Raw genomic sequence first — 227,124 nt, forward strand, 5'->3', positions numbered from 1 at the left:
CAGTACAGACCGTGGGAGATTTCACCCCTCCTCCTTTCACCCAAGCGCCGATAAAGAATGCATCTGGCCTAGACCGACGATAGGAACAAGCCTGCGCCTCTGGGTGAACCCTTCAAGTGTTCAAACCTTAGCCCGGAGGATTTTCAATGGCAATGCCGGTTTCTGTCGTAAAGCCGATCGTGGGTGTTGATGTCGCCAAGGATGAGTTGGTGATTTATCACGCAGAAACAGATCGACTCGAAGCGATCCCCAACACCAAAGCTGCGATCAAGAAGTGGCTCAAGGCGTTGCCCGCGCCAGTGGATGTCGCCATCGAAGCCACCAATATCTATCACCAGGAATTCGCCGACCTGGCTTATGCGCAAGGTTGTGTGATCTACATGATCGGCGGCTACGAGCTCAGCCATTACCGCAAAGGTGTGAAAGTTCGCGCTAAAACCGATGCGCTGGATGCTCGGTTGTTGGCTCGTTACTTGAACAACGAAGGCCACCAGTTGCACCCATGGACCCCGCCATCGCCCCTGTATTGCCGGCTTATAAGCCTTTTCCGGCGCCGAGCAGCCTTGGTTCAGGCGCGTGTCAGCCTCAAGCAAAGTTGGTCCAACGAACCGTTGCTCAAAACGGCGTTTGAGCACCAGATAAAGGCCATGCAACGACTGGAAATCTTGCTCGAGAAAACAATCCAGACGCAGTTGGAAGCAGCTGGCTTGAGCGCTCAGCTCAAGCGTTGCATGAAAGTCGAAGGTATCGGCCTATTGAGCGGTGCCCGTTTGCTCACGTCGTTTCAGCGTGGGGATTTCAGAAATGCCGATGCCTTCATCGCTTTTCTGGGCCTAGACCTGCGTATATCGGATTCAGGGAAAAAGAAGGGACGCCGCTGCTTGTCTAAGCGAGGTGACCCAGAGGCACGTCGATTGATGCATAACGCCGCGATGTCGGCGAGGCGCACAGCGGCATGGAAGGGTTTTTATGAGGCACTGAGGGCCCGGGGACTCAGCACAACCGAAGCATTAGTTGCACTGGCCCGCAAGCTTGCTCGAGTGGTATTCGCCCTGCTGAAGAACCAGAGCGAATACTTACCGAAAGGCATTTAAGGGGTAGCCCCGCACCATAGAATCTCCCACAGTAGATCGCGGGTGTACGCGGCATTTGCATACGGCACTGAACCCTGTGGGAGCGGGCTTGCCCGCGAAGACGGCGGCACATCCACCATTACTTCAAGCTGACCCACCGCTTTCGCGAGCAAGCTCGCTCCCACAGGGGGTTGCGGGCAACCTCAAAATCTTGGCACGACCGCAACGGGCTGCGGTCAATCGATCACAGGCCACCGGATTCGCCGCCAAGGATTTTTTCATGCCCGACATTCTGCCGCCGGATGCGCTGCCGGCCGACCTGCATTACGTCGAAGACACCGCTCCCGGTATCACTCGCCGCAAACTGCGAGGCAAGTTCTGCTATTTCGATCCCCAGGGACAGCGCATCACCGACCCCGCCGAGATCCAGCGCATCAATGCCCTGGCGGTGCCGCCGGCCTATACCGAGGTGTGGATCTGTACCGACCCGCGCGGTCATCTCCAGGCCACCGGTCGCGATGCCCGGGGGCGCAAGCAGTACCGCTACCACGAGCGCTGGCGGGAGGTGCGCGATGCCGACAAGTATTCTCGAATGCTGGAATTCGGACGCACCCTGCCCCGCTTGCGCAAACGCCTCGAGGAAATCCTGGCCAAGCCTGGGTTCAGCCGCGACAAAGTCATGGCCACCGTGATCACTTTGTTGGACGTGACCCTGATCCGTGTCGGCAACAGCCAATATGCCCGGGACAACCGCTCCTATGGACTCACCACCCTGCGCAGCAAACACGTCGAGGTCAACGGCAGCGCCATCGCCTTCCAGTTTCGCGGCAAGAGCGGTGTCGAACATCAAATCACGGTGAAGGACCGACGCCTGGCGCGAATCATCAAGCGCTGCCAGGAGATCCCCGGCCAGAACCTGTTCCAGTACCTGGACGAAAACGGCGAGCGCCATTCCATCAGTTCTTCCGATATCAATGCCTACCTCAAGACCCTCACTGGCGCCGATTTCACGGCCAAGGACTACCGCACCTGGGCGGGTAGCGCAGCGGCTCTGGCCGGGCTGCGGGCGCTGCGCTGGGAAACCGAGGCGCAGGCGAAAAAACACGTCGCCGAAATGGTCAGGCAAGTCGCCCGCCAGTTGGGCAACACGCCAACCGTCTGTCGTAAATGCTACATTCACCCTGCGGTGGTGGAGAGTTTCATGCTCGGCGCCTTGAACGAGCTGCCCAAACCCCGGCAACGCAAAGGCCTCAGTGAGGAAGAAGCCGGGCTGACGATGTTTCTGACGCGCATGACACAAGCGGCCGAGGCCTGCTGAACGCCCCGTCGAACCCTACGCGGACACGTGCGGCGACACCACGGCAGAGGAACATCCGCCCAGCCGCGAACTCCCAACTGTACGGCACTGCCGATCCGCAGACACTTCAACCCGTGAAGTCGACAGGAGTTTCAGATGTCCGAACACATTGTCCATTTTCATTGCCAGATCGATCAGGGAACCACGGAACGCTTTCGAGACAGCTGCCTGGAGGCCATCGAAAAAGGCGCCGACTCGCTCATGCTCAACCTTTCCACCGTCGGTGGCAGCACCAACTTCGGCTTCACCCTCTATACGTTCATCAAGTCCCTTCCCGTGCCGGTGCGCGCCGTGAATGCCGGCAACATCGAGTCGATGGGCATCGTCATGTTCCTGGCCGCCAGCGACCGCACCACCACGCCCCATTCGCGGTTCCTGATCCATCCAATGAACTGGTATTTCGGCCAGAAATCGGTGGACCATTCGCGCTTGCGCGAGTACCTGTCCAGCCTGGACAACGACGTGGCCCGATACGTGGAGATCTACGTCAAGGAAACCGCCGGCGCCGCCACGCAACTGGATATCTTCAAATGCCTGTGTGCCGAGGAGCGCGTCATCCCGGCGGAAAACTCCCTGGCCTTCGGCATCGCCCATCGGGTCGAACAGGTGATTTTCCCGGCGGAGGCCAAGCATTGGAAAATCAGCGGTGGCGAGGACTGAGCAGATACGTGAGCGTATATATGCAAGCCGGGGTTTATTTGCTTTGAATAAATTTAAGCCTGTATAACTTCAAGCGAAGCGGCTGTATAACTTATTCAATGCCCACATTGCCGTTCGTCGCCAGCGAAACGTTTTTTTTAAACTTCCCCGCCGAATTTTCTTTCACAGTTATGCGAGGCAGTTACTCGCTTAACCAAAATGAGGAATCTCGAAATGGCTAATAGCGGAAACAAAAACCCCGGTAACTTCGCAAACGACCGTGAGAAAGCGTCTGAAGCCGGCAAGAAAGGCGGACACGCTTCGGGCGGCAACTTTGCAAACGACCGGGAAAAAGCCTCTGAAGCCGGCCGCAAAGGTGGCGAACGCAGCCATGGCGGCGGCAGAAAATCGTAACCCTGCAACCGTTGGGGCGCAGCCTTGCTGCGCCCTGGCGCTTAATCGTCGAGGCCATTCATGAGCAGCCATGATCGATTCATCGTCAGTTTCATCGCCAACGGCCAACCCGACAATCGGGTGTTGGAGGCGGACACCGAGACGCTGAGCGCCCAGGAAGCCGAGGCGCTCCTGAGAGTGACATTCAATGAATTGAAGAGCGTCGAGATCAGTGATGTACAAGTTCAGAAAAGAACTAAGCCAAACGAAACGGAACATGATGTTCCGGGGCACTTCAAACAGCCGTAACTGATGTAGAACTGCCCCGTCGAACTTAAACACCCACACTGTATATCCAACGTTTGCCACAAGGCACTTTTGTCACATCTTAATGGCTATGTCCCGTCGGGTCCTTGACTTGCCACACCTGGCCTTTCTGCCATGCATCGGCACCAGGATCGACCGCCGGCGCGGCGATGCCTGCCCGGGCACGCTTTTTCGCTTCGCTGTCCACACCCATCCGACTGTCACGTTCACGCACGAGTTGCGGGTCGACCTGGCCATCGGCGGTGAACCCCATCATCAACTGCGGTACGCCGTAGGGTAGTTCCTGGCCCTGCTCGGTGTGCCAGGTGTGCCAAGTCTTGCCATAGGTGGTCACCAGGTTATCCATGAGCCGGGTTTCCGCCACCTGGGGTATCCCCGGAGCGATCAACTGTCCGGATTTCACCTCATGCACATGGCTGTGCCACAACTGCTTCTCGCTGGTCGGCAGGCCTTCGAACAACCGTTTGCTGATGATGTACTCGACGCCCATCAATCTGGCGCTCGACGTGTTGCCGTCGAAGATCGCGCATTGGAAGACTTCCTGGTTCAGTGCGGTGCAGTAGTGATGCGCCTCCATTTGCCCCGACATCCGACCGTTATAGAAATGGAAACCGTCGAGGTACAGGTTCAACGCCTGCACCGGGGGCTTGTTCTGCAGCATGTCGGCCCCGGCTTCGAGCGTCGCGGTGGTCGGCGTCTTCGCTGCGCCCGGCACGCTCACCGGCGAGTCTGTATTGCTACCGGCGCAGCCGGTCACCCCTAGCGCCGTGGCCCAAAGCACTGCCCAGGTTCCATAAAGGCTTTTACGCGGCATGTCGTTTCTCCTTTCGATGACTGTCCATCAGAAAGGCGTCGGGGGCCCGGGGTTTGATTTATCTTGCGTGCTGGCCGACAGGCGGCCCGGGCAGCCATTGAAACACTCAGCGCCCGGTATAAGCCTGCTTTACCCCCTCGATCCAGGACGGGTCGAGGCGCGGTTGTTCCGTGTCCAGGTTCAGCGCCTGCATGTTCGCCAGATGCTCATCGGCTTCGCGCACCAGTGAACCCTGGTCGCTGGAGTTGGCATCCAGCTGATGCATCTGCGCCAGCCCCAGGTGATAGAACCGCAACAGCTTCATGGCGGTAGGATCCTGGGCCTGCACGCCGGCCTTTACCTGATGCATCACGTTGGTGATCCTCATCAGGCTGCGCTTGAGCTGCCAGCCATACACCGCCGCGGCCATCCACGGCTGCGACCAGAAATACAGGCGCATCGAGCCAACCAACACCAGCACCGCGACAATCACGCCACCCAGATTGAAGCGAAAATTGTCGCCCCCTGGCGTGCCAAAGACCATCACGGCCAGGCTGGACAGCAACATTGCCAGCGCCAGGAACACCACCGCCACGATGAGCGTGCTGCGACGGGTCTGCTGGCGATAGGTGCCGGCATCCCAGGGTTTGATCTCGAACATCGCGGTGCAATTTCCTTGTACGGGGTAAAAAGAGTCACGCATTATCGCCTGCCCGTTCGATTTAGCTATGCTGGGGCGCATTTCGTGTTGCAACCGAGCCGAAGGATCCGGATCAAAGTCCATGGCGATACCGCAAGGATCGTGCGATCTTCCTACGTGGACGTATTTTCAAAGATGCCGTCGTTGTGTGCATGGCATCGTTTTCAAGGAAAGCTGAATGACTCAAAGACATGTAATCAACGCCTCGGTAAGCCCCAAGGGCAGCCTGGAGACCTTGTCCCAGCGCGAAGTCCAGCAACTGAGCGAAGCCGGTTCCGGCAGTATCTACACCCTCTTTCGCCAGTGCGCCCTGGCCATCCTCAACACCGGCGCCCATGTCGACAACGCCAAGACCATCCTGGAAGCCTACAAGGATTTCGAGATCCGCATTCACCAGCAGGACCGCGGCGTACGCCTGGAACTGCTGAACGCGCCGGCCGACGCCTTCGTCGACGGTGAAATGATCGCCAGCACCCGGGAAATGCTATTCAGCGCCCTGCGCGACATCGTCTACACCGAGAACGAACTGGACAGCCAACGCATCGACCTGAGCTCGTCCCAGGGCATCAGCGACTACGTGTTCCACCTGCTGCGCAACGCCCGCACCTTGCGCCCGGGTGTGGAACCGAAAATTGTCGTGTGTTGGGGCGGTCACTCGATCAATACCGAAGAATACAAATACACCAAGAAAGTCGGCCACGAACTGGGCCTGCGCAGCCTGGACATCTGCACCGGCTGCGGCCCAGGCGTGATGAAAGGCCCGATGAAAGGCGCCACCATCGCCCACGCCAAGCAACGCATCCACGGTGGTCGGTACCTGGGCCTGACGGAGCCGGGCATCATCGCCGCCGAGGCGCCGAACCCGATCGTCAACGAGCTGGTGATCCTGCCGGACATCGAGAAACGCCTGGAGGCCTTTGTACGTGTCGGCCACGGCATCATCATCTTCCCGGGCGGTGCCGGCACGGCGGAGGAGTTCCTGTACCTGCTGGGCATCCTGATGCACCCGGCCAACCAGGACCTGCCCTTCCCGGTGGTCCTCACCGGACCGAAAAGCGCCGCGCCGTACCTTGACCAGTTGCACGCGTTTGTCGGCGCGACCCTTGGCGAGGCTGCCCAGAAGCACTACCAGATCATCATCGATGACCCGGCCGAAGTGGCCCGGCAGATGACCCAGGGGCTCAAGGAGGTCAAGCAGTTCCGCCGTGAGCGCAACGACGCTTTCCACTTCAACTGGCTGCTGAAGATCGACGAAGGCTTCCAACGCCCGTTCGACCCGACCCATGCCAACATGGCCAGCTTGGGGCTGAGCCGCGAACTGCCCGCCCACGAATTGGCCGCGAACCTGCGTCGGGCGTTTTCAGGGATCGTGGCCGGCAACGTCAAGGACAAGGGCATCCGCCTGATCGAGGAACACGGCCCTTACGAGATCCACGGCGATGCCGCCATTATGGAACCCCTTGACCGCCTGCTCCAGGCCTTCGTCGCCCAGCATCGAATGAAGTTGCCAGGCGGCGCGGCCTACGTGCCGTGCTACCGCGTGGTGACCTGATCCTCGGGCCCACAATTCTCGCGCGAACCGGCCCACCGGCCTTGACGGTGGGCCTGGCGATGATCAGTCGTCAGGCAGCGGCACCAAACCGGTCGCGGCTGTTGGTGAGATGCAGCCACATGGCGGCGCGGGCGGCGTCCGGGTCCTGGCGCTTGATCGCGTTGAAAATCGCCTCATGCTCCAGGCTCGCCAACTGCGCCAGCTTGCCCAGGTCTGCCTGGCCACGTTCGGCGACATTCACCCGGGTCCGGGGAATCATCGCACTGCCCAGGTGCTGCATGATTTCGACAAAACAGGTGTTGTCCGTGGCTTCGGCGATCAGCAGGTGGAAACGCCGGTCGGCCTCCACGCAGCTGTCGTTGTTGCTGGACAGCCGCTGATAGTCATCCAGCGCTTGGCGCATCTGCTGCAAATGATGCTCGCTGCGGCGCTGGGCGGCCAAGGCGGCTGCCTGGGTCTCCAGGCCCAGGCGCAGCTCCAGGATGCCCCGCACACCCGCCGCGGTATCGACATTGAGGCGCAACCCCGGCTCACCGGTCTGCTCCAGGACAAAGGTGCCGATGCCATGGCGGGTTTCCACCAAGCCTGAAGCTTGCAACTTGGAAATCGCCTCGCGCACCACCGTGCGGCTGACGCCGTGTTCTTGCACGATGGCCCCTTCCGAGGGCAGTTTTTCCCCTGGCTTGAGTTGCCCCAGCAAAATGCTCTGGCTCAGCTTCGCCACCAAGTCGTGGGCCAGGTTGTGGGTACGCTTGCGCAGTGGCACGTCGATTTCTTGCATCGCCAGGGTTCCTCGAAAGCAGGCTCAAAGATCCTACCATCAGCAGGCTTATAAGTGCTGGCCATCGGCAGCTAACTTGTATGACAACACACAGGCTAGAGCACATATTGATCGGTAGAAACGCAAGCTCAAGCGTTCATTCAGCTCTGTGGCCTCGCCTGCCCATCGCCAAAATTTTACTTAAAGCTTACTGTTTTAGGCATAAACAGCACTTTTATCCAATCCAATCGTGATCAAAAATCGCTTGTCAGCCAAAAAAATCAAGTTGTATGATGTCTATCAACATCGGCACCTGCACGATGCCCGCATAAAAATAACGAGTGGGAGAAAAACCAGTGAACACATCCAGCCTCAAGGCGAATGCCGGCGCGGATCCGGTGCTGCTGTCGGCCATATCCAAGGTCAAGCGCCACATCCTGCCGCTGTTCGTCATCATGTTTATCGTCAACTACATCGACCGCGTGAACATCGGCTTCGTGCGTGCCCACATGGAGCACGACCTGGGTATCGGTGCAGCGGCCTATGGCTTTGGCGCCGGCCTGTTCTTCATCGGCTACGCGCTGTTCGAAGTCCCGTCCAACATCCTTCTGCAAAAAATCGGCGCGCGCATCTGGCTGACCCGCATCATGCTCACCTGGGGCCTGGTAGCCGCCGGCATGGCCTTCATCCAGAACGAAACCCACTTCTACATCCTGCGTTTCCTGCTGGGCGTTGCCGAAGCCGGTTTCTTCCCCGGGGTCATCTATTACTTCACCCGCTGGTTACCAGGCGTGGAGCGCGGCAAGGCCATCGCCATCTTCCTCAGCGGCTCGGCCATCGCGTCGCTGATCTCCGGCCCGCTGTCGGGATTGCTGCTGCAGATCAACGGCCTGGGCATGCACGGCTGGCAATGGATGTACTTCATTGAAGGGATGTTCTCCGTCGGCCTGTGCGTCTTCGTCTGGTTCTGGCTGGACTCCAAGCCCCACGATGCCAAATGGCTGAGCCGTGAAGAACAAGATGTGCTGGTCAAGACCATCGACGATGAGCAGCGAGCACGGGAAGCCGCCTCGCCGATCAAACTGTCCATCGGCCAGTTGCTCAAGGATCGCCAGATCATTCTGTTTTGCCTGATCTACTTCTTCATTCAATTGACGATCTATGCCGCCACCTTCTGGCTGCCGAGCATCATCAAGAAGATGGGTGACCTCAGCGACATCCAGGTCGGACTGTTCAACTCCATCCCATGGCTGCTGTCGATTGTCGGCATGTACGCCTTCGCCTCGCTGTCGGCCAAGTGGAAATTCCAGCAGGCCTGGGTGGCGGCGGCCCTGCTCATCGCTGCGGCAGGGATGTTCATGTCCACCACTGGCGGGCCGATCTTCGCTTTCGTCGCCATCTGCTTCGCGGCCCTGGGCTTCAAATCCGCTTCATCGCTGTTCTGGCCGATTCCCCAGGCCTACCTGGACGCGCGCATCGCCGCGGGAGTCATTGCACTGATCAACTCCGTGGGCAACCTGGGCGGGTTCGTCGCTCCCACCACGTTCGGCTTGCTCGAGGAGCACACTGGCTCGATCCAGGGCGGCCTCTACGGCTTGGCGGCCACCTCGATCATCGCCGCGATCATCGTCTTTGCCGCACGCAATACGCCCAAGCCAAAAGCGCTGGTGACGCCGGCCAACCCAACCGCCAGCCACGTCTGACCATTCGATTCGCACAAGGATAAGTTCACATGACTAGCGTAGAAACCAGCAAAGCCCCGATCATCACCAGCATGCAGATTGTGCCCGTGGCCGGCCATGACGGCATGCTGCTGAACCTCAGCGGCGCCCATGGCCCGTTCTTTACCCGCAACATTGTCATTCTCAAGGACAACGCAGGCCACACTGGCGTGGGTGAGGTGCCCGGTGGCGAACGCATTCGCCAGACCCTCGAAGATGCACGCTCGCTGGTGGTCGGCAGCCCCATTGGCACGTACCAGAAGATCCTCAACACGGTGCGCCACGCATTCGCCGACCGCGATGCCGGTGGCCGTGGCCTGCAGACGTTCGACCTGCGCATCACCATCCATGCCGTGACCGGCCTGGAAGCGGCGTTGCTCGACCTGCTCGGCCAGCATCTGGACGTCCCGGTGGCGGCCCTGCTCGGGGAAGGCCAGCAGCGTGACGAAGTGAAAATGCTCGGATATCTGTTTTACGTCGGGGACCGCCAACAAACCGACCTGCCCTACCGCAGCGAGCCGGGCGCCGACAACGACTGGTTCCGTGTACGCCACGAAAAGGCCCTGGACGCCGACGCCGTCGTACGCCTGGCCGAAGCCGCCCATGCTCGCTACGGGTTCCAGGACTTCAAGCTCAAGGGCGGCGTGCTCAGGGGCGACGAAGAAATCGAAGCGGTCACCGCACTGGCCGAGCGCTTTCCCCAGGCGCGCATCACCCTGGACCCGAACGGCGCCTGGTCACTGAAGGAGGCCATTGGCCTGTGCCGCGACCAGCACAAAGTGCTGGCCTATGCGGAGGATCCTTGCGGTGCCGAGAACGGCTACTCGGGCCGTGAGGTCATGGCTGAATTCCGTCGGGCCACAGGCCTCAAGACCGCCACCAATATGATTGCCACCGATTGGCGCGAGATGGGCCACGCCATCACTTTGCAGTCGGTGGACATTCCCTTGGCCGACCCGCACTTCTGGACCATGCAGGGTTCGGTGCGAGTGGCGCAGATGTGCAATGAATGGGGCCTGACCTGGGGCTCCCACTCCAACAATCACTTCGATATTTCCCTGGCGATGTTCACCCACGTCGCCGCCGCCGCACCGGGCGATATCACCGCCATCGACACTCATTGGATCTGGCAGGACGGCCAGCGGCTGACCAAGGCACCGTTGCAAATCCAGGGCGGCTGCGTGCAAGTGCCGAAAAAGCCGGGGTTGGGGATCGAGCTGGACACCGATCAACTGGCCAAGGCCCATGAACTCTATAAAGGCATGGGCCTCGGTGCGCGAGACGATGCCGTGGCGATGCAGTTCCTGATTCCGGGCTGGACGTTCAACAACAAGCAGCCGTGCCTCGTGCGTTGAGTCGATTGCTCCCGTTTGGCGGATGGCGCATATGAACTTGAACTCACCATGACTCCTTGTGGGAGCGAGCCTGCTCGCGATGACGGCGGCACATCCAACATCGCTTTCAGGCAGACCGCATCGCGAGCTGGCTCGCTCCCACAGGAAGTTGTGATCAGGCCGTTCTAACCCTCCGGCCGCAGGATCAGCACCGCCAACGGCGGCAGGTTGAGTTCCATCGACAGGGCCTGGCCATGGCTGGGCACCTCTTCGGTCGATGCACCGCCGCTGTTGCCATAGTTGGAACCGGCATAGGTGTCGGCATCGCTGTTGAGCAACTCCACCCAGCGCCCGCCAAACGGCACGCCGACCCGGTAAGCCTCGCGCGGCACCGGAGTGAAGTTGGCGACCACCAGCACCGGACGCCCGTCCTTGCTCCAGCGCAGCCACGCATACACGCTGTTGAGCGCATCGTCGCCGATCAACCACTGGAACCCTTGGGGCGCATCGTCCTGGTCATGGAGCGCCGGTTCTTCGCGATAGAGTCGGTTCAGATCGCTGACCAGTCTCTGCACGCCACGGTGTTCGGGGTATTGCAGCAGGTACCAGTCCAGTTGCTGATCATGATTCCACTCGCGCCACTGGCCGAACTCGCAGCCCATGAACAACAGTTTCTTGCCGGGATGTCCCCACATGAAGCTCAAGTACGCCCGCAGGTTGGCGAATTTCTGCCAGCGGTCACCGGGCATCTTGTCGATCAGCGAACGCTTGCCATGGACCACTTCGTCGTGGGAAATCGGCAGGACGAAGCGCTCGGACCAGGCGTATACCAGGCCGAAACTCAGCTCATTGTGATGATGCGCGCGGTACACCGGATCCTGCTGGATGTAGTGCAGCGAATCGTGCATCCAGCCCATGTTCCACTTATAGGCAAAGCCGAGGCCGCCCTGCTGGGTGCTCTGGCTCACGCCCGGCCAAGCCGTGGATTCTTCCGCGATGACCAGCGCGCCAGGCGTTTCCAGCGCCACGACGTCGTTGAGATGTCGCAGGAAATCGATGGCTTCCAGGTTCTCGCGCCCGCCATGACGATTGGGCACCCACTCCCCTGCTTTGCGCGAATAGTCGCGATACAGCATCGAGGCCACCGCATCGACCCGCAGCCCGTCGACGTGAAAATGCTTCAACCAGTGCAGCGCCGAAGCGAGCATGAAGCCATGGACTTCGGTGCGCCCCAGGTTATAGATCAGGGTGTCCCAATCCTGATGGAAGCCTTCCAGTGGGTTGCCGTATTCGTACAGCGCGGTGCCGTCGAACTGAGCCAGCCCGTGGGTGTCGGTTGGAAAGTGCGCAGGCACCCAGTCGAGGATCACGCCAATGCCGGCCTGGTGGCATGCGTTGATGAACGCCGCGAAGTCATCCGGCGACCCGAAGCGCGCCGTCGGTGCGAACTGCGACAGCGGCTGATAACCCCAAGAACCACCGAACGGGTGCTCCATGATCGGCATCAGCTCGATATGGGTAAAACCCAGGTCCTTGACGTAGGGAATCAGCCGTTCGGCCAGTTCATGCCAGTTGTATTGGCGGGCCACTTCGCCTGTTTCATCGGTTTCGCACTGCCAGGAACCGGCGTGCAATTCATAGATCGACAACGGCGCGCCCGGCAGTTGGCGTTCGCGTCGGCTCTGCATCCACTCGTCGTCTTGCCATTCGATTTTCAACCGCGGGGCAACCTTGGACGCAGTGTCTGGCGGCATCTGCGTCGCCAGCGCCACCGGATCGGCCTTGAGCGGCAGGATGCCGTGGGCGCCGAGGATTTCATATTTGTAGCCTTCACCCGCGCCCAGCCGTGGAATGAATAATTCCCAGACACCGGACGGGTACCGAATGCGCATCGGATGCCGCCGGCCGTCCCAGACGTTGAAGTCCCCCACCACCGAAACGCGTCGGGCATTCGGCGCCCACACGGCGAAGCGCACGCCGTCGACCCCATCGACGGTGGTCAGTTGTGCGCCGAGGCAGGAGCTGAGGTCGCGGTGGTTGCCTTCGGCAAACAGATAAAGGTCCATCTCGCCTAGCAACGGCCCGAAGCTGTAGGGGTCCTCCGCCACTTGTTCGCCACCCGCCCATCGGGTGCGCAGCAGGTACGCCTGGCTACGGTCGAAATGACCGACGAATAGGCCGGGGGTTTCGGTGGGTTGCAGTTCACCCAGCTCTTCGCCGCCGTCACGGGCCAGCACATGCACACTCAGCGCGCCGGGCAGGTAGGCCCGGATGAATTGTCCGCCCGCCCCATCACCGTGTGGGCCCAATATGGAAAACGGATCCTGATGTTCGGCACGCACCAGCGCGTCGATGTCGCGGCTGGATGGCAGCAGCGACTCCCTGGCCTGCCCCTGTGGTTCTTTGTTCGAGACGCTCATGATTCTCTCCACTAAATCGGTCCGGCTAAATCGGAAAAGGGTTGCAGCCCACTCAACAACCCGTACAGCCCATGCAAGGGCACGGGCAGCCAGGCGGGGCGATTCTCGGCTTCATAGGCCACTTCATAGGCCGCCTTCTCCAGGCCGAACAACGCCAGCGCGGCGTTTTCGCCTTCAGCATCCTTCCACTCATGGGCAAGACTAGCTGCCGCCAGCCGATATGCCTCAATGAATGCCTGGCGAGCCTCTATCAAATAACGATCGGCGACCCGTTGTCGCGCCGCATCGGCATCAGCCGTGCTGTCGACGGTGTGCAAGTGGATCGCCATCGCCGCCGCGTAATCGAAAGAGCGCAGCACACCACTGACATCCTTGTACGGGCTGTGCTTGCCCCGCCGTTCATGCAGCGGTCGCGCCGGCTCGCCCTCGAAGTCGATCAGGTAGGCGTCGCCCTTGATGACCAGCACCTGCCCCAGGTGCAAGTCGCCATGGACACGGATGCGCAATCCACCGGCAGCCTTGCCGGCCAGCTCCTGGACATGGGCCAGGACGGTTTTGCGGTGCTCCAGCAAGCGTGCGACCATGGCCTGGTCCGCCGGGTTCAATTGGCTTTGGTTCTGCTTGAGCAGGCGCAAGGCGTTTTCCACTTGGGCCGCCACATCCTTGCCGATGGCCTGGGCCTCCTTGGCACTGGTAGCCTGCGGCGCGAAGTCGGGATTGTCGGTGGACTGGGCCAGCATCTGGTGCATTTCTCCCAGGCGTTGGCCGAGCATGCCGGCAAAATCCTTCAGCTCACCCAAGGCGTTGTAGTGCTGTTCCTGCTCGGACACCGCGTCCGCCAGCTCATCGCGCAGGGCCCGTTCGAGGTTGTTCTGCGTCCACTCCCAGGCGTCGCCCTGGTTGCTCAGATAACCCTGGGCAATCATCAGCAGCGCATCCTCGCCCTGGGTATCGCGGCGGATGACCGAACCCAGCAGCGGCGAAATATTGCTGAAACCGGCTTGCGTCAGGTAGGCACTCATCTCCAACTCCGGATGCACCCCTGAGGCGACCTTGCGGATCAGCTTGAGCACCAGGCTGCCGCCCACCACCACCGAACTGTTGGACTGCTCGGCCGACAAGTAGCGGACTTCCGGCTCGGCTCCTAGATTCAACGCAGCCAGGCCCTCAGTGGGCTCGAAACGCAACTCGCCCTCGTCGCACGGCAGCACCGTGCCCGCCTGCATGCTTTGCAGCACTGCCCTGACGAAGCTTTCCAGGCTGAACGCATCGGTGATCAGACCGACCTGGCGAACCCGACGCACACGCGACAGCGCCAGTTGCTGCGGTAATGCCGCGCCCATCTGGTCCTCGGGCAGCAGGCCGAACGGCAATTGGTAACGCAGCGTCTGGCCGCCACTGGTGACGTCGATTTCACTGAGCAGCACCGGCTGCTGCGGGTCACCAAAGCGCACGCCATAGACGATGTTGACCTTCTCGATCGCGCTGTCCTTGCCGGCGAACCAGCGACGATTCTGCAGCCAGCTCGGCAGGATGGTTTGCTCCAACGTGGTGCGCGACGGGGCCTCAAGCAACTCTTCCAGGCGTTTTTTCAGCACCAGCGTGGTGAAGTCGGGCAGGCTCTGGGCCGGTTCGACGTGCCAGCTCGGCATCTGGTTTTCCGCCGCCAAGGCGAACCAATAAAAGCCGTACGGCGCCAGGGTCAGCAGGAAATTCAACTGGCCAATGGGTGGAAAGGCGTTGCCGCCCAGCATTTCCACCGGGACCATGCCGGCGTAGGCCGACAGGTCCAGCTCGGCAGCCTGGGCGCTGCGGGACACGTTGGCCACGCACAGGATGATCTCGTGCTTGCCGTCCGGACTCGTGTATTCGCGGGTATAGGCCAGGATCCGGCGGTTGCTGGGCGAGAGCATTTTCAATGTGCCACGGCCGAAGGCCTTGGACTGCTTGCGCACCGCCAGCATTCGCCGGGTCCAGTTGAGCAGTGAATGGGGATCGCCGGCCTGGGTCTCGACATTGACCGACAGGTAACCATAGAGCGGGTCCATGATGGGCGGCAGCACCAGGCTGGCCGGGTCGGCGCGGGAAAAACCACCGTTGCGATCGATCGACCATTGCATCGGTGTCCGCACGCCATCGCGGTCCCCCAGGTAAATGTTATCGCCCATGCCGATTTCGTCGCCGTAATACAACGTCGGCGTGCCGGGCATCGACAGCAGCAGGCTGTTGAGCAATTCCACTCGACGACGGTCACGCTCCATCAACGGCGCCAGGCGCCGGCGAATCCCCAGGTTGATGCGCGCCCGACGGTCGGCCGCGTAGTAATTCCACAGGTAGTCGCGCTCCTTGTCGGTGACCATTTCCAACGTCAGCTCATCGTGATTGCGCAGGAAAATCGCCCACTGGCAATTGGCAGGAATCTCCGGGGTCTGGCGCAGGATGTCGGTGATGGGAAAACGATCTTCCTGGGCCAACGCCATGTACATGCGCGGCATCAAGGGGAAGTGGAACGCCATGTGGCATTCGTCGCCGTTCAAGCCTTGGGCGTCGACATCGCCGAAATACAGCTGGGTGTCTTCCGGCCATTGGTTGGCTTCGGCCAGCAACATGCGGTCGGGGTAATTGGCGTCGATCTCGGCCCGGATCAGCTTGAGGACATCATGGGTTTCGGGCAGGTTCTCGTTATTGGTGCCATCGCGCTCGATCAGGTACGGGATGGCGTCCAGGCGCAGGCCGTCGATGCCCATGTCCAGCCAATAGCGCATCACCGACAGCACGGCCTTGATGACCTGCGGATTATCGAAGTTGAGGTCCGGCTGATGGGAATAGAAACGGTGCCAGAAATATTGGCCGGCTACCGGGTCCCAGGTCCAGTTGGACTTTTCGGTGTCGAGGAAAATGATCCGCGTGCCATCGTACTTATGGTCATCGTCGGACCAGACGTAGAAATCCCGTGCACTCGAACCTTTCTTGGCCTTGCGCGCGCGCTGGAACCAGGGATGTTGATCCGAGGTGTGGTTGATGACCAGCTCGGTAATCACCCGTAGGTTGCGCTTGTGGGCTTCGGCTATGAAACGACGTGCATCGGCCATGGTGCCGTAGTCCGCGCTAATGCCGCGGTATTCGGCAATGTCGTAACCATCATCGCGCCGAGGCGAAGGATAGAACGGCAACAGCCAGATCGTGTTCACGCCCAGGTCGGCAATGTAGTCGAGCTTTTCTATCAGGCCAGGAAAATCACCGATGCCATCATTGTTGGAGTCGAAATAGGATTTGACGTGAACCTGATAAATCACCGCGTCCTTGTACCAGAGCGGGTCTTTGATGAAGGTGGCAGACCGGGGTTTCTTCGCCATTTGCAACTCCTGATGAATTCAATAACGCCGCTGGAGCAGGCTCGTGGGATTCCATGTGGCCAGGGAGCTGGCTCCCGCTTGAGTGCGAGGCGCTCATCGTTTTTAGGGGCGCTACGCGACCCAGCGGGAGCCAGCTCCCTCGCTACGAATAGCCCCCTATTTCAAGATTGCTCTCCCAGAATCGCTTCCGTTCTCACGCCACACTGATCCGCCAGATCCCAAACGGTTGGTAAGCCGGGTCGATCCGCATGAACTGATACTTGCCGTACCAGGTCCAGCGGTGTCCGTTCATCAAATCCTCGCCCTGGGTCTGGGCATCGTCCGGCAAGCCCATCTCCCACAGCGGCAACTCGAAGCTGGCTTCCTGCGGGTTGTGGGGGTCAAGGCTCACCGCCACCAGGATGAAATTGCTGCCGTCAGGCGTGCGCTTGCCGAAATAGAGAATGTTGTCGTTCCAGGCGTTGTAGATCTTCAAGCCCAGGTGCGTGTGCAGCGCCGGGTTCTGCCGGCGGATCCGGTTGAGCTGGGCGATCTCGGCAATGATGTTGCCCGGCGCGGTGAAATCTCGCGGGCGGATTTCGTATTTCTCCGAGTCCAGGTATTCCTCCTTGCCTGGCACCGGCGCCGATTCGCACAATTCGAATCCCGAATACATGCCCCATAAGCCTGATCCCATGGTCGCCAGCGCGGCGCGGATCAGGAAACCCGCGCGCCCCGATCCATGCAGGAAGGCGGGGTTGATATCGGGCGTGTTGACGAAAAAATTCGGCCGGTAGCACTCGCGCAAGGGCGATTCATTGAGTTCGCTGAAATAGGTCGCCAGCTCGGCCTTGGTGTTGCGCCAGGTGAAATAGGTGTAGCTCTGGGAATAGCCGACCTTGCCCAACCGCGCCATCATCGCCGGGGTGGTGAACGCTTCGGCCAGGAACATCACTTCAGGGTATTGGGACCGCACATCGGCGATCAGCCACTGCCAGAACGGCAGCGGCTTGGTGTGGGGATTGTCGACACGGAATATCTTCACGCCTTCGTTGACCCAGCCCACCACAATGTCCCGCAGCTCCAGCCACAGGCTGGGAATCGCATCGGCCGCATAGAAGTCGACGTTGACGATGTCTTGGTATTTCTTCGGCGGGTTCTCGGCATATTTGATCGTGCCGTCCGGCCGCCAGCTGAACCAGCCCGGATGCTGCTTCAGCCAGGGGTGGTCCTGGGAACACTGGATAGCGAAGTCCAAGGCGATTTCCAGGCCGTGGGCGGCGGCGGCTTTTACCAAGCGCCGAAAATCCTCGCGGGAACCCAACTGCGGATGAATCGCTTCGTGCCCGCCCTCCTCGCTGCCGATGGCGTAAGGGCTGCCCGGGTCATCGGGACCGGCCGTGAGGGAATTGTTCGGGCCTTTGCGGAAGCTGCGGCCGATCGGGTGGATCGGCGGAAAGTACAGCACGTCGAAGCCCATGTCCTGGATCACCGGCAGGCGCGAATGCACGTCATTGAAGGTGCCATGGCGCTGTGGGCTGTCGGTGATCGAGCGAGGGAACAGCTCATACCAGCTGGCGAACTCCGCCAGCTTGCGCTCCACATCCAGGGGGTATTCGGGACTGATGCTCAGGTAGGGCCGATGGTCCGCCTGGGACATGAGGTCCGCACTGCGGGGATCCAGGAACAACGCCACCTGCTCGGTCGGCAACAGGCCGGAGAGTTCGTGGTGCAACGCGGCCAGGTGCTCGCTCAGCTCACCATTGCTGCGCTCGGCGGCCAGCTGCACCTGGTTGCGCCCTTCCTGCAACTCCAGGCTGATGGGTACCCCGGCGCCGAACTTCTTTTCAAGCTCGTAGCGAAAACTGGCGAACTGGTCGATCCAGGCTTCGATGCAGAATACATAGCGACCTTGTTCCGGCACATTGAACTGGCCTCGCCAGCCATTGTTGCCCAGGTCAGTCATGACCTCGCTGTTCCACGCCTCATCCTCCAGCGCCCGCCAGCGGATGCGCACCGCCAGCTTGTCGTGACCGTCGGCGAATACTTTGCTGGTCACCGTCACGTCCTGCCCGGCCACGGCCTTGGCGGCAAATTGTCCGCCGTCGATCACCGGCATCGTGTTTTCAATAGCAATACGCGGCAACAACAAGGCCTGGGACAACGGCAAATGCGGGTTGTACGCCAGGTCTGTCGGGTGTTCAGCAGTCATCGAGCATCGCTCCTTTTACGCCCCATGGACGCGCTTTTGGCGGTAAAGGCCCAACGGGTCCCTAAATAAACTCACTTAAGCTCCGAACCGGGCCGGCGGCTAAAAGTTCAGAGGGATTTGCCCGTGCCGCCGGGATCAAACCTGGCGCAGGACGGTCAACAACCATAAGCACGACTCAAGCCATGTGCGTTACGGAGGCCCGCCCTGATGACAATTCCCATCCCGGCCGAAACACCCGATCCAAACATCGACGACCCCAACCTGCCACCGCCAGGACCGGATCCGGAGCCGATTCCGGAGAAAGATCCTCCACCCAGTCCCCAGCCGCCCTTTGGAGATCCGCCGAGCGAGGCACCGCCGGAGCGGGCTGGACGGCTCACTTAGTTGTAGATCAGAAACCTGTGGGAGCGGGCTTGCTCGCGAAAACAGAGTGTCAGGCAATATTTCCATCGACTGATGCGCCGCTTTCGCGAGCAAGCTCGCTCCCATAGATCCGTGTCAGGGCCACGGCGGTGTCAAGGTTTGTCCTCCCCCTCCAACGCTCGCACAATCACCGGCATCGCACTGAAAATCGCCAGCGCCAATATCGTACTCAGCACAGCCGTCGCCTCCCGGCCCAGCCCGGCGGCGACGCCGATGGCGGCGGTCATCCATAGCCCGGCTGCGGTGGTCAGGCCTTTGACGTGGCTTACGTCGCCGTCCGTGTTCTTCAGGATGGTGCCTGCGCCGAGAAAACCGATGCCCGCCACCACGCCTTGGATTACCCGGCTCATGGCGTCGGCCTGGGAGCCGGACATCTGCGGTACCAGAACGAACAGCGCGGCACCCAGGGCGACGAGCATGTGGGTGCGCACCCCGGCGGCCTTGCCTTTGTGTTCGCGTTCGAAACCGAGAATGCCGCCCAGCAGCGCGGCCATCACCAGGCGTACCGTGACCCGGGTCATCTGCTGGGCATCGGTGATGTCAGCGAATTCAGCTTGCAGGGTTATCCAGACTTCATGCCACCAGGCTTCCATGAAGCGTCCTCTTGTCAGTCGATACACGATGGACCGCAAGCGAAGCCAGAGGTGCGCCTGACCGCTGATCAGCCACGACGAACCCTGGCCGGGGGGCGGCGCCTAACGTTCAGGACATCCAGAAGGAAGCGCAGCCATGCCTGTACATATCGATGACAACCAAATCTGCCATTTCGAAACCCTCAATGGCCCGGAACAACGCCCTGCCAGTGAATTGACCATCGTCACCGACCCGGACAAAGCCATGTCGGCCGTGGAGCTCAATGGCGGGCGGGTCTATGTGACCGAGGCTGAAGTCGATGCATTGACTGTGGCCGGCGCGGCCGACAGACGCCAGAATCTCAAGGCCACCGACAGCGACTCGGTCATCTGACGGCTAGATCAAGGGTGAAGCCCGTGGCGAGGTAGGTGCTCCCTCGCCACAGGGGGAATTGTTCGCTTGTGCCTGGGTGCATCAAAGTGTCGCAGGGCCTGGGCTCGACGCCATCTGATCCGGTTTTAATCGAATTATCTGAGCCTGTTATGCAAACAGTTCAATGGTCATAGTGCGCCAGCCAGATACAGGCTGATGAGCGACCCGACCATGAGCGAAAGAATCCCCGTCCAGTTGATACAGACCTTCGAGCCCGCGCCAGTGAAAAGCAGGGCCGGGTCCACCGATAAGCTGATCCACACCCGCAGTTTTACCGGCTTGTTCCGCACCTTGCGCATCAGCGGTGCGGGGGTTCTGTTCCTGCTGTTCTTCGGCACGGTGTGGCTGAATTGGGGCGGTCGCCAGGCAGTGCTCTGGGATCTTTCCGAAAGCAAGTTCCACATTTTCGGCGCGACCTTCTGGCCCCAGGATTTCATCCTGCTCTCGGCGCTGTTGATCATTGCCGCCTTCGGCCTGTTTGCAATCACCGTGTTCGCCGGCCGCGTGTGGTGCGGCTACACCTGTCCGCAAAGCTCCTGGACTTGGATTTTCATGTGGTGCGAAAAAATTACCGAAGGTGAACGCAACCAACGGATCAAGCTGCAGGCCGCACCCTGGGGCGTGAACAAACTGTTACGCCGCACGGCCAAGCACACATTGTGGCTGGCCATCAGCCTGCTGACAGGCCTGACCTTCGTTGGCTACTTCACCCCGATCCGGCCGTTGGCCGAAGAGCTGCTGACCTTGCAAATGGCCGGCGTCAGTCTGTTCTGGGTGCTGTTTTTTACCGGGGCCACCTACCTCAACGCCGGCTGGCTGCGAGAAGCGGTGTGCATGCACATGTGCCCCTACGCACGGTTTCAGAGCGTGATGTTCGATAAAGACACACTGACCATCTCCTACGACACGGCCCGTGGCGAGATTCGCGGCCCGCGCAAGCGCGATGTGAACCCGGCGAATATCGGCCTGGGCGATTGCATCGACTGCCAGATGTGCGTGCAGGTCTGCCCCACCGGCATCGACATCCGCGACGGCCTGCAAATGGAATGCATCGGCTGTGCAGCGTGCATCGATGCCTGCGACTCGATCATGGACAAGATGGGCTACGCTCGCGGGCTGATCAAATACACCTCCGAACATCAATTGCAAGGCGGCAAGACGCACCTGCTACGGCCCCGGCTGATCGGCTACACGGCCGTGCTGCTGGTGATGATCGGGGCCCTGGCCCTGGCCTTGGTGCAGCGGCCCATGGTGTCTCTGGACGTCAGTAAGGACCGCGGTCTGTTCCGAGAAAACAGCGCCGGGCAGATCGAGAACATCTACAGCCTGAAGATCATCAACAAGACCCAGCAGCGCCAGGAATACCTGCTGTCCCTGGTGGACGGTGACGGCTTTATTCTCCAAGGCAAGACACAACTGACCCTGGCACCGGGGGAAATCGTCGACGTGCCGGTATCGGTGGCAATGCTCAGCGAGCGGCCCCGAAGTGGCTCCCAGGAAATGACCTTCAAGGTGGCCGACAGTGACGAACCTGAAATCTACAGCGTGGCCAAGAGCCGTTTTGTCGCGCCGATGAATCGGTGAAGCTTTAAGATGCCGGCACCTGTGATAGCGAGTTTGGCCGCGATAGCGGCCTGCCTGGACCGAAGATGGCGAATATGCAGCTACCATCACGAGCAAGCCAATTCCCACAGTTGAAGTGCAAACCACATGCCTCTCCAAACCGGGCCCGCCATGAAACGCTACGAAAAATTCGCCGATGACATCGCTGAACTGATCCGCTCCGGCATGCTGGGGCCGGGCCAGCGCGTGCCGTCGGTGCGTTACGCCAGCCAGACCTATGGCGTCAGCCCATCCACCGTGTTCCAGGCCTACTACCTGCTGGAGCGACGGGGCTTGATCCGAGCCCGGCCGCGTTCCGGCTATTTCGTCAATACGCACGCGCCGAGTCCTTTTTCCGAGCCGGCAATCAGCAGCCAGGTGCACGAGTCCACCGAAGTCGATGTCAGCGAACTGGTGTTTTCAGTACTGGATTCGATCAAGGACCCAACCACCATCCCCTTCGGCTCGGCGTTCCCCAGCCCTTCGCTGTTCCCCCTGCAGCGCCTGTCCCGTTCCCTGTCCAGCGCCACGCGGGACATGGACCCGCGCATGGTCGTTACCGACATGTCTCCGGGCAACCCACAGTTGCGTCGACAAATCGCCCTGCGTTACATGGTCGGCGGCTTGATGCTGCCCATGGAGGAATTGCTGGTCACCAACGGCGCTTTGGAAGCCTTGAATCTGTGCCTGCAAGCCGTGACAGAGCCTGGCGACCTGGTAGCAATCGAGGCACCGGCGTTCTACGCCAGCCTGCAAGTGCTGGAACGGCTCAAGCTCAAGGCCGTGGAAATTCCCGTCCATCCGCGCGACGGCATTGACCTGGACGTGTTGGCGCAGACCCTGGAACGTCATCCGATCAAGGCCTGCTGGTGCATGACCAGTTTCCAGAACCCCATGGGCGCGACCATGCCCGAGGAAAGGAAACAAGCGCTGGTGGAACTCCTGCGCCGTCATCAGGTGCCGCTGATTGAAGACGACGTCTACGCTGAGCTTTATTACGGCCAGCAGGCGCCCAAGCCGGCCAAGGCGTTCGACACTGAAGGATTGGTGATGCACTGCGGCTCATTCGCCAAGAGCCTGGCACCGGGTTATCGCATCGGCTGGGTCGCCGCCGGGCGCTACGCGCAGAAAATCGAACGGCTCAAGCTCATGACCTCGTTATGCGCCTCGATGCCGGCCCAGGCCGCCATCGCCGACTACCTGCAACATGGCGGCTACGACCGTCACTTGCGCAAACTGCGCTACGCCCTGGAGGAACAGCAAAGTGCAATGCTTGCCGCGATCGCCCGCTACTTTCCGGCCCAGACCCGCGTCAGCCAACCGGCGGGCGGTTACTTCCTGTGGCTGGAACTGCCGGAACAGATGGACTCGTTGAAATTATTCCAGATGGCCTTGGCCCAGGGCATCAGCATCGCCCCGGGGCCGATTTTTTCACCGACCCGGCGATTTCGGAACTGCATCCGCTTGAATTACGGCAGCCCGTGGACCGAGGCGTCGGAACAGGCGATGGAGACGTTGGGGCGGATTATTCGATCCTTTTGAATGCGATGTTGACCTGGTTATCGCGTTCGCGAGCAAGCCCGCTCCCACTTGTGTTCTCCTGCGAACACATATCTTGTGTGCACATCAGATCCAGGGTGGGAGCGGGCTTGCTCGCGAAGAGGCCGGTCCTGAAAACCAAAATCCAGAACCTCAGCGTCCACCGCCCAGGTCCACAAACGTCCCGGTCGTATACGAGGCCTTGTCCGACAGCAGCCAGATAATCGCTTCGGCCACTTCATCCGGACGACCGCCACGGGCCATGGGGATCGCCGATTCCAGCTTGCTGACCCGGTCCGGGTCGCCACTGAGGGCGTGGAAATCGGTATAGATGTAGCCCGGACGAACCGCATTGACGCGGATGCCTTCGCCGGCGACTTCCTTGGACAGGCCGATGGTGAAGGTGTCCAACGCGCCCTTCGAGGCTGCGTAGTCAACGTACTCGCTTGGCGAGCCCAGGCGGGCCGCCACCGAGGACACGTTGACGATGCTGCCACCCTGCCCGCCATGGCGGGGCGACATGCGCAGCACTGCGTGCTTGGCACAGAGAATCGGCCCCAGCACGTTGGTTTTCAAGATCTTGAGAATGCGGAACTCGGACATTTCATCGAGCCGGGACTTGTGCGCCACCGTGCCGGCGTTGTTCACCAGCGCCGTGACGCGACCCAGTTCGGCGTCCACACGATGGAACAGGCCAACCACTTCATCTTCGATGCTGACATCAGCCCGCACGGCAATCGCCTGCGCGCCCTTCGCCCGGACCTGTTCAAGCACGTCCTGCGCGGCATTTTCATCGGACTGGTAGTTGATGCAGATCCGATAACCCAGCTCTGCAGCCAGCAGCGCCGTGGCCGCCCCGATCCCGCGGCCGCCACCGGTGATGACGATGACTTTTTCCACCTTAGCTTCTCCCCTTCCCACGGATGACGTGCGCCCCAAGGATAGCGTTCACGTCACGCGTTGCACAAACCGCTGCGCTTAGCGGGCCAGGGCCCGCAGATCCAGGCGCCCATCCAGCAGCGGAGGACACCAATAGTAGCCGCCAGTGATCGGCCGGCTCATGCGATACAGGCCGTCGGTAATGCCATCTTCCAGGCCGCTCATCCGCCGCAATTGCGCTTCGAAGGCATCGAGGGAGAAACCGAACGCGAGGAACATCAGGCCCGCGCGATCACCTTCGATCCAAGGCATGGAGCGACGCACGACAAAAGCCTCCGGTGCGAAGCTCTCCTGGGCCGTGCGTTTGACGTGGGCCGATTCGGGCGCCTCGTCGATTTCCTCGTTGTCACTCAGGCGCCGGCCCATGATGTTGTCGCGTTCGTGGGGCTGCATCGCCGCGAAACCGTCCAGGTCGTGTTGCCACTGCTGGATCGCCGCGAAACTGCCACCGCGCAGTCCATCGGTGCCTTGGGCCAAGGCTGCGGCGATGGCGGCTTCGTCGTGAGGGTTTTCGGTGCCGTCTTCGTAACCCGTAAGGTCATGGCCGGTCATGTGGCGGAAGGTTTCGTTCATCTGCACCAGGCGTAATGCCGGGGCCAGCGCTGCCTCGATGGCGCGGCTGCGGTGCATGAGCTCACCCCGATCCTCGCCGTGCAACCAGCACCACAACGCGTGCTGGGTCGAGGGATTGTCCACCCCAACCCCGGCCAGTGCGGGAAATGCGCGAAGGCCGTCGATTTGCGCGCCCAGAGCCTGGACCAGCGATTCACCCAAGCCGACCACGGCCCGACCGTCCACCCACAACAAGAGCTTGTCTATCGCAGCCGGCAGCGCCTCGACCGATTCCAAGGCAAAAAACAGATGACGGGCCTGAGGCGGAACAGGGGTGGCGAGAATGCCGGGCTGGTAGTAGCTCATGTCGACTCCTTTAGAAAGAGCGCAAGTTTACCCGGCGGCCACGGGTTTGTGTGGTTTGCCGTGCGCGGCCAAAGGCCCGAGGCATCAAAGATTTTTGTAGGAACGCTCCTGCGACCCGGTCGGATAACTCGGAAGCTGGCCGGGAGCAGACGGCACGCGATTGCCGAGCCACAGAAAACCTCCTAGATTGGCCTCCCTCCAGGCGCACCAAGGCATTGGAAATTGCCGTATACAGGGGCGGCTTGAACATCACTATCAAAGGAGACGGTCCGACATGCATGTTGCCAAATCGCTACTGACAGGCACTTTTCTATTGGCCTGCGGGACGACCCCGGGCTTTGCCCAGGACCGCCTCGAAGAGACGGTCAATGCCGTTATCCAACCCTTGATGAAGCAGCAGAATATCGCCGGCATGGCCGTGGCGATCACACATAACGGTCAGCACCGTTTCTTCAATTATGGCATGGCGTCCAAGGATACGAAGAAGCCCGTCAACGACCAGACCCTCTTCGAAATCGGTTCGATCAGCAAGACCTTTACCGCCACCTTGGGTGCCTATGCCCAGGCCCAGGGCAAACTGTCCCTGTCGGACCCGGCGAGCCGCTTCGCCCCGGAGCTGCGTGGCAGTGCCTTCGACGGCATCAGCCTGCTCAACCTCGCCACGTACACCCCAGGCGGCCTGCCGCTGCAATTCCCCGACGAGGCGGACCATCCGGATCGGATGCTCGATTATTACAAGGGTTGGGAACCGCTCTACCCGGCCGGCACCCAGCGGCTCTATTCAAACCCCAGCATCGGTTTGTTCGGCTTCCTGGCGGCCCGCAGCCTGGGGCAACCATTCGACGAGGCGATGGAACACACATTGATGCCCGGGTTGGGCCTCAAGCACAGCTATCTGCGGGTACCGCAGGATCAGTTGAGCCGATATGCCCAAGGCTATGCCAAGGACGGCAAGCCCGTGCGGGTCGGGCCTGGCGCGTTGGATTCCGAGGCTTATGGGGTGAAGACCAGTTCATCGGACCTGGTCCGCTTCATCGAGGCCAACCTGCGACCCGGCAAACTGGACGCTGACCTGCGCAAAGCCATCGCCACCACGCACACCGGCTTCTATACGGTCGGTGGGATGACCCAGGGGCTGGGCTGGGAGCGTTACCCTTACCCGGTGAGTCTGGAGGTGCTGCTGGCCGGAAATTCGACGCCAATGGCCATGCAGGCAAACAAGGTCGAACCGCTCGACCCGCCGCGCCCAGCCCCCGACGACGCCTGGATCAACAAGACCGGCTCTACAGGCGGCTTCGGCGCCTACGCGGCGTTCGTTCCCGGCAAGGACATGGGCATCGTGCTGCTGGCAAACAAGAACTATCCGAACGAGGAACGGGTGAAAGCCGCATATCAGATCTTGACCGCGCTGCAAGGGCTGTAAGCCGACAGGCTTTGGTGAGGGGCGCTTGTTCCCTCACCAAAAGAGTCTGTCAATCATCCAACGGCGTGGGTGCTGCAGCAGGTGCTTTCCCCGCCTTGCCTGGCTTGCCGGGCTTGGCGCCCTTGGCATCCTTGGTTGGTGCCGGCTCTGGCGCGGGCGGTGGGGTTGGGGCCGCGGCCTCTTTCTCTGCGGGAGGCAGCTTGTCGACGGCCTCGAAGATATCCTTGAGCTCGATTGCTCCGGAATGCTCAAGCTTCTTTTCCCCATCCTTGCCTACCAGGATGAACTTGGTTTGTGCGCCGGCCCCCAGCTTGAGTGAACGGATCAATGCCATGGTGCTTTGCGGGTCGAGGTCTTTGCCATCGCGCTGACCGATGGTATTGAGCACCGTGTAGAGCACCATGTTGCGCTCGGAAAAGCCTTGTTTGCCGGCCGGCTCCTCCAGGGCTTTTTTCAGGCTGACCCAGGCCGGGTCGACGGTGCTGGGCGCGATGACAATCAGGGGGCGTGCCTTGCCCACCTCCGCCACCAAGGGAGTATCGCCATCCGCGGCGAACAGGGGGCCAGCGATAGCCAGCAAGGTAGCGAAGGTCAAAGACCGAATGAGCATGCGCCTCTCCTTTTGATATTTACGCTGTACTGATTGCACATGGCGGCGATTGTTCCGCGAGAGTCGCCCGATACAGCACCTGCTTGCCTTCAAGCTTAGGTCAGGGGGGTCATTGCGCAACCGTGGGGAGAGGCGAAACCATTTCCTGTGCAGGTCCACTTGGGATAGACACAAAACCTGTGGTGAGGAAATTTATCCCCGGCCCATCAACGTTATCAGAACGCCAATTTGAAGCCGATCATCGCCAGCATCACCGCCAGGCACGGGCGCAGCAGTTCGTCTGAAACACGTCCCGACAAATGACTGCCCAGGTAAATACCGGGCAACGAACCAACCAGCAGGAAACCGAGGATGTGCCAATCCATGTTGCCCATGCTCGCATGCCCAAGGCCCGCGACCAGGGTCAACGGCACGGCATGGGCAATCTCGGTGCCCACCAGGCGCTTGGTGACCAGGAACGGATAGAGGATGAACAGCGCGACGGTGCCCAGGGCGCCGGCACCGATGGAGGTCAGCGCGACCATCGTGCCCAATACCAGGCCAGTAATGACCGTGAGTACGTTGAGTCGCGAACCGGATGGATTGTAGTGGCCGCCAGCGCGGTCGTGGGCGAACTGCAGCAGGCGCTTCTTGAACAGGATTGCCAGGGCGGTGGCAAACAGCACGACACCCAAGGCTTGCTTGATCACAGCGTTCATGGCGTCGGGAGAGCTGTGCAGACTATTGAGAAACCACAGCGTCAGCCCCACCGCCGGCACGCTGCCCAGGGTCAGCCAGCCCGTGACGGCCCAATCGATATTGCGGTTCTTGGCGTGAACCAACACACCACCGGATTTGGTAATGGCCGCGTACAGCAGGTCCGTACCCACCGCAGTCGCCGGGTTGATACCGAACCACAACAGGATCGGGGTCATCAGCGAGCCGCCACCGACGCCGGTCATTCCCACGATGAAGCCGACCACCAGGCCCGCCACGACTAAACCGACATTACCGAAATCCATTGAACCCGTCTCAACGCGACCGCATGAAAAAACTGGCCGCGAGCATAGCGATTTTTCTTATAACTCCCTATATCGATATGATCTATGTTTATTCCTTTTGCGCAATTTCACTGCACCGGCAGGAAATTGAGGAACAGCAGGCTCTGTGCATAGTTCAGCCCGATACGCCGGTAACGCTCGTCCAGCATCTGGGTGAGCAAGTCCAATCGCGCGACGATTTTCCCGAACTCAACGGCGAAACTGAGGTTGCTGCCCTCCTCCGAAATTTCATTGGAGAACAGCAATGGCTTGCCTTCCTTGTCCTGTCGCTGGCTGAGCAGCCAAGTGGCTTTTTCAATGTTGCGCGCCGCATTGCTGACAAAACGCGGGTCGATGGCGTCGGTCATGTAGAACTCAAGGCGATTGCCATGGGCCGTGACCAGCATGCTACCGATGGCATAGATGAAAGCCCCTACCCGATCCCCCAGGAAATCCGGACTCATGGCATAGCTCAGGGCGGCCAAGTCCTTTCTGCCACCCAGGGTCGGCAAGGGTTGCTGCTGCTCGATGGCCATGCGCACCTGCTTCTCAGCGGTGCGGGCATCGAGAAAGCCGGATTTGCGCAGCTCTTCGGGGTTGCGCAGGTACAGCTTGCTCATCAGCAGATAAAGGCTCTGCAGGTTGTCATGCATCGACAACGTGGCCATGCGGTCGACGCTGGTCTGCAAGAACTCCTGGGGCCTGGCGTTGCTGAACTGCGTGACCATGTCCTGCCCCTGCTGGTGGCTGCAACCGCTGAGCAGCATCAACACACCCGCCACCCAGGCTGAAAAGCGCTGTCGCAACATTGTCACAGGATAAAAAGCACCGGCCATCGAGTCTCGGTCTGGCATGGGGAAGCGATGGGGGTCGCCGCTTCCAGGCCATGGATAGAGCGGCAAAAACCATAAAAGTGCAGTACCTGGAGAAAATGTCTGAGTTCGATTTAGCGTCGCCCCCTTCAATTAGTCTTACTTTTTAATTGAAATATCTATTTTTCCGGCTATAAATCCCTTCTCTACTCTCAAATAGAAAGACTACTGAACAAAAAAACCTCCACCACTGTCCGACCAAGTAACGGACTCGACCCGCGTTCAAAACAACAACAAAACAACAGGAAGGTCACACCATGCTTGAATCCAGACATCTGCTCACGGCCCTCGGAGTGTCTCTGATGATCGCCACCTCTGCTTCCCAGGCTGCCGGCCTGACCAACCAACGTAGCGCGTTCGGCAAGACCGACGACGGTACGGCGGTGGAGAAATTCGTGTTGCGCAACAGTCACGGCATGCAGGCCACCGTGATCACCTACGGCGGTATCCTCCAGTCGTTGAGCGTGCCGGACAAACAGGGCAAGACGGCCGACGTCGTGCTGGGTTTCGATGACGTACAGGGCTACCAGAAGAACGGCAGCGTGTATTTCGGCGCGACGATCGGGCGCTTTGGCAATCGCCTGGCCGACGGTGCATTCGAGCTGGACGGCAAGCGCTACCAGGTGCCGCAGAACGACCATGGCAACTCCTTGCACGGCGGGCCGCAAGGGTTCGACAAACGCGTGTGGAAAGCCCAACCTCATGACGGTAAGGATTCGGTAGGCGTTACCCTGACCTACGTGTCGCCCGATGGCGAGATGGGTTTTCCCGGTACGCTGAAGACTGACGTGACCTACAGCCTCAACGAGCAGAACGAGTTGCGGATCGAGTACGCAGCCAGCACCGACAAACCCACCGTGCTGAACCTGACCAACCACAGCTATTTCAACCTGGCCGGCGCGGGTAACGGCGACATCCTCAAGCAGGTCGCCACCCTGCACGCCGCGCATTACACGCCTGTCACCGGCAAACTCATTCCTACCGGCGAACTGGCCCCGGTGGCCGGCACACCGATGGACTTCACCAAACCCACCGCCATCGGCACCCATATCAAGGCCGATCACCCTCAGCTCAAGTTCGCCGAACCGAAACAGGGTGGCTTCGATTTCAACTGGGCGCTGGACGCCAAGGGCGACGTGAGCAAAGTCGCCGCCGAGGTATACGATCCGCAATCCGGTCGGCACCTGCAGCTGTTCACTACCGAGCCTGGCGTGCAGTTCTACACCAGCAACTTCCTCGATGGCACGGTCAAGGGCAAGCAGGGCAAGGTCTATCCACATTGGGGTGCGTTTACCCTGGAAACCCAGCACTACCCCGACTCGCCCAACCAGCCGAATTTCCCGTCCACAAGGCTTGATCCGGGCCAGACCTACACCCAGACCATGGTCCTGAAGTTCTCGGCGAAGTAAGACAAAAGTCCATGCAGGAACTGTCACAGGCGGCGATCTTTTCTCGGTCGATGAGGTCGAGAGTGAAATATCAAGATCAAAAGATCGCCGTCTCTGGCAGCGCCTACCGGCTATCCTGCTGTCCATTGGATGATTGATCGAACGACAGGAGATAGGCATGAGGACTCTCGAATTGGCCGGCGTGTCCGTACCCGTGGTCGGCCAAGGCACTTGGCGCATGGGTGAAGAACCGTCGCATCACAAGAAGGAGGTAGCAGCCCTGCGATTGGGGATCGAATTGGGCATGACCCTGATCGACACTGCAGAGATGTACGCTGAGGGCGGCGCCGAGACAGTCGTTGGCGAAGCGATCACCGGCCTTCGCGACCAAGTGTTCCTGGTGAGCAAGGTCTACCCCCACAACGCCAGCCGCAAAGGCATTCCATTGGCCTGCGAGCGCAGCCTGCGCAGGCTCGACACCGATTACATCGATCTTTATCTATTGCATTGGCGTGGACAGTACCCACTGGACGAAACCGTCGAGGCTTTCGAACGCCTGCGCGAAGAAGGCAAGATCGGCCGTTGGGGGGTGTCGAACCTGGATGTCGCCGACCTTGAAGAACTGGCCTCGCCCGCCTGCGCCACCAACCAGGTGTTGTATAACCTGCAAGAGCGCGGCATCGAATTCGACTTGCTGCCCTGGTGCCGCCAACGAAACATGCCAGTCATGGCCTATTGTCCAGTCGGCCAGGGCAAGCATCTGCTCAAGGACCACACACTGGGGCAGATCGCCGAACGTCACGGCGCCACGCCGGCGCAAATCGCGCTGGCCTGGTTGCTGCGCCAGGACAATGTCATTGCCATCCCCAAGGCCGTGCAACCTGACCATGTGCGCTTGAATGCCGAAGCGGCCAACCTGAAGCTCGACCCTCAGGACCTGGCGGCATTGGACCTCATGTTTCCACAGCCCCAGGGCAAGCAGCGGTTGGCGATGGTCTAAAGCAAAAGAGTTTTATGTGGCGAGGGAGCTTGCTCCCGCTGGGTCGCGCAGCGGCCCCATTATTCTTACGATCGCTGCGCAATCGAGCGGGAGCAAGCTCCCTCGCCACAACAGCAAAAAGCAACAGCAACAAGACGCAGCCTTCAGAACAACCCCATCTGCCCGCCCACCAACGTCGAAAAATCATCGTCCACAAAGGGCAGGATCGCGTCCGCCACCGGCTGGAGCTGCTTGGTTACATAGTGATCGTAATCGATCGGTGCGCTGCGAATCTCCAGCGGCTCGGGGCCGGCCACGGTGATGACGTAGCTGATCCAGCCGCCATTCTGGTATTGCCGCGGACGGCCTTGGCGCTGGTTGAACTCGTCGGCCAACCGCGCGGCCCGGACATGGGGCGGCACGTTGCGTTCGTAATCCTCCAGCGGGCGGCGCAGGCGCTTGCGGTAGACCAGCCGATCGTCGAACGCGCCGGCCAGGGTCTGCTGCACGTAATCGCGCACGTATTCCTGATAAGGCTGGCGGTGGAAAATCCTGCCGTAGAGTTCCTGCTGAAACTGCCGGGCCAGCGGCGACCAGTCGGTGCGCACGGTTTCCAGGCCCTTGTAGATGATGTCATCGCTGCCGTCGGCGCGAGTTACCAGCCCCGCGTAGCGTTTCTTGCTGCCTTCTTCGGCGCCGCGGATGGTCGGCATCAGGAAGCGCTTGAAGTGGGTTTCGAATTGCAGCTCCAGCGCACTCTCCAGGCCAAATTCCTCACGCACCTGTTCGCGCCACCATTGGTTGACGTGAGCCACCAGTTCGCGGCCAATCGTCGCCGCCTCCTCCTGGCCGTGGGCACGGCGCAGCCAGACGAATGTGGAGTCGGTATCCCCATAGATCACCACATGTCCCTGGGCTTCGATCAGTTGCCGGGTGCGTTGCATGATCTGATGACCACGCAATGTGATGGATGAGGCCAGCCGTGGATCGAAGAAGCGACAGCCGCTGGAACCGAGCACGCCGTAAAAGGCGTTCATGATGATTTTCAACGCTTGGGACAACGGTGCGTTGTGTTCGCGCTTGGCGGTTTCCCGGCCTTCGGCGACTCGCGCCACGATGGCCGGCAGACAATGGCGAGTCCTGGAGAAGCGTGCCCCGCGAAAGCCTGGCACCGACTCGCGGTCGTCCGGGTGACGCAAGCCTTCGATCAAACCCACCGGGTCGATCAGGAACGTGCGGATGATCGACGGATACAAGCTTTTGTAATCGAGCACCAGCACCGACTCGTAGAGCCCCGGCTGGGAATCCATGACAAACCCTCCCGGGCTGGCCTCCGGCGGGCGCTGCCCGAGGTTCGGCGCTACGAAACCCTGGCGGTGCATCAGCGGCATGTACAGGTGCGTGAAGGCTGCCACGGAACCGCCGCTGCGGTCCGCCGGCAGGCCAGTGACACTGGCCCGCTCCAACAGGAACTTGAGCAGCTCGGTCTTGGCGAAGATCCGCGTCACCAGCTCACAATCCTTGAGGTTGTAGCGGGCCAGAGCCGGTTTGTCCTCGGCAAACATGCGATTGATCTCGTCCATGCGCTGGTAGGGATTGTCGATGGACTTGCCCTCTCCCAGCAGCGTCTGTGCGACGTTTTCCAGGCTGAACGAGGGGAAGCTCCACGTGGCCGAACGCAGGGATTCAATGCCGTCGATAATCAACCGACCGGCCGCCGAGGCGAAAAAGTGGTTGTTGCGCGCACCGTGTTCGCGCCATTGCATCTCTTCCCCGCCACGCCCCAGGCGCAACGGCACGGCCAGCCGTCGGGCGTGTTCATGCAACACGCGCAGATCGAACTGCACCAGGTTCCAGCCGATGATCGCATCGGGGTCGAAACGGGCGAACCAGTCGTTGAGTTTTTTCAGCAGCTCAGTACGCGATTCGCAGTATTGGAGCTGGAAATCCACGCCGGTATCGTCGCCATTGGGCGGCCCGAGCATGTAGACCTGACGCTCGCCGCAGCCCTCAAGGGCGATGGAATACAAATCGCCCTGGGCGGTGGTCTCGATGTCCAGGGACACCAGGCGCAACGGCGGGCGATACTCCGGCGCCGGTTTCATCTGCGCATCGACCAGCAGCCCGCCGGCAGCCGGGGTCCCACCGAACCAGACCGGCGCGGTGATGAAGCGCTCCATCAGGTAGCGCTCCGGTGGCCGGACATCCGCCTCGAACACCTCGACGCCGGCACGGCGCAAGGTGGTGTCCAGGCGCATCAATTGGGCGTGTTGCTGGCAATACAGGCCGAGCACCGGGCGATGCTCGAAATCCAGCAGGTCCAAGGGGCGCAGTTCGATGTCCTTTTCGCCTTGCAGCAGGGCTTCAAGCTGGCCGCGCTGGACCTGCGGCACAAATGCCACCGACGGCTGCGCCGCAAGACGCACCCGCCGGGGGCCGGCGTCGGTCGCCAGCCAGAATTCGACTTCGGTGCCGGCCGGAGTATCGCGCCAATGCCGGGTCAGGACGAAGCCCTGCTGTAAATCCACCGCTACAACCTCGAAATGTGTGTATGGCGCGATTCTACCTGTGGCGAGGAGACTTCACCCGCTCAACCGTGGCGAGGGAGCTTGCTCCCGCTCGATCGCGCAGCGGTCGTCAAGAACTTGGGGCCGCTTCGCAGCCCAGCGGGAGCAAGCTCCCTCGCCACAACAGCGCAGGGCATCGGATCGAGGGGGAATTCACCGGCCATGACGCTTTTGGACGACTGGCCGCCGCTTTACCGCTTGCTCTGCGCCGTTGGGTCTACGATGCTTGAATCACCCGCAAAAACATCACCCGAGGCTTCCCCATGAAAACCGTCGCGCAGTTGCTCCGGATAAAAGATGAAAAAAACCAGCAAGTGCACACCATCTCACCGGACGACATGGTATTGCAGGCCCTGATGCGCATGGCCGAGAAAAACGTCGGCGCCTTGCTCGTGGTGAAGAACGATGAAGTGCTGGGGATCATCAGTGAGCGCGACTATGCGCGCAAAATGGTCTTGCATGGACGCTCATCGGTGGGCACGAAGGTGAGTGACATCATGGTATCCCCGGTGATCACCATAGACCCGCACCAGAATGTCGAGACCTGCCTGAGCATCATGACCGAGAAACATCTGCGGCATTTGCCGGTGGTCGAGGACGGCAAGCTCGTCGGCCTGTTGTCCATTGGTGACCTGGTCAAGGAAGCCATTGCCGAGCAGGCGGACCTGATCCGACAACTGGAGCAATACATTCGCGGCGAATGATCCGCGGGGTCGGGGTTGCTCATTCCCTGGGTACTTCTATATTGAAGGGGTTGTTCCTGCCCGAGCATCCTGATGGCCAATGCCGACCGACTGATCATTTGTGAACATTGCGATGCGGTATACGAGCCGGTTGTACTCGCCCGCCATCAGAAAGCCTCGTGCGTGCGATGCCACGCAGTCATCCAGCGTTACGACGGCCTGAGCATCGAGCAGCGCCTGGCCTTGAGTCTCACGGCCGCAGTGCTGTGGGCTTTTGCCAATGTCTACCCGGTGATGAGCATCCGGCTCCAGGGCTTGAACAACAGCGCCACGCTGTGGGATTCCATCGTGGCGCTCAGCCATGGGCCGATTACCTTCATTGCCCTCGTGGCTGCGGTAGCGATCATCGTCGCGCCGGCCCTTCAACTGGCGCTCCTGCTTTGGGTGCTGGCCTACGCCTACAGCCAACGGCGGGCGCCGGGGTTCAGCCTGTGCATGCGCAGCCTGGAAACCCTGCGGCCCTGGAGCATGCTGGAAGTGTGCCTGCTGGGCGCGCTGGTGGCGGTGATCAAGCTCGCCGGGCTGCTGGACGTGTTGCCGGGCATCGGCCTGTTCGCCCTCGCGGCCTTGAGCCTGCTGATGATCCGCATTGCCGGGCGTGATGTCCGTAACCTGTGGGATCGTCCATGAACGGCCAGCCGCAGGTCACGCCGCCAGAAGCCAGCGACCTGAACCTGTGCCTGTGTCACAGCTGTGGCCTGGCCTGCGACATGACCGACGAGCCCGACACCTGCCCTCGCTGCGACGCCGCCCTGCATCGACGCAAGCCAGACTCCATCACTCGCACCTGGGCCTACATGCTCGCGGCGCTGGTGTTCTACATTCCGGCCAACCTGCTTCCGGTCATGAATACCCAGATGTTGGGCGAAGGTGCCGACAGCACCATCATCAGCGGCGTGATCGAATTCTGGCAAGGCGGTGCCTGGGACATCGCCCTGATCATCTTCATCGCCAGCATCGCCGTGCCCGGCATCAAGTTCGTGGTGTTGACGCTACTGCTGGTGACCGTGCAACGGCGCAGCACTTGGGCCCAACTGCAGCGGGCGAAGCTGTACCGGCTGGTGGAAGTCATCGGCTATTGGTCGATGCTCGACGTGCTGGTGGTGGCCCTGGTGGCAGCGCTGGTCAAGTTCCAGGCCCTGAGCGATATCGAACCGCGACCGGGCATTCTGTTCTTCGGCCTCGTGGTGCTGTTCACCATGCTGTCGGCCATGAGTTTCGACCCCCGGCTCATCTGGGACACCCAACCATCCGAGGAGATCATGGATGAAGTCGCAAGCCACTGACGGGCAACGACCCGCACCGGGTCGCGCCCATGTCACCACGCGCCGCTGGACGGTGTCGCTGGTGTGGATCGTGCCGATCATCGCCGTGCTGGTAGGGGTTTCCCTGGTGGTCCACAACTGGCTGCAGGAAGGCCCGACCATCTCCATCACCTTCAAGACCGGGCAGGGCCTGACCGCCAACAAGACCCAGGTGAAATATCGCAACGTAGTCATCGGCCAGGTCACCGATGTGCAATTGAGCAATGACCAGAAGAACGTCACCGCCACCGTCAAGCTCGCCAAGACGGCCGATACCTTCACCCACGAAGACTCGGTGTTCTGGGTAGTACGGCCGCGCATCGGCGCCGGCGGTATCTCAGGCATCGACACCCTGCTCTCTGGCGACTTCATCGGCGCCGACGCCGGCCAGTCGAAAGTACGGGCCAAGTCCTTCACGGGCCTGGAAGCCCCGCCACCGATCACTTACGGCGAACCGGGCAAGCGCTTCACCCTGCATTCCCAGGACCTCGGCTCGCTGGACATCGGCTCGCCGGTCTACCTGCGCAAGATTCCGGTGGGCCAGGTCGTGTCCTACGCCCTCGACGCCGATGGCAAGGGCGTCAATATCGACGTGTTCGTCAACGCACCCAACGATGTGTATGTCACCGAAAATACCCGGTTCTGGAACGTCAGTGGCGTGGACGTGAACGTCGGTGCCAATGGTTTCGCGGTCAAGACCGAATCATTGTCGGCGCTGCTGCTGGGCGGGATCGCGTTCCGGGCACCGGAATACAGCCCTGGCGACGTCCCCGCCACCGATGACAAGACCTTCGAGTTGTTCGCCGACCAGCAGAGCGCCCTCGCCCCGCCCAATGGCAAGGCGCAGTACCTGGCCTTGCGTTTCGACCAGGCATTGCGCGGTTTGCGGGTCGATGCGCCGGTGGAATTCCTGGGCGTGGAGATCGGCAGGGTCGTTGCCATCAATCTGGATTTCGACGAGAAGCAGCGCAGCTTCCCGGTCAATGTCGGGGTAGTGATCTATCCGCAGCGGCTGGGCAAGGCCCACGAAAAACTGCTCAGTGCGCTCAATCACAATCCGGACGACGAAGCCGCCGGCGCCCGCCTGATCGGCAGCTTCGTCGAACGGGGCCTGCGCGCCCAGGCCCGCAGCGGCAACCTGCTGACCGGGCAGTTGTATATCTCGCTGGACTTCTACCCCAAGGCTGAAAAAGTCGCCTTCGACCCCGCCGCCCGACCTGTGCGCATACCGACCATTCCAGGCAGCCTCCAGCAATTGCAAGAGCAATTGCAGTCGATGGTCGAACGCATCAACAAACTGCCGCTGGAAAGCATCGCCAGCAACCTGGATGGCAACCTAGTGGAGTTGCGCAAAGGTCTTTCCCAGTTCAACAGCAAGACCTTGCCAGGCGTGCAGAGCACGTTGCAGGACGTGAGCAAGACCCTGCAATCAGCCAACTCGACCCTGGCCGAAGATTCGCCGCAACGCGAACAACTGACCCAGACCCTGGACGATCTGGGGCGCATGTCGCGTTCGTTGCGCGAGCTCTCCGACTACCTGAGCCGCCACCCCGAGTCGCTGCTGCGCGGTCGCCCCAAGGACGCACCGGCACAGAACCTCACATTCCCGGTAAAAGAATGACCACAGGAGCGCGCCTTATGCCGCGAATGCTGAAATGCTCGTTGATTGCCTTGGCATTGCTGCTCGGCGCCTGCCGTAGCGATCCCATTCACTATCACACCCTGAGCCCGGCCCAACCGGCGGATCAAAGGCGCAGCAATGTGGACATCCAGGTCGAGCAAGTCAGTGTTCCACCTCAAGTGGATCGCACCCAGATGGTCATCCGCCAAGGCAACAGCGGGCTGGCGATCCTGGAAACCGAATGGTGGGGCGCCAGCCTGGCCGATGAACTGCACAGCAGCCTGGATGAACAATTGAACAACCCCGGCGCACCGAAACTGTTGCTGCGGGTAGACGTGCAACGCTTCGACTCGATCCCCGGCCGCTACGCCCGCATGGACGTGCAGTGGCGCTTGCGCAACCTCGGTAACGAAGCCCGTCCCCTGACCTGCCGCAGCAGCTTGCAAACGCCGGCCGCAGGCAGCATCGACGAGCTGGTGACAGCGCACCAGAACAACGTCCGGCAATTCGTCGGCCTGGTAGAGCAAGCTGCTTCACGCAAGGCGTGTCCCTGATTCACTCGGGCCAATGCTGCGACAGGATCGGCGCAACGCGTGGATGGCGGTCGATACGCTCCAGCAACCCATGAAACTCTGGGCGGGCGTTTAACATGGCTTCGCGCGTACCCTGCCACTGGGTGATCACGGCGGCCAGGATATCCAGCGCACCTGGCTCGGCGCCGCTGAGAAACGGCCGGGCCGGGAATTGGTCGGCAAACAGCGCCCAGTTGCGATACAGCCGCTGCTGTGTGCCGCGGACCAATTGCTGCCGAGTCGCCTCGTCCGCATCCTCCAGCCAGCGTTCCGGAAAATCGATGATGCCGATGGGCGTATAACAATGGGCGACGATGTAGACCAGGCCCCGTATGGCTTGCGCACGCTGCCCAGGATCGTCAGGCAGCAATTTCGACTGTGGAAAGGACAAACCGAGGTGAATCAGAATCGCCGCGGCTTCAGTCAGCACCGAGCCGTCCGGCAATTTCAGCGTCGGGACCAACTTCTGCGGGTTCAGCGCCTCGAGTTCCTTCGCCGCGGTGCTGTCCTCAGTGGAATACGCATCGACCCTGCGGTACGCCACGTCGCACAGGCCCAAGGCGATTTCCACCGCTGAGGAGCCGGATTGCCTGTGACCGAATAACAGATACATGAGTTTGCCTCCTGCTGAGTACTCAGCCCGGTAGAACCCGCGAACCCGCCGGTGTTCCACTTGGCGGACGACGCGCACCTTCCTCTATCACGCCAACCAAAGGTAGCTGAACGAGCTATCACTGCCATCGATGTTCACCATCATGTCAATGAAGTTCTCTTGATGATTGCCCGGCGCAACAATGGCATCACACCAACCCACTACACCCCGGAGCACACCATCATGAAACGCCAACTCATCCTCAGCTTCGCTTTCTCGGTACTGGCCGCCAACGTATTCGCCGCCTCCTCCCAACCGGTCGTTGCCGAAGGTGGCTCTGATCGCTTGATCGAAAATCGCGTTGCCGAAGGCGGTGCTGATCGTCTGCTGGAACGTCGCGTTGCCGAAGGTGGTTCTGATCGCCTGATCGAGAACCGCGTTGCCGAAGGCGGTGCTGATCGTCTGCTGGAACGTCGCGTTGCCGAAGGTGGTTCTGATCGCCTGATCGAGAACCGTGTTGCCGAAGGCGGTGCTGATCGTCTGCTGGAACGTCGCGTTGCCGAAGGTGGCTCTGATCGCTTGATCGAGAACCGCGTTGCCGAAGGCGGTGCTGATCGTCTGCTGGAACGTCGCGTTGCCGAAGGTGGCTCTGATCGCCTGATCGAGAACCGTGTTGCCGAAGGCGGTGCTGATCGTTTGCTGGAACGTCGTGTGGCTGAAGGTGGTTCCGACCGTCTGGCCCAGAACCGCGCATGAGGGGTTCGTTCGCTGCTGCAACATTCCAGACAGTTCTCGGACCGAACCCGTCGTCATAAAAGCCCGGCCTTATCCGCCGGGCTTTTTTGTGGGCCAGCCGCGCCTAACGACCCGATGCCCGCGCCATGCAGCGTTGATAGCGCTCATCCACCCGCTTGGCAAACCACGCCGTGGTCAGCTTGCGCGTGATCTTCGGACTCTTGAGCACGATCCCCGGCAGCACCGCCCGTGGCAACGGCTTGCCCTCGGCCCGTTCAGCCAGTTCGAAGACCTTTTTATAGAGCTTGCTGTCCTCGAATGCCAGGCTCTCACCCTGTTCCAACTGATCACGAATGGTCGGGTTGCGCATCCCCAATGATTTGCCCAACGTGCGCACCGCCAGCTCCGTACTGCCCGGCATGATGGAATCATGCACGATCAAATCGCCGTCCAGCGCCAGGGTAATGCCAGTTGCCCGACTCACCGCATGCTGGAAAGCCGCGTTGCGACTGGCGTACCACCCGGCATTGAAATCAGCGAAACGATACAGCGGCTCGGTGTAGCTCACCGGGTAGCCAAGCAAATGTGCGATGCCGAAATACATCCCGCCCCGACGGCTGAACACTTCGCGACGAATCGAGCCGTCCACCGCGTAGGGATAGTTTCGCGCATTGGCTTGGGCAAACGCGATGCTGACCTGCATCGGCCCACCCGTGTGCACCGGGTTGAAACCGCCGAACAGCGTCTTGCCCAGCGGCACCATGCCGATGAAGTCGTCGAAAATATCGCTCAGCTCTTTCTCGCTACGCGCCGCGTTGAGTCGGTCGCTGTAGCTTTTACCGTTGGAGGAACGCACCTGGAGCGCGCCGCTGACCAGCAGGCTCGGGATATGGACTTTGGCCGCACGGCGGTCGATCTCCTCCCGGGCAATCTTGCCCAGCCCGGGCACCGTCGGGTCCGCCTGGAATGTCGACTCCTGTTCGGTCACTGCCAGGACTGCGCAGATATTCTGCGTCGTGGGTGGGATCTGCTGCGCCGCGAAGGCCACGTATATATCAGTGGCCCAGCCTTCACGATCCGCCGTCTTGGCCGGTAACAACCGCACGATCTGCTGCTTGACCTCGGCAGGCTGACGCTCAGGCTCCTGCACCTGGCGACTGCCGCAACCGGCCAGGACCAGCAATGCGGCAAGGCTGATCATCAATCGATTGAAATGCATGGTGCTCCATCAGGTCGAGTACTCCGAAGCCACCATACGATCAAAAACGGACACGGGCTATGTTCCGTCGCGCAGAGCAACAAATATTCTGGAAGTAAAACCGATTCGATAACCCCCGCAGTCCCCTGTGTGCGAGCTTGCTCGCGATGGCGCCAGCACATCCGACATAGATGCAAACTGACCCACCGCTTTCGCGAGCAAGCTCGCTCCCACAGGGGATTTGTGGTGATTGCGATTGCAGCGTGTACCCCAGGAACCCGTGTGGTGAGTGCGGTGGGTCAGATTCCGCTCAGCGCCAGATCCATTGCGAAGTAGGTGAAGATCAGGTCTGCACCAGCCCGTTTGATCGCCCCCAAGCTCTCGCGTACCACGCGGGCTTCGTCGATGGCGCCTGCCTGGGCGGCGAATTTGATCATCGCGTATTCGCCGCTGACCTGGTAGGCCGACAGCGGCAGGTTCGAGGCCTGGCGGATGTCGCGGATGATATCGAGGTAGGCACCGGCCGGCTTGACCATCAGCGCATCGGCGCCTTCCTGCTCGTCGAGCAAGGATTCGCGCAGTGCTTCGCGGCGGTTCATCGGGTTCATCTGGTAGCTCTTGCGGTCGCCCTTCAAGGCGCTGCCGCCAGCCTCGCGGAACGGGCCGTAGAGCGCCGAGGCGAACTTGGTGGAATAGGCCATGATTGCAGTCTGGCTGAAACCGGCCTCGTCCAGGGCCTTGCGAATGGCCTGGACCTGTCCGTCCATGGCCGCAGACGGCGCGATCACGTCGGCACCGGCACGGGCTGCCGCCACGGCTTGCTTGCCCAGGTTGATCAAGGTCCGATCGTTGTCCACTTCGTGCCCGTGCAACACGCCGCAATGGCCATGATCGGTGTATTCACAGAAGCAGGTGTCGGACATCACGACCATTTCCGGCACCGCATCCTTGCAGATCCCGGCCATGCGCGACACCAGGCCGCGCTCGCTCCAGGTGTCGCTGCCGTCGCTGTCCAAATGATGCGACACACCGAAGGTCATCACCGACTTGATGCCGGCACGGGCATAGCGCTCGATTTCACTGGCCAGTTTCGCTTCGGGAATGCGTACCACGCCCGGCATGCTCTTGATCGGCACGAAATCATCAATTTCTTCTTCGACGAAAATCGGCAGCACCAGGTCGTTCAAGGTGAACTCGGTTTCTTGGAACAGGCTGCGCAGGCTGGCATTGCGGCGTAGACGGCGTGGACGTGCATCGGGGAACTGGCTGGACATGGGACTCCTGGGCAAATAGGTGTTCGATCACAGGGGCAAAGCTTATGCCCTGGCTGGCCAGGGCACAAACACCGGCGGGAAAACAGAGTGTTACCCGGCGAGCAATAATCGCCTCACAAGCTCAGCGAGCCATTGATGCACGTCACCACCGCGCCGCCAATCCAAACGTCATCGCCCAATTGCTCGACATGAATGCGCCCGGCCCGGCCCATCGTCAGCCCCTGGCTGACCACGTAGGACGTCGGCGCCAAGCCCTTGGCCAGCATCCATTGCGCAAGCCCGGCATTCAGGCTGCCGGTCGCGGGATCCTCCGGCATGCCATCTCCGGCAATGAAACCGCGCACTTCAAAATGCGCCTCATCGCCATCCACCACCGGGTCCCAAGGCGCAATCACGCCCACGGCCAGATCCAGCAACTGGTGATAATCAGGCTTGAGCGTCAACACCTGCTGGCGATCCTTGAGCATCAAGGCCAACCAACCGGCGCCGTTATCGACCCATTGCGCGTCGACAATCGCCTCGGGCGCAAGCCCTAGCCCCTGGCGCACCCGCTCCAGCAGATCGGCCGCAAGCGGACCGGATTTGAGCAAGGGCGGCGCAAGAAACGCCAATCCGTGTTCGCTGCGGCGGATTCTGACCAGGCCGACGCCACATTCCTGCACGATCTCCTGCCCTTTCGGCACGCCCCCGGCTTCAAGCCACGCGTGGCAACTGCCCAACGTCGGATGGCCGGCGAAGGGCAATTCGGTCGACGTGGTGAAGATGCGCACCCGGTAATCGGCTTGCGGATGTCGCGGCGCCAGCAGAAAAGTCGTTTCGCTGAGATTGGTCCAGTTGGCGAAGGCGACCATACCTTCGTCGCTGATCCCATCGGCGCCGAGCACCACCGCCAGAGGGTTGCCCTTGAGGGGCACTTCGCTGAACACATCCAGTTGCTTGAAATCGAATCGGCCGGCCATGGATTTGTTCATTCCGGGATCTTCAAACCACGCGCCACGGCCGGTCGGGCCAGGAAGCGCTCCAGCACCCGCGTCACATTGGGGAAGTTCTGGATGCCGACCAAATCACCGGCCTCATAAAAGCCGATCAGGTTGCGCACCCACGGAAACGTGGCGATATCGGCGATGGTGTAGCGCTCGCCCATGATCCAGTCCCGCCCTTGCAGGCGCCCTTCCAGCACTTTGAGCAGGCGCTTGCTTTCCTCGACGTAACGATCGCGAGGGCGCTTGTCTTCGTAGTCCTTGCCGGCGAACTTGTTGAAGAATCCCAACTGCCCGAACATCGGCCCGATCCCACCCATCTGGAACATCAGCCATTGGATCGTCTCGTAGCGCGCCGCCGACTCCTGGGCCAGCAATTGGCCGCTCTTGTCCGCCAGGTAGATCAGGATCGCCCCCGACTCGAACAACGCCAACGGCTGATCGCCCGGACCATGGGGGTCGAGAATCGCCGGAATCTTGTTGTTGGGGTTCAGGGAAAGGAACTCGGGGGACAACTGGTCGTTACTGCCGAAGTCCACTTTGTGGGGTTCGTAGGGCAGGCCGGTCTCTTCCAGCATGATCGAGACTTTCACCCCGTTGGGCGTTGGCAGGGAGTAGAGCTGGATCCACTCAGGGTATTGGGCGGGCCATTTCTGGGTGATGGGGAACGGGGTCAGGTCGGGCATGGGTGTCAGCTCGAAAAATAAAGGAAAGGCCCGAGGATAATCCAAGATTCGCACGGCGGCATCAGCGACGCGTCATGGGATTCACATCGGCCATTCTTAATTTCGCAACATCTTGTCGCTAAGGTTCGTCCCATCCCCCGAGAGAGGCCGCTACAGTGCGGCGCATTCGGCCGGGATCGAACCAAAGGGCCTCAGGAGACTCTGAGCAATGCCCCGAGGAATCGAAGCGGCGTCATGACAGGGAAAACACCCGAGGTCAAAAGCCTTGCGGTGCCAAGGTTTGTCAGCCTGACTCACGAGTGCTGAAGAATATTTATTCGATGATGAACCCACTGAATTTCGCCAGACGTTTCAAACACCGTTCGTGGCTGATGCTGCCGACGCTGCTGGTTGTCTGTGGTTTGGTGCTGTCCCTGGAGTCGAGCGTCAGTCGCGCCCAACCCGCCGACGGCGTGCAGACCCTGGTGTTCCTGCGCCATGCCGAGAAACCCGCCGGTGGCCTAGGCCAACTCAACTGCCAGGGCCTGAACCGCGCCATTGACCTGGCGACCCTGCTGCCGGAAAGATTCGGCAAGGCCGACTACGTGTTCGCCGCCAACCCTACCCGCAACGTCGAGGAAGGCGAGAAGGACAACTCCTACAGCTACATTCGCCCGCTGATGACCATCAGCCCCAGCGCCATCAAGCTCGGGTTGCCGGTGAATATCAATTATTCGGCCAACGACACCAGCGAACTGGCCGATGAGCTGCTGCATGACAAGTACCACAACGCCACGATCTATACCGCCTGGTCCCATGGCTACCTGCCGGAGCTGATCAACAAGGTCGCCGGCGAGGCCGTGGGTAAGAAGCAGACCATCACCGATGATTGGGCATCAGGGGATTTCGATTCGCTGTACGTGCTGACCCTGACCTGGCACAACGGCAAGGCCAGCCTCAGGAGCCAGAGCTACAAGCAAGGCCTGGACAACGGCAAGGAAGCCTGTCCGACCTGACCGTTCGCTGGCTCCCTGCCTTTGTGGGGCTTGCCCGCGAAAGCGGCGGATCAGCCGCCGACGATGCTGACTGATGTTCCGCTTTCGCGAGCAAGCTCGCTCCCACATTGATTCAGCCTAATCACACGCCGCGAAGCGCTCGCTCACGCAGATAGTCGAGCACCGCCGCCCGCTCCCCCGCGAACTCGATCCGCAAGCCCTTCTTTTCCCGCTGGAACACGTACATCGGGTCGTAGTATTCACACAGCAGGCCTTCGATCCAGCCGCGATGCAAGTCGACGGCGCCGGTGTTGGCCTGTTCGATCAGGGCTGCTTCCAAAATAGCCAGCAAACGCCGGTGACGGTCACCGCCCAAGCGCTTGTGGATGTTGTTCAGACTCGCCAGCAGACGCTCGGAAAACAGCGCGAAACCTTCCTCGCCATGCACAGCGACAAACTCGGCACAGAGGTCGATCACGTAATCACGCAGGATTCGCTCGACTCGCTGCGCCAGGCTGTCTTCCAGCCAGACCATCGGAACCTGCTGCATACGCTGGAACAGCGGCAGCGGCAAGGCGCAACTGCCGACCATGCGGCTTTCGTCTTCGAGGACGAATTGTTCGATACCGGCGGCGCGCTTTTTCAGCATGTCTACCGCCAGTCGGTTTTCAAAGTCGATGTTCGAAGGCTGGCCGGTGGCGCGTTTGCCGAAGCTTGAACCGCGATGATTGGCATAGCCTTCCAGGTCCAGGCCATTGTCCAGTTGGCTCAGCACCTCGGTCTTGCCGGTGCCAGTCATTCCGCCCAGCAACACCAGGTCGCATTCGGTGGTCGCTCGCTCGACAGTGTCGAGCAGGAAGGTGCGCATGGCCTTGTAGCCGCCACCAACCCTGGGGTAGTCGATGCCCGCTTCGTCCTTGAGCCACTGCTGGACGATCTGCGAACGCAAGCCACCGCGAAAGCAGTACAACACGCCGTCAGGATGGGTTTGCGCGAATTCGGCCCAGGCCTGGATGCGATGCGCCTTGATCTCGCCGGACACCAGTTGATGGCCGAGAACGATGGCCGCTTGCTGGCCCTGCTGTTTGTAGCAGGTGCCGACGCGTTGCCGTTCGAGGTCGGTCATCAAGGGCAAGTTGACCACGCCGGGGAATGCGCCCTTGAGAAATTCGACCGGCGCGCGGGTATCCATCATCGGCCGGTCGTTGAGGAAGATGTCGCGGTAATCGGTGATGTCACGGGGCATCATGACACCTCGACCGCGTGGGTCTGTCGCTCAACCAGTTCGCCAATGGGCTCCAATGCAAGGCCAAGCTCAACGGCCACCCGCAGGAACTCTTCCTCGCCTTGGGCAGTGACGGCAACCAGCAATCCGCCGCTGGTCTGTGGATCGCACAGGACGCGCTTGTGCAGCTCCTGGACACGACCGACCTTGCTCGCGTAGCTGTCGAAATTGCGCAGCGTGCCGCCCGGCACACAGCCCTGGTCAAGGTAATACTCGACGCCCGGCAGACGCGGCACCGCGTCGTAACGAATGCGTGCGGTCAATTGGCTGCCGTCGGCCATTTCGACCAGATGCCCGAGCAGGCCAAAACCGGTGACGTCGGTCATCGCCGTCACACCGTCGAGCTTGCCAAAGCGGCTGCCGGGCTTGTTCAGCGTGCACATCCAGTCACGGGCCAGGCCGACATCGGCGGCGCGCAACTTGCCCTTCTTTTCGGCGGTGGTCAGGATGCCGATGCCCAGCGGCTTGGTCAGGTACAGACGGCAGCCGGCGGTGGCGGTGTCGTTGCGTTTCATGTGGCGCTTATGCACCAGGCCAGTGACCGCCAGGCCGAAAATCGGCTCAGGCGCATCGATCGAATGCCCGCCAGCCAAGGGAATGCCGGCCTCGTCACACACCGAACGACCGCCGCGAATCACTTCCCGAGCGATCTCCGGAGCGAGTACGTTGACGGGCCAGCCGAGAATCGCAATGGCCATCAGCGGATCGCCGCCCATGGCGTAGATGTCGCTGATGGCATTGGTGGCGGCGATGCGGCCGAAATCGAACGGATCGTCGACAATCGGCATGAAAAAATCCGTGGTCGAGACCACGCCGCGCTCGTCATCGATGGCGTAGACCGCGGCGTCGTCCCGGGAAGCGTTGCCGACCCACAGTTTCGGATCAAGGTTCTGCGCACCGCTGCCGGCCAGGATCACCTCCAGCACCTGGGGCGAAATCTTGCAGCCGCAACCGGCGCCGTGGCTGTACTGGGTCAGGCGAATCGGCTCGCTCATGGGCATACCTCTCGTAAGTCAAGGGGAGCGATTCTACCAGCAACACCCACGCTTCAGTGCCCCACCGGGCGCCACATCCCTCTCCCTGCCGCCCTTTGGTGCTTCTGCAAGGCACCGCGAGACACCGAGGTGCGCGCTGTCTGACCAAAAGGACAGGAAAATAACCAATAACCTTGGCTTTTCAAGGCTCTCAAATGAATTGGTACGAGATATACAAACGTTTGCGCAACCGATTGGGACCGCCTGATCGACGTTATTTTCTTCGCCCAAGGAACACGGGGTTCGCCCCGTATGAATAAGGACTTTCCATGCACTTCACTTCCAGGTGTTGCGCCTCATTCGGCGTTTTCGCAACCTCCCTGCTACTGGCCGCCGTTACTGGACTACACAGCATTGGAGCCCAAGCCCAAACGACCGAAGAGTCCGCCCAGGGCGAAGCCCTCAGCCCCAGAGCCACCCCATCGAAACAAGGCGCTTATCTGTCGGACTGGTACAACCAGGACCTGACGATCATCGGCAGCAAGGACATCAGTTTCGGCCCGCGGCCGGTCGATGATGTTTACCTGGAATACGAATACTTCGGGCGCAAAGGGCCTTTCGAGCTGTATGGCTACGTCGATATCCCGAAGATTTTCGATATCGGCAACAGCCACGACAAAGGGGTATGGGACCATGGCTCGCCCGTGTTCATGGAGCATGAGCCGCGAATTTCCATCGACTATCTGGCCGGCCGCAGCCTGGCCATCGGGCCGTTCAAGGAATGGTATGTAGCGTTCGATTGGATCTACGATCACGGCAGCAACAGCGCCAACCGCGGCAACACCTTGTATAGCGGCCTGGGGACCGACATCGACACTCATTCGAGGGTCAATCTGTCGGCCAACTTCTACGGCCGTTATCAATGGGAAAACTATGGCGCCAGCAATGAGTACGCTTGGGACGGCTACCGCGCGCAGCTCAAATACATCGTGCCGATCAGCCAGTTCAGCAACGGTGCTTCGCTGACGTACATTGGCTTCACCAACTTCGACTTCGGTTCGGACCTGCACAAGGACAACCCGGCCCGCACTGCCAACGCTACGGTCGCGACCAACGTATTGCTCTATTCCTTCACGCACCTGCGCTTTACGCTGGTGGGCCGCTACTTTCACAACGGCGGCAATTGGCAGGACGGCAGCGAACTCAACTTTGGCGATGGCAACTTCCGTGCCCGCTCCGATGGTTGGGGATACTACGCCGGCGTCGGCTACCAATTCTGACCCATCGCTCACACACCGTTCCCTATCCATGGAGGTCACGAACACATGATCAATCGCCTGTCCATTTCCGTCGGCCTGGCCAGCGCCGCCCTCTTCTGCTCGGCTGCCGGAGCGGCACCGCCGCCGCAACCCAAAGTCATGTTGATCACGATGTTTGCGCCCGAGGCGCAGAACTGGATCGAACGCCTGGGGCTCAAGGAGCAAATCCGCGTGCCGGGCCTGTCCGCCGAGTATCCGAATATCCACTGCAATGCCGAGCGGGTCTGCCTGCTGATCACCGGCATGGGCCAGACCAACGCTGCGGCCTCGACATTGGCGCTGGCGCTTTCGCCAACCGTCGACCTGCGTAAAAGCTATTTCCTGGTGGCCGGGATCGCCGGCATCAACCCGCACCACGGCACCCTCGGCACTGCCGCCTGGGCCCACTACCTGGTGGAGTTCGGCACACAATGGGAACTGGATTCGCGGGATGCGCCCAAGGATTGGCCTACCGGCTACCTGGGCATCAACACCAAGGGGCCGAACGAAAAACCGCCACTGGACTACAAGACCGAAGTCTTCGAGCTCAACCCGGCGTTGCAAGCCAAGGCCTTTGCCCTCAGCCACAAAGTGACCTTGGCCGAAAGCAAGGAATCGGCGGCCTGGCGCTTGAAGTATCCGTATGCGCCGGCGAACCAGCCGCCGGTGGTCACGCGCTGCGACACCGTGGCCGGCAACACCTGGTTCTCCGGTACGCGCCTGAGCGAGCGCGCCGAAGTCTGGACCCGCCTGCTCACCGACAACAAAGGCGTTTATTGCACGACCCAACAGGAGGACAACTCCACCTACGAAGCCTTGCTGCGGGCCAGTCGCGAAGGCCGGGTAGACATCAATCGGTTGGCGGTGCTGCGGGCCGGATCCGACTTCGATCGTCCCGAGCCTGGCGGCAATGAAGTGGACAACTTGCTCAAATACGCTGACCAGGGCGCGTTCGTTCCGGCTTTGGAGAATCTGTTTCGCACCGGTAATCCGCTGGTGCAGGACATCGTGAAGCATTGGTCGGCATGGCAAAACGGCGTGCCCGGGCACTGATTTCTCGTCGTGGCGCGCGAGCTTGCTCCCGCTCGGGTGCGCAGCAGTCGCAAAAAAGCCAGGGGCCGCTTCGCAGCCCAGCGGGAGCAAGCTCCCTCGCCACACAGTCTGCCGAGCTGAACGGCGGGGCCGTTCTCAACGGATCAGCCAATGGAATTTTCAGCCCCAGGCGGGATCACTTGAACATCAACCTTGCGCACCCACCCAGGAGACTGCCGATGCCCGTCGCCCCTGCCGACAGCACCCACCTTGACTACGGTCTCGACACGCTGTTCGGTCGCGAGACCAAAAGTGTCGATTGCCAGTTCGATGTCAAGCGCCTCGATGACGGCGAGCCGCCATGGTTCGCCTTGCATGTGCGCCCGCCGATGCCCGTGGATCTGGATAAAGCCCAGATCGTCGTGTTCAGCGCCGAAGGCCGACGTGTCAGCGGCATTGTCCGGCGAACCGAGCGCCTGGCTGATGACAGCCTGCAACTGGAAGTGGAACCCGACTGAGGCGTTCAGTCCTGACGCACACTGCTGCGGTACATGAACACCAGCGCCAGTGCCAGGCAGGCCATGGCCAGGATCCGGCTGGCGGACAGCTCGATGGCCGGATTGCCCAGCCAGCCGAAGTTGTCGATCAGCATGCCCATGCCCAGTTGCCCGATAATCACCGCCACTGTCGCCACGGCTGTGCCAACCCTGGGTACCGCTCCCACCATGACAATCATGTAAACGACCCCGAACAACGCGCCGCTGAGCTGCCATTTCGGCACGTCCAACAGGCTGACTGCGTGGGCCGGTTCAAAAAACACGATCAGCAACCCGGTGATGACCGTGCCCACCGTAAACGTCAGCAAACTGCTGCGCAGCACACCCACGGTCTGGCCTAAGCGCCCATTGATGGCCGCCTGCACGCTCAACACCGCGCCGGCAACGACGACCACCAGCAACAAAAGAAACAGACTCATATTCAACCTCGGGCAATCAGGACAAGGGCGACGACAATCAGCGCTAATGCCAGCCAGCGCTCGCCATTGACGCGCTTGCGGGTGGCACCGAACCAGCCGAAATGATCGATCAGCACGCTTTTGCCGACCTGGCCGGAAAGAATCGCGATCATCGTCATGGCGATGCCAATGTGCGGCGTGGCGAGCGTGAGCACGACCACATAGATCGGTCCGAGGAAGCCGCCGATCAGTTGCCAGCGCGGCAGTTCATTCAAGGCCGGGCCTTGCTGGCGGCCGCTGAACAGCAACAGCAGGAACAGAATCGCCGAACCGACCCCGAAGATACTCAGGGTGGCCCACAAATGACCGACCTGGCCCCCGAGCGGCCCCAGCAGGCCGGCCTCCACCGACAAGCCCATGCCGGCCAGGATGACCAGGGGCAGCAACAGCCAGCGCAAGAATGCCCGGGGTTTGGACGCTGTCGTCACCGACGCGGCCTCGTTGAGTGAAGACGCCTGCATAAATCCGAACCTGTTCAGAAAAGAATGGCCGGCATTATCGGCTGGCGGCCCTGTGCGATAAATGGGAGGATTGCGATAACACTTTTGCGCAATACGCACAGGACCGCCGCCATGCACGGCCTCAATGAACTTGGCTTCAAGGCGCTGCGATTATTCGTCGCGGTGCTCGACCACGGCAGTTTTTCCGAAGTAGCCCGGCGCGAAGGCCTTGCCCCGTCGTCGATCTCCCGGCAGATCCAATTGATGGAGCAGGCGCTGAACCAACAGTTGCTCTATCGCCACACCCGCGCCGTGTCCCCCACCGAGGCCGGCCGTCTGTTGGGGCATCACGCACGTCTGTTGCTGGTGCAGTTGGAAGAAGCCGAACAAGCCTTGCAGGAACAGCACAGCGAACCGTCCGGCCTGGTGCGGATCAATGCCCCGGTGGTATTCGGCCAACGCCATCTGGCGCCATGGCTGGGCCAGCTGTGCGAGCGTTACCCGAAATTGCAATTGGAGATCCAGCAAACCGACAGCTACGTCGATCCGCTGCTCGAAGGCACTGACCTGCTGTTTCGCATCGGCCCATTGCACGACTCAAGCATGCAGGCGCGGGTCGTGGCGCCTCATCGCTTCCAGATCGCGGCCAGCCCGACCTACCTGGCCCGCTACGGCGCGCCACTCAAGCCTCAGGACCTGGCACATCATCAGTGCCTGGCCTACAAAGGTGTGACCGGCCAACAGCGTTGGTTCTTCCGCCGCCCGGGCCACGCCTGGACGCCTTACAGCGTCAGGGGCCCGATCACCGGCAACCACGCCGACACCCTGACCCAGGCCGCGGAGCAAGGCCTGGGGCTGGTGATGTTTCCGTCGTGGCTGATCGGCGAAGCGGTTCGCAACGGCACGCTGGTTCCGGTGCTGCAGGATTACCAGGCGTCCAACAGCCTCGAACCCCAGCAGATCGCCATTCTCTGGCCGGGCAGCCGGCGCCTGTCGGTGAAGGTCCGCACGGTGATCGATTTCTTTCTCGAGTGTTTTGGCGAAGTGCCGTACTGGGATCGCTGATGGTGTGAATGGCTTTGAGGCTGCGGCGCAACCCAGCGGGCGCAAGCTCCCTCGCCACAGGAGTAATTGCCACTTGCCATTCGTCCTGTACCGCTGCGCATAGAAACTGAAAGGCGCTGGAGTCCATAACAATGCCCGTGGGATGATCGGCGTCCAAGCGCGACCATCCGTGGAGAGTTTCATGTCATTGTTGAGTAAACACGCCGCCGCTCTGGTGCTGACGGCCATCGCCAGCCTGGCCGTGGTGCCTGTCCAGGCGGCCCAGCCCAAACCTGCCGCCGAAGCACCGGCGCAGAAGGTTTCGATGCTGGGGGGCAAGTTCGTTTTCAACCTGCCCAAGGGTTTCACGGCGACACCGTTGCCCGCCGGTGACGCGGCCCAGGGCACAGCGGGAGCGACGGGGACGATGTACAGCAATGCCACCAGCCGGACCGTGGTAATCGCCGCCGAAAACCTCATTATCAACGGCGCCACAGTGAAGGATGACGACGGCGCGTTTCTCGACATGACCATGGCGGACTTCGCCGCCCAGCGAAGCAAAGCCTTGCCGGACGCCAAGATCCTCAGCGAAAAAAGCCTGACCCAGAAAGGCACCGGCCTGGGCCTGCGCCAGCTCGACACCAGCGCCACCCAGGGCGGCGGCCCGACCTTGGATACCACGCTGCTGGCCGCCTCCGGCACCCGCATGGCGGTGGTGCAGATCATTTCCCGGGCCAGCGACAAGACCGGTCATGAAGCCTTGGTCAAACAGATCGCCAGCGGCAAGTGAGTAGGCCTGTGGGCTGATGGACCGCGTGGTCCCCAAATCGCGGACAAGCCCGCTCCCACAGGGGCTTGCGCAGGTCCCTCTTGCGGTGAACTTCTCGGATAAAACGGTGGGAGCGAGCTTGCTCGCGATAGCGCTGGTTCAGTTTGCGTCGATGCCGGATGAGCTAGGGATTGAGTCGCTCCAGCCAGGCTCGCAGGTCCTGGACTTCCAGGGCGCTGATCGTGTGGCCGACGCCTGGATAGGCATGGAATTCCGGTTCCAGGGCCAGGGTTTTCAAGAACGTGTTGGCTTCGGCGCCGTCGTGGTAAGGAATGATCGGGTCGGCCGTACCGTGGCCAATGAACACCGCCAATGCCCGCCGCGACTCGTCGGGGGTCAGTTCTGCCTGGAGCACGGAAAGCACACGCCCGCCCATGGCAGCGATGCCGCCGACGGCTTCGGGGTGTCGCAGGGCCACTTCGTAGCTCATCATCGCGCCCTGGCTGAAGCCCACCAGGTAGACATTGCTCGCATCTGTTGGGTACTTGGCGCGAGCCTTCTCGATGAAATCCAGCAGCATTTGACCACTGGCCTTCAGGTCCGATGTGTCGCCGTCATAGGCACCATCACCCTGCTTGGCAAACCATTGATAGCGGCCCGGCTCCATGGTCTTGGGCGCGCGTACCGAGAGGTAGTTGTAATGCCCGGGCAGTTCGTCCTTGAGGTCGAACAGGTCCTGTTCGTTGCTGCCGGAACCGTGCAGGAAGATTATCAGCGGTCGATTCCTGGCTTGCTCATCGGCCTGGGCCAGATAGCTGAGCGGCAAATCGGTGTGCAGCGAGGGTTGGGCCTGCAACCCGGACGAGACCAGCAGCAGGAACAGGGCGAGCGCTTTGAACATCAATCTTCCTCCGTCGTTCGATAGCCGCACGGCAAGGACCGTGCGCTGAGGTAGACAGCACTTATCAGTCGTTGATCAGTTTGCCCGCGCGAATAGGTTCACGTCCGGCGACTTTCGCCTGCCAGATGCCCGGCTGGGTGTAGCGCCCACGATCCAGGGCGAACAACACCCCGCTGGTGCCGGCACGAACGGTGGTGACCCGATCGTTCAAGGGATCGACCACTTCGAACAGCGCATCGCCCTGCTCCACCCATTCACCGGCCTCACGCAGAAAGCTCACTACGCCATGGTGCGGCGCGAACAGGTATTGAGTGCCTTCGAATGGAAAACCCTCGCAGCATTGCGCGGGTGCAGACGGCCAGTCGCCGCCAATGAAACCCTGTTCGGCCAGGAAACCGAGAATGGCTTCGCAGTTGGCCTGGGCCTGTTCGACCCGGGTATCGCCCATGCTGCCCAGCTCCAGGGTCGTCGCGAGGTTGGCCGGGGGAATCGAAGCCTCGGGAAAGGCCTTCGCCAGACGTAGCCAGGGCGAGGAGCAAGACTCATCGAAGGAACTGCCCCCGGAGTCTTCGCACAACAACGCCACGCCGGCCTTCAACCGTGCGGCCAGGGAACGCCACTGCGGCCAATGCTGCGGCAAGGCATACAAATGAATCGCCGCCTCGAAATCGCAATGCAGGTCCAGGGTCACATCGGCGTCACACGCATGGCGCAGCAACAGACGATGCAGCGCCTCGAGTTGTGACGGTGGCGCCGGCAGTTCATCGAGCACTTCGGCCATGGTCTGGCGAATCAAGGTGGTATTGGCGGCCGGGTCGTCACCCAGACGAGCACCGATGCGCTGCGCCACCGGGCCGCTGAGTTCGACGAAGGAACGGTTGAAATTCTTGCCGCTGCCCAGCTCGAAACGCCCCATGTGGGCGCTCTGCACATGCTGGTCCAGGCCGATGGGGTTGGCCACCGGCACCAATTCGATCACGCCTTTGAGCAAACCTTGGGCCTCAAGGTCGTTGAGCCGCTGCTTCAGCTCCCAGGCGGTGCGCATGCCCGGCAGCTCATCGGCGTGCAGGCTGGCCTGGATGTAGGCTTTGCGCGGGCCGTGGCCGTAGCGAAACACGCTGAGCCGGCGCTCGGTGCCCAAGTGACTCCATGGCAGGGTATGGTCGATGCGTTGCATGAAAACTCCCGATGACGGTATTTCGATAGGCGCAGGGTAAAACACTCGCCCATGAAAAAGGTGGCCGACCGGTTCAACGGCGGGCCACCTTGGGCTCAACGATTAATGCCCGTAGACATCAAAGGCGAAGTATTTGTCCTGCACTTTCTTGTAGGTGCCGTTGGCGCGGATCTCGGTGATGGCGGCGTTGAATTTCTCCGCCAGGGCCTGATCGCCCTTGCGCACCGCAATGCCGGCGCCGCCACCGAAGTATTTCGCATCTTCATAGGTCGGGCCCACGAAGGCGAAACCCTTGCCGGTGTCGGTTTTCAAGAAGCCTTCATCCAGGGTGACCGAATCGGCCAGCATGGCGTCGAGACGCCCGGCGACCATGTCCAGGTTCGCCTCTGGCTGGGAACCGTAGCGCACCAGGTTGATGCCCGCAGGCACCAGCACTTCGGTGGCGAAACGGTCATGGGTACTGGCACGCAGCACACCGACTTTCTTGCCCTTGAGTTCGGTCAGCGGGTCCTTGACGTCGGAGCCCTCCTTCATCACGAAACGTGCTGGGGTGTGGTAGTACTTGATGCTGAAATCGACGTTTTTCTTACGGTCGTCGGTGATGGTCATGGACGACAGGATCGCGTCGATTTTCTTCACTTTCAGCGCCGGGATCAGACCGTCGAATTCCTGCTCGACCCAGGTGCACTTGACCTTCATCTGCTCACAGAGCGCGTCACCGATATCGACATCGAAACCGGTCAGCTTGCCGTCGGGGGTTTTCATCGAAAAAGGTGGATAACCGGCTTCGATCCCGAGGCGGATCGGCTTGGCTTCTTCGGCCATGACCGACAAGGACAGTACGGACAGTGCCAAGGCACCGAACATGACTAGCTTCTTCATTTTTGCTCCTGAGTGCGCAGGTTTTTATTGATAATGATTGGCAGATTCGTAGGCAGCGTTCGGTCAGCAAGAACCGAAGTGGCCGGGAGTCTAGAGGGGCACTCAGGCGGGGAATTGTGTGGAGGCGACAATTAGTTATAAAAATAGCTTGGTTTGTGTGTATATCCGTTGCTGCGGTAACGGATATACACACGAACTAAAAAACCAAGTCAGCAGTCGCAACGGATGGCCTGATCCGCCACACGCTCCACCAGACCGTTCAGACGAAAGCCCTCATCAAGCCACCCCATGACCCCACCAATCATCTCCTTCACCGGATACCCCAAGGTTGCCAGACGCACCGCCGCCTTGTTCGCCCCATTGCAATGCGGACCGGCGCAATACACCACGAACAAGGTGGTCTTGGGGTAGGCAGCCAGTGCCTCTAAGGTGAGCGTGCGGGTGGGCAGATTGATCGCCCCGGGCACATGCCCGCGCTCGTAAGCCAGCGGCCCGCGCACATCCACCAGCACAAAATCGACGTCACCAGCCTGTTGGCTGGCGTGAACGTCGGAACAATCGGTTTCGAACGTCAGGCGACGACTGAAATGCTCCAAGGCAATTTCGGGCGGTGCGGCAGGCACTTCGCGAACCAGACTAGTCATCGGTGTGTACTCCAGGATAAAGGGGCGTAAGAAGACTTTATCTGCCCGGGGCGTACCGCTACAGTGGCGTACAAGACACTCTGTGGGAATTTTCCGACAAATGCAGCCTGCCCCCGGTCTGGTCGCGATCCTCGCCTACGACGGCCTGTGCACCTTCGAATTTGGCGTCGCCGTCGAGATTTTCGGATTGGAACGCCCCGAATTCGATTTCCCCTGGTACGAGCACCGGATCGTCGCCGTCGATGCCGGCCCGATGCGCGCCATGGGCGGTTTCCGGGTATTGGCCGATGGCGGCATGGAACTGCTCGAGACAGCCCGAACCATCGTCGTGCCAGGCTGGCGCAGCCGCAGCGAGCCACCTCCCGAAGCCTTGCTTCAAGCCCTGCGCAGGGCCCATGCACGAGGCGCACGTCTGCTGTCGATCTGCTCCGGGGCGTTCGTGCTGGCCGCCGCCGGGCTGCTCGATGGGCTGGGCGCCACGACCCATTGGCGCTACACCGACGAGTTGGCCAAGAGTTTCCCTGCCGTGCGGGTCGACCCTGATGTGCTCTATGTGGATTCAGGACAGGTCATCACCTCCGCCGGCAGCGCAGCAGGTATCGATGCCTGCCTGCACCTGGTGGCACGGGACCATGGCGTCCAGGTCGCCAACAGCGTGGCGCGCCGCCTGGTGACGACCCCGCAGCGTACCGGCGGCCAGGCGCAGTTCATTCCCTCGCCAGTCAGCCGCACGCCACGCAGCGACCTGTCGAGCGTCATGCAATGGGCTCGCGAACGCCTGCATGAACCGCTTGGAGTGCGGGAGCTGGCCAGCCAGGCGGCCATGAGCGAACGGACTTTCCTGCGACACTTCACCCAGGCCTGCGGCGTGTCACCCAAGGCCTGGCTGCAACATGAGCGCCTGGCCCGGGCCCGCGAGCTGCTGGAAAGCACCGCGGACAATACCGACAACATCGCCCAATTGTGCGGCTACCGCTCGGTGGAAAGTTTTCGCGTGGCGTTTCGCAGCGTCGTGGGGTTGGCGCCGTCGGTGTATCGGGAGCGGTTTGGGCGGGGATGAAAACAGCCGGCCACAAGTTGATGTGCAAGCTTCATTCAGGCTTGCGCAACAAATAACTGTCCATGATCCACCCATTGGCCTGCCGTGCGGCCTTGCGGGTGCGTTCGATGTCATCGGCCACGTCCCCCAGCCGACCGGCGATGAGAATCTCATCCGCCGTGCCCACGTAGGCGCCCCAGTAGATTTGCGTATCGGGATCGCCCACCTGGCGATACGCATCCTCGGCATCGAGCATCACCACCACGTTGGCGGCGTCACTTACTTGCCCCGCCGCCAATCGGCGCCCGGTGGTGATTTCCAGCGAGCCACCAATGCTGTTCAAAGGCACTTTGTGGCACGCCGCAAGGGCCTGGACGCTGGTGATGCCAGGGATCACCTCGAACTCGAAGGCGCAGCGGCCCGTGTCGAGGATCGCCTGCAAGATGCGCACAGTGCTGTCATATAGCGCCGGATCGCCCCATACCAGAAAACCACCGTACTGCTCGTCAGACAGCTCTTCGTTGATCAAGCGCTCGAAGGTGGCCTGCTTCGCACGGTTCAGCTCTTCGACACTGGTGGCGTAGTCCAAGTCGCCACGTTGGCGCTCGGGGCTGTAGGCTTCGACGAAACGGTATGTACGATCAACGATGTAACGCCGGCAGATGTCGTGCCGCAGGTCCCGCAGCTTGTGCTTGGCGGGTCCTTTATCCATGAGGAAAAACACGTCCATCCGATTCAGCGCTTTCACTGCCTGCATCGTCAGGTGATCGGGATCGCCGGCGCCAATGCCGATGACTGATAACTTCTTCATTCCACTGACTCCTGGCCAGGCCCCAGGGCGCGCAATCGCCATACGCCGTTGAAACGCAACTCGATGGCGGACAGCGGCTCGATGTCGATGCGGTTGAACGTGGCGGCCGGACACTGCAATACATTGATCAAGGCTGCGCGGATCACGAATGGATGGGTGACGGCCAGCACGTGGCCCGGTCGGTTTTCCAGACTGGCGAGCCAGTCTCCGACACGACGGCACAACTGCGCGACGGATTCGCCGCCATGGGGAGCGGCCTCGGGATCGTCGAGCCAGGCTTGCAATTGTTGCGGCTCGGCCTTGAGCAAGTCGTCGATGGACAAACCGCGCCAGCGACCCAGATCGCAATCGGCCAAGGCCGCAACCACCTGGGGCTCATCGCCAAACAGCGCGGCCGTCTGGCGGGTACGCAGCTCCGGCCCACAGAGCAACTGCCGGACCTTTCGATAGCCCGGCCCTGTGGCCGGGCGCTGCGCCAGGTTGTCGCTATCCAGCGGTTCATCCAGGGCAAAGCGCGCCTGTTTCTGAGCGATGGTCCGGGCGTGACAAATCAGGGTCAGGCGAGTGGCTTGCACGCGGGATACTCAACTATTAGTGGGCCGGATATTCACAGGTTTTCTTGTACATAACCTTATATGAAATCAAATAACTTAGACAAAACGGCGCTATATCCGACAAACACTTGAGCGTTAACTGACATATTCATCGCAAGTCACCAAGGCCAATTCCTACAAGGGTTTCGCACCGTCTTCGAGCATTTTAAACGGAACGTAAAAAGCGCTGGACATGTAGCACCAGCTACATAAATACTCTTTTGCTCAGTTATGAAAGAAATCCAACACCCCATCCAGGCAAGGAGCACGGATGCCGCCCCTCAGAGACCTCATCACCGATCCCGGCCTGGAGTTAACGCCGTCGGAACGCAAGGTCGTGCGCGCCCTGCTCGATCATTATCCTCGCAACGGCCTGGGTCCGATGTCACGCCTGGCCGACCATGCCGGCGTCAGCGACCCGACCATCGTGCGGCTGGTGAAAAAACTCGGCTTCGGCGGTTATGCCGAATTCCAGGATGCGCTGCTCAGTGACATGGACCATCGCCTGCGTTCGCCCCGCACCCTGTTGCGACCACGGGCCAAACTGCAGCAAGGCGATACCTGGAGCCAGTACCTGGCCGACGCCCAACGTCACCTCATCGACACCCAGGCCCTGACCCAGCCCGAAGACGTGCGCATTCTTGTGCAATGGCTACTCGATAGCCGGCATCAGGTGCACTGCTTCGGCGGGCGTTTCAGCAGCTTCCTGGCCCACTACCTGCTCAACCATTTGCGCCTGCTGCGGGCCGGCTGTTTTGCCCTTGAAGACAATGCCCAATTGCCCGACCGGCTGTTCGACGTGCAGCGCCAGGACGTGGTGTTGATCTTCGATTATCGCCGTTACCAGGCCCAGGCCCTGCGCGTGGCTGCCGCGGCCAAGGAGCGGCACGCCCGGGTCGTACTGTTCAGTGACGTCTACGCTTCGCCGTTGCGAGAACTGGCCGACCTGATCATCAGCGCGCCGGTGGAGTCGGTCTCGGCGTTTGACAGCCTGGTACCGGCACTGGCCCAGGTGGAAGCACTGATCGCTTGCCTGACCTTGCAATGCCCCGACCTGGCCGAGCGCCTGGAAGGGATCGATACCTTGCGCACGGAATTCAACACGCACCTGCTGGAGGAAAAATAAGGATGTTCTCGCTCCCCCACCGCTCGCCCCGGGATGTGCCGTTCACGTTCGACCATACGGCCCTGTTGCTGGTGGACATGCAGCGCGCCTGGCTGGAACCGCAATTCGACGCCCACCTGGAGGCACCCGAAGCCGAGTACTTCCTCCATCGCGCCCGCCAGCAGGTCATTCCCAACCAGCAGCGCTTGCTCGCTGCGATGCGAGCGGCGCGACAAAACGTGTTGCACACGCACATCGAAAGCCTCACCGCCGATGGCCGCGACCGGTCCCTGGATCACAAGCTGTCGGACATGCACCTGCCCAAGGGCAGCCCGGAGGCGCAGATCATTGGCGAGCTGGCGCCGCTTGAAAACGAAATCGTGCTGCCCAAGACGTCTTCCGGGGTTTTCAACTCCACCAACATCGACTATGTGCTGCGCAACCTGCAAACCCGGCACCTGATCGTCGCCGGCATCGTCACCGACCAGTGCGTCGACATGGCCGTGCGCGACGCCGCTGACCGTGGCTACCTGGTCACTTTGGTGGAAGATGCTTGCGCCACCTACACCGAACAACGCCACCTGGCATGCCTGAACGCGATCAAAGGCTATGGCTGGATCACCGACACCGAGACCGTCCTCGCTCGTTTGCAGGAGATGCAGCCATGAGCCGCCTCGATGCCGCCACAACCCTGGCCCCGCTGCCCGTGACCACGCTGGTGAGCACGGACCTGATCGGCGTGACCCGCGGGCGCTCGTTTCCCAGCGATGAGCTGCCCCACTACGTCACCGCCGGCTGTGGCTGGGTGCCGGCCAACAGCGCGCTCACGCCCCAGGACATCATTGCGTCAACCAACCCTTGGGGCGCTTATGGCGACCTGCGGCTGGTGCCGGATCTCTCCAGCCGAGTGACGGTGAACAATGGTCCCGATGCCCAGGCTCCCGCGTTGGACTTTATTCATTGCGACGTGCGCGAAACCGACGGCCGGGCCTGGGGTGCCTGCCCGCGCACGCTGTTGCAGGATGAAGTGGAGCGTTATCGCGCCGAGCTGGGCCTGCAAGTCTTTGCCGCGTTCGAGCATGAGTTCAGTCTCGACACGACGCCGTCCCAGCCCGATCGCCTGGCCTTCAGCCTCCAGGCCCAGCGCCAGCAGGCCGGGTTCGCCGGATGGTTGCTCAGCGCATTGCGAGCCGGTGGCGTCGAACCGGAAATGTTCCTGCCTGAATATGGCAAGCATCAGTACGAAATCACCTGTCGCCCGGCCTTGGGCGTGGCCGCGGCGGACCGTGCGGTGAACGTGCGGGAAATCACCCGCGAGATCGCCCGGCAAATGGAGCTGAACGTCAGCTTTGCCCCCAAGACCTCGGAAAATGCCGTGTGCAACGGCGTGCACCTGCACCTGAGCCTGCAAGACCTGAGTGGCGATCCGGTGCTTCACGACGCCGCCAGCGATAACGGCTTGTCCAGCCTCGGCCAACACTGGGCCGCCGGTGTGCTGCATTATCTGCCGGCGCTGTGTGCCCTGACCGCGCCGACGCCGGTGTCCTATGAGCGCCTGCAACCCCATCACTGGAGCGCATCCTATGCGTGCCTGGGACAGCGCAACCGCGAAGCGGCGTTGCGTATCTGCCCGACCGTGAGCCTGGGGAGTAAATCGGTGGCGACCCAGTACAACCTGGAATTTCGCGCCATGGACGCCACCGCCTCGCCGCACCTGGCGATGGCAGCGCTGTTGATCGCCGGGCGGCTGGGCATCCAGCAACGGCTGGCATTGAATGCCGTCACCGATGAAATACCCGATGAGCTGGATGAAGCACAACGTCGCGCCCGTGGCATTATCGCCCTGCCGACGACCCTGGCGCAGGCACTGGATTGCCTGCGCCATAGCGGGGCTCTGCTGGAGGCCTTGCCCGGCCCCCTGGTCGAAACCTACTTCGCCTTGAAGGCCCAGGAGCTAGCCTTGACCCAGGCGCTGACACCTGCCGAGCGTTGTGAGCACTATGCACGAATCTATTGAATGTGCCGAAGCGGGCCTGTACACCGGGCCGGCCTACCGACTGATCCGGGAAGACGCCGAGCACCCGGTACTGCTGGTGTGCGAACACGCCAGCCGCTTCATTCCCGCGCAGCTGAACGACCTGGGCCTGGACGAAACCGCCGCCCGGGAGCACATCGCCTGGGACATCGGCGCCCTGGCCCTGGCCGAACGCCTGTCCGAAACCCTCGGTGCGACGTTGCTGTCGGCCAACTATTCACGCTTGTTGATTGACCTCAACCGCCCGCTTCACGTGGCCGACAGCATTCCGCCCCAAAGCGAGATCTACCAGATTCCGGGCAACCATGCCCTGGACGAAGCCACGCGCCAATACCGCCAGCGCTGCCTGTTCCATCCCTTCCACGACCGCTTGCGCTCGCTGGTCGACGAACGCCTGGCGGCCAATCGGCCAGTGCGGGTCGTGGGCATACACAGTTTCACGCCGGTGTTCTACGGCCAACCGCGCGCCCTGGAAGCCGGCGTGCTGTTTGGCGCCGCCGAGGATTATGCCCAGCACATTGTCGATGGACTGAGTCGGCATTCACTGCGCGCGGCAGGTAACCAGCCCTACAAGATCAATCCCTTGACCGACATGACGGTCCCCGTGCATGGCGACGCGCGCGGCCTGGACTCGGTGTTGATCGAGGTACGCAACGACCTGCTGCGCGACCCCGCGGCGGTACGGACCTGGAGCGCTTACCTGGCCCCGTTGTTGTAGGAAAGCAGCGACAAGCTTTGAGCAATGAGCAACAAGCAGGGACACATCCACACACAGCTGAGAAGGAAAACGGCTAATGAGTATCGAGGCATTTGGCTACAAGCAAGAATTGAAACGCAGCCTGTCGCTGACCGACCTGGTGGTATACGGGATGATTTTCATGATCCCCATCGCACCGTTCGGCGTGTATGGCTACGTCAACGCCGAAGCGCCGGGGATGGTGCCGCTGGCGTACATCATTGGCATGGTGGCGATGCTGTTTACCGCGTTGAGCTACGGCAGCATGGCCCGGGCGTTTCCCGTGGCCGGTTCCGTCTATTCCTACGCGCAAAGGGGCCTTAACCCACACGTTGGCTTCATCGCTGGCTGGTTGATGTTGCTGGACTACCTGCTGATCCCACCGCTGCTTTATGTCTACGCGGCCATGGCGTTGAATCATTTGTACCCGGACATCCCCAAGGTCGGTTTCATCCTGGCCTTTCTGGTGAGCGCGACCTTCGTCAACCTGCGGGGGATTACCTTCACCGCGCGGATGAACATCATCTTCCTGCTGGCGCAGTTGGCGGTGCTGGGGATTTTCCTGTTCTACGCCTGGAATGCGCTGCACGGCGGTGCCGGTAACGGCCAATTGACCCTGGCGCCGCTGTACAGCCCGGAACACTTCAATTTCGCCCTGCTGATGCAAGCCGTGTCCATCGCCGTGTTGTCGTTCCTGGGCTTTGACGCCATTTCCACCCTGGCCGAGGAAATCAAGGGTGACCCGGGCCGCAGCGTCGGAAAGGCTGCGCTGGTGACCTTGCTGGTGATGGGGGCGATTTTCGTGGTGCAGACCTGGATCGCCACGGACCTGGCCGCAGGCATGGGTTTCAAGTCGGCCGACACCGCCTTCTATGAAATCGCCGAACTGGCGGCCGGCAGCTGGCTGGCGACCCTGACCGCCGTCGCCACGGCCCTGGCCTGGGGCGTGGCAGTGGCAATCACCTCGCAGGCGGCGGTGTCGCGCCTGTTGTTCGGCATGGCCCGGGACGGCAAGTTGCCCAAGGTACTGGCCAAGGTCCATCCGAAACACAACACCCCGTACCTGAGCATTTATCTGGTGGCGGTGCTGTCGCTGCTGATCTGTTACCTGTTCATCGACGCGGTGGACACCCTGACCTCATTGGTCAACTTCGGCGCCCTGAGCGGCTTCATGCTGCTGCACATCACCGTGATCAACCATTACTGGCGCCGCCAACGGTCCGGCCAGGTGATTCGCCATCTGCTCTGCCCGCTGGTCGGCTTCGTGATCGTCGCGGCCATCATGTACAACATGGGCGTGGACGCGCAAAAACTCGGCCTGATCTGGATCGCCGCCGGTGTGGTGTACCTGTGTGCGCTGAATAAATTCGGCCCCCACACGGTACTTGCGGATCCGGCCGCACCTTGAGATTCAGCGGTGAAGGATTCGACCCCGCCGTAGCTGTAACGCGTGGACATCGACAGTGATCGTCAAGCCTGGTGCCCGTCGCCAGGCGCCCTGGAACAGGAGTGCAATCCATGCTGGCCTTACGTCCAGTTCAGTTAACCGATCTGCCGCAACTGCAGCAGCTGGCCCGCGACAGCCTGGTAGGCGTCACGTCGCTTCCGGACGATACCGAGCGCCTGCGGGAAAAAATCCACGGCTCGTGCGCTTCGTTCGAAGCCGATGTGCAGAAACCCGGTGGAGAGAATTACTTTTTTGTCCTCCAGGACCTGGATTCCGGGCGCCTGGTGGGCTGCTCCGAAATCCTCTCCAGCACCGGCTGCAACGAACCGTTCTACAGCCTGCGCAACCGGCCGTTTTCCAGCGAGTCCCGTGAGCTGAACATCCAGCACGGTGTACCGGCGCTGTCGCTGTGCCAGGACCTCAATGGCCAGACCCTGCTGCGCGGCTTTCACATCGACGCCGGGCGGGTGCGCACGCCGGAATCGGAGCTGTTGTCCCGCGCTCGACTGATGTTCATCGCCGCCCACCCCCAGCGCTTTGCCGAATCGGTGATCACTGAAATTGTCGGCTACAGCGACGATGACGGTCAGTCGCCCTTCTGGGACGCCATCGGCCAGCACTTCTTCGACTTGCCCTACGTCGAGGCCGAACGGCTGTGCGGTTTGCAGAGCCGCACCTTCCTCGCCGAACTCATGCCGCAGTACCCGATCTATGTGCCCATGCTGCCGCAGGCGGCCCAGGACTGTATCGGCCGGGTGCATCCCGATGGCCAGGAAGCGTTCGACATCCTGGAGCGCGAGGGTTTCGAAACCAACAGCTATGTGGACATCTTCGACGGCGGGCCGACCTTGCATGCCCGTATCGCGAACGTTCGCTCCATTGCGCAGAGTCGTCTCGCCAGCGCCCGGCAAAGCTTGCAGATCGACGCTCGCGGCCGCTACCTGGTGAGCAACGATGGCCTGGGCAACTACCGCGCCATCGTCGCCGAACTGGACATCGATACCGAGGGTTGCGTGGACCTTACGCCCGACATGCTGGCTGCCCTGGACGCCACGGATGGCGAGCGGGTGCGGGTGATTGCCTTATGAATCTCATTCGACCTTATGCCTCGCATCGGCGCGAGGGCCGACACGCTCAAGGAGCTGCATCATGATTGTCCGTCCGGTCGCCATCACCGACCTCCCGGCATTGCTGGACCTGGCCCATTGTGCGGGCACCGGCCTCACCAGTCTGCCGGACAACGAAGAGCGCCTGGCCCATCGCGTGCGCTGGGCCCAGCGCACCTTTGCCGGGCAAGTCGAACGCGCCGATGCCGATTATCTATTCGTCCTCGAAGACGACGACCGCCAGGTAGTGGGGATCAGCGCACTGACCGGTGCGGTGGGCTTGCGCGAGCCCTGGTACAACTATCGGGTCGGCGTGACGGTCAGCTCGGCTCCGCAATTGGGCATACAGCGGCAGATCCCCACGCTGTTTCTCAGCAATGAGATGACTGGGCAATCGGAGATTTGCTCGTTGTTCCTGCACCCGGAGCAACGCCGCGGTCACAACGGCCGCCTGCTGTCACTGGCGCGCCTATTGTTCGTTGCCGAGTTCCCCCAGTTGTTCGGCGAAAAACTGATCGCCGAACTGCGGGGGCATGCCGACGAGCAAGGTTGTTCGCCGTTCTGGGACAGCCTGGGCCGGCACTTTTTCCAAAGGGAGTTCAGCCACGCCGACCAACTATCCGGCATGGGCAACAAGTCCTTCATTGCCGAACTGATGCCACGCCAGCCGCTGTACACCTGCCTGCTCACCGAACAGGCCCAGGCCGTGATCGGCAAGGCACACCCGAACTCGGAGCCGGCCCGCAAGATCCTGAGTGCCGAGGGTTTCAGCCATAAGGGCTACATCGACATCTTTGACGCCGGACCGGTCATCGAAGCCCCGGTTCCGAAGATCCGTACCGTGCGCGACAGCCAGGCGCTGACCCTGGCCATCGGCGCTCCGGATGAACAGGCACCGGTCTGGCTGATCCATAACCGGCGCTTGGAAAACTGCCGCGTCACCAGCGCCCGGGCCCACCAGCACGGCCACAGCCTGCTGGTCGACCGCCTGACCGCCAAACGCCTGCAAGTACAACCAGGCGACACGGTGCGCGCCGTGGCGTTGCCGCGCCAGGGACAACAGGCGGTGGCGGCCTAGCTTTCACGCCCAGCGCCTGCCGCTTGCCGCTCGCCCTCCTCCCTGGCTTCGCGGGATCGACTTCGGCCAGTCTGTCCCTGTACATTCGTCATCATGTACGGCCGTCCCGCGTGATAGCTTTCCATCCTTCGGCGTTGACACTTTTGCTCAAGCCTTTCCATTCCATTGGTGGAACTTATATGTCCAGGCTTTCCCATCAAGATTTGCGTCGTAACTTTCGCCAGCTGCTGGCTTCCAAGACCTGTTACCACACAGCCTCGGTGTTTGACCCGATGTCGGCGCGCATCGCCGCCGACCTGGGCTTTGAAGTGGGAATCCTGGGCGGCTCGGTAGCATCCCTGCAAGTGCTGGGCGCACCGGATTTCGCCCTCATCACCCTCAGCGAGTTCACCGAGCAGGCCACCCGCATCGGCCGCGTCGCCCAACTGCCGGTGATTGCCGACGCCGATCATGGCTACGGTAACGCCCTGAACGTCATGCGCACCATCATCGAACTCGAACGCGCCGGCATAGCGGCGCTGACCATCGAAGACACGCTGTTGCCGGCCCAGTTCGGGCGCAAATCGACTGATTTGATCAGTGTCGCCGAAGGCGTCGGCAAGATCCGCGCCGCATTGGAAGCGCGCGTCGATCCGGAAATGGCGATCGTTGCCCGGACCAATGCGGGCATATTGCCGGTCCAGGAAATTATCAGCCGCACCCGACAGTATGAGCGGGCCGGGGCTGACGGAATTTGCATGGTGGGCGTGCAAGACTTCGAGCACCTGGAACGGATCAGCGAAAACCTGACGGTGCCGTTGATGCTCGTCACCTATGGCAACCCGCTGCTGCGCGACGACAAGCGCCTGGCCGAACTGGGCGTGCGCGTCACCATCGATGGCCACGGCGCCTATTTCGCCGCCATCAAGGCCACCTACGACAGCCTGCGCGAACAGCGGCAGATCTTCACCCAGGCTTCGGACCTCAGCGCCACCGAACTGACCCACACCTACACCCAGCCTGAGGACTATATCCGTTGGGCCGAGGAGTACATGAGCGTCAAGGAGTAGCGGTAGGTCAGTGTGTTTTGATGTTGGATGTACTGGCGCTATCGCGAGCAGGCTCGCTCCCACAAGGATTTTGCGGTGGACACCCACAAACCCTGTGGGAGCGAGCCTGCTCGCGATAGCGTTCCCCCGGATGAAACGGGCCTTCAGCGCCCGCTACGCAACATCTCCCGGGGCACGTACTTGCCGATCTCGAACTTGCCGATTGCAGCGCGATGCACTTCATCCGGGCCGTCGGCCAGGCGCAGGGTCCGTTGCATGGCGTACATGTAGGCCAGCGGGAAGTCATTGGAAACCCCGGCGCCACCGTGGATCTGGATCGCCCGGTCGATGACTTTCAGGGCCACGTTCGGCGCAACGACCTTGATCTGGGCGATTTCACTCTTCGCCACTTTATTGCCCACCGTGTCCATCATGTACGCCGCCTTCAAGGTCAGCAGGCGCGCCATGTCGATTTCCATCCGCGAGTCGGCAATCTTGTCGATGTTGCCGCCCAGGCGCGCCAATGGCTGGCCGAACGCAGTGCGGCTGACGGCGCGCTTGCACATCAACTCCAGTGCGCGCTCGGCCATGCCGATGGAGCGCATGCAGTGATGGATCCGGCCCGGGCCAAGGCGACCCTGGGCAATTTCAAAGCCGCGTCCTTCACCCAACAGGACGTTTTCGTACGGCACCCGCACGTTATCGAACAGCACTTCGGCATGGCCGTGAGGCGCATCGTCGTAGCCGAACACCGGCAGCGGCCGTACGATTTTTACCCCAGGAGTGTCCACCGGCACCAGGATCATCGAGTGCTGCGCATGACGCGGCGCATCGGGGTTGCTCAGGCCCATGAAGATCAGGATCTTGCAGCGCGGGTCACAAGCCCCCGAGGTCCACCATTTCTTGCCGTTTATCACCCACTCGTCGCCATCACGCTCGGCCCGGGCGGCCATGTTGGTGGCGTCCGAGGAGGCAACGTCCGGCTCCGTCATGGCGAAGGCCGAGCGGATCTCACCGCGCAGCAGCGGCTCGAGCCAGCGTTGCTTCTGTTCTTCATTGGCGTAGCGCACCAGCACTTCCATGTTGCCGGTGTCCGGTGCCGAGCAGTTGAACGGCTCAGGGCCCAGCAGCGAGCGTCCCATGATTTCCGCCAGCGGTGCGTATTCCAGGTTGGTCAGGCCGGCGCCCAGTTCCGACTCAGGCAGGAAAAGATTCCACAGGCCTTCAGCCTTCGCCTTGGCCTTGAGCTCTTCCATGATCGCGGTGGGTTGCCAGCGGTCACCTTCGGCCACTTGGCGTTCGAACACCGCTTCGGCCGGGTAGACGTAGGCGTCCATGAACGCCGTGACGCGTTCACGCAGTTCCTGAACCTTGGGGGAATACGCGAAATCCATGAGCAGCACCTTCTTGGCAGAGGTTGTTTTAGGTCATGAAATCGATGCTAGATCAGCTACGAAAATTTACCTAACCTATTCTCGGCGTGTATTAACATTCATCACCGATATATGTTTCACTGATTCGCATCGCCACCCGGCACCTCAAAACAAGCCCAAGAATAAGAGTGCAGCGCCATGAACCTGAGCAAGGTCGATCTCAACCTTTTCATTGTCTTCGATGCGATCTACACCGAAGCCAACCTGACCCGCGCCGGGCAGATTGTCGGCATCACTCAGCCGGCCGTGTCCAATGCCCTGGCCCGCCTGCGCGAGACATTCAACGACCCGCTCTTCGTGCGCACCGCCCAAGGCATGGTGCCTACGCCCATGGCCCAGAACATTATCGGCCCGGTGCGCAACGCCCTGTCGCTGCTGCGGGTGTCGGTGCAAGAAAGCCGGATCTTCAACCCTTTGCAGGCCGTCAAGACCTACCGCATCAGCATGACCGACCTCACCGAAGGCGTGATCCTGCCGCCGCTGTTCCAGCGCTTGCGTCGCCTGGCGCCGACCGTGGCTATCGAGAGTTTTCTGTCCAAGCGCCGCGAAACCACCAAGGAACTGGCGGCCGGTCGCCTGGACTTCGCCGTGGACGCCCCGCTCAACACCGACCCGCAGGTACGACATGTCAAGCTGATGGAAGACCGCTACGTGTGCGCCATGCGCAAGGGCCACCCTCTGGCGGGCAAGGAAAAGATCAGCCTCGATGACTATCTGGCCCAGACCCACGTGCATATATCCAGCCGGCGCAACGGGCTGGGCTACGTCGACCTGGCGCTGGGCAAGATGGGGATCCAGCGCAAGATCGCCCTGCGCTCCCAGCATTACTTGATGGCTTCCCAGGTGCTGCAGCAAACCGACATGGTCATGACCGTGCCCGAGCGTTTTGCCCGCCGTCACGATTTGCATGCCTTTGTGCTACCGGTCAACGACGTGCCGCCGGTTGAAACCCATTTGTACTGGCACGAAAGCACCGACCAGGACCCGGCCAACCGCTGGATGCGCGAGCAGATGATCGAGTTGTGCCAGCAGGTGACGGCTCATGAGAAGAAGCTGGATAAGATCGTGTAGGCTCATGCCGCGTCATCGTTTTTCGCGAGCAAGCCCGCTCCCACATTGAGTACATAGTTCACGCAGCATTGTGTGTAGGACGCTAAACCTGTGGGAGCGGGCTTGCTCGCGAAGAGGCCAGCACAGACAACCCGCCCGCGATTGCTTGACGTGAACGTCAACCTGCCATTAGCTTAGCGCAGCCCTTTTCGTTTCGAGCGCGTCCATGAGCAGCCAGACCTACAGCATCTCCGACCTCGCCCGCGAGCTGGATATCACCACCCGGGCCATTCGTTTCTATGAGGAACAGGGCCTGCTGAGTCCTGAACGACGGGGCCAGGAACGCATTTATTCGCCACGGGACAAAGTCAGCCTCAAGCTGATCCTGCGGGGTAAGCGCATCGGGTTTTCCTTGGCCGAGTGCCGCGAGCTGATCGAGCTCTACGACCCCACCAGCGGCAACCAGAAGCAGCTGCACAGCATGCTGGCGAAAATCACCGAGCGCCGGGAACAGCTCGAACAGCAACTGCTGGACATCGAACAAATGAAGCTGGAACTCGACACCGCCGAAGAACGCTGCATCCAGGCGCTGGAGCAGACGATCAACGGGCAGGAAGCCATCCAATAACGACACCAATCTCTTATGGGAGCGGGCTTGCTCGCGAATGCGAATTTACCTTCGGTCTTATGTCGACTGACACACCGCTTTCGCGAGCAAGCCCGCTCCCACATGGGCTTGGTGCACCCACTTTTACAGGTCAACCCCCATGTCACTTCCCTCCTTTGTACGCCTGATCGAAGTCGGCCCCCGCGATGGCCTGCAGAATGAAGCGCAACCCATCAGCGTCGCCGACAAGGTGCGCCTGGTGGATGCGCTGAGCGCCGCCGGCCTGGGTTACATCGAGGTCGGCAGTTTTGTTTCGCCCAAGTGGGTACCGCAAATGGCCGGCTCCGCCGAGGTGTTCGCTCAAATCCAGCGCAAGCCCGGTGTTACCTATGGGGCCTTGGCGCCAAACCTGCGGGGTTTTGAAGATGCGCTGGCGGCAGGTGTGAAGGAAGTGGCGGTGTTCGCCGCCGCGTCCGAAGCGTTTTCCCAGCGCAACATCAACTGCTCCATCAAGGAAAGCCTGGAGCGCTTCGCGCCGATCATGGAGGCCGCCAAACAGCACGACGTCAGCGTGCGCGGTTACGTGTCCTGCGTGCTGGGCTGCCCATACGAAGGTGCCGTCAAGCCCGAGCAGGTCGCTTGGGTCGCTCGGGAGCTGTATGCAATGGGCTGCTACGAGGTGTCCCTGGGCGACACCATTGGCACGGGCACGGCGGGCGCGACTCGCAAGATGTTCGAGGTGGTTTCGGCCGATGTGCCCCGCGACAAGCTCGCCGGACATTTCCATGACACCTATGGCCAGGCGATGGCCAACGTATACGCCAGCCTGCTGGAAGGCATCGCCGTGTTCGACAGCTCCATCGCCGGTCTCGGTGGCTGCCCCTATGCCAAGGGCGCCAGCGGTAACGTTGCCACCGAAGACGTGCTGTACCTGCTCAATGGGTTGGGGATCGAAACCGGTATCGACCTGGACACATTGCTCGCCGCGGGCCAACAGATTTGTGACGTGCTCGGCCGCCCTACCGGTTCGCGCGTCGCCAAGGCCCGCAGCGCACAGTAAGGTGTTACCGCAGGCTTTGTAACGACAGCGAAACGAGTAACACGGAAACAATTTGTCTGCTTTGCCACGCTCGGTTTTTCAGCTAAAAATATAAGCTATTGATTTCTATGAAATTTTAAAAGTTGGCACGCCACCTGCTATATCTCTGACATAACAAGAATAAAAAAACGCGGCAAACCCAATAAAAACAAGACGAAACGACTCTGACATAACAAAAACAACACGGCAGAGACGCAGCTAACAGATTTTTTTGGAGAAGATGTGCTTTTCAGGGTGCTTTCAGGAGCAACCCGCAACCGGGCAGAGAACAATAAAACTACCTTCAGGTAGCTCCCGAATCGGTTGGATCGCCAGGCGAAAAAGCAGGTCAGCGCTCAAAAAAATACGTTTGCTCTTGATCCCGGATGGGGATCGCCAAAAACAGCGGTAAAGGGTCACGGCCACCAAAAACAACAATAGGCCGCCCCTCAATAATAAAAAAAGAGCACGCGACGACAAAATTAAAGGGGAGCTTCGGCTCCCCTTTGTGCTGTCTGGCGTTTGGGGTTTTCTTGTGGGAGCGGGCTTGCTCGCGAAGACGGCGGCATAGCCAACATTTATGTCGCCTGGCACACCGCTTTCGCGAGCAAGCCCGCTCCCACAGGAGATCTTGCTCAGCCGTCGTGATCACTCAATTCTTCGATGCTGATTTCACGCATGCGGAATTTCTGGATCTTGCCGGTCACCGTCATCGGGAATTGCTCGACGAACTTGAAGTGGCGTGGCGTCTTGAAATGAGCGATACGCTCCTTGCACCAGGCCTGCAACTGCGGCGCTGTTACGCTGTGGCCGGGATGGAGCTTGATCCAGGCAACGATTTGCTCACCGTAGCACGAGCAGGGAATGCCGATGACCTGCACGTCCACCATCGCCGGGTGAGTGAAGAAAAATTCCTCCAGCTCACGCGGGTAAATATTCTCTCCACCACGGATGATCATGTCCTTGTTCCGCCCGACGATGCAGACGTAGCCCTGCGCGTCCATGGTCGCCAGGTCGCCGGTGTGCATCCAGCCATCCGGGTCGATGGCCTCGGCCGTGCCCTTGGGGTTGTTCCAATAACCGAGCATCACGCTGTAGCCGCGAGTACACAGTTCGCCGACGGTGCCTTGGGGAACAATCTCACCGGCTTCATCGATGATCTTGCTTTCCAGGTGCGGCTGGGTGCGGCCAACGGTGGTTACCCGCAATTCCAGCTCGTCCGCAGGACCGGTCTGCAGTGACACCGGGCTGGTTTCCGTCATGCCGTAGGCAATCTGCACTTGGGCCATGTGCATCTCGCTGATCACTCGGCGCATCACTTCGATGGGGCAAGTGGCTCCGGCCATGATGCCGGTGCGCAGGCTGGACAAGTCGAACTCGCCGCGCAGGGGTTGATCGAGCATGGCGATGAACATGGTGGGCACGCCGTACAGCGCAGTGGCTTTCTCTTCGGCCACAACCCTTAATGTCAGCAACGGATCGAACGCGTCAGCGGGATAGATCATGGTGCTGCCGTGGGTCATGCAGCCGAGGTTGCCCATGACCATGCCGAAACAATGATAAAGCGGCACCGGGATCACCAGCCGATCGGCGGCGGTCAGGCTCAGGCTTTCGCCGACCATGTAACCGTTATTGAGAATGTTGCGGTGGCTGAGCGTCGCCCCCTTGGGGAAGCCGGTGGTACCCGAGGTGTACTGGATATTCACCGGTTGGTCAAAATGCAGGCTGGCCTGACGCTCGGCCAACTGACCAGGCGTTACCGCCGCGCCCAGGGCCGTCAGTTGCGACCAAGGCAGAAAGCCTGACGGCGGCTGTGGATCGAGACTGATCACACCGCGCAAATCCGGCAACCGCTCGCTGTGCATCTGACCAATCGACTGCTCTGCCAGTTCTGGCACTAGCGCTTGCAGCATCGCATGGTAATCCGACGTCTTGAACGCCCCGGCGCAGACCAGCCATTGGCAACCGGATTGTTTGAGCGCGTATTCCAGCTCTGAGACCCGATAGGCCGGATTGATGTTGACCAGAATCACGCCGATCTTCGCACTGGCAAACTGGCTGATGCACCACTGCGCGCAATTGGGCGCCCACACGCCGAGGCGATCGCCGGTTTTCAAGCCCAGCGCCAACAAGGCCCGCGCATGCAGGTCGACAGCGTCGGCCAGTTGTTGCCAGGTGTAGCGCAGCGATTGATGGCGTACCACCAAGGCCTCGCCATCCGCATAACGAGCGACCGTCTGGTCGAAAGCCTGGCCGATGGTCTGGGCCAGCAAGGCCTTGTCCTGGGCACCATGGGTATAGCTGGACTGCAAATGCGAACCGGATTGATCCATGACGCCCCCTCTTGTCTTTTTTAATGGGTGTATCGGTGAATCTCATAGGCGAAGCGCAGTTACTCTGGCTCAAGTTGACGTTAACGTAAAGCGTGATTGACAGCCGCCCGTCCCAGGCTTACGTTAACGTAAAGGTGAAAACCGCCTCCCGTTCTCCGCACCCGATAAAAAAGCCAAAGGTGTCCCATGAGCTACCCATCCCTGAATTTTGCCCTCGGCGAAACCATCGACATGTTGCGTGACCAGGTACAGGCCTTCGTCAAGGCCGAGCTGGCGCCCCGCGCAGCGCAAATCGATATCGATAACCTGTTTCCCGCCGACATGTGGCGCAAGTTCGGTGACATGGGCCTGCTGGGCATCACCGTACCGGAAGAGTATGGCGGCGCCGGCCTGGGCTATCTGGCCCATGTCGTGGCAATGGAAGAAATCAGCCGCGGATCGGCCTCGGTCGCCCTCTCCTACGGCGCTCACTCCAACCTTTGCGTGAACCAGATCAACCGCAACGGCAATCATGAGCAAAAAACCAAGTATTTGCCCAAGTTGATCAGCGGCGAACACATCGGCGCACTCGCCATGAGCGAGCCCAACGCCGGCTCCGACGTCGTATCGATGAAATTGCGGGCCGACAAGCGTGGCGACCACTACGTCCTCAACGGCAGCAAGACCTGGATCACCAACGGTCCCGATGCCAATACCTATGTGATCTACGCCAAGACCGACCTGGAAAAAGGCGCCCACGGCATCACGGCCTTCATCGTCGAGCGCGACTGGAAGGGCTTCAGCCGCAGCAACAAGTTCGACAAGCTCGGCATGCGCGGCTCCAACACGTGCGAGCTGTTTTTCGATGACGTCGAAGTGCCTGAAGAAAACATCCTTGGCACGCTCAACGGCGGTGTGAAGGTCTTGATGAGCGGCCTCGATTACGAGCGCGTGGTGCTGTCCGGAGGCCCCACCGGCATCATGCAAGCCTGCATGGACTTGATCGTCCCGTACATCCACGACCGCAAGCAGTTCGGCCAAAGCATCGGCGAATTCCAGCTGATCCAGGGCAAAGTCGCCGACATGTACACCCAACTCAACGCCAGTCGCGCCTATTTGTACGCCGTGGCCCAAGCCTGCGAGCGCGGCGAAACCACCCGCAAGGACGCCGCCGGGGTGATCCTCTACAGCGCCGAGCGCGCCACGCAAATGGCCCTCGACGCCATCCAGATCCTGGGCGGCAATGGCTACATCAACGAATTCCCTGCCGGTCGCCTGTTGCGTGACGCCAAGCTGTACGAAATCGGTGCCGGCACCAGCGAGATTCGCCGGATGCTGATCGGCCGCGAACTGTTCAACGAAACCCGCTAACGGAGCTGACCATGGCCACGCTGCACACTCAGCTCAATCCGCGCTCGGCGGAGTTCATCGCCAACCGCGACGCAATGCTCGGACAGGTCGAGGCCCTGCGCACCTTGCTCGGGCAGGTCCGTCAAGGCGGTGGACCCAAGGCCCAGGAACGGCACACGTCGCGGGGTAAATTGCTGCCCCGGGAACGTATCAACCGGCTGCTGGACCCAGGCTCGCCGTTTTTGGAAATCAGCCCGCTGGCGGCCCACGAAGTCTATGGCGAAGACGTGCCGGCGGCCGGCGTGATTGCCGGCATCGGTCGGGTGGAAGGCGTTGAATGCATGATCGTTGCCAACGATGCGACGGTCAAAGGTGGCTCGTATTACCCGTTGACGGTGAAAAAACACCTACGCGCCCAGACCATCGCCCAACAGAACCGCCTGCCCTGCATTTATCTGGTGGACTCCGGCGGTGCCAACCTGCCGCGCCAGGACGAAGTGTTTCCGGACCGCGAGCACTTCGGCCGGATCTTCTTCAACCAGGCCAACATGAGCGCCCAGGGCATCCCGCAGATCGCCGTGGTCATGGGTTCCTGCACCGCCGGTGGCGCTTATGTGCCGGCCATGGCGGATGAGGCAATCATGGTCCGCGAGCAAGCCACCATTTTCCTCGCCGGTCCGCCGCTGGTAAAAGCCGCCACCGGCGAAGTGGTCAGCGCCGAAGACCTGGGCGGTGCCGATGTGCATTGCAAGATCTCCGGCGTCGCCGACCACTACGCTGACAGCGATGAACACGCCCTGGCCCTGGCCCGCCGCAGCGTGGCCAACCTCAACTGGCGCAAGCTCGGTGAAGTGCAGCACCGTACGCCCATCGCCCCGCTGTACGCGAGCGAGGAGCTGTACGGCGTGGTGCCGGCCGATGCGAAGCAGCCGTTCGACGTCCGGGAAGTGATCGCGCGCCTGGTGGACGGCTCGGTGTTCGATGAATTCAAGGCGCTGTTCGGGACGACGCTGGTGTGCGGTTTTGCGCATCTGCATGGCTACCCGGTCGCGATCCTGGCTAACAATGGCATTCTCTTCGCCGAAGCCGCGCAAAAAGGCGCGCACTTCATCGAACTGGCCTGCCAGCGCGGCATCCCGCTGTTGTTCCTGCAAAACATCACCGGCTTCATGGTCGGGCAGAAATACGAAGCCGGCGGTATCGCCAAGCATGGCGCAAAACTGGTTACCGCCGTGGCCTGCGCGCGGGTGCCGAAATTTACGGTCATCATCGGCGGCAGCTTTGGCGCGGGCAACTATGGCATGTGCGGTCGCGCCTATGACCCACGGTTCCTGTGGATGTGGCCGAATGCGCGAATTGGTGTGATGGGTGCCGAACAGGCGGCCGGTGTGCTGGTGCAGGTCAAGCGTGAACAGGCCGAACGCAGCGGTCATCCGTTCAGCGCCGAACAGGAAGCCGAGATCAAGCAACCGATCCTCGACCAGTATGAAAAGCAGGGCCACCCCTACTATTCCAGTGCAAGGTTGTGGGATGACGGCGTCATCGATCCGGCCCAGACCCGCGATGTACTGGGCCTGGCCTTGTCCGCGTCACTGAACGCGCCTATCGAATCGAGCCGCTTCGGCGTGTTCCGGATGTAAACGGGGAATGCCCATGGATAACTTCAACACCCTTGAACTGCTCACCGACCCGCGCGGCTTTGCCACGCTGTGGCTCAGCCGTGAGTCGAAAAACAATGCGTTCAACGCCGAAATGATCCGTGAACTGATCCTGGCGCTGGACCATGTCGGCGGCGACCCGAACCTGCGCTTCCTGTTGATCCGCGGGCGTGGCAAACATTTCAGCGCCGGCGCCGATCTGGCCTGGATGCAGCAATCGGCCGAGCTTGATTATCACACCAACCTCGACGACGCCCGGGAACTGGCGGAACTGATGTACAACCTCGCCAAGCTGAAGATTCCTACGCTGGCCGTCGTCCAGGGCGCGGCATTCGGTGGTGCACTGGGGCTGATCAGCGCCTGTGACATGGCGATTGGCGCCGATGAAGCGCAGTTCTGCCTGTCGGAAGTGCGCATTGGCCTGGCACCGGCGGTGATCAGCCCGTTCGTGGTCCAGGCCATCGGCGAGCGCGCGGCTCGTCGTTATGCCCTGACCGCTGAACGTTTCGGCGGGCAGCGTGCGAAAGACATCGGTTTGCTGTCGGAAAGTTATCCGGCCGAGGCGTTGGACCAGCACGTCGAGCACTGGGTGGAAAATCTTTTGCTCAACAGCCCGGCAGCCATGCGCGCCAGCAAGGAATTGTTGCGTGAAGTGGGCAACGGCGCCCTCACCCCGGCCCTGCGCCGCTACACCGAAAACGCCATCGCCCGCATTCGCGTCAGTCCCGAAGGGCAGGAAGGGCTGCGGGCCTTCCTGCAAAAACGCACGCCGAACTGGCAAGCCGAATCGAATAACAAGGAGCCGCGTCGATGAGCGCCCCTGTCCTTACTACGTTGCTGGTGGCCAACCGCGGCGAAATCGCCTGCCGAGTGATGCGCACCGCCAAGGCCATGGGTCTGACCACCGTGGCCGTGCACAGCGCCACCGACCGCGATGCTCGTCACAGTCGTGAAGCCGATATCCGCGTCGACCTGGGCGGCAGCAAGGCCGCCGATAGCTACCTGCAGATCGACAAGCTGATCGCCGCCGCCCGGGCCAGTGGCGCCCAGGCCATCCACCCTGGCTATGGTTTTCTTTCCGAGAACGCAGGGTTCGCCCGGGCGATTGAAAACGCCGGACTGATCTTTCTCGGCCCGCCCGCCTCGGCCATCGATGCCATGGGCAGCAAATCCGCGGCCAAGGCGTTGATGGAAACCGCCGGCGTGCCGCTGGTGCCCGGTTATCACGGCGAAGCCCAGGATGTGGAGACCTTTCGTGCCGCCGCCGAGCGCATCGGCTATCCGGTGCTGCTCAAGGCCACCGCCGGCGGTGGTGGTAAAGGCATGAAAGTCGTCGAGGATGTCAGCCAACTGGCCGAGGCCCTCGCGTCGGCACAGCGCGAAGCGCAGTCTTCGTTCGGCGACTCGCGGATGCTGGTGGAAAAATACCTGCTCAAGCCGCGCCACGTGGAAATCCAAGTGTTCGCCGATCAGCACGGCAACTGCTTGTACCTCAACGAGCGCGATTGCTCGATCCAGCGCCGTCACCAGAAAGTGGTGGAAGAAGCCCCTGCCCCCGGCCTGACCTCGCAATTGCGCCGTGCAATGGGCGAAGCGGCCGTGCGCGCGGCCCAGGCGATCGGCTATGTCGGGGCAGGTACAGTGGAATTTCTGCTGGATTCGCGGGGCGAGTTTTTCTTCATGGAAATGAACACCCGCTTGCAGGTGGAGCATCCGGTCACCGAAGCGATCACCGGGCTGGACCTGGTGGCCTGGCAGATCCGCGTGGCCCAGGGCGAGCGCTTGCCGATCACTCAGGAGCAAGTGCCGCTGTTGGGGCATGCGATTGAAGTGCGCCTGTATGCCGAAGACCCGGCCAACGATTTCCTGCCGGCTACCGGGCACCTGGCGTTGTACCGCGAATCTGCAGAAGGGCCGGGTCGGCGGGTCGACAGCGGGGTTGAAGAAGGCGACGAGATTTCGCCCTTCTACGACCCGATGCTTGGCAAGCTGATCGCCTGGGGCGAGGACCGTGAGCAGGCACGGCTGCGGCTGCTGGGCATGCTCGACGAATTCGCCATCGGCGGATTGAAGACCAATATCGGTTTCCTGCGACGCATCGTGGCCCACCCCGCTTTTGCAGCAGCAGAACTGGACACAGGATTTATCCCACGCTATCAGACGCAATTGCTGCCAACGCCTGGTGAACTGGATGACGGTTTCTGGCTCGCCGCCGCCCATGGTTTTGCCTTGGGCCTGGCCCCGCATGTCCGGTCCGACGACGCCAATTCGCCCTGGGCCGACAACGGCGGCCTGCGTCTGGGGCTGCCCCGGGAAACCACCCTGCATTTGAGCTGCGAAGGACAGGATCGCGCGCTGACGCTGGACGTTTCTGCCGGTGGTGCGGCGCTCAAGGGCGAACAACTGACAATCGAGCACAATGGCGTGCGCCGCACTCATCGGGCCATTCGCCAAGGCGAAAGCCTGTATCTGCAATGGGAAGGTGACCTGCACCGCGTTGACCCGTACGACCCGTTGGCTGCCGCCGATGCCAGCCACAGCCACCAAGGCGGCCTGAGCGCCCCCATGAACGGCAGCATTGTCCGAGTACTGGTGAGCGTCGGCCAAGCGGTGGAAGCCGGAGCTCAACTGGTGGTGCTGGAGGCGATGAAAATGGAGCACAGCATTCGCGCCCCCAAGGCCGGGACGATCAAGGCGCTGTATTGCCAGGAAGGTGAAATGGTCAGCGAGGGCTGCGCCCTGGTGGCATTCGAAGAATAGGTATCGGCCCGTTCCAAGGGCCGATCCGGTCAGAACCTGATGGTGGCCTGCACGACCACGCCGATGATGCGGCATTGCTCGGTGTACAGGCTTTTCGGGTAGGTGGGATTGAGCGGGACCAGATAATGCTGTCCGCTCTCTTCGATCAATTTGCGAAAGGTCGCGTCGCTGCTGCCGGGCAAGCAGGCGACCACCAGCTTGCCCGGCTCCGCGTCGATGGCCGGATCCACCAGGATCGACATCCCCTCGGGAATGCTCAACCCGCTCGGGGCGGTCATCGCATCGCCCACGACCACCAGCCAGAATGCGTCCCCGCGGGCGTGATAGTCCGTCAGCTCATATCGCGTCGGGCTGTAGGCGTCGGGGTCGCCCTCGCGAACGTCGCCAACCTGGTGCCATTCACTGACCGGGTAGCGGAAGTACGGGTTGTACTTCTGCGCCAGCGCCATACCTTCGTCCGTGGACGTATCCGGCTCCTGAATCACCATCGCCACTTCGAGAAATTCCAGTCCCAGCTCCCGCAGGACTCGATTCATGTCGTCGACACTGGGTTGCCGGCGCTTGGTCAGCCAATGGCCGACGCCGCCCTGGGACATACCCAACCGTTCTGCGAGCACCACTTGCGTGATGTGCAGCTCCTTCATCTTGGCCTTGACCAACTCTATCCATTTATCCATGTGCGGCACGATACGTCCCTGGCTCCGGCCATCAAAACACATATTGTAGTATTTAAATTGTCGTCACAATTACGATAAGTACTATTCTGGACTCAGGATTCAAGCCCCGACACGGAGAAACTCGACACCATGGAAACGCCTAATAAAAACCAACCCAACCCGCCTTCCGACGGCGCGTATCAGTCGTTTCAGGATTGCCCGGCGGCCCAGCGCGCCCTCGATTACTACTTGAAACCAAGTGTTTCAGACGCACCGACGGAACACCGTTTCTTCGACGTGAACCGCAACATCAGTGCAGAAGAAGCCCTGGTCCACGCATGCGACCTGCTGCGCTGCGCGGCGGCGACTGCCCACGAATCCGCCAACCAGTTGAATGGATCGAACCGCGACCTGGCGTTTTCGGTGGTGCATATGATCGATCTGGTCAAGGTGATGCTTGACCGATCCCTGGATGGCTACCCTACTCGCTAGGCGTAACGCTTGGGACGTGCCGCGAACGCGGACGAACGAAAGAAATTTTTTAATCGATGCGATAAAACCATTTGACTTGCAAATGATAATGATTATTATTGCACCAACTGGTCGCGAGATCAGTCGATAGGCCAGAAGACCTTAGGTCGGACTTCTGGAATATCTCCTCATCAGGCTAATCACGGTTTTTGACCCGGCTTTTTGCCGGGTCTTTTTTTGCCGATTTTTCGGCTTATGGCTTCAGGCTAATGAAGTCTTTGGGTGTCGCTCATTCGATGGCGGCGATGATATCAAATCAATATCCCTTTTCAAGACTTCGGGTCGCCGGACCGGCAAAACTATCGACAGCCAGCACTTGAGAATCAATTGCCGACTCTCTAAGCTGGCTTCGCGTCCAGGGAGGACGCCCCCTTCTCTTTCGTGATGCAAATCGTCCCGATATTTCCTTTCTTGCGTGTAAAGTAACGGCCATGAAAATCCTTTCCAGGAATCGTGACCGTGGCTAAATCTTCGTTTGATATCAACGCCAATTTCGACAGCGGCAATATTGAAATCGTCGACATCAGCAACCCGTTGCAGTCGCTGCTCAAGATCAGGCCCGATACCCGCAGTGCCCATTTCCAATGGTTTCACTTCAAGGCCAGCGGCTTGCATGTGGGCCAGGAATATTCCTTTCGCCTGCTCAATGCCAGCCAATCGTCCTACAACAAGGCCTGGACCGGCTACCAGACCGTTGCTTCCTACGATCACGTCAACTGGTTCCGCATCCCTACACAGTTTGAGGGCGACGCGCTGCGCTTTCACTTGGAAGCGGAACAACCCCACGCCTGGTTCGCTTATTTCGAACCGTATAGCCGTGGCCGCCACGATTGGCTGATCGAGCAGGCAGGTCATAAGGCCGGCACCGAACTCCTCGCCGTCGGTAAAAGCGTGGAAGGCCGTGACATCCAATTGTTGCGCAAGGGCAGCGGTGCCGAAGGCCGGCGTAAAATCTGGATCATCGCCCAACAACATCCCGGCGAGCACATGGCCGAGTGGTTCATGGAAGGCGTGATCGAACGCTTGCAACAACAGGATGATCCGCAGCTGAACCGACTGCTTGCCAAAGCCGATCTGTACCTGGTGCCAAACGTGAACCCGGACGGTGCCTTCCATGGGCATCTGCGGACCAACGCCATGGGCCAGGACCTCAATCGTGCCTGGCAGAACGCCAGTCCGGAAATCAGCCCCGAGGTCTTTTTCGTCCAGCAGCAAATGGAAAAGTATGGCGTTGATCTGTTCCTCGACGCCCATGGCGATGAGGAGATTCCCCACGTCTTCACCGCCGGTTGTGAAGGCAACCCGGGCTATACGCCGCGTATCGCCGAGCTCGAAGAACGTTTTCGCAGCCACCTCAAGCATCAGACCAAAGACTTCCAGACCACTCACGGCTACACCCGCGACGCACCGGGCCAGGCCAACATGACCCTGGCCTGCAACGCGGTCGGCCAGAAATACGATTGCCTGTCCCTGACGCTGGAAATGCCCTTCAAGGACCACGACGATCACCCGAACCCGCGTACCGGCTGGTCCGGCAAACGCTCGATGCAGCTGGGCAAGGATGTGTTGAGCACCATCGCGGACATGGTCGACGAATTGCGCTGACCCAGCAGCCGCCCCCGTGGCGAGGGAACCTGCTCCCTCGCCACGGATTCGTGCCTCAGCCTTTGCCCCGCAGCATACTGTCCAACACCTCATCCCGACGCACCCACGCGTGAAACAACGCCGCCGCCAGGTGCAACAGCACGGTCAAGAACAATAAATAAGCCAGATACCCATGGGCCTTGCGCAGCAGTGCGAAGGTCTGGGCGTGGGCCGGCAGGATCGAGGGCAGTTGCAGCCCATTGCCAAGCGTCACCGGGTCCCCCGCCGCTGAAATCATGGCCCAACCCAGTAGCGGCAGAATCAGCATCAATGCGTACAGCAACACATGCGAAGCCTTTGCCGCCAGCACCTGCCAGCCCGGCAGATCGGCCGGCAGCGGCGGTTGTCGGGTACTGAAGCGCACCACCAGGCGCACGACTACCAGCAGCAGGATCGCGATGCCCAGGGGCTTGTGCAACTGCAGCAACCATTCATGACGCTCGGACACCGAGGCGACCATGCCCGCGCCGATAAACAGCATGGCGATGATCATCAATGCCATCAGCCAATGCAGCAGCCGCGCCAGCGGTACGAAGTGACGGGGGGCGCTCATGGGCGGGACTCCTGGGTGGCGGGCAATGGGTGCACTTCGCTGGTACGCCGCAGATAGGAACTGGCGTACGCGGCAGACCGGGCGGCCAACAGCGGGTCTTGGGAACCTTCGATTCCGTTGGGCAGGATCAACGGGTCATAGTTGATATCGCGGCAATCGCCGTTGTCCTGTGGCTGGGTGCGCTCCAGCACCAGCGTGCCAGCGTTGAGCACCTTGCGATCGGCGGGCCAGGCCTTGCTGGCATCGTTTACCGGATCACCTGGATTGGCGAGGGTGATGTTCAACTGCCAGCGCAATGGCCCGGCGGCGAGACGCTTGACCAAATCCTGCTCCAGGAAATCCGCCCCCTGGGGTGGCGCTGCATCCGCGGCGTCCTGACTCATCGGTACCACGCCCCAGCGCACTGCCTGGCGCTGCCCCGCTGGGTTGATCAGGTAAAACGCATTGATGCCGTTATAGGTTTCGGTGGCATAGCTGGCTGACGGCTTGGCGGTCTTGATCCACTGCAGGAACGGCACGGCTTCCGGGTGAGCGGCAAAAAACGCCGGTACGGCCGCAGGGTCGGGTTTGCCCGTGGCGGGAAGCGGCGACTGGGCCTGCTGGAGTTGGTAGAACGCCTCGGGCGTGCCCACCGGAAACACCGGCATGCTATTCATGCCGGTACGCCACTGCTGGCCGTCGGCCTGGGTAAAACGCAGCGCCAGGCTGCGGATCGGGACACTGCTGTCAGGGGCGTAGGGATTACCGCTGGGCAAGGCGAAACGTCCAACCACGGGCGTGCGCGACGGTTTGAACACCTGGGCGCTGGAATAGGCGCCGGCCTCGCCACTGCCTTCGAAATAGCCGGCGACACAGACGCCCTTGGAATGATTGCGCCGGAATCCCGGGTGAACCCCGTTGTTTTTCTCCAGGACATTAACCAACGCATCAGGTGTCAGCCGCTGCGGGTCGAGCGTGCCGTTGACATAGGCAAATGCCCCCGCCAGCCCGGCCACCACCACAGCGATGGCGGCCAGGCGAACTGTCAACTGGGCGGCACTCAAGGGTCGCCGACGCGGCGGGGATGAAGGGTCAACCATGACGAAGCTCCAAGGCTCAAGGCCATCTTTGGAAAGGATCCGTCAGACGCATACCCGATGGCTTTATTCCCACATCCCGTATTTATTTTTCCTGCGCTGGAATAATCTCGTTCACGGCTCGTCTTTCCAGTCCCGGCGCAGTGACAGCCCAACGAAGCCACACTCTCATGAACGAACTCGACGATCAGTTGCGCGAGCTCATCCCCAGGCTACGGCGTTTTGCCGTATCGCTGACGCGCAACCCGAGCAACGCCGACGACCTGGTGCAGACGTGCCTGGAGCGGGCGCTGTCCAAATGGAGCGATAAACGCCCCGAAGGCGACCTGCGGGCCTGGCTGTTCTCGATTCTGTATCGGCAATTTCTCGACGCCCATCGCCGTTCCCGGCGTTATTCGCGCATGCTGGAATTCTTCACCGGACGCGACGATGCCCATCCGTCGGCCGAGCGCAGCGTGATCGCGCAATCGTCCCTCCAAGCCTTCGATCAGCTCAGCACGGAACAACGTGCGCTGTTGATGTGGGTCTCGGTGGAAGGCTTGAGTTACCAGCAAGTCGCCGACATCCTCGGCGTGCCGACCGGCACCGTGATGTCTCGCCTGTCTCGCGCCCGCCAGGCCTTGCGCCAACTCAGCGACGGCGAAATCACCCGCCCTGCCCTGCGGATACTCAAATGATCAGCATGCCCCCCAGCGAACATGACCTGCACGCCTACGTCGATCGCCAACTGAGCGAAGCCGACCAGCGCCAGGTGGAGACCTACCTCGCCAACCAGCCTGACATCGCCGCCCGGGTCCGCGCCTGGCAACAGGACGCGCAACACCTGCGCACGGCCCTCAGTGGCGCCTTGCAGCAGCCAGCCAATCCGGACCTCGACCCGGCAATAATTCGCCAGCGCCTGAAACACCGATCCCGTCGCTACCTGGCCAACGTTGCCCTGTTGCTGCTGGCGATCGGCATGGGCGGGTTCAGCGGCTGGCAGGCCCGGGAGATGACCCTGCTCAGCGCGGCGGCCCCCATGGCAGATGCCCTCCAGGCGTATCGGTTATTCGCCCAGCAAGGCATCCTCGCGGCCGATTACCAAACCGATGACGAGGGCAGCATGCAGGGCTGGCTCGACCGCTACTTCACCCAGGCCAACCGACTGCCGGACCTTTCGGGCGCAGGGTTCAAGCCGGTCAGCGGCCGGTTGCTCAGCACCGAGCAAGGCGCGGCGGCGATGGTGGTTTATCAAGACGCCAGCGGCCAGAAGATCAGTTTCTATGTGCGCCCGCCGGGTCCGAAGAACTTCCTGCTGCCCCGGGGCAGTCGCCGCGACGGCGACCTGCAGGCCGAGTATTGGTCAGGGCCGGGGTATAACTATGCGATGGTCATACCCAGTGACACGCCGACGGTGCAGAGGCTCAAGCAAACCCTGGACTTCTGATTACCATCGCCCCTTTGTGGGAGCGGGCTTGCTCGCGAAGGCGACGGCGCATCCAACATTGACGTCGTCTGATACACCGCTTTCGCGAGCAAGCCCGCTCCCACAGGGGACGGTGGTGTTCTTGAGAAGATGCTCACCCCTGCCCAAACACCTGCGAAGGCCTGCGCAACAAGGGGTCGAACGGGTTGATTCGTGGTCCGATCAAGGCTGCCTCGCGCTTGAGCATTTCGACCACCGTCGGCAGGCGATCAGGGCCCAATCGGTCGCTCACCGTGGCCACGCTCAACGCCGCCACGGCCCGGCCTCCACGGTCGAGAATCGGCACGGCCACCCCGGCCATGCCTTGCAAGACGCCGGTGTTGCGCCCGGCGTAGCCCAGGCTGCGCACGTTCTCCACTTCCGAGCGCAGGAAGACTTCGTCGTACAAATGAAAATCCTTGAGCCGCGGCAAATTGTATTGAATCACGGTGTCGCGCTCTTCTTCCGGCAGGAACGCCAGGATGGCCAAACTGCCCTGTCCGACGCCTAACGCCACCCGACCGCCGATATCACCGGTGAACGTGCGGATCGGGAATGGCCCTTCGCTGCGATCCAGGCAAATGGCGTCGAAGCCACTGCGCGCCAGCAAAAACAGCGAGTCCCCCAGGGAAGCCGACAGCCGCAGCATGGCCGGGCGCACCAGTTCGCGCAGGTTGCCGGTGTTGCCGGCTCGGGCAGCGAGGGCGAAGAAGTCCAGGCTCAGGCGATAGCGCTTGCTGCGCGCGTCCTGCTCGACCATGCCCTCGTCCATCAGGCTGCGCAGCAAACGATGCGTGGTCGGCTGGGACAGCCCGATGCGCTGGGCCAGCTGTGTCACCCGTTCGCCGCCCTCAGCGGTCTCACTCAGGCTGCGTAGCACGGCAAACAACCTGGAGACGGCGCCGACGCCGACTTCGTTTTTTCCGTTATTCCGATCAGTGGAATCTGGCATGGTATTTCTCATTATTAAATTTACTCACTGAATGAAACTGAAAATAGTCATCGATTCAGTGAAATAGTCCATTGAGCCCATCCTATTCTTCGTCCTACTCTGCGTCCATACAGGGGCGATTCGAACAACAGCGGCAGCCGACTCAAGGTCGAGCGCCAACGCACCCCGCAGCACCCTTTCGTATCTGCCCATACAAAAAAGCGCGCCTTGCGGCGACGCATAACAATTTCAGGTGGAGCGCAGCGATGGCTTTCATGCAACTTGAAGGACTTGGCAAACGTTACGGCGATATCGACGCCGTGGTTGCCACCGACCTCTCGGTGGAGAAAGGCGAATTTGTCTCACTGCTGGGGCCTTCCGGCTGCGGCAAGACCACAACCCTGCAAATGATCGCCGGCTTCGTCGAAGCCAGCAGCGGGCGCATTCTGCTGGATGGTCGCGACATTACCCACGCCAAGCCCGCCAGCCGAGGCCTGGGCGTGGTGTTCCAGAGTTACGCACTGTTCCCCCACATGACGGTCAGGGACAACGTTGCCTTTGGCCTGCGCATGCGCAAAGTCGCCAATGCTGAACTGCAACAAAGGGTCGATCGGGTCTTGAAGCTGGTACGCCTGGACCAGCATGCCGAACGCTACCCACGGGAACTCTCCGGCGGCCAGCGCCAACGCGTGGCCCTGGCCCGGGCGTTGGTGATCGAGCCGCCAGTGCTGCTGCTCGACGAGCCGCTGTCCAACCTCGACGCCAACCTGCGCGAGGAGATGCAGTACGAAATCCGCCGCATCCAGCGCGAGGTCGGCATCACCACGCTGATGGTGACCCATGACCAGGCCGAAGCGCTGTCCATCAGTGATCGCGTCGTGGTGATGCAGGCCGGACGCATCACCCAGATCGACGCCCCTTACACACTGTACGAACACCCACGCACCGAATTCATTTCCGGCTTCGTCGGCAAGGCCAATCTGCTGCCTGGCGTGCGTGACAGTGCAGGCGTGGTTCAGGTTTGCTGCGAGGGCAACGCCGACCTGACCCTGAGCTTGCGCCCGGAAAAAATCGACCTGCTGGCGTCCGGCTCAGGCCATCTGCAAGGCACCATCGTCAGCCGCTTCTTTCTTGGCAGTCAATGGCTCTACGGCGTCTCGACTCCGCTGGGCGAACTCTGCGTGGTGCGGCGCAACGACGGTTCCGCGCCCATGAACGAGGGCACCGCCGTGGGCCTGGATTGGGACCCCGCATTGCTGCGGGTACTGAGCGTGGACGAGGTGTCGGCATGAAACTGCTCGATGCCGTGCGCCGGGGACGCCAAGGCTACTTGATGTCGGCACCAGCCCTGGCCTTGTACCTGGGCCTGCTGGTCATTCCCCTGGGCCTGACGCTGGTGCTGTCGTTCAACGTCTTCGACTACAGCTCGGGCATCGATGGCGGCGCCTACACCTTCGACCACTACACCAGCCTGCTGGGCGATCCGTACTTCTACGAGATCTTCCTGCGCACATTCTGGATCAGTGCCCTGATCACCATTCTCTGTGTGCTGATCGGCGTGCCAGAGGCGTACATCCTTAGCCGCATGGGCGCACCATGGCGTTCGATTTTCCTGATCCTGATCCTCACACCACTACTGATTTCAGTGGTGGTGCGGGCGTTCGGCTGGAGCCTGCTGCTCGGCGCCGACGGCTTGGTCAACCAAGCCCTGCAAGCCTTCGGCGGTTCGCCGATGAAGCTGCTCTATACGCCGTTCGCCGTGGTCATCGCCCTGGTCCATGTGATGTTGCCGTTCATGATCATCCCGGTCTGGACTTCGTTGCAGAAACTCGACCCCGCCGCCGAACAGGCCGCCCTGTCTTTGGGGGCCAGCCAGTTCACGGTAATCCGCAAGGTAGTGCTGCCGCAGATCATGCCCGGCGTGCTGTCGGGCACGCTGATTGTGTTCGGCCTCGCCGCCAGTTCCTTCGCTATTCCCGGCCTGCTCGGCGGACGCCGCCTGAAGATGGTCGCCACGCTGATCTACGACCAGTACCTGTCGGAGCTGAACTGGCCGATGGGCGCGGCCATTGCCGTCGCGCTGCTGCTGCTCAACCTGCTGATCATGCTGTCGTGGAACCGGATGATCGAAGGCCGCTACAAGAAGTCATTGGGGTAATCAATCATGTCCAGGAACGGTCCTTTCGCCCTGTTGTTTCATACCCTGGTGGTGGTGTTCATGCTGGCGCCGCTGGTGGTGGTCTGCCTGGTTGCCTTCACCCCGGAAAATACCCTGAGCCTGCCGACCACGGATTTTTCCCTGCGCTGGTTTCGGGCGGTGTTCGAGCGCGCAGACTTCATCGACGCGTTCTACAACAGCCTGATCCTCGCCTTCAGTGCGGCCTCGCTGGCGACGTTGATTGCGGTGCCGGCAGCGCTGGCGATCACCCGGCTCGAGTTTCCCGGCCGGGACTTTTTCAACGGCCTGTTCCTCTCACCGATCATCATTCCGCATCTGGTATTGGGGGTGGCGCTGCTGCGCCTGTTTGCGCTGATGGGCGTGAACGGCAGCTTCGCCTGGCTGATTTTTGCCCATGTGCTGGTGATCACGCCGTATGTACTACGCCTGGTGCTTGCCTCGGCCATCGGCCTGGACCGCAGTGCCGAACAAGCCGCGCAGTCGTTGGGGGCCGGACGTTTCACGCTGTTCCGGCAAATCACCCTGCCGATGATCCTGCCAGGGGTGGCCGGGGGCTGGCTGCTGGCGTTCATCAACAGTTTCGATGAGGTCACGTTGTCGATCTTCGTCACCTCGCCGGCCACGCAAACCTTGCCGGTGCGCATGTATGTGTACGCCACCGAATCCATCGATCCGATGATGGCGGCGGTGTCGGCGCTGGTCATTGCGCTCACTGCGCTGACCATGATTCTGCTCGACCGGGTCTATGGCCTGGATCGGGTCCTGGTAGGAAAACAATGAGGGCGCCATGGCTCTGCTGAAACGACTGGCCGAAGGCGACCGCCCGGCCCTGGACTTTATCCTCGACGGCAAACCGGCCATCGGCATGCTGGGCGACACGCTGTTGACCGCCGTGCTGACCTGCAGCGAACACCTGCGCGGCAGCGACTTCAGCGCCGAGCCCCGGGCCGGTTTTTGCTTGATGGGCGCCTGTCAGGATTGCTGGGTGCGCCTGGGCGACGGTCGCCGCGTACGCGCCTGCTCGACCCTGCTCGAAGCTGGGCAGCAAGTCATTCGTGAGCCGGGGCGCCACGTATGAACGGCGCGGACCTCATCGCGAGCAAGCTCGCTCACACAGTCCTGCCGCGCACAGGAAATCCATGTCCACCACAAATCAAATGTGGCAGCGAGCTTGCTCGCGAAAGCGCCTTCGACGACAGCACCGATCCCTCGGAACTGCCAGTGAGGTGGCCATGAAACCCGTCGTCATCATCGGCGCCGGCCCGGCCGGCATTCGTGCCGCGCAGACGCTGGTCGCCCATGGCATTTACCCTGTCCTGCTGGATGAGGCCAGTCGCGGCGGTGGGCAGATTTATCGGCAGCAGCCGGCCAATTTCAAGCGCTCCCCAGCCAAGCTTTATGGCTTGGAAGCGCACAAGGCCAGCGCGATTCACCGGACCTTGGAAAAGCTGCGCGAACAGCTTGATTACCGTCCCGACACCTTGGTGTGGAACGCCGAGTCGGGCCTGCTGGATACGTTGCGAGCAGGCCGCGCCGAGCGCATCGAGTACGCCAGCGTGATCGTTGCCACTGGCGCCACCGACCGGATCCTGCCCGTGCCAGGATGGACGCTGCCCGGGGTATACAGCCTGGGCGCGGCGCAGATCGCCTTGAAGTTCCAGGGCTGCGCCATCGGTGAACGGGTCGTGTTCGCAGGCAGCGGTCCGTTGCTGTACCTGGTCGCCTATCAATACGCCAAGGCCGGCGCCAACGTAGTCGCTGTGCTCGACAGCGCCCCGCTCAGCGCCCAGGTCCGCGCCCTGCCCGGCTTGCTGGCGCAACCGGCCACCCTCGCCAAAGGACTCTACTATCGCGTCTGGCTGACCGCCCATGGTATCAGCGTGCATCAAGGCGCGAGCCTGTCGCGCCTGGACGGAGAGCGCCGGGTGCAGTCGCTGAAATGGCGCAACGCCAAGGGCGAACATGCCCTCGACTGCGACGCAGTGGCCTTCGCTCACGGCTTGCGCAGCGAAACCCAACTGGCCGACCTGCTGGGCTGCGAATTCTCCTGGAATGCCCTCAACCGCGCCTGGCTGCCACAACGGGATCGCGCCGGGCGCAGCAGCGTGCCAGGGGTCTACCTGGCCGGTGATGGCGCTGGAATCATGGGCGCCGACGCGGCCGAAATGGCCGGTGAACGGGCCGCCCTGGCCTTGCTCGAAGACATGGGGTACCTGACCGACTCGCAGCGTTGCGGCCAACTGGAGCAATCGCTGGAGCGCATCGGCGATTTCCGACAGGGCCTGGAACGTGCGTTTGCCTTTCCAGACAATTGGGCCGCCAACGTTGCCGATCACGTGTTGATTTGCCGTTGCGAGGAAGTCAGCGCCGGCGACATCCGCCAGGTCGTTGGCGAAGGTCATTGGGAAATCAACCGGGTCAAGGCCCATTGCCGGGTCGGCATGGGCCGCTGCCAAGGGCGGATGTGCGGCGCTGCGGCGGCGGAAATCATTGCCCAGGAAAGTGGCCGGCCCATCGCCAATATCGGTCGCTTGCGTGCCCAAGCGCCGATCAAGCCCGTGCCGTTCGGCCTGGAGGTCGAGCCATGATCGAAGTGGACGTGGTGATCATCGGCGGCGGCATTGTCGGCGCCTCGGCGGCGTTGTTCCTGAGCCAGGCCGGACGCCGGGTGGCGCTGCTCGAGCGGGACTTTTGCGGCTCGCATTCCAGCGGCGTCAACTACGGCGGCGTGCGCCGTCAGGGCCGGCCGTTGTCACAGTTGCCCTTGTCGCAACGGGCCCATGAAATCTGGAGCCAGTTACCCCAACTGATCGGCATCGACGGTGAATACCAACGCAGCGGTCATCTGAAGCTGGCCCGTAGCGCTGGGGACCTGCAAGCGCTGCACGACTACGCCGCTGCCAGCCAGGGCTTTGGCCTCGATCTGCAACTGCTCGATCGAGAAGCGTTGCGCGCACGGTTTCCGTGGGTCGGCGCCGTGACGGTCGGGGCATCGTTGTGCCCGGACGACGGCCACGCCAACCCACGGCTGGTATCGCCGGCCTTTGCCCAGGCAGCCCGCCGGCATGGCGCACAGGTTCGCGAACAATGCGCTGTCAGCGTCGTGGAGCATGACGGCCAACGCTTTGATGTTCGCACCAAAACCGGTCTGGCATTGCGCGCACCCTGGCTGCTGAACTGTGCCGGGGCCTGGGCGAGCCAGTTCGCCGCGCAGTTCGGGGAAGCGGTGCCGATGCACGCCGGGCATCCGGCGATGTTGGTCACCGAACCGTTGCCGTTGGTGATGAACGCCAGCACCGGCGTGGAGGGCGGCGGCATCTATGCCCGTCAAGTCGCGCGGGGCAACTGCGTTTTGGGGGGCGGCCAGGGTTTTGCCCTGGACGAAGCACGCGCCCGTCCCGGCCAGAACGCGGTAATCGAAATCCTGCGCCAGGCGGTCGAGCTGTACCCGTTCCTGGAAGGCGCCCAGGCGATTCGTACCTGGAGCGGCACCGAAGGTTACCTGCCCGATCGCCAGCCGGTGATTGGCCACAGCAGCACCCAACCCGGTCTTTTGCATGCGTTCGGTTTTGCCGGCGCAGGCTTCCAGATCGGTCCTGCGGTGGGCCAGGCGCTCACCGAGATCATCTGTAGCGGCGCCTCAACCACGTCGCTGGATGCGTTTTCAATCACCCGGTTTCACTCCATCTCCGTTGCTTGATAGAGGAAGGTCGCGCCAATGAATAACGTCAAACGCAGTGCATTGTTCGGTTTCTGCTCGCTGGGTTTCTCTTGCCTGGGCGCCCTGCTCCCGGTCACCCAGGCGTTGGCCGAGCCGACGCTTTACCTGGGCATGAACGGCGGAACCATGGAGCGGCTTTACGCCGACAAAGTCTTGCCGTCCTTCGAAAAAGCCAACAACGTCAAAGTGGTGATCGTGCCCGGCACCTCCGCCGACATCCTGGCGAAGGTCCAGGCGAGCAAAGGCAATCCGCAGATGCACGTGATGTTCCTCGATGACGGCATCATGTACCGCGCCATCGCAATGGGGCTGTGCGACAAGCTCGAGGACAGCCCGACCCTGGCCCAGATTCCGGCCAAGGGACGCATCAAGGACCAAGCCGTGGCCGTCAGCCTCGGGGTGACAGGGCTGGCCTACAACACGCGGTTATTCAAGGAAAAAGGCTGGAATGCGCCAACTTCCTGGATGGACCTGGCCGACCCGCGCTTCAAGGATAAAGTAGTGTTCCAATCGATGGCTTCGTCCACCTTCGGCCTGCACGGTTTCCTGATGTTCAACCGGATCCAGGGTGGCAGCGAAACCAACGTCGAGCCGGGCTTCAAGGCGTGGCCGAACACCGTCGGGCGCAACGTGCTGGAATATATCCCGAGCTCGGCGAAGATTTCCGAAATGCTGCAGACCGACGAGGCCGCGCTGTTCCCGCTGACGCCGACCCAGGTGACCGCGCTCAAGCTCAAGGGCATGCCGGTGGAATACGCGCAACCCAAGGAAGGCGCCGTGGTACTCAACGTGGCCGAATGCGCCATCGCCCAAAACACGCAGCCTGAGCTGGCGCAAAAACTGGCCGCATTCCTGCTGAGCCCCCAAGCCCAGGCCGTCGCTCTGGAGGAAGGCGACCAGATCCCGTCCAACCCCAACACGCCGACCACCGACAAGACCCGCGGCCAGGTGGAGGCGATGAAGCAATACCTGGAAACGGCGATTGCCGTGGATTGGGATCAGGTCAACGAACAGCGTCCGGCCTGGAACGCACGGTGGAACCGCAGCATCGAGCGCTAGAGCATTCAACATCAGCCTGCGCTTTGCCTTTATCATGCCAGCCATCTTGGGCTTGATAACTGATGCCAATGAACCGGAATGAGTGACCTGTGGCCAGGGAGCTTGCTCCCGCTCGGCGGCGAAGCCGTCGTGAATGAGTCTACCCGGTCTGACTGAGAGATCGCGGTGCCTGGATCAGGGCTGCTTCGCAGCCCAGCGGGAGCAAGCTCCCTCGCCACGGGGCCTGCGGTCGGCTTCAGGTGTTGCGCCCGCCCCTTGACCAACAGCGAACCCTTTCATGAACACCCTCGCCCAACTCCGCGCCGGCCAGCTGTCAGGCATCACCCGGCTTGACCTGGCCTGCGGCCTGACGCAGTTCCCTCGGGAAATCTTCGACCTGGCCGATTCCCTCGAAGTGCTCAACCTCAGCGGTAACGCACTGGACACGCTGCCCGACGACCTGCATCGGCTGACCCGCCTGCGAGTGCTGTTCTGCTCGGACAATCGCTTCACTGAACTGCCCGAATGCCTGGGTCGTTGCGCGGCGCTGACCATGGTCGGTTTCAAGGCCAACCGCATCGAGCGCGTAACCGGTGCCGCACTGCCGCCGCTGCTGCGCTGGCTGATCCTGACCGACAACAACCTTACCCAATTGCCGGAGGAGCTGGGCCAGCGCCCGCATCTGCAGAAGCTGATGCTGGCCGGCAACTGTTTGCAGCAATTACCGGCTAGCCTGGCACAGTGTCATCGCCTCGAACTGTTGCGCATCGCCGCCAACCAATTGACCGAACTGCCGCAGTGGTTGCTGGAACTGCCGAGCCTCAGTTGGCTGGCCTACGCCGGTAACCCGCTGGAAACCCAGGCCGACGCCGCGGCGTTGAATACGACGACGCTCATCGACTGGTCGCAGTTGGACCTGCAACAACAGTTGGGCGAAGGCGCATCCGGGGTCATTCACCAGGCACTGTGGCAACCGCCGGGCCAAGTCGCCTGCAACGTCGCGGTGAAACTGTACAAGGGCCAGATGACCAGCGACGGCTCGCCATTGCACGAAATGCATGCCTGCATCACTGCTGGACAGCATCCGAACCTGATTGATGTGCTGGGCCAGGTCGACGGGCATCCCGAGCAACAGGCCGGCCTGGTGATGGCACTGATCGAGCCCAGCTACCGCAACCTGGCCGGGTTGCCGAGCCTGGCATCGTGCACTCGCGATGTGTATGCCGACGGGCTAAGCCTGAGCGCCCCGGTGGCGTTGCGCATGGCCCACGGCATCGCCTCGGTGGCAGCGCACCTGCATCGCCAGGGCATTACCCATGGGGATCTCTACGGGCACAATATTTTGTTCAATGATCAAGGCCACTGCCTGCTGGGGGACTTTGGCGCGGCGTCGTTCCACGCCATTGCCGACAGCGTGCAAACCCGCGCACTGCAACGCATCGAGGTACGGGCCTTCGGGATTTTGTTGGAGGAATTGTTGGCGCGGATCGAACCGGTGCTCAATGCCGTGGAACTGACCACGTTGCAGGACCTACAGGCGCGCTGCTGTCAGCCAGAGGTGCTGGCGCGACCGGGGTTCGATGAGATTGAAGGTATATTGCGCAACCGTGGCAAGGGAACAAGCTCCCTGGCCACAGTGGATGGGGTGTAGTCGTTTAACCGGCCAACCCGACAAACATGTCCTGCACGTCATCGTGGTTGTCGAGGCCCTCGAGGAAGGCTTCGACTTCGGCCATCTGCTCGTCGGTCAAACCGCTGACCGGGTTTTTCGGCTGATAGCCGAGCTTGGCCGACAAGACGGTAAAACCCTGCTCCGGCAGTGCTTTCTGCACCGCATCGAGGTCAGCCGGGTCGGTCAGGAACAGCGTCGCGCCGTCTTCACCTGGCTCGAAATCCTGCGCGCCCGCCTCGATGGCCGCCATTTCTGGATCGGCATCCGGGCTGTCCGGTGCGGCCTCGATCATGCCGACATGGTTGAAGTCCCACGCCACCGAACCCGAAGCGCCCAGTTGGCCCTTGCGGAACGCGACACGGATCTCGGCAACGGTACGGTTGATGTTATCAGTCACGCATTCGACGATCAGCGGCACCTGATGCGGGGCGAACCCTTCGTAGGTGACGCGGTGGTATTGCACGGTCTCACCGAGCTGGCCGGAACCTTTCTTGATCGCGCGCTCCAGGGTCTCGCGGGGCATCGAGGCCTTTTTCGCCTGCTCGACCACCAGGCGCAAGTGTGCGTTGGTGGCGGTATCGGCGCCGTTACGCGCGGCAATGGTGATTTCTTTCACCAACTTGCCGAAAATCTTGCCCTTGGCGTTGGCAGCCGCTTCTTTGTGTTTAACCTTCCACTGTGCGCCCATTACTCACTCTCTTGTCTGACGCGCCGAGACATCTGCCGGCCGGCGCTGTGGCGCAAGTTTATACGGCCTAAACCGGCTGATCGACCAAAAAATTCAGCCGATGGAATCAACATTTTCACAGCGTGTCGTAGGGCTTTTCTGAAATAGAGCCTTCCCCGCAGCGTTCCTCCCTGCGGTTTCGTACCCTCTGCGCCTTTCTCCCGTACCTGAGAGTCGCGATGCGCAACGACACGGAAAGCCCCTTCAGCCTGACACTCACGCAAAGCGACTTGCAGCTGCAAGTATTGCGGTTCAATGGCCGCGAAGCCCTTAACCAACCCTACCGATTCGAACTCGAATTGATCGGCCTGGCACCTGCGTTGAACCCGGACAGGCTGCTGGGACAACCGGCCTTCCTGCGCCTGGAGAGCGAATCGGGCATTCATGGCGTCGTTCAGAGTGTCAGCCTGAGCGATCGGGGCGCGCACCGGGTCGGCTATCGCATCACGCTGGTTCCGTACTTGCAGCGCCTGGAACAAGACCCACGGCGACGGGTGTTCTCCGGGCTCAGCGTCGTGCAGGTGCTGCAACGTCTGCTGGAGGAAAACGCGTTGCCCGCCAGCAGTTACCGTTTCGAGCTGCCTCACGGGCAATACCCGCGACAGCCGTTCTGCATCCAATATGAGGAAAGCGATCTGGCGTTCTTGCAGCGGTTATGCGAAGCAGAAGGCATTCACTACCACTTCGAACACGCACCCCAGGGCCACGTGCTGGTGTTCGCCGAGGACCCGAAAAGCTTTCCCGCGCAGGTGATCGAGCTGCCTGTTCGGTCCAGCGATGCTTTGCAACCGGCCATCAAGCGGATGTATATGCGTCACCATCATGTCAGGCCCGACCCGCCCTTCGAGTTCAGTGACCGGGGCATGACCGATGCGCAATCCATGGCGGCGAATCAACACCTTGGCGACGTCGGCCACGAGGCCCTGCGTGGCGACCCGGTGCTGGCCCACCGTTACCAGACTGTTCGCCGCCACCTTGAACGGTTGCGCTGCCGGCAACGGGAGATCCACGGCCACAGCACCCAACCGACCCTGGGCAGCGGCTACATCGTCCAGGTGTCCGGGCATCCGGTTTCCACCTTCAACGATCAATGGCTGATCACCGAGGTGCAGCATCGCGGGCGGCAGTTCTCGATTCTTGAACCGAACCTGCCCGCCATCCCGCCGGGCGGGGCATACCGCAACCGGTTCGTTGCAATTCCCTGGTCCACCGTATTCAGGCCAGCCCTTAAACAGCCCAAGCCCTGCATCCCCGGGTACCATCTGGCTCATGTGCCAGGACGCGCCGGCCAACCGGTCATGACCGATGAGCACGGCCACGTCACGGTCAACCTGTGGAGGCCGGGCCAAGAAAGCATCACGCTGCCCGTGTCGCGGCTGACACAGGCGGGCAGCCCTGTGCTGGTGGCCGGCAGCGAAGTGCTGGTGAGTTTCCTCGACGGCGACCCCGACCGACCGGTGTTGTGCCCGGGAGCGATCGATTCCGGCGCAGGACCGGCCGCCGCGCCACCCAAACCACCTCGGGGCAGTAGTGACCCGGGGCCGCTGCTGGACTGGCTCCTGAACCCGCCAGACCTCAACCCCTGACGCAACGCCGGGGTCCGCTGAATGGCGTTGCCACCTGGCAGCTCTACCACCCTAGTACCCATCATCCATTGTCCGGCCGAGCCGGCAAAACTGATCTGGCTCATGCAAACCCAACGAAACCGGCATACAGTGGACGACAACGCTGCTCAAGACGGCGCTCTACCCTGATAGTTGGAGATACCCGCAATGCCCTGGAAAAACTCAGAAAGCCGCTACAGTACCGTCACGGTGACCCTGCATTGGCTGATGCTGGTCCTGCTGGCCGTGGTCTATGCCTGCATCGAATTCCGGGGCATATTTCCGAAGGGAAGCGGCGGTCGGACCCTGATCAAGGAAGCGCATTTCATGCTCGGCCTGACGGTGTTCCTGCTGGTCTGGCTGCGCCTGTTCGCCCGCAGCATGGGCAAGGCACCGGCGATTTTCCCGGCTTCGCCTGCATGGCAAACCTTTCTGGCGCGCCTGATGCACTGGGCGTTGTACCTGTTCATGATCGCCATGCCGCTGCTGGGCTGGTTGATCACCAGTGCCGAAGGTCACCAGGTGATGTTCTACGGCTTCGATCTGCCGTTGCTCATCGATCAGGACAAGAATTTCGCCAAGCAACTGGAAGGCTGGCATGTGCTGGGCGGCACTATCGGCTATTGGCTGATCGGCCTGCATGCCTTGGCGGGCCTGTACCATCACTATGTGGTGCGCGACAACACGCTCTTGCGGATGATGCCCAAACGCGGTTGATGGACAGCTATTGAAACCCTCGGCGGCCTTGCAAGCCGCCCGTGTGGACAAAGATCAAGCGGGTGCCCGGAGCAAGACGCCCTGCCTCGACCTGTGCCTTGAGCAGCATCAAGGCCTTGCCGGTGTACAGCGGCTCCAATTCGATGGCATCCGTGGCCTGAATAAACTCGCTCAGTTCGCCATCGACCTGGGCAAACCCGCCACGACTACCGTCGAACAACGTGTATTGAGGCTTGGAGAGCCCCGCCGCCTCCACGATGCGTTCGACCTGCTGCGCCACGCCATGGTCCTGGGGCACGGCCAGTACACCGTAGACCGGGCGCTCGCCGGCTTCGGCCAGCACCAGCCCCGCCAGTGACGTTCCAGTGCCGCAGGCCAGCCACCAACCGTGATAATCCGTCCACCCCAACGCCGCCAACTGCTCGCGGGCATCGGCGACCCAGGCCATGCAGCCCTGCGCGCCGGGTAAGCCTGAACCGCCCTCGGGCACCGGATGCAACCTTGGGTAGCGCGCCCGCCAAGGCTCCCAGAAATCCGCAGCATGACGTCCGCGGTATCCGCCGTAGCCCAACCAGTGCAGGTCCATGCCGAACGCTTGAAGGTCGAGCACCGTGGGTGTTTCCCGGGGATGACCGCGCAGCAGCCCGACCGTTGGAAAACCGAAGCGCTTGCCGGCCGCCGCCAACGCATGCAAATGATTGGAATAGGCGCCGCCCAGGCTCATGATCCCCTCGGCACCGACCTCATGGGCGGCACGCAAATGATGGACAAGCTTGAACCACTTGTTCCCGCTGATCAGTAGATCGATACGGTCCAGACGCAGCGCTGCGACTTCAATTCCGGCACGGGCTAGCCAGTCCAGATGAAGGCATTCGAGTCGGGGCTGGGGATGCCAGTCGAGGGCGGGAAGCAGCATTGCGGTGGGCCGGGAGAAAGATGCCGGCATCTTAGCAGCTGGACGCGACTTCAAGCCGTTCCCCGGTGGAAACGAGCTTGCTCGCGATAGCGGCAGTCCAGCTTGAATCGTTGCTGAATGTACCGTCGTCATCGCGAGCAAGCTCGCTCCCTCAGGGGGAATGGGCCGTTCTACCGGTCTGCGCCTTACAACTGCGCCGCCAAGCGCGAACCCTGGTTAATCGCCCGCTTGGCATCCAGCTCCGCCGCCACGTCGGCACCGCCGATAAGATGGACGTTCTGCCCCGCCGCCTCCAAGCCTTCCTGCAACTCTCGCAGCGGATCCTGGCCGGCGCAGATCACGACGTTGTCCACCGGCAACACTTGCGGCTCGCCGGTTTCGCCGATGCGAATGTGCAGGCCTTCGTCGTCAATCTTCAGGTATTCAACGCTGTTGAGCATCTGCACCTGCTTGTTCTTCAGCCCCGTGCGGTGAATCCAGCCAGTGGTCTTGCCCAGGCCATCGCCGACCTTGGATTTCTTGCGCTGCAACAAAAACACCTGGCGTGCCGGTGCATGGGGCTCTGCCCGGATCCCCGCCACGCCGCCTCGGGCATGGAGCTGGGTATCGATCCCCCACTCCTTCCAGAACGCCTCGCGGTCCAGGCTGGTGGCAACCCCCTGGTGAACCAGGAATTCCGAGACGTCGAAGCCAATGCCACCGGCGCCGATTACCGCCACGCTGCGGCCCACTGGCTTGCGCTCGAGGATTGCGTCCAGGTAGCTCAATACCTTGGCGTGCTCGACGCCGGGGATCGCTGGGACGCGCGGCGCGATACCGGTGGCGAGAATGATCTCGTCGTAACCGCCCGCCACCAATTGCGCCACATCCACCCGGGTGTTGAGGCACAGTTCCACGTTGGTGGTCTGCAACTTGCGATTGAAGTAACGCAAGGTTTCGAAAAACTCTTCCTTGCCTGGCACGCGTTTGGCGATATTGAACTGGCCGCCGATTTCGCTGGCCGAATCGAACAGCGTTACCTGGTGCCCTCGCTCAGCCGCCACGGTGGCAGCGGATAATCCAGCCGGGCCGGCACCCACCACCGCGATTTTCTTCACCTGGGTTGTCGGCAAGTAGTTGAGTTCCGTCTCATGGCACGCCCGTGGGTTCACCAGGCAACTGGTGAGCTTGCCGCCAAAGGTGTGGTCGAGGCAGGCCTGGTTGCAGCCGATGCAGGTGTTGATCTCATCGCTGCGACCGGCAGCAGCCTTGTTGACGAAGTCCGGATCCGCCAGGAAGGGGCGCGCCATTGACACCATGTCGGCATCGCCTTCGGCCAGGATCCGCTCGGCCACTTCCGGGGTGTTGATACGGTTGGTGGTGATCAGCGGGATGCTGACCGAGCCGCGCAGTTTAGCCGTGACCTTGCTGAACGCGGCCCGCGGCACCTTGGTGGCGATGGTCGGAATCCGCGCCTCGTGCCAGCCGATGCCGGTGTTGATGATCGTCGCACCGGCTTGCTCGATGGCCTTGGCCAATTGGACGATTTCATCCCAGGCGCTGCCACCTTCCACCAGGTCGAGCATCGACAGACGAAAGATAATGATGAAATTCGGGCCTACCGCTTCGCGCACCCGACGGACGATTTCCACCGGCAGGCGCATGCGGTTTTCATAACTGCCGCCCCAACGGTCGGTACGGTGGTTGGTGTGGGCGGCCAGGAACTGGTTAATGAAATAACCTTCCGAGCCCATGATCTCGACGCCGTCGTATTCCGCCTTCTGGGCCAGAACCGAGCAGGTAACAAAATCGCTGATCTGTTTCTCGATGCCCTCTTCGTCCAGTTCCTTGGGCTTGAATGGGTTGATCGGCGCCTGGATCGCGCTGGGAGCCACTTGCTTGGGGCTGTAGGCATAGCGCCCGGCATGGAGAATCTGCATGCAGATCTTGCCACCGGCCTCATGAACCGCGCGGGTCACGATTTGATGCTTGAGCGCTTCTTCTTCAGTGGTCAGCTTGGCGGCACCGGAGTAAACGCCGCCCTCATCATTCGGCCCGATACCGCCGGTGACCATCAAGCCGACGCCGCCACGGGCGCGCTCGACAAAATACGCTGCCATGCGTTCGAAGCCGCCGGGCTTTTCTTCAAGACCGGTGTGCATCGAGCCCATCAAGGTTCGGTTGCGCAACGTGGTGAAACCCAGGTCCAACGGAGCCAGCAAGTGCGGGTAATGGGAGGCGGTCATCGGTAACTCCACAACGGGCGATCACGGAAAATGCGGAAGCTCTGCGGCTTCCCTCAGTCATGCCGACAGACTAAGAGCCGGTGTGCAGCCGCTCAATGACCGTAACTGACAAGTTGATGATCAAAATGCGCAACTCCTGGGGACTACAATAAGCGCGCGCCCTTCGCTAATCCTTTGTTTTACCGTAACCTGCCCCTAGTTCCTGATGAAAAATCACGCACCTGCAAACGGCCGCTGACTGTCCCCATGCGCAAAATTCTGTACCTGCTGTTCTCACTGGCCTTGATGGCCGTCCTCGTCACCTACGCACTGTGGACGACGGATCGCCCGGCGGGTCATTACCTGTCAGACCTTCGGATCAACCTGGCGGTCGACCAGGGCGCTCCCGCCGACCGCGGCAATCTGCTGGGCATCCAGCCTGAATTGTTCCCCACCGACTACCAAAGCCCCGAGCGCCTGCATCGAAAACTGGCGGCCTATTTGCTAGCTGCCCGCGACCAGGGTTTTCTCAACGAAAAGACCGTCGTCGTGCTGCCCGAGCACATCGGCACATGGCTGATGATCAACGATGAAAAGGACGAGCTGTATCAGGCCGCCACGTTGAAGGAGGCCATGAACTGGCTGGCAGCCAGCAACCCGCTGGCCTTTATTCGAGCATTGGTCAGTGCCCAGGGGGATAACCGACTCGACGATGCCTATCTGCGCATGAAAGCCGACCGCATGGCCCATGACTATCAGGCGCTGTTCGGTGGGCTGGCCAAGGAGTTCGGCGTCACCTTGGTGGCAGGGTCCATCGTATTGCCCGAGCCCAGCGTCAGCGAGGGCGAACTGAAAATTGGCCGCGGCGCCCTGTATAACGCCAGCCTGGTGTTCGGCAGCGACGGTCGGCCGATCGGCCAGCCCCAACGCCAGCGTCATCCAGTATTCGAGCAACAGGATGTGCTGGGGGCTGCCCCGCCGAATACGAGTTACGTCGTCGATACGCCCGCCGGACGCCTGGGCGTGCTGATCGGCAGCGACAGTTGGTACCCGGTCCACTACCGGCAGCTCAACGACCAGGGCGCCCAATTGATAGCGGTTCCCGCGTTCGTCACTGGCCGAGGCACATGGGACAAGCCTTGGGGCGGTTACAAAGGCTTGTCCACGCCAAGCGAAGTGAGCCTCAAGCCCGGAGAAGTGAGTGAAGGCCAGGCCTGGCATCGCCTGACACTGATCAGCCAGTTGCCAATCAGTCAGGCCCGCGGAGGCGTCAGCGTGTTCCTGCGCGGCCAGTTCTGGGACAGCGGCAGCGCCGGCCAGAGTTTTATCAGCCACAACGGCCAACAGTTCCCTGATGGCGAAGCCCGTGGCGCCCGCCTGCTGAACCTGTGGCTGTGAACATGAAGCCACAACCGATGCGCCTGGGGGACTTGTCGGTGGGCTTCGTCCACAGCCTGGCCGATGCGGTTGCCAGCCACGGCCAGGACCCCCTGCCCTTGCTTGAACAGTACGGCCTCGATGCGGCGCGCCTGGCCGAGCCCGGCGCAAGGCTGTCGATCCCACGCTACATGCGCCTGGGGCATGCCGCGATTCAACTGACCGACGATCCGGCCCTGGGCCTGCGCATGGGTCGGCTGAGCCGTCTGAGCCAGGCAGGGCTAGCGGGTGTTACCGCAGCCCAGGCACCGACCGTGCGAGAGGCAGCCCGTTGCATGACCCGCTTCGAGCCGCTGTATGGCTCCAACTACCGCGGCCAGTCCAGTTTTCACGAGGATGCCCGCGGCGCCTGGCTAAGGTTCTATTCCATCAACCCCTACAACGCCTATAACCGCTTCGTCGTGGATTCGATAATCGCCGGCTGGCTTGCGCAACTCTCCAGTGTCGGTGGCGTCGCGCTGCGCCCCGAACGCATCGACATCGAATTCGAAGAACCGGTCTATATGGATGCCTACCGCATCCTCGGTGACTGCCCGATCCAGTTTGGCGCCGAACAGAACCAACTGCGCCTGGGCCTGGACAGCCTCGCCCAACGCAATCCGCAGCATTGCCCCAGTACCTGGCAACACCTGATTCAGTTGTGCGAACGGGAATTGGAACAGCTGACCCGCACGCGCAGCCTGCGTGAACGCATCATCCAGATGCTGGGGCCATTGCTCAACGGCGGTCGGGAACCCGGACTGGAAGAAATGGCGGCTCGCCTGAAATTGCCGACCTGGACGCTACGTCGCAAGCTGGCCGAAGAAGGCACGCAATTTCGCGCCATCCTCAACGACACCCGCCGCGACCTGGCGATGACCTACATTCGCGATACTGAACTGGCGTTCGGTGAAATCGCCTACTTGCTGGGATTCGCCTCAGCCGAGGCCTTTCAACGTGCCTTCAAGCGCTGGAACGACCAGACGCCGGGAGAGTTTCGTCGCGGCCACCGGATCAACTGAGCTTCAAGCTTGCCGCTTGCCAGCAGTCGCCTCAGAGCTCCGTGGCATCTTCGGCGGGTTCCAGCGGGTCCAGTTCATACGCCTGGTATTCCAGCAGCTCTTCCTGATAATCGTCCATTACGCGTCCTTCCCCTGTTATCGAAACCAATGCCCTGATGGCGCTGGAATCAGCATAAAGCTGCTTTATGAATAAAATATGAAGCACAGGCTTCATCAATTAAACGTAGCACAGCGTTGGGAAGTTAACGCCTGAAGGCGTGACAAGGAATGTCTTCCTCGCCAGTGGCCTCAGTACGCGGGGAGCGCCTGGATCGATTCGCTCGGAGCCGGCAAGGTGCTCGCAGGCGGCGGCGTGACCGCTTCCATTGTCGACTCCGGGCCTACCGGCGCGGCAGGCTCAGCCGGCGCAATTGGCGCTGGCTCGACTGGCGGTGCGACCGGTTCCGACACGGCGGCGGCCGGTTCAACGGGGGCTGGCGCCGCAGCGTCCTGCACGATGCCAGGTGCGGGTTCTGGCGCCAGCGCCGCCGGCTCGGCCTTGGTTTCCGGGATCCCCAGCTCAGTTTTCGGTTTTTCGGCGTCCTGGGCAGCCTTTTTCGCCTCTGGCGGAAGGAACAACTCTACCAACGCAAAGAAACGCTCATAGAACTTCGCGGCCGATACCGTTTCGCTGGCGACCTTGACCATCGAATCATCCGACGAACCGATCGGCATCGATACCGAGCCCAGTACGCCCACGCCAAGGCTGGCGGAGTTGTTGGTCTTCTTCAGGGCGTAACGGTCCTGCAAGGCATTGGCGAACATGGTTGCACGGTGCCCGGCTCCGCCATCTTCGGCACAGACCAGGTTGAAACTGATCTCCATGTGCGTGTCACCGGTCTGCTGAAAGCTCTTGTGCCCACTGACCAACTTCGGATCACTGCTGGTAATGATGTAGCCCTGGCTGAGCAGCGCCCGGCGCCCGGCTTCGCAGGTCGCGGCGTCACTCACCGGATAAGTGCGCGAAAACGTCCCGGAGTCGTCGAAATTCTCGTGCTCATAAATGGCAGCTTTCTTGGACGAGCAACCGGCTGCGGCGACCAACACCAATGCAAGCCCGATGGTGCGCGTATGAAATGATTTGAACATTGAACATCCTGAGAAAAACGGTCCGGGGCGTATTGTGCAACAGAACGCCGCCAGGCAGCGTGGCTAATCTTGTTTCAAAGGGGTTACAAGTCTACTGGGGGTTGTTTGCAGGAAAAAGACATTCACCCGCCGGATCGACGAACACCCTGCCCAAAAGGCAAAAAGCAGAAACAAAAAACCCCGGCGTTTCGGCCGGGGTCCTGTTTGATTGACCTCAAGCGTCAGAAACGCTTGATGTCCGCCTGGCTCTCCAACTGCTTGCGGTAAGCAGCGAAGTCCTGCTGGCCGACACGGGACGCGAGATAGCGGCGATACTCGGCTTTCTCTTGCTCGGTCGGTGCCGCCGCTTCGTTCACGCCGTTCAAACGCACCACCACCAGGCCGCCGTCAGGCAACGTCACGCTGGTGAACGTCGGCTTGTCCTTGGAATCAGGCTTGGGCATCCGGAACAATGCCTGCAACACGGCCGGGTCGATGCCTTCCTGGTTACGGGTCGCCGCTTCAGTGGCTTTCCAGGCTTGGCCGTCGACTGGCTTATTCAGCGCCGTCTTGCCATCACGCAGGCTGGCGATCAACTCGTCGGCCCGGGTCTTGGCAGCCGAACTGGCGTGTTCCTTGGCCAGTTGTGCACGAATAGGCCCTGCGACGCTTTCCAGCGGCAATTGCGCAGGCTTGCGGTGCTCCTTGGCACGCAACACCACGACGGTTTCCGGGTCCAGCTCGATAGCGGTGCTGTTAGCGCCTTCATCCAGCACTTCCGGGCTGAACGCAGCGGTTACCACGGCACGGTTGGCCGCAATCCCGTCACCACCTTCACGACCGAACGGTGCCGATGTGTGAACGGTCAGCTTCAGATCCTGGGCCGGTTGCGCCAGGTCGGAGGCTTCGAACGAGGCGTCTTCCAATTGCTTGGTTGCTTCTACGAAACGCTGCTCGACCTGCTGGGTTTTCAGCTCGCGGGTCAGCTTGTCTTTCAAGCTTGCAAAGGTCGGCACTTCAGGTGCTTCGACGCCCAGCAGCTTGATCAGGTGCAAACCGAAGCTGGTGCGAACCGGCGCCGAAACCTGATCCTTGTTCAGGGCATACAAGGCCTTCTCGAACTCTGGATCGTAGACGCCTGGACCGGCATAACCGAGGTCGCCACCGTTGGTGGCCGAGCCCGGATCCTGGGAAAACTCCTTCGCCAGTGCTTCGAACGACTCACCCTTGGCCAAGCGAGCCTGGATCTCCTCGATCTTCGCCTTGGCCTGGGCTTCGGTGACCTTATCGTTCACCTCGATCAGAATGTGCGCAGCTCGACGCTGTTCGGACAGATTGGCGATTTCCTTCTGATAGGCCGCCTGCAAGTCTTCATCTTTCACGCTGACCTGATCGAAGAAAGACGCTTTCTTCAGTTCGAGGTAGTCGATGACCACCTGGTCGGGCGTCATGAATTCCTTGGCATGCTTGTCGTAGTAAGCCTTGACCTCTTCATCGGTCAGCTTCACGGACGACGGATCGGCCTTGATGTTCAGGGTGGCGAAATCACGAGTCTGTTTTTCCAGCCTGGCGAACGCCAACACCTGCGCATCGGTGACGAAACCGCTGCCAGCAAGACCTGCGCGCAGCTGGCCGATCAGCATTTCCTGAGCCAGCATCTGGCGGAACTGCATACGGTTGTAGCCCAGCTGGCGGATCACCTGGTCGAAACGTTCAGGGCTGAATTTGCCCTCTACCTGGAATTCAGGCGTCTGCAGGATCACTTGATCCAGCGCGGCTTCGGAAAAAGCGAATTTTGCGTCGTGTGCGCCTTGCAGCAACAGCTTGCGATCGATCAGGCCCTTGAGCGCCGAATCACGCAGCATTTTCTCGTCCAGCAGGGAGGCGTCGAAATCCTTGCCCAGCTGTTGCATGAGCTGACGGCGTTGCATGTCGACCGCTTGGCTCAGTTCGTTCTGACTGATTTCTTCGCCGTTGACCTTCGCCGCGTCGTTGCTGTTGGTAGTGGCCTTGAAAATGGCATCGAAACCGGTCAACGCCATCAATGCGACGATGACCCCGATGATGGTTTTGGCAATCCAGCCTTGTGAATTGTCCCTGATATTCTGCAGCATGCGTCCCCCAGAAACGGTTGAACTTCAAATTTAGGCAACCGTGGAGCGTGGGTAGAATCCGGATAGAAGAAAGGCGCATCCGAGGATGCGCCTTCTCGTAACTGGCGGAGCGGACCAGGCTCGAACCTGCAAGCCCTGGCGTGCCAGACCGGTTGCAACCGGCCGTATTACCGCTCCGCTGCCAAGCCAGGCATGACCCCGACCCGGATAAACTCAACGAAACCTTAGTTAACGGCTTCTTTCAGCGCTTTACCAGCTTTGAAGCCTGGCTTCTTGGCAGCAGGGATTTCCAGAGTCTTACCGGTCTGCGGGTTGCGACCGGTACGCGCTGGACGATCAGTTACGGAGAAGGTGCCGAAACCAACCAGAACCACGGAGTCGCCAGCCTTCAGAGCGCCAGTGACGGATTCGATTACAGCGTCCAGCGCACGGCCAGCAGCAGCTTTCGGGATATCAGCGGATGCAGCGATAGCATCAATCAGTTCCGACTTGTTCACTCTAAGTCCCCTTTATCTATTTTGAGATGATTCTAAGTTTTTTTGGTAATGCAAAAACGAGCGCTGAATGGCCTGCAAACACTTAAGAGCCGCTTTATAACAAGGGCTCTAAAAAACTGTCAAGGAAGCCCCCCAGGCAAATGCGTATTAATGCGTGCTAATTCTTTCCTTAGAGTCAGACTCTCGCTTTTCATCCTTCGCGACAATCTCCGGAGCCACATCCGGTAAGGGCTCCGGCGCGTATTGCAGCGCAATTTGCAGGACCTCGTCAATCCATTTAACAGGTTTGATTTGAAGATCCTGCTTAATATTGTCAGGAATTTCCTTCAGATCACGCACGTTCTCTTCGGGAATGATCACAATCTTGATCCCGCCACGGTGAGCCGCCAGCAGTTTTTCCTTCAAGCCACCAATGGCCAATACCTGACCACGCAGTGTGATTTCACCCGTCATGGCGACATCGGCGCGCACCGGAATACCGGTCAATGCCGACACCAGGGCCGTGCACATGCCTACGCCTGCGCTTGGGCCATCCTTGGGCGTAGCCCCTTCCGGCATATGGATATGCGTGTCACGCTTCTCATGGAAATCCAGCGGGATCCCCAGGCTGCGGGCACGGCTGCGAACCACTGTCAGTGCCGCCGTGATCGATTCCACCATCACGTCGCCCAGGGAGCCGGTCTTGATCAACTGCCCCTTGCCCGGCACTACAGCCGCCTCGATGGTCAGCAGCTCACCGCCGACCTGCGTCCACGCCAAGCCGGTCACCTGACCGATCTGGTCCTGCTGCTCGGCCAGGCCGTAGCGGAATTTACGCACACCCAGGAAATGCTCCAGCAGGTCCGAAGTGACCTTGACCGCGAAGCGTTTTTCCAGCGCATGCTCCTTGACCGCCTTGCGGCAGACCTTGGCAATCTGCCGCTCCAGACCACGCACACCGGCTTCACGGGTGTAGTAGCGGATAATGTCGCGAATCGCTTCCTCGTCGAACTCCAGCTCGCCTTTCTTCAGGCCATTGGCCTGGATCTGCTTGGGCGAAAGGTACTTCACGGCGATGTTGATCTTCTCGTCTTCGGTGTAGCCCGGCAGACGAATCACCTCCATCCGATCCAGCAACGCTGGCGGAATGTTCATGGAGTTGGAGGTGCAGAGGAACATTACATCGGACAGGTCGTAATCGACCTCAAGATAATGATCGTTGAAATTGTGATTCTGCTCCGGATCGAGCACTTCGAGCAACGCAGACGCTGGATCGCCGCGCATGTCGCTGCCCATCTTGTCGATTTCATCCAAAAGGAACAGCGGGTTGCGCACCCCCACCTTTGTCATCTTTTGAATCAATCTTCCTGGCATCGAACCGATGTAAGTCCGACGGTGACCACGAATTTCCGCTTCATCGCGTACGCCGCCGAGGGCCATGCGGACGAATTTCCGATTGGTAGCGTGGGCAATCGACTCGGCCAGGGAAGTTTTACCAACCCCAGGAGGACCGACCAGGCACAGAACCGGGCCACGAATCTTCTTCACGCGCTTCTGCACGGCGAGGTACTCAAGGATGCGCTCCTTGACCTCTTCCAGCCCGTAATGGTCGGCGTCGAGGATGTCTTCGGCGCGCGCCAGGTCCAGGCGCACCTTGCTCTGGGCTTTCCATGGCACCTGGACGAGCCAGTCGATGTAGGAACGCACGACAGTCGCTTCAGCAGACATTGGTGACATCTGCTTGAGCTTGTTCAGCTCAGCCTGGGCCTTGGCGAGCGCATCCTTGGGCAGGCCGGCCGCATCGATGCGCTTTTTCAGCTCTTCGATCTCGTTGTGACCTTCATCGCCATCACCGAGCTCTTTCTGAATGGCCTTCATTTGCTCATTCAGGTAATACTCGCGCTGGCTGCGCTCCATCTGCTTCTTGACGCGACCACGAATGCGTTTTTCGACCTGCAACAGATCAATCTCACCATCGAGCAATGCCAGCACGTGTTCGACACGAGCCGACAAATCAACGATCTCGAGAATTTCCTGCTTCTGTTCGATCTTGAGGGCCATGTGGGCCGCCATCGTATCGACCAGACGGCCAGGCTCGTCGATGCTGTTGAGCGACGACAGCACTTCCGCAGGCACCTTCTTGCCCAACTGCACGTATTGCTCGAATTGAGACAGCAGGCTGCGGACAAACACCTCGGATTCGCGCGCCGGTGCATCGACTTCTTCGATCAGCGACACTTCGGCCCGGCAATGGCCGTCCACTTCACTGAAACGCTCGACAGCACCGCGCTGCTCACCTTCGACCAGCACCTTGACGGTGCCATCGGGCAGCTTGAGCAACTGCAGGACCGTTGCAATCGTACCTACGCGATACAGCGCGTCTTCGCCGGGATCGTCGTCAGCAGGATTTCTCTGAGCCAGCAGAAGAATCTGCTTGTCACCCGTCATCGCAGCCTCGAGGGCTTCGATAGACTTCTCGCGCCCCACGAACAGCGGGATAACCATGTGCGGATACACCACGACATCACGCAATGGCAGGAGAGGCAATTCGATGGTTGTCTTCATGATTTCGCCTCTACGGCGGCCCTAAGGCCGGAAACAGATGGGAGTAAGCTTGAAACCAAGATGGGGGCAGGCTTGAAAAAAAACAAGCGCCAAGACGCGTCTAAATCGCGCAAAAAGCAAAGGGGCCCGAAGGCCCCTTCTTTGTTCCGCCGGTCGGACGCTTAAGCGTCCGGTGCGGCCTTGGCAGCCGGCTCACTGTTTTCGTAGATATACAGTGGCTTGGACTTGCCTTCTATCACACTTTCGTCGATCACGACTTTGCTCACCTCGGATTGCGAGGGGATTTCATACATCGTGTCGAGCAATACACCTTCCAGAATCGAGCGCAACCCACGGGCACCGGTTTTACGCTCCAGGGCACGCTTGGCGACCGACTTCAGCGCGTCGGAACGGAACTCCAGGTCTACGCCTTCCATCTCGAACAGCTTGGCATATTGCTTGGTCAACGCATTTTTCGGCTCGGTCAGAATCTGCATCAATGCCGCTTCATCCAACTCGTCCAGCGTGGCCAGGACCGGCAGACGACCGACGAACTCCGGGATCAGACCGAACTTGACCAAATCGTCAGGTTCGACTTCACGCAGGGATTCGCCCACCTTCTTGCCTTCTTCCTTGCTGCGCACTTCGGCGTTGAAACCGATGCCGCCACGAGTGGAACGGTTCTGGATAACCTTTTCCAGGCCAGAGAACGCGCCACCACAGATGAACAGGATGTTGCGGGTGTCGACCTGCAGGAACTCTTGCTGCGGATGCTTGCGACCGCCTTGGGGCGGAACGGAAGCGACCGTACCTTCGATCAACTTGAGCAAGGCCTGCTGCACGCCCTCGCCGGAAACATCCCGGGTGATGGACGGGTTATCGGACTTGCGGGAAATCTTGTCGATTTCGTCGATGTAAACAATGCCCATCTGGGCCTTTTCCACATCGTAGTCGCACTTCTGCAGCAGCTTCTGAATGATGTTCTCGACGTCCTCACCCACATAGCCAGCCTCGGTAAGGGTGGTTGCGTCGGCGATGGTGAACGGAACGTTCAGTAAGCGGGCCAGGGTCTCGGCAAGCAAAGTCTTACCCGAGCCTGTCGGGCCGATCAGCAGGATGTTGCTCTTGCCGAGTTCGACGTCGTCATTTTTCTTGTCACGTTGGTTCAGGCGCTTGTAGTGGTTGTACACCGCTACGGCCAGTACTTTTTTCGCACGCTCCTGACCAATTACATATTGGTCAAGGATGCCGCTGATTTCTTTAGGCGAAGGCAACTTATGCGCGCTGCTTTCGGCCTGGGCTTCCTGCACCTCCTCGCGGATGATGTCATTGCACAGGTCGACGCACTCGTCGCAAATGAAGACCGAGGGGCCGGCAATCAATTTGCGTACTTCATGCTGGCTTTTGCCACAGAAGGAGCAATAGAGCAGTTTGCCGTTGTCCTCGCCGTTGCGGGTGTCAGTCATTCGATCGATCCAAATCCGATAGGCTTGCAACACAAGATGAAGGCAATTGCGGGCTTTTTCAAGCCCGCAGGCGGCCGGTCATCCCAACCACCTGCATCTGAGCCGCTTAGGCAGGCATTTGACGCTTGTTGATCACAGAGTCGATCAGGCCGTATTCGGCTGCACGCTCGGCGCTCATGAAGTTGTCACGCTCGGTATCACGCTCAATGGTTTCGAGGCTTTGGCCGGTGTGATGGGCCAGCAGCGAATTCAGGCGCGAACGTATATGGAGGATTTCCTTGGCATGGATATCGATATCCGACGCCTGGCCCTGGAAGCCGCCCAATGGCTGGTGAATCATCATCCGCGAGTTAGGCAGGCAGTGACGCTTGCCCGCTGCGCCACCGGCGAGCAGGAACGCGCCCATGCTGCAGGCCTGGCCGATGCAGATGGTGGAAACGTCGGGCTTGATGAACTGCATGGTGTCGTAGATCGACATGCCAGCCGTCACCGAACCGCCAGGTGAGTTGATGTAGAGATGGATATCCTTGTCCGGGTTTTCCGCTTCAAGGAACAACAGCTGCGCCGCGACCAGGTTGGCCATGTAGTCTTCAACGGGGCCGATCAGGAAGATGACGCGTTCCTTGAGCAGACGCGAGTAGATGTCATAGGCACGTTCGCCACGGGCGGACTGCTCGATAACCATCGGGACCAGGCCGCCTGCGGCTTGGATGTCAGAGCTCTGCTGATAAAAAGAATTGCGGGACATGTCTCGCAGTCACTCCCAAATAGTTATGTCTTGAATACGCATAAGCCAGCACGAAGGCTGGCTTATGGGTGTTTATTTCTTACCGCAGAACCATCAATCGGCTTGTGGAGCTTCCACCGGCTTGACCGCTTCTTCGTAAGAGACCGCTTTATCGGTCACGCTAGCTTTCTGCAGAACAGTATCCACAACTTGTTCTTCCAGCACAACCGAACGGACTTCGTTCAGTTGCTGCTCGTTCTTGTAGTACCAGGACACGACTTGCTCAGGCTCTTGATAGGCCGAAGCCATTTCCTGGATCAGCTCACGAACGCGGGCTTCGTCAGGCTTGAGCTCGAACTGCTTGACCACTTCGGCCACGATCAGGCCCAGCACGACACGGCGCTTGGCTTGCTCTTCGAACAGCTCGGCAGGCAGTTGGTCCGGCTTGATGTTGCCGCCGAACTGCTGAACAGCCTGCACGCGCAGACGGTTCACTTCGTTGTCCAGCAGCGCCTTTGGCACTTCGATCGGGTTGGAAGCCAGCAGACCGTCCATGACCTGGTTCTTGACCTTGGACTTGATGGCCTGGCGCAGCTCACGCTCCATGTTCTTGCGAACTTCGGTGCGGAAACCTTCCAGACCGGTTTCCTTGATACCGAACTGGGCGAAGAACTCTTCGTTCAGCTCAGGCAGCGTCGGCGCGGAAACACTGTTGACGGTCACGGTGAACTCGGCGGCTTTGCCAGCCAGGTCCAGGTTCTGGTAATCCTCTGGGAAGGTCACGTTCAGAACGCGCTCTTCGCCGGCCTTGGCGCCAACCAGGCCATCTTCGAAACCGGGGATCATGCGACCGGAGCCCAGCACCAGCTGGGTGGCCTTGGCGGAACCGCCAGCGAACACTTCGCCGTCGACTTTGCCAACGAAATCGATGTTCAGCTGATCTTCGTTCTGGGCGGCACGATCGGCCACTTCAAAACGGGTGTTCTGCTTGCGCAGGATGTCCAGCATCTTGTCCAGGTCGGCATCCGACACGTCGGCGCTCAGGCGCTCGACGGCAATGGACTCGAAGCCGGCAACAGTAAACTCAGGGAACACTTCGAACGTGGCGACGAATTCCAGGTCCTTGCCTTTTTCCAGCACTTTAGGCTCGACGGACGGTGCGCCAGCCGGGTTCAGCTTCTGCTCGACCACTGCTTCGTAGAACGAAGACTGGATCACGTCGCCCACGGCTTCCTGACGCGCATCAGCTTCATAACGCTGACGGATCACGCTCATTGGCACTTTGCCTGGGCGGAAACCTGGGATTTTGGCCTTTTGGGCAGTCTGCTGCAGACGCTTGTTGACCTGAGTCTCGATGCGCTCAGCCGGCACGGTGATGCTCATGCGGCGCTCAAGAGCAGAAGTATTTTCAACAGAAACTTGCATGGATATTCCTCGTTGCACAGACGTTGGCCGGGCGTTTCCGACCCCAGAATCAAGGGCATGCATTCTAGTAGGTCAAACTCAAGAAGTCACCCTACTGAAAACGCGCAGGAAACAGGCGCCGAATTTACGGACGAGGCAAACAGGCATGCCCCGCCCGGATTGCATATACAGTTGATCAGTCCAAGGCTCTGCGCCCGCGCTTCTATATATAGAAGCGTTATGGGCCTGCACAAAACTCCCAGCCCCACAAAGAGACCGACGGGCATGCCGCGCATCATCACGAAACACAATCGTGAGGAATCGATCGCTGCGTGCCCACTCCGGAAATGGAGCTGGCGACAAACACAGAACCCATCAAAAACAAAAACGGCGCAGCCCCTTTCAGGTACTGCGCCGTTTTCTGCTATTTAAATAGCGACTTGTATGGTGCGGACGGAGAGACTCGAACTCTCACACCTTGCGGCGCTGGAACCTAAATCCAGTGTGTCTACCAATTCCACCACATCCGCGTATCAAGCTTTTAAAGCAAAGGCGCCAGATTGTTAGATCTGGCGCCTTTCTAGAATATGGGGTGGACGATGGGGATCGAACCCACGACAACGGGAGTCACAATCCCGTGCTCTACCAACTGAGCTACGCCCACCATATTGCCTTGTTGCCTTACTTGTGCCAAAGCTGCCTAATGGCGCACCCGGCAGGACTCGAACCTGCGACCATCCGCTTAGAAGGCGGATGCTCTATCCAGCTGAGCTACGGGCGCCTTTTTAATCTGTATTCTTGGACGATTACAAACTAAGTGCTTTCAGTTTCACCGAGTTGAAACAACCAACTCCGCTCCGCCTTCTTAACCAGTGCTAGGCTGTGCCCGACAAGTGCGACGAATGTTATAGACGGCCTGATAGGTCGTCAACTCTTTTTTAAAAAAAATTCATTTAATTAAAGGGGTTAGGGGAATTTGCAGACCAAGCGCCTTTGCCCTCACGCCCTGGCATGCGAGAATGCGTTCTCTTTTTTTCCCCTCTCGATGGTTAACCACGCGCAATGACTGCACAACTTATCGACGGCAAATCGATCGCCGCCAGCCTGCGCCAGCAGATCGCCCAACGAGTCACCGAGCGCCGCCAGCAAGGCCTGCGCACGCCCGGCCTTGCGGTGATCCTGGTCGGCAGCGATCCTGCCTCTCAGGTTTATGTCTCGCACAAGCGTAAAGACTGTGAAGAGGTCGGCTTCCTTTCCCAGGCCTACGACCTGCCTTCCGAAACCACCCAGCAAGCGTTGGCCGATCTGATCGACCGCCTCAATGATGATCCGAACATCGACGGCGTTCTGCTCCAGCTTCCACTGCCTGAACACCTCGACGCCTCCAAGCTGTTGGAGCGCATCCGCCCGGACAAGGACGTCGACGGTTTCCACCCTTATAACGTCGGTCGCCTGGCCCAGCGCATCCCGCTGCTTCGCCCTTGCACCCCCAAAGGCATCATGACGCTGCTGGAAAGCACTGGCGTTGATCTGTATGGCCTTGACGCCGTGGTCGTGGGCGCGTCCAACATTGTTGGCCGCCCGATGGCCATGGAGCTGCTGCTGGCGGGCTGCACCGTCACCGTGACCCACCGCTTCACCAAGGACCTGGCCGGCCATGTCGGTCGTGCGGACCTGGTGGTCGTGGCCGCCGGCAAGCCCGGCCTGGTGAAAGGCGAGTGGATCAAGGAAGGCGCCATCGTCATCGACGTGGGCATCAACCGCCAGGAGGATGGCAAACTGGTGGGCGACGTCATCTACGAGACCGCCCTGCCCCGCGCGGGCTGGATCACCCCGGTTCCTGGCGGTGTAGGCCCGATGACCCGAGCCTGCCTGCTGGAAAACACACTGTACGCAGCAGAGACGCTGCACAGCTGATCCGCGTCAACCAAGACCTGTGGGAGCGAGCTTGCTCGCGATAGCTGTAGCCCGGCCGACATCCAAGTCGGATGCTACACCGCTATCGCGAACAAGCTCGCTCCCACAGGTGCTTCTGGCGCCAGGAAATTCGAGTCGCGCACATTACGAATTTTTCAGATTCGATTCGCCACAATCACGCCTGCATTAAATTTTATTTATTCAGCCCTCCCAGTGGTACAGGCATGTAGCGCTGTTGTCGCCCATACTCCTAAAATGCGACGTTTTTTCTATAGTCGTCGCTGAACGACATCTTCAACTTCATCGAGTCTATTCGCGTGAAAATCCGTATTTCGATCTTCAGCCTGTTCTTTGCTTTCACGGGCCTCTTCATCACGCAAACGTCCAGCGCGCAGGAAACCATCGCCCCTCCACGAGACACCACGAAGTTGCAAGTTGCCTCGGGCAGCGCGATCCTGCTGGACCTGCAGACAGACAAAGTCGTTTATTCGAGCAATCCAGACGTGGTGGTGCCCATCGCTTCCGTAACCAAGCTGATGACCGGCCTGGTCGTGCTGGACGCCAAGCAGAACCTTGATGAATACATTTCCATCACCATCACCAACACCCCCGAAATGAAAGGCGTGTTTTCCCGGGTCAAACTCAACAGCGAACTGTCACGCCGAGACGTGCTGCTGATTGCCTTGATGTCTTCGGAAAACCGTGCCGCCGCTAGCCTCGCCCACCATTATCCGGGCGGTTACGCAGCGTTCATCGCAGCCATGAACGCCAAGGCCAAGGCATTGGGCATGACCAGCACCCATTACGTCGAACCCACGGGCCTGTCGATCCACAACGTCTCAACCGCCAGGGACCTGACCAAACTGCTGATCGCCGCGCGCAAATATCCGCTGCTGAGCGAACTGAGTACCACCAAGGAAAAGACCGTGACCTTCCGCAAACCGGTCTACAGCCTGGGTTTTCGCAACACCGACCACTTGGTCCACAAGGCCAACTGGGACATCCAACTGACCAAGACCGGCTTTACCAATGAAGCGGGCCATTGCCTGGTGCTGGTGACAAAAATGAATGATCGCCCGATGGCGCTGGTCATTCTCGATGCTTTTGGCAAGTACACGCACTTCGCCGATGCCAGCCGGATTCGAAGTTGGATGGAAACCGGTAAAAGCACCAACGTGCCGGCAGTGGCCCTTCAATATAAAGCAGCCAAGAATCTCAAGAGTCGCCAGAGTGGCGTGGTGGAAGCGTCCAAATAATCCGCTTCAAAAAAAGAGCCCCGATTTGTCGGGGCTTTTTTTGCTCAGTGCTTGAGATCCCCCAGCGGATCATACGACTTGGGTTTCTCCTGCTCTTTTTTCTCGTCCAGCGGTGCCTTGGCCGGCCCTACCGGATCGACCTGGGGATCATCAAGATCCGGCGAGTCCGGATCGAAGCCCAGGTCATCTCCTGAAGAATGCTCTGATGAATGTGGCCCCGTAGGTGTTTTGGACTGTGCCATGCATGCCTCCTCGATCACGGTCGGGAAATTCCGTACCCTGACGATAAGAGCCCAGGCATGGCCGGGCGTGCCCGGCAAGTGACGAACGGGACTGGCGTCAGTGTGCGGCGCCCAGGGCCTTGGTCGCCCGCGCCGCGGCTTGTTCCTGCCCTGCCCCGGCCAAATCGGCAGCCGCTTTGAGCCAGCGCTGCGAGTCGACACTGGCCGGAAGCTCGGTGGGCCGTTGGGCCAGCACCGCCCAACCACCCGCGCTCTTGAAGGCCGATTCGAAAGCACTGAAGCTCATCAACTGCCGCCGGTTCATGCCTGAGCGCAGCAAGACCGTCTGTTTCTGACGGTTGTAGCCCGCGAGGATCCCGTATCGCGGTTCTGCCCAGAATACCGAACCGTCGATATAGCGCACCAACACGGGATAGCCCGCCGCGACCTGCTCCAACAGTGCGGGCAGTCTGCCGTCGAGGGGGTACACCACCAGGCCGTACTCGCGCACCAGGGTCTGCATGTTTTGCTGCAACGCCGCTTCGCCCCCCGGCAGGTGCAACGGTTTTTCCAGCAACCCCGGCGTGATCACGGTGCCCTGCAACGTCAGCAAGGCGGCCAGGGACTGCGGCGCGCCCTGATACAGTTCGCCACGGAAGAACGGCACGCTGTTGAGCTCCACTCGTTCGGGCAGGCGCTGGATCTGCGGTGACACGCCGCCCGCGCAACCAGCGAGGGCCGCGAAACAGGCCGTGGCCAATACCAGTGATCGAAAAGAGGAAATTACCGGCAACATGATGACTCTCTTGTTCAGGTACCCGATATCCGGGCCAGGCTTGGGCCGTCGATCATAAGGCGCCCACACGCCTGGGTATAGCCTTAAACCGCAGTTGCGACGTTGCGATAGAACCAAGCGGTCCATGGCCAAGCGCCAACGATCGACTGCCTGCAACACTTGAGCGACTAGACTGTCCATTGTACCGAGTGCATGGCCCCTGAGCCGGGGCAGAAGGAGGCGCCGATGAGCCTGACCACGACAATTCTGATGCTGATATTCGGCTGGCTAAGCGTAGCGACTGCCATGCTGTGGGGCGTGCTGCGCATTGCTCGCCGCCATCATCACGCGCCGTCTGCACAGCCGGGAAAAGCCGAGAAAACCACCCGTCGTCACGCCGCCGCCCACTGACAGCCAGCCACGCAGAAAAACCAGACAAAAAAAACCGCCCGGGCTCGAACCCGGACGGTTTGCGCGCGCCTTGAATCAGGCTTGTTCGGACGATGCCTTTTGCCGGGCACGGCGGGACATCATGTTCAGCACCTCGATCGCCGCCGAGAACGCCATGGCCGCATAGATATAGCCCTTGGGCACATGGGCGCCGAAGCCTTCGGCGATCAGTGTCATACCGATCATGATCAGGAAGCCCAGGGCCAACATGACCACCGTCGGGTTGTCATTGATGAACTTGGCCAACGGCTCGGCTGCCAACAACATCACCAGCACCGAGATCACCACGGCGATGATCATGATCGGCAAGTGCTCGGTCATGCCCACGGCCGTGATGATGCTGTCGATGGAGAACACCAAGTCCAGCATCAGGATCTGCCCGATCGCAGCGGCAAAACCCAACGTCACGCCAGACGTGGCCGATTTCGGATCGTTCGGCGCAGGGTCCATGCTGTGGTGGATTTCCGTGGTGGCTTTCCACAGCAGGAACAGGCCGCCGGCGATCAGGATCATGTCCTTCCAGGAGAACGCCTGGCCAAGGATCTCGAAGACCGGCTCAGTCAACTGGACGATAAAGGCGATAGTGCTCAGCAAGCCCAGGCGCAGGATCAGGGCCATGCCGATACCGACTCGCCGAGCCTTGGCGCGATGCTGTTCGGGCAATTTGTTGGTCAGAATCGAAATGAAAATGAGGTTATCGATGCCGAGCACGATTTCCATGACAACCAAGGTAGCCAAGGCGATCCACGCGGTGGGGCTGGCGGCGAGCTGTAAAAGATAATCCATGGGTCAGTCCTGACTGATGTGCCGAGTTAGATGGTTTTGGTAGGGGCTTGTGTTTGGTCAGCTTCGTCCGCCGGCTCTTTCTTCGGGCTGATCAACCCGCCAGTGGCTTCGCTCAAGGCCTGCTCGGCCGCCTTGTGGGTATCGTCGATGGCCTGCTTGGCGGTTTCGGCAGCTTGTCCCATCAGTTGTTGGGCGCTTTTTTCGGCCTGCTCGCAGCCTGCCAGTGTCAGGGAAGACACCATCAGTAAAGCCGTCAGCCCAAGGGATTTGTATGTCATGAGTCGATGCCTCTTGAAGAATGAGAAGGCGCACGAGGGTGGCACACCAATGGCGAGGCATTCTAGAGAGCCTAATACTTCAGGAAAATTCGTATTTTCAGCGGCTATACTTCGGTTTTTACGAACTCAAGTGACACCATGCTCAATTACCGACAACTGCATTACTTCTGGGTCGTGGCGAAAACAGGCAGCATTGTGCGGGCGTGCGAGCAGCTGAACCTGACCCCACAAACCATCAGCGGACAGATCTCCCTGTTCGAGCAAACCTATAACATCAAATTGTTTCGCCGCGTCGGGCGCCAACTGGAACTGACCGAGGCCGGCCGCCAGACCTTGCCCTACGCCGAACATATGTTTCAGCTCGGGGGCGAGCTGGAACTGATGCTGCGGGCCCAGCCCAACGAGCAGCAAACCCTGTTTCGGGTTGGGGTGGCAGACGTGGTGCCCAAGTCCATCGTCTATCGGCTGCTGGCGCCGACCATGGAATTGACTGAACCGCTGCGCATCACTTGTCGCGAGGACAAGCTCGAAAGACTGCTGGCGGACCTGGCGATCCAGCGTCTGGACCTGGTGATTTCCGACAGCCCGATGCCCACTCATCTGGACATCAAGGGTTATAGCCAGAAGCTGGGGGAATGTGGGATCAGCTTTTTCGCCACCGCCGCCCTGGCCGAGCGCTACGGGACGGATTTCCCCCATGGTCTGCACGATGCCCCATTGCTGATCCCGGGGCCCGAGACCGTCGTGCGCAGCCGCTTGCAGCGCTGGTTCGCCGAGCAACAAATCCAACCGCGCATCGTCGGCGAGTTCGACGACAGCGCGTTGATGCAGGCCTTCGGCCAATCAGGCAGCGGGATTTTCATTGGCCCGAGCGTGATCGCCGACGAGGTAAAGCGCCAATATGGCGTGCAGGTGATCGGCCAGACCGACGCGGTCAGCGAATCCTTCTACGCCATTTCCGTGGAACGCAAGGTCAGCCACCCGGGCATCGTTGCGATTGCCGAGGGCGCTCGACGCGAGCTGTTCAGCGTTTAGGCATCGGTGCAAGCCGCGCGAGGCTTGAAGGTCATCAACAGCAACGCCAGCAGAATCGATACGAAGATGAAACCGGCCGCCGCAAACCCGACGCTGCCCAGCCCCAGCGTATCGATGACCCGACCACCGACCATCGCGCCCAGGCCAATCCCCAGGTTGGCCCCGGCAATGTTCAACGATGCAGCAAACGCCGGGGCTTGCGGGGCCGCCTTCATCAACCGCACGTGGCTGACCAGGAACAACGCAGCCTGGGTCACGCCCCAGATACCCATCGCCGCCGCCAGCGCGAGGGGCGAATGAATGCTCGGCACCAACGCCACCACGCCGCCGATCAGGAACAGGCAAAACACCATCGACGCGATCAACGGGTGCTTGTCCACCGCACGACCGCCCAACGAATTGCCCAGCAGCCCGACGGCGCCAAAGCCCATCAGGCACCAGCCCACCAACGTGCCGTCGAAACCGGCAAGGCGCTCAAGAATATCCGCTAGATAGGTGTAGGCCGTGAACATGCCGCTGAAGACCAGGATCGATAACAGCACATGCCCCTGCATCAGCGGGCTGCGCAGGATCTTGAACTGCGAACGCAAGCTCACCTGCTGCTGGTGCAGGTTGGTTTTAGGCAGGTAGATAAACAGCAACAACGCCTTGGCGAAGGCGATGACCGCCAGGATCGCAAAGGCGCTGCGCCAGCCAAACGCATCGGAAATCAATGTCCCTACCGGAATACCGAACACCGTCGCACAAACGATGCCGAAGCCGATCCGGGCGATGGCGCGCCCAGCGTACTCAGGCCCGACAATGTCCACCGCCGTTTCACTGGCCAGGGCCCAGAACACCGGCAACCCCAGGGCCGGTGTCAAGCGGGCAATGGCCATCACCCAGATGTTGGGGGCGAACGTCGCCAGCAGGTTGGCCAGGCCGAACATCACCAGCACGCTGATAAACAACTTGCGTCGCTCGAAACGGGCGAACCAGGCCGTCAGGAATGGCCCGAACGCCGCCACCGTAAACGCAAACAGCGTCACCAGCAGCCCCGCTTGGGGAATGGTGACGTGCAGGTCGCGAGCGATGGATGGCAACAGGCCGACGATGACGAATTCCGTGGTCAGCACGGTAAAACCGGCGGCCGACAGCAGGAAAATGGGTAACAACATGCAGAACTCCAGCAAAACGACGACACCAGCGTTAGCCCGAAGGCTCGCTGGCGGAATGGAAAGTTGATAGGGCAAAGCCTAACAGAATGCGCCCACCAGACAAACGCGCATGCACACCGGGTGACGGATCGTCACAGGTCCGTCAGATTTTTCCTCGGCCTGTGATAAAGTCCGCGGCCTGCAAACCCCGTACTTTCCCTCGGTCCGCTCATGTGGCCTGCCCGCTTGTTGCCCTGACTCGTCGACCGTCGTACACAATAAAATCAGAGATGCCGCTATGACAGCTTCGTCCGTTACCCCTTTGCAACGCCTCAAGCGCACCAGCCTGGTGACGCGAATCATCATTGGTCTGATTGCTGGTATCGTCCTGGCATGGCTGGCGCCCGACCTGGCCAAGTCCACCGCGTTCATTGGCAAGGTCTTCGTGTCCGCGCTCAAGGCCGTCGCGCCGATCCTGGTGTTCGTACTGGTGATGGCGTCGATCGCCAACCACAAGCACGGCCAGGAAACCCACATCCGACCGATCCTGTTCCTTTACCTGCTGGGCACTTTCGCCGCAGCGGTGGTCGCGGTGGTTGCCAGTACGCTGTTTCCCTCCAGCCTCGTGCTGTCGACCCAGGATGTCGCCGTCACCGCGCCCGGCGGCATCGGCGAGGTGCTGCAGAGCCTGTTGCTCAGTGTGGTGGACAACCCGGTCCGGGCACTGATGGAGGGTAATTTCATCGGCATCCTGGCCTGGGCCATTGGTATGGGCATCGCCATTCGCCATGCCGGCGAAACCACACGCACCGTGCTCGGCGACCTGTCCAACGGCGTGACCGTGATCGTGCGCCTGGTGATCAGCTTCGCGCCGCTGGGGATTTTCGGCCTGGTGGCATCGACCCTGGCCACGTCCGGCTTCGGTGCCTTGCTGGGCTACCTGCACCTGCTCACGGTCTTGATTGGCTGCATGCTATTCGTTGCCCTGGTGGTGAATCCGCTCATCGTGTTCTGGAAGTTGCGTCGCAACCCGTTCCCGCTAGTGTTTACCTGCTTGCGCGAAAGTGGCATCACGGCGTTTTTCACCCGCAGTTCGGCGGCGAACATTCCGGTGAACCTGGAACTGAGCAAGCGCCTGGGCCTGCATGAAGACACCTACTCGGTGTCGATCCCACTGGGTGCGACCATCAACATGGCAGGCGCCGCGATCACCATCACCGTGCTGACCCTGGCCGCTGTGCACACCCTGGGTATCGCGGTGGATGTGCCGACGGCCGTGTTGTTGAGCGTCGTCGCGGCCATTTGCGCCTGCGGCGCATCCGGCGTGGCGGGCGGCTCGCTGCTGCTGATTCCCCTGGCCTGCAGCCTGTTCGGGATCCCCAGCGAAGTCGCCATGCAGGTGGTCGCGGTGGGCTTCATCATTGGCGTCTTGCAGGATTCGGCGGAGACCGCGTTGAATTCGTCGACGGATGTGCTGTTCACCGCGGCCGGGTGCCTGGGTGAGGAAGAAAAGCACGCGCGTACCGCTTAAAAGCGCGTCGTCTGTTCGCGATAGCGGTATCAAATCCCCTAGAAGTTAACCAGACAGCCACAAAAAAGCCCGGGAACGGCTCACACCGTCCCGGGCTTTTTCATGCCTGCGGGTTTAGAACGCGCCCATGTAATCGCGCTTGCCCACTTCCACGCCATTGTGGCGCAGCAAGGCATAGGTGGTGGTGACGTGGAAGAAGAACTGCGGCAGACCGTAGGTCAGCAGGTAGTTTTGACCGGTGAAGCGTTTTTCCTTCGGCGTGCCCGGACGGGTCACGATTTCAATGTTTTCCTTGCCATCGATCTGCGCCGGGCTGATGCCGTCGATGAAGGCCAATACCTTGGCGATCAAGGCTTGCAGGTCAGCGAATGTGGTTTCGCTGTCGTCGTATTTCGGCACTTCGATCTCGGCCAGGCGTGCGGATACACCTTTGGCGAAGTCCACGGCGATCTGCACCTGCCGCACCAGCGGGAACATGTCCGGGAACAGACGGGCTTGCAGCAAAGCGTTCGGCTCGATGTTTTTCGCGCTGGCGTGGGCTTCGGCCTTGTTCAGGACGTCGCTCAGGGCGTTGAGCATTTGTTTGAAGACCGGGATGGAAGCGGCGTACAGGGAAATAGTCATGGCGATCTCATGCAGGTGGAAAAAGAGGACAAAACAAGCGTGGCGCGATTATAGCCACGGCTACTGCACCGCTTGTCTTTTATTGCGCAAGGATTAGGCTAGGCGGCTTCCACAGCATAGGGAACGCGCGATGAGCATCGAAGAACAACATCAGGCTGAAGAACCACGGCTCAACAGCACGGAAATCCGCATCCTCGGCGCGCTGGTCGAGAAACAGGCCACCAACCCCGAAACCTACCCGCTGACGCTGAACGCGCTGGTACTGGCCTGCAACCAGAAAACCAGCCGTGAACCGGTGACGAACCTCAACCCCGGCCAGGTCGGCCAGAGCCTGCGGGCGCTGGAAGGTCGCGGCTTTACCAGACTGGTGATGGGTAGCCGCGCCGACCGTTGGGAACATCGGGTCGACAAAGCCCTGGAGTTGGTGCCGGCCCAGGTGATCCTGATGGGTTTGCTGTTCCTGCGTGGCCCGCAAACGGTCAACGAGCTGCTGACCCGCAGCGGTCGGATGCACGACTTTGAAGATGCCGAACAAGTGGTGCATCAGCTTGAACGCCTGATCGCCCGTGGCCTGGCATTGCTGGTGCCGCGCCAGGCCGGCCAGCGCGAAGACCGCTATGTACACGCGATGGGCGATCCGGCGGACATCGAAGCCATTCTTGCCGCCCGTCATCAGCCGGCCGACCGTAGCGTCGGCAGCGGTGGCGTGTCGCTGGAGCGCATTGAAGAGCTCGAAGCGCGGATCGCAGCACTGGAAGAGCGTTTGGCGCGCCTGGAATAACCGCCGATCAGGACCGGGCGAAGGCCACGGCTTTTTCGAACTGCTCCAGGTTGGGCCGCACGCCGGTATACAGCACGAACTGCTCCAGGGCCTGGATCGCAATGACTTCCAGCCCGGTGATGACCCGCTTGCCCTCAGCCTGGGCACGCACGATCAATGGCGTTTGCGACGGAATCGCCACGACATCAAACACAGTCTCGGCCGCCGCGATGGTCTCGGCATCGAATGCCAACTGTTCGGCTTCGGGGCCGCCGGTCATGCCGATCGGCGTGACGTTGATCAGCATCTGCGGCCGCCGAGCCTCCAGTTCGGCTTGCCACTCATAGCCCAGAGACTCGGCCAGGGCGCGCCCGGTGGTTTCATTGCGGGCAACGATCAGACCGTTTTTGTACCCACCGTCGCGCAAGGCGCTGGCCACGGCCTTGGCCATGCCCCCGCTGCCGCGCAGGGCAAAGGTCGAGTCCTTGGGCACGGCATGGCTCTGCAATAGCTGCGCAACGGCGATGTAGTCGGTGTTGTAAGCCTTTAAATGGCCCTGGGTGTTGACGATGGTATTGATGGACTGGATGGCCGCGGCGGAAGGGTCAAGCTCGTCCACCAGGGCGATACAAGCCTCCTTGAACGGCATCGACACCCCACAGCCGCGAATGCCCAGGGCGCGAATTCCCCTGACTGCGCCAGGCAGGTCTTGGCTGCTGAATGCCTTGTAATAGAAATTCAGGCCCAGTTGCTCATACAAATGGTTATGAAAACGCAGGCCGAAATTTCCGGGGCGTCCCGATAGCGACATGCACAATTGGGTGTCTTTGTTCGGATTGATCTGCACGCGGGTCTCCTTTGCATTCTCTTTTCGGACAGACGGGATCACCGTCCCGGCAGACCTTACACAATATTTACCCAACGGCGTCGCAAATCCTGGGAAAATCGCTGTCAGAGCAAGTATCCCCGCGACCCTCATCGGGTCTGTTGCAGACCACAGGCGCCGGGGCCGGAACGAGGAACAACACATGAATCGTAAACTTCCCATCATTGCCCTGCTGCTGGGGGCACTCACGGTCACCGGCCAGGCATCCGCCCACGGTCGTGGTGGTTGGGAGGGGCCCGCAGTGTTTGGCGCCATCGTCGGTTCAGCCATCGTCGGCTCGGCCTTCATCAACCGTGATCGGCCGGTGTACGTCCAACAACCGGTCTACGTGCAGCCACAACCGGTGTACGTGCAGCAACCGCCGCCGGTCTACTACCAGCCGCAGCCGGTGTATGTAGAACAACCGATTTACTATCGCCCAGCACCGGTGTATTACGGGCCACCACGTGGCTATTACTACGGCCCGCCCCGTGGTCATTACGGCCGCTGGTAATCAGCCGCTGAGGCTATAAAAAAACAGCCTGTGATCGAGGATCACAGGCTGTTTTTTTGCGGCGCAGTCAGCGGCTCAATCAGACGTGCTCGCTGCTTTTCAATCGCGCCGGTCCATGCTCGGCTGAGGCTTGGGAGGGCTCGGCCACCACCGGCACTTCGTTGCCATCGCAGTCATGCAGCTTGCCATCACTGAAATAGTCACCTTCGCGCAGGGCCGCCAGGTCCTGGTAACGCAACACCCGTTCGGTGCCGGCGGCAAAGACCGACTGCTGGTCCGAGTTGCCCGTAGTGAAGTGGTTGAAGGCCAGGTTCAGCACGATCGCCATGATGGCCGAGGAGCTGATTCCGGAGTGGAAGATGGTCGCGAACCAACTCGGGAAATGGTCATAGAAATTCGGGGCCGCGATGGGAATCATGCCGAAACCGATGGAAGTGGCGACGATGATCAGATTGACGTTGTTACGGTAATCGACCTTCGACAGCGTACGGATGCCGCTGGCGGCAACGGTGCCGAACAGCACGATACCGGCGCCGCCCAGCACAGAAGTCGGCACGGCGGCGATCACCCGGCCCATGAATGGCAACAGACCGAGCACTACCAGGAACACCCCGCCGGTCGCCACCACGAAACGGCTCTTGATGCCGGTCACCGCCACCAGCCCGACGTTCTGGGCAAAGGCACTTTGAGTGAAGGAACCGAAGATCGGCGCGATCATGCTCGACAGCATGTCGGCGCGCAGGCCGTTACCCAGGCGCCGTGAGTCGACTTTGGTGCCGATGATCTCACCCACCGCCAGGATGTCGGCAGAGGTCTCCACCAGGGTCACCATGATCACGATGCACATCGACAGAATCGCGGCGATGTGGAAGGCCGGCATGCCGAAGTGAAAGGGTGTGGGGAAGCCGAACATCGGTCCCTGGCTGACCGAGGAGAAATCCGCCATGCCAAGGAATACGGCGATAATCGTACCGATGACCATCGCCAGCAGGATCGAAAGCCGGGAAATCGTCGCACTGCCCATCTTGCTCAGCACCAGCACCAACACCAGGGTCACCGCCGCCAGGCCAATATTGGCCATGCTGCCAAAATCGCTGGCGTGGCTGTTGCCACCCATGGCCCAGCGCGCCGCTACCGGCATCAGGGTCAGGCCGATGGTGGTGATGACGATGCCGGTCACCAGCGGCGGAAAAAATCGGGTAATACGCGAGAACACCGGGGTAATCAGCAAGCCGATCAGGGACGCGGCGATGACCGCGCCAAGAATGGCTTGAAAGCCCCCTTCTCCACCGCTGCCGACAATCGCCACCATGGTCGCGACGCCCGAAAACGATACGCCCTGCACCAACGGCAACTGACAGCCGAAAAACGGCAGGCCAAGGGTTTGCAATAACGTCGCCAGGCCTCCCGCAAACAATGACGCCGCAATCAACAGGCCGATGTCCGCCGGCGAAAGCCCGGCCGCCTGGCCGATGATCAACGGCACCGCGACGATGCCACCGTACATGGTCAACACATGCTGCAGGCCGTAAGCCATATTCGCGCCGACGCCGAGGTTTTCGTCCTCGGGCCGTGGGAGTGAAACATGGGGCGTTTTCATGGTTCGGGGATTCCCTGTTTTTTGTTATGCGCACACTGTATTCAAAACTCCCTACAAATGTCCATAGAGTTGTATACAACTTGTTGCCATGCACGCGTCCAACTGAACCGCACCGCGCAGCCAAAAAGCCCCGTTCCAGCCGTTAAAGCAGCCCTGCCAACGCGGGCCGCAGTAGCTCGCGCGGTGGTACTGTCAGGTCGAACTCTTTTTCCAGCAGGTCGATCAATCCATCGGCGTCGGTGACCACCCGTCGCTCGCTCTCCTGCCCTATCCGGTGCACCGCATAACTGTTGCCGTTAAGGGTCTTGCGCAAGCCGTCCCCGGTGCGAGCCACCATCAACCGCCCCATGAATGGCGATTCAGGGTGAGTGCTGACGTACCAGTTGCCGACGGTGTAGTCGATGCCCTCCTGGCGTTGCAGGTCGAACAGATACATCGCTCGCCACTCCCCAGCAACGTTGGCGCGCAGCATATAACCGTCCTCGTTGAGGTCGATGCGGTACGGTTCATGGGGGGTCGCCTGGGTATCGCGGCTGTCCAGCAGCAGCGGCGCGGTGGGCACCATGCCGCCGAAACCGACGTCAGTGATGTAACGCACATCGCCGAACGTCACCAGGCTGAGCCGGTGGGTCCGGGCGGGCCAGGCGCCTTCCCCGGCATTCATTACCACGCGTCCAGAGATGCTTCGGACGTCAAAACCCAGTTCCAGCAACAGCGTCAGGAATAATTGATTGAGTTCATAGCAGTAGCCGCCTCGCCCTTGCTCGAGCACCTTGCGCTCCACCGATTCGAGGTCGATGGGCACCGGTTGACGCAGTAGCGTCGCGAGGGTCTCGAAAGGAAATTCGGCGGTGTGGCGCCATTGCAGTTGACGCAACGTATCAAGGGTCGGGGCTGGCGGCTTGTCAAAGCCCAGCCGTCGCAGATATCGACCCGTATCGCTCAGTCGGGGTTGGCTCATGAGGGTGTCCTTTTCCTGGTGCGGCGCAGGGCTCAAGGCAAGCGCGCTGCCGTTGGGCGCCAGGTATAAGGCATTCCTTTTTCAGAGACAACCGCCCGCCACGACGCTGGGGCCCCTCACCGGCGTTTTCGCGACGCCAGCCGGATCCAAGTGGGCGCATGGTCGCTGGGGTGCGGCTGGTTCCTGACCCAGGCGTCGACGCCCGCCTCGCTCAGGTACGGACTGGCCGCCGGGTTCAGTAGCAGGTGGTCAATCCGCAGTCCGGAGTTCTTTTGCCAATGCTGGCGAAAATAGTCCCAGAAGGTGTAGATCCGTTCATCCGGATACAGGTGGCGCAGCGAATCGGTCCAGCCCTGGTCCAGCAACCGTTGGTAGCACGCACGGCTTTCAGGTTGCAACAACGCGTCCTTGAGCCATGAACGCGGGTTGTAGATGTCCATGTCGGTGGGGACCACATTGTAGTCACCGGCCAGCACCACAGGATGGTCGCTGGCTTGCAACGCCTGGGCGTAATCGATCAGCCGTTCGAACCAGTCCAGTTTGTAGTCGAACTTGGGGCCTGGCTGCGGATTGCCATTGGGCAGGTACAGGCAGCCCACCAACACACCATGCACCGCCGCCTCCAGATAGCGGCTGTGGCTGTCGTCGTCCCCGCCGGGCAGGCCGCGGCGGCTCTCCAGCGGTTGCGCATCGCGGGCGAGGATGGCGACGCCATTCCAGGACGCCTGCCCATGCCAGATCGCCCCGTACCCCGCCGACTCTAGCTCCGCCGCCGGGAAGTCCTTGTCCAGCGCCTTGAGTTCCTGCAAGCAGGCGATGTCGGGTTTCTCCCGCTCCAGCCACTCCAGCAAATTGGGCAACCGGGCCCGGATGCCATTGATGTTGAACGTCGCGATCCTCAGGTTTTTCATAGGGCCAGAACTCGAAATGCCAGGATACTAGCTGTGACCGGCAACCGGCGCCGGTGGTTGCAACGGGCATTCAGGAAGCGGTTTTCGACAGGGACTGGCCACTATCCAACAGGCGCGCGAACGCCTGTTTGTCGATCGGCCGGCTGAGGAAATACCCCTGCACTTCGTGGCACTGGTCCGAGCCCAACGAACCAAGCTGGGCCTGGGTTTCGACACCTTCCGCCGTGACGGTCAACCCCATGGCCTTGCCCAGGTTGATGATCGCCTGGACCACCGCCCGATCATTGCTGCTGTTGCTCATGGACGCGATGAACCGCTTGTCGATCTTGATGCCATCAAACGGGTAGGTGCGCAGGTAGCCCAGGGAGGAATAACCGGTACCGAAATCGTCCATATTCAAGCGCACGCCCAATTCCTTCAGGGCATTCATGACCTGGAGCGCACCGTCCACATCGTTAAGCATGACGTTTTCGGTGATTTCCAGTTCCAGACGGCTCGCTGGAAAGCGCGTGTCGATCAGCACCTGGCGAACATCTTCCACCACATCGCTGCGCTCGAATTGCGCCGGCGACAGGTTGACCGACACCATCAGTTCCCCCGGCCAGGTCAGCGCGGTTTCGCAAGCCTCGCGCAATACCCATTGCGAAAGCGGCACGATCAGGTCGGTCTGCTCCGCCAGCGGAATAAAGGTGTCGGGGCCCAACAGGCCTTGGGTCGGATGTTGCCAGCGAACCAACGCTTCGACGGCCACGATCGCCTGGCCATCGACCTTGTAGCGCGGCTGGAAATGCAGGACGAATTCGTTTCGCTTCACCGCTTGGCGCAAGTCGCTTTCCATTTGCCGCCGGTGCTGGATCTGATCGTTCATTTGCGGGGCGAAATAGCACCAGGTCTTCTTGCCCTCGGATTTGGCCTGGTACAAGGCGATGTCGGCGCAGCGAATCAGTTCGCCTGGCACGTACCCCTGGCGACGGCTCACGGCGATGCCGATGCTGGCGCCGATGTGCAAGGAGTGAGTCTCATAAGGGATCGGTTGCTGCAAGCTGTCGATCAACCGCGCGCAGAATCGGTCGATCTCGGTGCTGTGCTCGACCCCCTTGAGCACCACCACGAATTCGTCACCGCCCAGCCGTGCCACCAGATCGTGCTCCCGAGTGCTGTCGCGCAGCCGCTGGGCGACCTCCAGCAGCACCGCATCGCCCGCTGGATGGCCGAGCGAATCGTTGATTGGCTTGAAGTTGTCCAGGTCCACCATCAACAGGGCCAACGGCGCGGAATGCTCCTTGGCCAACAAAGCATCATCCAGGTAGCGCGCCAATTTGTTGCGGTTCGGCAGGCCCGTCAACGCATCGTGCAGCGATAGATGCTGGACCTGGGCATGGGCCGCCACCTCATCGGTGATATCGCTGGCAGTGCCGCGATACCCCGCCACCGCGCCCTTATCGTAGATCGGCCGCGCCGACACCCGACAGAAGCGCAATTGCCCGGAATGCTCGCGGTAGGAACAGCGCAAGTGGCTGGTGCTCTGCTCCAGCGTCAACTTGCTCAGCCACAGGGCAATCGGCGTGGTGTCGCAATACAACAGTTGCTCAAGGTCTTGTCCCAGCCATTGCTGGTGGGAATATCCCGTAACGGTATTGAAGCGTCCCGACAGATAAGTGATGCGTCGTTCGTCGTCGACTTCCCAGATCCAGTCGGAGGCGGCCTCAGCCACAGCCCGAAAGCGTTCTTCGCTGGCCTCCAGGGCGCGGGTGGACGTCTCCAAGCTGTCGTAGCTGGCATCCACGTGCCGAGCCGTGCGCAGGGCGTAGCGAAAAAAATAGGCGGTCAACAAAGCCAGGACCAGCAGAGCGCCACCCAGCACCGGCACCAGGGACCAGAGCAATTGCTGGCCGGGCCGTTCCAGCCGGGACACCAAACTGTAGCCAGTGCTGTCGAGCGGCACGGCGGGCTGGCCCGGTTCCAGCTCGGTGTCCTTCTTGAGATTCAAGTCGGTGAGGCCGTAGCTCTTGCCCAGCTTGCGCAACTTGACGGGGGTCAGTTGATCGACAAACAGCAGGACCGAGGTACCTTCGGGCTTTACCTGGGGGCGCTCGTCATTGGGCAGTATCACCGAAGCCGTGACGACAGCCGGCCAGCCTTCGAACAGTGTGTAGCGGATCGCCGGCACCGTCAGGTCGGGCTGCCCTTGCAGGTGCTGTACCAGATCCTCCAACGGCGTGTCCATGTAGGCCGCCGCGTCGGCCTGGACATACCTGCCCCGCACCACCGTGTACTTGGTGCGCTGCCGGTCAATGACAAACACACCCTCGTATTCGTCATTGGTGAACAGGGTCTTGCCCATATTCTGTTCGGCATAGGCCCACTGCACATCGACTTCGCCGTTGAGGTGGTCATAGGCGGTGGTCCAATAGGCGTAACTGGCGATGTAGTTTTTTGAGGCAGTGATGCGATTGTCGAGGGCGCGCTCAGTGTAGAAAAGGGTTTTACGCACGTCTTCTTCGTCCAGCTTATGGGCGATGTTGAACAGCGCGAAAACGGCTACCAGGACGCCCAGGACAAACAGTCCCGCGACACCCGCCACCAGGCGACGGGTAATGGGGGTGTGGCGCGTGGTGTTTGAGGGGGTATCGGCAGCGGAATCCATTGGCCTGCTCCTATCCTGTCAACGCTGGCTTCGACGGTGAGCACGGCGAGAGTCGTTGGCGAGTTCGCAAGATTGCGACAAGGCCTGCACGCTCCGGCGTTTCGCCAGCGAAGTCCTGAGCAATGGACCGCCACGAACCGTCGATGATTCCAACCGATCTCAGCGATCCGAGCGTTCCAGCGCATCGAGCCCGCCTTCCAACGACAACACTGCCACACGATTGCGGCCGCTGTGCTTGGCCTGGTAAAGCGCCGCGTCGGCCCGTTGGATAAACACCTCGACGCTGTCCAGGCTGCTGGGCACGAAGGCATAGCAGCCCAGGCTCACCGTCAGGAAACCGGTGGGAGAGCCGGAATGGGCGATGTGCTTGTCGATGATCCTATGGCGGATCTGCTCGGCCAGCGCCATGGCCCCGTGAAGATTGGTATCTGGCAGCAACACCGCGAATTCTTCGCCACCGTAACGCACCGCCAGGTCAGCCTTGCGATGGCAGCAGTCCTTGAGCACCGTCGCCACTTGTGCCAGGCAATGGTCCCCGGCGACATGCCCGTAGGTGTCATTGTAGCGCTTGAAGAAATCGATATCGACCATGATCAGGCTCAGCGGGCTGCGCTGGCGGGCACCGCGCCCAAACTCGATGTCCAGCGCGCGCTCGAATAATCGGCGGTTCGCCAGGCCCGTCAGGCTGTCATGGGTGGCGATCAGTTCCAGCGCTTGCTGGGCCTCGCGCAGGTCTGCTTCTATCCGCTCGCTGTTGCGCACCTGGCGTACGAATACCCAGCCGAACAGGCAAATCCCCAGGACCACCAGGGCCACGATGAGGCTCGATTGAAAGGCCCTGTCATGCCAGCCTGCCAGAATCGCGTCTTCGGACATGGCGGCGGTGACCACCAACGGATAAGCCTGCAGATGTTGATGCCCATACAGCCTGACAATGCCGTCAACGTCGGACCGGATCATTGCATCGCCAGACATCCCCGTTGCCAGGTCATGCTTGAAAATATGCTCTTCCGCCAGCGGACGACCAATCCGCGCCTCATCGAAGGGCCGGCGTGCCAGCAATGTCCCATCGGACAACGCCAGGCTCATCTCACCCTGATCGTCCAGGCTGAAGCTTTTGAAGAATCGATCGAAGTACGACATCTTGATCCCGGCCATCAGCACGCCTTGGAAGTTGCCGTCCTGGTCATTCAGGCGTCGTGAAATCGGGATGATCCAATCGCCGTTCTGGCGACTGCGAATCGCCGGCCCGACATGGCCGATCAAGGACGCGTTCTGTTGGTGGAAAGTGAAATACTCGCGATCCGCCACCCCCGCCCCTCTTTGCAAATATTCGAAAGAGGTGGTGACCCAGTGACCGTTCTTATCGAACAGGAACAAACCGTGCAATTGCTCCAGCGACTGCACGCGCCGGGCAAAGGTTTGTTGCAAGCGTGGCTGTGTCGTCGGGCCGAACCCATCGACCTGAATCCAGTCCGCCAGGCTGGCGAGGACCAGATCGGCCTGAAGAAACGTGTCCTGGGCCTGCTGCGCCATGGCCCGGGTAAGGTTGGCCGAGGCGATACGGGCCGATTGCAAGTCATAACGACGGGACTGCTCCAACTGCAGGTAGAGCAAACCACAAAGGCACAGGCACACCGCAGCGATAAACGTCACCGCTGCCTTGAGTAAAGGCAGGCGTTTGAGGTTACCGCCAGGGGCGTGGAACGGATCGATGATGGGGACTGGCAAGCGAATTCCTGAAGAGGACAAAGCATGAGCAATTCGCCCAAAGCCCCCAATATCCGTGAGCTTATCCTACCGTTTGTGAGGCGGCAATTTGCCTTTGTTGCGCAGCCGATGGGTGGCGGAGTGGATCCAAAATCAAACCCCAACGCCGCTGAAACCGGTGTGTGGCGGGGGATTGGCTCCTTGGGGCGACTGCGCAAAACAGGATGATCCGTCGATGATGATTCAACCTCGTATTTCACGGTTTCGAAGAGCTGTTTTTTACAAGCAAACCTCGCCGGGGGCTATCTAAATTGCGTAACGCCCCCTAACTTAGATCGCCTTTGATTGCCAAGCGCCCCCGCCGACCATGAACAGACCGCCCCAAACCGTCGACGCCCCCCTGACTCGCCCCGCGACCGTCAGCCTGCGAGAAGCTTTCTGGTTCTGGCTCAAGCTGGGCTTCATCAGTTTTGGCGGGCCGGCGGGACAGATCTCGATCATGCATCAGGAACTGGTGGAGCGCCGACGGTGGATTTCCGAGCGGCGCTTCCTGCATGCGCTCAATTACTGCATGTTGTTACCGGGACCTGAAGCCCAGCAGTTGGCAACGTACCTGGGTTGGCTGATGCACCGCAGCTGGGGCGGGGTCATCGCAGGGGCGTTGTTTGTCCTGCCTTCGCTGTTCATCCTCATCGCATTGTCCTGGCTGTACGTCGCCTTCGGAGAAGTGCCGATAGTGGCAGGCGTTTTCTATGGCATCAAACCGGCCGTGACGGCCATCGTGCTGCATGCCGCCCACCGTATCGGTTCCCGTGCACTCAAGAACGGTTGGCTGTTGGCGATCGCTGCGGCGTCATTCACCGCGATATTTGCTTTTAACCTCCCGTTCCCGCTGATCGTGCTAGGTGCGGCTGTCATCGGTTACTTCGGCGGACGCTGGGCTCCAGGGAAATTCAGCCTGGGCGGTCACGATGCCAAGGAGCAATCCTTCGGCCCGGCCTTGATCGACGACGACACACCAACCCCGGATCACGCCCGTTTCAGCGCCTTCAGACTCGCTCGGCTGGTTGTCATCGGTGCCCTGCTCTGGGTATTGCCGATGGGGCTGCTGACGGCACTGTTCGGCTGGAGCGGGACGCTGACCCAAATGGCCTGGTTCTTTACCAAGGCCGCACTGCTGACGTTCGGTGGCGCCTATGCGGTTTTGCCTTACGTGTATCAGGGCGCCGTCGGACATTTCGGCTGGCTGACGCCGACGCAGATGATCGACGGCCTGGCCTTGGGCGAAACCACGCCCGGGCCATTGATCATGGTCGTGGCGTTCGTCGGTTTTGTCGGGGGTTATGTCATGCAGGTGTTCGGCCCCGAACAGGCCTTCCTCGCTGGCGCCGTGGCGGCCACGCTGGTGACCTGGTTTACGTTCCTGCCTTCGTTTCTGTTCATCCTGGCCGGCGGCCCATTGGTCGAATCGACCCACAACGCGTTGAAATTCACTGCTCCGCTGACCGCGATTACCGCCGCGGTGGTCGGGGTGATCCTCAACCTCGCCTGTTTCTTCGGCTATCACGTGCTGTGGCCCAAAGGATTTTCCGGCGCGCTGGACTGGCCGTCAGCAATCATTGCCCTTGCCGCGGCCATTGCGCTGTTTCGCTACAAGCGCGGCGTTATCCAAGTATTGGTGGCGTGCGGGTTGGCCGGGTTGGCGGTGCATTTGCTGCGCTAGGGAGACGGTGGCGACCACGATTGCGAGATCGCCTCATGACCCAGCGCAAATGCCATCCCCCCTCATCGGCTAAGCTCAACCTATCATCAAGACAGGGAATCGACATGAGCAAGGCAGACCAGCTAGCGGCCAAACTGAGGCAAACCCAGCAAACCCGTGCCGACACCGACAATTGCGCCGACCTGGCAATCGAACATTGGCCCGCCCAGGTCTACGAGCTGTACCGTCAGATCGAAACGTGGCTGGCGCCGGTGTGCGAGGCCGGCCTGGATATCCGGCGCAACCCTACCCACGTGTTCGAAAGCCATTCCAGCGGTTCGACGTACCACTACGCCATCGATCAGTTGATCATCGAAGGCAACCATCGACGCATCACCCTTGACCCAATCGCGCGCTTCTCGACCAAAGGAGACGGCTGCATCGAGATCCACATGAAAGGACAGGAGCATTGTCTTTTACGGACATTGGGCGAGCATGGCGAATCGTTGTGGCATATCCAGGCGCTGCGCTCGGCCGGAAAACAGCCCGACCCCGTGGCGTTGGACGAGGACGCGCTGCTGTCATTGATCGAGGAAGGCCTGGGGCTATAACGCGAATGGGCAGCCCTGAGACTGCCCACTGTTGTAGCGCAACACCGACTAGAGGCTGATCCGTGTGGCCGATTCGGGCACGGGATCAACAGGCTCCCTTCGCGTTGCCCCTGCCGTTTGCCGTCCCAGCAGAACACTCAGGGCGTTGTCGATCTCGTCAGCCGCGCCGTTTGCGTACCGCGCATCGGCCCAACCCCAGTAATGATCAGCCATCAACCCACCCACCGCTTGTGCGCACAGCTCATCGCTGCTGATGCCCATTTTTCCGGCAGCAGCGATCACCGCCATAAGGGCCTGTTCCAATTGAGAAATTCTCTCGGTAGCCACAACTAATCAACTCGACTGATCGTTGAGCGAAGCTTACCAAGATATCAATGTGCCACCAACTCCAGGCGCCCAATGGTCATTCCAATCATTGCCTTTGGCGTTGGACCGGCGCGGCTGATCAACCCGCCGTGTTGTAGCTCACTGCGCGGCGCAGCGATGAACAATCCCGACGGGCCGCGCGCGCCGCCAGAACACTCAAAACCGCAGCAACGCAGAGCACGGCGGCGCTGGTTTCGAAGGTCGCCTGGTAGCCACTCAGGTCAAACAGAATGCCGCCCATTGTTGCACCCGCCGCGATAGCAAGCTGGACGATGGCGACCATCAGCCCGCCCCCCGCTTCGGCGTTATCCGGTAGCGTTCGCGCCAGCCAGGTCCACCAACCAACAGGGGCTGCCGTGGCCACCAGCCCCCAGAGGCCGAGCAGTAGGGTCGTGATCGTCATCGACTGTGCAAACCACATCAGGGCAATGGCGATTGCAGCCATCAACAGGGGAATGACCACGAGTGTTCGATACAGACCGTTCTTCAGGAGTGCGCCGATCAGGAAGGTTCCCAGCAAACCTGCCATTCCGATCACCAGCAGCATGAAGGACAGCATGGGAACGCTCACCTGCGTCACCGTTTCCAGAAACGGTCGCAGATACGTGAACAGCATGAACTGGCCCATGAAGAACGCGCTGACCGCCAGCATGCCCAGCGCAACGGGCGCGCGGGTCATTAACTTAAAGACGTTGCCACTGCCTTTCTTCGTTCGTGAATGCATGGAGGGCAGGCGTAACAGCAGCCAGACCAGCGCCACCGCCGCAACAGGCACGATGCAAAAGAACGCGCCCCGCCAACCGATGATCGCCCCGAGGAAGCTGCCCAACGGTGCCGCCACCACCGTCGCCAGGGCATTGCCGCCATTGACGACGGCCAATGCCCGCGGCACTTGATCGTCCGGTACCAGCCGCATGGCCGTGGCGGCCGACAGCGACCAGAAACCGCCAATCGCCACGCCGATCAACGCGCGGCCCAGCATGAACGTCGTGTAATTCGGAGCCAGCGCGACCACGGTTCCAGACACGATCATCAGCAGCGTCAATCCTGACAACAGCCACTTGCGGTCGATCCGGGCGGCAATCGAAGCGATGAACAGACTGGCAATCAAGGCGAAGGCGCCGGAGACGGCAATGCCTTGGCCGGCCTGCCCTTCGCTGACGTGAAGATCAGCCGCAATCGGTGTCAGCAGGCTGACCGGCATGAACTCCGACGCAACAAGGGCGAACGCGGCGAGCGACATGGCGAGTACGGCACCCCAGGCGGGTTGGCATGGTGGTGTCGGCAATGAGGTATCGGTCATTGGCATTGGACCTTTGAGTTTCTTGGTGGACTTGAAAATCGGCGGCGCACTTCGTGATCCCTGAAGGCCAGGTGTTGTCTGCGCAGGCTCGAACACGTATTGGGTAACGCCCTCCTGAGTCAGGTTGGATTGCATTCTCAAGGCCCGACCTGGATCACAGGTAGCGCAATGCACTGGTTTTTTTGCCCGATCCTATGAGTTCGTCCATTTCGTGTAGGCAGCGCTTCGCTTGGCGGGTTAATGTCCTGCCTATAGCTCTTAACCGAACATGGCACCGAACCCACCATGGCAAGCCAACGCAGATCCCTACAAGAGACGCTCGCCGACCTCATTGGCGCCCGCACCCCACAGCCGGGCGACTTTGAAGTGCCGATTGCCGGGCTCAGCTTTTTCCGCCGTGAAGCCCCGGCGGCGCCCGTCATTTGCATGATCGAACCGAGCATCGTGCTCGTGGCTCAAGGCGTGAAGCAGGCTTGGGTAGGCGGCAAGGCGTACGGGTACGATACCGGACGCTTCCTCATGACCTCGCTGGATATTCCCGCCAACTCGGAAGTGTTGATGGCGAGCCCGGAGACGCCCTGTCTTGGGCTGGTCTTGAAGCTCGATCTGCGCATGGTTGCCGATCTGGTCGCTCAAGGGGGCCTGGCACCGCACCGTGATCGGCCCGTCGGGATCGGCGCGGGAATCGGCACCACAACGGCCGACTTGCTGGCGCCGTTCGTGCGCCTGCTGGCATTGCTCGATGAGCCCGAAGCGATTCCGGTACTGGCGCCGCTGATCCAGCGTGAGATTCACTACCGGCTTTTGATGAGCGACCAAGCCGCCCGCCTGCGGCAGATTGCTTCCGTGGACAGCCAGGGCTACCGGATCGCAAAGGCCATCGACTGGTTGAAGTTCAACTACACCGAGCCCGTGCGCGTTGAAGAGCTGGCGGCGCGCGTGCAAATGAGCGCCCCTACGTTTCACCACCACTTCCGCCAGCTCACAGCGATGAGCCCACTGCAATATCAAAAGTGGCTGCGATTGAATGAAGCAAAACGCCTGATGCTCAGCGAGCACCTGGACGTGGCAAGCGCGGCCTTCAAAGTGGGCTATGAAAGCCCTTCCCAGTTCAGCCGAGAATATGCCCGCCTGTTCGGCGCGCCGCCCAAGCGGGATATTGCGGCATTGCGACAGCCGGGCAGCAAGCGCGAGGTTGTTTGATTCATTCAGGCTGCTTGGTTTTCCATTCGTGGCGAGGGGATAAATCACCTCGCCACAGCTGCTGTGCTCGACTGTAACTACAGTGTTTCAACTCCCTCCAAGTTCCCTAGGACGCTCACCGGCTTATCGGTCTTTTCTGCCAACCCGATACACTTCAACGCCAGGATCATCGTTGGATCAACGAGCGTCACCGTGTGCCCATTGATGTTGAACGCCTCACAGTGCTCAAACAACAGCGGTAACTCCGTACATCCCAGGATCAGAACCTGCGCGCCCAACTCGCAGAGATGCTCGGCCGCTAAAGACAGTTGCTCCTTGCACAGCCCTTGAGTGAAACCGGCCTTGATACCCCGTGGGCCGTAGATGGCTTCCATGACCATCGCCTGGTAATCGACGCCGGGCGTAAGGAGCTGAACCCCGGCGCGACGCGCGGCCTGATGATAGACCTGGCTCTGCACGGTACCGGATGTCGCCAACAGCCCTATCGCCTTGCCCGTACCGTATGTATGCGCTATCCACTCCACCGTCTCGGTCAGCATGTTCACGATGGGTATGCGCAGGTGCGCCTGGATGCGCTCGACAAAAGCATGAGCGGTATTGCAGGGAATCGCGATGGCATTCGCACCCGCGCTTTCGAGACGTTTGCAAGCAGCGTACATCGCCAGGGTCGGATCGGTTTCGTCCCGCAGCAGGTTGGCTGTTCGGTCCGGTATTTGCGGGTTTTGCTCGACGACCATCTTGATGTGGTCCTGATCCTTTCCTGCCGGCGTATTGGCTACGACCTTGGCCATGAAATCTACCGTGGCGGCAGGCCCGACGCCGCCGACGATGCCCAGCTTGAAGGACAGACGCCTGGGTTGCTGATCCAGCGTCGCGAAGTCGGCGTAGATCTCGTTGCTGTCCAGCACGCTGATGCCGCGCCGCTGCAAGTCGGCACAGACCAGGGAAAGTTCGGTCATCCCGGGCAAAACTACCGCTGCGCCTTGGGCTTGTAGCGAAAGGCAAGCCTGGTAAACCGCCTCAATTGGTACGCCTTCCAGGTGGCCGTCCTTGATCCCGTTAACGCCGTACATCGCCTCCATCAGCCCCGATTGAGCGTCAGTGTCGGGATAGACAATCTTGAAGTCCTGGGCGAAGTACCGTTCGAACAAGCCGCAATGGCGGACGAAGTCGGAGGCGATAATCCCCAGTGTCGCCTGGGGCGCAACCGTGCGGCGGACGTGCCGGCTCAAGGCAGCCATCATGTCCAGCACGGGAATGCCCAGTTCCTCTTCGATCTCAGCGCGGAAGGTCTGGCTGGCGAAGCACGGCAGCATCACCGCATCGAAACCACTTTGCTCGAACGATTTGCACACCTGGAACGCATAGAATTTGCGCGACGTCATGCTCGCGCCCTGGTCCAGGGGCAGCAACACATCCTTGAAGGGGTGCTGCTCGAAAAGGAAGTGGTAGCGACCTTGATCCTCGAGCACGGCCCGGGACTTGACCAACTTGTAGAACAGATCGCCCCCGGCCAGCGACCCAAGCCCACCGACGATACCCAACTTGCGAACAATAGAACCCTTGTGGCTCGCCTTCGCTTTGACCTTCATCATGCGCTCCTCAAACAACCGGAACCGGTGCGGATCGAGACCGAACGGGAGCCTGCACGTTATCGTCCTCGATGGTCTCGTCGAGAGGCTCGGACTGGGCGACAACAGCCGTCGCGATGCTGTTACCCACCACGTTGGTGGCGGTGCGCGCCATATCCAGGAACTGGTCGATGCCGATGATCAGCAGCAGCCCCGCCTCGGGAAGATTGAACATCGGCAACGTGGCCGCGACCACGACGACCGAAGCGCGGGCAACACCGGCCATGCCCTTGCTGGTGATCATCAGCGTCAGAAGAATAAGCAGTTGCTGAGTGAAACTCAGCTCAATGTTGTAGGCCTGGGCGATGAACAGGATGGCGAACGCCTGGTACATCATGGAGCCGTCCAGGTTGAACGAGTAACCCAGGGGCAATACGAAACTGGAGACGCGTTTGGGGGCGCCGAACTTCTCCAGCGCTTCAATGGTTTTCGGATAAGCGGACTCGCTGCTGGCAGTCGAAAAAGCCAGGAGAATCGGCTCGCGAATGAGCTTGCCAAGCCGCCAAACGGAACGCCCCAGGAACAGGTACCCGGCACCGAACAACAATGCCCAGAGGATCAGAATCCCGAGGTAGAACTCCGCGATCAGCTTGCCGTAATCCACCAGCAAGCCAAGCCCTTGGGTGGTGATTGCCGAAGCAATGGCGGCGAAAACCCCGATCGGTGCGAAAGCCATCACGAAGTCGGTAATCCTGAACATCACCTTCGCCAGTTCTTCGATGGCGTCCGTGATCCGGGTATATCCGGCCCGTTTCACACCGGCAAGGGCAAAGCCGAAGAACAGCGAGAACACCACGATCTGCAAAATCTCATTGTTGGCCATGGCCTCGGCGATGCTGCGTGGAAACACATGGCCAATAAACGCCTTGAGGCTGAAGTCACCGGTATTGACCGGCACGGCAACTGCCGCGTGCTGGGCCACGTCCATATTCAGCCCGGCCCCGGGTTGGAACAGATTGACCAGACCCATCCCAATCAATAGCGATACAAGCGACGCCGTTACGAACCACGCCATCGCCCGGGCACCGATTCTTCCGACGGATCGGGAATTGCCCATGCTGGCGATGCCCCCCACCAGTGTCGCGAAGACCAGGGGCGCGATGATCATTTTGATCATGCGCAAGAAAATATCGGTGACCATCGAGAAGTACCCAGCCATCTCTTTGGCACTTTGCTCGCTCCCTGCGAAATGGTGACACGCCCAACCGACCAGTACGCCCAAGGCAATGCCCATTGCAATTCGACGTGGGAGCTTATTCTTCTTCACGGTTCTGTCCTCAAGTAGTTCTTGGAGTTTTTTACTTGGCAGGAATCAAGTGGCGGCCCCCATGCCCTACGCGGCACAGTGGCTTCGAAAGTGATTCTAAGGGGCGCATCCAGAGGCATGATGAGTAATCCAGATCAGCCCATGCGCTTTTGGAATAGTTGGTCAAATGCCGCTATAAACCCGGTGATTGCGCAGTAAGATGGCGCACTGACCGCGGGAGATTCGAGATGCAACTCAAATGGCTGGACGATCTTCTGGCAATTGCTGAGTGGAAGAACTTCTCCCGCGCGGCCGAAGTTCGTTGCGTGACCCAATCGGCCTTGTCCCGTCGGATCCAGTCCCTTGAGGAATGGGTAGGGGTCAAGTTGGTGGATCGTGGCACCTACCCCGTCCAGCTCACATCGGCGGGCATCACCTTTTGCGCTGAAAGCAGAGAGGCGCTCGCTGGTTTACTCAGGTTGCGTTCGACCTTGCGTGACGTGGAACGGATGCCGGGACGCTCCATCCAGATCACCGCCGGCCACAGCCTGTCGATGACCTTCCTGCCGAAATGGCTCACCCAATTCCAGCAACACAACGAGCAATTTAATGCCCGTGTGGTGGCCGCCAACATCCACGACGCCGTTATCGCGCTGGAAGAAGGCAGTTGCGACCTGATGATGGTTTACCACCACCCGCTCACCCCGATCCTGCTGGACCCCGAACGCTTTGGCAGCCTGACCCTTGGCCACGACGCGTTTATTCCTTTGTGCGCACCCAACCCGAAAGGTGAACCGCTGTTTCGCCTGCCCGGACGCTCCGGCAAACCTGTTCCCTATCTCGCCTACACAGCCACGACATTCCTCGGCCGCGTCGCTGACATCGTCATCAAGAATGGCCCCGCCCCCACTGCACTGGAGCGCTGCTATGAAGCCGACATGGCGATGTTGCTGATGCGAATGGCCATTGAAGGCTACGGCGTGGCCTGGCTGCCGCAGAGTGCGGTGGCCGACGAGCTGGAGCGTGGGCTGTTGGTGCGAGCCGGTGACGAGCAGTGGAGCACGCGTTTAGAGATCCGCTCATATTGCGCGATTGCCAATCGTAATCCGACGATGGGCAAGCTTTGGAAGACGTTGGAGGGAGCTTCGTTGCATCGGCCGGGCAGCGTAGCATTTGTGACAGCAGATACTGACTGACTCACCTCACTCACACGCTGTTTGCAAATAGTCGGTTCACACCGATGTAATAAGCCATCCCGACCACTGGCAGGCCGCAATGCGGTGTGGTTAGCTACCTGCACTTCCCTCCCTTTGCCGCCGAAGCCATAAATGAACCTTACCCAGCCTCGTTTGAGATTGCTGTTGATACTGAGCGCGATCCTGTTAGTGGTGGGCGCTACGTTCTACTACCTGTTTCGCCAGAGCAATACATGGACAGATGAAAGCTTCACCGCCGAGGATATGAACGAAGGAGGCATAGAAGACATCGGCACGCTGACGCTGCCAGAGGCGCAAAAGCGTCTGAATTACTTGATCCACGACACTGGTGAAACCCTAAGAATTCTGGATTTGGTCATTGACTCGGAATTTAGCCTGACCGTTGACAAGACCAAGTCGGCCAGCAGCCAAGAACTGCGGTACGAGGAGCTGTTTGTTCCTTTCACCAGTGCACAAGTGAAGACGGCCCTGGCGTCGAGCCACGACCTGCGGTTCGCCCAGAGGCTGTTTGCTGACAGTTCCGAAGTGCGGTTCGATACCAGCAATCTTGACCCCCTGTGGAAACGCGCCGCCTCGCCGGATGAGGCGGCGGCCGAACAGTACCGTCCAGAACGCTTGCGTTTTCGAGACGGCAGCGAGACAGCGTTTGCCGATATCAAGGTATCCCCCCAATCAGGCCCTGATGATAGCGAGTCATTCGATGCCCCCATCACATTGGCGGTCAACAAACCCCTGGCCAGCCTCAGCCTGACGATCGCGTACCGCAGCTATCCGGCATTCAAAAAAATCGTCCTGGACAAGGACCACCCACGAGTGACCTTGGACGACGGCCAAACTTTCCAGCTCACTGCCCTGGGTGACGGCAGCGCCTCGATACGGCTGAGTATCCCCAAAATGTCGACCTTCGTGGTGCAGGGTTTGACCGGCTCGGGCAAGGCGCTTTACAGCAACGGCAACAGCACCCGCTCCTTCCCTTCGGACGGCGAAATTGCGGCGATGCATGCTTTTTACAACGCCCTGCTGCAAACCAAGGAGGATCTCGATCGGCTCAAGACCAGTCAGGCCGTGCAACAACAAGTGGAGCAACTGGCCAATAATCTCTCCACCCTGGCGGGGCCGCTGAAAAACACCGAGGTCGACTACCAGTTCGAGTCCACGCCTCAGCGTATCGTCATTCATGTGCTCGATCCGATGGAAGACAACATCGCCGTCATCGACGAGGTGCACAACGTTCTGGCAGAGCAACCGCGTTACATCGCCCGCGAGCGAAAATCCGGTCTTTACGGCTTCATCGACCAGGCCGGTCAATGGTTAATCAAACCGCGCTGGAGAGAAGTGCAGGATGGCGGAGTGGCAGATACCTACACGTTGTTTACGCTGGAAAAATCCAGCGAGCCACAACGGGACGTGCGGGAGGTGCGGAGCCAACTCGCCTACTTCGCCGCCGGCAGCAATAAACTCATAGACCTGCCGTTCGAGTACATATCGCAGACATTGGACAATGACCTGCTGCTGGTAGAGCGTGAAACCAACGGCCCCTATGGGATCTACGACGCCAAGGCGCACCGCTTCACCCTGCCAATGAAGTTCGTCAATCCCACGGTAACCGGCAACGTGTTCATCGCCCGCCTCGGCAATAAAACTTATGCCACGGAAGGTTACTACGGCGCTTATACCCTGGCCGGCAGGGAGATTTTGCCACCGCAGTTCTCCTATATTGAGCAAAGCGGTGATCACCTCTACACCCGCTCAGCCGACCAGAGTCACCAGGACGTTTTCGACCTGGAAGGCAAGCGAATCAACCCACAGGGCTATAACGCAATCGGTGTTTTTTTTAGTGAACAACCGCTGTTGGTGCAGGACGGTAAAAGTAAGAAGTTTGCTTTTATCAACCGCCAGGGCGCGTTGCTTCCCATCAAACTGCCCTATGACGAGGTAGAGCCGTTTTCCAACGGCATGGCGGTGGTCGGTCGTGACCAACGCTATGGAGCCATCGACCTGACCGGCAGATTGCGGGTTCCGCTGGAGTACAACAGGATCAATGCGTTCCAGACCCGCTACGCCGCCGCCATCCCGGCCGGCAGTGGATCTGGACTGGTACTGATCAATCAACGCAACGAACAGTTCAAGAAGCTCGGTTCCTACACCAGCATGACAGTCCCGGATAACAGCAACGAAGCCCGTTACAACGTGAGGGACCCGAATAATTCTGACGAGTACCTGGTCTATGACGCCGACGGCAATCTTGTGAAGGAAGAAGAGTAGGGATTTTCCTCAAGACTCAGGGACTCATTATTCGCTTACCTTGCTTCTCCCTCACCTCCAGCGCCTGCCCATCCCGCTGCTTACCTTGCCGCGCCTGGCCGACCAGTAGCGGTATCAAGTCGCCCTCCGGCAAGTGCCGCCAGAAACGCCCGGGCATGTGCTGGCGCAGCGCCTGGGGATTGAGCCGCGCCGGGTTGAAAATGTGCCGGTAATAGGTCCGCCACAGCTCGGCGCCGGGATCTTCGGCGTGACGTGCCCATTGTCGCCATTGCTCGGGGCAATGGCGCTGGTAGTCCAGCCGCTGGCCATCGAAGCGGATGCCGTCGCGAGGCGTTGCGATCAGCCAGCGTTGTTTGCCAAGCCGCTCGGCAAAATGCCCACTCGCGCTTTCAAGGATGTCATGGGCTGGCTCATGAAAAGACACCAGGTCCAGCTGCAATGACTCGGCTATCGCCGGGGGCAACGGGATGAAACGTACAAAGGCGTGCAGATGATGCGCTTCACGCTGGACCTGCTTGATCCGCCGCTGCAATTCACTGCCCAGGCGATCACCGGCCAGCATGGCGGTGCGGTCGCCATGCGCGACGCGCCAGAGCACTTCGTACAGCAGGTTCCAGCGCTGCTCGCCCTGGTAACGCCCGGCCTGTTCGAGCTGAGCCAACAAGGCCGCCGGCACCCGCGTGCGGTACGGCCCTGGACCTAGGGGCAATGGCGTCGGCACAGCCAACAAGTCAGCCATGGGGCCTTGGGCCCATGTGACATCGCTCGGATCGATACCATGGCCGAGCAGCGTCCGCGCCTGGTCGCGCCACGTGGAGAAATCGTCATCACACTCCAATGCGATCATCCCCACAGACCCATCTGTACCGGCCTCTGGGGATCGCGCAAACGCGCCCGTAGCAAACCGCTGCGCACCTGGGCGTCAGCGGGCCGGTAGTCGCTGGTAACAATGAACGGGCGCGCCTTCTCCAACACGCACCGCAACTGCACCAGGTCGTCATAGCGGACCCGCCGCTCCTTGCGCAACGCAACCAGCCTTTGGACGCTACGCAGGCCAATCCCTGGAATACGCGCCAGCAATGCGGGTTCGGCGCGATTGACATCGAGCGGGAATACCTCCCGGTTGGCAAGCGCCCAGGCCAGCTTGGGGTCGATGTCCAGGTCCAGGTTGCCGGTATTGCTTAAAAGCTCACCCGCCTTGTAGCCATAACCGCGCATGAGGAAATCGGCCTGATAGAGTCGATGCTCACGCAACAAGGGAGGCGCCGCCAGGGGCACGCTGGCAGGGCTGTCAGGAATCGGACTGAATGCAGAGTAATAGACCCGTCGCAGGCCATAACCCTGGTAGAGCGATTCGGCGTTGCTCAGGATGGCGTGGTCATCGGTGGCATCAGCACCCACGATCACTTGGGTGCTCTGCCCCGCCGGGGCAAATCGGGGCGCCCGCGGCTCGCCGGCCACGGCTTGCTGGCCCAGTTGGATGGTGCCCATGGCTTGGCGGATCGTCGTCAGCTGCTTTTCCGGTGCCAGGCGCTTGAGGCTGACTTCCGAGGACAGCTCGATGTTCACGCTCAGGCGATCAGCCAGCCGCCCTGCCTCTTCGATTAGCAGCGGATCGGCATCCGGAATGGTCTTGAGGTGAATATAACCACGAAACTGATGCTCTTCGCGGAGCAACCGCGCCACGCGAATCAACTGCTCCATGGTGTAATCGGCCGATCGAATGATGCCGGAACTCAGGAACAAGCCACTGATGCAGTTGCGGCGATAGAAATCCAGCGTCAACCGCACCACCTCCTCAGGCGTGAAGCGCGCCCTCGGCACGTTGCTGGAACGGCGGTTGACACAGTACTGGCAGTCGTACAGGCAAAAATTGGTCAGCAACACCTTCAGCAACGAGACACAGCGCCCATCCGGCGTGTAACTGTGACAAATCCCCATGCCATCGGTGGCGCCAAGCCCCTCGCGGCCTCGGGAGCTGCGCTTCGGAGCTCCACTGCTGGCGCAGGAGGCGTCATATTTGGCAGCGTCGGCAAGAATGCCAAGCTTGGCGATCAGTTGCATGGGAGCGTCTCGATACTGGATGCATACACAGTATTTTGAGATGTGCGGCGATGCAAGCGCCATTGGTCAATTGTGAGCAGATGAAAGCCGGTTCGTCCGGGCCCTCCACATAGGCCATGCCAGTGAGGGAGCTGCGCACCGTTGACATGTCCTTATGCGTTCATTCCGCCGGGTGATACAGTTGCCATCAATTAAAATCTGCTAAAGCACAAAAAATGTACAGGACGACGTCATTCCCACCCAACAAAGAAGGTCGTGATTTTGCGGTGGGCGACATTCACGGACACTTCAAACTTCTAACACAAGCCTTGGATAAGTTGGATTTCAATAGCGAAGTGGACCGTATTTTTTCTGTGGGAGACCTCATCGACCGAGGCCCCGACTCCATAGACGCATTGAACTGGCTTGAAAAACCGTGGTTCCATGCCGTGCGCGGCAACCATGAACATATGCTTATCGAGTGCATCTCCGGCCACGGCGACATACCCAGGCATATCCGAAATGGAGGGGCTTGGCTCTACGAATTACAGCCAGACATCCAGCGTGAACTCTTAAAAGCTTTACAAGCACTCCCATTGATCATTGAAATCAATTTATCAAGCGATCAAACAATTGGAATAGTCCATGCCGAAGCCCCTGTCATGAGGAGTAACGATGGCTGGCAAGAAGCTAAAGACGCTATTACTGGAAAATCGGGGAAGCAGCATCAGCGGCAAGCCTTGAAAACAGCGTTGTATACAAGAGAGAAAATCGAGCAGCAAGACCACACGCCTATTAAAGGCATCGACCGGCTCTATGTCGGGCATTCAACAGTGCCTGGCGTCAGGCGCTTGGGCAATGTTATATATATTGATACTGGCTGCGCATTTTCCGACGGCGCGTTAAGCTTGGTGAACATCCAGACTGAAATGATCGCCAGTATAAGCATGAGCGAAGCGCGCCCTTAATAAACACAGGGCAGATGTTCCGAATCCGGAACGACCAAAACGATGCAGCACGGCCATTCGGACCCGGCTCTCCAAAGGAACTCAACAATACGTCGAGAGGAGCAGTCCACGGTTTTTCAGTAGCGTTTGTAGCCTGCCCCTTTTTCGCATAACTTTCGAGAAGCGCCGCTCAAAGTTTCTCGAAACTTATTCTTCTATGACTTAATAACTAGCATGATCATCGGGATTTGACTGAGCATCAAGAAGCCTCTTCACCTCATCGGCGGAATTTTGAGGCAACGTGAGGGTCCCACCCGTTTGACTGCCCCCTGGAATGGCCGCCCCGGATAGTCCGGATCGTCAGGAGAATATTCGCGGATAAAATATTGCTTATATAGAGTATCTTGACTCATGACAACCTCCTCAAATTAACCTAATAGATTTTTCCCTACCGCCCTCATGACGGCACAGTAAAGATTGAAGATTGAAGGTTGAAGATTGAAGGTTGAAGGTTGAAGGTTGAAGGTTGAAGGTTGAAGGTTGAAGGTTGAAGGTTGAAGGTTGAAGGTTGAAGGTTGAAGGTTGAAGGTTGAAGGTTGAAGGTTGAAGGTTGAAGGTTGAAAAAATATTGTCACAGAAGATTACGACGCGGAAGCGTGTACTTGCGCGAAGTATCGCAAGACGCATAGTTAGAGCATTGATCCCTATGGCTACGAATCCTGCCCTTTCACGAGATGACATATTGTCCAAGCTTCTCGCAAAAGGTGTCGGACACACAAGTTAAAAACCAGACAACAGACTAATCAACTTGTGAAGCTTAAGAAATTGGTGGCTGGCGGAGGACTCGAACCTCCATCTACCCCTCGAATACCACCTAAAATCCAGGTGTCATTCGAGGGAAGGCTGCGCCGTAGCGCAGCCGTAGGGCGCATTACCGATTATGCTAACCAGCCTACATTTTCGAAAATAGCTCATTCGCAGAATAACTGTCAAGGAGATATTCTTGTTGAAGATGCTGAATAATTCCTTTAGCTCGCCTATCCCCGGTTATTCCCTTATACCTTTTTGCCACCAAAGGAAGCACATCTTTTTCTGGATCTAATGACTTGACACACAAATCTAGAATCACCTGCTGCCAGACTTTCGACAACAAAATCATATCCTGACTATTCAAACTTCCCGGCTGACTTGGAGTGCATCCATACTTAGCGGCTATATTAGTAACTTGGGGTTGACCGAAAGAATACGCCGCACTAGCTTTGCCTCCATGAAAATTTTCGTTTCTTAGCTTCCTATAATAATCAATTATCGCAACATCCCCAACATCCACCAGCTCGCCCATCGCCACATCATCATTCACTATCGTAGAGGAGTCATTCCTTGAAGCATATAAAACGCGGACAGTCTGTCGTAAATAATCTCCCTCCACGGCAGCTGTAGGTTTGCGCACCAAGGGCTGCTTTCTTATTTTTTCACACGCAACTTCAGCCTTACCATTTATAAAAGCTATATGAGAAACATAAACAAACTGTTTCGTACGATCCAACTCTAGCTGATCTAAATACAACCTCCCATACCCTAATAGCTTTGCCTTTGCCGCTATAAACTTGGAAGGACTTACACTAACTTTAGCATCATCCAAGAAAATCCTAACCGATGAGTCCACAATAGCCATGTATGGATTGATGCTACCCAACTCTTTCTTCAACTCAGTAAAAATTGCACCTGGCGTCATCACACCCTCCACCCAAAACTTTAAAGCCCAAAAGAAGTTCTCAACTAGTCAAAGCAGGCATTCCGCTCATGGCGTTTATTTTATTGATAGCATTCACAAACGAAATTAAAAAACCATCTCGACCTTCCGCCACACCACAATAATAAGTTATATACTCTTTGAATTTGAGCTTATCTTTGTCCGCCCACGACTTACAATTCGCAACTGGTGTTTTAGCCTCATCCATAACATCCTTAACTGCTAACGACTTAATACCCGCATCCTTAAACTCACCCAAAAGACGCTCGCGTTCTTTTTTAAACTTTACGAAAAAATTATCATCATTTTCCAACTCCAAGATAAACACTATAATTCGCCGCTCAATTGCCAATCCCTGATCATCAGGCAACGTCAAATAGAGGCTTTTATTTTTTATATTGTCAGTCACTGTAGCGGGTACATCCCCATCAAATAAAACCAGGCTCCGTTCAAGTAGCAACGGGTAGTTCACACACAAGGCACGTAATGCGGAATAAGATGTACCCGGACCATTTTCCTGTTTATTCAATGACGAATGAAACTCAACACAGCTTAATATTTTTCTCGACTTTATTAGTTTTTTTGCAAAATGGACAGCATGATCATCCTCGCAAAAAACTCTTATTTTTCTAGCTTTAACAGCCTCTTCTGGATCCTGAAGTGTCAGCTCTTTGTATGCCAGTTCATAAGGAGGATTACGAAGAATCGGATAGTTTCCGTCCACCGCGGTAGATTTGCTAACAAAATTAACTACTATTCTATCTTTCTTTAAGTTCTCACCATGCTCCAAATAAATATGAGAAATCAGATGGAGCGAATGCGTTGATACGATCACCTGAACGTTGTACTTACTCGACCAGCGCTGGAGATAATCAAAAAGTCTTAATTGAGCAACAGGATGTAAACTACTTTCGAATTCATCTATACAAAAAATCCCATTACCCCCACCATTTCTCCCTTTAAAAGAGCGCCTAAAACCTAGAAGCCTATTGAATATAGCCCCCAAATTATCCTCCCCCGAAGATATCGAAAGCCAATCATACCTCGCGCCTTCTCCTACAGGGGCAAAAGTTGTCTTGACATTTTTTTCGTGCACGGGAGTAAACTGATTATAATCAGTACTTGGCAATACCGTTTCATAGTAGTCCTTCAGATCAGCAGCTTCTTCGGGACTCAAATCAAGTGACGCCGCCTTATCCGGGACGGCCTTAGTATCAACCAAAGGATACAGTCTTTTCAAATTTAGAAAGGACGTATTATATGCAAAGTTACCATCTCCCTTTTCAGCGCCAGACACTACAACTCGATGGCGATTAGTTTTATCGCCAACATAGTACATCGCCACAGTTTCTTTCAGCATTATCCCTTTGTCCGTACAAAGGATCAAGTCATATTCATACCTATCCCTGTCGAAAACAGGAGACAACTTAAATACTTCTTTTAATGGCGTTTTCAGAACCTTGCCAAAGACATCTTGAGCCTCACTATTAAAGGGGTGCGCTATCAACCCCATCAAGGATGTTTTCATCGTCCCATTACGGCCAGAAAATATCGTAATGTTTTTCCCTAAAAAAACATCTTGATCCTGCATAGTTCTAAATCGCTTAATCGCAATACCTGCGATTGAGGCAATAACAACTTCCTTGTTTTCTGAATAACCCAGCTCAATCTTAGTTGAAGCCGAAGGAAATTTTTTCATCCCGGAGAGTCTCATTATGACAAAATGCCACCACATTACACCTTTTGCACATAATTGGTCAAAATTGAAATAACAAAAGCCCAGCGTTTTTTAGAACTCAGAACAGCCTATCAAGCAAACTGGGCTCCCAATTCATAATCACCAACTCCCGACTCACTTCTGCGTTTCCTTGCCGTTGATTAGTGGAACTGTAGCGAATATCCAGCGTCTCTAAGTAAAAGCCCTCAAACACCCGCCGAATGTCTGGGTGATCGTTAATGCTCACCATCACCTTGCCCTTGCACCGACGCATGAAATAGGCCATTCGCTCGTAGTTTTCGAACGGAAAGTCCACCCCATATCCGGCTGTCTGCCAGTAAGGCGGATCCATGTAGTGGAAGGTATGGGGGACGGTCGTAGCGCTCTGCACATTCTAGCCAGGGCAGGTTTTCGACGTAGGTGCCAGACAGACGCTGCCAGGCGGCCGAGAGATTTTCCTCGATCCGCAACAGGTTGATGGCTGGGCCGGTAGTGGCAGTGCCGAACGTCTGCCCGGTGACCTTGGCGGCGAAGGCATGGTGCTGCAGGTAGAAAAATCGTGCGGCGCGCTGGATGTAGGTGAGGGTTTCGGGGCGGCTCATCTTCTGCCACTCGAACACCTGCCGAGAACTGTGCGCCCATTTGAATTGGCGCACGAACTCTTCGAGGTGGTTCTGCGCCACGCGGTACAGCGTCACCAGGTCGCCGTTGATGTCGTTGAGGACTGCGACCGGTGCTGCCTGAGGCCGCATGAAGTAGAGCGCGGCACCGCCGGCAAAGACTTCAACGTAGCATTCGTGAGGTGGGAACAAAGGAATGAGGCGGTCGGCCAGGCGGTGTTTGCCGCCCATCCAAGGGACGATGGGTGTAGACATAGATAGCAAGACCTTTACTGTATGGATAAACAGGTGCCAGCTTCGCCGCGCTTCGTGCACGGAGTAAGAGCCTTGGCTGGACTTGCAGGGACAATCTGCAGGGACGGCGGTAGGGTTGGATGTTGACGCATCCAACCCGGCCGCTCTTTTTCACTTCGGTGTTGAGACTTCTTTTACATAGGCCTGACAGGCAGCCAGGGCGATCAGTCCTTGGTCGCCGGCATCGGTGATGCTGATAATTCGTTGAGCATGCGCCGGGTCAAGTTGGGCTCTTGTGGCTCCATGAACCACGCTGCCGGTTGTGGTGACGGCTGACACTGTGCGGCCACTGGCTGCATCGGTGGCGTCGAGTAGGACTGACAGGCGCAGATCAGCAGTGGCAAGACGGTCGCGCAGGGGACTTTGATCACGTCGGGCATCGTTTAGGGCTCGGTAATGTGTTTGTTCACTGGCTGAAAGCCGCTGCTCCAGGGCGAGACGTTTGGCCTGCTCAGCTTGTTGCTGCGCTGCAGCCGCCAGAGTCTGTTGGTTAAGGCTTTCCGCCTGAAGGCTGGGTTGTTGCTCCAGCTGCCGACCGTAGCGCCAGTCCTGAACTTGCCAGGTCCGCGCGGCAGATCCGCCGGCCAATGCGGCCAGCAGCACACCGATGGCCAGCAGCCGATACGGCACCGGGATCAGGTCGACGAGACGCATAGCACCGCCCTCGCCCGCGCCCACAATTCCAGCCGATCCGCCAAGCCATTGAGGCCGCCATTGATCTTGCGGGTGATCGCCTCAAACTCATCGCGATCTGCCAGCGCGTTCAGCTCGCGGACCCACCAGAACCATGCAGCCGACTCGGCGGCCCATTGCGGCAGCTCGAGCAGCTCGGGGGTGCGCAACAATCGCTCATCACCAAACAGAGCCAGGCTGCAGCGCAGGTAATTGTTGCGGCCGGTCACCTGAATCAAGCCGCGACCGCGATAGCGCTGGCCACCTCAACCGTGTCCACCGCGTAACGCCCCTGGCGCGCCAAGGACGTTTCGGCATAGCCCTGGTAGATCTCGATAGAGCTGCCACGCCGAGGCAGCTGCACCTCGCCGTCACGGTCATCAATGCGCAACTCAAACTCGTCGGAGTCCATACCTGGCTTGTCAGAGGTGCGCAGCAAAAACGACCTATCATTGATCAGGGTCGTGATATCGGCGCCATCGGCAACGATTCGAAAAGTGGGGGTCATGAATTTTGTCCAAAAAAAACCCGCGCAAGGCGGGTCAAAAAACAAAGTGTCGCTACGCGTAACGCAACGGTCTGTCGGCGGCGGAATCGCCCAAGGTCAATCCCACAAGCTAATCCCTTCCTCGGTCGGGCTGGGCAGGTCCGGCAGCACGATCAGCACCCCAGCGCGGTAGGGCTGGGGTTCATCCGCCAGCCCCTGATTCGCATCCAGCACCGCCTCGGTGCTGCCGTTCAGGTGGCCATAAACGTTATGACAAATGACATTGAGCATGTCCCCATCAGACGTTCTGCATGTCGTCGCCATAGCGCGCAAACTCCAGAGTGAACCCTTGTTTACGGGGAATCCCGCCGTGCATCAGCGCGCCCTGCTCCTCGTTGATATTCTTCAGGCACCAGGTCCCAATCACTTCGCCATAGCCCGTGGTCAGGGTCAGCGGCTGAAGCCTGGCTCCAATGCTGCGCAACGTGTCGAGCTGCTTGAGGCCACCCTTGAAGCCCGGGTAAATCGTCCCTTTGAGCGTTAGCTTTTCCTCCCCCATTCCTACGGCCTGCTGCGCCGGACGGCGCGACAGTCGCTCCTGTGAAGCCCAGCGAAATTCGGTCGAACGGCTCAGCTCGTCGAAGGCCGCCGTGTCCAGGTTGAAGTAGTAGGGCTGAACTTTGGGGTCACGGGGCTGGATGATCAGCAAGTGGGGAAACAGCTTCACCGCCTCCGGCGCCGGCGTGGCATCCACGGCAAAGGAACTGGTGGGCACGATGTTCGCCAACGACGGGCTGACTTTGCCGGCGATGTTATTGATCGCCGTCGCCGCCTTGCCCGCCTGTTCCTTCAGCGTACCCATGCGCATGCTCACCCCTCGCGAGCTGTACCGCGCTCAGAGCTTTCCCGACAACTACGTCATCGACAGAGGACACGACGGTCGGAAGTTCAGCAATAAGACGCAGGTAATGATGGTGGGTAATTCGGTTTCGCCGTGGCCAATGATGACGTTAGTTGGCGCAAACAAAGTTGAAGTAGATGGCGATTTGATAGGAGCGGCAGCATGAATACACTTTGTTTACTCATGGCCCAATACCATAGACAGGCTGTCATCCCGCTCAGTCGCGTTTGTGCTGATTACATGCACCTGACTGTTGAGAGATTCAAACTGAAATGTATGTCAGGAGAAATAGACATTCCAATTGTCAGGCTTGGCGCCAACAGCCAAAAGGCAGCCCTTGGCATTCACCTAAGAGATTTAGCCGATTACATCGACAAACAAAGAGGCAAGGCGACTAAAGAACAAAAACAACTTATGCGCTAACTCAAATACGAGCTATATTTTTTTGCAGCCTCAGAGGGATTACCAATTCGCATTTGTAATCCCTCAAAAAATCCAATATGATAAGCGATTTTCTAGAGAATAGTCAGATGCTTACACCGTTACGCTATCCCGGTGGCAAGGCCAAGCTTGGGGCCTGGCTTGCGCACCTGCTAAGGAATAACAATATTCAAGATGGCTCGTACATCGAGGCATACGCCGGCGGCGCGGGTGCAGCAATTTATTTGCTGAGCAACAAGTATGTAAAAAACATATTTATCAATGATATTGACCCTGCAATTTATAGCTTCTGGAACTCCATTACCAATGATAGCCGCAGCTTCATCAAGCTTCTGTTTGAAACCGAAGTCACTATCGACGAAAGGGAGAAGCAGCGAGAGATATATTTCAACCCCCTAAAACACACTGAACTGGAATTAGGCTTCGCCACCTTCTTCCTTAACAGAACCAATCGCTCAGGCATTATAAAAGGGGGAGTTATTGGGGGGAAAAACCAGGACGGAAATTACAAAATTGACGCCCGGTATGCAAAAGAAAATCTAGCTAAACGCATCCTAGATATAAGCGAAATGAGATCCAAAATAACAATTTCGTCGGATGACGCCATAAAATTCATGAACAAAGTTCCGCACAATGCGAACTCATTGATAAACCTTGACCCACCGTACTACAAGAAGGCCGACCAACTTTACTCAAGTTTTTATACGCACGACGACCACGTACGCATTGCGCAACTGGTACACTCAATAAAGACACCAATCATTGTGACGTATGACAACTGCGAAGAAATTCAAGAAATTTACGAAGACCACAACACATTAACATTCAACATCATTTACTCAAGCCACTTGGAACGCCCCGCCGCAAAAGAGCTTCTAATCTACAAGAATATAAACATCGACCCCTTACCGTTCACATCAAAACAGATAAGCCCAATTAAGGAGCCGAGCACAAAGCAATTAAGCCTTAGCAGCTAGCAACTGCCATAGCAATTTCAAGAAATGATAGAACTCATCCCAAGTTTTTATAACATCCGCATCCTTGGGATTAAACATTTCAGAATGAATAAACTTTTGCATAGTTGGCACTGTCACGATCGAATTTTGCGCCATCAACTCGACCTTCTGAAACAGATCCGACCCTGTCCCCTCTACTAAAATATTATCATCAATCAACTTTTTTCGAATAAATCTAAGCATATCCTTTATTGAGGCACCATCAATACGCCCCTCCTCCATCAATTCGTTTCTCCTCACGAATGCCCTGAAGGTACTTTCAACAAAGGCCCGCACAAGCATCATTCCCGCTATCGGACACTTTTCGACAGTCTGAAGCTCTTTATAGATATCTCTAATTTTTTGTTCGCTCGTGGGCATTTCCAGAGGATGCAAAGCCCTAGTCACATACTTTTTCCGCAGAGAGCTGTGAGTTGCGGGTGTCGTACCGTTCTTCCCACCCTTTACATCCGCTCCCCCAGCCCCAGGAGCACCTGCTTGCGCAGGACCTACTTGAGGCTTGCCACCTTCCGTAACACTGATACCATTTCCGCCAGGCTGGCCGCCGGCCTGCGGAGATGCGGGTCTTGCACCAGGTCCATTGCCGCCCGGCACAGGGTCCACCACATCAACAGAATCCAACTTCATTTCGTGCCGAATCGCATCGATATACAGGTCACGATTTGCCGCACCCATCAGAGACATTGTCCCAGGAGTATCTCCACGTTTAACATGAATATAGCCAGACTCAATATCACCAATAATTTTCTTAACGATCACAACCGCCGTGAACAACGGCACCACTGGATAAATATTATCCTCACCATCAAATTCGAAGCCAAGTAACTTAATATTTTTTGCCGCACTAAAAAACCGGCCCAAAGTAGTAATACTAAAATTATCGGGAACCTCTAAATCATTTTCATCAGCCCAAAGCATGAGTTTTGCGGCCTTCCAATATGGCCCTTTCTCACCAATCGAAATCTGATAGAACTCTTGCTGTAGAGACTCCCAGTTCTTCCGACCTAGCCCGCCATTTTCACCGGTATGGGCTCGCCAAATATACGCGTTAATTGCCTCTTCACTTGAACCGACCATGCAATCAACCTTGCCGATTAGATTGCCGTTATCCTCAGCCGTCTTCGCAAGCTTAGTAAATCGATCCCTGGAAGCTTTATCAGGACAGAGGTGCGGCCGATTCAACAGCTTTAGAGCTGAAATCCGACGATTTCCATCTCTAACTTTATATTTATTTCCGTCTTTGTGAACCACGATATGTTCGATGGACAACCCAGCTTCAGCGATATCCTTGGCAAGCGCAAAAAAAGGCTGCCCGTACGAAATCATTCGAGCTAAAACAGCATCTTGATCTTTGGCGAAACCGAGACGGGGGTTTTTCTCATCCAATGTCAACAGATCAATAGAAACCGCTTTCTTTTCCTTGAACTCAGCTCTCATTTTTAATCTCAGCTATAGGCAAAATTTGGGTAAAAAGACAGGCCACATGTCTTTTTAACATCACGAAACAGAGAACATACTAATTTTGCCCACTGCAAGCAACGACCCACCTGACCAAAAAGAATGTGAAATATTTCGTCACCTCTTGAGAAGGCTAGCTTTCCATTGCCAACTTTTATAGGAATCCCCCCTTTCTCTCAGGTGCGTATAGCGGCGTAATGAGTTCCAATCACGATGCCCTGAAACGCTGGCCACCCTCGGAATATCCCAATCCATTTCAAACAGCCGACTCACCCCGTCATGCCGCAGATCATGAAAATGCAGATCTTCAATGCCCAACAGCGGGCATGCCCGAGTGAAGACTGCCGACACTGACTTACCGTTGTAGGGAAAAATCTCCTTCTCTGCCTTAGGCATGGTCTTCAGAATCGCCCAGGCTTCGTCAGGCAGATGGCACCAGACGTCGTTGCCAATCTTTTGCCCAGGATTCTTCATGTCCCGCACCAGAACGGCTTGCCGGTTCTCGTCAAGATCCTCCCACCGGATCCGCGTGATCTCCTCCTGCCGGCGCGTTGAGAAGATCGCCAAAGCGATCATCTTCGGCATGTGGATCGACTCCGGCCGGCGCTTCAGCGCCCCGAAAAAATGCTCCATGAGTTTATCCAGCTCTTCCAGGGTAGGCCGTCAGTTACGCTCCTTGCTTTTGCTCACCATGCCCAGCTTGCGTAACACCTTGCGCGCATCCGGCATGGCCAGCGGATCGACCTCATAGCCCCAAGCGGGCCGAGCCACGGACAACACCGCACCCAAATGCGACAGATCGTTGCCAACGTCTGCGCCTGAACACTGCCGCCCTCCTTCCCGATTCGCCACTGCGCGAACTCCACCAACTTCTGGCTGGTCAGCGCCGAATCGTCGAGCTCGCCCAACCAGGTATCCTTGATCGCCTTCAGCGTGGCGTTCTTGGTCTTCCCTAGCTGACGGATCTTTTCGTATTCGTTCAGATACTGCTCGATCATTTTATTGATCGTCACACCCTTGCGGTTCGCGCGCTCGATGCCGCCAGGTTCCGCCAGCTCCGTTTCTCGCCGCTTGATCCAGGCCTGCGCAACCTGCTTGCAGTCGGAGGCTTGGCTTTCCTGATAAACTGTCGCCCCGTCCCGATTGATCCGTATCTGCGCTGTGCAGGCCGTCGAGTTGTCCTTGCCCTTACGTGATGTGATCGTGCCCATTTCCAGTTGCTACAGCGCCGAAGTCATTTGCTACATTGCAGCAAGCGACTTCAGAAACAGGGGAAAAATGGGTAGAAGCCTCTGTATGAAGACCAGCATCAATGAATTCTGAAAATCCTGTACTGCCCGTAAACATTAGCGTTGCCCGCTCTGAACCGTCCCGGCGCTTCAGTGTGGCCCCCATGATGGATTGGAACTTCTAGTTCTACAACCCATGTAAACCGTGCCTTGTAGCGCATCCCGAAAAAACCCGTACCACTTTTGTACCAACACCATTCCAACGCACTTAAGTCCTGCCACGTTCTCGCTGCCTCTAGCAATCCCGAGCATGGTTACTGCTATGCTTAATTTCTTTCGAATCGAGTCGGCACCCATGGCAAGCGAATACTCCCTATCGGATGTTCTGGAACGGCTTTATCAAAATCAATTAGCCCTGGAAGCAGCAGTAATGGAGCTGACTCTGTGGGCTGAGCAGCAAGACGCTTCAGGGACGGGGGAGAATGTTCGAGGCGCGCTTAGCACGATTGGTGAAAATGCAGGCCATATCAAACAAGGCCTGGCTCGAATCAGAGGGTCGGCCACGTAAATACGAGCCTTTCTGAGCAGGCAAGCCTATAACACTTTCGCACCACCCACTCTTCTCCAAAGTCCCGTCCAGGCACCAGACAGCACGCTCATGGTCGCGCTGTAGTGCTTGTCGCTCCAATCCCAACACCACCCACAACCTCACCGACTGACGCTGCATGGACGAGAGTGCGTGCGAGTGAATGAGAACTTGAGGACTGCGCGATTCTTAACGCAGCTTCAGCAGGTGACCCCGCCCTAGGCTACATCCGGCGTTTTCATGTTGCCCCATGGGAAAAGGGTTAGGAGGGTTAGTTTTTTGCCCACCACCCTGAAAGCCTTGTCTGATAAGGCTTTGCGACGGACTGCTAAGGTTAGCTTTTGGTTAGGTTTTGGTAATTTCCTAACCTTTATTGATGTTAAATATTCGATTATTAAATTCCTTTAAAAACATGCACTTAAAGAATCCTAACCTTTAACCTAACCCAACCTAACCCATCAAAGTTAGGTCTCAAGCCCAACAAATACGGGCCTTCCAGCTATCAATAACCTACTTAAAAAAAACCTAACCCTTTTCCCGAGGCACCAACTGAATTTGGCCACCAGGGCGTGCGTGTGAGAGTTGCGAAAAGCCCCTCACCTTCGCAGGGTTCCGCAGGTATTCCATAACCCGGATACGCTCCGCTCCCCCTCGGCTGGCTTGACTTGGGTGACGGCGCAGAAGCGCAGAAAAAAAGACCTATTTAGCCCGCAGGCGAGGTGGGGGGACGACGGCGCGCGCCAGGTTTGAAGCACGCCACTGCCCGCCGATAGCGCCCCATTTCGGTGCGATTTTTTGGAGGCGAAAAAAGCCGCCTCGGCGGGCGGCTCATGGGTCAGCAGGTCATCGACAGGACACCTGCCACAGCTGGTCCAGCCTGGTCGTGTAGCTCTGGCTCATCATCTCTCGACGCATACCCCAGTCAGGGTTGACGGGCACGCTAGCTGATCGGAGTGTCCCTCTACCCCATCGCCCGTTGATCTGGTCCAGTACCGCCATCAACTTCGTGGTGTCGGCTGGTTGGGAGGTGGCAAACAGGTCGTCGGTGTACTCCCCCTGCTGACACAGGCTCATCAACATCACCTCAGCCTTGCTGTACTTGAAGCCTGGCCGGAACACGCGGTCGAGCGCGTCCACTGCTGCCTTGGTCAGCAGCCGCACATCATCAGTGGGGTATGGCATGTCGATCAGCACACCATTGGCGTACTTCGCCTCCTCCGGGTTGAACATGCCGGTGCGGATGCTGACGCGGATCTTCTTGCACAGCGACTGCTGCGCCCTGAGCTTTTCCGAAGCCCGCATCATGTAGTTAGCCACCGCTTCCTTGATGGGTGCCAGGTCCGTGAGCCGCTTCCCGAACATCCGACTACAGCAGATTTCCTGTTTCGGTGGGTCCGGCTCGTCCAGCTCCAGGCACGGCGTGCCGGCCAACTCCCGGGCAGTCTTCTCGATCACCACGCTGAACTTCTTGCGTAGCGTCCACGGGTCGGCCTTCGCCAAGTCCATTGCGGTCTTGATGCCCATGGCGTCCAGGTGAAGTTTCATCTTGCGACCGACGCCCCAGACCTCGGACACGTCGGTGTTACGCAGAACCCAGTCACGCTTGAACGGATCGCAGATATCGACCACACCGCCGGTCTCCACCTGGAGCCGTTTGGCGGTGTGGTTTGCCAGCTTTGCCAGGGTTTTGGTGTGGCCGATCCCCACCCCAACCGGGATGCCTGTGCAGCGAAGCACCTGGCTGCGGATCTTCCTGCCAAGCGCATCCCGGCCATCAATGCCGGTCATGTCGGCAAAGGCTTCGTCAATGCTGTAGACCTCGACAGCGGGCACCATCGATTCAATGAGCGTCATGACCCGCTCACTCATGTCGCCATAGAGCGCGTAATTCGACGAGAACGGGACGATGCCGTGCTTATGCAGCTTGTGCTTTATCTGGAAATACGGCTCGCCCATCTTCACATAGGGTTTGGCGTCGTAGCTGCGGGCGATCACGCAGCCGTCGTTGTTGCTCAGTACCACGATGGGCACGCGGGCCAGGTCGGGTCGAAACACGCGCTCGCAACTGGCGTAGAAGCTGTTGCAGTCGATCAGGGCGAAAACTGGCTGGGGGTTAGACATGGCTGCGCACGCTGCATGTAATGACGCCCCAGATCACCAGCTCGTCGCCCTCAAGCACGTACCTCGGTGGATACTTTGGGTTCTCCGAAAGGAGAATCACCTCCCTGCCGCGAATGCAAAGCCGCTTGCATACGGGCTCGTTGTTCAGCAGCGCTACGACGATGTGACCGTGCGCAGGCTCCAAAGCGCGGTCCACCACCGCGAGGTCGCCTTCAAAAATACCGGCGCCTTGCATGCTCTCCCCAGCGATTGAGACTAGGTAAACGTGCGGGGCGCGAATGTTCAGAACCTCATCCAATGAGATGTGCGCTTCGATGTGGTCCGCCGCCGGAGACGGAAACCCGGCGGGCACTCGAAACGAACACAAGGGCAGCTTCAAGCCCCCCGTAGCAATAGAGCCAAGAATTGAAAAGGTCATGACGCACGACGTCCGAAATACTGTACGAACATACAGTTAACTTTGTACAAGGTTGCCGGTCAATTTTGTATAGGAAAAATCTGACAGGCGGGACGACCCAGGTGCGGGAGATTCGTGCAGTACAAGGGGATAGCGGTGTTTGTGGAGGAGCTAGGCGACAGCTCCCGCTAATCAGCGTTTTCGATGCAGTACCAAGCAATCAGTACAACATCGCCCTGACAACTTGCGTGAACCGAACTCTTTATGAGCTACTTCTGAAGCTGAACAAAAGTGGATTCGAAGCACTCTGGCACGAAAGACCAGCCCAAATTTATAACCATGACCCTTGCCATTTCCTGTAAAAAATCTCCTTCCTTTTGATTATGACAATTTAACTCTGGATACTTCCTCAGAACGGCCAATTTCAAGTCGTGACCATTAAACCGCATATATCTTTTATCAGTCTTAAGCACCATCCCAGAAATATACCTCAAAACTTCATCCCTTGCGCTCTCTTCGCCTAACACGAAGCAAACAAATTTATCTATAGAGTTTTGCAGCAATAATTCATCTTTTAGCCACTCCTGCACCGCCACATCTTTACCGCAGAACGCTTCAATTGTGTATTTATCTGGCTTCAACTGATGCAGCTCATAAATAACAAAAACCGGATTCAACATCACATTTTCAAGGGTATAAGCATAGTTATGCCCCATTACTACAACTCCAGGACGAGGGTTATTTCTGAGATCCCAATCGATCACACCCTTAACGGTACGATTCCCTTTTGCCATAAGAGAATCCACCATACCGACCACTTGACTACAACTTCCAACGCCATTAACTGAGAGTATGAACGACTCTACATCGTCGACAGACAAACCTTTAAAATGCTGTCCTAACTTATCACGCAAAAGCTGCGGCGGCATTTTTGGCCCTGATGGTAAAAACGACAAGGAGATTTTAGGATCGATATTCTTGAAATTACTTCTGACCCGATCAAAAACCAGTCGATAGACATTTGCATCGCTTTGACTTTCTACAAAAACTTCACGTTGATTTTCTGGATTGAGCGCAATTTGCGTTACGCCATCCAGCAACTCGGAAATAGCCTCATCCTTATTAATGCGTGTAAGCTTCGTATCACTTACAACATACGGATCATATGGAGACAATGCTACGGTAGTTGGAGAGTGAGTAATCAACATAACAACTGTGTCAAAATTTTTGGCGAATATCTCCAATATCTTGTATAGCTTTAATACCATTTTCGGATGAAGGAAAGCATCGGGCTCATCAAGCAGCAACAATTTAGGGCAGCTCATTTGAGGAGACTCGCGATACTGGACATTGAACAGCATCACCGTTAACCAAAGTAGGGTTTTCTCTCCTGACGAAAGCTCTTCAGTGAGGAGAATTTCCTCTGAAGAGGAATGCTTAAATTCAGCTTTATACTCTTCCTCTAAATCACCTTCAGGAACAGTGATTAGAAACTTCCCATCAAAAACCTCGCCAAGAACCTCATTAAACAAAACCCAAGGCTCTTTACCAAAAACAGCTTCAAATTTCTCCAAAGGCACATAATCTATGTTATGCCCCAACACCGTCTTCCGCCACATGCAATACTGATTATGCCATCTTTTTTTAATATAAACATTTGAAATATTAGCAATCGAAAAGCCGCCAAACAAACTAATCGGATCAACAAAATACAGCCGAATATCATCTGCACTGAGTTCGCGAACTGACTTATTTGCCTTATCGGAAATATATGCAAAAACAGCATGCAACTGCTCAGCACTATAGCGCGTAATCCAAGCATTATTGCGCTGATGATCGTCTTTATTAAAGGGCTCAGCAAACAGGGATTTATCCTTAAAAAACCAACCTATGGCGTTTGTTAAGTTTGATTCGATATCGGAGGGAGCTCCACCTTCTTTAATATCACCTATCAACTCTGGCTGCTTGACCAGTACAATATCAGCCGCACCCAAGATTTTCCCATCAAACCCCACCTCAGTATGCAACCCCTTAATACTTTCAAAAAATCGAGTTTTTCCGACTCCATTCCTGCCAGTTAAAACCACCAGGGAGTCCGTGAATCCAAACTCTTCGGATAGACAAAAGCCTTTATACCATTGGACAGTCTTAAGTCTTAGCATCCCCAAAGCCTCTAAAATAAACGATAACAGAGCACCCACTATATACTAGCCGCTTTGCACAAATTAGCTATCGGAACGCCCCTCGCCTTTAGCATACGATTCAAATCGAATCACCTCATCTCCGAACCAAGCATTTATTTGTTGCATCCGTGTCTGAATTGGCTCCAGTTCGTTTACTACCCATACTTCGGTTGCATCTCGAATGGACCCAAAACCGCCGGCGTTTTGCGGGACAATTCCCATTAGCTGAGGGGGAATCCTTAGGCTGGCTAACACATCATCACGGGTCTGATTTTTGATCGAGTTGAATTCGTCTTTGGCCGCTACCTCGCTGACAGGGATTAGCTGGATCCCGTCCTTCTTGCCCGTGGGCGAGTAGACAAACAGGTTTCGAAAATTCCCCGGCCCCTTCGAATCCTTCAATGCCTTGCGCAATGCATCGATGTCCGCCTCGGTTTGGGCCGCGTCGGTCATGTACAGGATGAAACCGGCATGACTCCCATTCTCGTAATATTTGCGCCGAAACAGCGTCGCCGACTCATTCAACAGCGCCGACTGCAACGCACTGATCCACTCCGGCAGCCCATAAATCTCCTGGTGCAAATCCGCCTCGCGCAGGTGGAAGATGCTCCCCGGCTCAAACGCGTGCTCGTTCTTCCAGCCCTGCACCTGGTAAAACTGTCCCTCCGGCCCAACCCGCATGTACTTCGCCAACGACGGCACCAGTTGCCTGGTGGTACCCAGCACCGAACGGCGCTTCTCCAAGTACCCATTGCCCAGACACAGAAAATCCAAAGCGAACTGCTCAAAAGCCGCCCGGGACAGCATCGGATGAGGGATAAACGTCTTGCTCAACAGGTTGCGCTTGAACATCAACCCCGAATGCAAATGCACGCTCGCTCCCACCGACCGGGCCAAGCCGTTAAGCGACAACGGCGGCTCATACCACCGCCCGTTGAACCAGCACTCCAGATAATCGAACACCTCCCCACCACCCAGCACCGGCGTCGGCTCCCCGAAGCTGAACACCTGGGTACCCGCACTGGCGGCGTCAATGGTGGCCGGCAGTAGCTCTTGGCTGGCGAGTTGTTCGGTCATGTGAAAATCTCCATTCGCCCGGTATTGGCAGCGGTCTGCCCTTCGAGCGGTTCGTTCTGCAATGCGTGGAAGAGCGCCCAGGCCAGGTCGGCATGGCCGGTGTTGTCGTTGCGGCCGGCGGTGTAGGTGAACTGGCGACCGCCTGCGGTGATGGTTTTGCGAATCGCCATAAGCGACTGGGCCATGTCGGTCCAGCCGGCGTCGAACTCCAGCCGGCCCTTGTGGATCACGTCGTAGGCCTTCAGCACCAAGCGGGTTTTCACCTCGGGCGAGTAGCTGAAGGTGGTCACGGCCGGGAAAAACTGGCGCACCAGCTGGGCCACGCCACTGCCCAGGCCGGTGACGTCGATGCCGATGTAGGTAACCCAGTAGCGGTCGCACACACCCTTGATGGCGGCGGCCTGGGCGGCGAAGTCCATGCCACGAAACTGGTGGCGCTCGAGCACGCGAAATTTGCCGCCGGGCACCAGGGGCGGCGCAACCACCACCAGGCCGGAACAATCGCCCGTCTCGGCCGGGTCATAGCCAACCCATACCTGACGGTCGCCGAACGGCCGCATGGCGAACGGTTTGTAGTCCTCGGCCCACTCCACCCAGCTATCGACCATGCAAGACTGCAACACCGACAGCGGGAAGATGCTCGCGCCGTCATCGACAAACTCGCACATCAGCAGGTTGGCGAAGGCCTCGGGGCTGTACTCCCGGCGCAACTCTTCGATGTCGAACAGATCGCACCCGCCCCGCTCGGCGTCGAGGATCGTAACAATCTGGCGCCATAGCCGGTCCTCGCAGAACCGACCCTGCTGGAGTGCGCCGTGGGACACATCCACCTTGGTGTGCTGCGCGGCGGGTTTGCCCTTGTTGAAGCGTTCGCCCGTCCAGAAGGTGTAGGCCTCGTGGGCCATGCTCGACGGCGTGGAGAAATAGGTTTTGCGCCACTTCTTGTGCATCGCCATGCCCGAGGCGACCTTGTTCAACTCCTCGAACTTGAACGTCCAGAAGAATTCGTCGAAGTAGAAATTGCCGTGATAGCCCTGGGCGGTGCGGGCGTTGGTCCCGAGGAAAAACAGCTCGGCGCCGTTGGGCAGCACAATCGGGTCACCGGTAAGCTCGACGCCGATGACTTCCCGGGCGAAGGCCTGGATGTAGCCACGGAACAGGTAGGCCTGGTTCTTCGAAGCTGACAGGAAAATCTGGTTGCGACCGGTGTCCAGGGCGTCGATAAACGCCTCACGGGCGAAGTAGTACGTGGCGCCGATCTGCCGACTCTTGAGGATGACGCGGGTGCGCTGGTTGCCCGCCCGGTACCAGTCTTTTTGGTAGTCGAAACAGCCGTCGATGAACGCCTCGCGCAGCAGCTCGATCTGGTCTTCGCTGACGTCGTTCTTCGGTGACTTTTTCTTCGGCCCCTCGTTGCGCTTGGCGAGGTTCGGGTTGAGGTCGGTTTCGGTACCACCGTCCTGGAAGCGCTGAATGCGGGCCTGGCGCTCAAGCTGGCGATGCAGCAGATCGATCTCCTTGAAATCGCCGCCGGTCTTGTTGTCCTTGAGGATCAACTGCACCAAGCGCGCTTCCAGGGCGCCGCCGATGCGTTCAACATTGTCGGCCCGGTCCCACTCGTCGCGGGCCTTCCAGCTGTGTAGCGTTTTTTCCTTTTCGCCCGTAGCCTCGGCAATCTCGCAGATGCGCCAACCCATCCAGTACAGGAACTTGGATTGGCGTCGTGGATCGATAGGCAGCAGGCAGGTCGTCGTCATGGCCGAGATGCTGCCGCCCATGGCGACGACTCAATAGCGCTGCCCCTTGTACCCTCCCCGCCTACAGTCCCGCCTCGTTGCCGCCGCTCGCGCCCGTGACGACCATGCCCCTCATTGCAACGCACTGCTCAACCCAGCAGGCGCCCCACGCACTGAGGATTCCCGGCATGAAGAAGTTTCGCAGCAACTGGTTCCGCGTCGCCGTCGAGGGCGCTACTTCGGACAAGCGCACCATCAAACGCAGCTGGCTGGAACAGGCCGCCAAGAACTTCAACCCGTCCACCTACGGCGCCCGTATTTGGCTGGAGCATTTCCGCAGCCTGTTGCCCGATAGCCCGTTCAAGGCCTACGGCGATGTCCTGGCAATAAAAACCGAAGAGGTGGACATCAACGGCCAGAAAAAACTGGCCCTGTTCGCCCAGGTTGAGCCCACCCCTGAGCTGATCGCCATGAACAAGGCGAAACAGAAGATTTACACCTCCATCGAAATCGACGACAGCTTTGCCGACACCGGCGAAGCCTACATCGTCGGCCTGGCGGTCACTGACTCGCCCGCCAGCCTGGGCACCGACGTCCTGGCGTTCTCAGCCCAGAAACCGGACGCCAGCCCCTTCAAGGATCGCCACTACTCGGCAACGTCGATGTTTACCGAGGCGGTGGAAACCGAGTTGAAGTTCGAGGAAATCGAAGAGAAGCCCAGCATCGGCGCCCAGTTGTTCAACAAGGTGCAAGCGCTGCTGACCGGCAAGCAGGCCAAGGACGATACCGAGTTCGCCCAGATCGGCGAAGCCGTCGAAGCCATCGCCGAACACGTCAAGGATCTACCCGACCAACTGGCCGCCGAAAAGAAATTCTCGGCGGGGCTGAAAACCCAGCTCGACCAAGTCAGCACGGAACTCACGGAGCTGAAAAACAAGCTCTCTACCACCCAGGACCACAGCCAGAAAACGCGCCCGCCTGTAACCGGCGGCAATGACTTGGTCGTGACCGACTGCTGACAGTCAGCCCAACCACAGCCCGAATCATGAAGGACGATCAACATGCGTAACGACACCCGAGTACTGTTCAACGCCTACCTGCAACAACTGGCGCAACTGCATGGGGTGACTGACGTCACCACTAAATTCACCGCGAACCCAAGCGTCGCCCAGACGTTGGAAACCCGCATTCAGGAATCCAGCACCTTCCTCAGCGCCATCAACGTCTATGGCGTCCAGGAACAATCGGGTGAAAAGATTGGCATCGGCATCGATGGCACCATTGCCAGCACCACCGACACCACCGTCAAAGATCGCGAGCCCCGTGACCCGAGCGGCCTGGACGACCGTGGGTACACCTGCACCCAAACCAACTTCGATACCGGTCTGCGCTATCAGAAGCTGGACCAGTGGGCCAAGTTTAAGGACTTCCAAGCACGCATCCGCGACGCCATCATCAAAGCCCAGGCCCTCAACCGGATCATGATTGGCTGGAACGGCATCAGCCGCGCCGCGACATCCAACCCGGTCACCAACCCGCTGTTGCAGGACGTCAACATCGGCTGGCTTCAGAAGATGCGCCTGGAGAACCCTGCCCGGGTTCTGGATGAGGTGGTGGCCGGCAGCGGCAAAATCGAAATCGGCGCCGGCAAGGACTTCGAAAACATCGACGCCCTGGTCGTCAGCATGGTCAACGAGTTCATCGAGCCTTGGTATCAGGAGGACACCGAACTGGTGGTCATCTGCGGTCGCCAACTGCTGGCCGACAAGTACTTCCCGATCATCAACAAGGTCCAGGCGCCGACCGAAATGCTGGCGGCCGACATCGTCACCAGTCAAAAACGGCTCGGCAACCTGCCAGCGGTACGCGTGCCGCACTTCCCGGCCAACGGCCTGCTGGTGACCCGCCTGGATAACCTGTCGCTGTACTGGCAGGAAGGTACCCGCCGCCGCACCGTCGTCGACAACGCCAAGCGCGACCGCATCGAGAACTACGAATCGGTGAACGAAAGCTACGTCATCGAAGACCTGGGCTGCGCGGCCATGGCCGAAAACATCACCTTGAACTGAGGCGGCCATCATGACCAACCCCTGCCGCCGCCACTTTGAACGTGTCACTGCCGCCATTGAGGCGGCAGCGACCGAACCCACCCAAACCATGGTCGGCGCTACAGCCTACGAACACCAGCTCAACCAGCTGCTGCAAGACCGACTGCGCCTGAAACAGGTCCAGTCCAACCAGGGCAAGGCCGAACTCAAGCGCCAGTTGCTGCCGAGCTATGAATCCTATGTGCAAGGTGTGCTGGAAGGCGGCCAGGGCGCGCAGGACGAGGTATTGACCACCGTCATGGTCTGGCGCTTCGATGCCGGAGACTTCACCGGTGGGCTCGACATCGCGACCTACGTGCTGGAACACAAGATGGTCATGCCTGACCGCTTCGCCCGCACCTTGGGCTGCCTGGTCGCCGAGGAAGTCGCGACGGCAGCGTTCAAGGCTCAGAAGGTTGGCGAACCGTTCGACCTGGCAATCCTGCACCGCACCGCCGAACTCACCGACGCCGAAGACATGCCCGACCAGGCCCGCGCCAAGCTGTTTCTCGCCATGGGCCGCGCCACGCTGGAAGGCATCACCGAAGAGGCCCCAGGACAACCCGGCCAGCTTCAGGCCGGTGTGGATCTACTGAAAAAAGCCATCGCCCTGCATGACGCCTGCGGTGGCAAGAAAGACCTGGAGCGGGCCGAACGCCTGCTCAACAAACTTGCCGGCCCTGCCGGCTAACCGAGCGTCCCCACGCACCCCGCCGGCTCGGGGCGGATCGGGCAGACCGCTCCTCCTGAACGTGAAGCCCCGACCACCGGCGACCTATTTCTGAGTGCTGTTCCATGAGCGGATTCGTAGCCAGCGGCCCCGTCGCCAGCGGCCATATCAACACCGACGCCTTCTGGCCCTCGATTGATCTCGACGAGCTGCGAGCCACCCTGCGGATCGATGCCAGCGTCACCGCGCCACGTTTGGAAACCGCCGCCGTAGCCGCCGCCATCAGCGTCAACCGCGAGCTGAGCGGATGGCGCGCCATCCAGCAGGCCGCAGGCCATGCCGAACTGGCAGACGTTCCCGGCGAAAAAATCAACGACGTATCTGTCCTGGTGCACCTCTACCGCCGCGCCATCGAAGCCGCAACCGGCGCCGAAGTGTGTGAGCGCTACCGCTCCTACGACAGCACCAACAGCGGCAACCAGAACGCCGAAGATCTCACGCCGAACATTGACGACTACCGCCGGGACTTGCGCTGGGCTGTACGTGACTTCCTCGGCATCAACCGCACTACCGTGGAGTTGATCTGATGCCCGTCACTGTCCGCGCCTTTCAAAACGACACCGTTGACGCGTTGTGCTGGCGTCACTACGGCCGCACCGCTGGCGTAACCGAAGCGGTACTCGAAGCCAACCCCGGCCTGGCCGACTACGGGCCGATCCTTCCCCAAGGCTTGGCCGTGCAGATGCCCGAAGCCCAGACGGCTGCGCCACAGCGGCAGATGGTGAACCTATGGGACTGATCAACCTGCAACGAGCCCACGAACCCACCAACCCTGGACTACGGAATGAAGCGCATGCCTGAACGTCCCGACACCTGGGCCTGGCTCGCCGCCTGGCTCGAACAAAACTGGCCTGCCCTTTATGCGGGGATCCTGGGTCTGACCATCGCAGCGCTACGGATCATGTATGGCGGCGGCACCTTGCGGCGGATGGCCGTCGAGGCCCCCCTTTGCGGTGCCCTGGCACTGGCCGCCAGTCATGGCCTGGCGCTGCTCGGCATCCCCGTCTCAACCGCACCGTTCTTCGGTGGGGTAATCGGTTTGCTTGGAGTCGAGGGGACTCGCGCCGCAGCCAAGAAGTTTTTCACTCGCAAGGTAGAACAGCTATGACGACGCTTCGCCACGGCGACCGCTCCCAGGCGGTGCGCATCCTGCAAAAAGACCTGAACGACCACGGCGCCGTGCTGGTGGTGGATGGCGACTATGGCGATTCCACCGAGGCCGCCGTGCGGGCGTATCAGTTGAAAGTCGGCTTGGTCGCCGATGGCGTTGCCGGCGAAAAGACCCAGGCCAGCCTGGCCGGCGGTGACTGTCAGCTCCTGTTGAGAAACGAAGACCTGGTGCAGGCCGCGCAGATCCTCGACGTACCACTGGCAAGCGTCTATGCCGTCAACGAGGTTGAATCGAAGGGCAAGGGCTTCTTGGCGAATGGCAAGCCGGTGATTCTGTTCGAGCGGCACATCATGTACCGCCAGCTCGCCACGCCGCGCCACGAAGGCGACAAGCCCGACGAACTCAAGCGCCACGCCGACCAACTGGCCGCCGCCAATCCCGCCATCGTCAACCCGAAGTCCGGCGGCTATGCCGGCGGCACTGCTGAGCATCAGCGCCTGAGCCATGCGCGCCTAATCGATGACACCGCCGCGCTGGAATCCGCCTCCTGGGGCGCGTTCCAGATCATGGGCTTTCACTGGCAGCGCCTGGGCTATGCCAGCGTACAAGCGTTCGTCGAGGACATGAGCGCAGGCGAGTCTCAACAGTTCGCCGCCTTCGTGCGTTTCATCCAGACCGACCCGGTACTGCACAAGGCGTTGAAAGGCCGTAAATGGGCCGAATTCGCCAAGCTCTACAACGGCCTGGACTACCAGAGGAACCTGTACGACATCAAGCTCCAGCGGGCCTATGAACGGCACACTGAGTGCGGTTGCGGCCAGGCGGTGGCGGCATGATCGATCTGGAGGCGGTGCGCAAACTGGACGTCCAAGACGGCAACCTGTTGGTGGTGCCGGAAAATACTGAGCAAGCCGATATGGAGCTGCTGTGCGAAGCCCTGGCCTACATGACACCCGGTTGTCGGGTAGTCATCGTGCGAGGTCCGGTAGAGCTGTTGGACGTCGGCGGCATGAACAAACTGGGGTGGTACCGCGCATGAGCACCCTGCGCCAGGCGCTGTACGGCATCGCCCTGCTGGGCACCCTGGCTCTGCTGATCTGGGGCCAGGAACAGCGCCTCACCGTAGCCGAGAAGAACACCGAGCTGGCGGAGAAGGACACCAAAACCGCACGCGCTGAAGCTGACAGGCTGCGCGCCAATCTCAGCACCCTGCAAAACACCCTGAACGACGAGCGCATTGCCCAGGCTGCCCTGCGGACCCAGCAGAATCAACTGCGCCAGGGCCTGGCAAAGCGCGAGCAAACCATCGAGGCGCTGAAACGTGAAAACGAAGACCTTCGCAACTGGGCTGACCAGCCTTTGCCTGAGCTTGCTCGCCGGCTGCGCGAGCGCCCCGCCCTCACCGGCGCCGACGCTTATCGTCAGTGGTTGTCCGGCCGTGGTGCCCTGCACCCTGCCGGCGACAAGCCCACTCAATAACGGCGATCAGCTCACCGACCAGGACCGCGTCGAAGCTGCATGGGCTGAATGCGCCGGCCAGGTAGACATGGTGTTCAACCATCAACAGGAGGCCCCATGAACAAACCCGAAAGCCTGCGCGCCCACCTGCTGGCGACCGTGGCAGAACTCAAGCACAACCCCGACCGGCTGCTGATCTTCATCGACAACGGTAAAATCCGCTGCACCGCGGCTGCCTCCCTATCGTTCGAATACAGCTTTGATTTACAGGTCATCCTCACCGACTACGCCGGTCACCCAGACGGTGTGATGTTGCCGTTGCTGGGCTGGCTGAGCGTGAACCAGTCCGAGCTGCTGGAGAACCTGAACAAGTCCGCCGAGGGCATCCAGTTCGAAGCCGACATTCTGGACAACAGCAAGGTGGACCTGAGCCTGACACTGCCGCTAACCGAGCGTGTGGTTGTCGGGAAAGACGCCGACGGCAATACCACCATCCACCATCCTGGCGAACCTAAGCAGGTGGCCGCATTCCTTGACCCGGCGTGGATACCTGGTGCCCAAGGCACCGGCAGTGAATGGGTCGTGCCGAAGTGACCAACCGATTGGAAACGCTGGAGGACTGGGCGGCCGGTCTTCTGGGGCAAATAGAACCGGCATCACGCAACAAACTCGCCCGCAGCATCGGCCAGGCCCTGCGGCGCAGCCAGCAGCAGCGGATCATCGCCCAGCGCAACCCGGACGGGAGTAAGTACGCGCCGCGAAAGCAACGCAACCTACGGGGGAAGAAAGGCCGAGTGAAGCGAAAGGTGCAGATGTTTCAAAAGCTGCGCACGGCGAGCTTTTTGAAGGTTCAAGGTGATGGAAATGCTATAAGCGTTGGGTTCACGGGACGAATTGCCCGCATTGCCCGGGTGCACCAGTACGGCCTAAAAGATCGAGCTGAACGCGGGGCACCCGATGTGAAATACGCGCAACGAGAAGTCTTGGGGTTCACCGATTCCGAACTTGATATGATCAAGGACGGGTTGCTCACCCACTTCTTAGAATTATGAAATTATTTTTTATAAAGATGATTAGGGTCTATTCGGTCCTCAAAGACCTGATGCAGGGTTGTTAGGTAGCAAGTACCAACACCTGTAAGAGTATAAGTGGTTTTTATTCGATGCTCTGTTTCCTGCTCAAGCATATTTGAAGTTCTGGATACAACTTCAATATCCCGCCTTGCCATTTTCTGCATGAAAAGGACATCACCGAGACCACCATCCAAAACGGCACCATTATGATACCCATGGACAAAATTGACTATATCTGTCAACACCATGTTTTTCGTAAATACAATCTGATCCTGAAATTGCAAATAGCTGATTTCCGATTTAACAAGCCGACGAAATACACCGCCAAAAATTTTGGACTTTTGCTCGGAGTCTGCACGCTCTATGATTTCAAGAAGCTCGTTTATGAACTGTTCGCTTTTCCCTTCAGCCTCTAGCACTACAGAAAACGCTTCTAGTTCTTCTTGTGTAAAGTTTCCCGCAGCTGACACAAACTCCCGGACCTTTTCTCGAAATTTTTCCTCCCTGTAGTGCTTATATCCCCTAAACATTGCCAAAGCTGTAGAAACCACAGGAACTTCTTTTGCCACTTCATTATCAGTCAGGACGTCTAATAATGCTTCCACATAGTCTGTGATTGGCAGTTTGTTCGCTGTGTCTTTCGCCACGGTAGAAATTTTCTTCCCCACGATTTCATTTTCCTTTGAGAGGGCTGGCTGTTACACGAGCAGTATAAAGCGATCCAGACCTGTAAAGGTGGGATCTACAAAGTGGTGGTAATGCACTCACGCACGCGTGGCGCCACCATAGGCGCCATGAACGACTTAGCCACCCTCGCCCGCCTGATCGAAAACCTCATCCGCTTCGGCACCATCGCTGCCGTCCAGATGCAGCCCCCGCGTGTGCAGGTCAAAACCGGAACCCTGACCACTGCCTGGCTGCCGTGGATCGCGCTGCGGGCAGGTGCCGACCGGGAATGGAACCCTCCGACAGTCAACGAACAAGTTCTGCTGTTCAGCCCCTCGGGCCAACTCGGCAACGGTGTCGCCCTGACCGGCCTTTTCAGTGACCAGATTCCCCCCAACGGGGACCGCGAAGGCCTACACCGCATCACCTACCGCGACGGCACGGTGATTGAGTACGACAGCGTCGCCCACCACCTCAACGCCACGCTCACAGACGGCGGCACCACCAACCTGGTCAGCACCGGCGGCATCAACATCGTCGGCAACATCACGCACCAGGGCGATTACACCCAGACCGGCAACCAGAACGTCACCGGTAAGGTCACCGTCTCGGTAGACGTGGTGGCGGCCGGCATCAGCCTGGTGAAGCACCCGCACGGCAGCGTCATGCCTGGCAGCGGCAAGACGGGGAAACCGGAATGAATCGACACACCGGCGCCGCCATCAGCACCGTGGAGAGCATCGCCCAATCCATGAGCGACATCCTCAGCACGCGCATTGGTACCCGGGTCATGCGGCGCGAATACGGCAGTTTGTTGCCCGAGCTAGTGGACCACCCTTTCAATGACATCACCCGTTTGCAGGTGTACGCAGCCACCGTCATGGCGCTGATGCGCTGGGAGCCGCGTATCAGCCTGAGCCGCGTGCAGTTCCAGGGCGCCACGCTGCAAGGTCAATCCTCGTTGGATATCGAGGGCAGCATCGTCGATAGCAACGAGCCGCTGAGCCTGAGCGTGCCTCTGAACTTGGGGGGTAGCGCATGAACTCATTCGTCGCGATTGACCTGGGCCAGCTCCCCGCGCCCGAGGTCGTTGAACAGGTCGATTACGAGCAGATCCTCGCCGAGCGCAAGGCATACGCCATCGGCCTCTGGCCGGTCGAGGAACAAGCCGAGATCGCTGCACGGCTTGAGCTGGAATCTGAGCCCCTGACCAAACTGCTCCAGGAGAACGCCTACCGCGAGACAGTGTGGCGCCAGCGCGTCAATGAGGCGTCCGTCGCCAACATGTTGGCCCTCGCCAAGGGCAGCGACCTGGAGAACCTGGCCGGCAACTTCAACGTCAAGCGCCTGGTCATCCAGGCCGCCAAGCCCTCGGCCGTGCCGCCGGTCCCGTTGCTGATGGAAAGCGATGACAGCCTGCGGGAGCGGGCTCAAATGGCATGGGAAGGCCTCAGCACCGCCGGCCCGCGCAACAGCTACATCTTTCATGCGCGCTCTGCTGACGGCCTGGTTGCCGACGCCACTGCCGAGAGTCCCGCCCCGGCCGAGGCGGTGGTGACGGTGCAATCGATCCTGGGTGACGGCACCGCCTCACCCGCGCTGCTGGCAAAGGTCAATGCCTACCTCAGCGACGACGACCGCCGCCCTGTCGCGGATCGGCTCACCGTGCAAAGCGCGCAGGTCATCAACTACCAGGTCAAGGCCAAGCTGTTTCTTTCGACGTTCGGCCCTGAGAGCGAGTTGATTCTCGCGGCGGCCAATGCGCAGTTGCTGGCTTTCGTGCACCAACGGCGCCGCCTGGGCTTGGAGGTTTCGGAATCGATTATCCACGCCTCGCTGCACGTTGAGGGCGTGCGCAAGGTCGTGCTGGAGAACTGGGCGGACATCGTTGCCACCAAGTACCAGGCGCCGTACTGCACGGCCATCGACTTGGCGTTGGGAGTTGAATGATGACCGACGCGCCCCTGCTCCCAAGCAACTCGACACCGTTGGAGCGTCAAGCGGCGCAGGCGCTGGCCCAGATCCAGCGTGTACCGATTCCGTTGCGCACGCTGTACAACCCCGACCTTTGCCCACTGCCCCTTTTGCCCTACCTGGCCTGGGCCTTCTCCGTGGATCGCTGGGACAGCAAGTGGACCGAAGCAGCCAAGCGCGCCGCCATCCGCAGTGCGTACTACATCCATTCGCGCAAGGGCACCATCGGCTCACTACGCCGCGTTGTTGAACCGCTCGGCTACCTGATTGAAATCATCGAATGGTGGCAGACCGTTCCGGTCGGCCCTCGGGCCACCTTCAGGCTCAAGGTCGGCGTACTGGACACCGGTATCACCGAAGAGATGTACCAGGAACTCACCTGGCTGATCGACGATGCCAAGCCCCTGACACGCCACCTCACAGGACTCGCCATCAGCCTGGAAACCACCGGATCAGTACATATCGGCGCCTGCATCACCGAAGGCGACGAGATTGATATCTACCCACCCACACAGCGAGACATCGAGGTCACGGGCTACATCCTCCAGGGCGGCCGTGAACACCAGATCGACACCATGGACATCTACCCATGACAGACCAAAACACCCAGTTTTTCGCCATTCTCACCGCCATCGGCAAGGCTAAGCAGGCCAATGCGGACGCCCTGGGCATTCCCTGGACTTTCGCGCAGATGGCCGTCGGCGATGCCAATGGCACAGACCCGATCCCCAACGAGCAACAGACGCACTTAATCAACGAGCGCCGACGCGCCCCGCTGAACCAGCTGAAAGTTGACCCAGCTAACCCAAACATCATCATCGCCGAGCAGGTCATCCCTGAGAACGTCGGTGGCTGGTGGATTCGTGAGGTCAGTCTGTATGACGCCGACGGTGACATGGTCGCGGTGGCTAACTGCGCACCGAGCTTCAAGCCGTTATTGAGCCAAGGCTCAGGGCGCACACAAGTTGTGCGGATGAACCTGATCGTCAGCAACACGGCGAACGTGGAATTGAAGATCGATCCCTCAGTTGTTTTGGCGACACGTCAGTACGTCGATTCCAAAATCCTTGAGGAACTGTACAAGCTCGACAGCAAGCAATCGGTACGCGTAGCCACCATGGCGAACATCGCATTGACAGGGTTGCAGATCGTGGATGGCGTAACGTTGCTGGCAGGGGACCGGGTTTTGGTGAAGAACCAGACCGCCGCCAAGGACAATGGTATCTACGTCGCTGGCAGCGCGGCATGGCAGCGCGCTCCGGATGCTGACAGTAACGCCGAAGTGACGTCAGCAATGATTTTGTCAGTCGAGCAAGGCGCCACGCTGGCCGACACCCGCTGGCAACTGGTCACAGACGGCTCGATCAACGTGGGCACCACTGCGCTGACATTTCAGAACGTGACGCAAGGATTTGCGCCGCTCAATTCTCCCGCCCTGATTGGCACACCTACGGCGCCGACGGTGGCAGGGACAGATAACAGCACCCAGATCGCTACGTCGGCAGCGGTACGCGCCATCATGGCTCAGTTTGGCCTTGGCGCCGATGCCGCGAAGATTCCGCTGATCACCGATTTTTCGGCCGACATCAAACCAGGCCTTTACCGAGCGTTCACGAAAGGGCATCCAGAAGCGTCAATCGGCGGGCCACCGGAAACTAGCGTTTCCGGCGGGACCTCCATGACGGTGGTTGTAGCGGGAGGCTATGTTCTTCCTGGGTACAAGACTTTCCTGGCGATCATCAACAGCACAGCAAACGGTCCAACGCGGGCCTATATCGGTCACAAGGTAACCGCCGGGGAAGTGCCGGTATGGAATGAAATAGCTCAGAGCCTTCATCTGCCCTATCGCACCAAGTTCTTGTACAACGCTGCCGGCGTCTTTCAATGGACGGTGCCGGCGAATGTTTGGAAGGTATTTGTCGAGGTGCGCGGCGGGGGCGGGAGTGGTGCCTTTGGGTCCTTGGAAACGGGGGCTGGTGGTGGAGGGGCCGGTGGGTTCAGTACACGGTTGGTACCTGTAACGCCTGGTACCGTCATAACGATCACCGTTGGTGCAGGAGGGGCTTCAGTGTCGGCGGCCAACACCATGGGAAATCCGGGCGGCACATCTTCATTCGGCCCTCACTGCTCGGCGACTGGTGGCGCGGGCGGGCTGATAACTGGTGGGGCGGGTGGTGGTTACGGCTCTGGGGGGGACTTCAACGGCATGCTGGGTTCTGGTAACCCACCAGTGCGCAACTCGGCAGGTACTGGCGCCAACGGCGGCGCGGGCGGTGGCGGCGAGAGCATTTTCGCAGCCGTGGATACTACTCTGCTTACGCAGCCTGGAATGGGTGGGGGCGGCCGCGTCGGAACCCGCTCGCAGGCAGGCGCCGATGGCTGCGTCTTCATCACGTGTTAAGGGGAATCAAATGTTCTGGGCAAGAATTGAAAGTGGGACGGTGACCGAAATCACCGACATTGATCCTGCAGATCGCTTTCATCCTGATCTGATTTGGCAATCCTGCCCTTCGGAAGTCGGGCTAGGATGGATTGTTGAAGACGGTACGTTCACCCCGCCGCAAGCAGGCCCAACGCCTGAGCAGTTTGATTCTGAGCGGGTATGGCGCAACTTCGAGCTGCAAGGGACTGAATGGCTGGTCACTCGCCATCGTGATGAACAGGATTTAGGGCGTCCGCCGACCCTGACATCAGAGCAATTTTCCGAACTGCTCACCTATCGCCAGGCGCTTCGAGATTGGCCCCAAACGGGAGATTTTCCGAGCGTTGAGTTTCGACCAGTCGCGCCGTCATGGATCGCTGAGCAGAACCAATAAGGCCATGTCCCTTTTCCTGTAGCACCCTCCCCTACAACCCGCCGCGCTCGCCCAACCGGCGCGCGCGCGGCAGCCTGTGCACTGTCATCCCAATCACTGCGCAGGCAAACCCATGGCCGATTATCTTCACGGCGTGCGGGTCATCGAACTCAACGACGGCACCCGCCCCATTCGCACCATCCCCACCGCTGTTATCGGCATGGTCTGCACGGCCGACGACGCTGATGCCACCGCTTTCCCATTCGACACACCGGTACTGCTGACCAACGTCCAAACCGCCATCGGCAAAGCTGGCACCACGGGCACCCTGGCGAAGAGTCTTCAGGCCATCGCCGACCAGACCAAGCCCTACACCATCGTCGTGCGGGTGAAGGAAGGTGCCACCGAGGCAGAAACCACCAGCGCCCTGATCGGCACCACCACGGCCGAGGGCAAATACACCGGCATGAAAGCCCTGCTCGCCGCCAAGGCTCGCGTTGGCATGGTACCGCGCATTCTCGGTGTGCCAGGCCTCGACAGCCTGCCGGTTGCCACCGCCCTAGTCACCATCGCGCAGCAGTTGCGCGGCTTCGCTTACGTCAGCGCCTGGGGCTGTAAAACCAAGGAAGAGGTGGTCGCCTACCGTGACAACTTCGGTGCTCGCGAAGCCATGGTCATCTGGCCGGAATTCCAGAACTGGAGCACCGTTACCAACGCGACCGTCACCGCCTCGGCCGTGGCCCGGGCTTTGGGCCTGCGCGCCAAGATCGATCAGGACGTGGGCTGGCACAAAACGCTGTCCAACGTCGCGGTCAACGGCGTCACCGGCATCAGCGCCGACGTGTTCTGGGATCTGCAAAACCCCGCCACGGACGCCAACTACCTCAACAGCAACGAGGTCACCACACTCATCAATGAAGGCGGCTTTCGCTTCTGGGGCAGCCGCACCACCAGCGAAGACCCGCTGTTCGCCTTCGAAAACTACACCCGTACCGCGCAGATCCTGGCCGACACCATGGCCGAGGCGCACATGTGGGCTGTGGACAAGCCACTGCATGCCTCCCTGGTGCGCGACATCATCGAAGGGGTCAACGCGAAGTTCCGCGAAATGATCGCGGCGGGCTACCTGATCGGCGGCAAGTGCTGGTATCCGGAAGATGCCAACGATAAGGACACGCTCAAGGCCGGCAAGCTGTTCTTGGACTACGACTACACGCCGGTGCCACCGCTGGAAGACCTCACGCTGCGGCAACGCATCACCGACCGCTACCTGATCGACTTCGCCAGCAAGATCAACAGCTAACCAGGGCCTCCCCGCAAGGGGAGCTGTCCCCGCGTCAGCGCAACGGAGAACACCACCATGGCTATGCCCAGCAAGCTCAAGAACCTCAACCTTTTCAACGATGCCAACAGCTACCTCGGCGTAGTCAAATCCGTCACCTTGCCGCCGCTCGGTCGCAAGATGGAAGCCTATCGTGGCGGCGGCATGAACGGCCCGGTCAAGGCCGACATGGGCTTCTCGGACGACGGGATCCAGTTCGAATGGAAAACCGGCGGCCTGGATCTTATCGCCCTCAAACAGTTCGGCGCCGTCAATGCCTCGGGTATCGCCTTGCGCTTTACCGGCGCGTTCCAACAGGACGACACCGAGGAGGTCAGTGCCGTGGAGGTCGTCATGCGCGGCCGCCACGAGACCATCGAAATGGGTGACGCGCAGCCGGGCGAAGACACCGAACACAGCATCACCACCACCTGCACCTACTACAAACTGATCGTCGATAACGAAGAAATCATCGAAATCGACCTGCTCAATTTCATCGAAATCGTCAATGGCGTGGACATGCTGGCAGAGCAGCGCAAAGCCCTCGGCATCTGACCACTCTCGCCCTGCCCCAGGGCGGTTAACAATGCAATCTGGAGCCCCGTATGAAACCTGAAGAAACCCTCGAAAGCCTGCCGCCGGTTGACGACAACACCGTCACCCTGGACACCCCGATCAACCGTGGCAAGACCGTCATCGACAGCATCACCCTGCGCAAACCGCAATCCGGCGAGCTGCGCGGTGTGCAACTGGTGGACCTGCTGAATATGGACGTCGCTACCCTCATCAAGATCCTGCCGCGCATCAGTGCACCAGGTATCACCGCGCCGGAAGTCGCCAGCATGGACCCGGCCGACCTGCTCGCCTGTGGCAGCAAGATCTCCGGTTTTTTGTTGCAGAAGTCGGTGAAGACGGACGCGTCCCTCGTTGCGTAGAAGACGCCATGGCCGACTTGGCCGTGGTTTTCCATTGGGCACCAGCTGACATGGACCAGCTGGGCCTGCAAGAACTGATGGAGTGGCGCGAGCGCGCCCGGGTGCGGAGTTCCACCGATGGCGAATGACTTAAAACTTCAGGTGTTGCTCAACGCCATCGACAAGGCGAGCGGCCCCCTGAAGGCCATCAACAACGGCAGCATCGGTGCCGCCCGCGCCCTCAAGGAAGCCCGCGACCGCCTCAAGGAACTCAACACCCAGCAGAAGGACGTCAGCGCCTGGCGCACCCAGCGCGCTGCCGCCGAGCAAACCGAACAAGCCCTTGTCGCTGCCCGCGATAAAGTACGGGCGCTGTCCCAGCAGTTCGCTGCCACCGGTGCGCCGACCAAGGCAATGACCAAGGACTTTCGGGCAGCCGTTCGCGAAGCGCAGAAGCTCAAGGAACAACATCAACAACAGGGCGAACAGCTCCAGGTGCTGCGCAGCAAACTGCAAGGCGCCGGCATCAGCACCAAGAACCTCAGCAGTCACGAACGCCAGCTGCGCGAGCAAATCAGCGCCACCAACGCCAGCATCAGCGAACAGGGCAAACGCCTGGTTGCGTTGAATGCTCAGCAAAAGCGTCTTGCCATCGAGCGCGCCAAGCTGGAGAAAACCCAGAACCTCACCGGCAACATGGCTATGAACGGCGCCGCCGGCCTGGGTGTGGGATATGCCGCGAGTCGGCCGGTGGCTAAAGCCATCGGTGCCTTTGCGCCGAACGAAGACTCGGCCACGCAACTCAAGGTTTCGATGATGGACGACACCGGCAAGGTGTCTGAAGACTTCCAGAAAATCACCGACCTGGCGACCAAGCTGGGCGACCGCCTACCTGGTACCACGGCCGACTTTCAAGAAATGATGACCATGCTGCGGCGCCAAGGCCTCAGCGCCAAGAGCATTCTCGGCGGCACCGGCGAAGCGGCCGCGTACCTGGGCGTTCAGTTGCAGATGCCCGTAACAGCCGCGGCTGAATTTGCCGCGAAGATGCAAGACGCCACCCGAACGTCCGAAAAGGACATGATGGGGCTGATGGACATCATCCAGCGTGGGTTCTACTCCGGCGTAGACCCGACCAACATGCTCCAGGGTTTCAGCAAGATCGCACCGGTCATGGACACCATCAAGAAGTCGGGCATCGACGCTGCTGCCGAGCTGGCCCCGTTGCTGATCATGATGGACCAGGCCGGCATGGAAGGCGGCGCGGCCGGTAACGCCTACCGGAAGATCTTCCAGGCCGGCCTGGACAAGGACGGGGTCAAGGACGTCAACAAGATCATGGAGCTGGAAGGCAAAAACATCCGCTTCAAGTTCACCGACGACAAAGGCAACTTCGCAGGGCTGGATAACCTGTTCGCCCAGGTTGAAAAACTGAAGTCCCTGAACGACGAGGACCGCACGTCTACGATCAAACTGCTGTTCGGGGACGACTCCGAAACCATGACCACCTTGAACACCATGATGAACAAGGGGATCGCGGGTTATCGGGAAGTACAACAGAAGCTGCAAAACCAAGCCGACCTGCGCAAGCGGGTCAACGAACAACTCGCCACTCTCACCAACGTCATGGAGGCCGCAGAGGGCAGCTTCACCAACGCCCTGGCCGAGTTTGGCGCCGCTGTTGCGCCCGAACTGAAACAGATCATCAGCACGCTAGGGGAGGTTGCCAACAGCATCGGTGCCTGGGCTCGGGAGAACCCACGATTGGCCGGCGGCCTAGTCAAGGTCGTTGCTGCTGTGGCCGGCCTGGCCTTCGTGTTTGGTGGGCTGGCATTGACGATGGCGAGCCTTCTCGGCCCATTCGCGATGGTGCGATACGGCATGGGCATGTTTGGCATTCGCCTGGGCATTGTTAAGGCCCAGTTGATTGGCACGCGCACCGCAGCCGCAGGCGCCGGTGCCAACATCGGCAGACTTGGGAAAGTCTGGCGTTCCCTGGTAGCAATTCGCTCGGCTGGTGGTTTGCTCAGTGCGTTACCCGCTTTCGTTAGCAGCGCCCGCCTGGCTGCCGCCAGCGTGCTGCCGATGCTCGGCGGCGCGATCAGTGCGGTCGGTACCGCCATCATGGCGACGCCTATCGGCTGGCTGCTGGCGGCCATCGCTGCCCTGGTTGCTGCTGGCGTGCTGGTCTACAAATATTGGAACCCGATCAAGGGCTTCTTCCTCGGCTTCTGGCAAGGCCTGGTCGGGGCCTTGCAACCGGTACTCGATAGTTTCGCCGGGCTCGGCCAATCGCTGCTGAACCTGGGCCAGGCCGTCATTACGCTGCCAGGTGTCGGCGCGGCCATGGAACTTCTAGGCAGCATCGCACGCCCGCTGTTTAGTCTGATATCAGATGGCGTCAGCAGCTTGATCACCTGGTTCGGCCAGCTACTTGCACCCGTCGAGGACGTCGGCGGCGCCGCTCAGTCAATGGGCGAACGTTTCGGCGCTGTCATCGGCAATATGCTCAGCCTTTTGTTAGGCCTGCCTGCACAGTTCGCTGAACTGGGTACGCAGATGATTCAAGGCCTGGCAAATGGCATCACCAACAGCCTGACCGTAGCCAAGGAGGCCATCACAGGGGCAGGCGATGCGGTGATTGGTTGGTTCAAGGAAAAACTCGACATCCACAGCCCCTCCCGTGTGTTCGCAGAGCTGGGCGGCTTCACCATGGCTGGCCTGGCCCAGGGGCTTGAGGGCAGTCAAAACGGGCCGCTGAGCGCCATGACCAGCCTGAGCAAACAACTCACGGCAGCCGGCACACTGGCCCTCGGCGCAACCGCCATGCCGCTGGCCGCCATGTCGTTGCCGCAATTTCCGGTAGGGGCTGCCGCTGCCTCTTCGTTGTCGATCGATGATCGTGCGCCCATCAGCCCTGCCCCGGCGCCGGTTCATGACAGCCACGATACCTACGAAATCAACATCCACACCACGCCAGGCATGGACGCCCAGGCGATCAGCCGCGCCGTGCGGGCCGAGCTGGCGCGCATCGCCAGCGCGAAGGCCGCCCGCCAGCGCAGCAAATTGTCAGATCTGGAGTAATCCCCATGATGCTTGCCTTGGGCATGTTCGTGTTCAGCCTGTCCACCGCCGCTTACCAGGAGCTGCAACGCCAAACCGAATGGCGCCATGCGAGCAACAGCCGCGTCGGCGCCGCTCCGGCTCGGCAGTTTGTCGGGCGCGGTGACGACACCATCACCCTGCCCGGCGTCATCCTGCCGGAGCTGGCCGGCAGCGCCCTTAGCCTCGACGCCCTGCGCCTGATGGCGAACACCGGCAAGGCCTGGCCGATGGTCGAAGGCAGCGGCCGGATCTACGGCCTGTGGATTATCGATGGTCTGAGCGAAACCAAAACGCTGTTCTTCCGTGACGGTACGCCTCGGCGCATTGAGTTCACGGTCAACCTCAAGCGCATCGATGACGACCGGATCGATCTACTCGGCGCCGGTACTAGCGCAGGCGTCAACATCTTGAGGGCACTGCTGTGATTGATGCAGCCCTGTCCAAGGTTACCGGCTACGTAGAAGACTTGGTCAAACGCTACCGCCGCGATGCGGCCTACCCGGTGCCGGCGTTTCGTATTACGGTCGATGGCAACGACATCGCCCAGCTGATCAGTCCACGGCTGATGAGCTTGGAGCTGACCGACAATCGCGGGATCGAGGCCGACCAGCTCAGCATTACCCTCAGCGACCACGACGGGCTGCTGGCGATCCCGCCCAAAGGCGCGACCATCCGACTGTGGCTGGGTTGGAACGATACAGGCCTAGTGGACAAAGGCACCTACACGGTCGATGAAACCGAACACAGCGGCGCGCCGGATGTATTGAGCATCCGCGCCCGCTCGGCGGACCTTCGCAAAGGCCTGAAGACCAAGCGCGAGCGCAGCTGGAGCAACACCACCCTCGGCGATGTTCTGGGCGATATCGCCCTGGGTAACGGCCTCACCGCCACCATTGCTGGTGCTCTGGACGGGTTACCCATCCTTCAACTGGACCAGGCCAACGAATCCGACGCCAACCTGATTAGCCGCGTCGGGGAGGAGTTCGACGCGGTGGTCACCGTCAAGGCCGGCTGCCTGCTATGCCTGCCGGCGGGCGGCGGCAAGACGGCCACCGGCACCGAGCTGCCGCATATCACCCTCACCCGCGCCGATGGCGACCAGCACCGCTACCTGCAAGCTGACCGCGACAGCTACGACGGTGTGCGCGCCTATTTCTACGACGTGAACAGCGCGAAGAAACAGGAGGCCATCGCCGGTGGTGGTGAAAACCTCAAGGACCTGCGCCACACGTTCAGCGACCGCCAGTCCGCCCTGCGCGCAGCACGGGCGGAATTCAATCGCCTGCAACGTGGCAGCGCGACGCTCAGCTACACCCTTGCCCGGGGTCGACCTGACCTCATTCCCGAACTGACCTACACGCTCCAGGGCGTGAAGCCGGAAATTGACGAGATCATCTGGTATGGCGGAAACGTGCAGCACACCCTCAGCCCGGACAATGGATACACCGTCAGCCTGGAGCTGGAGAGCAAGCTGCCCGAGGATACGGTTGATGGATTGGCGGAGGAAAACAAAGGGGATTACACAGGGATCATCGCGTACTACCGCGACAAGAAATCAGGGAAGGAAAAGACGGTAACCGCGGGGGATCAGAGCAAGCCGAAGCGGTTGCGGTGGTTGTATGCTAGCGAGCGAACCGCCAAACGAGCAGTTGATCGAGAATGGCTGAAAATGAAAAGCAGTATTTAGTAATTGCAGCGACTACCAAAGTTCTTATCAAACCTGGATAGTCGCCTTTAAACTCGATCCAGAATCATTTAAATGGTAATAATTTTTTCCGAATGAGCACTAGAAAGATAGGATAGTTTATTTTCTTTTTCAGACGCTTGTATAGCGGTTGCACGCCCCGCCTTGACTTTAAGCATAGTTATAAAAGGAGCAGCTATCGTGCCAATAGGTGCTGCAAACATATTTGTATAGAAATCAAACACAGCACCCGCAGCCATTGCATTTGCAATCTTACCGCCATCCAAATTGAAATCAACCGAAAAATCAAACTTTGATGTAGCCTTCCATTTTTCCGACGAAACAGCTTCTAAATTTTCAATAGCTTTTTTCAGATCTGCGACAGCTTTTTTAGCCGAAAGATCTTGATCCGGCGACTTCAGAACATCTAGATACAAGTTATCGAGAGTATCGTGCAGAACATTCAGCTCATCAGCACGCCGCTCTTTGAATTCAAGCAAGTCGGCAACCAGCACATTGCCCTCGGGTACTGGCAACGCATTCATCAATTCAAAGCGTAGAGATCTTTTACTATCCACTTCTACGCCTGGGAGAATTAATTGATCACCAACCTGATGCAACACCCAATCCATTTCTCGCTCAGACTCAATAAGTTCTTTGGTGACTTCAACTTGAATTTTTGCGAAAAGCTCTGGCATGTCTGCATTGTTAAAGCCATTGGAAAGTATTGCGCGGGGACGCTCAACAAGACCGCAGCCCATCAATGCTTCTTCATCATGTATTCGGGAATGGAAAAAACTATTTGTAGGAATTACAACTCTATCCCAGTATAACGCATAGAAATTTATTTCCTCCTGACTTAAAGAACGCTGAAGTTTGAAACCGCCTGGAATCGGGCTTATTATGTTTGGACTAGCAACGATACCTCTTTTCATTACAACTCCTAGCCGACAAGAAAAACCGAGCGCTAATGGATTGGCAAATCCCGGCCCAAGGCCGGGATTCTTCACTTCATTGACAGCAGTACATTTAGAAATCGAATTATGTCTTTCTGGCTCACTTCATCAAGTAATCTGAAAAGCTGCACGACTGTCCTTTCCCGCTCATTCAGTTCACCCAATTCGACTACTTCCGATTGGTTGGTTTCTATCTCTTTCATCACTGACATGTGTCACTCCATTCAACACGTCGGGCACCCGGTACCAACATCGGCACCAACCAAAGCACCCGGGGAGTGCGTCATTCTCAGCATGTTTCGGTGTGTCACCAGCCCATCGGAAAAAATTTTATTGCAAATTACGCCCCGCCGCAGAGCGCCTGAGCACGTTGCACGATATCGCTGTAGTCCATCTTGATGGATGGCATCGTAGGATTGGGTTTGGTGATGTCCTGGCCGTCCGACCAACCGCGATCTTTTGCCTGACTCCGTGCACTCCCGCTCAATGCGTAGACGGTCCCATCTGACGTCCGGGCCAACGCCTTAGGCGACGGTCCAAAGCACAACAGGTCAACGCTATCGACCGTAAACGGCCAAGCGTCTCCATAGTCTTTGCTCGAAACCTTCTGGGTCTTTTCCTTGGCACCGCACACACCCGAAGCGAGCATTGCCAGCACTGCTACCGATAACGTCATCCTTTTCATGTCCCAACTCCTTATTTTTTCAATGTAAAAGCCCTGAGAAGGCGCATCACCGCGCCCTTATCCTCATCGTCCAGGCTACGCACGTGCATCACGATTTCTAAGTCATCGTCGGACAGCTGATTTTCACCCACAGATGAGCGCTGGCCGGTCACCACGTAAAGGACATCTACCCCTTGTTCAGCAACTGCTGCCAGGTAACTGGCATCCGGGCTGCGCTCGCCCTTCTCATAGTTGTACTGACTGTTTTTCGAGGCGCCAGCCTTCGCCGCGAACTCGGTCTGATTGAAGCCCAAGCGCTCGCGCTCTTCTTTTAGGCGATCACCAATTCCCACAAACGTCTCCACGACGAGTTGACATTCCCACATTCATGGGAAATACTTCGCCTGTCATCACACGAAATCACACGAAACGAGACTATGCCGAACGCATACCCCACGGAGCAAGCTTGCCGAAAGGCACGTGAGCGACTCGCGCATCAAGGCCTCTCTGCAAAAGACTGGGCCGATCAGCACAACTTGACCCCGTCCACGGTGTACGCCGTGTTGAACGGACAGAAGAAATGTCTGCGGGGCGAGTCCCACCGCGCTGCGGTGTTGCTCGGTATCAAAGACGGCGTCGTCACAAATTAGGCCCGTTGGCTCAGGTAGGAAACCAGAAGATGAAACGCTCAGTTCTAGCCAACCGCAAAGACGTAGTCAGCGCCGTCATTGCCGCTTACCCCGGGGGTCGGCACTACGCCGCGGCTGACCTTGGGATGCCGATCAAGAAGTTTGATAACCAGGCCTATGAGAACGCTGGCAGCCGGCCGCTGAGCGACGAACATATCTATCGCCTCGAGCAAGTTACGGGTACGTCATATCTGGCGGATTACATCACCGGCATGTATGGCGGCATGTTTGTGCCCGTCGCGGTGCCTGGAACGCTGGATAACGTCGAGCTGTACAACCGTTCCGTAAGAGCTGCCGCCAAGCGTGGGTTGGTTGACCAGATCATTGCCCGGGCCCTGGACGACGGTGTCATTGAGCAGGGTGAGGCTGAAGTCATCGTTTCCGCCCTGATGAAGTACATGTCAGCCCGCTACGCCGAAGTGCTAGCGACCATTCAACTGCACGGCCGGGGGTTCGCTGGGTGAGCACCTACAAACTTGTCTGCCCTCACTGCCTTGGCCGCATGCGTATCCGCACCAGCGAAGGCACACACATTTTCCTGCGGGTGGCCTACCTGCAATGCACCAACGAGGCCTGCGGCTGGTCGGTGCGGGCTGAGTTCGAAATGACTCATGAAATGAGCCCCAGCGGTATGGCTAACCCCTCCGTCAAGTTGCCCATCGCCGACATTGCCCTGCGCCGTGCCGCGATGAAGTCCGCCAACGATCAACCCGACCTGCTCGACCAAATGGAAATGGAGTGTGCGCAATGAACCATGAAGAGCTTGACCACGACTACCGCAGCAGCATGCAACGGGTGGCGTTCGCTTACCTGCAACGGCACGAAGCGCAGCATCTGGTGGACTCTGACCTGCTGTACGAAAACTGCGTTCGGCACATGACCACCGCATTGGAAGTCCCGGTGTTCATGGCGCAGAAGCTGGTGCACAACGCCTGGACCGAATTACAGGTCATCAACCAGCGCAAGTGGATCGGCGTGGATTGGGGCAACAGCCCAGGCAGCACTGTCGTCCACCTGATCGATACCCGGGCCGACCTTCGGTACCCGGTTCCGGCAAGGCTGCTGCCGCAGACCCTGCTCGCCCAGCGCGATGAAGCGCTGAAGCAACACCCTCAGTAAACCCCGTTTAAACAACCCGCCCTGCCCCGCCTCCCGTGGGTTTGGGTGAGCTTTGCCCGAAATCCGAGGTGGACCATGCAAATCGACGTCGCCATCACCGCAAAACTGCCCCGCGAAGAGGCCGAAGCGCTGCTCCAAGCGCTACGAAGCCAGTACGCCCAGCAGTTCAACGAGCATTGGTACGACGACCGCTTTCGCAGGATCCCCGAGGGTTTGCGGCATGGCTCGTTGCTCGCGGCCTTCCCGGTGATGTCCGCGCAAAAACGCCTGATTGGCGCCCTTAAATACAGTCTCGGCGAAGTGAAGTAAGACCCGATGAATAAGCGTCTCGACATTTCCCATGGCTCAAAAACTTATGTACGTAAGCCCATGGAACACAAGCTGCGCGCTGATGTGCTTCAGCGCCTTGAGTCCGATTACGGCCTGCAACACATGGTTGGCACGAATTACATGCGCAAGGGCACTTGCCCTCAGTGCAACCAGAAGCGCTTGTTTTCTCGCCATGATGAACCCTGGTTTATTCGCTGCGGCCGTGAGGACAAGTGCCGATACCAGGCTCCAGTCAAGGAGCTTTACCCCGACCTTTTTGACGACTGGAGCAAGCGAGCGCCAGCCACCAACGATGAGCCGACAGCAACCGCAAAGGCATATCTCACCTTTGCTCGCGGCTTTCGGCTGGAGCTGATTGAGGGCTGGTACACCCAGGAAAGTTACTTTGACCGCGACCTGAATATTGGCTCGGCCACGGTGAGATTCCCCCTGGAGCATGGCGGGTACTGGGAGCGCTTGATCGACCAGCCCTCACGCTTCGGCAAAAAGAAGGCTCGCTTCCAACCCAAGCAAAGCTACAAGGGCTACTGGTGGTGTCCACCTTGTATCGATGTACTCCAGGTTGATGAACTGTGGATTGTCGAGGGCATTTTCGATGCCATCGCGCTCATTCATAACGGCATTTCCGCTGTTGCAGCGTTGTCCTCCAACGCTTTTCCTGAGGAATCGTTGAAGGCCTTGATAGCGGACTGTGAGGGGAAGCCGCCGAAGTTGGTCTGGGCCCTGGATAACGAGCCTGGCGCGCAGAAGTACACTAAATCGTGGGTCAGGCAGGCTCGCGAGCTGGGCTTCGTCTGCGAGGCCGCGCAGATCCCGCAACCAGATGCTCGCAAGGTCGATTGGAACGATCTGCATCAGCGCTGGGCGTTTCTGGACGGTGACGAGGCACGTGCCCAGCGGATCGACAAAGACCTCAAAGAAGCCAAGCACCAGGGCGCTCTGCTGATCGCCGAGAGCGCCACCGATAAAGCATTGCTCATGTACCAGTGGCGGGAACGGGAGGAGTTTCACTTCTGTTTCGACTCCCGCTTGTACTGGTGGAAGTTGGATATTTCCAAGTTCAACAGCGCCAAACAGGCGCTCGATGACAGCGACAAAAAAGAAGACCAACTACTCAACGAAAAGGCCATTCGCGAAAAGGCACTGCGCATGTCTGGCTGCGTGGTCGAGATCGCGAATTGCTACCCCAAGGCACTGTATTTCCAGCGCAACGAGATAACCGACGAGTCCTGGTATTTCTTCCGCGTCGATTTCCCACACGACGGCGGCTCCGTGAAAAACACCTTCACCGGCGGCCAGGTCGCTGCTGCCAGTGAGTTCAAGAAAAGGCTTCTTGGCATGGGCGCCGGGGCGGTATTCACCGGCAGTGGACAGCAGCTGGACAAGATCATGAAAGACCAACTGTTTGGCATTAAAACCGTCCAGACCATCGACTACGTCGGCTACAGCCGGGAATACGGCTGCTACGTGTTCAACGATGTGGCCGTTCGCGAAGGGCAACTGATCACAATCAACGAAGAAGAGTTTTTCGAGATGGGCAAGCTGAAACTCAAGAGTTTGCAGAAGGGAGTGAAGATTCAACTTACCAAGGATGCGAAAAACTACGACCCGCGCTGGCTAGATCTACTGTGGCAATGCTTCGGTACCCAGGGCATCGTCGCCCTGACGTTCTGGTTCGGCTCACTGTTTGCTGAGCAAATCCGTCATCGTTACCAGTCGTTCCCCTTCCTTGAGGCCACCGGTGAAGCCGGTGCCGGCAAGACGACCTTGCTGACATTGTTATGGAAACTACTCGGCCGTGATGGGTATGAGGGCTTCGACCCGTCAAAATCCACCAAGGCCGGCCGCAGCCGCTTGATGGGTCAGGTGTCTGGCATGCCTATTGTGTTGCTGGAATCCGACCGAAGCGGCGAAGACAAGGCACACACCAAAACTTTCGAATGGGATGAGCTGAAGGATTATTACGGCGGCGGCACCCTAGCGACCAAAGGGGTTAAAACCGCCGGCAACGAGACGTATGAGCCCCCCTTTCGGGGAACGATCGCCATCAGCCAGAACGCGCCGGTGGTGGCCTCCGAAGCGATCATGACCCGGATCGTCAAACTGCACTTCGTGCGGCCGAACGTGACCCCAGAGAGCCGCGCAGCTGCGGACTTACTCAACGCCTTGGAAGGCGCGACGCTGAGCAACTTCGTGTTGCAGGCCGTGCGCAAAGAAGCCGAGGTCATGGATCTGTTTGCACAGCGCCTGCCCGGCTACGAAGCGAAACTGCGCTGCCTGCACTCGCACTGCTTCGCTTGCGACACTCCTTTCAAAGACGAGCAAAGCGACTGCGTACATTGCGGCAACAAGCTGCGCGGCTACATCCGTGTCGAGCGGATCAACAAGAACCACGCCCAACTGCTCGCATTGCTCGACTGCCTGCGGATGATGGTTTCGCTCACCGATGCGCAGATCAGCAACACCCGCACCCAGATTATTCGCATGGCGATAGAGCGCCAGGCCTCCATCAGTTCCGATCATCCGGTCGTGGCCGAATTTTGGGAGGTGTACGAGTACCTGGAAGGCCTCGACGCCGATGGGCCCGTGGTCAACCACAGCAAGAAAGACAACATCATCGCCATCAACCTCAACGACTTCGTGAAGTGCGCCGCAGAGCATCGCCAGAAAATTGCCGATGTCAGCGAGCTGCGCGAGCGGCTGAAGGACTCCCGCTCTCGAAAGCTGATCGACATCAACAAAGCGACGGATAGCGCGGTGCGGGCTCACCAGGCCAAGCACAGCAACGCGGTCATCACCAAGCAGCCAATCGTGAAGTGCTGGCACTTCCAGGCCTGACCAATCGACAGCAACACACACCAGGCGCGGCAACGCCTGCCACTCAAGGAAAAGCACCATGCACAACAAAACGCTCAAAGATTCCTTTGACGAGTTGTTCCAGTACCAGGCCGAACGTCCGGCCATCCGCAAAGCCGGCTTCGAGGCGCTGGTTCGCTTGCTGCCGGTCGCGCAGCGCGACACAGGTCAAAGCGGGGTAATCGGGCGTTTTCTGCTCGGGTTGTACAACGGCCCGGCACATCCGTTTGACCTGACCGAGCTGCGCCGTCTCGACGCAGGCCTGTTCGACGACTGCATTGCAGTCCTGCGGCTGGATAACAGCCCCGAGCAAGAGGTTCACACCTTTTTCCCAGACGGCGATGAGATCTGGCAGGACCTGCGTAGGGTCTGGGCATGAAGTGGGCACCGAAACGCAACCGAGACGGGCAAGTGCAACAGAACTGTTGGATTACCGATAGCGGCTACACCGTGGCCGAGTGCCGATTGCCTGAAGCGCGGTACCCGATCACTCGCCCAGGCGGCGAACTGCCTTTCGCGTATGCGAAGGACCGGGACGAAGTCATAGCGATCATCAAGCAAGACCAGGCCTGAATGGCCTGAAAAGACGGTGCCGAGGAGCGGCAACCCCCCGACACCTACCACCAAAGGAGAAGCACCATGCAAGTGAATCAAACCCAAGGTAGCGCCGCAGAGGCTACCACAACCCCGTTGGCTATCGGAGACACGGTCAGCTACGTGGCAATCAGTGGCGGCGGTCGTAGCTATCGCTTCAGTGCTCGCAAAGCTGTGATTGAAGAGATCAACGGCGACGTAGCCACATTGCGTAGCGCCAATGGACGCACCACCACCCAGCCGCTGAGCAAGTTGACACCGGACGGCCAGCCCAACGCCCTGACGCGCATGCTCATGGGAGGGCAGTAATTATGTCTGTCAGCCCAGCGAGGACTCGGCCAGCCATGGCAAGTCAACGCCTCGACCTGCCCAGCCGCTGCGATATCTGTGGCAAAGCGCGCTCCACCCGCAAGCACCAGACCTGTAGTCAGGTTCGCCAGAAGCGCAAAACGCTGGAGTGGGCCGTTTTCATGGCAGAGCGGGAAGCAATAAGACAAAACCAAACGCGTCGCTACGCACGCTGACAATCAAAAAAAGCGGAACGCGGGGAGCGGCAACTCCCCCACCGCTTACCAGGAGAAGCACCATGCAAGCACAAATGCCCCGTGGAGGCGATGCGAAGGTCCAGGCCAAGCTACGCAAGCTGATGGCCCTCGCAGAGCGTGGCGAAGGCGGCGAGAAGGTTAATGCGCACCGCATGCTGGATAATTTGTTAGCGCGTCACGGCTTAACCCTCGACGACTTAAACGAGGAGTGCCGCGAAATCCGCTGGTTTCCGATTGTGACTGTGTACGACCGAAAGCTCGCGGCGCAGATCATGTCCAAGGTCTGCGACACATGCACCCCCAGCCTGTATACCAGCAAGAACCGACCAAAGAAGGTCGGTGTGGAAGTTACACCGGCTGAGGCAATTGAGTTCGAGCTTCACTTCGACACGTTGAGGAATGCTCTAGCTGCGCACTTCGACGAGGCCTTCTCCGCATTCGTACAGGCCAATCGATTATTTCCCGCGACCCCATCAGGCAGTAGGGACATGGCGCTGAGCGAAAGCGATATGCGGGTTGTCGCCATGGCTTCAGCGATAAAACCAACATCTGTCCGCCCCCGCCTGGAACGGAAGGGGAAGGTATGACGGTCCTCCTGCTTTTGTACTTATGCAGCGACGCAACTCGTACTGACTGCCAGGTTCTGCCTGCGCAAAGCTGGCATGGGCCGGATGCCTATGAGCAATGCATTGGCGCGTTGCCAGGGCTCACCCAGGCACTGAGCGCAACGAATCGGAACAAGCACAGATTCATTTGCGAGATTCAGGCGGACGATACGCAACCTGCAGGACGTGCCGCTCGGCCGGCGCTCATTCATCATTCATTTCGGATGTGAGGGACATCATGAACACAGCCTTTATCCTGATGGCCCAATACGACGGCCAGGCGATTATCTCGCTGGAGCAGGTTTGCCGGGACTACTTCACGCACCTGACGCCTGACATGTTTCAACGCAAGGTGATGAGCGGGCTGATCAAGATCCCGATCACTCGCCTGGAACGTAGCCAGAAGTCGGCTAAGGGGATCCATATCACCGACCTGGCCGCGTATCTCGATCTACAGCGCGCAGCCGCGGTTAAGGAGAACAACCAGCTCAACGGGTTAAAACACGCCGTTTGAGCCACTTCATTGATGCGGCGCCCAGTTGGACGGGCGCCCTCAATATCTCCTCGTACCATTTCCACTTCACATAGCGGTCACCCTTGCCACGTAGGTGGGTGTAGCGCCTCAGCGAATTCCAATCACGGTGCCCCGAAATACTCGCCACTCGGGGGATATCCCAGTCCATCTCGAACAGCCGGCTTACACCTTCGTGCCGAAGATCATGGAAGTGCAGATCCTTGATTTCCAGGAATTTGCAAGCCTTAGCCCATGACGTGGAGATTGATTCAGGGCTGTACGGGAAAATATCCTCGCCGGCACGGGGCATGGTCTGGAGGATCTTCCAGGCCTCATCTGGGATGTAGCACCAAACGTCGTTGCCAATCTTCTGGCCTGGGTTCTTCATGTCGCGTACCAACACCCGCTGGCCGGGCTCGTCGAGGTCATCCCAGCGAATCCGGGTTATTTCGTCGAGACGGCGAGTCGAGAACAGGGCGAAGCCGACCACTTTCATCATGTTGATGATGCTTCGACGGCGGGCCTGCATGTCCTGGTAATGCTTCATGAGCTTGCCCAGCTCGTCCAGCGTAGGGCGCCGGTCACGCTCGCGGCTTTTCAAGTTGTAGCCGAGCTTGCGTAGTACGCGCCGTGCGCCACCCATCGCCATAGGATCGAGCTGATAACCCCACGCGTCTTTGCCAATGGACAGCACCGCACCGAGGTGCGCCAGGTCGTTGCCAGCGGTCTGCGCCTGGACGCCTCCCCCCTCGGGGCTCATTCGCCACAGCGCATAATCGACCAGGCACTGGGTGTTGATATCGGTATCAGCCAACTTGCCCATGTACGTTTCGCCGATGGCCGTAAGGGTTGCACGTTTGGTCTTTCCCAGCGGCCGGGCTTTCTCGACCTCGACCAGGTACTGATTGATCATGTCTTTGAGCGTGACGCCTTTTCGGCTCGCCCGCTCAATCGCACCTGGTTCATCCAGTTCGGATTCACGCTTGCGCGCCCAGGCCTGAGCCGCCTGTTTTCGGGCGAAGGTCTGGCTCTCTTGATAGACTTGCACTCCGTCGCGCTTGATGCGGATCTGAGCCGTGTAGCTAACAGACCCATCCGCCAGTTTTCTTGCCCTGATAGTCGCCATGTCAAAAGTGGTACGCGTCAGTTTTGAAGTGGTACATCGTACCACCGAGCCCTCAAAAACGCCTGAAAACACCCGAAATCACGCCCAGAACACGTTGAAGAAAATGCTAGATAAACAGAGCTTTAGCCCAGTAAATACAAGGCCTACGCTGTCTCGGCGCTTTAGTGTTGCACCCATGATGGATTGGACTGACCCCCATTGCCGCTACTTCCTACGCATCCTCTCCAAACATGCCCTGCTCTACACCGAAATGGTCACCACCGGCGCGCTACTCAACGGCGACCATGAGCGTTTCCTGCGTCACCACGAGGCCGAACACCCGCTGGCCCTCCAACTCGGCGGCAGCGTCCCGGCAGACCTGGCCGCCTGTTCGCGGATGGCCCAGGAGCACGGCTACGACGAGGTGAACCTCAACGTCGGCTGCCCCAGCGACCGGGTGCAGAACAATATGATCGGCGCTTGCCTGATGGGGCATCCGGATCTGGTGGCCGATTGTGTGAAGGCGATGCGCGATGCGGTGTCGATTCCGGTGACGGTCAAGCACCGCATCGGGATTAATGGGCGAGACAGTTACGAGCAGTTGTGTGAGTTTGTCGGAACGGTGCGTGAAGCGGGTTGCACCAGTTTCACCGTGCACGCTCGGATTGCGATTCTGGAGGGGTTGTCGCCGAAGGAGAATCGTGACATTCCGCCGCTGCGTTATGACGTGGTGGCGCGGTTGAAGGCGGATTTTCCAGAGCTGGAGATCGTACTCAATGGCGGGATCAAGACGCTCGAAGCGTGCCATGAGCATCTGCAGACGTTCGACGGCGTGATGTTGGGGCGCGAGGCGTATCACAATCCGTATCTGCTGGCCGAGGTGGACCAGCAATTGTTTGGCAGCACCGCACCGGTGATCAGTCGGGCCGAGGCGCTGGCGCAATTGCGGCCTTATATCGCCAATCATCTGGCCGCGGGTGGCGCAATGCATCACATTACCCGCCATGTGCTCGGGCTCGGTACCGGTTTCCCGGGAGCGCGACGGTTTCGGCAGTTGTTGTCGGTGGATATTCACAAGACCCAGGATCCGTTGGCGTTGCTGGATCAGGCAGGGCAGTTGCTGGAAGGGCGTTAACCGTCACTTGCTTTGAACCTGCGGCCTGTTTTGGCATCGTATCTACCGATACCGCCCTGGCCTTTCAAACAGCCGTTTTCAGGTTGTTGCCGCCGGGGCCTTCGATACCTCTACACGCCCTTGAGTGGCTGCCGGCCCTCGGGTAATGTCAACAGACCCATAGGACAGAGCATACTCATGACTTCCAAGCTGGAACAACTCAAGCAATTCACGACCGTCGTGGCCGATACCGGCGACTTCGAGGCCATCGCCCGCATCAAGCCCGTCGACGCTACCACCAACCCTTCCCTGCTGCTCAAGGCTTCGGCCATCCACGGCTATGCCGAGCAGCTGAATGCCTGCGTGGCGGATTGCAAAGGTGATGTGGGCCTGGCCAGCGACCGTTTCGCCGTGGCGGTTGGGCAAGAGATCCTGAAGGTGATTCCAGGCCGTATTTCCACTGAGGTGGATGCGCGCCTGTCGTTCGACACCGATGCCATGCTCAAGCGTGCCCATCGCCTGATCGACCTCTATGAAAAGGCAGGCATTGGCCGTGAGCGCGTGCTGATCAAGATCGCCTCCACCTGGGAAGGCATTCGCGCCGCTGAGCAACTGGAGCGCGAAGGCATCCAGTGCAACCTGACCCTGTTGTTCTCCTTCGCCCAGGCTGCGGCCTGTGCCGATGCTGGGGTGTTCCTGATTTCGCCGTTCGTGGGCCGTATCTACGACTGGTACAAGAAAGCCAATGGCAACGATTACACCGGCGCCGATGATCCGGGCGTACAGTCGGTGACGCGCATCTACAATTATTACAAGGCCAATGACTACAAGACCGTAGTCATGGGCGCGAGCTTCCGTAACCTCAACCAGATCGAGCAATTGGCCGGTTGCGACCGCCTGACCGTCAGCCCGGAGCTGCTGGAGAAACTGGCGACAGACGAAGGCAAGCTGGAGCGCAAGCTGGCGCCGGGGCAAGCCGGGGAAACACGCCTGAACCTCAACGAATCCCAGTTCCGCTGGTTGTCCAACGAGGATGCCATGGCGACTGAGAAACTGGCTGAAGGTATTCGTCAGTTTGCCCGGGACCAGGAAAAGCTGGAAGCGTTGCTGCAAGCCAAGCTGTAAGGCGATACAAGCAGCATGAAAAAGGGCGAACCTTGGTAGGTTCGCCCTTTTTCATGGGGGGTTGATAATAGAACGCAGCGACTGAAAGGCTCGCTCCTGGCTCAGCCGCCGGGACGCTCCAAGGCATTCACCAGATCATGAAATGCCTCACGATTGGAGTCGTTCAGCCCCATGAGGATCTTGTGGGCTTCGAGCACCTTGATCCGCACTTCCTCTTCGGACTGATCCTGGTCTGGCAAGTCGTCCAGACATTCGGGGCACGGCACAGGATCGCCAACGATGTTGAACACCTGGTCGAAGCCCATCGATTGCAGAAGACGGGTGATGTCGTTGTGGGTGGTGACGACGGTGGGCAGCAGGCCAACCTTTTGCCGCGAGAGAATCGACAGCTTGGCCAGCAGGCCCAGGGTGGTGCTATCGATGCTGCGGGTTTCGGTCAGGTCGATCACGATAGCGCTGAAGTTCAGCGCGGTGAAGATCCGCTCAATAGTCGCATCCAGCGCCGAACACAGGGTCAGGCGCACTTCACCGACAAACTTCAGGACGAAGGTGCCGTCCTGCTCGGCGAACTGGATTCTACCGGTACTCATCAAAGATTCCTGCTCAACACTAACAGGGCGATATCATCCGGCATCTCCCCTAGCGTGGCTAATCCAAACACTTGGCGCAAGCCTTCCAGGCTGCCACCCGCTGCACTCACCCGCTGAGGCAAGGCCGCTTCCTTCTCTTTGAGTGTAGGTTCCGTCAAAAGGTCCAAAATGCCATCAGACATCAGCGTCAGGCTGAAGGTCGGCGGCAATTCCAGCACGTGGTCTTGGTAGGTGGCTTCGTTGAACAGCCCCACCGGCAGACCGCGTCCTTCGAGGTAACGCACACTGTCTGGCGTGTACAACACAGGCAACGGCAAATGACCGCCGATGCTATAGGTCAACAAGCCCGTCTCCTCGTCGATGACTCCACCGACCATTGTGACGTGTTTGCCCAGCTTACAACTGATCAGGCCTCGGTTGATATGCCCAAGGACTTCTGATGGCTTGAACTCTGGCAATGTGCCGTTGCGCTTGGACTCGAATAGCAACCGCGTGGTCATGAACTTCAGCAGCACCGTGACGAATGCCGAGGAAGCACCATGGCCTGAAACGTCAGCCAGGTAGAATGCCACTCGCCGTTCGTCGACCCGAAAATAGTCAACGAAATCCCCCGACAGATACAACGACGGGATGATCTGGTGGGCAAAGCGGAAATCGTCGACGGTCCAGGGGCTCACCGGCAGCATGTTCATCTGCACCTGGCGCCCGGCGTTCTGGTCTTCCTGCAGCAGGTTCAGGCTAGCTTCCAGCTCGCGGTTGGCGGTCTCGAGTTTTTCGCGATAGCGCTGGTTTTCCACCAACAGGCGTGAACGGTCCAGCGCACGGCGTACCGAGTGCTCGAGCACTGCAAGGTCTTCGAGGGGCTTGATCAGGTAATCCGCCGCGCCCAGGCGCAACGCCTCGACCGCATCGTTCATCACGCCCGCGCCCGAAACCACGATCACCGGGGTTTGCGAGGAAATCTCGGTAACCTGGCGAATGAGTTCGAGTCCGCCCATCTGCGGCATGCGCAGGTCGCAGATGACCAGGTCGGGCTTGTCTTGCTCGAATACCTGAAGACCCTGTTGGCCATTGCTGGCCTGCAGGACGCTGAAACCACTGTCTTCCAAGTAGGCCGCGAGGCTGGCTCGCACCACTTCGTCATCATCGATTATCAGCAGCGTGGCACTGGTTTTTGGCATGTGGGCAAACGGCGCCAGAATTAGGTTGGCGTAGCGGGCTGGGCTGTCTGGCCTGGCACGCACTACTGGATTCGCTTTCTAGCCTCTCTGTCGTAACGGTTTCGAGCTTTCGCCCGACACGCCATTACATCAGAGGTGCCCTTCTAAGGCGCAGACGGTACTCCCATCCGCGGGGCGTTTCAAGCGCATGCAAATAGCCGCTCGCCGTCTTTGTTTGTCAACGCACAGAGAGTTATAAGAACCGAGCGAAGCGTAACTCAATGAAAGGATCAGTCCCGAACAAACAAAGCATAAAAGCTAAAGAAGGCGGCATTCAGGACCGCCTTCCCGGGCTTGCAGGCCGAATTAAAAGTCGTCTTCGACCTGGCCATCCTTGACTTTGAACTCACGGTTTTGCAGGTAGGCGTTACGAATGAAGACGTATTTGTCGCCGCTCACCATTTTTTCCGCCGACAGCAGGCTGGCACGGGTGTCGACGATGTTCAGGCCCCAGATCGAGTTACGCACCGAGACATTGTCGATGTAACGATAAGGCAGGGTGTAGTTATCGACCAGTTTGGCAGGCGCGTCACGCACGGTGCTTGGCCCCAACAAGGGCAGCATCACGTATGGGCCACTGCCCACGCCCCAGTAGCCCAGGGTCTGGCCGAAATCTTCGTCGCTGCGTTGCAGGCCCATCTGGGTGCCCACGTCGAAGAAGCCCAGCAGGCCGAAGGTGGTGTTGAAGATCAACCGAGCCGTGTCGACCCCGGCAGCGGCCGGCTTGGCCTGCAGCACATTGTTGGCCAGGTTGCCCACGTCGCCGATGTTGCGAAACATGTTGTGGATGCCGTCTTCGAGAAATTGCGGCGTCACGTACTGATAACCCTGGGCCAATGGTTTGAGCGCATAGGTATCGACGGTGTCGTTGAAGGTGAAGATCGGACGGTTGATGCTTTCCCAAGGGTCTTCTTCCGTGGCGGCCTGGGCAGCGAACGGGACCAGCAGGACGCTGGCAGACAAACACAGCTGAGCTAGACGATGGCTCCAGCGCATAAGGTAGAACTCCTTGGATTGTTCAGGCAAGGGCGCCGGGCCCAGACGGTAAGGTGGCTAGTATAAGACGGAACGCGTGGATACACAGCACCGAAAAAAGAAGCGGGCTGTAGGACGTTTCCGCCACCCGGCGCTTCACTTCACTGTCACCGGACTGTCATCGAGGCTCGCTAGGCTACGGGTCATTTCAAGGACGTTCCCATGCCCCGCGCCGAAGCCCTGCCCCTCCCGGCTCCTCGCCTGACCGCCGTACTGTTTGGCCTTAGCGGGTGCCTGGTGGATTTCGGCGCACGCATTCGCCAATCCGGGGCTGTGCCCAACGAGCATGCGCAACCGACACCTGGCGCCCTGGAAAGCCTGCATCGCCTGCAACATCAAGGTATTCCCTGCGCCTGGCTAGACGAATTACCCCCTGCCATCAGTCATGCCCTGGCGACGTCATTGCCAGGCTGGATCAAACCGCCGCAACTTCCGGCAACAAATAATCCGTGGCCGGCGCCTCACGCCTGCTGGCAGGCCTTGATGGCGCTGAACGTCCAGCAATTGGATGGATGCGTGCTGGTCAGCGGCGAACCGAAACTGTTGCAGTCTGGGCTCAACGCCGGCTTGTGGACCATCGGCCTGGCCTCCTGCGGCTCCTTGTGCGGCCTGGGACCAGGTGAATGGCAGGCATTGAGCCAACAGGAACGGGAAATCCGACGCGCCCGGGCCACCGTGCAATTGTTTGGCCTGGGGGTGCATTCGGTGATCGACCATCTGGGTGAACTCGATACTTGCCTGGCGGATATCTGCCTGCGTCGATTCAAAGGCGAGAAGCCATGACCGGGATCATGCAGGGAGCGCGAGGGTGGATTACTCTTAAGGCGAGCCACGGACTTTTGACGCAGCGTCGCGGTCCATGGCTGTGCCTATCAATAAAGGGAGTACGCCAATGCCTGCCCGCCGCGAACTGCAAGAACAACTCAATACCCTGCGCGAGCAATTGGACCAGAACCCGCCGTTGTCCGAGCCTGAGCGTGAAAATCTGCATCAATTGATGGCTCAGATCGAAGCTGAAATCCAACTGGAAAACCAACTTCAGGACACCAACCTGGTCGACGGCGTGAACCTGGCCGTGGAACGTTTCGAAGTGGATCACCCAACCATTGCCGGGACGTTGCGCAATATCGTGCAAGCCTTGGGCAGCATGGGGATCTAATCCGTCGGACATTAAAAAGCCCCGCTAGCGATAGCGGGGCTTTTTTATATCCACGAACTCAAAGTATGGGAGCGAGCTTGCTCCCGCTGCGGCGCGAAGCGGCCCAAAAACCTGCAAATGCGGAGCATTAGACACACCGCACCCGCCGGTTTACGACTGCTTCGCAGCCGAGCGGGAGCAAGCTCCCTCGCCACAGTCCATCATCTTTCTTAAATGAATGGCATTACGCTCCCACAGGGGGGCTTTATTGGCGGACCAGGCGATGGTTCGGCAACTGCACCGCTTCGGTGCTGCGATACGGATTGATATCCAGCCCGCCACGACGCACATACCGCGCATACACCGTCAGTTTCTCAGGCTTGAGCAAGCGCTGCAGGTCAAGAAAGATCCGCTCCACGCATTGCTCATGGAAATCCGAATGCTGGCGGAAGCTAACGATATAGGCCAGCAGGCTGGCAGGGTCCAGGGCCGCGCCGCGATATTCCACCGCCACGCTGCCCCAATCCGGCTGGCTGGTCACCGGGCAGTTGGATTTGAGCAGATGGCTGTGCAGGCTTTCCTCGACGATGCGTGACTCGTCGCAACGCAGCAGTTCCGGGCGCGGGTGTGCGTAGGAGTCGACGTTGATGTCCAAATCGTCGATGCATACGCCAGGCAGCGCCACGATGCCTTCGCCTGCCACGTCCTTGAGGCTGCGAATCCGCACGCCCACCGGCTTGCCGGCAGCTGCCGACAGGTCCTGGCGCAGGGTGGCCTCCAGGCTGGCGGTGTCGACGAACGGGGTCTGGTTCAAGGAATTGAGGTACAGCTTGAAGGACTTGGACTCGATGATGTTCGGCGAATCCGCCGGAATCGAGAATTCGCCGATGGCCACTACCGGCTTGCCGGAAGGCAACAGCCACGACAGCTCGAAACAATTCCAGAAATCCACGCCTTTGTACGGCAAGGTCTCGCACGTCAGGCCCAGCTCCGCCCATTTCGCGGCGCGCGGGATCGGGAACAGCAAGGACGGCGTGTACGTGGCAATGTATTCGCTGGATTTGCCCAGCGGCGAGTGTTCGGCTGCGGGATGCATGGCGGAAACCTGACTGAAGAATCAGCGGATTCTATCAGCCTTTGCCGCCGCCTTTGAGTGCTTACTGACTGACTGTCAGGTTGCCTTTCATTCCGGCCTGGTAATGACCGGGAATATTGCAGGCGAACTCAAGGCGCGTGGCCTTGCTGAACGTCCAGGTCAACTCAGCGGTTTTGCCCGGCTCCACCAATACGCTGTTGGGATCGTCGTGGACCATGCCGGCCTGGCCGTGCCCCATGGCTGCATGATCCATGGCGCCATGAGCCATGTCCTGCTTCATCGCAGTCGGTGTCAACCGGCCGCTCTGCTGCATCTCGAGCATTTCCTGCTGGTGCTCGGCGTGAGCCGCCGCGTCGCCCAGATTGAATTCGTGGAGCAACTGGCCCTTGTTGACCAGTACAAACCGAACGGTTTCCCCCGCCTTGATCTCAATCGCGCCAGGCTTGAACGTCATGTCCTCCATCACCACATCGATGCTGCGCCCGGCCTTGGCCGCCGAAGCAGGCTCACCGAAATCGAAATGGGCCGGCGACGCCCACGACGGCGCGCTGAGGACCCATGCACAAGCAACCAGGATCAAGCGGTTTCGCATCAACATGTACATACTCCAACCGAATAAGGTTTAGCTTGTGGGAAACTCTATTCGTACAGGCCTGCCAGACGCCTGACAGTTTGATTACAACTTTGTCAGGTTGCGCCACGGCCTCGCCGGCCACGGTATAACGCCCTCGTTCCAACCATGCCTTGAGCTGCCCCATGAAACTGCTGATCGTCGAAGACCAAACCAAAACCGGCCAATATCTGCGTCAAGGCCTGGGCGAAGCCGGATTCAACGCTGACTTGGTGGCCGACGGCATCACTGGCCAACAATTGGCCTTGAGCGGTGAATACGCCCTGCTGATCCTCGACGTGATGTTGCCTGGGCGCGATGGCTGGCAGATCCTGCAAGCGGTGCGAGGCGCCGGCCTGGACACGCCAGTGCTGTTCCTCACTGCTCGGGACGCGGTACAGGACCGCGTACATGGCCTGGAATTGGGTGCCGATGATTACCTGGTCAAACCCTTCGCCTTTTCCGAATTGCTCGCGCGAGTGCGCAGCCTCTTGCGACGAGGCAGTTCGACACCCCAGGAAACCAGCCTGCAACTGGCGGACCTGCGCCTGGATCTGATCCGCCGCCGCGTCGAACGCAGCGGCCGGCGCATCGACCTCACCGCCAAGGAATTCGCCCTGCTGGAAATGCTCCTGCGCCGCCAGGGCGAAGTACTGCCCAAGTCCCTGATCGCCTCCCAGGTCTGGGACATGAATTTCGACAGCGACACCAACGTCATCGAAGTTGCGATCCGGCGCCTTCGCCTCAAGATCGACGATGAGTTCCCCGACAAACTCATCCATACCGTACGAGGCATGGGGTATGTGCTTGAAGAGCGCAGCCTGTGAGGGGGCGATGGTCACTGAGCAGTCGCCTGGCGCTGCTGTTCGCCGCCTGCACTGCCGTGGTGTCTTTGTTTGCCGGGGTTTTGTTCAGCCGGGGCAGCGAGGCGCATTTCATCGAGCTGGACCAGCAACTGCTCGAAGGCAAGCTGATCGGCCTGCGCCGTGCCTTGCAGGACTTCGATGCGGATAAGACCCAGAACCGCCTGGAAGATGAACTGAGCCGCCAGGCGGACCTGGCGCTACGCATCAAGAGCAGCGATGGCGAACGCTGGTATGACAGTTCGATCCGGATCCCGGCGCAACTACCGGAAGGTCCGGGCCTGTCGACCCTCAGCGATGCCGACGCCGATTACCGGGTGCTGAATGCCCCGCTCTACCCCGAGCGCCCAGGCTCACCGCAACTGACGCTGCTGCTGGACATCACGCACCACCAGCACTTCCTCCAGCGGATGCAGCGCCTGATCTGGCTGACCGTCGGCCTCTCGGCCCTGGCCACCGCCCTGCTCGGCGCCTGGGCCGCCCGACGGGCCTTGCGACCGTTGCGACGCATGGGCGCCATTGCCGGCAGTGTTTCGGCCCGCTCCCTCAATGCCCGACTGCCCGAAGAGCAAATGCCTGCCGAACTGGCGGAATTGGCCCACAGCATAAACGCCATGCTCGGACGCCTCGACGACGCCTTTCAACGACTCTCGGCATTCTCCGCCGACATCGCCCACGAGTTGCGCACACCGCTGTCGAACTTGCTGACCCACACTCAGGTCACCTTGACCCGCGAACGTTCGCTGGAAGATTACCGTGAGGCATTGCACGGCAATCTCGAGGAGCTGCAATGGATGGCGCAATTGGTCAACGACATGCTGTATCTGGCCAAGGCCGACCACGGTCTGCTGGCGCCCCATTGCGAACCACTGGAATTGGCCGCGGAAGCGGACGTGCTGCTGGAGTTCTTCGCGCCCCTGGCCGAAGACGCCAACGTCCGCCTGAGCCGCATGGGCGAAGGTTATATCGAGGGCGACCGCAGCATGCTGCGCCGGGCCCTCTCCAACCTGCTGGATAACGCCCTGCGCTTTACCCCGAGTGGCGGCGAAGTGCGGCTGCGGATTGTCGATGAGGCTCAGGTGGTGAGCCTCAGCGTGGAGAACAGTGGCGAGGGAATTTCCACGGACTTGCTGCCGCGCCTGTTCGACCGTTTCTACCGCGCCGACCCGGCTCGCCAGGAAGGCAGCAGCGAACATGCCGGATTGGGACTGGCGATCACCCGTTCGATCATCCTCGCCCATGGCGGGCAGATCCGGTGTGAGTCGGCCGATGGCTGGACGCGGTTTCGAGTTGAGTTGCCGAAGGCTAGGCAGCCCTGACACAAGCCCTATGGTGAGGGATACCCCCACCATAGGGGTCTTTGAATTATCAGGAATACCGCAACGCCTGCGCCGGCTCGATCTTCGCCGCACGCCACGCCGGGTAGACGGTGGCCAGGAAGCTCAGGATGAACCCGGCAGAGCAGATCAGCAGTACATCGCCGCGCTGCAGCTCCGACGGCAAGTTGCTGACGAAGTACACATCGGAACTGAAGATATGCTGGCCACTGACCCTTTCCAGCCAGCCTACCAGCTCACTGACGTTCAGCGCCGCAATCACCCCCAACACGCCGCCAATCAGCGTACCGACGACACCGATCACCGTACCCTGGACCATGAAGATCGCCATGATCTGCCTAGGCGTGGCACCGATGGTGCGCAGGATGGCGATATCCGCACCCTTGTCGTTCACCACCATGATCAGCGTGGCAATGATGTTGAACGCCGCTACCGCGACGATCATCAGCAACAGCAGGCCAATCATGGTCTTTTCCATTTTCATGGCACTGAACAGGCTGCCCTGGGTGTGGGTCCAGTCGTCGGCCTTGAAATCCGCGCCAAGGCTCGTGGCGATGTCAGCGGAGACCTTCGGCGCCGCATACAGGTCCTTCACCGCCAGGCGCACACTCTGCACCTGGTTCGGCTGCCAATGCTGCATCTGAGCCGCGTCGGCCAGGTGGATCAAGGCCATGGAGCCGTCCAGTTCGGCGCCTACCTTGAACACACCCACGACGTTCAGCCGCTGCATGCGCGGAGTGATACCGCCAGGTGCAGTGCTGACTTCCGGCACGATCAACGTCAGCTTGTCACCGACATTCAGGCGAAAACGCCGGGCGGTGATTTCGCCGATCACCACACCATATTCGCCTGGCTTCAAGGCATCGAGACGCCCCTGGACAATATGCTGGGCAACGATGGACACCTTGCCTTCCTGGGCCGGATCAATGCCGCTGATCTGGATCGGCTGCATCGAGCCCTTATGGCTGAGCATGCCTTCCATTTCGGTGAACGGCACGGCGGCAGTGACTTCGGGGTTTTTCAGCGCCGCGGCGGCCACCGGTTGCCAATCGTCGATCGGGTTGACGCCGACGAGAGTGGCGTGGGGCACCATGCCGAGGATGCGCGAACTCATTTCACGCTGGAAACCGTTCATCACCGACAGCACCACGATCATCGCCAGCACACCCAGGGCGAGGCCGATCATCGAGGTCATGGAGATGAACGAGACAAAGCGATTGCGGCGCTTGGCGCGGGTATAGCGCGTGCCGATAAAGATCGATAACGGTCTGAACATTCGCGGGGCACCGTATAAAAATAAAAGACCCGGCGCTTGCAGCAAACGCCGGGTTTCGGTCGGTCAGATGGGCGTCAGGCAACCTTCCTGCAAGTGCAGGACGCGGTCCATCTGGCGGGCCAGGTTCATGTCATGGGTCACCACCAGGAACGCGGTGCGCATCGACGTGCTGAGTTCCAGCATCAAATCCTGAATGCCTTGGGCAGTGTGGGAGTCGAGGTTGCCGGTCGGCTCATCGAGCATCACCAGGCCAGGCCGGTTGACCAAGGCGCGGGCAATCGCCACGCGTTGACGCTCGCCACCGGACAATTCGGCCGGCTTATGCTCCAGGCGATGGCCCAGCCCTACGCGCTCCAACAACGCCGTGGCACGCTGACGGGCTTCTGGAATCGCGGTGCGACCGATCAACAGCGGCATGCAGACGTTCTCCAGCGCCGTGAACTCGGGCAGCAAATGGTGGAACTGGTAGACGAAGCCCAGGGAACGGTTGCGCAGCAGGCCACGGGCCTTTTCGTTCAGCGCCGAGAGCTCTTCGCCCGCCAGCCAGACACTGCCGGCGGTCGGCGTATCGAGACCGCCCAACAGGTTGAGCAAGGTGCTCTTGCCCGAACCGGAGGTACCGACAATCGCCACGCGCTCGCCCGGATGCAGCTCCAGTTGCAGGCCCGACAACACCACCACCGACTCCGGGCCTTCCTCGTAGGATTTACCCAGGTTGCGGCAGCTCAAGATTGCTTTTTCACTCATGCCCGACTCACTCATAACGTAACGCCTCCGCAGGCTGGGTGCGCGCGGCACGCCAGGCTGGATACAGGGTGGCGAGGAAACTCAGGACCAACGCGGCGCCGCAGACCATCAACACATCATCTGCCTGCAATTGCGACGGCAGGTAGTCGATGAAATACACGTCGGCGTTGAGAAACTTGTGCCCGATCAGGCCTTCGAGGGCGGCAATCGCGGCGCTGACATTCAGCGCGGCGAACATCCCGACCAGCGCACCGACGAACGTGCCGATGACGCCGATGACCGTGCCCTGGACCATGAAGATCCGCATGATCTGCCCCGGCGTGGCGCCGAGGGTGCGCAGGATGGCGATGTCGCCCTTCTTGTCGTTCACCACCATCACCAGGGTAGAGATGATGTTGAACGCCGCCACGGCGACGATCAGCAACAGCAGCAGGCCGATCATGGCTTTTTCCATGCGGATCGCCTGGTACAGGTTGCCGTGGGTGCGGGTCCAGTCCCGAGCGTAGTAGCGGTCTTCGCCAAGTTGCTGGGCGATGGTCCAGGCGGCGCGCGGCGCCTGGAACAAGTCATCGAACTTCAACCGCAGGCCTTGGACCTGGTCCGGCTTCCAGCGATGCAGGCGCGCCAGGTCCTGGAGGTTGGTGACGCCCAGGTAACCATCCAGCTCGCCGGCGCCGACATGGAAAATGCCAACTACGGTAAAACGTTTCATGCGCGGGAACATGCCCCCCGGAGTCACTGTGACTTCCGGGGCGACGAAGGTCAGCTTGTCGCCGATGGCCACGCCAAGCTTGGCTGCGGCCTTGTCACCGATGACGATCCCGAAACTGCCCGGCGCCAGGTCGTCGAGTTTGCCCTGTTGCATGAAGTTATCGATGATCGACACCTGCCGTTCCAGCGCAGGGTCGATGCCATTGAGCAAGACCTTGGACACCTTGCCGTCATTGGTCAGCAGCCCCTGCATCTGGGTGAACGGCGCAACGGCCAGCACCTGAGGGTTCTGCTTGACCTTGGCGGCCAGGCTCGGCCAGTCGCTGATGGCTTCGCCGGATTCGAGGGTCGCGTGGGGCACCATGCCCAGCACGCGGGTGCGCATTTCATGATCGAAGCCGTTCATGACCGAGAGCACGACGATCATCACGACCACGCCAAGGGCCAGTCCGATGATGGAAGTCAGGGAAATGAACGATACAAAATGATTGCGGCGCTTTGCACGGGTATAACGCGTGCCGATAAATACGAAGAGAGGTCTGAACATGTCGGGGCTTGTTCGGAGGGAAAAGGAACGTCCTTGTGGCGGGGGTCACAAACCAGCTTTACACTCAGACCACCGCCGCTACCATGGGTTCGCCATGTCGACATTAGATGAAGAAGATCGCCGCGAATACTACCGTATCGAGGACACGATCGCACTGGAAATTCGGCCCCTCTCAATTCCTGAAGCCGCCGGCCAGGAAGTGTTGCAGGATCCTTCTCCACTGTTCAATCTGCTCAGTGAACTGCACCTGAGCGAATTCGAGTCACAACACCTGCTGCGCCAGATCAGCGAGCGCGAACGCAGCATCGCCGCCTATCTCAAGGCCATGAACAAACGCCTCGACCTGCTCAGCCAGGTCATTGCCCTGACCGTGCTCGGGGAAATCGGCGAACCGCAACCGGTGATCATTTCCGAAGGCGGCATCGACTTCCAATACCCCACGCCAATTGCCGTCGGCACGCATCTGTCGATCAAGCTCGTGCTGATGCCGCAAGCCCTTGGCCTGCTGCTGCGAGCGCGCGTCACCCATTGCGACCCCAAGGGTGGCGGCTACGACGTGGGCACCGAGTTCGAACATCCGACCGATGCCCAGCGCCAGCTGCTGGCCCGCTACATCCTGCAAAAACAGGCGCAAGAACGGCGCCTGGCCCGGGAACTGAACGAATCAGGTATCAATAAGGAACAACCGTGACCCTCATTTATGGCCACCGCGGCGCCAAGGGCGAAGCGCCGGAAAATACCCTGACCGGTTTTCAGGAGTGTCTCAAGCACGGCGTGCGCCGTTGCGAGCTGGACCTGCATCTTTCGATGGACGGCGAGTTGATGGTGATCCATGACCCGACCCTCAAGCGCACCACGGATCGCCGGGGCAAGGTGGTGGAGCATTCCGCCGCCGAGCTGGTGACCTACGATGCGCGCAAGGGGGGCCCGGGCTGGATCAAGCCGTGCCCGATCCCACGCCTGGAGGAGCTGTTCGAGAAGTGCGATTTCGAGCACTGGCAACTGGAGGTCAAGAGCGCCTCACGCACCCGCGCCGCCGCCACCGTCCTGGGAATTCGTGAGATGGCCCAGCGATTCGGGCTGCTGGACAAGATCACCATCACTTCAAGCTCACGGGAAGTGCTTAAGGCGGCCCTGGACCTGACCCCGGACATTTCCCGCGGCCTGGTGGCCGAATACGCCTGGCTCGACCCGCTGAAGGTCGCCCAGAGTTATGGCTGTGAGATTTTGGCGCTGAACTGGACGCTGTGCACACCCGAGCGCCTGATCAAGGCCCAGCGCCAGGGGCTGCACGTGTCGGTGTGGACGGTCAACGAACCCGCGCTGATGCGCAGGCTCGCCGACTTCGGCGTTGACAGCCTGATTACAGACTTTCCCGGTTTGGCCACTGCCACGCTTGAGAAAGGCTGAAATCGGTCTCCCCGGCCGGCTCAGGCCACCGGCCGGAGCCGCTCAAAAAAGCCGGTTGAGCCCGTCATAGGCCGCTACCCGATAGGCTTCGGCCATGGTCGGGTAGTTGAACGTGGTGTTGACGAAGTATTTCAGCGTGTTCAGCTCGCCCGGCTGGTTCATGATCGCCTGGCCGATGTGCACGATCTCCGAGGCCTGGTAGCCGAAACAGTGCACGCCTAGCACTTCCAGCGTTTCGCGGTGGAACAGGATCTTCAGCATGCCTTGCGGCTCGCCGGCGATCTGCGCTCGCGCCATGCTCTTGAAGAACGCCTTGCCCACTTCATAGGGCACCTTGGCCTGGGTCAGTTCCTGCTCGTTCTTGCCGATGGAGCTGATTTCCGGAATGGTATAGATGCCGGTCGGCACGTCGTTGACGAAGCGCCAACTGCCATTGTCGACGATGCTGCCGGCGGCTGAACGGCCTTGGTCATGAGCAGCACTGGCCAGGCTCGGCCAGCCGATCACGTCACCGGCGCCGTAGATGTTCGGCACGCAGGTGCGGTAGTTCTCGTCGACTTCGATCTGGCCGCGGCTGTTGACCTTCACGCCGATGTTTTCCAGGCCCAGGGTGTCGGTGTTGCCGGTACGGCCGTTGCACCAGAGCAAGGCGTCGGCCTTGATCTTCTTGCCGGACTTGAGGTGCAGGATCACGCCGTTGTCGACGCCTTCGACACGGTCGTAGTCTTCGTTGTGGCGCACGGTGATGTTGTTATTGCTGAAGTGATAGCTCAGGGCCTGGGAGATTTCCGAATCCAGGAAGCTCAGCAACTGGCCACGGTTATCCACCAGCTCCACCAGCACACCCAGGCCGCTGAAGATCGAGGCGTATTCGCAACCGATCACGCCGGCACCGTAGACGATGAGCTTACGCGGGGTGTGACCCAGGCTCAGGATGGTGTCGCTATCGTAGATACGCGCATGGTTGAAATCGATGTCAGCCGGGCGATACGGGCGCGAGCCAGTGGCGATGATGATGTGCTTGGCCACCAGCTTCTCGACCACGCCGTTACCGCAGACCACTTCCACCGTCTGCTCGTCGGCAAAGCTGCCGGTGCCGAAGAACACATCGACACGATTGCGGGCGTAGTAGCCAGTGCGCGAAGCGACCTGCTTGGAAATCACCTTCTCGGCGCTCTTGAGCACGTCCGGAAAGGAGAACCAGCGTGGCTCGCCGATGGCCCGGAACATCGGGTTGGTGTTGAACTGCATGATCTGCCGGACCGAGTGACGCAAGGCCTTGGACGGGATGGTACCCAAGTGGGTGCAGTTGCCGCCGACCTGCCGACGGCTGTCGACCATCGCCACCTTGCGCCCCGCCTTGGCGGCGTTCATTGCCGCGCCTTCCCCCGCCGGGCCGGAACCCAGTACCACCACGTCGTAGTTGTAGACAGCCATGCGTACTCCTCAGAACAGGCCGCGGCACCACACCGGCACCGACGGCTAAATCATGCCGGCAGCGGCATGAAGGAACAATTTTCAGGCCGGTTCACGAGCCCGGCCACAGTCTATAGAAGCGTCAACGCCGCGCACATTACCCCTTGGTCGCGTCATAGGCTAGTTTTGGCTGCGCTATTTCGCCACAGGCAACCTTTCAGGGCGCTGTCATCATTGGGTTTTCCCGCCCGCTATCCGTTCAAACGCATCGTTTGTACGAACGACGAAACGGTCGTTGTCCCGCAACACGAAAAATACCCCGATGCCATGTTTTTCGGCATAGTCCCAACCCCGTTCAGGACCGAGAATCAGCAACAGCGTCGATAGTCCATCGGCCATCAGCGCCGAAGGATGAATCACCGTGACTGACGCCAGGTCATGTAGGACCGGTGTACCGGTGCGTGCGTCAAACGTGTGGGAGTAACGCCTGCCGCCCTGCTCGAAATATTTACGATAATCACCGGACGTCGAAACCCCGTAATCATTGACTTCAATGACACGCTCGGCCACCTGCCGGTCGTCCCGCGGCTCCTCCAGGGCAACCCGCCAGGGCGAGCCATCGGGTTTGCGTCCGACGGCCTTGAGTTCGCCCGTCGCCTCGGCCAGGTAACTGTCGAGCCCCAGGGCTTGGAGCCGGGCGGCGATCCGGTCGACGGCGTAGCCTGCGGCGATACTGTTGAAATCAACTTCCACCGCTGCGTCCTTGCACAGGCGGTCACCGTCGATGCGCAAGTGATCGTGCCCGACGCGCTGACGTACCAGGGCCAGGGCTTGTTCGGTCGGCACTTTCTCTGCCCGTGACTGGGGCCCGAAGCCCCACAGGTTGAGCAATGGTTCCACGGTGAGGTCGAAGGACCCGTCGCTTTGAACCGACAACTGCTCGCCGACACGGATCAATTCCAGAACCGGACCTGGCATGACCTGGCAGCTATTGGCCGGCAGCGCATTGAAGCGTTCGATGTCCGAGTCACTGCGATAGGTCGAGAACTGCCGATCCACTTCGGCAAGGATGTTTTCCACTTCGACCTGCACCAGTTTCGGATCGGGCCCGGCGGAATGCCTGACGTACTGGATGGAATAGTGACTGCCCATGGTCGGGCCGTCGAAACGCTCCAGGGTGTCGCCATTGCCACAGCCGGACAACACGCCGGCAAAAACCACAAGCATTGCCCACCGTCCAGTTAACAAATCTTCATCTCCCCTCAAAACCGCGCCGGCCATTATGGGCTTCAGTGCCAGTCCAAATGCAAAACCCTGTGGGAGCGGGCTTGCTCGCGAAGGCAATCAAACAGGCAGTATCTCGGTTGAGTTTGCCGACCTCTTCGCGAGCAAGCCCGCTCCCACAGGAGATACAACCCCCATACAAGATTTGTCAGAGTGAGTACCTACCCATGCCTTCCACCACGAGCAACGGCAAGGCGATTTTTCGCGTTGTCAGCGGCAACTTCCTGGAGATGTTCGACTTCATGGTCTATGGCTTCTACGCCACGGCCATCGCCAAGACATTTTTCCCTACCGACAGCGCATTCGCCTCGCTGATGCTGTCCCTGGCCACGTTCGGTGCCGGATTCCTGATGCGCCCCTTGGGGGCGATTTTTCTCGGTGCCTATATCGACCGTCATGGACGGCGCAAAGGCTTGATCATTACCCTGGCGATGATGGCGCTGGGCACCATCCTGATCGCCTGCGTGCCGGGCTACGCCACGCTGGGCGTGGCCGCGCCCCTGCTGGTGTTGCTTGGGCGTTTGCTGCAGGGCTTCTCCGCCGGCGTGGAACTGGGCGGCGTGTCGGTGTACCTGGCAGAAATCTCCACGCCGGGGCGCAAGGGTTTCTTTGTCAGTTGGCAATCCGCCAGTCAACAGGCTGCAGTGGTCTTTGCCGGCCTGCTGGGCGTGGCCCTCAATCACTGGCTGAGCCCGCAGCAAATGGGCGAATGGGGCTGGCGGGTACCGTTCCTGGTGGGGTGCATGATCGTACCGGCGATTTTCGTGATCCGTCGCTCCCTGGAAGAAACACCGGAGTTCCAGGCCAGGAAACATCGGCCTAGCCTGTCGGAAGTTATCCGCTCCATCGGCCAGAACTTTGGCATCGTCTTGGCCGGCATGGCGCTGGTGGTGATGACCACCGTGTCGTTCTACCTGATCACCGCCTACACACCGACCTTCGGCAAGGCCGAGCTGAACCTGTCGGACCTCGATGCGCTGCTGGTCACGGTCTGCATCGGCTTGTCGAATTTTTTCTGGCTACCGGTGATGGGTGCGCTCTCCGACAAGATCGGGCGCAAACCCTTGCTGCTCGGCGCGACGGTGCTGGCGATCCTGACCGCCTACCCGGCGCTGGCCTGGCTGGTGGCCAACCCCAGCTTCAGTCACCTGCTGATCGTCGAGCTGTGGCTGTCGTTCCTGTACGGATCGTACAACGGCGCCATGGTGGTGGCCTTGACGGAAATCATGCCGGTCGAGGTGCGCACCACTGGCTTCTCCCTGGCCTACAGCCTGGCGACCGCGACATTCGGTGGGTTTACGCCAGCGGCGTGTACCTATCTGATCCATGTGCTGGACAACAAGGCGGCGCCGGGAATCTGGCTCAGTGGTGCGGCGGTGCTGGGGTTGATCGCCACCCTGGTGTTGTTCAAGGGCAATCGGCATGAGCTGCGCACGGCGCAGGCTTCGGTCGTCGGCGGCGCCTGATCTATCGCTATCGTCGGATCGCCGCCCGAAGCAAGCTCGCCCCCACAGGATGTACGCGGACAAACTGTGGGAGCGGGCTTGCCCGCGAAGAGGCCGGCCCACTCAACACAAAATCTCCAGATACAAGAACGCCCCGACAAGTCGGGGCGTTTTCACAAGCGGCTGAAGCTTAGCGCGGGAACGCTGGCGGGTTGACCCCGGCCATGTCTTCCATCACGCGAACCACCTGGCAGCTGTAACCGAACTCGTTGTCGTACCAGACGTACAGGACAACGCGGTTGTCTTGGCAAATGGTTGCTTCGGCATCCACTACACCGGCGTGGCGCGAGCCAACGAAGTCGGTGGACACCACTTCCTGGGAATTGACGAAGTCGATCTGCTTGTGCAGATCGGAGTGCAGCGCCATGTAGCGCAGGTACTCGTTCATCTCTTCACGGGTGGCAGCTTTCTCAAGGTTCAGATTGAGAATGGCCATCGACACGTTCGGCGTCGGCACACGGATGGCGTTACCGGTCAGCTTGCCGGCCAACTCTGGCAGGGCCTTGGCGGCGGCGGTGGCAGCACCGGTCTCGGTGATGACCATGTTCAGCGCGGCACTGCGGCCACGGCGATCGCCCTTGTGGAAGTTGTCGATCAGGTTCTGGTCGTTGGTGTACGAGTGGACCGTTTCGACGTGACCGTTGACGATGCCGAACTTGTCATTCACAGCCTTGAGCACCGGCACGATGGCGTTGGTGGTGCAGGAGGCGGCGGAGATGATCTTGTCGTCAGCGGTGATTTCGCCGTGGTTGATGCCATGGACGATATTTTTCAGCTTGCCCTTGCCAGGCGCGGTCAGCACGACGCGGTCGATACCCGGGCAGGCCAGGTGTTGGCCCAGGCCGTCGGCGTCACGCCATACACCGGTGTTGTCCACCAGCAACGCGTTCTTGATGCCGTACTGGGTGTAGTCCACCTCGGTCGGGTTCTTCGCGTAGATCACCTGGATCAGGTTGCCGTTGGCACTGATGGTGTTGTTTTCTTCATCGATGGTGATGGTGCCGTTGAACGAACCATGAACCGAGTCGCGGCGCAGCAGGCTGGCACGCTTGGTCAGGTCGTTCTCGGCGCCCTTGCGCACCACGATGGCCCGCAGGCGCAGGCCGTCGCCGCCACCGGTTTTTTCAATCAGGATGCGCGCCAGCAGACGGCCGATACGACCGAAGCCGTACAGGACCACGTCGGTGCCTTTGCGAGCCGAAGCGTTCTGCTGGCCAACCACATCAGCCATCTCTTCACGAACGAACTGCTCGGCGCTACGGCCGTTGCCTTCGTTACGGAATTTGAAAGCCAACTTGCCCAGATCCACCGAGGCCGCGCCGAGCTTGAGCTCGCTCATGGCTTTGAGCAGGGGGAATGTTTCGTGGACGGAGAGTTCGCTGTCGTCCGAAGAACGGTGGCGAGCAAAGCGGTGGGCTTTGAGGATCGCGATGACAGACTGGTTGATCAGGCTGCGGCCATAGATCGAGCTCACCACGTTGTTATTGCGGTAGAGCTGACCGATGAGAGGGATCATCGCTTCGGCGAGCGCTTCACGATCAATCCATTCACCAAGACACTGGTCGGGCTTCTGAGTCACGGTAACCTTCCACATGTAGGGGCTGAAAAAAGGGGCTACATTATGCCGCCGAGTCTTCGGCGGAGCAATGCGCGCCCGTCGCGCCGTGGTTTTCCTGTCTGCCTGGGTAGTCTGCGACTGACAGCGGCCCCCTTCCCCCGCTACAATTGTCGACTTTGTCGCAACGCTGGAGCTCAACCTTCCGTGCCCGTTCTGCGTCTTCCGCTTCTCCCTGCCGCGGCAGGTAAACAGCACTGGGGCAACCTGCCCGGTGCCGCCCTGAGCCTGGCCATCGCCGAGGCTGCCAGCGCTGCAAAGCGCTTCACCCTGCTGCTGACCGCCGATAGCCAAAGTGCCGAACGGCTGGAGCAGGAGCTGAGTTTCTTCGCTCCGGATTTGCCCGTGCTGCATTTCCCGGACTGGGAAACCCTGCCCTACGATCTTTTTTCGCCTCACCAGGACATCATTTCCCAGCGAATCGCCAGTCTCTATCGGCTGCCGGAGCTCAGTCATGGCGTTTTGGTAGTGCCTATCACCACGGCCCTACATCGCCTGGCGCCCACCCAGTTTCTACTCGGCAGCAGCCTGGTGCTGGACATCGGCCAGAAGCTCGATGTCGAGCAAATGCGCACTCGCCTGGAGGCCAGTGGCTATCGTTGCGTCGACACGGTGTATGAGCACGGTGAGTTCGCGGTACGCGGCGCGCTGATCGATCTGTTCCCGATGGGCAGCAAGCTGCCGTACCGCATCGACCTGTTCGATGACGAAATCGAGACCCTGCGCACCTTCGACCCGGAAAACCAGCGCTCCATCGACAAAGTGCAGTCGATCCGCCTGTTGCCGGCCAAGGAATTCCCGCTGCAAAAAGACGCCGTGACCCGCTTCAAGGCGCGGTTTCGCGAGCGCTTCGACGTAGATTTCCGCCGCTGCCCGCTTTTCCAGGACCTGAACAGCGGAATCACTCCCGCCGGTATCGAGTACTACCTGCCGCTGTTTTTCGAAGAAACGTCCACCCTGTTCGATTACCTGCCCTCGGACACCCAGGTGTTTTCCCTGCCGGGCATCGAACAGGCGGCGGAGAACTTCTGGAACGACGTGCGCAACCGCTACGAAGAGCGCCGCGTCGACCCGTCCCGGCCCTTATTGCCGCCGGCCGAGCTGTTCCTGCCAGTGGAAGACTGTTTTGGCCGCCTCAAGAGCTGGCCACGGGTGGTAGCGAGCCAGCAGGACGTGGAAACCGGCGTCGGCCGTGAACGCTTCCCGGCCAAGGCACTGCCGGACCTGGCGATCGAAGCCAAGGCCACGCAGCCACTGGCGGCGCTTGCCGGCTTCCTCGATGCGTTCCCCGGCCGCGTGCTGTTCACCGCCGAGTCCGCCGGTCGACGAGAAGTCCTGTTGGAGCTGCTTGAACGCCTCAAGCTGCGACCGAAGACGGTAGACAGCTGGCCGGACTTCGTCGCGGGCAAGGACCGATTGGCGATTACCATCGCGCCGCTGAACGACGGCCTCGTCCTGGATGACCCGGCCCTGGCGCTGGTTGCCGAAAGCCCGCTGTTCGGCCAGCGCGTCATGCAGCGCCGCCGTCGCGAGAAACGCGCCGACGCCACCAACGACGCGGTCATCAAGAACCTCACCGAGCTGCGCGAAGGCGCGCCGGTGGTGCACATCGACCATGGCGTGGGCCGTTACCTGGGCTTGGCGACACTGGAAATCGACAACCAGGCCGCCGAGTTCCTGACCCTCGAATATGCCGAAGGCGCAAAGCTCTACGTGCCGGTGGCGAACCTGCACCTGATCGCCCGCTACACCGGCAGCGACGACGCCCTGGCCCCGCTGCATCGCCTGGGCTCGGAAACCTGGCAGAAAGCCAAGCGCAAGGCGGCCGAACAGGTGCGCGACGTGGCCGCCGAGCTGCTGGACATCTACGCCCGCCGCGCCGCCCGCGAGGGCTACGCCTTCGCCGATCCGAAGGCCGACTACGAAACCTTCAGCGCCGGTTTTCCGTTCGAAGAAACCGTCGACCAGCAGACCACCATCGAAGCCGTGCGCGCCGACATGCTCGCACCCAAGCCAATGGACCGCCTGGTCTGTGGCGATGTGGGCTTCGGCAAGACCGAAGTGGCGATGCGCGCCGCGTTCATTGCCGTGCACGGCGGCAAACAGGTCGCAATCCTCGTCCCGACCACCCTGCTTGCCCAGCAGCACTACAACAGTTTTCGCGACCGCTTCGCCGACTGGCCGGTGACCGTGGAAGTGATGAGCCGTTTCAAATCCACTAAAGAAGTCAACGCCGCCGTGGCCGACCTGGCCGAGGGCAAGATCGACATCGTCATCGGCACCCACAAGCTGCTGCAGGACGACGTGAAGATCAAGAACCTCGGGCTGGTGATCATCGACGAAGAGCACCGCTTTGGCGTGCGTCAGAAAGAGCAGCTCAAGGCCCTGCGCAGCGAAGTCGACATCCTGACCCTGACTGCCACGCCGATCCCGCGCACCTTGAACATGGCGGTTTCGGGCATGCGCGACCTGTCGATCATCGCCACACCGCCGGCCCGTCGCCTGTCGGTACGCACGTTCGTCATGGAGCAGAACAAGAGCACGGTCAAGGAAGCCTTGCTACGGGAGCTGCTGCGGGGCGGCCAGGTCTATTACCTGCACAACGACGTGAAGACCATCGAGAAATGCGCCGCCGACCTGGCCGAACTGGTCCCGGAAGCCCGTATCGGCATCGGCCACGGGCAGATGCGCGAGCGTGAGCTCGAACAGGTGATGAGCGACTTCTACCACAAGCGCTTCAACGTGCTGATCGCCTCGACCATCATCGAGACCGGCATCGACGTGCCAAGCGCCAACACCATCATCATCGAGCGCGCCGACAAGTTCGGCCTGGCCCAGTTGCATCAGTTGCGCGGCCGGGTCGGGCGCAGTCACCACCAGGCCTACGCATACCTGCTGACGCCGCCACGCCAGCAAATTACCCCGGATGCGGAAAAGCGCCTGGAGGCCATCGCCAACACCCAGGACCTCGGCGCCGGCTTCGTGCTCGCCACCAATGACCTGGAAATCCGTGGCGCCGGCGAGCTGCTGGGCGACGGCCAGAGTGGCCAGATCCAGGCCGTGGGCTTCACGCTGTACATGGAAATGCTCGAACGGGCGGTCAAATCGATCCGCAAGGGCGAACAGCCGAACCTCGACCAACCCCTGGGTGGCGGGCCGGAAATCAATCTGCGCGTACCGGCGCTGATTCCGGAAGATTACCTGCCGGATGTCCACGCGCGGCTGATCCTCTACAAACGCATCGCCTCGGCCAACGACGAGGAAGGTCTCAAGGACCTGCAAGTGGAGATGATCGACCGCTTTGGGCTGCTGCCGGAACCGACCAAGAACCTGGTGCGCACGACACTGCTCAAGCTCAAGGCCGAGCAACTAGGCATCAAGAAAGTCGACGGCGGCCCCAACGGCGGTCGCATCGAGTTCGAGGCCCAGACGCCGGTCGATCCGCTGGTACTGATCAAGCTGATCCAGGGCCAACCCAAACGCTACAAATTCGAAGGCGCCACGATGTTCAAGTTCATGGTGCCCATGGAACGCGCGGAAGAGCGTTTCAATACCGTAGAGGCGCTGTTCGAGCGCCTCACTCCGACCACTGCTTGAAGGACGCCACATGCGCCTGTTTCGCTCACTGACCTTGCTGATGACCCTGGTCGCTCCCCTGGCGTTTGCCGACGACCTGTATCAGGTTGAAATGATCCTGGTCCGGCAGAATGCGGAGCCGACGATTATCAGCCGCGCCGCGCCGGAAGACTGGGACGCCGGCGCACAGCGCCTGGGCTCGGACAGCCAGCGCACGCCAGCACTGGGCAATATCGTCGAAAAACTCAACGCCAGTGGCCAATACACCGTATTGATGCACAAGGCGTGGCAGCAGAACCTGGGCGAACAGAGCCGTAAAATCGCCGTCAGCGATGGCGCCGAACAGTTCGGGCAGTTTCCCATCGAGGGCACTCTGGATTTGAAACTCGGCCGTTTCACCGACGTAGACGCCGATTTCTGGATCAACCAGATCGATGCCAACGGCCTGGTCACCGCCAGCGAACGCCTCAAGCAGCAGAGCCACACCAAGAACGGCCAGTTGAATTTCCTCGATAACGGCCACCTCGGCCTGCTGATCAAGATCACCTCCCTGACCGCGCCCGCGCCACGGCAGGCACCTGACGTCATTCCGGACTGATCGGCGCGCCTATGCCTTCGCCCCTGAGCAAACCCCTGGCCCCTTCCTGGGTCAATCGGTTCAAGGAACAAAGCCTGGAGCGCGGGCGCCGTTACGCGCTTGAAAACCGGGTCAGGATCGTCGAGGCGGGCGATAGCACGATCACCGCCAGTTGCGAAGGCTCCGGCGGCAACATCTACCGTCAGACCATTCGCCTTAAAGAGTCAGCCAAGGGCACGCTGATTCTGCTTGAAGCGGCTTGCTCCTGCCCGGTACGCATCAATTGCAAGCACTGCGCGGCGGTACTGCTGCAAGTCCAGGAAACCCTCGCTTACCCCGCCGCGGAAAAAGACGCGCAGTTGCTGGAAAAACTCCAGGCAGTGCTGGACAACCGCAGCCCCAAGGCTCCACCGCAAGTGCTGGTGGACAATGTGCAACCGGTGCCTCGCCTGTGGTTGGCCAGCATCGAGTTCAGTGCCTTCGAGCCACGTAACGGCAAGATGCAGCGCTACATCCAGCACCGGGCCGCCCTGTCCTTCAGCTACCTGGACGAATACGTCAGCGGCCAGCGCAACACGGACGTGCTGATTCGCCAGGAAACCCAGACGCTGCGGATAAAACGCCATACCGATGTGGAACAATCCTACCGCGAACAGCTGCGCATCCTAGGTTTCAAAATCGCGACCCGGCAAAGCAAAGCTCTGCCGGAAAGCGCCGGTGAGCTGTACGAAATGGTCAACGACAGCGCTTGGCTGACGTTTACTCTCAATGATCTGCCCAAGCTGCGCAGCCAGGGTTGGGAATTGCAGATCGACGAGGACTTCGGCTTCGACCTCACGGCGGTGGACGAGTGGTACGCCACGGTGGAGGAAACACCGGAGCGGGATTGGTTCGACCTGGAGCTTGGCATTATCGTCAACGGTGAGCGCCTGAGCCTGCTGCCGATCCTGCTGAACCTGATGCGCTCGCACATCGAGCTGTTCAACCCGGAGCGCCTGGCCAGGCGCCGCGATGACGAGCTCATCCTGGTCAATTTGCCCCACCGCCCGAACTCGGAATTCGGCCCGCAACAAGTGGCCTTGCCTTATGGCCGGCTGAAGCCGGTGTTGGCGACCCTCGGCGAGTTCTATCTGCAAGAACCCGGCACCACCAAACTGCGCCTGAATACTGCGGACGCGTTGCGCCTGAACCCATTGCAAGATATGCCTTTGGCCTGGGAGGGCGGCGAACACATCCGTGGCCTGGCCCAACGCCTGCGCGATATCAAGGATTATACGGCGGCTGCCCCGGAAGGCCTGAACGCGACGCTGCGACCCTATCAGCTCGAAGGCTTGAGCTGGATGCAATCACTGCGACAGCTGGAGGTTGGTGGCATTCTCGCGGACGACATGGGCCTGGGCAAAACCCTACAGACCCTGGCACATATTCTCAGCGAAAAAAACGCCGGCCGCCTCGACCGGCCGTGCATGGTGGTGATGCCTACCAGCTTGATTCCCAACTGGCTCGACGAGGCGGCTCACTTCACGCCGCAGCTCAAGGTGCTGGCCCTGTATGGCGCCGGGCGCAAGAAGCACTTCGAACGGCTGGCCGAATACGACCTGATCCTCACCACGTATGCGCTATTGCCCAAGGATGTCGAACGCCTGGCTGCGCAGCCGTTGCACGTATTGATTCTCGATGAAGCCCAGTACATCAAGAACCCCACCAGCAAAGCCGCCCAGGCAGCCCGCGAACTCAACGCCCGGCAGCGCTTGTGCCTGTCCGGCACGCCCCTGGAAAACCACTTGGGCGAACTGTGGTCGCTGTTCCATTTCCTATTGCCGGGCTGGCTCGGGGACGCCAAGAGCTTCAACCGCGATTACCGCGTGCCGATCGAAAAGCGTGGCAGCGACGTAAGACTGCAGCACCTCAACGGTCGGATAAAACCCTTCCTGCTGCGCAGGACCAAAGAGCAGGTGGCGACAGAATTGCCGCCCAAGACCGAGATTATCCATTGGGTCGAGCTCAGCGATGCCCAGCGGGATGTCTACGAAACCATGCGCCTGGCAATGGACAAGAAGGTGCGCGACGAAATCACCCGCAAAGGCGTGGCTCGCAGCCAGATCATCATTCTTGAAGCGCTGCTCAAGCTGCGCCAGGTCTGTTGCGACCTGCGCCTGATCAACGACGCCGCCCTGCCCGCTCGAGGCAGTACCTCGGGCAAGCTCGACAGCCTGATGGAAATGCTCGAAGAACTGTTTGAAGAAGGCCGCCGGGTGCTGCTGTTTTCCCAGTTCACGTCAATGCTGGCCTTGATTGAAGATGAACTGAAGAAGCGCGGCGTCGACTACGCCATCCTGACTGGGCAAACCCGGGACCGACGCACACCGGTCAAGGAATTCCAGAGCGGCAAGCGTCAGATCTTTCTTATCAGCCTGAAGGCCGGCGGGGTGGGCCTGAACCTGACCGAGGCCGATACGGTGATTCACTATGACCCGTGGTGGAACCCGGCAACGGAAAACCAGGCGACCGACCGCGCCTATCGCATCGGCCAGGAAAAGCCGGTATTCGTCTACAAACTGATTGCCAGGGGCACAGTGGAAGAGAAAATCCAGCTGCTGCAAAAGGAAAAATCCGACCTTGCGGCCGGCGTGCTGGACGGCCGCGTGGCTGGAGACTGGAAGCTGCAAAGCGACGATATCGAGGCGCTCTTTGCACCGCTGCCGGACAAACTGGAAAAGCGCTGACAGCCGTCAATCAACCAGTTGAGCAGCCCTCAACGCACCGAGCGCCGCCAGCCAGCGAGGGTCCTGGCGGTATTCCGTGGACGCGTAAGCCTGGCCGCGCATACGGGCGATCCGCGCCGAAGGCTTGACCTTCAGGCGTTGGGCAGCGCTCAAGGCCAACTCCGCAGCCGCTCGGTCGTTGCACACCAGGCCCATGTCGCAGCCTGCCGTCAAGGCAGCCTCGATACGACTGGCGGCATCACCGACCACATGGGCACCGGCCATCGACAGGTCATCGCTGAAGATCACGCCATCGAATTGCAGCTCGCCGCGCAGGATGTCTTGCAACCAGCGACGGGAAAAGCCGGCTGGATTAGCGTCAACCTGCGGGTAGATGACATGGGCCGGCATGACGGCAGCCAGTTGCTTGCTCAGTTTGGCGAACGGTACCAGATCGTTGGCGCGAATCTGTTCGAGGCTGCGCTCATCGTTCGGGATCGCCACATGGGAATCGGCCTCGGCCCAGCCATGACCCGGAAAATGCTTGCCGGTGGCGGCCATCCCGGCAGCGCTCATGCCGCGAATGAACGCACCGGCCAGTAATGCGGCACGCTCGGGATCGCCTTCGAAGGAACGACTGCCGACGACGGCGCTGCGCTGGTAGTCGAGATCCAGCACCGGGGCAAAACTCAAGTCGAGGCCGACCGCCAGTACTTCGGTGGCCATGATCCAGCCGCACTGCTCGGCCAGGTATTCGGCGTTGGGGTTGTCAGCAATCGCCCGCATTGCCGGTAGCCGCACGAACCCTTGGCGCAGCCGCTGGACGCGACCGCCTTCCTGGTCCACGGCCAATAGAAGGTCGGGACGGATGGCGCGGATCGACGCGCTCAGCTCACGCACTTGCCGCGGATGCTCGATATTACGGGCAAAAATGATCAGGCCGCCCACTTCGGGTTGGCGTAACAGGTGGCGATCTTCAGCCGTCAGCCAGGTACCGGCGACGTCCACCATCAACGAGCCTTGCAGGCCAGCAGTCATAGCATTTCCTTAATAATGATGGACCCGTGACGACACAGGCATAACCGCCCCGCCTGGGACTGGGCCAGGCAGGTCGTGGTCATGCATTGAGTGATAGACGGGTTCGGAACGAGAGTCGGCATGGGCAGCTAGCTTAGCGGAAGTGGGCAGCCGCGCCCACCCAAGGACTCAAGCCTTGGCCAGGGCCGGGGCTGGGGCCGATTTGCTGCGCGGACGCAATTGTGCGGCGGCCATGATCTCGTCGGTGACGCCGCTTTCGGCACGCATGCCGGCAGCCAGGAACGGCACCATCAGGCGCATCACCTGCTCGATGGATGTGTTTACGCCAAAGTCGGTCTCGGCGATGGCCCGCAGCGCCTTGATACCGGACATGCTGAACGCTGCGGCACCAAGCATGAAGTGCACGCGCCAGAACAGTTCAATCGGTGGAATGCGCGGCGCCGCCTCGTTGACCAGCAGCATATAGCGGCGGAACACCTTGCCGTACATGTCTTCCAGATAACGCCGCAAGTGACCCTGGCTCTGGCTGAAAGCCAGGCCCAGAAGACGCATGAATATAGAAAGGTCGTTACCGCTGCGCGGCTGCACGACGAGGGCTTGCTCGACCAGGATCTCCAAGAGTTCTTCCAGGGTCGGCTTGACGTCAGGCTTGGCCTGGCGCCGCTCAAGCTCACGATCGAGGCTGAGGCAGAAGGGCCCGAGGAATCTCGAGAAAACCGCCTGGATCAAGGCTTTTTTCGAACCGAAGTGATAGTTCACCGCAGCCAGGTTCACCCCGGCCTTGCTGGTAATCAGACGCAACGAGGTTTCGGCGAAACCTTTTTCCGCGAACAACTGCTCGGCAGCATCGAGGATGCGTTCAACGGTTTCCGACTGGGCCATGGTAATTCCGCCTGACAAACACTTGTTTGAAACATACGTTTCAGCCCATGGGTTTGTCAAGCCTGCCCGGGCGTTTTGCGAACGTCCGGTCAGTTATTTAACCATCTTTTCCCGGACGGTAGCCACCTCTCCTCCAGATGCCCCTCCGACCGTCCAGCGGCCTGAGAAAAAAGGAGGATTGCCAAGCGGCGTCCACTGTATATAATCCCAGTCACTGTATAAAAAGACAGAGCGCTCATTATGATAAAGCTGACGCCACGCCAAGCAGAGATTCTGGCCTTCATCAAACGCTGCCTCGAAGACAACGGCTATCCGCCGACCCGTGCGGAAATCGCCCAGGAACTGGGTTTCAAGTCGCCCAACGCGGCTGAGGAACACCTCAAGGCGCTGGCCCGCAAGGGCGCTATCGAAATGACCCCGGGCGCATCCCGTGGCATTCGCATCCCTGGCTTCGAAGCCAAGGCCGACGAAACCACCCTTCCGATCATCGGCCGGGTAGCGGCAGGCGCCCCGATCCTCGCCCAGCAACATGTCGAGGAGTCCTGCAATATCAATCCATCGTTCTTCCATCCGCGAGCTGACTATCTCCTTCGCGTACATGGCATGAGCATGAAGGACATCGGCATCTTCGACGGCGATCTCCTGGCCGTGCATACCACCCGCGAGGCCCGCAACGGCCAGATCGTCGTGGCACGAATCGGCGACGAGGTCACCGTCAAGCGCTTCAAGCGCGACGGCAGCAAGGTCTGGCTCATTGCCGAGAACCCCGAATTCGCCCCCATTGAAGTAAACCTGAAAGATCAGGACCTGGTCATCGAAGGCTTGAGCGTCGGCGTCATTCGCCGCTAAAGGAGGCTTTATGCAGTTCCCTCACACACCACAGCACACACAACTTCCGCTGTTCGAGGCATTCATGGCCCAACCGCTGGTTCCAGTTCTGAAAGAGGTCATCGAGTCGCCCTGGGGCGTCGAGCCCGAGCCTTTTAGTGAACTGTCGTTACGTGGTGCGGCTGGGAGCTGCCTGAACCTTCTGGCGCCGGTTCTGCGAGAACTCAGCCAGGACCAGGATGCTCGCTGGTTGACGCTGATTGCTCCACCGGCCAGCGTTACCCAGGCCTGGTTGCGGGACGCTGGCCTGAATCGTGAGCGCATCCTGCTGTTGCAACCGCGAGGCACTCAAAGCGCCCAGCAGTTGACCTGCGAAGCCTTGCGCCTGGGTCGCAGTCACACAGTGGTCAGTTGGCTCAACCCGTTGACCACGACAGCGCGGCAACAGTTGATCAGCGCCGCCCGCATTGGGGACGCACAAAGCCTGAATATTCGATTGGGCTAAAGCAGGTGCGGGGCTTCTTCAAAGGCAGAGAAGCCGGCGGTCACGCTATCCAAAAAAGCCGACAGGCGGGATCAATGAAGAACCCGCGGTCCCTCTTCCTTGTTGAATTCGCCCTCAACCAGGCGACCTGCCATCTGGACGCCCACGCTGAGCATCGCCTTGGCAACTTCGACGTGTTGGCCCTGCAGGAATACCTTGGCATCTTCGGAAAAGTTCAGGGTAACCAGAGAACCCTCGTCTTCGGCCCTGCGCAGCTCGATGCGACCATCAGGAAGTTCGACTATTTCTAGAAAGGACGTTGGCATAAAAGTCTGTTCTCCACGAAAGGCGAGGATTATATAGTCATCAGCCAGGCTTCGCTCGGGATCTTGACCAAGCGTTATTTAACGTACGTAACTGGCCTGGAAAAACTCAGCACTCATTCAGGCCTTCACGAAAGCGTATCGCCAGGCTCTTCAAGTTCTGGCGCCAGCTCTCCAGCTCCTCCCGGCTCAACTCCAGCTCAGGGTCCTGTTCATCCAGATTGACCGCCACGATCAACGGCTGGGTCACGTCACCCTTGGGCTTGCGTGGAGCCCGTGGCGGCTCGAACAAGGCCGCATGGGCCGCCAATAGCTTCGCCAGCCAGGTTTCCGGGTTATGCGCCAGCTCGACCATTTCGGCCAATTCCGGGATAGCGATCGTTTCCAGCACTTCGCGGGTCAACAGCAGCTCGGCCCGCGCGGCATTCGCTTGGGGCAGGCGATAGAAACCGGCGATTTCATGGCACAACCCCAACAGCGCACCGTACAGGTGAAACAGCGCAGACTCGCGTCCTGCCTGGAGCAGAGCCGGGGAATTCATCGCACGCCCATCCTCGGCCCTGGTGAGCGCTTCGAGCGACAGACCGGCGAAATAGATTTTCTGATTGGTGCGGGTATAGAGTTCGTGGGCCATGGCGGCATCTCCCCAACGAAATGAAAGCTTCAGGCAAGGGCGACAGTGTCGTGGATCAACCGAGGCCACTGCAAGCCAAAAACAAAAAGGCCGCATGAAAACCCGTGGGTTTGCCATGTGGCCTTTTTGTTAGGTCAGTGCGGATTCAGCGATTGCAGGGGACGGCAGCGACCGAAACGTCGGACCGGT

Annotated in this window: 217 protein-coding genes, 4 tRNA genes and 6 pseudogenes; 124 read left to right on the forward strand and 103 right to left on the reverse strand. The window is 59.7% G+C overall.

Features of this window, described 5'->3' with window-relative positions; genetic code table 11:
* The first annotated feature begins 146 nt into the window (after window positions 1-146).
* The 5 genes from AD663_RS16655 (at window position 147) to AD663_RS16675 (ending at window position 3,771) form a co-directional block, all read left to right on the forward strand.
* Window positions 147-1,094 carry an IS110 family transposase gene (locus tag AD663_RS16655; protein ID WP_003178485.1) on the forward strand — a complete coding sequence of 316 codons (948 nt, stop codon included), beginning with the start codon at window positions 147-149 and terminating at the stop codon, window positions 1,092-1,094.
* Between the two features lie 259 nt (window positions 1,095-1,353).
* Window positions 1,354-2,391 carry a DNA topoisomerase IB gene (locus AD663_RS16660; RefSeq protein WP_053214180.1) on the forward strand — a complete coding sequence of 346 codons (1,038 nt, stop codon included), beginning with the start codon at window positions 1,354-1,356 and terminating at the stop codon, window positions 2,389-2,391.
* Window positions 2,392-2,526: 135 nt separating this feature from the next.
* On the forward strand, window positions 2,527-3,090 hold the full coding sequence (locus AD663_RS16665; protein ID WP_003182980.1) for an ATP-dependent Clp protease proteolytic subunit: 564 nt from the start codon (window positions 2,527-2,529) through the stop codon (window positions 3,088-3,090).
* Between the two features lie 213 nt (window positions 3,091-3,303).
* Window positions 3,304-3,483 carry a general stress protein gene (locus AD663_RS16670; protein ID WP_003182983.1) on the forward strand — a complete coding sequence of 60 codons (180 nt, stop codon included), beginning with the start codon at window positions 3,304-3,306 and terminating at the stop codon, window positions 3,481-3,483.
* Between the two features lie 60 nt (window positions 3,484-3,543).
* Complete coding sequence (locus AD663_RS16675; protein WP_053214181.1) at window positions 3,544-3,771, forward strand: hypothetical protein; 228 nt, start codon at window positions 3,544-3,546, stop codon at window positions 3,769-3,771.
* Between the two features lie 79 nt (window positions 3,772-3,850).
* Here the strand turns inward: AD663_RS16675 and AD663_RS16680 are convergent, their stop codons facing one another.
* A complete protein-coding gene (locus AD663_RS16680; protein WP_053214182.1) occupies window positions 3,851-4,603 on the reverse strand; it encodes an OBAP family protein in 753 nt (250 codons plus the stop codon).
* A gap of 106 nt (window positions 4,604-4,709) precedes the next feature.
* Entirely contained in the window at window positions 4,710-5,243 is a 534-nt protein-coding gene (locus AD663_RS16685; protein WP_053214183.1) for a DUF3087 family protein, read from the reverse strand.
* A 217-nt stretch (window positions 5,244-5,460) separates the two neighbouring features.
* Between AD663_RS16685 and ppnN the strand changes: the two genes are divergently transcribed.
* Entirely contained in the window at window positions 5,461-6,834 is a 1,374-nt protein-coding gene (gene ppnN, locus AD663_RS16690) for a nucleotide 5'-monophosphate nucleosidase PpnN (protein ID WP_003182990.1), read from the forward strand.
* A gap of 70 nt (window positions 6,835-6,904) precedes the next feature.
* On the opposite strand, the gene AD663_RS16695 is transcribed toward ppnN, so the two are convergent.
* Entirely contained in the window at window positions 6,905-7,615 is a 711-nt protein-coding gene (locus tag AD663_RS16695) for a FadR/GntR family transcriptional regulator (RefSeq protein ID WP_003182991.1), read from the reverse strand.
* 335 nt (window positions 7,616-7,950) lie between these two features.
* On the opposite strand from AD663_RS16695, the gene AD663_RS16700 reads away from it, so the two are divergent.
* Both AD663_RS16700 and gudD read left to right on the forward strand, forming a co-directional pair.
* A complete protein-coding gene (locus AD663_RS16700) occupies window positions 7,951-9,297 on the forward strand; it encodes an MFS transporter (protein ID WP_003182993.1) in 1,347 nt (448 codons plus the stop codon).
* A 29-nt stretch (window positions 9,298-9,326) separates the two neighbouring features.
* On the forward strand, window positions 9,327-10,670 hold the full coding sequence (gene gudD / locus AD663_RS16705) for a glucarate dehydratase (RefSeq protein WP_053214184.1): 1,344 nt from the start codon (window positions 9,327-9,329) through the stop codon (window positions 10,668-10,670).
* Between the two features lie 164 nt (window positions 10,671-10,834).
* Here gudD and glgB read toward each other — a convergent pair whose 3' ends face one another.
* The 4 genes from glgB to AD663_RS16725 all read right to left on the reverse strand — a co-directional run bounded on the left by glgB (window position 10,835) and on the right by AD663_RS16725 (window position 19,632).
* Window positions 10,835-13,069 (reverse strand): 1,4-alpha-glucan branching protein GlgB, encoded by a 2,235-nt coding sequence (glgB, locus tag AD663_RS16710; RefSeq protein WP_003182997.1) that lies wholly within the window; start codon window positions 13,067-13,069, stop codon window positions 10,835-10,837.
* A gap of 11 nt (window positions 13,070-13,080) precedes the next feature.
* Window positions 13,081-16,425 (reverse strand): maltose alpha-D-glucosyltransferase, encoded by a 3,345-nt coding sequence (gene treS, locus AD663_RS16715; RefSeq protein WP_003182999.1) that lies wholly within the window; start codon window positions 16,423-16,425, stop codon window positions 13,081-13,083.
* A gap of 193 nt (window positions 16,426-16,618) precedes the next feature.
* A complete protein-coding gene (locus AD663_RS16720; RefSeq protein WP_003183001.1) occupies window positions 16,619-18,616 on the reverse strand; it encodes an alpha-1,4-glucan--maltose-1-phosphate maltosyltransferase in 1,998 nt (665 codons plus the stop codon).
* A 515-nt stretch (window positions 18,617-19,131) separates the two neighbouring features.
* Window positions 19,132-19,632, reverse strand: coding sequence for an MgtC/SapB family protein (locus tag AD663_RS16725; RefSeq protein ID WP_003183002.1), 501 nt, complete (start codon window positions 19,630-19,632; stop codon window positions 19,132-19,134).
* A 136-nt stretch (window positions 19,633-19,768) separates the two neighbouring features.
* On the opposite strand from AD663_RS16725, the gene AD663_RS16730 reads away from it, so the two are divergent.
* The 3 genes from AD663_RS16730 (at window position 19,769) to mapR (ending at window position 23,188) form a co-directional block, all read left to right on the forward strand.
* The gene (locus AD663_RS16730) at window positions 19,769-20,005 is read left to right on the forward strand and encodes a DUF3203 family protein (RefSeq protein WP_003183005.1); all 237 of its coding nucleotides are present in this window, start codon (window positions 19,769-19,771) and stop codon (window positions 20,003-20,005) included.
* A 210-nt stretch (window positions 20,006-20,215) separates the two neighbouring features.
* Window positions 20,216-21,628, forward strand: a complete 1,413-nt coding sequence (gene ccoG, locus AD663_RS16735) for a cytochrome c oxidase accessory protein CcoG (RefSeq protein ID WP_003183007.1) — start codon at window positions 20,216-20,218, stop codon at window positions 21,626-21,628.
* A 150-nt stretch (window positions 21,629-21,778) separates the two neighbouring features.
* Window positions 21,779-23,188 carry a GntR family transcriptional regulator MpaR gene (mapR, locus tag AD663_RS16740; RefSeq protein ID WP_003183008.1) on the forward strand — a complete coding sequence of 470 codons (1,410 nt, stop codon included), beginning with the start codon at window positions 21,779-21,781 and terminating at the stop codon, window positions 23,186-23,188.
* Window positions 23,189-23,338: 150 nt separating this feature from the next.
* Here mapR and AD663_RS16745 read toward each other — a convergent pair whose 3' ends face one another.
* Both AD663_RS16745 and AD663_RS16750 read right to left on the reverse strand, forming a co-directional pair.
* Complete coding sequence (locus tag AD663_RS16745) at window positions 23,339-24,085, reverse strand: SDR family oxidoreductase (protein WP_003183011.1); 747 nt, start codon at window positions 24,083-24,085, stop codon at window positions 23,339-23,341.
* 78 nt (window positions 24,086-24,163) lie between these two features.
* Window positions 24,164-25,042, reverse strand: a complete 879-nt coding sequence (locus tag AD663_RS16750; protein ID WP_053214185.1) for a Dyp-type peroxidase — start codon at window positions 25,040-25,042, stop codon at window positions 24,164-24,166.
* A 274-nt stretch (window positions 25,043-25,316) separates the two neighbouring features.
* Here AD663_RS16750 and ampC point away from each other — a divergent pair, with 274 nt between their 5' ends.
* Window positions 25,317-26,465 (forward strand): class C beta-lactamase, encoded by a 1,149-nt coding sequence (gene ampC, locus AD663_RS16755; protein ID WP_053214186.1) that lies wholly within the window; start codon window positions 25,317-25,319, stop codon window positions 26,463-26,465.
* A gap of 49 nt (window positions 26,466-26,514) precedes the next feature.
* Here the strand turns inward: ampC and AD663_RS16760 are convergent, their stop codons facing one another.
* From AD663_RS16760 to AD663_RS16770, 3 genes are all read right to left on the reverse strand, one after another.
* Complete coding sequence (locus AD663_RS16760) at window positions 26,515-27,075, reverse strand: DUF4174 domain-containing protein (protein ID WP_053214187.1); 561 nt, start codon at window positions 27,073-27,075, stop codon at window positions 26,515-26,517.
* Between the two features lie 215 nt (window positions 27,076-27,290).
* Window positions 27,291-28,076, reverse strand: a complete 786-nt coding sequence (locus AD663_RS16765; RefSeq protein ID WP_053214188.1) for a sulfite exporter TauE/SafE family protein — start codon at window positions 28,074-28,076, stop codon at window positions 27,291-27,293.
* Between the two features lie 107 nt (window positions 28,077-28,183).
* Window positions 28,184-28,903 (reverse strand): hypothetical protein, encoded by a 720-nt coding sequence (locus AD663_RS16770; protein WP_033046551.1) that lies wholly within the window; start codon window positions 28,901-28,903, stop codon window positions 28,184-28,186.
* 320 nt (window positions 28,904-29,223) lie between these two features.
* Between AD663_RS16770 and AD663_RS16775 the strand changes: the two genes are divergently transcribed.
* Window positions 29,224-30,375 carry an aldose epimerase family protein gene (locus AD663_RS16775; RefSeq protein ID WP_003183022.1) on the forward strand — a complete coding sequence of 384 codons (1,152 nt, stop codon included), beginning with the start codon at window positions 29,224-29,226 and terminating at the stop codon, window positions 30,373-30,375.
* Window positions 30,376-30,532: 157 nt separating this feature from the next.
* Window positions 30,533-31,354: an aldo/keto reductase gene (locus AD663_RS16780; protein ID WP_003183024.1), complete on the forward strand. Its 822-nt coding sequence runs from the start codon at window positions 30,533-30,535 to the stop codon at window positions 31,352-31,354.
* Between the two features lie 143 nt (window positions 31,355-31,497).
* Here the strand turns inward: AD663_RS16780 and AD663_RS16785 are convergent, their stop codons facing one another.
* Entirely contained in the window at window positions 31,498-33,861 is a 2,364-nt protein-coding gene (locus AD663_RS16785; RefSeq protein ID WP_053214189.1) for a DNA polymerase II, read from the reverse strand.
* Between the two features lie 302 nt (window positions 33,862-34,163).
* Here AD663_RS16785 and AD663_RS16790 point away from each other — a divergent pair, with 302 nt between their 5' ends.
* From AD663_RS16790 to AD663_RS16810, 5 genes are all read left to right on the forward strand, one after another.
* Window positions 34,164-34,604: a CBS domain-containing protein gene (locus tag AD663_RS16790; protein WP_030138503.1), complete on the forward strand. Its 441-nt coding sequence runs from the start codon at window positions 34,164-34,166 to the stop codon at window positions 34,602-34,604.
* A gap of 72 nt (window positions 34,605-34,676) precedes the next feature.
* The gene (locus AD663_RS16795; RefSeq protein ID WP_053214190.1) at window positions 34,677-35,273 is read left to right on the forward strand and encodes a paraquat-inducible protein A; all 597 of its coding nucleotides are present in this window, start codon (window positions 34,677-34,679) and stop codon (window positions 35,271-35,273) included.
* Window positions 35,270-35,929, forward strand: coding sequence for a paraquat-inducible protein A (locus tag AD663_RS16800; protein ID WP_003183031.1), 660 nt, complete (start codon window positions 35,270-35,272; stop codon window positions 35,927-35,929). Before AD663_RS16795 ends, AD663_RS16800 begins: the two co-directional genes overlap by 4 nt.
* Window positions 35,910-37,568 (forward strand): intermembrane transport protein PqiB, encoded by a 1,659-nt coding sequence (locus tag AD663_RS16805; RefSeq protein ID WP_003183033.1) that lies wholly within the window; start codon window positions 35,910-35,912, stop codon window positions 37,566-37,568. Before AD663_RS16800 ends, AD663_RS16805 begins: the two co-directional genes overlap by 20 nt.
* A gap of 17 nt (window positions 37,569-37,585) precedes the next feature.
* Entirely contained in the window at window positions 37,586-38,122 is a 537-nt protein-coding gene (locus AD663_RS16810; RefSeq protein WP_033046126.1) for a membrane integrity-associated transporter subunit PqiC, read from the forward strand.
* 1 nt (window position 38,123) lies between these two features.
* Here AD663_RS16810 and AD663_RS16815 read toward each other — a convergent pair whose 3' ends face one another.
* On the reverse strand, window positions 38,124-38,753 hold the full coding sequence (locus AD663_RS16815) for a glutathione S-transferase family protein (RefSeq protein WP_003183037.1): 630 nt from the start codon (window positions 38,751-38,753) through the stop codon (window positions 38,124-38,126).
* Between the two features lie 222 nt (window positions 38,754-38,975).
* Here AD663_RS16815 and AD663_RS29365 point away from each other — a divergent pair, with 222 nt between their 5' ends.
* Window positions 38,976-39,488, forward strand: coding sequence for a hypothetical protein (locus AD663_RS29365; protein WP_033046553.1), 513 nt, complete (start codon window positions 38,976-38,978; stop codon window positions 39,486-39,488).
* A gap of 103 nt (window positions 39,489-39,591) precedes the next feature.
* Here the strand turns inward: AD663_RS29365 and AD663_RS16825 are convergent, their stop codons facing one another.
* From AD663_RS16825 to AD663_RS16840, 4 genes are all read right to left on the reverse strand, one after another.
* Window positions 39,592-40,686, reverse strand: a complete 1,095-nt coding sequence (locus tag AD663_RS16825; protein ID WP_053214191.1) for a DUF1615 domain-containing protein — start codon at window positions 40,684-40,686, stop codon at window positions 39,592-39,594.
* A gap of 278 nt (window positions 40,687-40,964) precedes the next feature.
* Window positions 40,965-41,939: a porphobilinogen synthase gene (gene hemB / locus AD663_RS16830; RefSeq protein WP_003183043.1), complete on the reverse strand. Its 975-nt coding sequence runs from the start codon at window positions 41,937-41,939 to the stop codon at window positions 40,965-40,967.
* Window positions 41,940-42,052: 113 nt separating this feature from the next.
* Window positions 42,053-42,910, reverse strand: coding sequence for a PhzF family phenazine biosynthesis protein (locus AD663_RS16835; RefSeq protein ID WP_256217224.1), 858 nt, complete (start codon window positions 42,908-42,910; stop codon window positions 42,053-42,055).
* Window positions 42,907-43,605, reverse strand: coding sequence for a glutathione S-transferase family protein (locus AD663_RS16840; RefSeq protein ID WP_003183046.1), 699 nt, complete (start codon window positions 43,603-43,605; stop codon window positions 42,907-42,909). Before AD663_RS16840 ends, AD663_RS16835 begins: the two co-directional genes overlap by 4 nt.
* A 320-nt stretch (window positions 43,606-43,925) precedes the next feature.
* Here AD663_RS16840 and AD663_RS16845 point away from each other — a divergent pair, with 320 nt between their 5' ends.
* Entirely contained in the window at window positions 43,926-44,600 is a 675-nt protein-coding gene (locus AD663_RS16845) for a hypothetical protein (RefSeq protein ID WP_053214192.1), read from the forward strand.
* A 121-nt stretch (window positions 44,601-44,721) separates the two neighbouring features.
* On the opposite strand, the gene mnmH is transcribed toward AD663_RS16845, so the two are convergent.
* Together mnmH and selD are read right to left on the reverse strand one after the other, a co-directional pair.
* Complete coding sequence (gene mnmH, locus AD663_RS16850; protein ID WP_053214298.1) at window positions 44,722-45,825, reverse strand: tRNA 2-selenouridine(34) synthase MnmH; 1,104 nt, start codon at window positions 45,823-45,825, stop codon at window positions 44,722-44,724.
* On the reverse strand, window positions 45,825-46,859 hold the full coding sequence (gene selD / locus AD663_RS16855; RefSeq protein WP_053214193.1) for a selenide, water dikinase SelD: 1,035 nt from the start codon (window positions 46,857-46,859) through the stop codon (window positions 45,825-45,827). The genes mnmH and selD overlap by 1 nt, the downstream gene beginning before the upstream one ends.
* 308 nt (window positions 46,860-47,167) lie before the next feature.
* On the opposite strand from selD, the gene AD663_RS16860 reads away from it, so the two are divergent.
* The 3 genes from AD663_RS16860 (at window position 47,168) to AD663_RS16870 (ending at window position 49,686) form a co-directional block, all read left to right on the forward strand.
* The gene (locus AD663_RS16860) at window positions 47,168-48,118 is read left to right on the forward strand and encodes a nucleoside-specific channel-forming protein Tsx (RefSeq protein WP_003183053.1); all 951 of its coding nucleotides are present in this window, start codon (window positions 47,168-47,170) and stop codon (window positions 48,116-48,118) included.
* 45 nt (window positions 48,119-48,163) lie between these two features.
* A complete protein-coding gene (locus tag AD663_RS16865; RefSeq protein ID WP_053214194.1) occupies window positions 48,164-49,189 on the forward strand; it encodes a purine nucleoside permease in 1,026 nt (341 codons plus the stop codon).
* Between the two features lie 218 nt (window positions 49,190-49,407).
* Window positions 49,408-49,686 carry a hypothetical protein gene (locus AD663_RS16870; protein WP_003183059.1) on the forward strand — a complete coding sequence of 93 codons (279 nt, stop codon included), beginning with the start codon at window positions 49,408-49,410 and terminating at the stop codon, window positions 49,684-49,686.
* Window positions 49,687-49,691: 5 nt separating this feature from the next.
* Here AD663_RS16870 and AD663_RS16875 read toward each other — a convergent pair whose 3' ends face one another.
* Together AD663_RS16875 and AD663_RS16880 are read right to left on the reverse strand one after the other, a co-directional pair.
* Complete coding sequence (locus tag AD663_RS16875; RefSeq protein ID WP_033046129.1) at window positions 49,692-50,144, reverse strand: DMT family transporter; 453 nt, start codon at window positions 50,142-50,144, stop codon at window positions 49,692-49,694.
* A gap of 2 nt (window positions 50,145-50,146) precedes the next feature.
* Entirely contained in the window at window positions 50,147-50,644 is a 498-nt protein-coding gene (locus AD663_RS16880) for a DMT family transporter (RefSeq protein WP_003183063.1), read from the reverse strand.
* 111 nt (window positions 50,645-50,755) lie between these two features.
* Here AD663_RS16880 and AD663_RS16885 point away from each other — a divergent pair, with 111 nt between their 5' ends.
* Entirely contained in the window at window positions 50,756-51,688 is a 933-nt protein-coding gene (locus AD663_RS16885) for a LysR family transcriptional regulator (RefSeq protein ID WP_003183065.1), read from the forward strand.
* A gap of 181 nt (window positions 51,689-51,869) precedes the next feature.
* Window positions 51,870-52,457, forward strand: a complete 588-nt coding sequence (locus tag AD663_RS16890; protein ID WP_003183067.1) for a hypothetical protein — start codon at window positions 51,870-51,872, stop codon at window positions 52,455-52,457.
* Between the two features lie 163 nt (window positions 52,458-52,620).
* Here the strand turns inward: AD663_RS16890 and AD663_RS16895 are convergent, their stop codons facing one another.
* The 4 genes from AD663_RS16895 to AD663_RS16910 all read right to left on the reverse strand — a co-directional run bounded on the left by AD663_RS16895 (window position 52,621) and on the right by AD663_RS16910 (window position 56,040).
* The gene (locus AD663_RS16895; protein WP_003183069.1) at window positions 52,621-53,337 is read right to left on the reverse strand and encodes an alpha/beta hydrolase; all 717 of its coding nucleotides are present in this window, start codon (window positions 53,335-53,337) and stop codon (window positions 52,621-52,623) included.
* Between the two features lie 64 nt (window positions 53,338-53,401).
* Window positions 53,402-54,514: a M14 family metallopeptidase gene (locus tag AD663_RS16900; RefSeq protein ID WP_003183072.1), complete on the reverse strand. Its 1,113-nt coding sequence runs from the start codon at window positions 54,512-54,514 to the stop codon at window positions 53,402-53,404.
* A gap of 102 nt (window positions 54,515-54,616) precedes the next feature.
* Window positions 54,617-55,396: an ABC transporter substrate-binding protein gene (locus AD663_RS16905; protein WP_003183077.1), complete on the reverse strand. Its 780-nt coding sequence runs from the start codon at window positions 55,394-55,396 to the stop codon at window positions 54,617-54,619.
* Between the two features lie 209 nt (window positions 55,397-55,605).
* Complete coding sequence (locus tag AD663_RS16910) at window positions 55,606-56,040, reverse strand: rhodanese-like domain-containing protein (protein WP_003183079.1); 435 nt, start codon at window positions 56,038-56,040, stop codon at window positions 55,606-55,608.
* Between the two features lie 100 nt (window positions 56,041-56,140).
* Here AD663_RS16910 and ftrA point away from each other — a divergent pair, with 100 nt between their 5' ends.
* A complete protein-coding gene (gene ftrA, locus AD663_RS16915; protein WP_053214195.1) occupies window positions 56,141-57,100 on the forward strand; it encodes a transcriptional regulator FtrA in 960 nt (319 codons plus the stop codon).
* Between the two features lie 31 nt (window positions 57,101-57,131).
* Here the strand turns inward: ftrA and cobF are convergent, their stop codons facing one another.
* Together cobF and AD663_RS16925 are read right to left on the reverse strand one after the other, a co-directional pair.
* Window positions 57,132-57,890 (reverse strand): precorrin-6A synthase (deacetylating), encoded by a 759-nt coding sequence (gene cobF / locus AD663_RS16920; protein ID WP_003183083.1) that lies wholly within the window; start codon window positions 57,888-57,890, stop codon window positions 57,132-57,134.
* Window positions 57,887-58,465, reverse strand: coding sequence for a histidine phosphatase family protein (locus AD663_RS16925; protein ID WP_003183085.1), 579 nt, complete (start codon window positions 58,463-58,465; stop codon window positions 57,887-57,889). Before AD663_RS16925 ends, cobF begins: the two co-directional genes overlap by 4 nt.
* 289 nt (window positions 58,466-58,754) lie before the next feature.
* On the opposite strand from AD663_RS16925, the gene AD663_RS16930 reads away from it, so the two are divergent.
* From AD663_RS16930 to AD663_RS16965, 8 genes are all read left to right on the forward strand, one after another.
* Window positions 58,755-59,609 (forward strand): MurR/RpiR family transcriptional regulator, encoded by an 855-nt coding sequence (locus AD663_RS16930; protein ID WP_003183087.1) that lies wholly within the window; start codon window positions 58,755-58,757, stop codon window positions 59,607-59,609.
* A 2-nt stretch (window positions 59,610-59,611) separates the two neighbouring features.
* Window positions 59,612-60,256: an isochorismatase family cysteine hydrolase gene (locus tag AD663_RS16935; RefSeq protein ID WP_053214196.1), complete on the forward strand. Its 645-nt coding sequence runs from the start codon at window positions 59,612-59,614 to the stop codon at window positions 60,254-60,256.
* Window positions 60,253-61,605, forward strand: a complete 1,353-nt coding sequence (locus AD663_RS16940; protein WP_003183091.1) for a glutamine synthetase family protein — start codon at window positions 60,253-60,255, stop codon at window positions 61,603-61,605. Before AD663_RS16935 ends, AD663_RS16940 begins: the two co-directional genes overlap by 4 nt.
* Window positions 61,589-62,341: an N-formylglutamate amidohydrolase gene (locus tag AD663_RS16945; RefSeq protein WP_003183093.1), complete on the forward strand. Its 753-nt coding sequence runs from the start codon at window positions 61,589-61,591 to the stop codon at window positions 62,339-62,341. Before AD663_RS16940 ends, AD663_RS16945 begins: the two co-directional genes overlap by 17 nt.
* A gap of 76 nt (window positions 62,342-62,417) precedes the next feature.
* Entirely contained in the window at window positions 62,418-63,767 is a 1,350-nt protein-coding gene (locus AD663_RS16950) for an APC family permease (protein ID WP_003183095.1), read from the forward strand.
* A 110-nt stretch (window positions 63,768-63,877) separates the two neighbouring features.
* Entirely contained in the window at window positions 63,878-64,894 is a 1,017-nt protein-coding gene (locus AD663_RS16955; protein ID WP_053214197.1) for an arginine N-succinyltransferase, read from the forward strand.
* Between the two features lie 61 nt (window positions 64,895-64,955).
* Complete coding sequence (gene astA / locus AD663_RS16960; protein ID WP_053214198.1) at window positions 64,956-65,990, forward strand: arginine N-succinyltransferase; 1,035 nt, start codon at window positions 64,956-64,958, stop codon at window positions 65,988-65,990.
* Between the two features lie 179 nt (window positions 65,991-66,169).
* Window positions 66,170-67,039 carry an oxaloacetate decarboxylase gene (locus AD663_RS16965; RefSeq protein ID WP_053214199.1) on the forward strand — a complete coding sequence of 290 codons (870 nt, stop codon included), beginning with the start codon at window positions 66,170-66,172 and terminating at the stop codon, window positions 67,037-67,039.
* Between the two features lie 143 nt (window positions 67,040-67,182).
* Here AD663_RS16965 and AD663_RS16970 read toward each other — a convergent pair whose 3' ends face one another.
* Entirely contained in the window at window positions 67,183-68,412 is a 1,230-nt protein-coding gene (locus AD663_RS16970) for an acyl-CoA dehydrogenase (RefSeq protein ID WP_003183102.1), read from the reverse strand.
* Window positions 68,413-68,589: 177 nt separating this feature from the next.
* On the opposite strand from AD663_RS16970, the gene AD663_RS16975 reads away from it, so the two are divergent.
* The 3 genes from AD663_RS16975 to AD663_RS16985 all read left to right on the forward strand — a co-directional run bounded on the left by AD663_RS16975 (window position 68,590) and on the right by AD663_RS16985 (window position 71,168).
* Window positions 68,590-69,522 (forward strand): LysR family transcriptional regulator, encoded by a 933-nt coding sequence (locus AD663_RS16975; RefSeq protein WP_003183103.1) that lies wholly within the window; start codon window positions 68,590-68,592, stop codon window positions 69,520-69,522.
* 205 nt (window positions 69,523-69,727) lie between these two features.
* A complete protein-coding gene (locus tag AD663_RS16980; protein ID WP_003183105.1) occupies window positions 69,728-70,129 on the forward strand; it encodes a MerR family DNA-binding transcriptional regulator in 402 nt (133 codons plus the stop codon).
* A gap of 139 nt (window positions 70,130-70,268) precedes the next feature.
* Window positions 70,269-71,168 carry a hydroxymethylglutaryl-CoA lyase gene (locus tag AD663_RS16985; protein ID WP_003183107.1) on the forward strand — a complete coding sequence of 300 codons (900 nt, stop codon included), beginning with the start codon at window positions 70,269-70,271 and terminating at the stop codon, window positions 71,166-71,168.
* 653 nt (window positions 71,169-71,821) lie between these two features.
* On the opposite strand, the gene AD663_RS16990 is transcribed toward AD663_RS16985, so the two are convergent.
* Window positions 71,822-73,519: an AMP-binding protein gene (locus AD663_RS16990; protein WP_053214200.1), complete on the reverse strand. Its 1,698-nt coding sequence runs from the start codon at window positions 73,517-73,519 to the stop codon at window positions 71,822-71,824.
* Window positions 73,520-73,705: 186 nt separating this feature from the next.
* Between AD663_RS16990 and AD663_RS16995 the strand changes: the two genes are divergently transcribed.
* From AD663_RS16995 to AD663_RS17010, 4 genes are read left to right on the forward strand one after another with little or no spacing between them, the layout of a single operon-like run.
* The gene (locus AD663_RS16995; RefSeq protein ID WP_003183110.1) at window positions 73,706-74,869 is read left to right on the forward strand and encodes an isovaleryl-CoA dehydrogenase; all 1,164 of its coding nucleotides are present in this window, start codon (window positions 73,706-73,708) and stop codon (window positions 74,867-74,869) included.
* A gap of 11 nt (window positions 74,870-74,880) precedes the next feature.
* Entirely contained in the window at window positions 74,881-76,488 is a 1,608-nt protein-coding gene (locus AD663_RS17000) for a carboxyl transferase domain-containing protein (RefSeq protein ID WP_053214201.1), read from the forward strand.
* 13 nt (window positions 76,489-76,501) lie between these two features.
* Complete coding sequence (locus AD663_RS17005; protein WP_033046130.1) at window positions 76,502-77,320, forward strand: gamma-carboxygeranoyl-CoA hydratase; 819 nt, start codon at window positions 76,502-76,504, stop codon at window positions 77,318-77,320.
* Window positions 77,317-79,266 carry an acetyl/propionyl/methylcrotonyl-CoA carboxylase subunit alpha gene (locus AD663_RS17010; RefSeq protein ID WP_053214202.1) on the forward strand — a complete coding sequence of 650 codons (1,950 nt, stop codon included), beginning with the start codon at window positions 77,317-77,319 and terminating at the stop codon, window positions 79,264-79,266. Before AD663_RS17005 ends, AD663_RS17010 begins: the two co-directional genes overlap by 4 nt.
* 29 nt (window positions 79,267-79,295) lie before the next feature.
* Here the strand turns inward: AD663_RS17010 and AD663_RS17015 are convergent, their stop codons facing one another.
* On the reverse strand, window positions 79,296-79,943 hold the full coding sequence (locus tag AD663_RS17015; protein ID WP_053214203.1) for a LexA family transcriptional regulator: 648 nt from the start codon (window positions 79,941-79,943) through the stop codon (window positions 79,296-79,298).
* 129 nt (window positions 79,944-80,072) lie between these two features.
* Between AD663_RS17015 and AD663_RS17020 the strand changes: the two genes are divergently transcribed.
* Both AD663_RS17020 and AD663_RS17025 read left to right on the forward strand, forming a co-directional pair.
* Window positions 80,073-80,414: a DUF6124 family protein gene (locus tag AD663_RS17020; protein WP_003183122.1), complete on the forward strand. Its 342-nt coding sequence runs from the start codon at window positions 80,073-80,075 to the stop codon at window positions 80,412-80,414.
* 492 nt (window positions 80,415-80,906) lie between these two features.
* The gene (locus AD663_RS17025; RefSeq protein WP_053214204.1) at window positions 80,907-82,058 is read left to right on the forward strand and encodes a M14-type cytosolic carboxypeptidase; all 1,152 of its coding nucleotides are present in this window, start codon (window positions 80,907-80,909) and stop codon (window positions 82,056-82,058) included.
* 55 nt (window positions 82,059-82,113) lie between these two features.
* Here AD663_RS17025 and AD663_RS17030 read toward each other — a convergent pair whose 3' ends face one another.
* On the reverse strand, window positions 82,114-82,650 hold the full coding sequence (locus AD663_RS17030; RefSeq protein WP_003183126.1) for a cytochrome b: 537 nt from the start codon (window positions 82,648-82,650) through the stop codon (window positions 82,114-82,116).
* On the reverse strand, window positions 82,647-83,729 hold the full coding sequence (locus tag AD663_RS17035; RefSeq protein ID WP_003183129.1) for a catalase family peroxidase: 1,083 nt from the start codon (window positions 83,727-83,729) through the stop codon (window positions 82,647-82,649). The genes AD663_RS17030 and AD663_RS17035 overlap by 4 nt, the downstream gene beginning before the upstream one ends.
* A 167-nt stretch (window positions 83,730-83,896) precedes the next feature.
* On the opposite strand from AD663_RS17035, the gene AD663_RS17040 reads away from it, so the two are divergent.
* Together AD663_RS17040 and AD663_RS17045 are read left to right on the forward strand one after the other, a co-directional pair.
* Window positions 83,897-84,403 carry a sigma-70 family RNA polymerase sigma factor gene (locus AD663_RS17040; protein ID WP_053214205.1) on the forward strand — a complete coding sequence of 169 codons (507 nt, stop codon included), beginning with the start codon at window positions 83,897-83,899 and terminating at the stop codon, window positions 84,401-84,403.
* Entirely contained in the window at window positions 84,400-85,152 is a 753-nt protein-coding gene (locus tag AD663_RS17045) for an anti-sigma factor (protein WP_053214206.1), read from the forward strand. The genes AD663_RS17040 and AD663_RS17045 overlap by 4 nt, the downstream gene beginning before the upstream one ends.
* Before the next feature lie 133 nt (window positions 85,153-85,285).
* Here the strand turns inward: AD663_RS17045 and AD663_RS17050 are convergent, their stop codons facing one another.
* Window positions 85,286-86,122 (reverse strand): IclR family transcriptional regulator, encoded by an 837-nt coding sequence (locus tag AD663_RS17050; RefSeq protein ID WP_003183134.1) that lies wholly within the window; start codon window positions 86,120-86,122, stop codon window positions 85,286-85,288.
* 245 nt (window positions 86,123-86,367) lie between these two features.
* Here AD663_RS17050 and AD663_RS17055 point away from each other — a divergent pair, with 245 nt between their 5' ends.
* The 8 genes from AD663_RS17055 to AD663_RS17090 all read left to right on the forward strand — a co-directional run bounded on the left by AD663_RS17055 (window position 86,368) and on the right by AD663_RS17090 (window position 94,690).
* The gene (locus tag AD663_RS17055) at window positions 86,368-87,393 is read left to right on the forward strand and encodes an ABC transporter ATP-binding protein (protein WP_053214207.1); all 1,026 of its coding nucleotides are present in this window, start codon (window positions 86,368-86,370) and stop codon (window positions 87,391-87,393) included.
* Window positions 87,390-88,259: an ABC transporter permease gene (locus tag AD663_RS17060; RefSeq protein ID WP_053214208.1), complete on the forward strand. Its 870-nt coding sequence runs from the start codon at window positions 87,390-87,392 to the stop codon at window positions 88,257-88,259. Before AD663_RS17055 ends, AD663_RS17060 begins: the two co-directional genes overlap by 4 nt.
* 6 nt (window positions 88,260-88,265) lie before the next feature.
* Entirely contained in the window at window positions 88,266-89,060 is a 795-nt protein-coding gene (locus AD663_RS17065) for an ABC transporter permease (RefSeq protein WP_053214209.1), read from the forward strand.
* Window positions 89,061-89,067: 7 nt separating this feature from the next.
* Window positions 89,068-89,358: a (2Fe-2S)-binding protein gene (locus tag AD663_RS17070; RefSeq protein ID WP_053214210.1), complete on the forward strand. Its 291-nt coding sequence runs from the start codon at window positions 89,068-89,070 to the stop codon at window positions 89,356-89,358.
* A gap of 154 nt (window positions 89,359-89,512) precedes the next feature.
* Entirely contained in the window at window positions 89,513-90,868 is a 1,356-nt protein-coding gene (locus AD663_RS17075; RefSeq protein WP_053214211.1) for an NAD(P)/FAD-dependent oxidoreductase, read from the forward strand.
* Entirely contained in the window at window positions 90,865-91,980 is a 1,116-nt protein-coding gene (locus AD663_RS17080; RefSeq protein ID WP_053214212.1) for an FAD-binding oxidoreductase, read from the forward strand. Before AD663_RS17075 ends, AD663_RS17080 begins: the two co-directional genes overlap by 4 nt.
* Before the next feature lie 18 nt (window positions 91,981-91,998).
* Complete coding sequence (locus AD663_RS17085) at window positions 91,999-93,060, forward strand: ABC transporter substrate-binding protein (RefSeq protein WP_053214213.1); 1,062 nt, start codon at window positions 91,999-92,001, stop codon at window positions 93,058-93,060.
* A 277-nt stretch (window positions 93,061-93,337) separates the two neighbouring features.
* A complete protein-coding gene (locus tag AD663_RS17090) occupies window positions 93,338-94,690 on the forward strand; it encodes a leucine-rich repeat-containing protein kinase family protein (RefSeq protein WP_053214214.1) in 1,353 nt (450 codons plus the stop codon).
* Between the two features lie 4 nt (window positions 94,691-94,694).
* Here AD663_RS17090 and AD663_RS17095 read toward each other — a convergent pair whose 3' ends face one another.
* Complete coding sequence (locus AD663_RS17095) at window positions 94,695-95,399, reverse strand: YebC/PmpR family DNA-binding transcriptional regulator (RefSeq protein WP_003183149.1); 705 nt, start codon at window positions 95,397-95,399, stop codon at window positions 94,695-94,697.
* Between the two features lie 218 nt (window positions 95,400-95,617).
* Between AD663_RS17095 and AD663_RS17100 the strand changes: the two genes are divergently transcribed.
* Window positions 95,618-97,024, forward strand: coding sequence for a type VI secretion system Vgr family protein (locus AD663_RS17100; protein ID WP_053214215.1), 1,407 nt, complete (start codon window positions 95,618-95,620; stop codon window positions 97,022-97,024).
* Window positions 97,025-97,210: 186 nt separating this feature from the next.
* On the forward strand, window positions 97,211-97,759 hold the full coding sequence (locus tag AD663_RS17105) for a cytochrome b (protein WP_003183152.1): 549 nt from the start codon (window positions 97,211-97,213) through the stop codon (window positions 97,757-97,759).
* Window positions 97,760-97,766: 7 nt separating this feature from the next.
* Here AD663_RS17105 and AD663_RS17110 read toward each other — a convergent pair whose 3' ends face one another.
* Together AD663_RS17110 and AD663_RS17115 are read right to left on the reverse strand one after the other, a co-directional pair.
* Window positions 97,767-98,675 carry a 1-aminocyclopropane-1-carboxylate deaminase/D-cysteine desulfhydrase gene (locus tag AD663_RS17110; RefSeq protein WP_053214216.1) on the reverse strand — a complete coding sequence of 303 codons (909 nt, stop codon included), beginning with the start codon at window positions 98,673-98,675 and terminating at the stop codon, window positions 97,767-97,769.
* Between the two features lie 185 nt (window positions 98,676-98,860).
* The gene (locus tag AD663_RS17115) at window positions 98,861-100,900 is read right to left on the reverse strand and encodes an FAD-dependent oxidoreductase (protein ID WP_053214217.1); all 2,040 of its coding nucleotides are present in this window, start codon (window positions 100,898-100,900) and stop codon (window positions 98,861-98,863) included.
* Window positions 100,901-101,146: 246 nt separating this feature from the next.
* Here AD663_RS17115 and AD663_RS17120 point away from each other — a divergent pair, with 246 nt between their 5' ends.
* Window positions 101,147-102,277 carry a carbon-nitrogen hydrolase family protein gene (locus AD663_RS17120; protein WP_053214218.1) on the forward strand — a complete coding sequence of 377 codons (1,131 nt, stop codon included), beginning with the start codon at window positions 101,147-101,149 and terminating at the stop codon, window positions 102,275-102,277.
* A 2-nt stretch (window positions 102,278-102,279) separates the two neighbouring features.
* Complete coding sequence (locus AD663_RS17125; protein ID WP_053214219.1) at window positions 102,280-103,317, forward strand: AraC family transcriptional regulator; 1,038 nt, start codon at window positions 102,280-102,282, stop codon at window positions 103,315-103,317.
* 31 nt (window positions 103,318-103,348) lie between these two features.
* On the opposite strand, the gene AD663_RS28470 is transcribed toward AD663_RS17125, so the two are convergent.
* The 11 genes from AD663_RS28470 to AD663_RS17175 all read right to left on the reverse strand — a co-directional run bounded on the left by AD663_RS28470 (window position 103,349) and on the right by AD663_RS17175 (window position 113,936).
* Window positions 103,349-103,531, reverse strand: a complete 183-nt coding sequence (locus tag AD663_RS28470; RefSeq protein WP_083455164.1) for a hypothetical protein — start codon at window positions 103,529-103,531, stop codon at window positions 103,349-103,351.
* Between the two features lie 74 nt (window positions 103,532-103,605).
* The gene (locus AD663_RS17130) at window positions 103,606-104,445 is read right to left on the reverse strand and encodes a DUF2242 domain-containing protein (RefSeq protein ID WP_003183164.1); all 840 of its coding nucleotides are present in this window, start codon (window positions 104,443-104,445) and stop codon (window positions 103,606-103,608) included.
* Between the two features lie 221 nt (window positions 104,446-104,666).
* A complete protein-coding gene (locus AD663_RS17135) occupies window positions 104,667-106,538 on the reverse strand; it encodes a SurA N-terminal domain-containing protein (RefSeq protein ID WP_003183166.1) in 1,872 nt (623 codons plus the stop codon).
* 224 nt (window positions 106,539-106,762) lie between these two features.
* Window positions 106,763-107,035 carry an HU family DNA-binding protein gene (locus AD663_RS17140; RefSeq protein ID WP_003183171.1) on the reverse strand — a complete coding sequence of 91 codons (273 nt, stop codon included), beginning with the start codon at window positions 107,033-107,035 and terminating at the stop codon, window positions 106,763-106,765.
* Window positions 107,036-107,182: 147 nt separating this feature from the next.
* The gene (lon, locus tag AD663_RS17145) at window positions 107,183-109,579 is read right to left on the reverse strand and encodes an endopeptidase La (protein ID WP_003183172.1); all 2,397 of its coding nucleotides are present in this window, start codon (window positions 109,577-109,579) and stop codon (window positions 107,183-107,185) included.
* Window positions 109,580-109,740: 161 nt separating this feature from the next.
* Complete coding sequence (gene clpX / locus AD663_RS17150) at window positions 109,741-111,024, reverse strand: ATP-dependent Clp protease ATP-binding subunit ClpX (RefSeq protein ID WP_003183176.1); 1,284 nt, start codon at window positions 111,022-111,024, stop codon at window positions 109,741-109,743.
* A gap of 106 nt (window positions 111,025-111,130) precedes the next feature.
* The gene (clpP, locus tag AD663_RS17155) at window positions 111,131-111,772 is read right to left on the reverse strand and encodes an ATP-dependent Clp endopeptidase proteolytic subunit ClpP (protein WP_003183177.1); all 642 of its coding nucleotides are present in this window, start codon (window positions 111,770-111,772) and stop codon (window positions 111,131-111,133) included.
* Between the two features lie 93 nt (window positions 111,773-111,865).
* Entirely contained in the window at window positions 111,866-113,176 is a 1,311-nt protein-coding gene (gene tig / locus AD663_RS17160) for a trigger factor (RefSeq protein ID WP_003183179.1), read from the reverse strand.
* Window positions 113,177-113,600: 424 nt separating this feature from the next.
* Window positions 113,601-113,685, reverse strand: a tRNA-Leu gene (locus tag AD663_RS17165).
* Between the two features lie 58 nt (window positions 113,686-113,743).
* Window positions 113,744-113,819 (reverse strand) — tRNA-His (locus tag AD663_RS17170).
* Between the two features lie 40 nt (window positions 113,820-113,859).
* Window positions 113,860-113,936 (reverse strand) — tRNA-Arg (locus AD663_RS17175).
* 281 nt (window positions 113,937-114,217) lie between these two features.
* Between AD663_RS17175 and folD the strand changes: the two genes are divergently transcribed.
* Window positions 114,218-115,072: a bifunctional methylenetetrahydrofolate dehydrogenase/methenyltetrahydrofolate cyclohydrolase FolD gene (gene folD / locus AD663_RS17180; RefSeq protein WP_003183181.1), complete on the forward strand. Its 855-nt coding sequence runs from the start codon at window positions 114,218-114,220 to the stop codon at window positions 115,070-115,072.
* Between the two features lie 317 nt (window positions 115,073-115,389).
* Window positions 115,390-116,328, forward strand: coding sequence for a D-alanyl-D-alanine endopeptidase (gene pbpG / locus AD663_RS17185; RefSeq protein WP_003183183.1), 939 nt, complete (start codon window positions 115,390-115,392; stop codon window positions 116,326-116,328).
* A 44-nt stretch (window positions 116,329-116,372) separates the two neighbouring features.
* Here pbpG and AD663_RS28475 read toward each other — a convergent pair whose 3' ends face one another.
* A complete protein-coding gene (locus AD663_RS28475; protein WP_003183184.1) occupies window positions 116,373-116,570 on the reverse strand; it encodes a DUF6021 family protein in 198 nt (65 codons plus the stop codon).
* 97 nt (window positions 116,571-116,667) lie between these two features.
* Window positions 116,668-117,345, reverse strand: a complete 678-nt coding sequence (locus AD663_RS17190; protein WP_003183187.1) for a hypothetical protein — start codon at window positions 117,343-117,345, stop codon at window positions 116,668-116,670.
* Between the two features lie 225 nt (window positions 117,346-117,570).
* Here AD663_RS17190 and AD663_RS29105 point away from each other — a divergent pair, with 225 nt between their 5' ends.
* Window positions 117,571-117,735 (forward strand): hypothetical protein, encoded by a 165-nt coding sequence (locus AD663_RS29105; protein ID WP_172680610.1) that lies wholly within the window; start codon window positions 117,571-117,573, stop codon window positions 117,733-117,735.
* 75 nt (window positions 117,736-117,810) lie between these two features.
* On the opposite strand, the gene AD663_RS17195 is transcribed toward AD663_RS29105, so the two are convergent.
* Together AD663_RS17195 and AD663_RS17200 are read right to left on the reverse strand one after the other, a co-directional pair.
* On the reverse strand, window positions 117,811-118,560 hold the full coding sequence (locus AD663_RS17195; RefSeq protein ID WP_053214220.1) for a TerC family protein: 750 nt from the start codon (window positions 118,558-118,560) through the stop codon (window positions 117,811-117,813).
* 26 nt (window positions 118,561-118,586) lie between these two features.
* Window positions 118,587-118,838, reverse strand: a complete 252-nt coding sequence (locus tag AD663_RS17200) for a hypothetical protein (RefSeq protein WP_003183192.1) — start codon at window positions 118,836-118,838, stop codon at window positions 118,587-118,589.
* Window positions 118,839-118,976: 138 nt separating this feature from the next.
* Here AD663_RS17200 and nhaR point away from each other — a divergent pair, with 138 nt between their 5' ends.
* Window positions 118,977-119,873: a transcriptional activator NhaR gene (gene nhaR / locus AD663_RS17205; protein ID WP_003183194.1), complete on the forward strand. Its 897-nt coding sequence runs from the start codon at window positions 118,977-118,979 to the stop codon at window positions 119,871-119,873.
* Here the strand turns inward: nhaR and AD663_RS17210 are convergent.
* The gene (locus AD663_RS17210; RefSeq protein WP_053214221.1) at window positions 119,870-121,030 is read right to left on the reverse strand and encodes an MFS transporter; all 1,161 of its coding nucleotides are present in this window, start codon (window positions 121,028-121,030) and stop codon (window positions 119,870-119,872) included. The genes nhaR and AD663_RS17210 overlap by 4 nt on opposite strands.
* Before the next feature lie 277 nt (window positions 121,031-121,307).
* On the opposite strand from AD663_RS17210, the gene sstT reads away from it, so the two are divergent.
* Window positions 121,308-122,540, forward strand: coding sequence for a serine/threonine transporter SstT (gene sstT / locus AD663_RS17215; RefSeq protein WP_003183201.1), 1,233 nt, complete (start codon window positions 121,308-121,310; stop codon window positions 122,538-122,540).
* 114 nt (window positions 122,541-122,654) lie between these two features.
* On the opposite strand, the gene AD663_RS17220 is transcribed toward sstT, so the two are convergent.
* Window positions 122,655-123,164: a DUF1993 family protein gene (locus AD663_RS17220; protein ID WP_003183203.1), complete on the reverse strand. Its 510-nt coding sequence runs from the start codon at window positions 123,162-123,164 to the stop codon at window positions 122,655-122,657.
* Window positions 123,165-123,294: 130 nt separating this feature from the next.
* Between AD663_RS17220 and AD663_RS17225 the strand changes: the two genes are divergently transcribed.
* Entirely contained in the window at window positions 123,295-123,945 is a 651-nt protein-coding gene (locus AD663_RS17225; RefSeq protein WP_003183204.1) for a YceH family protein, read from the forward strand.
* A gap of 7 nt (window positions 123,946-123,952) precedes the next feature.
* On the opposite strand, the gene AD663_RS17230 is transcribed toward AD663_RS17225, so the two are convergent.
* Entirely contained in the window at window positions 123,953-124,771 is an 819-nt protein-coding gene (locus AD663_RS17230) for a shikimate 5-dehydrogenase (protein WP_053214222.1), read from the reverse strand.
* Between the two features lie 181 nt (window positions 124,772-124,952).
* On the opposite strand from AD663_RS17230, the gene AD663_RS17235 reads away from it, so the two are divergent.
* Complete coding sequence (locus AD663_RS17235; protein WP_003183208.1) at window positions 124,953-125,303, forward strand: hypothetical protein; 351 nt, start codon at window positions 124,953-124,955, stop codon at window positions 125,301-125,303.
* Window positions 125,304-125,382: 79 nt separating this feature from the next.
* Here AD663_RS17235 and AD663_RS17240 read toward each other — a convergent pair whose 3' ends face one another.
* The 5 genes from AD663_RS17240 to AD663_RS17260 all read right to left on the reverse strand — a co-directional run bounded on the left by AD663_RS17240 (window position 125,383) and on the right by AD663_RS17260 (window position 133,153).
* On the reverse strand, window positions 125,383-126,903 hold the full coding sequence (locus AD663_RS17240) for a nucleobase:cation symporter-2 family protein (RefSeq protein ID WP_053214223.1): 1,521 nt from the start codon (window positions 126,901-126,903) through the stop codon (window positions 125,383-125,385).
* A gap of 142 nt (window positions 126,904-127,045) precedes the next feature.
* Complete coding sequence (locus tag AD663_RS17245) at window positions 127,046-127,864, reverse strand: arylamine N-acetyltransferase (protein ID WP_053214224.1); 819 nt, start codon at window positions 127,862-127,864, stop codon at window positions 127,046-127,048.
* A gap of 116 nt (window positions 127,865-127,980) precedes the next feature.
* Window positions 127,981-128,775 carry an exodeoxyribonuclease III gene (xth, locus tag AD663_RS17250; RefSeq protein WP_003183214.1) on the reverse strand — a complete coding sequence of 265 codons (795 nt, stop codon included), beginning with the start codon at window positions 128,773-128,775 and terminating at the stop codon, window positions 127,981-127,983.
* Between the two features lie 70 nt (window positions 128,776-128,845).
* Window positions 128,846-131,422: an EAL domain-containing protein gene (locus tag AD663_RS17255; protein ID WP_003183217.1), complete on the reverse strand. Its 2,577-nt coding sequence runs from the start codon at window positions 131,420-131,422 to the stop codon at window positions 128,846-128,848.
* Window positions 131,423-131,581: 159 nt separating this feature from the next.
* Window positions 131,582-133,153, reverse strand: coding sequence for a GGDEF domain-containing protein (locus AD663_RS17260; RefSeq protein ID WP_003183219.1), 1,572 nt, complete (start codon window positions 133,151-133,153; stop codon window positions 131,582-131,584).
* Window positions 133,154-133,499: 346 nt separating this feature from the next.
* Here AD663_RS17260 and chrA point away from each other — a divergent pair, with 346 nt between their 5' ends.
* The gene (gene chrA / locus AD663_RS17265) at window positions 133,500-134,855 is read left to right on the forward strand and encodes a chromate efflux transporter (RefSeq protein WP_003183221.1); all 1,356 of its coding nucleotides are present in this window, start codon (window positions 133,500-133,502) and stop codon (window positions 134,853-134,855) included.
* Between the two features lie 104 nt (window positions 134,856-134,959).
* Window positions 134,960-135,445 carry a hypothetical protein gene (locus AD663_RS17270; RefSeq protein WP_053214225.1) on the forward strand — a complete coding sequence of 162 codons (486 nt, stop codon included), beginning with the start codon at window positions 134,960-134,962 and terminating at the stop codon, window positions 135,443-135,445.
* A 48-nt stretch (window positions 135,446-135,493) separates the two neighbouring features.
* On the opposite strand, the gene AD663_RS17275 is transcribed toward AD663_RS17270, so the two are convergent.
* Together AD663_RS17275 and AD663_RS17280 are read right to left on the reverse strand one after the other, a co-directional pair.
* Window positions 135,494-135,748 (reverse strand): hypothetical protein, encoded by a 255-nt coding sequence (locus AD663_RS17275; RefSeq protein ID WP_177330205.1) that lies wholly within the window; start codon window positions 135,746-135,748, stop codon window positions 135,494-135,496.
* A 142-nt stretch (window positions 135,749-135,890) separates the two neighbouring features.
* On the reverse strand, window positions 135,891-137,114 hold the full coding sequence (locus tag AD663_RS17280; RefSeq protein ID WP_053214226.1) for an MFS transporter: 1,224 nt from the start codon (window positions 137,112-137,114) through the stop codon (window positions 135,891-135,893).
* A 285-nt stretch (window positions 137,115-137,399) separates the two neighbouring features.
* Here AD663_RS17280 and AD663_RS17285 point away from each other — a divergent pair, with 285 nt between their 5' ends.
* On the forward strand, window positions 137,400-138,317 hold the full coding sequence (locus tag AD663_RS17285; RefSeq protein WP_053214227.1) for an AraC family transcriptional regulator: 918 nt from the start codon (window positions 137,400-137,402) through the stop codon (window positions 138,315-138,317).
* 77 nt (window positions 138,318-138,394) lie between these two features.
* On the opposite strand, the gene AD663_RS17290 is transcribed toward AD663_RS17285, so the two are convergent.
* Both AD663_RS17290 and AD663_RS17295 read right to left on the reverse strand, forming a co-directional pair.
* On the reverse strand, window positions 138,395-139,909 hold the full coding sequence (locus tag AD663_RS17290) for an amino acid racemase (RefSeq protein ID WP_003183231.1): 1,515 nt from the start codon (window positions 139,907-139,909) through the stop codon (window positions 138,395-138,397).
* 10 nt (window positions 139,910-139,919) lie between these two features.
* Window positions 139,920-141,215 (reverse strand): dicarboxylate/amino acid:cation symporter, encoded by a 1,296-nt coding sequence (locus AD663_RS17295; RefSeq protein WP_053214228.1) that lies wholly within the window; start codon window positions 141,213-141,215, stop codon window positions 139,920-139,922.
* Between the two features lie 227 nt (window positions 141,216-141,442).
* Between AD663_RS17295 and AD663_RS17300 the strand changes: the two genes are divergently transcribed.
* Entirely contained in the window at window positions 141,443-142,390 is a 948-nt protein-coding gene (locus AD663_RS17300) for a LysR substrate-binding domain-containing protein (protein ID WP_053214229.1), read from the forward strand.
* A gap of 132 nt (window positions 142,391-142,522) precedes the next feature.
* Entirely contained in the window at window positions 142,523-144,676 is a 2,154-nt protein-coding gene (locus AD663_RS17305) for a WG repeat-containing protein (protein ID WP_053214230.1), read from the forward strand.
* A 16-nt stretch (window positions 144,677-144,692) separates the two neighbouring features.
* On the opposite strand, the gene AD663_RS17310 is transcribed toward AD663_RS17305, so the two are convergent.
* Window positions 144,693-145,523: a TIGR03915 family putative DNA repair protein gene (locus AD663_RS17310; RefSeq protein WP_003183242.1), complete on the reverse strand. Its 831-nt coding sequence runs from the start codon at window positions 145,521-145,523 to the stop codon at window positions 144,693-144,695.
* Window positions 145,520-146,740: a putative DNA modification/repair radical SAM protein gene (locus AD663_RS17315; RefSeq protein WP_003183244.1), complete on the reverse strand. Its 1,221-nt coding sequence runs from the start codon at window positions 146,738-146,740 to the stop codon at window positions 145,520-145,522. Before AD663_RS17315 ends, AD663_RS17310 begins: the two co-directional genes overlap by 4 nt.
* Window positions 146,741-146,955: 215 nt before the next feature.
* Between AD663_RS17315 and AD663_RS17320 the strand changes: the two genes are divergently transcribed.
* The gene (locus AD663_RS17320) at window positions 146,956-147,687 is read left to right on the forward strand and encodes a metallophosphoesterase (RefSeq protein ID WP_003183246.1); all 732 of its coding nucleotides are present in this window, start codon (window positions 146,956-146,958) and stop codon (window positions 147,685-147,687) included.
* An 805-nt stretch (window positions 147,688-148,492) separates the two neighbouring features.
* Here the strand turns inward: AD663_RS17320 and AD663_RS28925 are convergent.
* The 9 genes and pseudogenes from AD663_RS28925 to AD663_RS17360 all read right to left on the reverse strand — a co-directional run.
* Window positions 148,493-148,619, reverse strand: a tRNA-OTHER gene (locus tag AD663_RS28925).
* Window positions 148,619-149,401 carry a hypothetical protein gene (locus AD663_RS17325; RefSeq protein WP_033046131.1) on the reverse strand — a complete coding sequence of 261 codons (783 nt, stop codon included), beginning with the start codon at window positions 149,399-149,401 and terminating at the stop codon, window positions 148,619-148,621. Before AD663_RS17325 ends, AD663_RS28925 begins: the two co-directional genes overlap by 1 nt.
* A 40-nt stretch (window positions 149,402-149,441) precedes the next feature.
* Window positions 149,442-151,118 carry an AAA family ATPase gene (locus AD663_RS17330; RefSeq protein ID WP_053214231.1) on the reverse strand — a complete coding sequence of 559 codons (1,677 nt, stop codon included), beginning with the start codon at window positions 151,116-151,118 and terminating at the stop codon, window positions 149,442-149,444.
* A 97-nt stretch (window positions 151,119-151,215) separates the two neighbouring features.
* A pseudogene (locus tag AD663_RS17335) lies at window positions 151,216-152,011 on the reverse strand (DNA adenine methylase).
* 150 nt (window positions 152,012-152,161) lie between these two features.
* The gene (locus tag AD663_RS17340; RefSeq protein WP_003183260.1) at window positions 152,162-152,704 is read right to left on the reverse strand and encodes a lysis system i-spanin subunit Rz; all 543 of its coding nucleotides are present in this window, start codon (window positions 152,702-152,704) and stop codon (window positions 152,162-152,164) included.
* Window positions 152,686-152,985 (reverse strand): annotated as a pseudogene (locus AD663_RS17345) (glycoside hydrolase family 19 protein); the annotation flags it as partial. The pseudogene AD663_RS17345 and the gene AD663_RS17340, both read right to left, overlap by 19 nt.
* A pseudogene (locus AD663_RS17350) lies at window positions 152,982-153,230 on the reverse strand (late control protein); the annotation flags it as partial. The pseudogenes AD663_RS17345 and AD663_RS17350, both read right to left, overlap by 4 nt.
* Before the next feature lie 96 nt (window positions 153,231-153,326).
* Complete coding sequence (locus AD663_RS17355) at window positions 153,327-153,533, reverse strand: tail protein X (RefSeq protein ID WP_033046133.1); 207 nt, start codon at window positions 153,531-153,533, stop codon at window positions 153,327-153,329.
* Window positions 153,508-154,083: pseudogene (locus AD663_RS17360) on the reverse strand (phage tail protein); the annotation flags it as partial. The gene AD663_RS17355 and the pseudogene AD663_RS17360, both read right to left, overlap by 26 nt.
* A 189-nt stretch (window positions 154,084-154,272) precedes the next feature.
* Between AD663_RS17360 and AD663_RS17365 the strand changes: the two are divergent.
* Window positions 154,273-154,533 (forward strand): pyocin activator PrtN family protein, encoded by a 261-nt coding sequence (locus AD663_RS17365; protein ID WP_033046134.1) that lies wholly within the window; start codon window positions 154,273-154,275, stop codon window positions 154,531-154,533.
* Window positions 154,534-154,640: 107 nt separating this feature from the next.
* A complete protein-coding gene (locus AD663_RS17370; RefSeq protein ID WP_225970838.1) occupies window positions 154,641-155,528 on the forward strand; it encodes a DNA adenine methylase in 888 nt (295 codons plus the stop codon).
* Here the strand turns inward: AD663_RS17370 and AD663_RS17375 are convergent.
* Window positions 155,511-157,004: a hypothetical protein gene (locus AD663_RS17375; RefSeq protein ID WP_003183272.1), complete on the reverse strand. Its 1,494-nt coding sequence runs from the start codon at window positions 157,002-157,004 to the stop codon at window positions 155,511-155,513. The genes AD663_RS17370 and AD663_RS17375 overlap by 18 nt on opposite strands.
* Window positions 157,005-157,142: 138 nt before the next feature.
* Window positions 157,143-158,236 (reverse strand): annotated as a pseudogene (locus tag AD663_RS17380) (site-specific integrase).
* A gap of 373 nt (window positions 158,237-158,609) precedes the next feature.
* Here AD663_RS17380 and AD663_RS17385 point away from each other — a divergent pair.
* Window positions 158,610-158,822: a hypothetical protein gene (locus tag AD663_RS17385; protein ID WP_053214299.1), complete on the forward strand. Its 213-nt coding sequence runs from the start codon at window positions 158,610-158,612 to the stop codon at window positions 158,820-158,822.
* Window positions 158,823-159,683: 861 nt separating this feature from the next.
* Here AD663_RS17385 and umuC read toward each other — a convergent pair.
* From umuC to AD663_RS17410, 5 genes are all read right to left on the reverse strand, one after another.
* A complete protein-coding gene (gene umuC, locus AD663_RS17390; protein ID WP_053214232.1) occupies window positions 159,684-160,961 on the reverse strand; it encodes a translesion error-prone DNA polymerase V subunit UmuC in 1,278 nt (425 codons plus the stop codon).
* Window positions 160,954-161,379, reverse strand: a complete 426-nt coding sequence (locus AD663_RS17395; protein ID WP_053214233.1) for a LexA family transcriptional regulator — start codon at window positions 161,377-161,379, stop codon at window positions 160,954-160,956. Before AD663_RS17395 ends, umuC begins: the two co-directional genes overlap by 8 nt.
* A 248-nt stretch (window positions 161,380-161,627) precedes the next feature.
* Window positions 161,628-163,559 carry an AAA family ATPase gene (locus AD663_RS17400; RefSeq protein ID WP_157062721.1) on the reverse strand — a complete coding sequence of 644 codons (1,932 nt, stop codon included), beginning with the start codon at window positions 163,557-163,559 and terminating at the stop codon, window positions 161,628-161,630.
* A 24-nt stretch (window positions 163,560-163,583) separates the two neighbouring features.
* Window positions 163,584-164,618: a phage portal protein gene (locus AD663_RS17405; RefSeq protein WP_053214235.1), complete on the reverse strand. Its 1,035-nt coding sequence runs from the start codon at window positions 164,616-164,618 to the stop codon at window positions 163,584-163,586.
* Window positions 164,615-166,375: a terminase ATPase subunit family protein gene (locus AD663_RS17410; RefSeq protein WP_053214300.1), complete on the reverse strand. Its 1,761-nt coding sequence runs from the start codon at window positions 166,373-166,375 to the stop codon at window positions 164,615-164,617. The genes AD663_RS17405 and AD663_RS17410 overlap by 4 nt, the downstream gene beginning before the upstream one ends.
* A 167-nt stretch (window positions 166,376-166,542) precedes the next feature.
* On the opposite strand from AD663_RS17410, the gene AD663_RS17415 reads away from it, so the two are divergent.
* The 12 genes and pseudogenes from AD663_RS17415 (at window position 166,543) to AD663_RS17465 (ending at window position 172,792) form a co-directional block, all read left to right on the forward strand.
* Complete coding sequence (locus AD663_RS17415; protein ID WP_053214236.1) at window positions 166,543-167,373, forward strand: GPO family capsid scaffolding protein; 831 nt, start codon at window positions 166,543-166,545, stop codon at window positions 167,371-167,373.
* 42 nt (window positions 167,374-167,415) lie between these two features.
* Window positions 167,416-168,423 carry a phage major capsid protein, P2 family gene (locus tag AD663_RS17420; protein ID WP_039011055.1) on the forward strand — a complete coding sequence of 336 codons (1,008 nt, stop codon included), beginning with the start codon at window positions 167,416-167,418 and terminating at the stop codon, window positions 168,421-168,423.
* A 10-nt stretch (window positions 168,424-168,433) separates the two neighbouring features.
* Window positions 168,434-169,132, forward strand: a complete 699-nt coding sequence (locus tag AD663_RS17425) for a terminase endonuclease subunit (RefSeq protein WP_053214237.1) — start codon at window positions 168,434-168,436, stop codon at window positions 169,130-169,132.
* Window positions 169,133-169,236: 104 nt separating this feature from the next.
* A complete protein-coding gene (locus tag AD663_RS17430) occupies window positions 169,237-169,698 on the forward strand; it encodes a head completion/stabilization protein (protein WP_053214238.1) in 462 nt (153 codons plus the stop codon).
* Window positions 169,698-169,910: a tail protein X gene (locus AD663_RS17435; RefSeq protein WP_003199765.1), complete on the forward strand. Its 213-nt coding sequence runs from the start codon at window positions 169,698-169,700 to the stop codon at window positions 169,908-169,910. The genes AD663_RS17430 and AD663_RS17435 overlap by 1 nt, the downstream gene beginning before the upstream one ends.
* A gap of 45 nt (window positions 169,911-169,955) precedes the next feature.
* Window positions 169,956-170,279 carry a phage holin, lambda family gene (locus tag AD663_RS17440; protein ID WP_172436079.1) on the forward strand — a complete coding sequence of 108 codons (324 nt, stop codon included), beginning with the start codon at window positions 169,956-169,958 and terminating at the stop codon, window positions 170,277-170,279.
* A complete protein-coding gene (locus AD663_RS17445; protein ID WP_053214239.1) occupies window positions 170,276-171,118 on the forward strand; it encodes an N-acetylmuramidase family protein in 843 nt (280 codons plus the stop codon). The genes AD663_RS17440 and AD663_RS17445 overlap by 4 nt, the downstream gene beginning before the upstream one ends.
* Window positions 171,115-171,321 carry a hypothetical protein gene (locus AD663_RS17450; RefSeq protein ID WP_003199762.1) on the forward strand — a complete coding sequence of 69 codons (207 nt, stop codon included), beginning with the start codon at window positions 171,115-171,117 and terminating at the stop codon, window positions 171,319-171,321. Before AD663_RS17445 ends, AD663_RS17450 begins: the two co-directional genes overlap by 4 nt.
* Window positions 171,318-171,761, forward strand: a complete 444-nt coding sequence (gene lysB / locus AD663_RS29375; protein ID WP_053214240.1) for an Rz-like lysis system protein LysB — start codon at window positions 171,318-171,320, stop codon at window positions 171,759-171,761. Before AD663_RS17450 ends, lysB begins: the two co-directional genes overlap by 4 nt.
* Window positions 171,673-171,861 (forward strand): annotated as a pseudogene (lysC, locus tag AD663_RS29190) (Rz1-like lysis system protein LysC); the annotation flags it as partial. The gene lysB and the pseudogene lysC, both read left to right, overlap by 89 nt.
* Window positions 171,858-172,334 carry a phage tail protein gene (locus AD663_RS17460; RefSeq protein WP_053214241.1) on the forward strand — a complete coding sequence of 159 codons (477 nt, stop codon included), beginning with the start codon at window positions 171,858-171,860 and terminating at the stop codon, window positions 172,332-172,334. The pseudogene lysC and the gene AD663_RS17460, both read left to right, overlap by 4 nt.
* The gene (locus AD663_RS17465) at window positions 172,331-172,792 is read left to right on the forward strand and encodes a phage virion morphogenesis protein (RefSeq protein ID WP_053214301.1); all 462 of its coding nucleotides are present in this window, start codon (window positions 172,331-172,333) and stop codon (window positions 172,790-172,792) included. The genes AD663_RS17460 and AD663_RS17465 overlap by 4 nt, the downstream gene beginning before the upstream one ends.
* 2 nt (window positions 172,793-172,794) lie before the next feature.
* On the opposite strand, the gene AD663_RS17470 is transcribed toward AD663_RS17465, so the two are convergent.
* Window positions 172,795-173,481 (reverse strand): hypothetical protein, encoded by a 687-nt coding sequence (locus tag AD663_RS17470; RefSeq protein ID WP_053214242.1) that lies wholly within the window; start codon window positions 173,479-173,481, stop codon window positions 172,795-172,797.
* A gap of 126 nt (window positions 173,482-173,607) precedes the next feature.
* Between AD663_RS17470 and AD663_RS17475 the strand changes: the two genes are divergently transcribed.
* The 13 genes from AD663_RS17475 (at window position 173,608) to AD663_RS17525 (ending at window position 185,275) form a co-directional block, all read left to right on the forward strand.
* The gene (locus AD663_RS17475; RefSeq protein WP_053214243.1) at window positions 173,608-174,180 is read left to right on the forward strand and encodes a phage baseplate assembly protein V; all 573 of its coding nucleotides are present in this window, start codon (window positions 173,608-173,610) and stop codon (window positions 174,178-174,180) included.
* Window positions 174,177-174,521: a GPW/gp25 family protein gene (locus AD663_RS17480; protein ID WP_053214244.1), complete on the forward strand. Its 345-nt coding sequence runs from the start codon at window positions 174,177-174,179 to the stop codon at window positions 174,519-174,521. The genes AD663_RS17475 and AD663_RS17480 overlap by 4 nt, the downstream gene beginning before the upstream one ends.
* A complete protein-coding gene (locus AD663_RS17485; protein WP_053214245.1) occupies window positions 174,518-175,429 on the forward strand; it encodes a baseplate J/gp47 family protein in 912 nt (303 codons plus the stop codon). The genes AD663_RS17480 and AD663_RS17485 overlap by 4 nt, the downstream gene beginning before the upstream one ends.
* Window positions 175,429-176,046, forward strand: a complete 618-nt coding sequence (locus AD663_RS17490; protein ID WP_053214246.1) for a phage tail protein I — start codon at window positions 175,429-175,431, stop codon at window positions 176,044-176,046. The genes AD663_RS17485 and AD663_RS17490 overlap by 1 nt, the downstream gene beginning before the upstream one ends.
* Window positions 176,043-177,854, forward strand: coding sequence for a phage tail protein (locus tag AD663_RS28935; RefSeq protein WP_157062722.1), 1,812 nt, complete (start codon window positions 176,043-176,045; stop codon window positions 177,852-177,854). The genes AD663_RS17490 and AD663_RS28935 overlap by 4 nt, the downstream gene beginning before the upstream one ends.
* Window positions 177,855-177,864: 10 nt before the next feature.
* Window positions 177,865-178,269, forward strand: coding sequence for a phage tail assembly chaperone (locus tag AD663_RS28485; RefSeq protein ID WP_083455166.1), 405 nt, complete (start codon window positions 177,865-177,867; stop codon window positions 178,267-178,269).
* A gap of 112 nt (window positions 178,270-178,381) precedes the next feature.
* Window positions 178,382-179,551, forward strand: a complete 1,170-nt coding sequence (locus AD663_RS17500) for a phage tail sheath protein (RefSeq protein ID WP_053214247.1) — start codon at window positions 178,382-178,384, stop codon at window positions 179,549-179,551.
* 57 nt (window positions 179,552-179,608) lie between these two features.
* On the forward strand, window positions 179,609-180,124 hold the full coding sequence (locus tag AD663_RS17505; protein ID WP_027912648.1) for a phage major tail tube protein: 516 nt from the start codon (window positions 179,609-179,611) through the stop codon (window positions 180,122-180,124).
* Between the two features lie 50 nt (window positions 180,125-180,174).
* Complete coding sequence (locus AD663_RS17510) at window positions 180,175-180,504, forward strand: phage tail assembly protein (RefSeq protein WP_003199737.1); 330 nt, start codon at window positions 180,175-180,177, stop codon at window positions 180,502-180,504.
* 8 nt (window positions 180,505-180,512) lie between these two features.
* A complete protein-coding gene (locus tag AD663_RS28490) occupies window positions 180,513-180,632 on the forward strand; it encodes a GpE family phage tail protein (RefSeq protein ID WP_003183333.1) in 120 nt (39 codons plus the stop codon).
* The gene (locus tag AD663_RS17515) at window positions 180,622-183,567 is read left to right on the forward strand and encodes a phage tail tape measure protein (RefSeq protein WP_053214248.1); all 2,946 of its coding nucleotides are present in this window, start codon (window positions 180,622-180,624) and stop codon (window positions 183,565-183,567) included. The genes AD663_RS28490 and AD663_RS17515 overlap by 11 nt, the downstream gene beginning before the upstream one ends.
* Window positions 183,568-183,572: 5 nt before the next feature.
* On the forward strand, window positions 183,573-184,013 hold the full coding sequence (locus AD663_RS17520) for a phage tail protein (RefSeq protein WP_027912651.1): 441 nt from the start codon (window positions 183,573-183,575) through the stop codon (window positions 184,011-184,013).
* Complete coding sequence (locus AD663_RS17525; protein WP_053214249.1) at window positions 184,010-185,275, forward strand: phage late control D family protein; 1,266 nt, start codon at window positions 184,010-184,012, stop codon at window positions 185,273-185,275. Before AD663_RS17520 ends, AD663_RS17525 begins: the two co-directional genes overlap by 4 nt.
* 68 nt (window positions 185,276-185,343) lie before the next feature.
* On the opposite strand, the gene AD663_RS17530 is transcribed toward AD663_RS17525, so the two are convergent.
* The 4 genes from AD663_RS17530 to AD663_RS17540 all read right to left on the reverse strand — a co-directional run bounded on the left by AD663_RS17530 (window position 185,344) and on the right by AD663_RS17540 (window position 187,245).
* A complete protein-coding gene (locus AD663_RS17530; RefSeq protein ID WP_157062724.1) occupies window positions 185,344-186,207 on the reverse strand; it encodes a DUF6236 family protein in 864 nt (287 codons plus the stop codon).
* 71 nt (window positions 186,208-186,278) lie between these two features.
* Complete coding sequence (locus AD663_RS28940; protein WP_157062725.1) at window positions 186,279-186,440, reverse strand: hypothetical protein; 162 nt, start codon at window positions 186,438-186,440, stop codon at window positions 186,279-186,281.
* A gap of 128 nt (window positions 186,441-186,568) precedes the next feature.
* A complete protein-coding gene (locus tag AD663_RS17535; protein WP_039011012.1) occupies window positions 186,569-186,913 on the reverse strand; it encodes a DUF2511 domain-containing protein in 345 nt (114 codons plus the stop codon).
* A gap of 11 nt (window positions 186,914-186,924) precedes the next feature.
* The gene (locus tag AD663_RS17540) at window positions 186,925-187,245 is read right to left on the reverse strand and encodes a helix-turn-helix domain-containing protein (protein ID WP_053214302.1); all 321 of its coding nucleotides are present in this window, start codon (window positions 187,243-187,245) and stop codon (window positions 186,925-186,927) included.
* Between the two features lie 84 nt (window positions 187,246-187,329).
* On the opposite strand from AD663_RS17540, the gene AD663_RS17545 reads away from it, so the two are divergent.
* From AD663_RS17545 to AD663_RS17595, 11 genes are all read left to right on the forward strand, one after another.
* The gene (locus AD663_RS17545) at window positions 187,330-187,542 is read left to right on the forward strand and encodes a DNA-binding protein (protein ID WP_027912655.1); all 213 of its coding nucleotides are present in this window, start codon (window positions 187,330-187,332) and stop codon (window positions 187,540-187,542) included.
* Window positions 187,543-187,571: 29 nt separating this feature from the next.
* Window positions 187,572-188,045, forward strand: a complete 474-nt coding sequence (locus AD663_RS17550) for a YmfL family putative regulatory protein (RefSeq protein ID WP_053214251.1) — start codon at window positions 187,572-187,574, stop codon at window positions 188,043-188,045.
* Window positions 188,042-188,332: an ogr/Delta-like zinc finger family protein gene (locus AD663_RS17555; protein ID WP_003183346.1), complete on the forward strand. Its 291-nt coding sequence runs from the start codon at window positions 188,042-188,044 to the stop codon at window positions 188,330-188,332. The genes AD663_RS17550 and AD663_RS17555 overlap by 4 nt, the downstream gene beginning before the upstream one ends.
* Window positions 188,329-188,700: a hypothetical protein gene (locus AD663_RS17560; protein ID WP_053214252.1), complete on the forward strand. Its 372-nt coding sequence runs from the start codon at window positions 188,329-188,331 to the stop codon at window positions 188,698-188,700. The genes AD663_RS17555 and AD663_RS17560 overlap by 4 nt, the downstream gene beginning before the upstream one ends.
* A gap of 75 nt (window positions 188,701-188,775) precedes the next feature.
* The gene (locus tag AD663_RS17565) at window positions 188,776-189,009 is read left to right on the forward strand and encodes a hypothetical protein (RefSeq protein WP_053214253.1); all 234 of its coding nucleotides are present in this window, start codon (window positions 188,776-188,778) and stop codon (window positions 189,007-189,009) included.
* Window positions 189,010-189,069: 60 nt separating this feature from the next.
* Window positions 189,070-191,868 (forward strand): toprim domain-containing protein, encoded by a 2,799-nt coding sequence (locus tag AD663_RS17570; RefSeq protein WP_053214254.1) that lies wholly within the window; start codon window positions 189,070-189,072, stop codon window positions 191,866-191,868.
* Between the two features lie 58 nt (window positions 191,869-191,926).
* Window positions 191,927-192,265, forward strand: coding sequence for a hypothetical protein (locus tag AD663_RS17575; RefSeq protein WP_053214255.1), 339 nt, complete (start codon window positions 191,927-191,929; stop codon window positions 192,263-192,265).
* Window positions 192,262-192,459 carry a hypothetical protein gene (locus tag AD663_RS17580; RefSeq protein ID WP_053214256.1) on the forward strand — a complete coding sequence of 66 codons (198 nt, stop codon included), beginning with the start codon at window positions 192,262-192,264 and terminating at the stop codon, window positions 192,457-192,459. Before AD663_RS17575 ends, AD663_RS17580 begins: the two co-directional genes overlap by 4 nt.
* 66 nt (window positions 192,460-192,525) lie before the next feature.
* On the forward strand, window positions 192,526-192,789 hold the full coding sequence (locus AD663_RS17585) for a hypothetical protein (protein ID WP_053214257.1): 264 nt from the start codon (window positions 192,526-192,528) through the stop codon (window positions 192,787-192,789).
* A gap of 277 nt (window positions 192,790-193,066) precedes the next feature.
* On the forward strand, window positions 193,067-193,612 hold the full coding sequence (locus AD663_RS17590) for a DUF2786 domain-containing protein (RefSeq protein WP_053214258.1): 546 nt from the start codon (window positions 193,067-193,069) through the stop codon (window positions 193,610-193,612).
* A 256-nt stretch (window positions 193,613-193,868) separates the two neighbouring features.
* Window positions 193,869-194,144: a pyocin activator PrtN family protein gene (locus tag AD663_RS17595; RefSeq protein WP_053214259.1), complete on the forward strand. Its 276-nt coding sequence runs from the start codon at window positions 193,869-193,871 to the stop codon at window positions 194,142-194,144.
* On the opposite strand, the gene AD663_RS17600 is transcribed toward AD663_RS17595, so the two are convergent.
* The gene (locus AD663_RS17600; RefSeq protein WP_053214260.1) at window positions 194,119-195,270 is read right to left on the reverse strand and encodes a site-specific integrase; all 1,152 of its coding nucleotides are present in this window, start codon (window positions 195,268-195,270) and stop codon (window positions 194,119-194,121) included. The two genes, AD663_RS17595 and AD663_RS17600, sit on opposite strands and share 26 nt — an antisense overlap.
* Window positions 195,271-195,373: 103 nt before the next feature.
* Between AD663_RS17600 and dusA the strand changes: the two genes are divergently transcribed.
* Window positions 195,374-196,384, forward strand: coding sequence for a tRNA dihydrouridine(20/20a) synthase DusA (dusA, locus tag AD663_RS17605; RefSeq protein WP_083455172.1), 1,011 nt, complete (start codon window positions 195,374-195,376; stop codon window positions 196,382-196,384).
* Between the two features lie 177 nt (window positions 196,385-196,561).
* Window positions 196,562-197,488, forward strand: coding sequence for a transaldolase (gene tal / locus AD663_RS17610; protein WP_003183365.1), 927 nt, complete (start codon window positions 196,562-196,564; stop codon window positions 197,486-197,488).
* A gap of 101 nt (window positions 197,489-197,589) precedes the next feature.
* Here tal and rssC read toward each other — a convergent pair whose 3' ends face one another.
* The 3 genes from rssC to AD663_RS17625 form a co-directional block, all read right to left on the reverse strand.
* Complete coding sequence (gene rssC, locus AD663_RS17615; RefSeq protein WP_003183367.1) at window positions 197,590-198,078, reverse strand: anti-sigma factor antagonist RssC; 489 nt, start codon at window positions 198,076-198,078, stop codon at window positions 197,590-197,592.
* Window positions 198,078-199,259: a two-component system response regulator RssB gene (gene rssB, locus AD663_RS17620; protein WP_003183368.1), complete on the reverse strand. Its 1,182-nt coding sequence runs from the start codon at window positions 199,257-199,259 to the stop codon at window positions 198,078-198,080. The genes rssC and rssB overlap by 1 nt, the downstream gene beginning before the upstream one ends.
* Before the next feature lie 345 nt (window positions 199,260-199,604).
* Window positions 199,605-200,294: a VacJ family lipoprotein gene (locus tag AD663_RS17625; RefSeq protein WP_003183370.1), complete on the reverse strand. Its 690-nt coding sequence runs from the start codon at window positions 200,292-200,294 to the stop codon at window positions 199,605-199,607.
* Between the two features lie 201 nt (window positions 200,295-200,495).
* Between AD663_RS17625 and AD663_RS17630 the strand changes: the two genes are divergently transcribed.
* Window positions 200,496-201,116, forward strand: a complete 621-nt coding sequence (locus AD663_RS17630; protein ID WP_003183373.1) for a hypothetical protein — start codon at window positions 200,496-200,498, stop codon at window positions 201,114-201,116.
* 109 nt (window positions 201,117-201,225) lie between these two features.
* A complete protein-coding gene (locus AD663_RS17635) occupies window positions 201,226-201,492 on the forward strand; it encodes a DUF4404 family protein (protein ID WP_003183375.1) in 267 nt (88 codons plus the stop codon).
* Window positions 201,493-201,736: 244 nt separating this feature from the next.
* Here AD663_RS17635 and queF read toward each other — a convergent pair whose 3' ends face one another.
* Together queF and AD663_RS17645 are read right to left on the reverse strand one after the other, a co-directional pair.
* Complete coding sequence (gene queF, locus AD663_RS17640) at window positions 201,737-202,567, reverse strand: NADPH-dependent 7-cyano-7-deazaguanine reductase QueF (RefSeq protein WP_053214261.1); 831 nt, start codon at window positions 202,565-202,567, stop codon at window positions 201,737-201,739.
* Window positions 202,568-202,628: 61 nt separating this feature from the next.
* Complete coding sequence (locus tag AD663_RS17645; RefSeq protein WP_003183380.1) at window positions 202,629-203,165, reverse strand: plastocyanin/azurin family copper-binding protein; 537 nt, start codon at window positions 203,163-203,165, stop codon at window positions 202,629-202,631.
* A gap of 158 nt (window positions 203,166-203,323) precedes the next feature.
* Between AD663_RS17645 and AD663_RS17650 the strand changes: the two genes are divergently transcribed.
* Together AD663_RS17650 and AD663_RS17655 are read left to right on the forward strand one after the other, a co-directional pair.
* Entirely contained in the window at window positions 203,324-204,004 is a 681-nt protein-coding gene (locus AD663_RS17650) for a heavy metal response regulator transcription factor (protein ID WP_003183382.1), read from the forward strand.
* Window positions 204,001-205,359 (forward strand): heavy metal sensor histidine kinase, encoded by a 1,359-nt coding sequence (locus AD663_RS17655; RefSeq protein WP_003183385.1) that lies wholly within the window; start codon window positions 204,001-204,003, stop codon window positions 205,357-205,359. Before AD663_RS17650 ends, AD663_RS17655 begins: the two co-directional genes overlap by 4 nt.
* 49 nt (window positions 205,360-205,408) lie before the next feature.
* On the opposite strand, the gene AD663_RS17660 is transcribed toward AD663_RS17655, so the two are convergent.
* The 3 genes from AD663_RS17660 to AD663_RS17670 form a co-directional block, all read right to left on the reverse strand.
* Window positions 205,409-206,653: a lipoprotein-releasing ABC transporter permease subunit gene (locus AD663_RS17660; protein ID WP_003183387.1), complete on the reverse strand. Its 1,245-nt coding sequence runs from the start codon at window positions 206,651-206,653 to the stop codon at window positions 205,409-205,411.
* A gap of 63 nt (window positions 206,654-206,716) precedes the next feature.
* A complete protein-coding gene (lolD, locus tag AD663_RS17665; RefSeq protein WP_172680611.1) occupies window positions 206,717-207,400 on the reverse strand; it encodes a lipoprotein-releasing ABC transporter ATP-binding protein LolD in 684 nt (227 codons plus the stop codon).
* A 7-nt stretch (window positions 207,401-207,407) separates the two neighbouring features.
* Entirely contained in the window at window positions 207,408-208,658 is a 1,251-nt protein-coding gene (locus AD663_RS17670) for a lipoprotein-releasing ABC transporter permease subunit (protein ID WP_003183396.1), read from the reverse strand.
* Between the two features lie 94 nt (window positions 208,659-208,752).
* On the opposite strand from AD663_RS17670, the gene AD663_RS17675 reads away from it, so the two are divergent.
* Both AD663_RS17675 and AD663_RS17680 read left to right on the forward strand, forming a co-directional pair.
* A complete protein-coding gene (locus AD663_RS17675) occupies window positions 208,753-209,349 on the forward strand; it encodes a PilZ domain-containing protein (RefSeq protein WP_003183397.1) in 597 nt (198 codons plus the stop codon).
* Complete coding sequence (locus tag AD663_RS17680) at window positions 209,346-210,068, forward strand: glycerophosphodiester phosphodiesterase family protein (protein ID WP_003183398.1); 723 nt, start codon at window positions 209,346-209,348, stop codon at window positions 210,066-210,068. Before AD663_RS17675 ends, AD663_RS17680 begins: the two co-directional genes overlap by 4 nt.
* A 42-nt stretch (window positions 210,069-210,110) precedes the next feature.
* Here AD663_RS17680 and sthA read toward each other — a convergent pair whose 3' ends face one another.
* Together sthA and AD663_RS17690 are read right to left on the reverse strand one after the other, a co-directional pair.
* The gene (gene sthA, locus AD663_RS17685; protein WP_003183399.1) at window positions 210,111-211,505 is read right to left on the reverse strand and encodes a Si-specific NAD(P)(+) transhydrogenase; all 1,395 of its coding nucleotides are present in this window, start codon (window positions 211,503-211,505) and stop codon (window positions 210,111-210,113) included.
* 210 nt (window positions 211,506-211,715) lie between these two features.
* Entirely contained in the window at window positions 211,716-212,711 is a 996-nt protein-coding gene (locus AD663_RS17690) for an FAD:protein FMN transferase (RefSeq protein ID WP_033046151.1), read from the reverse strand.
* A gap of 224 nt (window positions 212,712-212,935) precedes the next feature.
* Between AD663_RS17690 and AD663_RS17695 the strand changes: the two genes are divergently transcribed.
* A complete protein-coding gene (locus AD663_RS17695) occupies window positions 212,936-214,234 on the forward strand; it encodes an MFS transporter (RefSeq protein ID WP_003183401.1) in 1,299 nt (432 codons plus the stop codon).
* 169 nt (window positions 214,235-214,403) lie between these two features.
* Here the strand turns inward: AD663_RS17695 and AD663_RS17700 are convergent, their stop codons facing one another.
* Window positions 214,404-215,867 (reverse strand): glyceraldehyde-3-phosphate dehydrogenase, encoded by a 1,464-nt coding sequence (locus AD663_RS17700; RefSeq protein WP_033046153.1) that lies wholly within the window; start codon window positions 215,865-215,867, stop codon window positions 214,404-214,406.
* A 168-nt stretch (window positions 215,868-216,035) separates the two neighbouring features.
* Between AD663_RS17700 and mfd the strand changes: the two genes are divergently transcribed.
* The 3 genes from mfd to AD663_RS17715 are packed head-to-tail and all read left to right on the forward strand — an operon-like array spanning window position 216,036 to window position 222,767.
* Window positions 216,036-219,485 (forward strand): transcription-repair coupling factor, encoded by a 3,450-nt coding sequence (gene mfd, locus AD663_RS17705; protein ID WP_053214262.1) that lies wholly within the window; start codon window positions 216,036-216,038, stop codon window positions 219,483-219,485.
* A 10-nt stretch (window positions 219,486-219,495) separates the two neighbouring features.
* Window positions 219,496-220,062, forward strand: a complete 567-nt coding sequence (locus tag AD663_RS17710; protein WP_003183404.1) for a CsiV family protein — start codon at window positions 219,496-219,498, stop codon at window positions 220,060-220,062.
* Between the two features lie 11 nt (window positions 220,063-220,073).
* Window positions 220,074-222,767 (forward strand): DEAD/DEAH box helicase, encoded by a 2,694-nt coding sequence (locus AD663_RS17715; protein WP_053214263.1) that lies wholly within the window; start codon window positions 220,074-220,076, stop codon window positions 222,765-222,767.
* A 6-nt stretch (window positions 222,768-222,773) separates the two neighbouring features.
* Here AD663_RS17715 and nagZ read toward each other — a convergent pair whose 3' ends face one another.
* Together nagZ and AD663_RS17725 are read right to left on the reverse strand one after the other, a co-directional pair.
* Window positions 222,774-223,772: a beta-N-acetylhexosaminidase gene (gene nagZ, locus AD663_RS17720; RefSeq protein ID WP_172680613.1), complete on the reverse strand. Its 999-nt coding sequence runs from the start codon at window positions 223,770-223,772 to the stop codon at window positions 222,774-222,776.
* A gap of 180 nt (window positions 223,773-223,952) precedes the next feature.
* Window positions 223,953-224,666 carry a TetR/AcrR family transcriptional regulator gene (locus tag AD663_RS17725; RefSeq protein WP_003183407.1) on the reverse strand — a complete coding sequence of 238 codons (714 nt, stop codon included), beginning with the start codon at window positions 224,664-224,666 and terminating at the stop codon, window positions 223,953-223,955.
* Between the two features lie 240 nt (window positions 224,667-224,906).
* On the opposite strand from AD663_RS17725, the gene lexA reads away from it, so the two are divergent.
* Both lexA and sulA read left to right on the forward strand, forming a co-directional pair.
* Window positions 224,907-225,515, forward strand: a complete 609-nt coding sequence (gene lexA / locus AD663_RS17730; protein WP_003183408.1) for a transcriptional repressor LexA — start codon at window positions 224,907-224,909, stop codon at window positions 225,513-225,515.
* 10 nt (window positions 225,516-225,525) lie between these two features.
* Window positions 225,526-225,999 (forward strand): SOS-induced cell division inhibitor SulA, encoded by a 474-nt coding sequence (sulA, locus tag AD663_RS17735; RefSeq protein ID WP_003183416.1) that lies wholly within the window; start codon window positions 225,526-225,528, stop codon window positions 225,997-225,999.
* A 71-nt stretch (window positions 226,000-226,070) separates the two neighbouring features.
* Here the strand turns inward: sulA and AD663_RS28505 are convergent, their stop codons facing one another.
* Both AD663_RS28505 and AD663_RS17745 read right to left on the reverse strand, forming a co-directional pair.
* The gene (locus AD663_RS28505; protein WP_003183419.1) at window positions 226,071-226,304 is read right to left on the reverse strand and encodes a hypothetical protein; all 234 of its coding nucleotides are present in this window, start codon (window positions 226,302-226,304) and stop codon (window positions 226,071-226,073) included.
* A gap of 106 nt (window positions 226,305-226,410) precedes the next feature.
* Window positions 226,411-226,935 (reverse strand): DUF6586 family protein, encoded by a 525-nt coding sequence (locus AD663_RS17745; protein ID WP_003183420.1) that lies wholly within the window; start codon window positions 226,933-226,935, stop codon window positions 226,411-226,413.
* Between the last annotated feature and the right edge of the window lie 189 nt (window positions 226,936-227,124).

It is taken from the genome of Pseudomonas sp. Q12-87, from assembly GCF_001269755.1.
Classification (GTDB): domain Bacteria; phylum Pseudomonadota; class Gammaproteobacteria; order Pseudomonadales; family Pseudomonadaceae; genus Aquipseudomonas; species Aquipseudomonas fluorescens_S.

Excerpts from the sequence above, each read along its gene's own strand:
- AD663_RS17570 (WP_053214254.1), top strand. The coding sequence starts at position 189,070 with ATGGAACACAAGCTGCGCGCTGATGTGCTTCAGCGCCTTGAGTCCGAT.
- AD663_RS17125 (WP_053214219.1), top strand. The coding sequence starts at position 102,280 with ATGAAGCCACAACCGATGCGCCTGGGGGACTTGTCGGTGGGCTTCGTC.
- selD (WP_053214193.1), bottom strand. The coding sequence starts at position 46,859 with ATGAGCGAGCCGATTCGCCTGACCCAGTACAGCCACGGCGCCGGTTGC.
- AD663_RS16790 (WP_030138503.1), top strand. The coding sequence starts at position 34,164 with ATGAAAACCGTCGCGCAGTTGCTCCGGATAAAAGATGAAAAAAACCAG.
- nhaR (WP_003183194.1), top strand. The coding sequence starts at position 118,977 with ATGCTCAATTACCGACAACTGCATTACTTCTGGGTCGTGGCGAAAACA.
- sthA (WP_003183399.1), bottom strand. The coding sequence starts at position 211,505 with ATGGCTGTCTACAACTACGACGTGGTGGTACTGGGTTCCGGCCCGGCG.
- ampC (WP_053214186.1), top strand. The coding sequence starts at position 25,317 with ATGCATGTTGCCAAATCGCTACTGACAGGCACTTTTCTATTGGCCTGC.
- mnmH (WP_053214298.1), bottom strand. The coding sequence starts at position 45,825 with ATGCCCCGTGACATCACCGATTACCGCGACATCTTCCTCAACGACCGG.
- AD663_RS17670 (WP_003183396.1), bottom strand. The coding sequence starts at position 208,658 with ATGTTCAGACCTCTCTTCGTATTTATCGGCACGCGTTATACCCGTGCA.
- AD663_RS17305 (WP_053214230.1), top strand. The coding sequence starts at position 142,523 with ATGAACCTTACCCAGCCTCGTTTGAGATTGCTGTTGATACTGAGCGCG.
- AD663_RS17010 (WP_053214202.1), top strand. The coding sequence starts at position 77,317 with ATGAGCGCCCCTGTCCTTACTACGTTGCTGGTGGCCAACCGCGGCGAA.
- AD663_RS16660 (WP_053214180.1), top strand. The coding sequence starts at position 1,354 with ATGCCCGACATTCTGCCGCCGGATGCGCTGCCGGCCGACCTGCATTAC.
- AD663_RS17650 (WP_003183382.1), top strand. The coding sequence starts at position 203,324 with ATGAAACTGCTGATCGTCGAAGACCAAACCAAAACCGGCCAATATCTG.
- AD663_RS17550 (WP_053214251.1), top strand. The coding sequence starts at position 187,572 with ATGAAACGCTCAGTTCTAGCCAACCGCAAAGACGTAGTCAGCGCCGTC.
- AD663_RS16840 (WP_003183046.1), bottom strand. The coding sequence starts at position 43,605 with ATGCCCGACCTGACCCCGTTCCCCATCACCCAGAAATGGCCCGCCCAA.
- AD663_RS16940 (WP_003183091.1), top strand. The coding sequence starts at position 60,253 with ATGAGCCGCCTCGATGCCGCCACAACCCTGGCCCCGCTGCCCGTGACC.
- AD663_RS16950 (WP_003183095.1), top strand. The coding sequence starts at position 62,418 with ATGAGTATCGAGGCATTTGGCTACAAGCAAGAATTGAAACGCAGCCTG.
- mapR (WP_003183008.1), top strand. The coding sequence starts at position 21,779 with ATGAAACGCTACGAAAAATTCGCCGATGACATCGCTGAACTGATCCGC.
- AD663_RS16665 (WP_003182980.1), top strand. The coding sequence starts at position 2,527 with ATGTCCGAACACATTGTCCATTTTCATTGCCAGATCGATCAGGGAACC.
- AD663_RS16905 (WP_003183077.1), bottom strand. The coding sequence starts at position 55,396 with ATGAAGAAGCTAGTCATGTTCGGTGCCTTGGCACTGTCCGTACTGTCC.
- AD663_RS17310 (WP_003183242.1), bottom strand. The coding sequence starts at position 145,523 with ATGATCGCATTGGAGTGTGATGACGATTTCTCCACGTGGCGCGACCAG.
- AD663_RS17660 (WP_003183387.1), bottom strand. The coding sequence starts at position 206,653 with ATGTTCAGACCGTTATCGATCTTTATCGGCACGCGCTATACCCGCGCC.
- AD663_RS17340 (WP_003183260.1), bottom strand. The coding sequence starts at position 152,704 with ATGCGTCTCGTCGACCTGATCCCGGTGCCGTATCGGCTGCTGGCCATC.
- AD663_RS17080 (WP_053214212.1), top strand. The coding sequence starts at position 90,865 with ATGATCGAAGTGGACGTGGTGATCATCGGCGGCGGCATTGTCGGCGCC.
- lolD (WP_172680611.1), bottom strand. The coding sequence starts at position 207,400 with ATGAGTGAAAAAGCAATCTTGAGCTGCCGCAACCTGGGTAAATCCTAC.
- rssC (WP_003183367.1), bottom strand. The coding sequence starts at position 198,078 with ATGAGTACCGGTAGAATCCAGTTCGCCGAGCAGGACGGCACCTTCGTC.
- AD663_RS17100 (WP_053214215.1), top strand. The coding sequence starts at position 95,618 with ATGCGCAACGACACGGAAAGCCCCTTCAGCCTGACACTCACGCAAAGC.
- lexA (WP_003183408.1), top strand. The coding sequence starts at position 224,907 with ATGATAAAGCTGACGCCACGCCAAGCAGAGATTCTGGCCTTCATCAAA.
- AD663_RS16970 (WP_003183102.1), bottom strand. The coding sequence starts at position 68,412 with ATGGATTTCGCGTATTCCCCCAAGGTTCAGGAACTGCGTGAACGCGTC.
- AD663_RS16980 (WP_003183105.1), top strand. The coding sequence starts at position 69,728 with ATGAGCAGCCAGACCTACAGCATCTCCGACCTCGCCCGCGAGCTGGAT.
- AD663_RS17245 (WP_053214224.1), bottom strand. The coding sequence starts at position 127,864 with ATGAGCCAACCCCGACTGAGCGATACGGGTCGATATCTGCGACGGCTG.
- AD663_RS17460 (WP_053214241.1), top strand. The coding sequence starts at position 171,858 with ATGAACAAACCCGAAAGCCTGCGCGCCCACCTGCTGGCGACCGTGGCA.
- AD663_RS16695 (WP_003182991.1), bottom strand. The coding sequence starts at position 7,615 with ATGCAAGAAATCGACGTGCCACTGCGCAAGCGTACCCACAACCTGGCC.
- AD663_RS16845 (WP_053214192.1), top strand. The coding sequence starts at position 43,926 with ATGATGAACCCACTGAATTTCGCCAGACGTTTCAAACACCGTTCGTGG.
- AD663_RS16975 (WP_003183103.1), top strand. The coding sequence starts at position 68,590 with ATGAACCTGAGCAAGGTCGATCTCAACCTTTTCATTGTCTTCGATGCG.
- AD663_RS17600 (WP_053214260.1), bottom strand. The coding sequence starts at position 195,270 with ATGGCGACTATCAGGGCAAGAAAACTGGCGGATGGGTCTGTTAGCTAC.
- tig (WP_003183179.1), bottom strand. The coding sequence starts at position 113,176 with ATGCAAGTTTCTGTTGAAAATACTTCTGCTCTTGAGCGCCGCATGAGC.
- AD663_RS16880 (WP_003183063.1), bottom strand. The coding sequence starts at position 50,644 with ATGCAGGCGTCTTCACTCAACGAGGCCGCGTCGGTGACGACAGCGTCC.
- AD663_RS16800 (WP_003183031.1), top strand. The coding sequence starts at position 35,270 with ATGAACGGCCAGCCGCAGGTCACGCCGCCAGAAGCCAGCGACCTGAAC.
- AD663_RS16935 (WP_053214196.1), top strand. The coding sequence starts at position 59,612 with ATGTTCTCGCTCCCCCACCGCTCGCCCCGGGATGTGCCGTTCACGTTC.
- AD663_RS16835 (WP_256217224.1), bottom strand. The coding sequence starts at position 42,910 with ATGAACAAATCCATGGCCGGCCGATTCGATTTCAAGCAACTGGATGTG.
- umuC (WP_053214232.1), bottom strand. The coding sequence starts at position 160,961 with ATGTCTAACCCCCAGCCAGTTTTCGCCCTGATCGACTGCAACAGCTTC.
- clpX (WP_003183176.1), bottom strand. The coding sequence starts at position 111,024 with ATGACTGACACCCGCAACGGCGAGGACAACGGCAAACTGCTCTATTGC.
- gudD (WP_053214184.1), top strand. The coding sequence starts at position 9,327 with ATGACTAGCGTAGAAACCAGCAAAGCCCCGATCATCACCAGCATGCAG.
- AD663_RS17505 (WP_027912648.1), top strand. The coding sequence starts at position 179,609 with ATGGCTATGCCCAGCAAGCTCAAGAACCTCAACCTTTTCAACGATGCC.
- AD663_RS17445 (WP_053214239.1), top strand. The coding sequence starts at position 170,276 with ATGACGACGCTTCGCCACGGCGACCGCTCCCAGGCGGTGCGCATCCTG.
- AD663_RS17365 (WP_033046134.1), top strand. The coding sequence starts at position 154,273 with ATGAATACACTTTGTTTACTCATGGCCCAATACCATAGACAGGCTGTC.
- AD663_RS17520 (WP_027912651.1), top strand. The coding sequence starts at position 183,573 with ATGATGCTTGCCTTGGGCATGTTCGTGTTCAGCCTGTCCACCGCCGCT.
- AD663_RS17035 (WP_003183129.1), bottom strand. The coding sequence starts at position 83,729 with ATGGTTGACCCTTCATCCCCGCCGCGTCGGCGACCCTTGAGTGCCGCC.
- AD663_RS16965 (WP_053214199.1), top strand. The coding sequence starts at position 66,170 with ATGTCCAGGCTTTCCCATCAAGATTTGCGTCGTAACTTTCGCCAGCTG.
- AD663_RS17315 (WP_003183244.1), bottom strand. The coding sequence starts at position 146,740 with ATGCAACTGATCGCCAAGCTTGGCATTCTTGCCGACGCTGCCAAATAT.
- AD663_RS17240 (WP_053214223.1), bottom strand. The coding sequence starts at position 126,903 with ATGAAAACGCCCCATGTTTCACTCCCACGGCCCGAGGACGAAAACCTC.
- AD663_RS17500 (WP_053214247.1), top strand. The coding sequence starts at position 178,382 with ATGGCCGATTATCTTCACGGCGTGCGGGTCATCGAACTCAACGACGGC.
- clpP (WP_003183177.1), bottom strand. The coding sequence starts at position 111,772 with ATGTCCCGCAATTCTTTTTATCAGCAGAGCTCTGACATCCAAGCCGCA.
- AD663_RS17210 (WP_053214221.1), bottom strand. The coding sequence starts at position 121,030 with ATGTTGTTACCCATTTTCCTGCTGTCGGCCGCCGGTTTTACCGTGCTG.
- xth (WP_003183214.1), bottom strand. The coding sequence starts at position 128,775 with ATGAAAAACCTGAGGATCGCGACGTTCAACATCAATGGCATCCGGGCC.
- chrA (WP_003183221.1), top strand. The coding sequence starts at position 133,500 with ATGAACAGACCGCCCCAAACCGTCGACGCCCCCCTGACTCGCCCCGCG.
- AD663_RS16725 (WP_003183002.1), bottom strand. The coding sequence starts at position 19,632 with ATGGAAGCCTGGTGGCATGAAGTCTGGATAACCCTGCAAGCTGAATTC.
- AD663_RS17510 (WP_003199737.1), top strand. The coding sequence starts at position 180,175 with ATGAAACCTGAAGAAACCCTCGAAAGCCTGCCGCCGGTTGACGACAAC.
- AD663_RS17450 (WP_003199762.1), top strand. The coding sequence starts at position 171,115 with ATGATCGATCTGGAGGCGGTGCGCAAACTGGACGTCCAAGACGGCAAC.
- AD663_RS17225 (WP_003183204.1), top strand. The coding sequence starts at position 123,295 with ATGAGCATCGAAGAACAACATCAGGCTGAAGAACCACGGCTCAACAGC.
- AD663_RS28940 (WP_157062725.1), bottom strand. The coding sequence starts at position 186,440 with ATGTCAGTGATGAAAGAGATAGAAACCAACCAATCGGAAGTAGTCGAA.
- folD (WP_003183181.1), top strand. The coding sequence starts at position 114,218 with ATGACTGCACAACTTATCGACGGCAAATCGATCGCCGCCAGCCTGCGC.
- AD663_RS28505 (WP_003183419.1), bottom strand. The coding sequence starts at position 226,304 with ATGCCAACGTCCTTTCTAGAAATAGTCGAACTTCCTGATGGTCGCATC.
- AD663_RS17745 (WP_003183420.1), bottom strand. The coding sequence starts at position 226,935 with ATGGCCCACGAACTCTATACCCGCACCAATCAGAAAATCTATTTCGCC.
- AD663_RS17590 (WP_053214258.1), top strand. The coding sequence starts at position 193,067 with ATGCAAGCACAAATGCCCCGTGGAGGCGATGCGAAGGTCCAGGCCAAG.
- AD663_RS17440 (WP_172436079.1), top strand. The coding sequence starts at position 169,956 with ATGAAGCGCATGCCTGAACGTCCCGACACCTGGGCCTGGCTCGCCGCC.
- AD663_RS16780 (WP_003183024.1), top strand. The coding sequence starts at position 30,533 with ATGAGGACTCTCGAATTGGCCGGCGTGTCCGTACCCGTGGTCGGCCAA.
- AD663_RS16770 (WP_033046551.1), bottom strand. The coding sequence starts at position 28,903 with ATGTTGCGACAGCGCTTTTCAGCCTGGGTGGCGGGTGTGTTGATGCTG.
- AD663_RS16885 (WP_003183065.1), top strand. The coding sequence starts at position 50,756 with ATGCACGGCCTCAATGAACTTGGCTTCAAGGCGCTGCGATTATTCGTC.
- AD663_RS17190 (WP_003183187.1), bottom strand. The coding sequence starts at position 117,345 with ATGTTGCCGGTAATTTCCTCTTTTCGATCACTGGTATTGGCCACGGCC.
- rssB (WP_003183368.1), bottom strand. The coding sequence starts at position 199,259 with ATGCCAAAAACCAGTGCCACGCTGCTGATAATCGATGATGACGAAGTG.
- AD663_RS16930 (WP_003183087.1), top strand. The coding sequence starts at position 58,755 with ATGCCGCCCCTCAGAGACCTCATCACCGATCCCGGCCTGGAGTTAACG.
- AD663_RS16750 (WP_053214185.1), bottom strand. The coding sequence starts at position 25,042 with ATGAGCTACTACCAGCCCGGCATTCTCGCCACCCCTGTTCCGCCTCAG.
- lon (WP_003183172.1), bottom strand. The coding sequence starts at position 109,579 with ATGAAGACAACCATCGAATTGCCTCTCCTGCCATTGCGTGATGTCGTG.
- AD663_RS17595 (WP_053214259.1), top strand. The coding sequence starts at position 193,869 with ATGAACACAGCCTTTATCCTGATGGCCCAATACGACGGCCAGGCGATT.
- tal (WP_003183365.1), top strand. The coding sequence starts at position 196,562 with ATGACTTCCAAGCTGGAACAACTCAAGCAATTCACGACCGTCGTGGCC.
- AD663_RS16985 (WP_003183107.1), top strand. The coding sequence starts at position 70,269 with ATGTCACTTCCCTCCTTTGTACGCCTGATCGAAGTCGGCCCCCGCGAT.
- AD663_RS16945 (WP_003183093.1), top strand. The coding sequence starts at position 61,589 with ATGCACGAATCTATTGAATGTGCCGAAGCGGGCCTGTACACCGGGCCG.
- AD663_RS16865 (WP_053214194.1), top strand. The coding sequence starts at position 48,164 with ATGATCAATCGCCTGTCCATTTCCGTCGGCCTGGCCAGCGCCGCCCTC.
- AD663_RS16890 (WP_003183067.1), top strand. The coding sequence starts at position 51,870 with ATGTCATTGTTGAGTAAACACGCCGCCGCTCTGGTGCTGACGGCCATC.
- AD663_RS16870 (WP_003183059.1), top strand. The coding sequence starts at position 49,408 with ATGCCCGTCGCCCCTGCCGACAGCACCCACCTTGACTACGGTCTCGAC.
- AD663_RS17700 (WP_033046153.1), bottom strand. The coding sequence starts at position 215,867 with ATGTGGAAGGTTACCGTGACTCAGAAGCCCGACCAGTGTCTTGGTGAA.
- AD663_RS28470 (WP_083455164.1), bottom strand. The coding sequence starts at position 103,531 with ATGAAGCCTGTGCTTCATATTTTATTCATAAAGCAGCTTTATGCTGAT.
- AD663_RS17675 (WP_003183397.1), top strand. The coding sequence starts at position 208,753 with ATGTCGACATTAGATGAAGAAGATCGCCGCGAATACTACCGTATCGAG.
- AD663_RS17530 (WP_157062724.1), bottom strand. The coding sequence starts at position 186,207 with ATGAAAAGAGGTATCGTTGCTAGTCCAAACATAATAAGCCCGATTCCA.
- AD663_RS16720 (WP_003183001.1), bottom strand. The coding sequence starts at position 18,616 with ATGACTGCTGAACACCCGACAGACCTGGCGTACAACCCGCATTTGCCG.
- astA (WP_053214198.1), top strand. The coding sequence starts at position 64,956 with ATGATTGTCCGTCCGGTCGCCATCACCGACCTCCCGGCATTGCTGGAC.
- AD663_RS16895 (WP_003183069.1), bottom strand. The coding sequence starts at position 53,337 with ATGTTCAAAGCGCTCGCCCTGTTCCTGCTGCTGGTCTCGTCCGGGTTG.
- AD663_RS17415 (WP_053214236.1), top strand. The coding sequence starts at position 166,543 with ATGAAGAAGTTTCGCAGCAACTGGTTCCGCGTCGCCGTCGAGGGCGCT.
- AD663_RS17475 (WP_053214243.1), top strand. The coding sequence starts at position 173,608 with ATGAACGACTTAGCCACCCTCGCCCGCCTGATCGAAAACCTCATCCGC.
- AD663_RS17255 (WP_003183217.1), bottom strand. The coding sequence starts at position 131,422 with ATGGATTCCGCTGCCGATACCCCCTCAAACACCACGCGCCACACCCCC.
- AD663_RS17535 (WP_039011012.1), bottom strand. The coding sequence starts at position 186,913 with ATGAAAAGGATGACGTTATCGGTAGCAGTGCTGGCAATGCTCGCTTCG.
- AD663_RS17000 (WP_053214201.1), top strand. The coding sequence starts at position 74,881 with ATGGCCACGCTGCACACTCAGCTCAATCCGCGCTCGGCGGAGTTCATC.
- AD663_RS16875 (WP_033046129.1), bottom strand. The coding sequence starts at position 50,144 with ATGAGTCTGTTTCTTTTGTTGCTGGTGGTCGTCGTTGCCGGCGCGGTG.
- AD663_RS16910 (WP_003183079.1), bottom strand. The coding sequence starts at position 56,040 with ATGACTAGTCTGGTTCGCGAAGTGCCTGCCGCACCGCCCGAAATTGCC.
- cobF (WP_003183083.1), bottom strand. The coding sequence starts at position 57,890 with ATGAAGAAGTTATCAGTCATCGGCATTGGCGCCGGCGATCCCGATCAC.
- AD663_RS16795 (WP_053214190.1), top strand. The coding sequence starts at position 34,677 with ATGGCCAATGCCGACCGACTGATCATTTGTGAACATTGCGATGCGGTA.
- AD663_RS16955 (WP_053214197.1), top strand. The coding sequence starts at position 63,878 with ATGCTGGCCTTACGTCCAGTTCAGTTAACCGATCTGCCGCAACTGCAG.
- AD663_RS17055 (WP_053214207.1), top strand. The coding sequence starts at position 86,368 with ATGGCTTTCATGCAACTTGAAGGACTTGGCAAACGTTACGGCGATATC.
- AD663_RS17710 (WP_003183404.1), top strand. The coding sequence starts at position 219,496 with ATGCGCCTGTTTCGCTCACTGACCTTGCTGATGACCCTGGTCGCTCCC.
- AD663_RS16900 (WP_003183072.1), bottom strand. The coding sequence starts at position 54,514 with ATGCAACGCATCGACCATACCCTGCCATGGAGTCACTTGGGCACCGAG.
- AD663_RS29365 (WP_033046553.1), top strand. The coding sequence starts at position 38,976 with ATGAAACGCCAACTCATCCTCAGCTTCGCTTTCTCGGTACTGGCCGCC.
- AD663_RS17085 (WP_053214213.1), top strand. The coding sequence starts at position 91,999 with ATGAATAACGTCAAACGCAGTGCATTGTTCGGTTTCTGCTCGCTGGGT.
- AD663_RS17370 (WP_225970838.1), top strand. The coding sequence starts at position 154,641 with ATGCTTACACCGTTACGCTATCCCGGTGGCAAGGCCAAGCTTGGGGCC.
- AD663_RS17430 (WP_053214238.1), top strand. The coding sequence starts at position 169,237 with ATGAGCGGATTCGTAGCCAGCGGCCCCGTCGCCAGCGGCCATATCAAC.
- AD663_RS16810 (WP_033046126.1), top strand. The coding sequence starts at position 37,586 with ATGCCGCGAATGCTGAAATGCTCGTTGATTGCCTTGGCATTGCTGCTC.
- AD663_RS17235 (WP_003183208.1), top strand. The coding sequence starts at position 124,953 with ATGAATCGTAAACTTCCCATCATTGCCCTGCTGCTGGGGGCACTCACG.
- AD663_RS17635 (WP_003183375.1), top strand. The coding sequence starts at position 201,226 with ATGCCTGCCCGCCGCGAACTGCAAGAACAACTCAATACCCTGCGCGAG.
- ppnN (WP_003182990.1), top strand. The coding sequence starts at position 5,461 with ATGACTCAAAGACATGTAATCAACGCCTCGGTAAGCCCCAAGGGCAGC.
- AD663_RS17105 (WP_003183152.1), top strand. The coding sequence starts at position 97,211 with ATGCCCTGGAAAAACTCAGAAAGCCGCTACAGTACCGTCACGGTGACC.
- AD663_RS17090 (WP_053214214.1), top strand. The coding sequence starts at position 93,338 with ATGAACACCCTCGCCCAACTCCGCGCCGGCCAGCTGTCAGGCATCACC.
- AD663_RS17565 (WP_053214253.1), top strand. The coding sequence starts at position 188,776 with ATGCAAATCGACGTCGCCATCACCGCAAAACTGCCCCGCGAAGAGGCC.
- AD663_RS16860 (WP_003183053.1), top strand. The coding sequence starts at position 47,168 with ATGCACTTCACTTCCAGGTGTTGCGCCTCATTCGGCGTTTTCGCAACC.
- AD663_RS17515 (WP_053214248.1), top strand. The coding sequence starts at position 180,622 with ATGGCGAATGACTTAAAACTTCAGGTGTTGCTCAACGCCATCGACAAG.
- sstT (WP_003183201.1), top strand. The coding sequence starts at position 121,308 with ATGACAGCTTCGTCCGTTACCCCTTTGCAACGCCTCAAGCGCACCAGC.
- AD663_RS17385 (WP_053214299.1), top strand. The coding sequence starts at position 158,610 with ATGGCAAGCGAATACTCCCTATCGGATGTTCTGGAACGGCTTTATCAA.
- AD663_RS17130 (WP_003183164.1), bottom strand. The coding sequence starts at position 104,445 with ATGTTCAAATCATTTCATACGCGCACCATCGGGCTTGCATTGGTGTTG.
- AD663_RS16655 (WP_003178485.1), top strand. The coding sequence starts at position 147 with ATGGCAATGCCGGTTTCTGTCGTAAAGCCGATCGTGGGTGTTGATGTC.
- ftrA (WP_053214195.1), top strand. The coding sequence starts at position 56,141 with ATGCAGCCTGCCCCCGGTCTGGTCGCGATCCTCGCCTACGACGGCCTG.
- AD663_RS16990 (WP_053214200.1), bottom strand. The coding sequence starts at position 73,519 with ATGGATCAATCCGGTTCGCATTTGCAGTCCAGCTATACCCATGGTGCC.
- AD663_RS28485 (WP_083455166.1), top strand. The coding sequence starts at position 177,865 with ATGTTCTGGGCAAGAATTGAAAGTGGGACGGTGACCGAAATCACCGAC.
- AD663_RS17355 (WP_033046133.1), bottom strand. The coding sequence starts at position 153,533 with ATGGCGACGACATGCAGAACGTCTGATGGGGACATGCTCAATGTCATT.
- AD663_RS17690 (WP_033046151.1), bottom strand. The coding sequence starts at position 212,711 with ATGCTTGTGGTTTTTGCCGGCGTGTTGTCCGGCTGTGGCAATGGCGAC.
- AD663_RS16825 (WP_053214191.1), bottom strand. The coding sequence starts at position 40,686 with ATGCATTTCAATCGATTGATGATCAGCCTTGCCGCATTGCTGGTCCTG.
- AD663_RS16815 (WP_003183037.1), bottom strand. The coding sequence starts at position 38,753 with ATGTATCTGTTATTCGGTCACAGGCAATCCGGCTCCTCAGCGGTGGAA.
- AD663_RS17425 (WP_053214237.1), top strand. The coding sequence starts at position 168,434 with ATGACCAACCCCTGCCGCCGCCACTTTGAACGTGTCACTGCCGCCATT.
- AD663_RS17220 (WP_003183203.1), bottom strand. The coding sequence starts at position 123,164 with ATGACTATTTCCCTGTACGCCGCTTCCATCCCGGTCTTCAAACAAATG.
- lysB (WP_053214240.1), top strand. The coding sequence starts at position 171,318 with ATGAGCACCCTGCGCCAGGCGCTGTACGGCATCGCCCTGCTGGGCACC.
- AD663_RS17050 (WP_003183134.1), bottom strand. The coding sequence starts at position 86,122 with ATGCCAGATTCCACTGATCGGAATAACGGAAAAAACGAAGTCGGCGTC.
- AD663_RS17280 (WP_053214226.1), bottom strand. The coding sequence starts at position 137,114 with ATGACCGATACCTCATTGCCGACACCACCATGCCAACCCGCCTGGGGT.
- AD663_RS17725 (WP_003183407.1), bottom strand. The coding sequence starts at position 224,666 with ATGGCCCAGTCGGAAACCGTTGAACGCATCCTCGATGCTGCCGAGCAG.
- AD663_RS16775 (WP_003183022.1), top strand. The coding sequence starts at position 29,224 with ATGCTTGAATCCAGACATCTGCTCACGGCCCTCGGAGTGTCTCTGATG.
- hemB (WP_003183043.1), bottom strand. The coding sequence starts at position 41,939 with ATGTCCAGCCAGTTCCCCGATGCACGTCCACGCCGTCTACGCCGCAAT.
- AD663_RS17005 (WP_033046130.1), top strand. The coding sequence starts at position 76,502 with ATGGATAACTTCAACACCCTTGAACTGCTCACCGACCCGCGCGGCTTT.
- AD663_RS16805 (WP_003183033.1), top strand. The coding sequence starts at position 35,910 with ATGAAGTCGCAAGCCACTGACGGGCAACGACCCGCACCGGGTCGCGCC.
- AD663_RS28935 (WP_157062722.1), top strand. The coding sequence starts at position 176,043 with ATGACAGACCAAAACACCCAGTTTTTCGCCATTCTCACCGCCATCGGC.
- AD663_RS17020 (WP_003183122.1), top strand. The coding sequence starts at position 80,073 with ATGGAAACGCCTAATAAAAACCAACCCAACCCGCCTTCCGACGGCGCG.
- ccoG (WP_003183007.1), top strand. The coding sequence starts at position 20,216 with ATGAGCGAAAGAATCCCCGTCCAGTTGATACAGACCTTCGAGCCCGCG.
- AD663_RS16675 (WP_053214181.1), top strand. The coding sequence starts at position 3,544 with ATGAGCAGCCATGATCGATTCATCGTCAGTTTCATCGCCAACGGCCAA.
- AD663_RS17290 (WP_003183231.1), bottom strand. The coding sequence starts at position 139,909 with ATGAAGGTCAAAGCGAAGGCGAGCCACAAGGGTTCTATTGTTCGCAAG.
- AD663_RS17030 (WP_003183126.1), bottom strand. The coding sequence starts at position 82,650 with ATGAGCGCCCCCCGTCACTTCGTACCGCTGGCGCGGCTGCTGCATTGG.
- AD663_RS17435 (WP_003199765.1), top strand. The coding sequence starts at position 169,698 with ATGCCCGTCACTGTCCGCGCCTTTCAAAACGACACCGTTGACGCGTTG.
- AD663_RS16670 (WP_003182983.1), top strand. The coding sequence starts at position 3,304 with ATGGCTAATAGCGGAAACAAAAACCCCGGTAACTTCGCAAACGACCGT.
- AD663_RS17120 (WP_053214218.1), top strand. The coding sequence starts at position 101,147 with ATGCGCAAAATTCTGTACCTGCTGTTCTCACTGGCCTTGATGGCCGTC.
- AD663_RS17580 (WP_053214256.1), top strand. The coding sequence starts at position 192,262 with ATGAAGTGGGCACCGAAACGCAACCGAGACGGGCAAGTGCAACAGAAC.
- AD663_RS17060 (WP_053214208.1), top strand. The coding sequence starts at position 87,390 with ATGAAACTGCTCGATGCCGTGCGCCGGGGACGCCAAGGCTACTTGATG.
- AD663_RS17070 (WP_053214210.1), top strand. The coding sequence starts at position 89,068 with ATGGCTCTGCTGAAACGACTGGCCGAAGGCGACCGCCCGGCCCTGGAC.
- AD663_RS17325 (WP_033046131.1), bottom strand. The coding sequence starts at position 149,401 with ATGACGCCAGGTGCAATTTTTACTGAGTTGAAGAAAGAGTTGGGTAGC.
- AD663_RS17545 (WP_027912655.1), top strand. The coding sequence starts at position 187,330 with ATGCCGAACGCATACCCCACGGAGCAAGCTTGCCGAAAGGCACGTGAG.
- AD663_RS16685 (WP_053214183.1), bottom strand. The coding sequence starts at position 5,243 with ATGTTCGAGATCAAACCCTGGGATGCCGGCACCTATCGCCAGCAGACC.
- AD663_RS17410 (WP_053214300.1), bottom strand. The coding sequence starts at position 166,375 with ATGACGACGACCTGCCTGCTGCCTATCGATCCACGACGCCAATCCAAG.
- AD663_RS17420 (WP_039011055.1), top strand. The coding sequence starts at position 167,416 with ATGCGTAACGACACCCGAGTACTGTTCAACGCCTACCTGCAACAACTG.
- AD663_RS17195 (WP_053214220.1), bottom strand. The coding sequence starts at position 118,560 with ATGGATTATCTTTTACAGCTCGCCGCCAGCCCCACCGCGTGGATCGCC.
- AD663_RS17200 (WP_003183192.1), bottom strand. The coding sequence starts at position 118,838 with ATGACATACAAATCCCTTGGGCTGACGGCTTTACTGATGGTGTCTTCC.
- AD663_RS17625 (WP_003183370.1), bottom strand. The coding sequence starts at position 200,294 with ATGCGCTGGAGCCATCGTCTAGCTCAGCTGTGTTTGTCTGCCAGCGTC.
- AD663_RS17040 (WP_053214205.1), top strand. The coding sequence starts at position 83,897 with ATGAACGAACTCGACGATCAGTTGCGCGAGCTCATCCCCAGGCTACGG.
- AD663_RS17320 (WP_003183246.1), top strand. The coding sequence starts at position 146,956 with ATGTACAGGACGACGTCATTCCCACCCAACAAAGAAGGTCGTGATTTT.
- AD663_RS17115 (WP_053214217.1), bottom strand. The coding sequence starts at position 100,900 with ATGACCGCCTCCCATTACCCGCACTTGCTGGCTCCGTTGGACCTGGGT.
- AD663_RS17560 (WP_053214252.1), top strand. The coding sequence starts at position 188,329 with ATGAACCATGAAGAGCTTGACCACGACTACCGCAGCAGCATGCAACGG.
- AD663_RS28490 (WP_003183333.1), top strand. The coding sequence starts at position 180,513 with ATGGCCGACTTGGCCGTGGTTTTCCATTGGGCACCAGCTGACATGGAC.
- AD663_RS17110 (WP_053214216.1), bottom strand. The coding sequence starts at position 98,675 with ATGCTGCTTCCCGCCCTCGACTGGCATCCCCAGCCCCGACTCGAATGC.
- sulA (WP_003183416.1), top strand. The coding sequence starts at position 225,526 with ATGCAGTTCCCTCACACACCACAGCACACACAACTTCCGCTGTTCGAG.
- queF (WP_053214261.1), bottom strand. The coding sequence starts at position 202,567 with ATGCATCCCGCAGCCGAACACTCGCCGCTGGGCAAATCCAGCGAATAC.
- AD663_RS17065 (WP_053214209.1), top strand. The coding sequence starts at position 88,266 with ATGTCCAGGAACGGTCCTTTCGCCCTGTTGTTTCATACCCTGGTGGTG.
- AD663_RS17575 (WP_053214255.1), top strand. The coding sequence starts at position 191,927 with ATGCACAACAAAACGCTCAAAGATTCCTTTGACGAGTTGTTCCAGTAC.
- AD663_RS16765 (WP_053214188.1), bottom strand. The coding sequence starts at position 28,076 with ATGGATTTCGGTAATGTCGGTTTAGTCGTGGCGGGCCTGGTGGTCGGC.
- AD663_RS17095 (WP_003183149.1), bottom strand. The coding sequence starts at position 95,399 with ATGGGCGCACAGTGGAAGGTTAAACACAAAGAAGCGGCTGCCAACGCC.
- treS (WP_003182999.1), bottom strand. The coding sequence starts at position 16,425 with ATGGCGAAGAAACCCCGGTCTGCCACCTTCATCAAAGACCCGCTCTGG.
- AD663_RS17485 (WP_053214245.1), top strand. The coding sequence starts at position 174,518 with ATGAACTCATTCGTCGCGATTGACCTGGGCCAGCTCCCCGCGCCCGAG.
- AD663_RS17630 (WP_003183373.1), top strand. The coding sequence starts at position 200,496 with ATGCCCCGCGCCGAAGCCCTGCCCCTCCCGGCTCCTCGCCTGACCGCC.
- AD663_RS17075 (WP_053214211.1), top strand. The coding sequence starts at position 89,513 with ATGAAACCCGTCGTCATCATCGGCGCCGGCCCGGCCGGCATTCGTGCC.
- dusA (WP_083455172.1), top strand. The coding sequence starts at position 195,374 with ATGCTAGATAAACAGAGCTTTAGCCCAGTAAATACAAGGCCTACGCTG.
- AD663_RS17045 (WP_053214206.1), top strand. The coding sequence starts at position 84,400 with ATGATCAGCATGCCCCCCAGCGAACATGACCTGCACGCCTACGTCGAT.
- AD663_RS16760 (WP_053214187.1), bottom strand. The coding sequence starts at position 27,075 with ATGCTCATTCGGTCTTTGACCTTCGCTACCTTGCTGGCTATCGCTGGC.
- AD663_RS17585 (WP_053214257.1), top strand. The coding sequence starts at position 192,526 with ATGCAAGTGAATCAAACCCAAGGTAGCGCCGCAGAGGCTACCACAACC.
- AD663_RS17285 (WP_053214227.1), top strand. The coding sequence starts at position 137,400 with ATGGCAAGCCAACGCAGATCCCTACAAGAGACGCTCGCCGACCTCATT.
- AD663_RS17270 (WP_053214225.1), top strand. The coding sequence starts at position 134,960 with ATGAGCAAGGCAGACCAGCTAGCGGCCAAACTGAGGCAAACCCAGCAA.
- AD663_RS16680 (WP_053214182.1), bottom strand. The coding sequence starts at position 4,603 with ATGCCGCGTAAAAGCCTTTATGGAACCTGGGCAGTGCTTTGGGCCACG.
- AD663_RS17135 (WP_003183166.1), bottom strand. The coding sequence starts at position 106,538 with ATGCTGCAGAATATCAGGGACAATTCACAAGGCTGGATTGCCAAAACC.
- AD663_RS17405 (WP_053214235.1), bottom strand. The coding sequence starts at position 164,618 with ATGACCGAACAACTCGCCAGCCAAGAGCTACTGCCGGCCACCATTGAC.
- AD663_RS16730 (WP_003183005.1), top strand. The coding sequence starts at position 19,769 with ATGCCTGTACATATCGATGACAACCAAATCTGCCATTTCGAAACCCTC.
- AD663_RS29105 (WP_172680610.1), top strand. The coding sequence starts at position 117,571 with ATGAGCCTGACCACGACAATTCTGATGCTGATATTCGGCTGGCTAAGC.
- AD663_RS17375 (WP_003183272.1), bottom strand. The coding sequence starts at position 157,004 with ATGAGAGCTGAGTTCAAGGAAAAGAAAGCGGTTTCTATTGATCTGTTG.
- AD663_RS28475 (WP_003183184.1), bottom strand. The coding sequence starts at position 116,570 with ATGGCACAGTCCAAAACACCTACGGGGCCACATTCATCAGAGCATTCT.
- AD663_RS17490 (WP_053214246.1), top strand. The coding sequence starts at position 175,429 with ATGACCGACGCGCCCCTGCTCCCAAGCAACTCGACACCGTTGGAGCGT.
- AD663_RS16995 (WP_003183110.1), top strand. The coding sequence starts at position 73,706 with ATGAGCTACCCATCCCTGAATTTTGCCCTCGGCGAAACCATCGACATG.
- AD663_RS17645 (WP_003183380.1), bottom strand. The coding sequence starts at position 203,165 with ATGTTGATGCGAAACCGCTTGATCCTGGTTGCTTGTGCATGGGTCCTC.
- AD663_RS17395 (WP_053214233.1), bottom strand. The coding sequence starts at position 161,379 with ATGACCTTTTCAATTCTTGGCTCTATTGCTACGGGGGGCTTGAAGCTG.
- AD663_RS17480 (WP_053214244.1), top strand. The coding sequence starts at position 174,177 with ATGAATCGACACACCGGCGCCGCCATCAGCACCGTGGAGAGCATCGCC.
- AD663_RS17015 (WP_053214203.1), bottom strand. The coding sequence starts at position 79,943 with ATGGATAAATGGATAGAGTTGGTCAAGGCCAAGATGAAGGAGCTGCAC.
- AD663_RS17695 (WP_003183401.1), top strand. The coding sequence starts at position 212,936 with ATGCCTTCCACCACGAGCAACGGCAAGGCGATTTTTCGCGTTGTCAGC.
- AD663_RS17300 (WP_053214229.1), top strand. The coding sequence starts at position 141,443 with ATGCAACTCAAATGGCTGGACGATCTTCTGGCAATTGCTGAGTGGAAG.
- glgB (WP_003182997.1), bottom strand. The coding sequence starts at position 13,069 with ATGAGCGTCTCGAACAAAGAACCACAGGGGCAGGCCAGGGAGTCGCTG.
- AD663_RS17715 (WP_053214263.1), top strand. The coding sequence starts at position 220,074 with ATGCCTTCGCCCCTGAGCAAACCCCTGGCCCCTTCCTGGGTCAATCGG.
- AD663_RS17330 (WP_053214231.1), bottom strand. The coding sequence starts at position 151,118 with ATGAAAAAATTTCCTTCGGCTTCAACTAAGATTGAGCTGGGTTATTCA.